General features: G+C 71.2%; 228 protein-coding genes, 4 tRNA genes, 5 pseudogenes and 1 riboswitch. Of the genes and pseudogenes, 76 read left to right on the top strand and 161 right to left on the bottom strand.

Translation table 11 applies throughout. From position 1 onward, the window contains the following. Positions 1–117: 117 nt before the first annotated feature. On the bottom strand, positions 118–711 hold the full coding sequence (locus ACFQO7_RS08885; RefSeq protein ID WP_376805965.1) for an MBL fold metallo-hydrolase: 594 nt from the start codon (positions 709–711) through the stop codon (positions 118–120). An 83-nt stretch (positions 712–794) separates the two neighbouring features. On the opposite strand from ACFQO7_RS08885, the gene ACFQO7_RS08890 reads away from it, so the two are divergent. Further along, positions 795–1,733, top strand: coding sequence for a GlxA family transcriptional regulator (locus ACFQO7_RS08890; protein ID WP_376805966.1), 939 nt, complete (start codon positions 795–797; stop codon positions 1,731–1,733). Here ACFQO7_RS08890 and ACFQO7_RS08895 read toward each other — a convergent pair. Continuing rightward, entirely contained in the window at positions 1,730–3,439 is a 1,710-nt protein-coding gene (locus ACFQO7_RS08895) for an ABC-F family ATP-binding cassette domain-containing protein (protein WP_376805967.1), read from the bottom strand. The two genes, ACFQO7_RS08890 and ACFQO7_RS08895, sit on opposite strands and share 4 nt — an antisense overlap. Positions 3,440–3,456: 17 nt before the next feature. Then, positions 3,457–4,137 carry a class I SAM-dependent methyltransferase gene (locus tag ACFQO7_RS08900; protein ID WP_376806098.1) on the bottom strand — a complete coding sequence of 227 codons (681 nt, stop codon included), beginning with the start codon at positions 4,135–4,137 and terminating at the stop codon, positions 3,457–3,459. Positions 4,138–4,483: 346 nt separating this feature from the next. Between ACFQO7_RS08900 and ACFQO7_RS08905 the strand changes: the two genes are divergently transcribed. Continuing rightward, complete coding sequence (locus tag ACFQO7_RS08905; protein ID WP_376805968.1) at positions 4,484–5,707, top strand: hypothetical protein; 1,224 nt, start codon at positions 4,484–4,486, stop codon at positions 5,705–5,707. A gap of 114 nt (positions 5,708–5,821) precedes the next feature. Here ACFQO7_RS08905 and truA read toward each other — a convergent pair whose 3' ends face one another. From truA to rplJ, 42 genes are all read right to left on the bottom strand, one after another. Further along, positions 5,822–6,682, bottom strand: coding sequence for a tRNA pseudouridine(38-40) synthase TruA (gene truA / locus ACFQO7_RS08910; RefSeq protein ID WP_376805969.1), 861 nt, complete (start codon positions 6,680–6,682; stop codon positions 5,822–5,824). A gap of 109 nt (positions 6,683–6,791) precedes the next feature. Beyond that, positions 6,792–7,277, bottom strand: coding sequence for a 50S ribosomal protein L17 (gene rplQ / locus ACFQO7_RS08915; RefSeq protein WP_360536164.1), 486 nt, complete (start codon positions 7,275–7,277; stop codon positions 6,792–6,794). Positions 7,278–7,320: 43 nt separating this feature from the next. After that, positions 7,321–8,343, bottom strand: coding sequence for a DNA-directed RNA polymerase subunit alpha (locus ACFQO7_RS08920; RefSeq protein WP_376805970.1), 1,023 nt, complete (start codon positions 8,341–8,343; stop codon positions 7,321–7,323). A gap of 90 nt (positions 8,344–8,433) precedes the next feature. After that, positions 8,434–9,060 carry a 30S ribosomal protein S4 gene (gene rpsD / locus ACFQO7_RS08925; RefSeq protein WP_360536162.1) on the bottom strand — a complete coding sequence of 209 codons (627 nt, stop codon included), beginning with the start codon at positions 9,058–9,060 and terminating at the stop codon, positions 8,434–8,436. Between the two features lie 14 nt (positions 9,061–9,074). Further along, the gene (gene rpsK / locus ACFQO7_RS08930; protein ID WP_120317122.1) at positions 9,075–9,482 is read right to left on the bottom strand and encodes a 30S ribosomal protein S11; all 408 of its coding nucleotides are present in this window, start codon (positions 9,480–9,482) and stop codon (positions 9,075–9,077) included. 44 nt (positions 9,483–9,526) lie between these two features. Then, a complete protein-coding gene (gene rpsM / locus ACFQO7_RS08935; RefSeq protein ID WP_144121762.1) occupies positions 9,527–9,907 on the bottom strand; it encodes a 30S ribosomal protein S13 in 381 nt (126 codons plus the stop codon). 185 nt (positions 9,908–10,092) lie between these two features. Then, positions 10,093–10,206 (bottom strand): 50S ribosomal protein L36, encoded by a 114-nt coding sequence (rpmJ, locus tag ACFQO7_RS08940; protein WP_020520458.1) that lies wholly within the window; start codon positions 10,204–10,206, stop codon positions 10,093–10,095. 86 nt (positions 10,207–10,292) lie between these two features. Then, positions 10,293–10,514: a translation initiation factor IF-1 gene (gene infA / locus ACFQO7_RS08945; RefSeq protein WP_007073013.1), complete on the bottom strand. Its 222-nt coding sequence runs from the start codon at positions 10,512–10,514 to the stop codon at positions 10,293–10,295. Between the two features lie 220 nt (positions 10,515–10,734). Continuing rightward, positions 10,735–11,559: a type I methionyl aminopeptidase gene (gene map / locus ACFQO7_RS08950; RefSeq protein ID WP_376806099.1), complete on the bottom strand. Its 825-nt coding sequence runs from the start codon at positions 11,557–11,559 to the stop codon at positions 10,735–10,737. A gap of 238 nt (positions 11,560–11,797) precedes the next feature. Continuing rightward, complete coding sequence (locus tag ACFQO7_RS08955) at positions 11,798–12,451, bottom strand: adenylate kinase (RefSeq protein WP_376805971.1); 654 nt, start codon at positions 12,449–12,451, stop codon at positions 11,798–11,800. A gap of 70 nt (positions 12,452–12,521) precedes the next feature. Further along, positions 12,522–13,850: a preprotein translocase subunit SecY gene (gene secY / locus ACFQO7_RS08960; protein WP_376805972.1), complete on the bottom strand. Its 1,329-nt coding sequence runs from the start codon at positions 13,848–13,850 to the stop codon at positions 12,522–12,524. Positions 13,851–14,159: 309 nt separating this feature from the next. Beyond that, positions 14,160–14,603: a 50S ribosomal protein L15 gene (gene rplO / locus ACFQO7_RS08965; protein ID WP_360536154.1), complete on the bottom strand. Its 444-nt coding sequence runs from the start codon at positions 14,601–14,603 to the stop codon at positions 14,160–14,162. Continuing rightward, on the bottom strand, positions 14,603–14,785 hold the full coding sequence (gene rpmD, locus ACFQO7_RS08970; RefSeq protein WP_120317127.1) for a 50S ribosomal protein L30: 183 nt from the start codon (positions 14,783–14,785) through the stop codon (positions 14,603–14,605). Before rpmD ends, rplO begins: the two co-directional genes overlap by 1 nt. Positions 14,786–14,787: 2 nt before the next feature. Continuing rightward, the gene (rpsE, locus tag ACFQO7_RS08975; RefSeq protein ID WP_360536152.1) at positions 14,788–15,414 is read right to left on the bottom strand and encodes a 30S ribosomal protein S5; all 627 of its coding nucleotides are present in this window, start codon (positions 15,412–15,414) and stop codon (positions 14,788–14,790) included. 17 nt (positions 15,415–15,431) lie between these two features. Continuing rightward, on the bottom strand, positions 15,432–15,821 hold the full coding sequence (gene rplR / locus ACFQO7_RS08980; protein ID WP_203692221.1) for a 50S ribosomal protein L18: 390 nt from the start codon (positions 15,819–15,821) through the stop codon (positions 15,432–15,434). Beyond that, positions 15,818–16,369: a 50S ribosomal protein L6 gene (gene rplF, locus ACFQO7_RS08985; protein ID WP_376805973.1), complete on the bottom strand. Its 552-nt coding sequence runs from the start codon at positions 16,367–16,369 to the stop codon at positions 15,818–15,820. Before rplF ends, rplR begins: the two co-directional genes overlap by 4 nt. A 12-nt stretch (positions 16,370–16,381) precedes the next feature. Further along, positions 16,382–16,789, bottom strand: a complete 408-nt coding sequence (gene rpsH / locus ACFQO7_RS08990) for a 30S ribosomal protein S8 (protein WP_120317131.1) — start codon at positions 16,787–16,789, stop codon at positions 16,382–16,384. 70 nt (positions 16,790–16,859) lie between these two features. After that, positions 16,860–17,045: a type Z 30S ribosomal protein S14 gene (locus tag ACFQO7_RS08995; RefSeq protein WP_120317132.1), complete on the bottom strand. Its 186-nt coding sequence runs from the start codon at positions 17,043–17,045 to the stop codon at positions 16,860–16,862. 4 nt (positions 17,046–17,049) lie between these two features. After that, positions 17,050–17,619, bottom strand: a complete 570-nt coding sequence (rplE, locus tag ACFQO7_RS09000) for a 50S ribosomal protein L5 (RefSeq protein ID WP_360536147.1) — start codon at positions 17,617–17,619, stop codon at positions 17,050–17,052. After that, positions 17,619–17,936: a 50S ribosomal protein L24 gene (gene rplX / locus ACFQO7_RS09005; RefSeq protein ID WP_120317134.1), complete on the bottom strand. Its 318-nt coding sequence runs from the start codon at positions 17,934–17,936 to the stop codon at positions 17,619–17,621. The genes rplE and rplX overlap by 1 nt, the downstream gene beginning before the upstream one ends. Further along, a complete protein-coding gene (gene rplN / locus ACFQO7_RS09010) occupies positions 17,933–18,301 on the bottom strand; it encodes a 50S ribosomal protein L14 (protein ID WP_117226249.1) in 369 nt (122 codons plus the stop codon). The genes rplX and rplN overlap by 4 nt, the downstream gene beginning before the upstream one ends. A gap of 156 nt (positions 18,302–18,457) precedes the next feature. Beyond that, positions 18,458–18,736, bottom strand: coding sequence for a 30S ribosomal protein S17 (gene rpsQ / locus ACFQO7_RS09015; protein WP_203692225.1), 279 nt, complete (start codon positions 18,734–18,736; stop codon positions 18,458–18,460). 5 nt (positions 18,737–18,741) lie between these two features. Beyond that, positions 18,742–18,972 (bottom strand): 50S ribosomal protein L29, encoded by a 231-nt coding sequence (gene rpmC / locus ACFQO7_RS09020; protein WP_120321522.1) that lies wholly within the window; start codon positions 18,970–18,972, stop codon positions 18,742–18,744. Then, a complete protein-coding gene (gene rplP / locus ACFQO7_RS09025) occupies positions 18,972–19,397 on the bottom strand; it encodes a 50S ribosomal protein L16 (RefSeq protein WP_203741717.1) in 426 nt (141 codons plus the stop codon). Before rplP ends, rpmC begins: the two co-directional genes overlap by 1 nt. Before the next feature lie 3 nt (positions 19,398–19,400). Further along, complete coding sequence (rpsC, locus tag ACFQO7_RS09030; protein WP_166384871.1) at positions 19,401–20,231, bottom strand: 30S ribosomal protein S3; 831 nt, start codon at positions 20,229–20,231, stop codon at positions 19,401–19,403. Continuing rightward, the gene (gene rplV / locus ACFQO7_RS09035) at positions 20,231–20,704 is read right to left on the bottom strand and encodes a 50S ribosomal protein L22 (RefSeq protein ID WP_203692227.1); all 474 of its coding nucleotides are present in this window, start codon (positions 20,702–20,704) and stop codon (positions 20,231–20,233) included. Before rplV ends, rpsC begins: the two co-directional genes overlap by 1 nt. A gap of 36 nt (positions 20,705–20,740) precedes the next feature. Continuing rightward, positions 20,741–21,022 carry a 30S ribosomal protein S19 gene (gene rpsS / locus ACFQO7_RS09040; RefSeq protein WP_120317139.1) on the bottom strand — a complete coding sequence of 94 codons (282 nt, stop codon included), beginning with the start codon at positions 21,020–21,022 and terminating at the stop codon, positions 20,741–20,743. Between the two features lie 16 nt (positions 21,023–21,038). After that, positions 21,039–21,878: a 50S ribosomal protein L2 gene (gene rplB, locus ACFQO7_RS09045; RefSeq protein ID WP_203692228.1), complete on the bottom strand. Its 840-nt coding sequence runs from the start codon at positions 21,876–21,878 to the stop codon at positions 21,039–21,041. A 13-nt stretch (positions 21,879–21,891) separates the two neighbouring features. Next, a complete protein-coding gene (gene rplW / locus ACFQO7_RS09050) occupies positions 21,892–22,194 on the bottom strand; it encodes a 50S ribosomal protein L23 (protein ID WP_361049308.1) in 303 nt (100 codons plus the stop codon). After that, entirely contained in the window at positions 22,191–22,835 is a 645-nt protein-coding gene (rplD, locus tag ACFQO7_RS09055; protein ID WP_360536143.1) for a 50S ribosomal protein L4, read from the bottom strand. Before rplD ends, rplW begins: the two co-directional genes overlap by 4 nt. Then, positions 22,832–23,494, bottom strand: a complete 663-nt coding sequence (gene rplC, locus ACFQO7_RS09060; protein WP_360536141.1) for a 50S ribosomal protein L3 — start codon at positions 23,492–23,494, stop codon at positions 22,832–22,834. The genes rplD and rplC overlap by 4 nt, the downstream gene beginning before the upstream one ends. A gap of 11 nt (positions 23,495–23,505) precedes the next feature. Further along, positions 23,506–23,814: a 30S ribosomal protein S10 gene (rpsJ, locus tag ACFQO7_RS09065; RefSeq protein WP_007073037.1), complete on the bottom strand. Its 309-nt coding sequence runs from the start codon at positions 23,812–23,814 to the stop codon at positions 23,506–23,508. A gap of 387 nt (positions 23,815–24,201) precedes the next feature. Then, entirely contained in the window at positions 24,202–25,395 is a 1,194-nt protein-coding gene (gene tuf, locus ACFQO7_RS09070; RefSeq protein ID WP_360536139.1) for an elongation factor Tu, read from the bottom strand. A gap of 159 nt (positions 25,396–25,554) precedes the next feature. Beyond that, the gene (gene fusA, locus ACFQO7_RS09075) at positions 25,555–27,651 is read right to left on the bottom strand and encodes an elongation factor G (RefSeq protein ID WP_360536137.1); all 2,097 of its coding nucleotides are present in this window, start codon (positions 27,649–27,651) and stop codon (positions 25,555–25,557) included. Positions 27,652–27,738: 87 nt separating this feature from the next. After that, entirely contained in the window at positions 27,739–28,209 is a 471-nt protein-coding gene (gene rpsG / locus ACFQO7_RS09080; protein WP_360536135.1) for a 30S ribosomal protein S7, read from the bottom strand. Further along, entirely contained in the window at positions 28,209–28,592 is a 384-nt protein-coding gene (gene rpsL, locus ACFQO7_RS09085; protein WP_120317147.1) for a 30S ribosomal protein S12, read from the bottom strand. Before rpsL ends, rpsG begins: the two co-directional genes overlap by 1 nt. 507 nt (positions 28,593–29,099) lie before the next feature. After that, on the bottom strand, positions 29,100–29,528 hold the full coding sequence (locus ACFQO7_RS09090; protein WP_376805974.1) for a hypothetical protein: 429 nt from the start codon (positions 29,526–29,528) through the stop codon (positions 29,100–29,102). Between the two features lie 451 nt (positions 29,529–29,979). Further along, positions 29,980–30,333 carry a hypothetical protein gene (locus ACFQO7_RS09095; RefSeq protein WP_376805975.1) on the bottom strand — a complete coding sequence of 118 codons (354 nt, stop codon included), beginning with the start codon at positions 30,331–30,333 and terminating at the stop codon, positions 29,980–29,982. A 43-nt stretch (positions 30,334–30,376) separates the two neighbouring features. Next, positions 30,377–34,267 carry a DNA-directed RNA polymerase subunit beta' gene (locus ACFQO7_RS09100; RefSeq protein ID WP_203692234.1) on the bottom strand — a complete coding sequence of 1,297 codons (3,891 nt, stop codon included), beginning with the start codon at positions 34,265–34,267 and terminating at the stop codon, positions 30,377–30,379. A 93-nt stretch (positions 34,268–34,360) separates the two neighbouring features. After that, complete coding sequence (rpoB, locus tag ACFQO7_RS09105; RefSeq protein WP_120317150.1) at positions 34,361–37,792, bottom strand: DNA-directed RNA polymerase subunit beta; 3,432 nt, start codon at positions 37,790–37,792, stop codon at positions 34,361–34,363. A 446-nt stretch (positions 37,793–38,238) separates the two neighbouring features. Beyond that, a complete protein-coding gene (gene rplL / locus ACFQO7_RS09110; protein WP_376805976.1) occupies positions 38,239–38,622 on the bottom strand; it encodes a 50S ribosomal protein L7/L12 in 384 nt (127 codons plus the stop codon). A 79-nt stretch (positions 38,623–38,701) separates the two neighbouring features. Further along, complete coding sequence (gene rplJ, locus ACFQO7_RS09115) at positions 38,702–39,238, bottom strand: 50S ribosomal protein L10 (RefSeq protein WP_360536127.1); 537 nt, start codon at positions 39,236–39,238, stop codon at positions 38,702–38,704. A 375-nt stretch (positions 39,239–39,613) separates the two neighbouring features. Between rplJ and ACFQO7_RS09120 the strand changes: the two genes are divergently transcribed. Both ACFQO7_RS09120 and ACFQO7_RS09125 read left to right on the top strand, forming a co-directional pair. Next, positions 39,614–40,348, top strand: coding sequence for a hypothetical protein (locus ACFQO7_RS09120; RefSeq protein ID WP_376805977.1), 735 nt, complete (start codon positions 39,614–39,616; stop codon positions 40,346–40,348). Then, positions 40,345–40,722, top strand: a complete 378-nt coding sequence (locus ACFQO7_RS09125; RefSeq protein ID WP_376805978.1) for a GntR family transcriptional regulator — start codon at positions 40,345–40,347, stop codon at positions 40,720–40,722. Before ACFQO7_RS09120 ends, ACFQO7_RS09125 begins: the two co-directional genes overlap by 4 nt. 114 nt (positions 40,723–40,836) lie before the next feature. On the opposite strand, the gene rplA is transcribed toward ACFQO7_RS09125, so the two are convergent. From rplA to ACFQO7_RS09185, 12 genes are all read right to left on the bottom strand, one after another. Beyond that, on the bottom strand, positions 40,837–41,550 hold the full coding sequence (rplA, locus tag ACFQO7_RS09130; protein WP_360536121.1) for a 50S ribosomal protein L1: 714 nt from the start codon (positions 41,548–41,550) through the stop codon (positions 40,837–40,839). An 89-nt stretch (positions 41,551–41,639) separates the two neighbouring features. Then, entirely contained in the window at positions 41,640–42,071 is a 432-nt protein-coding gene (gene rplK, locus ACFQO7_RS09135) for a 50S ribosomal protein L11 (protein ID WP_120317156.1), read from the bottom strand. A gap of 241 nt (positions 42,072–42,312) precedes the next feature. Then, a complete protein-coding gene (gene nusG, locus ACFQO7_RS09140) occupies positions 42,313–43,017 on the bottom strand; it encodes a transcription termination/antitermination protein NusG (RefSeq protein WP_203692260.1) in 705 nt (234 codons plus the stop codon). Between the two features lie 26 nt (positions 43,018–43,043). Continuing rightward, positions 43,044–43,436, bottom strand: coding sequence for a preprotein translocase subunit SecE (gene secE, locus ACFQO7_RS09145; protein ID WP_360536119.1), 393 nt, complete (start codon positions 43,434–43,436; stop codon positions 43,044–43,046). Between the two features lie 227 nt (positions 43,437–43,663). Then, a tRNA-Trp gene (locus ACFQO7_RS09150) sits at positions 43,664–43,736 on the bottom strand. A gap of 151 nt (positions 43,737–43,887) precedes the next feature. After that, a complete protein-coding gene (locus ACFQO7_RS09155; protein WP_360536117.1) occupies positions 43,888–44,295 on the bottom strand; it encodes a MaoC family dehydratase in 408 nt (135 codons plus the stop codon). 1 nt (position 44,296) lies between these two features. Next, entirely contained in the window at positions 44,297–44,746 is a 450-nt protein-coding gene (locus tag ACFQO7_RS09160; RefSeq protein WP_155374068.1) for a MaoC family dehydratase N-terminal domain-containing protein, read from the bottom strand. 74 nt (positions 44,747–44,820) lie between these two features. After that, positions 44,821–44,988 carry a 50S ribosomal protein L33 gene (gene rpmG, locus ACFQO7_RS09165; protein ID WP_018347744.1) on the bottom strand — a complete coding sequence of 56 codons (168 nt, stop codon included), beginning with the start codon at positions 44,986–44,988 and terminating at the stop codon, positions 44,821–44,823. A gap of 176 nt (positions 44,989–45,164) precedes the next feature. Then, positions 45,165–45,237: transfer RNA gene (locus tag ACFQO7_RS09170), tRNA-Met, on the bottom strand. Positions 45,238–45,277: 40 nt separating this feature from the next. Further along, positions 45,278–45,350: transfer RNA gene (locus ACFQO7_RS09175), tRNA-Thr, on the bottom strand. A 106-nt stretch (positions 45,351–45,456) separates the two neighbouring features. Then, positions 45,457–47,985, bottom strand: a complete 2,529-nt coding sequence (locus ACFQO7_RS09180) for a putative bifunctional diguanylate cyclase/phosphodiesterase (RefSeq protein WP_360536114.1) — start codon at positions 47,983–47,985, stop codon at positions 45,457–45,459. Between the two features lie 51 nt (positions 47,986–48,036). After that, a complete protein-coding gene (locus tag ACFQO7_RS09185; protein ID WP_376805979.1) occupies positions 48,037–48,252 on the bottom strand; it encodes a hypothetical protein in 216 nt (71 codons plus the stop codon). 273 nt (positions 48,253–48,525) lie between these two features. Between ACFQO7_RS09185 and ACFQO7_RS09190 the strand changes: the two genes are divergently transcribed. Next, positions 48,526–48,747 (top strand): hypothetical protein, encoded by a 222-nt coding sequence (locus ACFQO7_RS09190; RefSeq protein ID WP_203692245.1) that lies wholly within the window; start codon positions 48,526–48,528, stop codon positions 48,745–48,747. A gap of 41 nt (positions 48,748–48,788) precedes the next feature. Here the strand turns inward: ACFQO7_RS09190 and ACFQO7_RS09195 are convergent, their stop codons facing one another. Continuing rightward, positions 48,789–49,376, bottom strand: coding sequence for a TetR/AcrR family transcriptional regulator (locus ACFQO7_RS09195; RefSeq protein WP_376805980.1), 588 nt, complete (start codon positions 49,374–49,376; stop codon positions 48,789–48,791). Positions 49,377–49,452: 76 nt separating this feature from the next. Here ACFQO7_RS09195 and ACFQO7_RS09200 point away from each other — a divergent pair, with 76 nt between their 5' ends. From ACFQO7_RS09200 to ACFQO7_RS09210, 3 genes are all read left to right on the top strand, one after another. After that, positions 49,453–50,007, top strand: coding sequence for a GNAT family N-acetyltransferase (locus tag ACFQO7_RS09200; RefSeq protein ID WP_376805981.1), 555 nt, complete (start codon positions 49,453–49,455; stop codon positions 50,005–50,007). After that, positions 50,004–50,162: a hypothetical protein gene (locus tag ACFQO7_RS09205; protein WP_376805982.1), complete on the top strand. Its 159-nt coding sequence runs from the start codon at positions 50,004–50,006 to the stop codon at positions 50,160–50,162. The genes ACFQO7_RS09200 and ACFQO7_RS09205 overlap by 4 nt, the downstream gene beginning before the upstream one ends. A 114-nt stretch (positions 50,163–50,276) precedes the next feature. Next, a complete protein-coding gene (locus tag ACFQO7_RS09210) occupies positions 50,277–50,408 on the top strand; it encodes a hypothetical protein (RefSeq protein WP_376805983.1) in 132 nt (43 codons plus the stop codon). A 28-nt stretch (positions 50,409–50,436) separates the two neighbouring features. Here the strand turns inward: ACFQO7_RS09210 and ACFQO7_RS09215 are convergent, their stop codons facing one another. From ACFQO7_RS09215 to ACFQO7_RS09245, 7 genes are all read right to left on the bottom strand, one after another. After that, positions 50,437–51,789: an MFS transporter gene (locus tag ACFQO7_RS09215; RefSeq protein WP_376805984.1), complete on the bottom strand. Its 1,353-nt coding sequence runs from the start codon at positions 51,787–51,789 to the stop codon at positions 50,437–50,439. Between the two features lie 103 nt (positions 51,790–51,892). Next, positions 51,893–52,387, bottom strand: a complete 495-nt coding sequence (locus ACFQO7_RS09220; RefSeq protein ID WP_376805985.1) for a hypothetical protein — start codon at positions 52,385–52,387, stop codon at positions 51,893–51,895. A 238-nt stretch (positions 52,388–52,625) separates the two neighbouring features. Continuing rightward, positions 52,626–52,901 (bottom strand): hypothetical protein, encoded by a 276-nt coding sequence (locus ACFQO7_RS09225; protein WP_376805986.1) that lies wholly within the window; start codon positions 52,899–52,901, stop codon positions 52,626–52,628. A gap of 184 nt (positions 52,902–53,085) precedes the next feature. After that, positions 53,086–53,424 (bottom strand): hypothetical protein, encoded by a 339-nt coding sequence (locus tag ACFQO7_RS09230; RefSeq protein WP_376805987.1) that lies wholly within the window; start codon positions 53,422–53,424, stop codon positions 53,086–53,088. 804 nt (positions 53,425–54,228) lie between these two features. Further along, positions 54,229–55,176: an IS5 family transposase gene (locus ACFQO7_RS09235; protein ID WP_376805988.1), complete on the bottom strand. Its 948-nt coding sequence runs from the start codon at positions 55,174–55,176 to the stop codon at positions 54,229–54,231. A gap of 189 nt (positions 55,177–55,365) precedes the next feature. After that, positions 55,366–55,566 carry a hypothetical protein gene (locus ACFQO7_RS09240; protein WP_376805989.1) on the bottom strand — a complete coding sequence of 67 codons (201 nt, stop codon included), beginning with the start codon at positions 55,564–55,566 and terminating at the stop codon, positions 55,366–55,368. A 180-nt stretch (positions 55,567–55,746) separates the two neighbouring features. Then, positions 55,747–55,830 (bottom strand) — tRNA-Tyr (locus ACFQO7_RS09245). A 126-nt stretch (positions 55,831–55,956) separates the two neighbouring features. On the opposite strand from ACFQO7_RS09245, the gene ACFQO7_RS09250 reads away from it, so the two are divergent. Then, the gene (locus ACFQO7_RS09250; RefSeq protein WP_360536096.1) at positions 55,957–56,451 is read left to right on the top strand and encodes a YajQ family cyclic di-GMP-binding protein; all 495 of its coding nucleotides are present in this window, start codon (positions 55,957–55,959) and stop codon (positions 56,449–56,451) included. Positions 56,452–56,659: 208 nt separating this feature from the next. On the opposite strand, the gene htpX is transcribed toward ACFQO7_RS09250, so the two are convergent. From htpX to ACFQO7_RS09295, 9 genes are all read right to left on the bottom strand, one after another. Then, positions 56,660–57,535 carry a zinc metalloprotease HtpX gene (htpX, locus tag ACFQO7_RS09255; protein WP_376805990.1) on the bottom strand — a complete coding sequence of 292 codons (876 nt, stop codon included), beginning with the start codon at positions 57,533–57,535 and terminating at the stop codon, positions 56,660–56,662. Between the two features lie 289 nt (positions 57,536–57,824). Next, positions 57,825–59,330 carry an NADH-quinone oxidoreductase subunit N gene (locus tag ACFQO7_RS09260; protein ID WP_376806100.1) on the bottom strand — a complete coding sequence of 502 codons (1,506 nt, stop codon included), beginning with the start codon at positions 59,328–59,330 and terminating at the stop codon, positions 57,825–57,827. 11 nt (positions 59,331–59,341) lie between these two features. Then, on the bottom strand, positions 59,342–60,820 hold the full coding sequence (locus ACFQO7_RS09265) for a complex I subunit 4 family protein (protein WP_376805991.1): 1,479 nt from the start codon (positions 60,818–60,820) through the stop codon (positions 59,342–59,344). Positions 60,821–60,842: 22 nt separating this feature from the next. Beyond that, on the bottom strand, positions 60,843–62,612 hold the full coding sequence (locus ACFQO7_RS09270) for an NADH-quinone oxidoreductase subunit 5 family protein (RefSeq protein ID WP_376805992.1): 1,770 nt from the start codon (positions 62,610–62,612) through the stop codon (positions 60,843–60,845). Continuing rightward, positions 62,609–62,965, bottom strand: a complete 357-nt coding sequence (gene nuoK / locus ACFQO7_RS09275) for an NADH-quinone oxidoreductase subunit NuoK (protein WP_376806101.1) — start codon at positions 62,963–62,965, stop codon at positions 62,609–62,611. The genes ACFQO7_RS09270 and nuoK overlap by 4 nt, the downstream gene beginning before the upstream one ends. After that, a complete protein-coding gene (locus ACFQO7_RS09280) occupies positions 62,965–63,504 on the bottom strand; it encodes an NADH-quinone oxidoreductase subunit J family protein (protein ID WP_376805993.1) in 540 nt (179 codons plus the stop codon). The genes nuoK and ACFQO7_RS09280 overlap by 1 nt, the downstream gene beginning before the upstream one ends. Further along, entirely contained in the window at positions 63,501–64,010 is a 510-nt protein-coding gene (locus ACFQO7_RS09285; RefSeq protein WP_120317202.1) for a NuoI/complex I 23 kDa subunit family protein, read from the bottom strand. Before ACFQO7_RS09285 ends, ACFQO7_RS09280 begins: the two co-directional genes overlap by 4 nt. 115 nt (positions 64,011–64,125) lie before the next feature. Then, positions 64,126–65,082 carry a complex I subunit 1/NuoH family protein gene (locus ACFQO7_RS09290; RefSeq protein ID WP_376805994.1) on the bottom strand — a complete coding sequence of 319 codons (957 nt, stop codon included), beginning with the start codon at positions 65,080–65,082 and terminating at the stop codon, positions 64,126–64,128. Next, positions 65,079–65,639 (bottom strand): NADH-quinone oxidoreductase subunit C, encoded by a 561-nt coding sequence (locus ACFQO7_RS09295; RefSeq protein WP_376805995.1) that lies wholly within the window; start codon positions 65,637–65,639, stop codon positions 65,079–65,081. The genes ACFQO7_RS09290 and ACFQO7_RS09295 overlap by 4 nt, the downstream gene beginning before the upstream one ends. Positions 65,640–65,770: 131 nt before the next feature. On the opposite strand from ACFQO7_RS09295, the gene ACFQO7_RS09300 reads away from it, so the two are divergent. Both ACFQO7_RS09300 and ACFQO7_RS09305 read left to right on the top strand, forming a co-directional pair. Next, positions 65,771–66,271, top strand: a complete 501-nt coding sequence (locus ACFQO7_RS09300) for a SigE family RNA polymerase sigma factor (protein ID WP_376805996.1) — start codon at positions 65,771–65,773, stop codon at positions 66,269–66,271. Further along, complete coding sequence (locus tag ACFQO7_RS09305) at positions 66,264–67,076, top strand: hypothetical protein (RefSeq protein ID WP_376805997.1); 813 nt, start codon at positions 66,264–66,266, stop codon at positions 67,074–67,076. Before ACFQO7_RS09300 ends, ACFQO7_RS09305 begins: the two co-directional genes overlap by 8 nt. A gap of 10 nt (positions 67,077–67,086) precedes the next feature. On the opposite strand, the gene ACFQO7_RS09310 is transcribed toward ACFQO7_RS09305, so the two are convergent. From ACFQO7_RS09310 to ACFQO7_RS09325, 4 genes are read right to left on the bottom strand one after another with little or no spacing between them, the layout of a single operon-like run. Then, entirely contained in the window at positions 67,087–68,394 is a 1,308-nt protein-coding gene (locus ACFQO7_RS09310; RefSeq protein WP_376805998.1) for a DUF2252 domain-containing protein, read from the bottom strand. Between the two features lie 51 nt (positions 68,395–68,445). Then, positions 68,446–68,967: an NADH-quinone oxidoreductase subunit B gene (locus ACFQO7_RS09315; RefSeq protein WP_376805999.1), complete on the bottom strand. Its 522-nt coding sequence runs from the start codon at positions 68,965–68,967 to the stop codon at positions 68,446–68,448. Between the two features lie 48 nt (positions 68,968–69,015). After that, positions 69,016–70,035: a hypothetical protein gene (locus ACFQO7_RS09320; protein ID WP_361045031.1), complete on the bottom strand. Its 1,020-nt coding sequence runs from the start codon at positions 70,033–70,035 to the stop codon at positions 69,016–69,018. A gap of 43 nt (positions 70,036–70,078) precedes the next feature. Then, positions 70,079–71,467 (bottom strand): MFS transporter, encoded by a 1,389-nt coding sequence (locus tag ACFQO7_RS09325; RefSeq protein ID WP_376806000.1) that lies wholly within the window; start codon positions 71,465–71,467, stop codon positions 70,079–70,081. A 97-nt stretch (positions 71,468–71,564) separates the two neighbouring features. Between ACFQO7_RS09325 and ACFQO7_RS09330 the strand changes: the two genes are divergently transcribed. Further along, on the top strand, positions 71,565–72,908 hold the full coding sequence (locus ACFQO7_RS09330; RefSeq protein ID WP_376806001.1) for a gamma-glutamyltransferase: 1,344 nt from the start codon (positions 71,565–71,567) through the stop codon (positions 72,906–72,908). An 80-nt stretch (positions 72,909–72,988) separates the two neighbouring features. Here ACFQO7_RS09330 and ACFQO7_RS09335 read toward each other — a convergent pair whose 3' ends face one another. Continuing rightward, positions 72,989–73,282 (bottom strand): MGMT family protein, encoded by a 294-nt coding sequence (locus tag ACFQO7_RS09335; protein WP_361045040.1) that lies wholly within the window; start codon positions 73,280–73,282, stop codon positions 72,989–72,991. A 151-nt stretch (positions 73,283–73,433) separates the two neighbouring features. Here ACFQO7_RS09335 and proB point away from each other — a divergent pair, with 151 nt between their 5' ends. Together proB and ACFQO7_RS09345 are read left to right on the top strand one after the other, a co-directional pair. Continuing rightward, positions 73,434–74,549 (top strand): glutamate 5-kinase, encoded by a 1,116-nt coding sequence (proB, locus tag ACFQO7_RS09340; protein WP_376806002.1) that lies wholly within the window; start codon positions 73,434–73,436, stop codon positions 74,547–74,549. Positions 74,550–74,718: 169 nt separating this feature from the next. Beyond that, on the top strand, positions 74,719–75,963 hold the full coding sequence (locus ACFQO7_RS09345) for a glutamate-5-semialdehyde dehydrogenase (protein WP_376806003.1): 1,245 nt from the start codon (positions 74,719–74,721) through the stop codon (positions 75,961–75,963). 140 nt (positions 75,964–76,103) lie between these two features. Here ACFQO7_RS09345 and ACFQO7_RS09350 read toward each other — a convergent pair whose 3' ends face one another. From ACFQO7_RS09350 to ACFQO7_RS09370, 5 genes are all read right to left on the bottom strand, one after another. Continuing rightward, positions 76,104–76,958, bottom strand: a complete 855-nt coding sequence (locus tag ACFQO7_RS09350) for a prenyltransferase/squalene oxidase repeat-containing protein (protein WP_376806004.1) — start codon at positions 76,956–76,958, stop codon at positions 76,104–76,106. A 391-nt stretch (positions 76,959–77,349) separates the two neighbouring features. Next, positions 77,350–78,531 carry an adenylyltransferase/sulfurtransferase MoeZ gene (gene moeZ, locus ACFQO7_RS09355; protein ID WP_376806005.1) on the bottom strand — a complete coding sequence of 394 codons (1,182 nt, stop codon included), beginning with the start codon at positions 78,529–78,531 and terminating at the stop codon, positions 77,350–77,352. 175 nt (positions 78,532–78,706) lie between these two features. Beyond that, positions 78,707–79,585: a DUF3152 domain-containing protein gene (locus tag ACFQO7_RS09360; RefSeq protein ID WP_376806006.1), complete on the bottom strand. Its 879-nt coding sequence runs from the start codon at positions 79,583–79,585 to the stop codon at positions 78,707–78,709. After that, positions 79,585–80,490 (bottom strand): DUF3152 domain-containing protein, encoded by a 906-nt coding sequence (locus tag ACFQO7_RS09365; protein WP_376806007.1) that lies wholly within the window; start codon positions 80,488–80,490, stop codon positions 79,585–79,587. The genes ACFQO7_RS09360 and ACFQO7_RS09365 overlap by 1 nt, the downstream gene beginning before the upstream one ends. A 20-nt stretch (positions 80,491–80,510) precedes the next feature. After that, positions 80,511–83,156 carry a hypothetical protein gene (locus ACFQO7_RS09370; protein WP_376806008.1) on the bottom strand — a complete coding sequence of 882 codons (2,646 nt, stop codon included), beginning with the start codon at positions 83,154–83,156 and terminating at the stop codon, positions 80,511–80,513. Positions 83,157–83,431: 275 nt separating this feature from the next. On the opposite strand from ACFQO7_RS09370, the gene ACFQO7_RS09375 reads away from it, so the two are divergent. From ACFQO7_RS09375 to ACFQO7_RS09400, 6 genes are all read left to right on the top strand, one after another. Then, on the top strand, positions 83,432–84,085 hold the full coding sequence (locus ACFQO7_RS09375; protein WP_144121707.1) for a TetR/AcrR family transcriptional regulator: 654 nt from the start codon (positions 83,432–83,434) through the stop codon (positions 84,083–84,085). Positions 84,086–84,156: 71 nt separating this feature from the next. Continuing rightward, positions 84,157–84,384 (top strand): DUF3107 domain-containing protein, encoded by a 228-nt coding sequence (locus tag ACFQO7_RS09380; protein WP_120317219.1) that lies wholly within the window; start codon positions 84,157–84,159, stop codon positions 84,382–84,384. Between the two features lie 155 nt (positions 84,385–84,539). Next, positions 84,540–85,199, top strand: coding sequence for a ferritin-like fold-containing protein (locus ACFQO7_RS09385; protein ID WP_360536053.1), 660 nt, complete (start codon positions 84,540–84,542; stop codon positions 85,197–85,199). 297 nt (positions 85,200–85,496) lie between these two features. Continuing rightward, the gene (locus ACFQO7_RS09390; protein ID WP_376806009.1) at positions 85,497–87,227 is read left to right on the top strand and encodes a DEAD/DEAH box helicase; all 1,731 of its coding nucleotides are present in this window, start codon (positions 85,497–85,499) and stop codon (positions 87,225–87,227) included. Between the two features lie 120 nt (positions 87,228–87,347). Next, positions 87,348–88,286: a biliverdin-producing heme oxygenase gene (locus ACFQO7_RS09395; RefSeq protein WP_376806010.1), complete on the top strand. Its 939-nt coding sequence runs from the start codon at positions 87,348–87,350 to the stop codon at positions 88,284–88,286. Positions 88,287–88,311: 25 nt separating this feature from the next. Next, complete coding sequence (locus ACFQO7_RS09400) at positions 88,312–89,358, top strand: hypothetical protein (RefSeq protein WP_376806011.1); 1,047 nt, start codon at positions 88,312–88,314, stop codon at positions 89,356–89,358. Positions 89,359–89,378: 20 nt separating this feature from the next. On the opposite strand, the gene ACFQO7_RS09405 is transcribed toward ACFQO7_RS09400, so the two are convergent. Next, entirely contained in the window at positions 89,379–90,533 is a 1,155-nt protein-coding gene (locus ACFQO7_RS09405) for a class I SAM-dependent methyltransferase (protein ID WP_376806012.1), read from the bottom strand. A gap of 128 nt (positions 90,534–90,661) precedes the next feature. Here ACFQO7_RS09405 and ACFQO7_RS09410 point away from each other — a divergent pair, with 128 nt between their 5' ends. Next, complete coding sequence (locus ACFQO7_RS09410; protein WP_203691209.1) at positions 90,662–91,429, top strand: SDR family NAD(P)-dependent oxidoreductase; 768 nt, start codon at positions 90,662–90,664, stop codon at positions 91,427–91,429. 212 nt (positions 91,430–91,641) lie between these two features. Here ACFQO7_RS09410 and ACFQO7_RS09415 read toward each other — a convergent pair whose 3' ends face one another. Further along, positions 91,642–92,367 (bottom strand): HAD family hydrolase, encoded by a 726-nt coding sequence (locus ACFQO7_RS09415; RefSeq protein WP_376806013.1) that lies wholly within the window; start codon positions 92,365–92,367, stop codon positions 91,642–91,644. A 129-nt stretch (positions 92,368–92,496) separates the two neighbouring features. On the opposite strand from ACFQO7_RS09415, the gene ACFQO7_RS09420 reads away from it, so the two are divergent. From ACFQO7_RS09420 to ACFQO7_RS09440, 5 genes are all read left to right on the top strand, one after another. Continuing rightward, positions 92,497–93,429: a DMT family transporter gene (locus ACFQO7_RS09420; RefSeq protein WP_376806014.1), complete on the top strand. Its 933-nt coding sequence runs from the start codon at positions 92,497–92,499 to the stop codon at positions 93,427–93,429. A gap of 247 nt (positions 93,430–93,676) precedes the next feature. Continuing rightward, the gene (locus tag ACFQO7_RS09425) at positions 93,677–94,156 is read left to right on the top strand and encodes a hypothetical protein (RefSeq protein ID WP_376806015.1); all 480 of its coding nucleotides are present in this window, start codon (positions 93,677–93,679) and stop codon (positions 94,154–94,156) included. A 38-nt stretch (positions 94,157–94,194) separates the two neighbouring features. Beyond that, positions 94,195–95,445, top strand: coding sequence for a magnesium transporter MgtE N-terminal domain-containing protein (locus ACFQO7_RS09430; RefSeq protein ID WP_376806016.1), 1,251 nt, complete (start codon positions 94,195–94,197; stop codon positions 95,443–95,445). A 67-nt stretch (positions 95,446–95,512) separates the two neighbouring features. Beyond that, complete coding sequence (locus ACFQO7_RS09435) at positions 95,513–96,043, top strand: DUF1003 domain-containing protein (RefSeq protein ID WP_376806017.1); 531 nt, start codon at positions 95,513–95,515, stop codon at positions 96,041–96,043. A 128-nt stretch (positions 96,044–96,171) separates the two neighbouring features. After that, complete coding sequence (locus ACFQO7_RS09440; protein ID WP_376806018.1) at positions 96,172–97,314, top strand: Mrp/NBP35 family ATP-binding protein; 1,143 nt, start codon at positions 96,172–96,174, stop codon at positions 97,312–97,314. Positions 97,315–97,505: 191 nt separating this feature from the next. Here ACFQO7_RS09440 and ACFQO7_RS09445 read toward each other — a convergent pair whose 3' ends face one another. After that, positions 97,506–97,922 carry a twin-arginine translocase TatA/TatE family subunit gene (locus ACFQO7_RS09445; protein WP_376806019.1) on the bottom strand — a complete coding sequence of 139 codons (417 nt, stop codon included), beginning with the start codon at positions 97,920–97,922 and terminating at the stop codon, positions 97,506–97,508. 64 nt (positions 97,923–97,986) lie between these two features. After that, the gene (locus ACFQO7_RS09450) at positions 97,987–99,258 is read right to left on the bottom strand and encodes a S1C family serine protease (RefSeq protein ID WP_203691226.1); all 1,272 of its coding nucleotides are present in this window, start codon (positions 99,256–99,258) and stop codon (positions 97,987–97,989) included. Between the two features lie 81 nt (positions 99,259–99,339). On the opposite strand from ACFQO7_RS09450, the gene ACFQO7_RS09455 reads away from it, so the two are divergent. Further along, positions 99,340–99,954: an O-methyltransferase gene (locus tag ACFQO7_RS09455; protein WP_360531380.1), complete on the top strand. Its 615-nt coding sequence runs from the start codon at positions 99,340–99,342 to the stop codon at positions 99,952–99,954. A gap of 84 nt (positions 99,955–100,038) precedes the next feature. Here the strand turns inward: ACFQO7_RS09455 and ACFQO7_RS09460 are convergent, their stop codons facing one another. Further along, on the bottom strand, positions 100,039–101,493 hold the full coding sequence (locus ACFQO7_RS09460; RefSeq protein WP_376806020.1) for a leucyl aminopeptidase family protein: 1,455 nt from the start codon (positions 101,491–101,493) through the stop codon (positions 100,039–100,041). Positions 101,494–101,774: 281 nt separating this feature from the next. Next, complete coding sequence (locus tag ACFQO7_RS09465) at positions 101,775–101,942, bottom strand: DUF3117 domain-containing protein (protein ID WP_120317235.1); 168 nt, start codon at positions 101,940–101,942, stop codon at positions 101,775–101,777. Between the two features lie 288 nt (positions 101,943–102,230). Between ACFQO7_RS09465 and ACFQO7_RS09470 the strand changes: the two genes are divergently transcribed. Both ACFQO7_RS09470 and ACFQO7_RS09475 read left to right on the top strand, forming a co-directional pair. Beyond that, positions 102,231–103,022, top strand: a complete 792-nt coding sequence (locus ACFQO7_RS09470; protein WP_360531374.1) for a PaaX family transcriptional regulator — start codon at positions 102,231–102,233, stop codon at positions 103,020–103,022. Next, positions 103,022–103,807 (top strand): enoyl-CoA hydratase-related protein, encoded by a 786-nt coding sequence (locus tag ACFQO7_RS09475; RefSeq protein WP_376806021.1) that lies wholly within the window; start codon positions 103,022–103,024, stop codon positions 103,805–103,807. The genes ACFQO7_RS09470 and ACFQO7_RS09475 overlap by 1 nt, the downstream gene beginning before the upstream one ends. Here the strand turns inward: ACFQO7_RS09475 and ACFQO7_RS09480 are convergent. Beyond that, positions 103,804–103,992 (bottom strand): annotated as a pseudogene (locus tag ACFQO7_RS09480) (hypothetical protein); the annotation flags it as partial. The gene ACFQO7_RS09475 and the pseudogene ACFQO7_RS09480 overlap by 4 nt on opposite strands. Positions 103,993–104,016: 24 nt before the next feature. Beyond that, on the bottom strand, positions 104,017–104,598 hold the full coding sequence (locus tag ACFQO7_RS09485) for a DNA-3-methyladenine glycosylase I (RefSeq protein WP_376806022.1): 582 nt from the start codon (positions 104,596–104,598) through the stop codon (positions 104,017–104,019). Between the two features lie 42 nt (positions 104,599–104,640). On the opposite strand from ACFQO7_RS09485, the gene ACFQO7_RS09490 reads away from it, so the two are divergent. Beyond that, on the top strand, positions 104,641–105,516 hold the full coding sequence (locus ACFQO7_RS09490; protein ID WP_376806023.1) for a sterol desaturase family protein: 876 nt from the start codon (positions 104,641–104,643) through the stop codon (positions 105,514–105,516). Between the two features lie 7 nt (positions 105,517–105,523). On the opposite strand, the gene ACFQO7_RS09495 is transcribed toward ACFQO7_RS09490, so the two are convergent. The 4 genes from ACFQO7_RS09495 to ACFQO7_RS09510 all read right to left on the bottom strand — a co-directional run bounded on the left by ACFQO7_RS09495 (position 105,524) and on the right by ACFQO7_RS09510 (position 107,782). After that, complete coding sequence (locus ACFQO7_RS09495; RefSeq protein ID WP_376806024.1) at positions 105,524–106,141, bottom strand: Uma2 family endonuclease; 618 nt, start codon at positions 106,139–106,141, stop codon at positions 105,524–105,526. A 98-nt stretch (positions 106,142–106,239) separates the two neighbouring features. Next, positions 106,240–106,716, bottom strand: coding sequence for an SRPBCC family protein (locus tag ACFQO7_RS09500; protein ID WP_360531363.1), 477 nt, complete (start codon positions 106,714–106,716; stop codon positions 106,240–106,242). Further along, on the bottom strand, positions 106,713–107,270 hold the full coding sequence (locus ACFQO7_RS09505) for a DivIVA domain-containing protein (RefSeq protein ID WP_376806025.1): 558 nt from the start codon (positions 107,268–107,270) through the stop codon (positions 106,713–106,715). The genes ACFQO7_RS09500 and ACFQO7_RS09505 overlap by 4 nt, the downstream gene beginning before the upstream one ends. Positions 107,271–107,410: 140 nt before the next feature. After that, the gene (locus ACFQO7_RS09510; RefSeq protein WP_203691242.1) at positions 107,411–107,782 is read right to left on the bottom strand and encodes an NADH-quinone oxidoreductase subunit A; all 372 of its coding nucleotides are present in this window, start codon (positions 107,780–107,782) and stop codon (positions 107,411–107,413) included. Positions 107,783–107,863: 81 nt separating this feature from the next. On the opposite strand from ACFQO7_RS09510, the gene ACFQO7_RS09515 reads away from it, so the two are divergent. From ACFQO7_RS09515 to ACFQO7_RS09525, 3 genes are all read left to right on the top strand, one after another. Further along, positions 107,864–109,621: a SigE family RNA polymerase sigma factor gene (locus ACFQO7_RS09515; protein WP_376806026.1), complete on the top strand. Its 1,758-nt coding sequence runs from the start codon at positions 107,864–107,866 to the stop codon at positions 109,619–109,621. A gap of 257 nt (positions 109,622–109,878) precedes the next feature. Further along, positions 109,879–111,711, top strand: coding sequence for a 2-oxoacid:acceptor oxidoreductase subunit alpha (locus tag ACFQO7_RS09520; protein WP_203691330.1), 1,833 nt, complete (start codon positions 109,879–109,881; stop codon positions 111,709–111,711). Beyond that, the gene (locus ACFQO7_RS09525) at positions 111,704–112,735 is read left to right on the top strand and encodes a 2-oxoacid:ferredoxin oxidoreductase subunit beta (protein ID WP_376806027.1); all 1,032 of its coding nucleotides are present in this window, start codon (positions 111,704–111,706) and stop codon (positions 112,733–112,735) included. The genes ACFQO7_RS09520 and ACFQO7_RS09525 overlap by 8 nt, the downstream gene beginning before the upstream one ends. Positions 112,736–112,798: 63 nt before the next feature. Here the strand turns inward: ACFQO7_RS09525 and ACFQO7_RS09530 are convergent, their stop codons facing one another. Further along, positions 112,799–114,088 carry a hypothetical protein gene (locus ACFQO7_RS09530; protein ID WP_376806028.1) on the bottom strand — a complete coding sequence of 430 codons (1,290 nt, stop codon included), beginning with the start codon at positions 114,086–114,088 and terminating at the stop codon, positions 112,799–112,801. Positions 114,089–114,248: 160 nt separating this feature from the next. On the opposite strand from ACFQO7_RS09530, the gene ACFQO7_RS09535 reads away from it, so the two are divergent. Continuing rightward, on the top strand, positions 114,249–115,892 hold the full coding sequence (locus ACFQO7_RS09535; protein ID WP_376806029.1) for a glycoside hydrolase family 10-like protein: 1,644 nt from the start codon (positions 114,249–114,251) through the stop codon (positions 115,890–115,892). An 85-nt stretch (positions 115,893–115,977) separates the two neighbouring features. Here the strand turns inward: ACFQO7_RS09535 and ACFQO7_RS09540 are convergent, their stop codons facing one another. After that, positions 115,978–116,748, bottom strand: a complete 771-nt coding sequence (locus ACFQO7_RS09540) for a hypothetical protein (RefSeq protein ID WP_376806030.1) — start codon at positions 116,746–116,748, stop codon at positions 115,978–115,980. Next, the gene (locus ACFQO7_RS09545) at positions 116,745–117,245 is read right to left on the bottom strand and encodes a SigE family RNA polymerase sigma factor (protein ID WP_376806031.1); all 501 of its coding nucleotides are present in this window, start codon (positions 117,243–117,245) and stop codon (positions 116,745–116,747) included. Before ACFQO7_RS09545 ends, ACFQO7_RS09540 begins: the two co-directional genes overlap by 4 nt. A gap of 196 nt (positions 117,246–117,441) precedes the next feature. On the opposite strand from ACFQO7_RS09545, the gene ACFQO7_RS09550 reads away from it, so the two are divergent. Continuing rightward, positions 117,442–117,975, top strand: a complete 534-nt coding sequence (locus ACFQO7_RS09550; RefSeq protein ID WP_360531336.1) for a phospholipase — start codon at positions 117,442–117,444, stop codon at positions 117,973–117,975. 85 nt (positions 117,976–118,060) lie between these two features. Here the strand turns inward: ACFQO7_RS09550 and ACFQO7_RS09555 are convergent, their stop codons facing one another. After that, on the bottom strand, positions 118,061–120,754 hold the full coding sequence (locus ACFQO7_RS09555; RefSeq protein ID WP_376806032.1) for an ATP-binding protein: 2,694 nt from the start codon (positions 120,752–120,754) through the stop codon (positions 118,061–118,063). A 275-nt stretch (positions 120,755–121,029) separates the two neighbouring features. Between ACFQO7_RS09555 and ACFQO7_RS09560 the strand changes: the two genes are divergently transcribed. The 4 genes from ACFQO7_RS09560 (at position 121,030) to ACFQO7_RS09575 (ending at position 124,418) form a co-directional block, all read left to right on the top strand. After that, positions 121,030–122,136 (top strand): lytic transglycosylase domain-containing protein, encoded by a 1,107-nt coding sequence (locus ACFQO7_RS09560; RefSeq protein ID WP_376806033.1) that lies wholly within the window; start codon positions 121,030–121,032, stop codon positions 122,134–122,136. A gap of 101 nt (positions 122,137–122,237) precedes the next feature. After that, on the top strand, positions 122,238–123,314 hold the full coding sequence (locus ACFQO7_RS09565) for a GNAT family N-acetyltransferase (protein WP_376806034.1): 1,077 nt from the start codon (positions 122,238–122,240) through the stop codon (positions 123,312–123,314). Between the two features lie 4 nt (positions 123,315–123,318). Beyond that, on the top strand, positions 123,319–123,531 hold the full coding sequence (locus ACFQO7_RS09570) for an FmdB family zinc ribbon protein (protein WP_376806035.1): 213 nt from the start codon (positions 123,319–123,321) through the stop codon (positions 123,529–123,531). Positions 123,532–123,926: 395 nt separating this feature from the next. Then, positions 123,927–124,418 (top strand): helix-turn-helix domain-containing protein, encoded by a 492-nt coding sequence (locus ACFQO7_RS09575; protein WP_376806036.1) that lies wholly within the window; start codon positions 123,927–123,929, stop codon positions 124,416–124,418. Here the strand turns inward: ACFQO7_RS09575 and hemB are convergent. From hemB to ACFQO7_RS09615, 8 genes and pseudogenes are all read right to left on the bottom strand, one after another. Beyond that, a complete protein-coding gene (gene hemB / locus ACFQO7_RS09580) occupies positions 124,415–125,398 on the bottom strand; it encodes a porphobilinogen synthase (protein ID WP_376806037.1) in 984 nt (327 codons plus the stop codon). The two genes, ACFQO7_RS09575 and hemB, sit on opposite strands and share 4 nt — an antisense overlap. Positions 125,399–125,486: 88 nt before the next feature. Beyond that, positions 125,487–127,067, bottom strand: a complete 1,581-nt coding sequence (locus ACFQO7_RS09585; protein ID WP_203691274.1) for a bifunctional uroporphyrinogen-III C-methyltransferase/uroporphyrinogen-III synthase — start codon at positions 127,065–127,067, stop codon at positions 125,487–125,489. Then, on the bottom strand, positions 127,064–127,984 hold the full coding sequence (gene hemC, locus ACFQO7_RS09590; RefSeq protein WP_360531315.1) for a hydroxymethylbilane synthase: 921 nt from the start codon (positions 127,982–127,984) through the stop codon (positions 127,064–127,066). The genes ACFQO7_RS09585 and hemC overlap by 4 nt, the downstream gene beginning before the upstream one ends. Further along, the gene (locus ACFQO7_RS09595; RefSeq protein ID WP_376806038.1) at positions 127,984–129,318 is read right to left on the bottom strand and encodes a glutamyl-tRNA reductase; all 1,335 of its coding nucleotides are present in this window, start codon (positions 129,316–129,318) and stop codon (positions 127,984–127,986) included. Before ACFQO7_RS09595 ends, hemC begins: the two co-directional genes overlap by 1 nt. Positions 129,319–129,398: 80 nt before the next feature. Then, positions 129,399–130,226: pseudogene (locus ACFQO7_RS09600) on the bottom strand (redox-sensing transcriptional repressor Rex); the annotation flags it as partial. 395 nt (positions 130,227–130,621) lie between these two features. Further along, positions 130,622–131,278, bottom strand: a complete 657-nt coding sequence (locus tag ACFQO7_RS09605) for an HAD family hydrolase (RefSeq protein WP_376806039.1) — start codon at positions 131,276–131,278, stop codon at positions 130,622–130,624. 56 nt (positions 131,279–131,334) lie between these two features. Continuing rightward, a complete protein-coding gene (locus tag ACFQO7_RS09610; protein WP_360531306.1) occupies positions 131,335–131,559 on the bottom strand; it encodes a glutaredoxin family protein in 225 nt (74 codons plus the stop codon). A 31-nt stretch (positions 131,560–131,590) separates the two neighbouring features. Continuing rightward, complete coding sequence (locus ACFQO7_RS09615) at positions 131,591–133,099, bottom strand: AMP-binding protein (RefSeq protein WP_376806040.1); 1,509 nt, start codon at positions 133,097–133,099, stop codon at positions 131,591–131,593. A 543-nt stretch (positions 133,100–133,642) separates the two neighbouring features. Between ACFQO7_RS09615 and ACFQO7_RS09620 the strand changes: the two genes are divergently transcribed. From ACFQO7_RS09620 to ACFQO7_RS09635, 4 genes and pseudogenes are all read left to right on the top strand, one after another. After that, a complete protein-coding gene (locus ACFQO7_RS09620; protein ID WP_376806102.1) occupies positions 133,643–134,452 on the top strand; it encodes an ECF subfamily RNA polymerase sigma factor, BldN family in 810 nt (269 codons plus the stop codon). A 142-nt stretch (positions 134,453–134,594) separates the two neighbouring features. Then, positions 134,595–135,434 (top strand): annotated as a pseudogene (locus tag ACFQO7_RS09625) (DUF5667 domain-containing protein); the annotation flags it as partial. A 432-nt stretch (positions 135,435–135,866) separates the two neighbouring features. Further along, positions 135,867–136,676, top strand: coding sequence for an HAD family hydrolase (locus tag ACFQO7_RS09630; protein WP_376806103.1), 810 nt, complete (start codon positions 135,867–135,869; stop codon positions 136,674–136,676). Continuing rightward, entirely contained in the window at positions 136,673–137,752 is a 1,080-nt protein-coding gene (locus ACFQO7_RS09635) for a TolB-like translocation protein (RefSeq protein ID WP_376806041.1), read from the top strand. The genes ACFQO7_RS09630 and ACFQO7_RS09635 overlap by 4 nt, the downstream gene beginning before the upstream one ends. 2 nt (positions 137,753–137,754) lie before the next feature. On the opposite strand, the gene ACFQO7_RS09640 is transcribed toward ACFQO7_RS09635, so the two are convergent. The 7 genes from ACFQO7_RS09640 to ACFQO7_RS09670 form a co-directional block, all read right to left on the bottom strand. Further along, the gene (locus ACFQO7_RS09640; RefSeq protein ID WP_376806042.1) at positions 137,755–138,615 is read right to left on the bottom strand and encodes a lysophospholipid acyltransferase family protein; all 861 of its coding nucleotides are present in this window, start codon (positions 138,613–138,615) and stop codon (positions 137,755–137,757) included. Beyond that, entirely contained in the window at positions 138,612–139,700 is a 1,089-nt protein-coding gene (locus ACFQO7_RS09645) for an NAD-dependent epimerase/dehydratase family protein (RefSeq protein ID WP_360531291.1), read from the bottom strand. Before ACFQO7_RS09645 ends, ACFQO7_RS09640 begins: the two co-directional genes overlap by 4 nt. Before the next feature lie 170 nt (positions 139,701–139,870). Beyond that, positions 139,871–139,972: a 30S ribosomal protein bS22 gene (locus ACFQO7_RS09650; protein ID WP_007465623.1), complete on the bottom strand. Its 102-nt coding sequence runs from the start codon at positions 139,970–139,972 to the stop codon at positions 139,871–139,873. A gap of 156 nt (positions 139,973–140,128) precedes the next feature. After that, positions 140,129–140,338, bottom strand: coding sequence for a helix-turn-helix domain-containing protein (locus tag ACFQO7_RS09655; protein WP_120321539.1), 210 nt, complete (start codon positions 140,336–140,338; stop codon positions 140,129–140,131). Positions 140,339–140,494: 156 nt separating this feature from the next. Further along, complete coding sequence (locus tag ACFQO7_RS09660) at positions 140,495–142,324, bottom strand: hypothetical protein (protein WP_376806043.1); 1,830 nt, start codon at positions 142,322–142,324, stop codon at positions 140,495–140,497. A gap of 128 nt (positions 142,325–142,452) precedes the next feature. After that, a complete protein-coding gene (locus tag ACFQO7_RS09665) occupies positions 142,453–143,946 on the bottom strand; it encodes a hypothetical protein (protein WP_376806044.1) in 1,494 nt (497 codons plus the stop codon). A 49-nt stretch (positions 143,947–143,995) separates the two neighbouring features. Then, entirely contained in the window at positions 143,996–144,949 is a 954-nt protein-coding gene (locus ACFQO7_RS09670; protein WP_376806045.1) for a proline dehydrogenase family protein, read from the bottom strand. 120 nt (positions 144,950–145,069) lie between these two features. On the opposite strand from ACFQO7_RS09670, the gene ACFQO7_RS09675 reads away from it, so the two are divergent. The 3 genes from ACFQO7_RS09675 to ACFQO7_RS09685 are packed head-to-tail and all read left to right on the top strand — an operon-like array spanning position 145,070 to position 147,091. Continuing rightward, on the top strand, positions 145,070–145,309 hold the full coding sequence (locus ACFQO7_RS09675) for a hypothetical protein (RefSeq protein ID WP_230687110.1): 240 nt from the start codon (positions 145,070–145,072) through the stop codon (positions 145,307–145,309). 6 nt (positions 145,310–145,315) lie between these two features. Then, entirely contained in the window at positions 145,316–146,482 is a 1,167-nt protein-coding gene (locus tag ACFQO7_RS09680) for a glutathionylspermidine synthase family protein (protein WP_376806046.1), read from the top strand. Positions 146,483–146,500: 18 nt separating this feature from the next. After that, on the top strand, positions 146,501–147,091 hold the full coding sequence (locus ACFQO7_RS09685; RefSeq protein WP_360531275.1) for a CGNR zinc finger domain-containing protein: 591 nt from the start codon (positions 146,501–146,503) through the stop codon (positions 147,089–147,091). Positions 147,092–147,259: 168 nt separating this feature from the next. Here the strand turns inward: ACFQO7_RS09685 and ACFQO7_RS09690 are convergent, their stop codons facing one another. Further along, a complete protein-coding gene (locus ACFQO7_RS09690; RefSeq protein WP_360531272.1) occupies positions 147,260–148,063 on the bottom strand; it encodes a sugar phosphate isomerase/epimerase family protein in 804 nt (267 codons plus the stop codon). A 20-nt stretch (positions 148,064–148,083) separates the two neighbouring features. Then, positions 148,084–149,010, bottom strand: coding sequence for a Ppx/GppA phosphatase family protein (locus ACFQO7_RS09695; RefSeq protein ID WP_360531269.1), 927 nt, complete (start codon positions 149,008–149,010; stop codon positions 148,084–148,086). Between the two features lie 43 nt (positions 149,011–149,053). Between ACFQO7_RS09695 and ACFQO7_RS09700 the strand changes: the two genes are divergently transcribed. Genes ACFQO7_RS09700 through ACFQO7_RS09710 form a run of 3 tightly spaced genes read left to right on the top strand, consistent with a single transcriptional unit; the run spans position 149,054 to position 150,461 of the window. Continuing rightward, entirely contained in the window at positions 149,054–149,884 is an 831-nt protein-coding gene (locus ACFQO7_RS09700) for a DUF3109 family protein (RefSeq protein ID WP_376806047.1), read from the top strand. 17 nt (positions 149,885–149,901) lie between these two features. Next, entirely contained in the window at positions 149,902–150,081 is a 180-nt protein-coding gene (locus ACFQO7_RS09705; protein WP_376806048.1) for a hypothetical protein, read from the top strand. Beyond that, positions 150,078–150,461: a type II toxin-antitoxin system death-on-curing family toxin gene (locus ACFQO7_RS09710; RefSeq protein WP_376806049.1), complete on the top strand. Its 384-nt coding sequence runs from the start codon at positions 150,078–150,080 to the stop codon at positions 150,459–150,461. The genes ACFQO7_RS09705 and ACFQO7_RS09710 overlap by 4 nt, the downstream gene beginning before the upstream one ends. Before the next feature lie 92 nt (positions 150,462–150,553). Here ACFQO7_RS09710 and ACFQO7_RS09715 read toward each other — a convergent pair whose 3' ends face one another. The 4 genes and pseudogenes from ACFQO7_RS09715 to ACFQO7_RS09730 all read right to left on the bottom strand — a co-directional run. After that, positions 150,554–151,411 (bottom strand): hypothetical protein, encoded by an 858-nt coding sequence (locus ACFQO7_RS09715; RefSeq protein ID WP_376806050.1) that lies wholly within the window; start codon positions 151,409–151,411, stop codon positions 150,554–150,556. Then, on the bottom strand, positions 151,408–151,932 hold the full coding sequence (locus tag ACFQO7_RS09720; RefSeq protein ID WP_376806051.1) for a SigE family RNA polymerase sigma factor: 525 nt from the start codon (positions 151,930–151,932) through the stop codon (positions 151,408–151,410). Before ACFQO7_RS09720 ends, ACFQO7_RS09715 begins: the two co-directional genes overlap by 4 nt. 131 nt (positions 151,933–152,063) lie before the next feature. Next, complete coding sequence (locus ACFQO7_RS09725) at positions 152,064–152,747, bottom strand: response regulator transcription factor (RefSeq protein ID WP_120317276.1); 684 nt, start codon at positions 152,745–152,747, stop codon at positions 152,064–152,066. 139 nt (positions 152,748–152,886) lie between these two features. After that, positions 152,887–154,146 (bottom strand): annotated as a pseudogene (locus ACFQO7_RS09730) (sensor histidine kinase); the annotation flags it as partial. 229 nt (positions 154,147–154,375) lie between these two features. On the opposite strand from ACFQO7_RS09730, the gene phoU reads away from it, so the two are divergent. Next, positions 154,376–155,014: a phosphate signaling complex protein PhoU gene (phoU, locus tag ACFQO7_RS09735; RefSeq protein WP_360531251.1), complete on the top strand. Its 639-nt coding sequence runs from the start codon at positions 154,376–154,378 to the stop codon at positions 155,012–155,014. 69 nt (positions 155,015–155,083) lie between these two features. On the opposite strand, the gene ACFQO7_RS09740 is transcribed toward phoU, so the two are convergent. The 7 genes from ACFQO7_RS09740 to ACFQO7_RS09770 all read right to left on the bottom strand — a co-directional run bounded on the left by ACFQO7_RS09740 (position 155,084) and on the right by ACFQO7_RS09770 (position 163,692). Next, positions 155,084–156,013 (bottom strand): carbohydrate ABC transporter permease, encoded by a 930-nt coding sequence (locus tag ACFQO7_RS09740; protein ID WP_376806052.1) that lies wholly within the window; start codon positions 156,011–156,013, stop codon positions 155,084–155,086. 12 nt (positions 156,014–156,025) lie between these two features. Beyond that, positions 156,026–157,015: a carbohydrate ABC transporter permease gene (locus ACFQO7_RS09745; RefSeq protein WP_376806053.1), complete on the bottom strand. Its 990-nt coding sequence runs from the start codon at positions 157,013–157,015 to the stop codon at positions 156,026–156,028. A gap of 140 nt (positions 157,016–157,155) precedes the next feature. Beyond that, the gene (gene ngcE / locus ACFQO7_RS09750) at positions 157,156–158,580 is read right to left on the bottom strand and encodes an N-acetylglucosamine/diacetylchitobiose ABC transporter substrate-binding protein (RefSeq protein WP_360531239.1); all 1,425 of its coding nucleotides are present in this window, start codon (positions 158,578–158,580) and stop codon (positions 157,156–157,158) included. A 218-nt stretch (positions 158,581–158,798) separates the two neighbouring features. After that, the gene (locus ACFQO7_RS09755) at positions 158,799–159,701 is read right to left on the bottom strand and encodes a MurR/RpiR family transcriptional regulator (RefSeq protein ID WP_360531236.1); all 903 of its coding nucleotides are present in this window, start codon (positions 159,699–159,701) and stop codon (positions 158,799–158,801) included. Between the two features lie 220 nt (positions 159,702–159,921). Then, on the bottom strand, positions 159,922–161,169 hold the full coding sequence (locus ACFQO7_RS09760) for an MFS transporter (RefSeq protein WP_376806054.1): 1,248 nt from the start codon (positions 161,167–161,169) through the stop codon (positions 159,922–159,924). Between the two features lie 8 nt (positions 161,170–161,177). After that, on the bottom strand, positions 161,178–162,392 hold the full coding sequence (locus ACFQO7_RS09765) for an MDR family MFS transporter (protein WP_376806104.1): 1,215 nt from the start codon (positions 162,390–162,392) through the stop codon (positions 161,178–161,180). 19 nt (positions 162,393–162,411) lie between these two features. Continuing rightward, complete coding sequence (locus tag ACFQO7_RS09770) at positions 162,412–163,692, bottom strand: MFS transporter (protein WP_376806055.1); 1,281 nt, start codon at positions 163,690–163,692, stop codon at positions 162,412–162,414. Between the two features lie 146 nt (positions 163,693–163,838). Between ACFQO7_RS09770 and ACFQO7_RS09775 the strand changes: the two genes are divergently transcribed. Next, on the top strand, positions 163,839–164,585 hold the full coding sequence (locus ACFQO7_RS09775) for a phosphoglyceromutase (protein ID WP_360531228.1): 747 nt from the start codon (positions 163,839–163,841) through the stop codon (positions 164,583–164,585). A 379-nt stretch (positions 164,586–164,964) separates the two neighbouring features. On the opposite strand, the gene ACFQO7_RS09780 is transcribed toward ACFQO7_RS09775, so the two are convergent. Next, positions 164,965–166,773: a LuxR C-terminal-related transcriptional regulator gene (locus ACFQO7_RS09780; protein ID WP_376806056.1), complete on the bottom strand. Its 1,809-nt coding sequence runs from the start codon at positions 166,771–166,773 to the stop codon at positions 164,965–164,967. Positions 166,774–166,927: 154 nt separating this feature from the next. Here ACFQO7_RS09780 and ACFQO7_RS09785 point away from each other — a divergent pair, with 154 nt between their 5' ends. The 4 genes from ACFQO7_RS09785 (at position 166,928) to ACFQO7_RS09800 (ending at position 173,379) form a co-directional block, all read left to right on the top strand. Next, positions 166,928–168,205, top strand: a complete 1,278-nt coding sequence (locus ACFQO7_RS09785) for a hypothetical protein (RefSeq protein WP_376806057.1) — start codon at positions 166,928–166,930, stop codon at positions 168,203–168,205. A gap of 288 nt (positions 168,206–168,493) precedes the next feature. Beyond that, on the top strand, positions 168,494–170,140 hold the full coding sequence (locus tag ACFQO7_RS09790) for an FHA domain-containing protein (protein ID WP_376806058.1): 1,647 nt from the start codon (positions 168,494–168,496) through the stop codon (positions 170,138–170,140). Next, positions 170,137–171,723: a serine/threonine-protein kinase gene (locus ACFQO7_RS09795; protein ID WP_376806059.1), complete on the top strand. Its 1,587-nt coding sequence runs from the start codon at positions 170,137–170,139 to the stop codon at positions 171,721–171,723. Before ACFQO7_RS09790 ends, ACFQO7_RS09795 begins: the two co-directional genes overlap by 4 nt. 9 nt (positions 171,724–171,732) lie before the next feature. Next, positions 171,733–173,379 (top strand): serine/threonine-protein kinase, encoded by a 1,647-nt coding sequence (locus tag ACFQO7_RS09800; protein ID WP_376806060.1) that lies wholly within the window; start codon positions 171,733–171,735, stop codon positions 173,377–173,379. Positions 173,380–173,492: 113 nt separating this feature from the next. Here ACFQO7_RS09800 and ACFQO7_RS09805 read toward each other — a convergent pair whose 3' ends face one another. Together ACFQO7_RS09805 and ACFQO7_RS09810 are read right to left on the bottom strand one after the other, a co-directional pair. Then, the gene (locus ACFQO7_RS09805; protein ID WP_376806061.1) at positions 173,493–173,678 is read right to left on the bottom strand and encodes a hypothetical protein; all 186 of its coding nucleotides are present in this window, start codon (positions 173,676–173,678) and stop codon (positions 173,493–173,495) included. Further along, the gene (locus tag ACFQO7_RS09810; RefSeq protein WP_376806062.1) at positions 173,675–173,899 is read right to left on the bottom strand and encodes a hypothetical protein; all 225 of its coding nucleotides are present in this window, start codon (positions 173,897–173,899) and stop codon (positions 173,675–173,677) included. The genes ACFQO7_RS09805 and ACFQO7_RS09810 overlap by 4 nt, the downstream gene beginning before the upstream one ends. 207 nt (positions 173,900–174,106) lie before the next feature. Here ACFQO7_RS09810 and ACFQO7_RS09815 point away from each other — a divergent pair, with 207 nt between their 5' ends. From ACFQO7_RS09815 to ACFQO7_RS09825, 3 genes are read left to right on the top strand one after another with little or no spacing between them, the layout of a single operon-like run. Further along, the gene (locus ACFQO7_RS09815; protein ID WP_376806105.1) at positions 174,107–174,937 is read left to right on the top strand and encodes a helix-turn-helix domain-containing protein; all 831 of its coding nucleotides are present in this window, start codon (positions 174,107–174,109) and stop codon (positions 174,935–174,937) included. Positions 174,938–174,942: 5 nt separating this feature from the next. Next, the gene (locus tag ACFQO7_RS09820; RefSeq protein WP_376806063.1) at positions 174,943–175,137 is read left to right on the top strand and encodes a DUF397 domain-containing protein; all 195 of its coding nucleotides are present in this window, start codon (positions 174,943–174,945) and stop codon (positions 175,135–175,137) included. Positions 175,138–175,152: 15 nt separating this feature from the next. Next, positions 175,153–175,674 carry an O-acetyl-ADP-ribose deacetylase gene (locus ACFQO7_RS09825; RefSeq protein ID WP_376806064.1) on the top strand — a complete coding sequence of 174 codons (522 nt, stop codon included), beginning with the start codon at positions 175,153–175,155 and terminating at the stop codon, positions 175,672–175,674. Positions 175,675–175,828: 154 nt separating this feature from the next. Here ACFQO7_RS09825 and cobC read toward each other — a convergent pair whose 3' ends face one another. The 4 genes and pseudogenes from cobC to mshA all read right to left on the bottom strand — a co-directional run bounded on the left by cobC (position 175,829) and on the right by mshA (position 179,948). Further along, positions 175,829–176,857, bottom strand: coding sequence for an Rv2231c family pyridoxal phosphate-dependent protein CobC (cobC, locus tag ACFQO7_RS09830; RefSeq protein WP_376806065.1), 1,029 nt, complete (start codon positions 176,855–176,857; stop codon positions 175,829–175,831). 254 nt (positions 176,858–177,111) lie between these two features. Further along, a pseudogene (locus tag ACFQO7_RS09835) lies at positions 177,112–178,095 on the bottom strand (cobalamin biosynthesis protein); the annotation flags it as partial. Further along, complete coding sequence (locus ACFQO7_RS09840) at positions 178,092–178,643, bottom strand: type III secretion system chaperone family protein (protein ID WP_376806066.1); 552 nt, start codon at positions 178,641–178,643, stop codon at positions 178,092–178,094. The pseudogene ACFQO7_RS09835 and the gene ACFQO7_RS09840, both read right to left, overlap by 4 nt. 15 nt (positions 178,644–178,658) lie before the next feature. After that, positions 178,659–179,948, bottom strand: coding sequence for a D-inositol-3-phosphate glycosyltransferase (gene mshA, locus ACFQO7_RS09845; RefSeq protein WP_376806067.1), 1,290 nt, complete (start codon positions 179,946–179,948; stop codon positions 178,659–178,661). A 101-nt stretch (positions 179,949–180,049) separates the two neighbouring features. Here mshA and ACFQO7_RS09850 point away from each other — a divergent pair, with 101 nt between their 5' ends. After that, positions 180,050–180,796, top strand: a complete 747-nt coding sequence (locus ACFQO7_RS09850; RefSeq protein WP_360531190.1) for an SDR family NAD(P)-dependent oxidoreductase — start codon at positions 180,050–180,052, stop codon at positions 180,794–180,796. Positions 180,797–180,827: 31 nt separating this feature from the next. After that, complete coding sequence (locus ACFQO7_RS09855; RefSeq protein WP_376806068.1) at positions 180,828–181,664, top strand: class I SAM-dependent methyltransferase; 837 nt, start codon at positions 180,828–180,830, stop codon at positions 181,662–181,664. 429 nt (positions 181,665–182,093) lie between these two features. Here the strand turns inward: ACFQO7_RS09855 and ACFQO7_RS09860 are convergent, their stop codons facing one another. Beyond that, on the bottom strand, positions 182,094–183,149 hold the full coding sequence (locus ACFQO7_RS09860) for a UDP-N-acetylmuramate dehydrogenase (RefSeq protein WP_376806069.1): 1,056 nt from the start codon (positions 183,147–183,149) through the stop codon (positions 182,094–182,096). A gap of 67 nt (positions 183,150–183,216) precedes the next feature. Between ACFQO7_RS09860 and ACFQO7_RS09865 the strand changes: the two genes are divergently transcribed. Then, positions 183,217–183,975: a maleylpyruvate isomerase family mycothiol-dependent enzyme gene (locus ACFQO7_RS09865; RefSeq protein WP_376806070.1), complete on the top strand. Its 759-nt coding sequence runs from the start codon at positions 183,217–183,219 to the stop codon at positions 183,973–183,975. A gap of 12 nt (positions 183,976–183,987) precedes the next feature. Further along, positions 183,988–184,986 carry a LacI family DNA-binding transcriptional regulator gene (locus ACFQO7_RS09870; RefSeq protein WP_360531176.1) on the top strand — a complete coding sequence of 333 codons (999 nt, stop codon included), beginning with the start codon at positions 183,988–183,990 and terminating at the stop codon, positions 184,984–184,986. A gap of 108 nt (positions 184,987–185,094) precedes the next feature. Here ACFQO7_RS09870 and ACFQO7_RS09875 read toward each other — a convergent pair whose 3' ends face one another. The 10 genes from ACFQO7_RS09875 to ACFQO7_RS09920 form a co-directional block, all read right to left on the bottom strand. Then, entirely contained in the window at positions 185,095–187,101 is a 2,007-nt protein-coding gene (locus ACFQO7_RS09875; protein WP_376806071.1) for an endonuclease/exonuclease/phosphatase family protein, read from the bottom strand. 3 nt (positions 187,102–187,104) lie between these two features. Next, on the bottom strand, positions 187,105–187,869 hold the full coding sequence (locus tag ACFQO7_RS09880) for an EI24 domain-containing protein (protein WP_376806072.1): 765 nt from the start codon (positions 187,867–187,869) through the stop codon (positions 187,105–187,107). Positions 187,870–187,950: 81 nt separating this feature from the next. Further along, positions 187,951–188,841, bottom strand: coding sequence for an alpha/beta fold hydrolase (locus ACFQO7_RS09885; protein ID WP_360531416.1), 891 nt, complete (start codon positions 188,839–188,841; stop codon positions 187,951–187,953). A 7-nt stretch (positions 188,842–188,848) separates the two neighbouring features. Next, on the bottom strand, positions 188,849–189,133 hold the full coding sequence (locus ACFQO7_RS09890; protein ID WP_376806073.1) for a DUF2516 family protein: 285 nt from the start codon (positions 189,131–189,133) through the stop codon (positions 188,849–188,851). A gap of 111 nt (positions 189,134–189,244) precedes the next feature. Next, positions 189,245–189,766 carry a hypothetical protein gene (locus ACFQO7_RS09895; protein WP_376806074.1) on the bottom strand — a complete coding sequence of 174 codons (522 nt, stop codon included), beginning with the start codon at positions 189,764–189,766 and terminating at the stop codon, positions 189,245–189,247. Then, a complete protein-coding gene (locus ACFQO7_RS09900) occupies positions 189,763–190,233 on the bottom strand; it encodes a helix-turn-helix domain-containing protein (protein WP_376806106.1) in 471 nt (156 codons plus the stop codon). The genes ACFQO7_RS09895 and ACFQO7_RS09900 overlap by 4 nt, the downstream gene beginning before the upstream one ends. A 394-nt stretch (positions 190,234–190,627) precedes the next feature. Further along, positions 190,628–191,575 (bottom strand): asparaginase, encoded by a 948-nt coding sequence (locus ACFQO7_RS09905; RefSeq protein WP_376806075.1) that lies wholly within the window; start codon positions 191,573–191,575, stop codon positions 190,628–190,630. Positions 191,576–191,604: 29 nt separating this feature from the next. Next, complete coding sequence (locus ACFQO7_RS09910) at positions 191,605–192,441, bottom strand: beta-keto acid cleavage family enzyme (protein ID WP_376806076.1); 837 nt, start codon at positions 192,439–192,441, stop codon at positions 191,605–191,607. A 20-nt stretch (positions 192,442–192,461) separates the two neighbouring features. After that, positions 192,462–193,529 carry a CAF17-like 4Fe-4S cluster assembly/insertion protein YgfZ gene (gene ygfZ, locus ACFQO7_RS09915; protein ID WP_376806077.1) on the bottom strand — a complete coding sequence of 356 codons (1,068 nt, stop codon included), beginning with the start codon at positions 193,527–193,529 and terminating at the stop codon, positions 192,462–192,464. After that, on the bottom strand, positions 193,529–193,951 hold the full coding sequence (locus ACFQO7_RS09920; RefSeq protein ID WP_120321549.1) for a Fur family transcriptional regulator: 423 nt from the start codon (positions 193,949–193,951) through the stop codon (positions 193,529–193,531). The genes ygfZ and ACFQO7_RS09920 overlap by 1 nt, the downstream gene beginning before the upstream one ends. A 63-nt stretch (positions 193,952–194,014) precedes the next feature. On the opposite strand from ACFQO7_RS09920, the gene ACFQO7_RS09925 reads away from it, so the two are divergent. Genes ACFQO7_RS09925 through ACFQO7_RS09935 form a run of 3 tightly spaced genes read left to right on the top strand, consistent with a single transcriptional unit; the run spans position 194,015 to position 196,674 of the window. Continuing rightward, complete coding sequence (locus ACFQO7_RS09925; protein ID WP_376806078.1) at positions 194,015–194,896, top strand: aminotransferase class IV; 882 nt, start codon at positions 194,015–194,017, stop codon at positions 194,894–194,896. Between the two features lie 31 nt (positions 194,897–194,927). Beyond that, positions 194,928–196,103, top strand: a complete 1,176-nt coding sequence (locus ACFQO7_RS09930; RefSeq protein WP_376806079.1) for a thiolase family protein — start codon at positions 194,928–194,930, stop codon at positions 196,101–196,103. Then, positions 196,093–196,674 carry an NUDIX hydrolase gene (locus ACFQO7_RS09935; RefSeq protein WP_376806080.1) on the top strand — a complete coding sequence of 194 codons (582 nt, stop codon included), beginning with the start codon at positions 196,093–196,095 and terminating at the stop codon, positions 196,672–196,674. Before ACFQO7_RS09930 ends, ACFQO7_RS09935 begins: the two co-directional genes overlap by 11 nt. 116 nt (positions 196,675–196,790) lie before the next feature. Here the strand turns inward: ACFQO7_RS09935 and pstB are convergent, their stop codons facing one another. From pstB to ACFQO7_RS09970, 7 genes are all read right to left on the bottom strand, one after another. Further along, positions 196,791–197,582: a phosphate ABC transporter ATP-binding protein PstB gene (pstB, locus tag ACFQO7_RS09940; protein ID WP_376806107.1), complete on the bottom strand. Its 792-nt coding sequence runs from the start codon at positions 197,580–197,582 to the stop codon at positions 196,791–196,793. A 62-nt stretch (positions 197,583–197,644) separates the two neighbouring features. After that, positions 197,645–198,556 carry a phosphate ABC transporter permease PstA gene (gene pstA, locus ACFQO7_RS09945; RefSeq protein WP_376806081.1) on the bottom strand — a complete coding sequence of 304 codons (912 nt, stop codon included), beginning with the start codon at positions 198,554–198,556 and terminating at the stop codon, positions 197,645–197,647. Then, complete coding sequence (gene pstC, locus ACFQO7_RS09950) at positions 198,553–199,539, bottom strand: phosphate ABC transporter permease subunit PstC (protein ID WP_376806082.1); 987 nt, start codon at positions 199,537–199,539, stop codon at positions 198,553–198,555. The genes pstA and pstC overlap by 4 nt, the downstream gene beginning before the upstream one ends. An 89-nt stretch (positions 199,540–199,628) precedes the next feature. Then, a complete protein-coding gene (pstS, locus tag ACFQO7_RS09955; RefSeq protein WP_376806083.1) occupies positions 199,629–200,579 on the bottom strand; it encodes a phosphate ABC transporter substrate-binding protein PstS in 951 nt (316 codons plus the stop codon). A gap of 289 nt (positions 200,580–200,868) precedes the next feature. Beyond that, the gene (locus ACFQO7_RS09960) at positions 200,869–202,434 is read right to left on the bottom strand and encodes a hypothetical protein (protein ID WP_376806084.1); all 1,566 of its coding nucleotides are present in this window, start codon (positions 202,432–202,434) and stop codon (positions 200,869–200,871) included. Between the two features lie 83 nt (positions 202,435–202,517). Then, positions 202,518–203,459, bottom strand: a complete 942-nt coding sequence (gene mshD / locus ACFQO7_RS09965; RefSeq protein WP_376806085.1) for a mycothiol synthase — start codon at positions 203,457–203,459, stop codon at positions 202,518–202,520. Positions 203,460–203,580: 121 nt separating this feature from the next. Further along, positions 203,581–204,324 carry a winged helix-turn-helix transcriptional regulator gene (locus ACFQO7_RS09970; protein ID WP_376806086.1) on the bottom strand — a complete coding sequence of 248 codons (744 nt, stop codon included), beginning with the start codon at positions 204,322–204,324 and terminating at the stop codon, positions 203,581–203,583. Positions 204,325–204,720: 396 nt separating this feature from the next. On the opposite strand from ACFQO7_RS09970, the gene ACFQO7_RS09975 reads away from it, so the two are divergent. The 6 genes from ACFQO7_RS09975 (at position 204,721) to ACFQO7_RS10000 (ending at position 208,807) form a co-directional block, all read left to right on the top strand. Further along, entirely contained in the window at positions 204,721–205,704 is a 984-nt protein-coding gene (locus ACFQO7_RS09975; RefSeq protein WP_376806087.1) for a hypothetical protein, read from the top strand. After that, positions 205,701–206,408: an LmeA family phospholipid-binding protein gene (locus ACFQO7_RS09980; protein WP_376806088.1), complete on the top strand. Its 708-nt coding sequence runs from the start codon at positions 205,701–205,703 to the stop codon at positions 206,406–206,408. Before ACFQO7_RS09975 ends, ACFQO7_RS09980 begins: the two co-directional genes overlap by 4 nt. A 105-nt stretch (positions 206,409–206,513) precedes the next feature. Next, positions 206,514–206,591: an Ms5788A family Cys-rich leader peptide gene (locus ACFQO7_RS09985; RefSeq protein ID WP_330164811.1), complete on the top strand. Its 78-nt coding sequence runs from the start codon at positions 206,514–206,516 to the stop codon at positions 206,589–206,591. 247 nt (positions 206,592–206,838) lie between these two features. Further along, positions 206,839–207,687 (top strand): sulfurtransferase, encoded by an 849-nt coding sequence (locus tag ACFQO7_RS09990; RefSeq protein WP_376806089.1) that lies wholly within the window; start codon positions 206,839–206,841, stop codon positions 207,685–207,687. Positions 207,688–207,692: 5 nt separating this feature from the next. Then, positions 207,693–208,025: a DUF1416 domain-containing protein gene (locus ACFQO7_RS09995; RefSeq protein WP_203697347.1), complete on the top strand. Its 333-nt coding sequence runs from the start codon at positions 207,693–207,695 to the stop codon at positions 208,023–208,025. Positions 208,026–208,288: 263 nt separating this feature from the next. Then, on the top strand, positions 208,289–208,807 hold the full coding sequence (locus ACFQO7_RS10000; protein ID WP_360531114.1) for a hypothetical protein: 519 nt from the start codon (positions 208,289–208,291) through the stop codon (positions 208,805–208,807). Between the two features lie 90 nt (positions 208,808–208,897). Here ACFQO7_RS10000 and ACFQO7_RS10005 read toward each other — a convergent pair whose 3' ends face one another. Further along, on the bottom strand, positions 208,898–209,269 hold the full coding sequence (locus ACFQO7_RS10005; protein ID WP_239167851.1) for a DsrE family protein: 372 nt from the start codon (positions 209,267–209,269) through the stop codon (positions 208,898–208,900). Positions 209,270–209,309: 40 nt separating this feature from the next. Between ACFQO7_RS10005 and mtfM the strand changes: the two genes are divergently transcribed. The 3 genes from mtfM to ACFQO7_RS10020 all read left to right on the top strand — a co-directional run bounded on the left by mtfM (position 209,310) and on the right by ACFQO7_RS10020 (position 211,203). Beyond that, positions 209,310–209,414 carry a small membrane protein MtfM gene (gene mtfM / locus ACFQO7_RS10010; protein WP_269059029.1) on the top strand — a complete coding sequence of 35 codons (105 nt, stop codon included), beginning with the start codon at positions 209,310–209,312 and terminating at the stop codon, positions 209,412–209,414. A 70-nt stretch (positions 209,415–209,484) separates the two neighbouring features. Continuing rightward, a complete protein-coding gene (locus tag ACFQO7_RS10015) occupies positions 209,485–210,078 on the top strand; it encodes a heme-binding beta-barrel domain-containing protein (protein WP_360531111.1) in 594 nt (197 codons plus the stop codon). Positions 210,079–210,237: 159 nt separating this feature from the next. Beyond that, positions 210,238–211,203: a Gfo/Idh/MocA family protein gene (locus ACFQO7_RS10020; RefSeq protein WP_376806090.1), complete on the top strand. Its 966-nt coding sequence runs from the start codon at positions 210,238–210,240 to the stop codon at positions 211,201–211,203. A gap of 101 nt (positions 211,204–211,304) precedes the next feature. Here the strand turns inward: ACFQO7_RS10020 and ACFQO7_RS10025 are convergent, their stop codons facing one another. The 4 genes from ACFQO7_RS10025 to ACFQO7_RS10040 all read right to left on the bottom strand — a co-directional run bounded on the left by ACFQO7_RS10025 (position 211,305) and on the right by ACFQO7_RS10040 (position 214,925). Further along, positions 211,305–212,357 (bottom strand): inorganic phosphate transporter, encoded by a 1,053-nt coding sequence (locus tag ACFQO7_RS10025; RefSeq protein WP_376806091.1) that lies wholly within the window; start codon positions 212,355–212,357, stop codon positions 211,305–211,307. Positions 212,358–212,390: 33 nt separating this feature from the next. After that, positions 212,391–213,017 carry a DUF47 domain-containing protein gene (locus ACFQO7_RS10030; protein ID WP_376806092.1) on the bottom strand — a complete coding sequence of 209 codons (627 nt, stop codon included), beginning with the start codon at positions 213,015–213,017 and terminating at the stop codon, positions 212,391–212,393. Between the two features lie 117 nt (positions 213,018–213,134). Then, entirely contained in the window at positions 213,135–214,103 is a 969-nt protein-coding gene (locus tag ACFQO7_RS10035; protein ID WP_376806093.1) for a PPK2 family polyphosphate kinase, read from the bottom strand. A gap of 330 nt (positions 214,104–214,433) precedes the next feature. Continuing rightward, complete coding sequence (locus ACFQO7_RS10040; RefSeq protein ID WP_361045343.1) at positions 214,434–214,925, bottom strand: DUF402 domain-containing protein; 492 nt, start codon at positions 214,923–214,925, stop codon at positions 214,434–214,436. Positions 214,926–215,178: 253 nt separating this feature from the next. Here ACFQO7_RS10040 and ACFQO7_RS10045 point away from each other — a divergent pair, with 253 nt between their 5' ends. Further along, positions 215,179–217,089, top strand: a complete 1,911-nt coding sequence (locus ACFQO7_RS10045) for an ATP-dependent DNA helicase (RefSeq protein WP_376806108.1) — start codon at positions 215,179–215,181, stop codon at positions 217,087–217,089. Positions 217,090–217,167: 78 nt separating this feature from the next. On the opposite strand, the gene ACFQO7_RS10050 is transcribed toward ACFQO7_RS10045, so the two are convergent. Then, entirely contained in the window at positions 217,168–218,346 is a 1,179-nt protein-coding gene (locus ACFQO7_RS10050) for a DUF5685 family protein (protein WP_376806094.1), read from the bottom strand. Positions 218,347–218,542: 196 nt separating this feature from the next. Next, positions 218,543–218,878 (bottom strand): GroES family chaperonin, encoded by a 336-nt coding sequence (locus ACFQO7_RS10055; protein WP_360531399.1) that lies wholly within the window; start codon positions 218,876–218,878, stop codon positions 218,543–218,545. Positions 218,879–218,965: 87 nt separating this feature from the next. On the opposite strand from ACFQO7_RS10055, the gene ACFQO7_RS10060 reads away from it, so the two are divergent. Then, positions 218,966–220,225: an AI-2E family transporter gene (locus tag ACFQO7_RS10060; protein ID WP_376806095.1), complete on the top strand. Its 1,260-nt coding sequence runs from the start codon at positions 218,966–218,968 to the stop codon at positions 220,223–220,225. A 62-nt stretch (positions 220,226–220,287) separates the two neighbouring features. Here the strand turns inward: ACFQO7_RS10060 and ACFQO7_RS10065 are convergent, their stop codons facing one another. Further along, a complete protein-coding gene (locus ACFQO7_RS10065; protein ID WP_376806096.1) occupies positions 220,288–221,769 on the bottom strand; it encodes a PrsW family intramembrane metalloprotease in 1,482 nt (493 codons plus the stop codon). A gap of 81 nt (positions 221,770–221,850) precedes the next feature. Continuing rightward, positions 221,851–221,969: riboswitch (SAM riboswitch) on the top strand. Positions 221,970–221,991 lie beyond the last annotated feature (22 nt).

The following is a 221,991-nucleotide window of genomic DNA, read 5'->3' on the forward strand; positions in this document are numbered from 1 at the left end:
GTGTTGCGTCGGTGGGTGCAGAGCAAGGCTTTGGGTGCAGAGCAAATGTCGTCGGCCGCCATGTCCGACCTGGGCGGCCCCGGCGTCAAGCCAGACCTGCTTTGCCGAAGGGCAGCGTCAGCGAGGCGTGGTTTCACTCGGGATGAACGGCGCGCCGTGGCCGGGCACCACCAGGTCGGCGACGGCGAGCACCCGCTCCCGGCTGGCGCGCAACTGGGCGCGGTCCGGCGAGACTGGATCGTCGGCGGGGCCGTCGGCTCGCCACCACAGGTCGCCGGCGAGTGCCGCCACGCCGTCGGCCGTACCCGCGAGCAGGGTGATGTCCTCGTGGCTGTGGCCCGGCGTGCTGATCAGCCGGATCGAGTCCGAGAACGCGTGGCCCTCGGCGTCCCGGTCGGTCCACTCGTGGCCCCGGTAGATCGCTTTGTGGTCGTGCATCCGAGCGGTGGCGAACAGGCCCGCGTTCATGATGTTGTCCGGGTGGTGGTGGCTGAGCACGACATCGGTGACGTCCGCCGCCGACAGCCCGAGCGCGGCCAGCGCGTCGAGGATGACCGACGGGTGCGCGACCATGCCCGGGTCGAACACGATGCGCAGGTCGCCGTCGCGCACCAGGGAGACGGTCGCGGCCACGCCGGGCCCGGTCGAGCTGGTGTATCCGGTGGCCAGGATGTCGAGAACGGCGCTGCGGCCGCGGGGTGCGTCACTCATGACGATGATCCTGTCGGGCTGAGACGATCATGACGAGTGGCACGGATGCCACCGATCGCAGGAAACGTGCCATCATCCTCGGCATGGCTTTCCGATCGGTGGCGGCGTACGCGCCCCAGGGCGTGCTGGCGTTCTCGCTCGGGCTGGTCGGCGAGGTCTTCACCGGCCGGTTCGACTTCGCCGTCTGCACCGACCGGCCCGGCCCGCTGCGCACCGACCTCGGGCTCGACGTGCGGGTGGACGACGGGCTCGACCGGTTGGCCACCGCCGACCTTGTGCTGGCCCTGCCCGGCGGCCGGTTCCGGGAACCCCCGCCGGCGGCGGCCGCGGCGGCGCTCCGAGCGGCACATGACCGGGGCGCGATCGTCGCCGCGCACTGCGTGGGGGCGTACACGCTGGCCGCGGCCGGCCTGCTCGACGGGCGGCGGGCCACGACGCACTGGCGGTTCGCCGCCGACTTCGCCGCCAGGTTCCCGGCCGTGCGGCTCGCCGCCGACGTGCTCTACGTGGACGAGGGCTCCGTCGTCACGGGCGCGGGCGCGGCCGCCGGGGCGGACATGTGCCTGCACCTGATCCGCCGGGAACACAGTGCCGCAGCCGCGAACGAGATCGCCCGGGAGATGGTGATCCCGCCGCACCGCGAGGGCGGGCAGGCGCAGTACGTGGCCGCGCCCGTGCCCGACGGCGCGGACGACGAACGGCTCGGCACGGTGCTGGCCTGGGCGCGAGACAACCTGCACCGGCGGCTGACCGTCGACGAGCTGGCCGCCCGCGCGCTGGCCAGCCGACGCACCTTCCTGCGCCGGTTCGCCGACGCCACCGGATCCACGCCGCACGCCTGGCTGCTGGCGCAGCGGCTGAACAGCGCCGAAGAGCTGCTGGAGACCACCGACCTGGCGGTCGAGGAGGTGGCCCGCCGAGTCGGGTTCACCTCGGCGGCCATCCTGCGCGAGCACTTCACGCGCCGCCGCGGCGTGCCCCCGCGCACGTACCGCCGCGCCTTCCAGCTGTCCGCCCGCTAGCGCACGTCCCACACCGGTTCGGGGGTCTCGACGACCTCGCCATCGGCCTGGAACAGCAGGAAGCGGTCGAAGCCCCGGGTGAACCAGCGGTCGTGGGTGACCGCGACGACGGTGCCCTCGAAGCCGGCCAAGCCCTGCTCCAGGGCTTCGGCGCTGGCCAGGTCCAGGTTGTCGGTGGGCTCGTCGAGCAGCAGCAGGGTGACGCCGCTCAGTTCCAGCAGCAGCACCAGGAAGCGGGCCTGCTGGCCGCCGGACAACGTGCCGAAGCGCTGCTCCGCTTGCTTGGCCAGCTCGTAGCGGTCGAGCACCTTGTACGCAGCCTCGCGGGCCAGCGACGGCCGGTGCGTGTCGCCGCGCCACAGGATGTCGATCAGCTCCTTGCCGGCCAGGTCGGGCCGGTCGTGGGTCTGCGAGAAGTGGCCGGGCACGACCCGCGCGCCGAGCCTCGCGACACCGCTGTGCTTCACGTTCGCGTGCACCGCGCCGTCGGCCGAGCGCCCGGCCTCCTCGCCCCCGCCGTGCGCCTGCTGCGCGAGCAGACGAAGGAAGTGGGACTTGCCGGTGCCGTTCGCGCCGAGCACGGCGAGCCGGTCGCCGTACCAGAGTTCGAGGTCGAACGGGAAGGTGAGGTTCTCCAGTTCGAGCTGCTCGCAGATGACGGCGCGCTTGCCGGTGCGGGAGCCCTTGAGCCGCATCTGGATCTGCTGGTCCTTGGGCGGCAGCGGCGGCGGGCCCGCCTCCTCGAACTTGCGCAGCCGGGTCTGCGCGGCCTGGTACCGCGAGGCCAGGCCGTCGTTGTAGGCCGACTTCTGCTTGTACATCAGCATCAGCGCGCGCAGCTTCTCGTGCTCCTCGTCCCAGCGGCGGCGGCGCTCCTCCATGCTGTCGTGCCGGGCGCCCCGCGCCTCGTGCCACGACGCGAACGAGCCGACGTGCGTCCAGGCGCTGCCGCCCTCGACCGCGACGACCCGGTCGGCGGTCTGGTTGAGCAGCTCCCGGTCGTGCGAGACGTACAGCACGGACTTCTTCGACTCGCGCAGCCGCTGCTCCAGCCAGCGTTTGGCGGGCACGTCGAGGAAGTTGTCCGGCTCGTCGAGCAGCAGCACCTCGTCGGTGCCGCGCAGCAGCAGCTCCAGTGCGAATCGTTTCTGCTGACCGCCGGACAGGGTGCGCACCGGCCGGTCCCGGCACTCGTCCCAGGACAGGTTCAGAATGAGCGTGGCGACGGTGTCGAACAGCACCTCGGCCTCGTAGCCGCCGGCCTCGCCGTACGCGGACAGCGCCTCGGCGTAGTGCAGCTGCGCCTGCTGGGCGCTGCTGGTCAGCTTGCCGCGCGAGTCGGCCACCCGCATCGCCTGCTCGGCCTTGACCAGGCGCGCGCCCGCGGCCTGCAGGCGCGGCTCGACCAGGCCGAGGGCCATCTCGGCGAGCGTCATCTCGGCGCCGCCGGGCACCCCGGTCGCGGCAGAGGACCCGAGCATGCCGATGAACTGGCGCATCACCCCGAGGCCGCCGGAGCGCGCGACGGCGCCCGTGGGCACCGGCAGGTCGCCGGAGACCATGCGCAGCAGCGTCGTCTTGCCGGCCCCGTTCGGGCCGATGAGCGCCACCTTGGCTCCCTCGCCGACGCGGAACGACACGTCGGAGAAGAGTTCACGCCCGTCCGGCAGCGTGTACGCCACGCCGGCCACATCCACGTATCCCACGCCGGAATAGTGCCTGATCAGGCCGGTCGGGGGCGAGTCACTTTCAGCACCCGGAACCCCGAGCCGCTGGCGTGCCGCTCGGCCTGCCAGCCCTGGTCGCCCAGCCACTGCTGCAGCGAGTCCGCGCCCTTGTGCTTGGCGACGACCAGCCACGCCGTGCCGCCCGGGGCGAGCCGCGGCAGCCAGCGCAGCAGCAGCTGGTGCAGCTCCTCCTTGCCGATCCGGATCGGCGGATTGGACCAGATCTGGGTGAACTCGACGTCGGCCGGCACCCCGTCGGGGTCGGCGACGCGTACCCGGTCGGCGACCTTCAGCCGCCGGGCGTTCTCCTCGGTCAGCTCGCGGGCCCGCGCGTTGACGTCGACGGCCCACACCAGCGCCGACGGCGCGCGGGTGGCCAGGACCATGGTGATCGGGCCGTAGCCGCACCCGAGGTCCAGAAAGTTTCCGGTGACCTCCGCGCCGGGCAGCGGGCCCTTCTTCAGCAGCACGGTCGTGCCCGGGTCGAGCCGCGTCGCGGAGAACACCCCACCCGCTGCGACCAGGTCGTACTCATGACCCTCGATACTGAAAACGACCTCGTGCGGGCGCGCCGACGCGCCCGGCTCCGCAGTGAAGTAATGCTCGCCCACCCGCACATTCTCCCCCGAACGGACGGACTCACCGGCCGCAGGGTTATTGGCGACTGTGTCGTCCATTACGCTGTGCGACATGGCTCACGGCTACGGCACCGGTTCGGGGGACTGGCCGCCATCTTCCCGTCGTGACCCGCGCGACCGAGACACGCCCGGTCCCCGCTTACCCGGGGACACGGGCGCCGGTCGGCACGGGTCACCACGCGACAGCGCCCATGACTCTGAGTCACCAAGCCGGACAGGTGGGGCCGGCCGACGCCGCGCCGCCGAGCCGACGCAGAACCCCGACCGGTTCGACGGCTTCCAGGAGCGCAAACCCCCGCACGAACATCCCGGTGTCCCGCCCGGCCGGGCAGGCGGGCGGCCCGTGCCGCCGCCGCAGCCCGCCCGCGGGCAGGGTCCCGGGCTCGTGCCGGGATCACGCACCCCGGCCGCGCCGCACGGATACGAGCCGCCGCGCCGCGGCGAGCCGCGGACAGGCGAGCCGCCCCGGCGCAACGTGCCCGGGGAGCCGCCCGGTGCCCGCAACGGCGCGCTGGCGCGTCCACGAGGCGTCGAGGACCCTCCACCCACCATGCGGCGCGGATTCGCGCCAGGCGGCCCCACGGCCGCCCCGCCGCGGCGCAACGTCACCGAGCCGCGCCAACGTTCCGCGCCGCCCGCGACCCCGGTCTCCCCCGGCGTCGGCGCGCCCGGTGGCATGCCGCCGCGCACCGCGCCCAACCCGGCGATGCCGGTGCGGGTCGTGCCGCCGCCACCCACCCGGCCCACCGTCACGCCGCCGCCTCCACCACCGCCGCGGCGCACCGGGCCGCGTCCGGCCGGCGCGGGCGAGCCCGGCGTGGCCGCCGGCTGGCAGCGGCTCGCGGTGAACCCGAACATGTCCGGGCGCTGGAAGAAGGCGCTGAGCGTGCTCGGTGTGCTGGCCGTGCTGACGGTGTGCGGTGTCGGATCCTTCCTGATGGTGCTGGACGAGAAGCAGGGCACCGGCGCGCAGGCCAACACCTCGCCGCCGCCGACCGCCACGCCCGTCGACATCACCTCCCGCGAGATCGACCCGAAGCCGCTCACCGCGGGCGAGGTCTTCCCGGGCAAGCAGATCGTCATCGACCCGAACAAGCCGACCGAGGTGTACACGGTCATCAAGCCGCAGGTGCTCACCGACTGCCGGGCGGCCGCCAGCGGCGAGATCAGCAAGCTGATCACGAAGCTGGGCTGCTCCCAGGTGGTCCGCGGCACGATGCGCTCCCCTAACGGGGCCTACCTGGTCACCGGCGGCATCGTGAACCTGGACACGGTCGCCAACGCGGAGAAGGCGTACGAGGCGATCAAACCGATCGTCGACGAGGGCAAGGGACGCTTCCTCGGCTACGCCCCCGACCGCCAGGACAAGAAGAGCATCACCAAGCCGCTGGCCCTGGCCTCGACCCACGCCGGCTGGAACATCCGCGGTCACTACCTGGTCTACTGCGTGATCGCCCGATCCGACGGCGGCGAGATCCCGATCGGCGACCCGTTCGCCAAGCAGATCCTCTTCGACGTGATCGAGTTCTACCTGCGCGGCAAGGTCCTCGAGGAACGCGCCAGCGACCCCATCACCACCAGCGGCGCTCCCACCCCCGCCGCCAGCTGAAGACAAAGGAAGGGCACCTTCACAACGCTCCGCGTTGCAGAAGGTGCCCTTCTTAACGCCGCCACAGCCGTGAGCTGCGCGGTTGCGATGCTGGGGGTGTGGCGGCCGGGTCGGTCAGGACGGCTGGTCGGTGGGCTGCGCGGCCGCGGCCGCCCGTAGGCCCGCGGGCACGCCGCGCAGGTTGCGGGTCTGCTCGGCGCGGGCCGCGAACTCCGCCTCGTCCGGATAGCCCACCGCGATCAGGTTCAGCCCGTGCGGCGGGGCGACCAGCACGTCGCTGACGCGTTCGGTGCGGGTCAGCAGCGACGCGGGCCAGTCCGGCTCCCGGCGGCCGTCGCCGGCCGTCAGCATCGCGCCGACCAGGCTGCGCACCATCGCCTGGCAGAACGCGTCGGCCTGCACCGTCGCGGCCAGTACGCCGTCCGGCTCGCGCCGCCACGACATCGCGGTGATGTGCCGGATGGTCGTCGCGTGCTCCTTGCGCTTGCAGAACGCCGCGAAGTCGTGCTCCCCGCACAGCCCCGCCGCGGCCGCGTTGAGCCGGTCCAGGTCCAGCGGCCGCAGCCAGAACAGGGTGTCGTGGCGGCGCAGCGGGCTCGGACCGGACTCCGTGTCGACGACCCGGTATTCGTAGCGCCGCCACATGGCCGAGAACCGCGCATCGAACGTCGGCGGCACCGCACGGGCCGACCACACCCGCACGTCCCCGGGCAACAGCCCGGCCAGTCGGCGCACCAGCGAGGGCGCGAGCGCCTGCCAGCGCTCGTCGGGCAGGTCGACGTGGCACACCTGCCCGGTGGCGTGCACGCCGGCGTCGGTGCGGCCGGCCACGGTCAGGCCGGTCGGGTTGCCCGGCCCGAACACCTTCTCCAGCTCGGCCAGCAGCACCCCGGCGACCGTACGCCGACCCGGCTGCGCCGCCCAGCCAGAGAAGTCCGTGCCGTCGTAACCGACGTCCAGCCGTACCCGCGCCATCTCCTGCTCCTCCTACGCGCCTCGACACGCGGGCACCAACCCCGCGGAAACGGCGAAGCTCCCCTCCCGGCTGCGCACGCAGCGGGAGAGGAGCTCCGACCGATGGAACTCAGGCCTTGTCGGCGGCCTCGTCGGCGTCGCCGGCCTCGCCGGACAGAACGGCGACCTTGTCCTCCTGGGCGGCCTTCTTGGCCTGGGCCTTGGCAGCCTTCGCCGGCGCCGCGGGCGCCGCCACCTCGAGCTCCTCGACCAGCTCGATGATCGCCATCGGAGCGGCGTCACCCTTGCGCGGGCCGGTCTTCACGATCCGCGTGTAGCCACCGTTGCGGTTCGCGAAGCGCGGGGCGATCTGCTCGAACAGGGCCACGAAGACGTCCCGCTCGGGGATCGACTTGCGAACCTCGCGGCGAGCCGCCAGGTCGTCCCGCTTGGCCTTGGTGATGAGGCGCTCGGCCAGCGGGCGCAGCCGCTTGGCCTTGGTCTCGGTGGTGGTGATGCGGCCGTGCTTGAACAGCGACTGGGCCAGGTTGGCCAGGATCAGCTGCTCGTGCGCGGGGCTGCCCCCGAGGCGGGGACCCTTGGTGGGCGTGGGCATTGGTGCTCCTTGATGTCTATCCGAGCTGCCGAGGCAGGTTCGGTTACAGCTGCTCGGTCTCGCGGTAGTCGTCAGTGTCGTAGTCGGCGTCGCCGTAGGAGTCCACGACGTGGGCCGGGTCGAAGTTCGGAGCCGAGTCCTTCAGCCCCAGACCCATCCCGGCGAGCTTCATCTTCACCTCGTCGATGGACTTCTGCCCGAAATTCCTTATGTCGAGCAGGTCCGCCTCGGTGCGCCCGATGAGCTCACCGACGGAGTTGATGCCCTCGCGCTTGAGGCAGTTGTACGAGCGGACGGTCAGGTCCAGCTCCTCGATCGGCAGCGCCAGGTCGGCAGCGAGCTGCGCGTCCTGCGGCGACGGGCCGATGTCGATGCCCTCGGCGGTCTCGTCCAGCTCACGGCACAGCCCGAACAGCTCCACCAGGGTGGAACCGGCCGACGCCAGCGCGGTCCGCGGCGAGATGGACGCCTTCGACTCGACGTCGATGATCAGACGGTCGAAGTCGGTGCGCTGCTCGACACGGGTCGCCTCGACGCGGTACGTCACCTTGAGCACCGGCGAGTAGATCGAGTCGACCGGGATGCGGCCGATCTCGGCGCCGGCGTTCTTGTTCTGCGCCGCCGTGACGTAGCCCCGGCCCCGCTCGACGGTCAGCTCCATGTCGAGCCGGCCCTTGCCGTTCAGGGTCGCGAGCTTCAGGTCCGGGTTGTGCACGGAGACACCGGCCGGGGGCTGGATGTCGCCGGCGGTCACGTCGCCAGGGCCCTGCTTGCGCAGGTACATGCTGACCGGCTCGTCGTGCTCCGACGAGACACACAGGTCCTTGACGTTCATGACCAGCTCGACCACGTCCTCCTTGACACCGGGGATCGTGGTGAACTCGTGCAGCACACCGTCGATCTTGATGCTGGTGACGGCCGCGCCCGGGATCGAGCTGAGCAGCGTACGACGCAGCGAGTTGCCGAGGGTGTAGCCGAACCCGGGCTCGAGCGGCTCGATGGTGAACCGGGAGCGGGTCTCGTTGATCGCCTCTTCGGTGAGAGTCGGCCGCTGAGAGATAAGCACTGGTGAACTCCTATACGTTGGGCGCCCACTATTTGACGCCACGCGTAATGGCGGCCGGTGCGGCATGACGCCGCACCGGCCAGAGCACTACTACTTGGAGTAGAGCTCGACGATCAGCTGCTCCTGGACCTGGGTGTCGATCACCTGGCGGGCCGGAAGCGAGTGAACGAGAACCTTGAACTGGCTGGGGATGACCTCCAGCCAGGCCGGGACGCCACGCGAGCCGGCCTCGGCCTGCGCCACCACGAACGGCGTGAGCTCGCGGGACTTGGTCCGGACCTCGACGATGTCGTGCTCGGCGACGCGGTACGACGGGATGTCGACCTTCTTGCCGTTGACCAGGAAGTGACCGTGCTTCACGACCTGACGGGCGTGGTCACGGGACTTGGCCAGGCCGGCCCGGTAGACCACGTTGTCGAGACGCGACTCGAGGATCTGCAGCAGAACCTCACCCGTCTTGCCCGACTTGCGGTTGGCCTCTTCGTAGTAGCCGCGGAACTGCTTCTCCAGCACGCCGTAGATACGACGGGCCTTCTGCTTCTCACGAAGCTGCAGCAGGTACTCGGACTCCTTGGTGCGACCGCGGCCGTGCTGGCCGGGCGGGAAGGGGCGCGACTCGAACGGGCACTTCGGCCCATCGCACTTGCTGCCCTTGAGGAACAGCTTGACCTTCTCACGACGGCAACGGCGGCAGTCAGCGCCGGTGTAACGAGCCATCTTTCAATCTCCCCTTAGACCCGGCGCCGCTTGGGCGGACGGCATCCGTTGTGCGGCTGCGGCGTGACGTCGGAGATCTGCCCGACCTCGAGACCGGCAGCGGTCAGCGAACGGATGGCGGTCTCACGGCCAGAGCCCGGACCCTTGACGAACACGTCGACCTTGCGCATGCCGTGCTCCATCGCGCGACGCGCGGCGGCCTCGGCGGCCAGCTGGGCGGCGAACGGAGTCGACTTACGCGAGCCCTTGAAGCCGACCTGGCCGGCGGAGGCCCACGAGATCACAGCACCGGTCGGGTCCGTGATGGACACGATGGTGTTGTTGAACGTGCTCTTGATGTGCGCCTGCCCGTGGGAGACGTTCTTGCGTTCTTTACGCCGGACCTTCTTTACAGCGGCCCCAGCGCGTGCCTTGGGTGGCATATCTTTATGCGCTCCTTCTAGATGCGGTTGCTAGCGGGACAGGCTTACTTCTTGCCGGCCTTCTTCTTGCCGGCCACGGTGCGCTTCGGGCCCTTGCGGGTACGAGCGTTCGTGCGAGTGCGCTGTCCACGGACAGGCAGGCCCTTGCGGTGCCGGATGCCCTCGTAGCAACCGATCTCCACCTTGCGGCGGATGTCAGCGGCGACCTCGCGGCGCAGGTCGCCTTCAACCTTGAAGTTCGCTTCGATGTAGTCACGAAGCTGGACGACCTCTTCGTCGGTGAGGTCCTTTGCCCGCTTGTTCGGGTCGATGCCCGTGGCGGAGCAAAGCTGCGCCGAGCGGGTGCGGCCGATGCCGTAAACGTAGGTAAGCGCGATCTCCAGCCGCTTTTCGCGGGGGAGATCAACGCCGACGAGACGTGCCATGGTGGGCTGCTCCTCGTAGCTTGCGGAGGTCTGCGCCCGATCCATCCCCCACCTGCCCAGGTGGGGCCCCGGCCTCCGACCGGGGGTTGATCCGCAGAGCTGTCCGACAAGTCGGAGCGTTCCCGCGGCTGGAACGAGCTATTGCTGGTGATGCTGCAACGACAGGCGTTGCCAGGGAGCTGGAATCAGCCCTGGCGCTGCTTGTGGCGCGGGTCGTCACAAATGATCATGACCCGGCCGTGCCGACGGATGACGCGGCACTTGTTGCAGATCTTCTTGACACTCGGCTTGACCTTCACGGCTCGCCTTTGCTGCTATTCCCGGCCCGCACAGCGTCGAGCCAGGGAAAGACGGACACGGACTCACCCCGGTGGAGTCAGTTCGATTACTTGTAGCGGTAGACGATCCGCCCGCGAGTGAGGTCGTACGGCGAGAGCTCGACGACGACCCGGTCCTCGGGCAGGATGCGAATGTAGTGCTGACGCATCTTGCCGCTGATGTGGGCCAAGACCTTGTGACCATTGGCGAGCTCAACCCGGAACATGGCGTTCGGGAGTGGCTCGATAACCCGGCCCTCGATCTCGATGGCCCCGTCCTTCTTCGGCATATCCTCCGCTACCTGACATAGGGTGAATTGGGTCGGCCCACCTGGTCCATCGCGATCCGGGGATCCGGACCACGCCAGCCGCGGTTCCGCCCGACCCCCGAAGCGCGGGGAGCATGGCAGAGTGGACGCGGTGCGCCGATTGGCCAGTCTACGCCCACCTCGGCATCGATACCAAACCACCCCCCGACCCCCGCGGCCGGGAGTGTCGAAACCCACAGGGTCAGGCGGTGGCGGCGGAGGTGAGCAGGTCGCCGAGGCGGGCGCGGCCGCCGTCGGGGGCGGTGAGGACCCAGACGCCGTCCTCGAACAGGCCGATGGAGTGCTCGACGTGCGCGGCGTGGGAGCCGTCGGTGGTGACGACGGTCCAGCCGTCGTTCAGCTCGGCGGTGCGGGCCGAGCCCATCGTGATCATCGGCTCGATGGCCAGGGCCATGCCCGGGACCAGCATCGGGCCGCGGCCGGGGCGGCCGTGGTTGTGAATGTGCGGCTCCTGGTGCATGGCCGTGCCGATGCCGTGGCCGCCGTACCCCTTGACGATGCCGTACTTGCGGGGCGCCTTGCGCACCGCGGACTCCACGGCCCACGAGATGTCGGTCAGCCGCCCGGTGCCCGAACGCACCCCGCGCGCCGCGGCGGCGATGCCGGCCCACATCGAGTCCTCGGCTACCTCGGCCATGCGCAGCAGATCCGGACGGGTCTCCCCCACGCCGACGGTGATCGCGGCGTCCCCGTGCCAGCCGTTCAGGATGGCCCCGCAGTCGATGGAGATCAGGTCACCCTCGGCCAGCACGTGCTTCGGGTTCGGGATGGTGTGCACGATCTGCTCGTTCACCGACGAGCAGATGGTCCCCGGAAAGCCGTGGTAGCCCTTGAACGACGGGATGGCGCCGTGCGACCGGATCACGTCCTCGGCGACGGCGTCCAGCTCGGCGGTGCTGACCCCGGGCTTGACGGCTTCGCGGGCCGCGGCCAGCGCCGCCGCCACCACGAGCCCGGCAGCGCGCATCAGGTGCAGCTGCTCCGGCGTCTTGATCTCGATGTCCATGTGCTCGGCCGTCGCCTTCCCCCGCCGGAACGGTCGCACCGGGCGTTTCCTGCCCGGCGGGGACTGTCCGGCGCTTTCGTCGCCTCATGTCCGCGGGACGAGCCGCCCGCCGTCGCGCTGACGGCGGCAGCCCGCCGCCCCGCCGACACGCACCCGACCGGCATCGGTCATCGCGTGTACAGCAGGAGCGGTCATGATCCCTGCAGGCGCCGGCCCCACCGCCGAACGCCAGGCAATGCTACGCGCTGAACGAGCGCAGCTCGTTGATGGCCCGCTCGGTGACGTCCTCCACCGGCCCCGTGGCGTCGATCCCGACCAGGCGGCCCTGCGCGCCGTAGTGGTCGACCAGGGGGGCGGTGTCGCGGGCGTACACCTTCAGACGCTCCGCGATCGTCTCGGCCTTGTCGTCGTCACGCTGGTAGAGCTCGCCGCCGCAGCGGTCGCAGAGGCCCTCACGGCTCGACGCGTCGAACTCGATGTGCCAGATCTTGCCGCAGCCGTGGCAGGTGCGCCGGCCGGACAGCCGCCGGATGACCTCGTCGTTGTCGACGATGAGCTCCAGCACCAGGTCCAGGTTCGCGCCCGTGTCGGCCAGCATCTTGTCCAGCGCCACGGCCTGGGGCACAGTGCGCGGGAAGCCGTCGAGCAGGAAGCCGTCGGCGGCGTCCGGCTCGGCGAGCCGGCCGCGCACCATGTTGATGGTGACCTCGTCCGGCACCAGGCCGCCCGCGTCCATGTAGCGCTTGGCCTCCAGGCCGAGCGGGGTGCCCTGCGAGACGTTGGCCCGGAAGATGTCACCCGTCGAGATCTTGGGCACGGACAGGTGCGAGGCGATGAACTCCGCCTGCGTCCCCTTGCCCGCGCCGGGCGGACCCACCAGCACCAGCCTCATCGTGACACCCCTCCAAAACCGGCGAACCGGCGGCGCGAGAACGCGCCGCCGATCCGCTGCGCCCGCTTGCTCACCGAAGGAATCCCTCGTAGCTGCGCTGCATGAGCTGGCTCTCGATCTGCTTGACCGTCTCCAGACCGACGCCCACCATGATCAGCACCGCGGTGCCGCCGAAGGGGAAGTTCTGGTAGGCCTGGGAGTCGAGCCAGATGAAGAACAGGTTCGGCAGGATCGCGATGATGCCGAGGTAGAGCGCGCCCGGCAGGGTGATCCGGCTCAGGATGAAGTCGAGGTAGTCGGCGGTGGGCTTGCCCGGCCGGATACCCGGCACGAAGCCGCCGTACTTCTTCATGTTGTCCGCGATCTCGGTCGGGTTGAACGTGATCGAGACGTAGAAGTACGTGAAGAAGATGATCATCAGGAAGTAGAGCAGGATGTAGCTCCACTTGCTGGGGACCGTCAGGTAGTCGCGCAGCCAGATCTGGACCGTGCCCGGGTTGTTCTGGTCCATGAACTGCAGGGCCAGCGTGGGCAGGTAGAGCAGCGAGGACGCGAAGATGACCGGGATGACACCCGCCTGGTTGACCTTCAGCGGGATGTAGGTCGAGGTGCCGCCGTACATGCGCCGGCCGACCATGCGCTTGGCGTACTGCACCGGGATGCGGCGCTGCGCCTGCTCGATGTACACCACCAGCGCGATGACCACGACGACGAGCGCCAGCACGCCGACGAAACCCCACCAGCCCTTGGACTCCTTCAGCTGCCAGCCCTCACTGGGGAGGCGGGCGGCGATGGAGGTGAAGATCAGGACGGACATGCCGTTGCCCACGCCGCGGTCGGTGATGAGCTCGCCGAGCCACATCACGACGCCGGTGCCGGCGGTCATGGTGACGACCAGCGCGGTCAGCGTGACCCACTGCGGCATCTGGGTGTTCGGCACGATCGGGAACTGGTCGCACGCGCCCTGGAACAGCTGGCCGGAGCGCGCCAGGGCCACGAAGGCCGAGGACTGCAGGACGGCGAGGCCCAGGGTCAGGTAGCGGGTGTACTGGGTGATCTTCGCCTGGCCGGACTGGCCCTCCTTGCGGAGCTGCTCCAGGCGCGGGATGACCACGGTGAGCAGCTGCAGGATGATCGACGCCGTGATGTACGGCATGATGCCCAGCGCGAAGACCGACAGGGACAGCAGAGCGCCGCCGGAGAAGAGGTTAAGGAGCGTGAAGACGCCGTTCTCGGCACCCGACTCCATGGCGGTGATGCACTTCTGCACGTTCCCGTACGAGACACCGGGGCTGGGCAGCGTGGCACCGAGGCGATAGAGCGCGATGATCCCGAGCGTGAACAGAATCTTCTTGCGCAGGTCAGGCGTCTTGAACGCACTGACAAAAGCGGAGAGCAACTTCTTCCTCCTGCGCGCGGCACCGGGGGCCGGTGGCTGTCGTGTAAAGGGGCGTGACTGGGTGTGTGGTGCGAGCCGTGACCGTTACGGTCGGCCTTCACCGCGCCACGCGCAGTTTACGCGTAGCTGGGATCGGACTCTAACAGTCCCGACCCTCAATGGTCAGGTCTGCACGGCACATATCTGTGCCAGCCTAGGCCTTGGCAGCGCTCGTGCCCAGTGGCTACGACCTGCGTCTTGCCCAGAAAGGCCGGAAGCCGAGCGTGGCGCCCGACCTAGGTCGGTCGGGCGCCACGTCTGCGACTGTACTTACAGCTCCGTCACGGAGCCGCCGGCGGCAGCGATCTTCTCCTTGGCGGAGGCGCTGAAACCGTGCGCCGACACCTGGAGCTTCACGCCGCCCAGCTCGCCGGTGCCGAGCACCTTGACCGGGTGGCCCTTGCGGACGGCACCGGCCTCGGCCAGCTCCAGCGGGCCGACCTGGCCGCCGTTGGGGAACAGCTCGGCGAGCCGGTCCAGGTTCACGACCTGGAACACGACCTTGAACTTGTTCCGGAAGCCCTTCATCTTCGGAAGCCGCATGTGGATAGGCATCTGCCCACCCTCGAACGACGGCTTCACCTGGTAACGGGCCTTCGTACCCTTGGTACCGCGACCGGCGGTCTTGCCCTTGGAGCCCTCACCACGACCCACACGGGTCTTGGCGGTCTTGGCACCGGGCGCCGGGCGGAGGTGGTGGATCTTGATCGTCATTACTCAACCTCCTCGACCTTCACGAGGTGGCTGACCGCGAAGATCATGCCCCGAATCTCGGGACGGTCCTCTTTCACCACCACGTCGTTGATCCGCTTGAGCCCGAGCGAACGCAGCGACTCGCGCTGGTTGCGCTTGCGCCCGATGTCGGACCGCAACTGGGTGACCTTCAAACGTGCCATGGTTACGCACCCGCTCCCGCACGCGCGGCCAGCAGTGCGGCCGGCGCGACGTCCTCGACCGGCAGCCCGCGGCGAGCCGCGATGGCCTCCGGGGACTCCAGCATCTTCAGCGCGGCGACCGTGGCGTGCACGATGTTGATCGGGTTCGAGGAGCCGAGGCTCTTCGACAGCACGTCGTGGATGCCCACGCACTCCAGCACGGCACGCACCGGGCCGCCGGCGATGACACCCGTACCGGCGCTGGCCGGCTTGAGCAGCACCACACCGGCCGCCGCCTCACCCTGCACCGGGTGCGGGATGGTGGAGCCGATCCGGGGAACCCGGAAGAAGTGCTTCTTGGCCTCCTCGACACCCTTGGCGATCGCCGCGGGCACCTCCTTGGCCTTGCCGTAGCCGACGCCGACGTTGCCCTCGCCGTCGCCGACGATCACCAGCGCGGTGAAGCTGAAGCGCCGACCGCCCTTGACGACCTTGGCGACACGGTTGATCGTGACGACGCGCTCGAGGTGCGGGGTCTTCTCGACGGGCGCGTTGCCGCGACCGTCGCCGCGGCCACGGCGCTCGCGACCACCGCGGTCGCCGCCCTCAGTGTTACCGGAACCCGTGCCCCGGCGTTGTGGTCCTGGCATTATCCCAGCCACCTTTCCTAGAACTCGAGTCCAGCACCGCGTGCGGCGTCCGCCAGAGCCGCGATGCGGCCCGCGTAGCGGTTGCCACCGCGGTCGAAGACGACCTTGGTGATTCCGGCGGCCTTCGCCCGGTCGGCGAGCAGAGCGCCCACCTTGCCGGCGATGGCGCTCTTGTCGCCCTCGGCGCCCTTGATCGAGGCGTCCATGCTCGAGGCGGACACCACGGTGTGACCCTTGGTGTCGTCCACGATCTGAACCCAGATGTGGCGCAGCGTGCGGGTGACGACCAGGCGGGGGCGCTCGGCGGTGCCGCTGAGGTTCCGGCGGATGCGGAAGTGCCGACGCGCCTTGCCGACGGCCCGCTTGGCGGCGACGCCGTTGCGGCGCTTGAGCAGCGTGGCGGTCACTTCTTACCTGCCTTTCCAGCCTTACCGGCCTTACGGCGGATGACCTCGCCCTGGTACTTGACACCCTTGCCCTTGTAGGGCTCCGGCGGGCGGATCTTCCGGATGTTGGCGGCGACCTCGCCGACAAGCTGCTTGTCGATGCCGGTGATGTGGAACAGCGTCGGCCGCTCCACCGTGAAGGTGATGCCCTCCCGCGGCTGCACCACGACCGGGTGCGAGAACCCGAGAGCGAACTCCAGGTCGGCGCCCTTGGCCGTGACACGGTAACCGGTGCCGTTGATCTCCAGGCTCTTCTTGTAGCCCTCGGTGACGCCGACGATCATGTTGGCGACCAGGGTACGGGAGAGACCGTGCAGCTCCTTGGCACGACGCTCATCGTTCGGGCGGGTGACGAGCAGCTCGCCGCCCTCACCGCGCTCCGCGATGATCGGCTCGCTGAGCGTGTGCTCGAGCGTGCCCTTGGGGCCCTTGACCTTGACGGTCTGGCCATCGATGGTGATCTCGACGCCGGAAGGCACCGGGATCGGCTTACGTCCGATTCGCGACATTGCAGACCTTCCTCACCAGACGTAGGCGAGGACTTCCCCGCCCACCCCGCGCTTACGGGCCTGCCGGTCGGTGAGCAGCCCCTGAGACGTCGAAATAATCGCCACACCCAGACCGCCGAGAACACGCGGCAGCTCCGGGGACTTGGCGTAAACCCGCAGGCCGGGCTTGGAGACACGCCGGATGCCGGCCAGGCTCCGCTCCCGGTTCGGGCCGAACTTCAGTTCGACGATCAGGCTCTTGCCGACGGCACCCTCGGCGGGCTCCTCGACAGCCCAGGCGGCGATGTAGCCCTCGGCCTTGAGAACCTCGGCGACGTTCGCCTTGATCTTCGAGTAGGGCATCGCCACCCGGTCGTGGTACGCCTGGTTGGCGTTGCGCAGACGCGTGAGCATGTCTGCAATCGGGTCGGTCATCGTCATTGTTTATCAGCCTTTCTCGCCGCGGTTCCCGGTGTCACACCGGGCCTACGGCGAAGGGGAAGCCTTGGATTTACCAGGAAGCCTTGGACACGCCGGGGAGCTCACCCTTGTGAGCCATGTCCCGAACACAAACCCGGCAGAGCCCGAACTTGCGGTAGACGGCCTTCGGCCGGCCGCACTTCTGGCACCGGGTGTACGCGCGCACCGCGAACTTCGGCTTGGCCGCAGCCTTGATGATCAGCGCCTTCTTGGCCATGTGCTCAGTTCTCCTTGAACGGGAAGCCCAGGAGCTTGAGCAGCGCCCGGCCCTCATCGTCGGTCTTGGCAGTGGTCACGAGCGTGATGTCCATGCCCCGGACCGCGTCGATCTTGTCCTGGTCGATCTCGTGGAAGACCGACTGCTCAGTCAGACCGAAGGTGTAGTTGCCGTGACCGTCGAGCTTGCGCCCGTCCAGACCGCGGAAGTCGCGGATACGCGGCAGCGCGATCGACAGCAGCCGGTCCAGGAACTCCCACATCCGGTCGCCGCGCAGGGTCACCTTCGCGCCGATCGGCATGCCCTCACGCAGCTTGAACTGCGCGATGGACTTGGTGGCCTTGCGGATCAGCGGCTTCTGGCCGGTGATCGCGGTGAGGTCGCGGACCGCACCGTCGATCTTCTTCGAGTCACGGGCCGCCTCGCCGACGCCCATGTTGACCACGATCTTCACCAGGCCCGGCACCTGCATCGGGTTGGCGAAGCCGAACTGCTCGCGCAGCTGGCCCGCAACCTCGGCGCGGTAACGCTCCTTGAGACGAGGCATGGTCTTGGTCTCGGTCGCCGTCGTCATCACAGCTCCTTGCCGGTGCGACGGGAGACGCGAGTCTTCACGCCGTTCTCGTCGATCTTGTAGCCGACCCGGACGGGCTTGCCGTCCTCGACGACCATCACGTTGGAGACGTGGATGGGCGCCTCCTGGGTGATGATGCCGCCGGTCTTGGCGCCACGCTGGGTGGTACGGATCTTCTCGTGCTTGGTGATCCGGTTAACGCCCTCGACCAGGATCTTCTCGGTCCGGGGGTAGGCCGCGATGACCGTACCCTCCTTGCCCTTGTCCTTGCCGGCGATGACCTTGACCTTGTCGCCCTTCTTGACCTTCATGGTCACAACACCTCCGGGGCAAGGCTAATGATCTTCATGAAGCGCTTGTCCCGCAGCTCACGGCCAACCGGGCCGAAGATACGGGTGCCGCGCGGGTCCCCGCCGTCCTTGATGATGACGGCGGCGTTCTCGTCGAAGCGGATGTACGAGCCGTCGGGACGACGCCGCTCCTTGACGGTGCGAACGATGACCGCCTTGACGACGTCACCCTTCTTCACACCGGCACCGGGGATGGCGTCCTTGACGGTGGCCACGATGACGTCGCCGATGCTCGCGTAGCGCCGACCCGAACCACCGAGAACGCGGATGCACAGAATCTCCCGGGCACCCGTGTTGTCGGCGACTCGCAGTCGCGACTCCTGCTGGATCACGTCAACTCCTGTATGTCTGCCGGTTCTCCGCCCGCCCGGTCAGGGCGGGCGGAGCCTGGCGGAACTCGAACCACCCGGAACGCCCTGCTGGGCGAACCGGACGGCTATCTGAACTTCTCGGCCGCTAGGCGGCCGGCGAACCTGCCGGAGGCAGGGTCACTTGGCCTTCTCGAGGATCTCCACGACCCGCCACCGCTTGGTGGCGGACAGCGGGCGGGTCTCCATGAGCAGCACCCGGTCGCCGATGCCGCACGCGTTCTGCTCGTCGTGCGCCTTCAGCTTGCTGGTCCGGCGGAGAACCTTGCCGTACAGCGAGTGCTTGACCCGGTCCTCGACCGCCACGACGACGGTCTTGTCCATCTTGTCGCTGACGACCAGACCCTCGCGTACCTTACGCCGGTTCCGCTCGACTGCGTTCTCGTTGGTCTCGCTCATGTTCCCTACGCCACCTCAGTAGGCGCGGCCGAGAGCCCCAGCTCACGCTCGCGCATGATCGTGTAGATCCGGGCGATCTCGCGACGGACCACATCCAGCCGACGGTTGTTGTCGAGCTGGCCGGTCGCACCCTGGACGCGGAGGTTGAACAGCTCCGCCTTGGCCTCCCGCAGCTTCGCGACCAGTTCCTCGGAGGAACTCTCGCGCAGCTCGGCCGCCTTGGTACCGGCTGCCATCACGCCTCACCCACTTCGCGCTTCACGATTCGGCACTTCATCGGGAGCTTGTGGATCGCGCGGCGCATGGCCTCACGAGCAGTCTCCTCGTTCGGGAACGCCATCTCGAAGAGAATGCGACCCGGCTTGACGTTCGCCACCCACCACTCGGGTGAGCCCTTACCGGAACCCATGCGGGTCTCGGCGGGCTTCTTGGTCAGGGCCTGGTCCGGGAAGACCGTGATCCAGACCTTGCCACCACGACGGATGTGACGGGTCATGGCGATACGCGCCGACTCGATCTGCCGGTTGGTCACGTACGCCGGCTCGAGCGCCTGGATGCCGAACTCGCCGAACACCACCCGGTTGCCGCCCTTGCTCCGACCGGACCGGTCGGGGTGGTGCGGCTTGCGGAAGCCATTCGGAGGCTTACGCGGCATCAGCATTGTTCAGCCCTCCTGCTCAACCGGCGCGGCCGGAGCCACGTCGGCGCTGTCCTTGGTGAGCTCCGCGGCGGCCGCACGGCCGGCCTCGGTGCCTGCACCGGTCGTGCCGGTGGCACCCGAACGGCCACGGCGCGGTCGCTCGGACCGCTCGCCGCCACGGCCTTCACGGCGCTGGCGGCCCGGGGCCTCGGCCGGGGTCTCGCGACCCGGCACGGCGTCACCCTTGTAAATCCAGACCTTCACGCCGATGCGGCCGAAGGTGGTACGGGCCTCGAAGAAGCCGTACTCGATGTTGGCGCGCAGCGTGTGCAGCGGCACGCGACCCTCACGGTAGAACTCCGTGCGGCTCATCTCAGCGCCGCCGAGGCGGCCCGAGACCTGCACCCGGATGCCCTTGACCATGGGGTTCTTCATGGCCGACTGGATCGCCTTGCGCATCGCCCGGCGGAACGCCACGCGGCCCGAGAGCTGCTCGGCGATGCCCTGCGAGACCAGCTGAGCGTCCGACTCGGGGTTCTTGACCTCGAGGATGTTCAGCTGGACCTGCTTCTTGGTGAGCTTCTCGAGCTCGCCGCGCAGGCGCTCGGCCTCCGCACCCTTACGGCCGATGACGATGCCCGGCCGGGCGGTGTGGATGTCGATGCGGACCTTGTCACGGGTGCGCTCGATCTCGACCTTCGAGATACCGGCGCGCTCGAGGCCCTTGGCCATCATGCGGCGGATCGCGACGTCCTCGCCGATGTAGTCCTTGTAGAGCTTGTCGGCGTACCAGCGGGACTTCCAGTCGGTCGAGATGCCGAGCCGGAACCCAATCGGGTGGACTTTCTGACCCATTACTTGGTCTCCTCCTGCTCGGCGGCCTCAACCTCGGGCTTCGCGGCGGCCTTGGTGGCCTTGGCCGGCGTCGCCTTCGCGGCGGCGGTGGCCTTGCGGACCGGCGCCTTCGGCGCGACTGCCTCCACCTCGACGGTGATGTGGCAGGTGCGCTTGCGGATCCGGTACGCCCGGCCCTGCGCCCGCGGCCGGAACCGCTTCAGCGTCGGGCCCTCGTCCACGTAGGCGGCGCTGACCAGCAGCGCGTCCGGGTCGAGACGCTCGTTGTTCTCAGCGTTGGCGATGGCGCTGGCCAGCACCTTGTAGACCGGCTCGCTCGCCGCCTGCGGCGCGAACTGCAGCACCGTCAGTGCCTCCTTCGCGGGCAGACCGCGGACGAGGTTGACCACACGGCGCGCCTTGGTGGCGGACAGGCGCACGTGGCGGGCGACCGCACGGGCGCCCGGCGCGGCCTGCGCGTCATTCGTAGGCATCGTGTTTCCCCTAAATCCTTATTACGGTCCGCCGCGTCAGCGGCGACGGCTCTTCCGGTCGTCCTTCTCGTGACCCTTGAACGTCCGGGTCAGTGCGAACTCGCCGAGCTTGTGCCCGACCATCGCCTCCGACACGAACACCGGGACGTGCTTGCGCCCGTCGTGCACGGCGATCGTGTGACCCAGCATGTCCGGGATGATCGTCGAACGCCGCGACCAGGTCTTGATGACGTTCTTGGTGCCCTTCTCGTTCTGCACTTCCACCTTCTTGAGCAGGTGGTCGTCGATGAAGGGGCCCTTCTTCAGGCTGCGAGGCATCTGTCAGCTCTCCCTATTACCCGCGCTTGCGGGTGGCGTAGCGGCGGCGGACGATCAGCTTGTCGCTCGCCTGGCCCTTGCGGCGGGTGCGACCCTCGGGCTTGCCCTTCGGGTTCACCGGGTGGCGACCACCGGAGGTCTTACCCTCACCACCACCGTGCGGGTGGTCGACCGGGTTCATGGCGACACCACGGACGGTCGGGCGCTTGCCCTTCCACCGCATACGACCGGCCTTGCCCCAGTTGATGTTCGACTGCTCGGCGTTGCCGATCTCGCCGACCGTCGCGCGGCAGCGGACGTCCACCTTGCGGATCTCGCCCGAAGGCATACGCAGCGTGGCGTAGTCCTCCTCGCGGCCCAGCAGCTGGATGCCGACGCCGGCCGAGCGGGCCAGCTTGGCGCCGCCACCCGGACGCAGCTCCACGCAGTGCACGGTCGTACCGACCGGGATGTTGCGCAGCGGCAGGTTGTTGCCCGGCTTGATGTCGGCACCGGGGCCGGACTCGACCAGGTCGCCCTGCTTCAGGTCCTTCGGCGCGACGATGTAGCGCTTCTCGCCGTCGACGTAGTGCAGCAGCGCGATGCGCGCGGTGCGGTTGGGGTCGTACTCGATGTGCGCGACCTTGGCCGGCACACCGTCCTTGCCCACCCGGGTGAAGTCGATCAGACGGTACTGACGCTTGTGGCCGCCGCCCTGGTGCCGCGTGGTGATACGGCCGTGAACGTTACGGCCGCCCTTCTTCGGCAGCGGAACGACGAGCGACTTCTCCGGCGTCGACCGGGTGACCTCGGTGAAGTCGGCGACGCTGGAGCCACGGCGACCGGGCGTCGTCGGCTTGTACTTACGGATACCCATTGTCTTATACCCCTCAGCTCACCGGTCCGCCGAAGGCTTCGATGCGGTCGCCTTCGGCGAGCTTCACCATCGCGCGCTTCGTCGCCTTGCGCTGACCCCAGCCGGTGCGGGTGCGCTTGCGCTTGCCCTCACGGTTGAGCGTGTTCACGGTCAGCACCCGAACATTGAAGATCTGCTGAATAGCGATCTTGATTTCGGTCTTGTTCGCGTCCGGGTGCACCAGGAAGGTGTACCAGTTGCGGTTGAGCTCGCCGTAGCTCTTCTCCGAGACCACCGGAGCGACGATGACGTCGCGCGGGTCGGCAATCGTCGTCACTTGGAACCCTCCTCAGCGGGCACGCCCAGGAACTCCTCCAGCGCCTCGGTGGTGAAGACCACCGCGTCGCTGACGAGCACGTCGTACGTGTTGAGCTGCCCGGCCTCGATCAGGTGCACCTGCGGCAGGTTGCGCAGGCTCACCCAGTTGATCTCGTCGTTGGCGCCCAGCACGACCAGCACGCGGCGGGCGTCGCCCGCGACCTTCTGGACCGTCGCGAGGGCGGCCTTCGTCGACGGCGTCTCGCCGGCCACGAACGCGTCGACCACGAACAGCACGCCGTTGCGGGCCCGGTCCGACAGGGCGCCACGCAGGGCGGCGGCCTTCATCTTCTTCGGGGTCCGCTGGCTGTAGTCACGCGGCACCGGGCCGTGGACCACGCCACCGCCGGCGAACTGCGGCGCGCGGATCGAGCCCTGACGGGCGCGACCGGTGCCCTTCTGCTTGTACGGCTTCTTGCCGCCACCGGCGACCTCGCCGCGGCTCTTCGCCTTGTGCGTGCCCTGGCGCGCGGCGGCCAGCTGGGCCACCACGACCTGGTGCATCAGCGAGATGTTCGCCTGCACGTCGAAGATGTCGGCGGGCAGCTCGACCGAGCCGCTCTTGGCGCCCTCGGCGCTGATCACGTCAACCGTGGTCACTTCGCGGCACCACCCTTCTTCTTCGTCTTGGCGGCGGTGCGAACGAGCACCAGCGCACCCTTCGGGCCCGGGATGGCGCCCTTCACGAGCAGCAGGTTGTTCTCGGTGTCCACGGCGTGCACGGTGAGGCCGGGCGCGGTGTAGCGCACGCCACCCATGCGGCCCGCCATGCGGACGCCCTTGAACACGCGACCCGGCGTGGCGCAAGCGCCGATCGAACCGGGCGAGCGGTGCTTGCGCTCGACACCGTGGCTGGCCTTGAGGCCGTGGAAGCCGTGGCGCTTCATGACACCGGCGAAGCCCTTGCCCTTGGTCTTGCCGGTCACGTCGATGGCCTGTCCGGCCGCGAACGTGTCGACGGTGACCTCCTGGCCGAGCTCGTACGAGTCCGCGTCAGTGGTGCGCAGCTCGACGATGTGCCGGCGGGGGGCGACGTTCGCCTTGGCGAAGTGGCCCGCCTTGGGCTGGCTCACCTTGCGCGGGTTGATCGCGCCGAAAGCCAGCTGAACGGCCTGGTAGCCGTCCTTCTCGGTGGTACGAACCTGGGTGACGACGCACGGGCCGGCCTGCACCACGGTCACGGGGACGACTTTGTTGTTGTCCCAGACCTGAGTCATGCCGAGCTTGGCGCCCAGGATGCCCTTAACTTGCCTGTCCATCAGTCCGGTCCCTACAGCTTGATCTCGATGTCGACGCCAGCCGGCAGATCGAGTCGCATGAGCGAGTCGACCGTCTTCGGGGTCGGGTCGATGATGTCGATCAGACGCTTGTGCGTGCGCATCTCGAAGTGCTCGCGCGAGTCCTTGTACTTGTGCGGCGAACGGATCACGCAGAAACGGTTGATCTCCGTGGGCAGTGGCACCGGCCCTGCGACCTGAGCACCCGTACGGGTCACCGTCTCGACGATCTTCCGTGCCGAGGAATCGACGACCTCGTGGTCGTAGGCCTTGAGCCGGATGCGGATCTTCTGTCCCGCCATGGTGGCTTCTGTTTCCTTCTCTCAAGCCGCTACCTGCGGCGGCAGACGGTGGGGCCTGCCCCCTGTCCGACCCCCGCGGTCGGGCGTGTCGCGCGCTGAACCAGACTGATTCCCTATTAAAAGGTCATTTGCCTTGGCTCAACGGGCATCACGCCCGATCACAGGAGCTTCACGTCAGAGGCCCGAAGACCCCCACGTCACGCGACCCGCACACCCGGCGCAACTTGAAGCTGCTCTGGGCGCGACCGGTCGCAACGCAACCTGTTCATTATGCCGTATCGGGTACGGCATTGTGAAATCAGGGTGCCGGGGCTCACTCGAACAGGCCCGACCTGCGTACACGTAAAGGTGCGGGCGCCCCGCCCGAGAGCGGGGCGCCCGCGTAGATCACTTGGTGATCTTGGTGACTCGGCCGGCACCGACCGTGCGGCCACCCTCGCGGATCGCGAAGCGGAGGGTCTCCTCCATGGCGATCGGCTGGATGAGCTTCACGGACATCTCGACGTTGTCGCCGGGCATGACCATCTCGGTGCCCTCGGGCAGCGTGACGACACCGGTGACGTCGGTGGTGCGGAAGTAGAACTGCGGCCGGTAGTTCTGGAAGAACGGGGTGTGACGGCCACCCTCCTCCTTGGAGAGGATGTAGACCGACGCCTCGAACTCCGTGTGCGGGGTGGTCGTGCCGGGCTTGACCACGACCATGCCGCGCTCGACGTCCTCGCGCTTGATGCCACGCAGCAGCAGACCGACGTTCTCGCCCGCGCGGGCCTCGTCGAGCAGCTTGCGGAACATCTCGATGCCGGTGCAGGTGGTCTTCATCGACTTCTCGCGAATACCGACGATCTCGACCTCCTCGTTCGGCTTGAGGATGCCGCGCTCGGCGCGACCGGTGACGACGGTGCCACGACCGGTGATCGTGAAAACGTCCTCGATCGGCATGAGGAACGGCTTGTCGACCTCACGCTCGGGCTGCGGGATCGCGGAGTCGACCGCGTCCATCAGGCCCATGAGCGCGTCGGACCACTTCGGGTCGCCCTCGAGCGCCTTCAGCGCGGAAACCCGGACGACCGGCAGGTCGTCACCCGGGTACTCCTGCGCCGACAGCAGCTCGCGGATCTCCAGCTCGACCAGCTCGAGCAGCTCCTCATCGTCGACCATGTCGCTCTTGTTGAGCGCCACGACGATGTAGGGCACGCCGACCTGGCGGGCCAGCAGCACGTGCTCGCGGGTCTGCGGCATCGGGCCGTCGGTCGCGGCGACCACCAGGATCGCGCCGTCCATCTGGGCGGCACCGGTGATCATGTTCTTGATGTAGTCAGCGTGACCCGGGCAGTCAACGTGCGCGTAGTGCCGGTTCTCCGTCTGGTACTCGACGTGCGCGATGGAGATCGTGATACCACGAGCCTTCTCCTCCGGCGCCTTGTCGATCTCGTCGAACGGGGTGTACGGGTTGAGTGCCGGGAACTTGTCGTGCAGGACCTTAGTGATGGCCGCCGTCAGCGTCGTCTTACCGTGGTCGATGTGACCAATGGTGCCGATGTTGACGTGCGGCTTAGTCCGCTCGAACTTCGCCTTCGCCACTGGTGTCCTCCTGTGGACTGTTGGTTCGTTCGCCCGACGGCGCCGACTGGCGCTTAGGACCTTTGCCCGCCGGGGTCGCCGGCGCTTCCTTGCTGTGCTGAGACCGTGGAGAGCTCAGCCGTGGTGAGGCCGGCGCGAACGCCGGCCTCACCACCGCGGTCACTCTCCGGTGGCCTTAGCGATGATCTCCTTCGCCACGTTCTGCGGAACCTCGGCGTAGGAGTCGAATACCATGCTGTAGCTGGCCCGGCCCTGAGTCTTCGACCGCAGGTCGCCGACGTAGCCGAACATCTCGGACAGCGGCACCAGGGCGCGCACGACGCGGGCGCCGCTACGCTCCTCCATCGCCTGGATGATTCCACGGCGGGAGTTCAGGTCGCCGATGACGTCACCCATGTTGTCCTCGGGGGTGACGACCTCGACTGCCATCATCGGCTCGAGGATGGCGGGGTCGGCCTTGCGGGCCGCCTCCTTCAGCGCCATCGAACCGGCGATCTTGAACGCCATTTCCGACGAGTCGACCTCGTGGTACTTGCCGTCGATCAGCGTCAGCTTGACACCGACCAGCGGGTACCCGGCGAGCACGCCGTACTGCATCGCGTCCTGGGCACCGGCGTCGATCGAAGGGATGTACTCCTTCGGGATGCGGCCACCGGTGACGGCGTTGACGAACTCGTACTGCGCGGCAGCGTCCAGCGGCAGCGGCTCCAGGCCGATGATCACGCTCGCGTACTGACCCGAGCCACCGGTCTGCTTCTTGTGGGTGTACTCGAGCTTGTCCACCGTGCGGCGGATCGTCTCGCGGTACGCCACCTGCGGCTTGCCGACGTTGGCCTCGACGTTGAACTCGCGCTTCATGCGGTCGACGAGGATCTCCAGGTGGAGCTCGCCCATGCCGGAGATGACCGTCTGACCGGTCTCCTCGTCCAGCTTCACGCGGAAGGTCGGGTCCTCCTCGGCGAGCTTCTGGATCGCGACGCCCAGCTTCTCCTGGTCGGCCTTCGTCTTCGGCTCGATGGCCACCGAGATGACCGGGTCCGGGAAGGTCATCGACTCCAGGATCACCGGGTGCGCCGGGTCCGACAGCGTGTCACCGGTGGTGGTCTGCTTGAGGCCCTGCACCGCGATGATGTCGCCCGCGAACGCCTGGGGGCGCTCCTCACGCTTGTTGGCGTGCATCTGGTAGATCTTCCCGACCCGCTCCTTGCGGTCCTTGGTCGAGTTGATCACCGGCGAGCCCGAGTCGAGCGTGCCCGAGTAGACGCGCACGTAGGTCAGCTTGCCCAGGTGCTTGTCAGTCTGGATCTTGAAGGCCAGGCCGGAGAACGGCTCGCTCGAGTCGGCGTGCCGCTCGGCCGGGGTCTCCCCGTCCATCAGCGTGCCGTCGATGGCCGGGATGTCCAGCGGCGACGGCAGGAAGTCGACGACCGCGTCCAGCATCGGCTGCACGCCCTTGTTCTTGAACGCGGAGCCGCAGACGACCGGGTTCAGCTTGCCGGCGATGGTGGCGCGACGGATCGCGGCCTTGAGCTCGTCGACGGTGAACTCGCCACCCTCGAGGTAGCTCTCCATGATCGCGTCGTCCGCCTCGGACAGGGTCTCGAGCAGCTTGGTGCGCCACTCGTCGGCCTGCTCCTGCAGGTTGGCCGGGATCTCCTCGACCGCGTAGTCCTCACCCTTCTGGGTCTCGCCGCGCCAGGTCAGCGCGCGCATGCCCAGCAGGTCCACGACACCGATGTGGTCGCCCTCAAGACCGATCGGGATCTGCAGCACCAGCGGGGTGGCGTTGAGACGGGTGATCATCATGTCGACGCAGCGGAAGAAGTCCGCACCGGTGCGGTCCAGCTTGTTGACGAAGCACATACGCGGCACGTTGTACTTGTCGGCCTGGCGCCACACGTTCTCGGTCTGCGGCTCCACGCCGGCGACACCGTCGTACACGGCCACGGCACCGTCGAGCACGCGCAGCGAACGCTCCACCTCGACGGTGAAGTCGACGTGGCCGGGCGTGTCGATGATCTGGATCGTGTGGCCCTTCCACTCACACTTGGTGGCAGCGGAGGTGATGGTGATACCACGCTCCTGCTCCTGCTCCATCCAGTCCATGACGGCAGCGCCCTCGTGGACCTCACCGATCTTGTGCGTGATACCGGTGTAGAACAGGATCCGCTCGGTGGTGGTGGTCTTACCGGCGTCGATGTGCGCCATGATGCCGATGTTGCGAGTCTTGGCGAGGGCGGCGTCTACGGCGGCCACTTCACGATCCTTTCGGAGTGGGACTCAGTCCCGGAAAGTCAAGGTTGTGGAGCCGGAACCGACGGATCGGCCCGGCTCCACGTTGTTTCACCAGCGGTAGTGCGCGAAGGCCTTGTTGGATTCGGCCATCTTGTGCGTGTCCTCGCGACGCTTGACAGCGGCACCGAGGCCGTTGCTGGCGTCGAGCAGCTCGTTCATGAGGCGCTCGACCATCGTCTTCTCGCGACGGGCGCGGGAGTAGGTCACCAGCCAGCGCAGACCGAGCGTGGTCGCCCGGGTCGGACGGACCTCCACCGGAACCTGGTAGGTCGCGCCACCGACACGGCGGCTGCGGACCTCGAGGGTCGGCTTCACGTTGTCCATCGCGCGCTTGAGCGTCACGACCGGGTCGGTGCCGGTCTTCTCGCGGCAGCCCTCGAGCGCGCCGTACACGACACGCTCGGCCAGCTGGCGCTTGCCGGCCAGCAGGATCTTGTTGACCAGCTGGGTGACCAGCGGCGAGTTGTACACCGGGTCAGCGGCCAGCGGCCGACGCGGAGCGGGGCCCTTACGAGGCATTACTTCTTCCCTTCCTTGACCAGCTTCGCGCCGTAGCGGCTACGCGCCTGCTTGCGGTTGCGGACACCCTGGGTGTCGAGCGAACCGCGAATGATCTTGTACCGCACGCCGGGCAGGTCCTTCACACGACCGCCGCGGACGAGCACGATCGAGTGCTCCTGCAGGTTGTGGCCGACACCCGGGATGTACGCGGTGACCTCGATCTGGCTGCTCAGCTTGACGCGAGCGACCTTCCGCAGTGCCGAGTTCGGCTTCTTGGGCGTCGTGGTGTACACACGCGTGCACACACCGCGCCGCTGGGGGCTCCCCTTCAGCGCCGGCGTCTTGGTCTTGCTCGTCTTCGCCTGGCGGCCCTTGCGGACCAGCTGCTGGATTGTGGGCACCGGTGTTCTCCGCTCCCTTTGCTTCCTCTCCGCGACTTTCCGGTCGCGGAAACTTATGTGGCCGTGGCCGCGAATGCGGCCCGAACTGCTGCGATCGGCGCCGTCTCGGAGTGATCCAGGACGCGTCCCGACCCCCGCGGTCGGGCGTGTCGTCCGGCGCACGGGCCCGACGGCTCGATTTCTCGAGCTGTCGGAGTCTGTCGTTGTCGTGGTGCTGCGGGCTGCCCGACCATCGGTCGAACTCGTCCCGCGTCGGCGCACGCACGAGGGGCCCGGGCAAGCCCGGGCACGAGGGGAAAGAGTACCGAACCGATGGCCCACTGGTCAAAACGGGGTGACCCGACCCCCCGTCGATGCGAGGCAACCAGTCGTTCCGAGCAACCAGTCCGCCGTCAGTGCGAACTCCGACAGCCAGTCTACCTCTTCGATTCCCCGGCCCCGAACGGGATACCGCACCGTGAGGTAGCTCGCATGCCGGGACGGCGGCTCGGCCGGCTCTGGCCTTTATCAGCCCGCGCTGAGGGCGATCGCGGTGATCAGGCCGACCGCGGCCAGCGCCAGGCCGACCGCGCCACACACCAGGCCCGTGATGGCGACCCCGCGGCCGGTCAGGTTGCCCGCCGCCAGGCGGATCTGCCGTATCCCCAGCCAGCCGAGCAGCACCCCGGCCGCGCCGAGCAGGATGGCCAGCACCGCGAACGCCCCGGCGACCAGTCCTCCCCAGCCCTGCTGCGCGCCCGCCAACCCGAAGCACCACACCACCAGCGAGACGAGGACCGAACCCACGCCGGCCACCAGCGCGCTGGCCGCGACACCCGAGGCGGTCTTCGGCGCACCCAGCACCGCCAGGCCATACGGCGTGCCCGGCACGACCTCCACCCGCACCGGCGGCGGATAGTTCACCGGCCGCGGCCCGGCCACCGGCTGAACCGCCATGGGTGGCACCGGCGGAGGCGGCGGACCCGTTGGAGCCGTCACCGGCCACTGCGGCACCGGAGGCTGCGGCGCGGGCGGCTGCTGGCCCTGCGGCACGGAGGGCCACTGCGGCACCGGAGGCTGCTGGTAGGTCACGCCGCCGATCCTGCCACGTCCCGCCCACTCCCCGCCCGCGGTGCCCCAGCCCACCCATGATCTGTTTTTGTGGACGCTGACGGCCCCTATAACGGCACCCAGCGTCCACAAAAGCAGATCATGGAACCGACCGCCGCAGACGCGGGCAACGATCATGAGGTTGTGCTCGCGACACACCGTCGAACACGCCCCTAAGTTCATGATCATCGCGGCGAGGCGGCGGCCCGGGCACGCGGCGGCCGGGCGGGGTCGCCCGGCGTGGCGTGGCGTGGGGCGGGGCTGGGCGAAGCGAGGCCGGCCGGTATGGCGGGCTCGGTCAGTTGACCGTGGGTGGGAAGTCCTGGGTGCCGAAGTGGACGCCGCGGAGGAAGAGCCAGACGGTCAGGGTGAGCAGGGTCAGGGCGGCCAGGGCCAGGGCGAGCCAGGACAGGCGCTCCGCCCAGCGGACGCGGCCCGCGCCGGTGCGCCAGCCCTCCCCCGCACGCAGCTCCTCGCGGGCCTGGCGGGCCAGGGCCAGGGCCATCGTGGCGGGCACGATGCCGCCCACCGCGAGGCCCGTCACGGCGGCCAGCAGGCCCAGGCCGAACGCGGCGGTGGCCTTGGTGTCGGCGACCGGCTCGGGATCAGCCGGGTCGCGGGCGGGTGCGGATACGAAAGCGGCGTCCCCCATGCCGTGTAAACGACACGGGGGACGCCGCGATCACTTCAAACGCTTACCGGTACGACCCGAAGTCGAAGTCGTCCAGCGGCACCGCGACACCCGACGCCGGGCCGAAGCCGTAGTCGGTCTCGCCGTACGAGGTCATCGAGTAGACCTTGGCCTTCGCCTCCTCGGTCGGCTCCACCCGGACGTTGCGGTACTTGCTGATGCCGGTACCCGCCGGGATGAGCTTGCCGATGATGACGTTCTCCTTGAGACCGATGAGCGAGTCACTGCGCGCGTTGATGGCCGCGTCGGTGAGCACCCGGGTGGTCTCCTGGAAGGAGGCCGCCGAGAGCCACGACTCGGTCGCCAGCGACGCCTTGGTGATACCCATCAGCACCGGACGGCCGGCCGCGGGCTCGCCGCCCTCGGAGACCAGGCGGCGGTTCTCGCCCTCGAACTGCGCACGGTCGACCAGCACACCCGGCAGGAACTCGGTCGCGCCGGAGTCGATGATCGTCACCCGCTTGAGCATCTGGCGGATGATGATCTCGATGTGCTTGTCGTGGATCATTACGCCCTGCGAGCGGTAGACCTCCTGGACCTCGTTGGTCAGGTGGACCTGGACCGCGCGCGGACCCATGATGCGCAGCAGCTCGTGCGGGTCGATGGTGCCCTCGGTGAGCTTCTCGCCGACCTCCACGTGCGAGCCGTCGTGCACCCGCAGCTTCACCCGGTTCGAGATCTTGTCGTGGACGATCTCCTCGCTGCCGTCGTCCGGCACGATGATGATCTTCTTCGACCGGTCGCCCGCCTCGATCCGGATGCGTCCCGGAGTGTCCGCGATCGGCGCCTTGCCCTTGGGCACACGCGCCTCGAAGATCTCCTGGACACGGGGCAGACCCTGGGTGATGTCCTCACCCGAGGCCGCACCACCGGTGTGGAAGGTACGCATCGTCAGCTGCGTGCCCGGCTCACCGATCGACTGCGCCGCGATGATGCCGACGGCCTCGCCGACGTCCACCAGCTTGCCGGTCGGCAGCGAACGGCCGTAGCAGGCCGCGCAGACGCCGAGCTTGGACTCGCAGGTGAGCACGGACCGCACCCGCACGCCCTCGATGCCGGCCTTGACCAGCTTGTCGACGACGATCGAGTTGAGGTCGGTGCCGCGGGCGGCGACCAGGTTGCCGTTGGCGTCGGACATGTCCTCGGCCAGGGTGCGGGCGTGCGCGCCGGTCTCGGCGTGCTCGTGCACCGACAGCACACCGTCGTGGCGCGTGCCGATCTGCATCGGGATCGCCCGGTCGGTGCCGCAGTCGTCCTCACGGATGATCACGTCCTGCGAGACGTCCACCAGACGACGGGTCAGGTAACCCGAGTCGGCGGTACGCAGCGCCGTGTCAGCCAGACCCTTGCGGGCGCCGTGCGTGGAGATGAAGTACTCCAGCACGCTCAGGCCCTCGCGGTACGAGGACTTGATCGGCCGCGGGATGATCTCACCCTTCGGGTTGGCCACCAGGCCACGGATCGCCGCGATCTGGCGCAGCTGCAGCATGTTGCCTCGAGCGCCCGAGTGGATCATGCGCCACAGCGGGTTCTCCAGCGGCAGAGCGGTCTCCAGCTCCTTGGCCACCTCGTTGGTCGCCTTGGTCCAGAGCTCGATCAGCTCGCCGCGGCGCTCCTCGGCGGTCATCAGACCACGCTGGTACTGCTTGTCGAAGCGCTCGGCCTCCTTCTCGTACCGCTCAAGGATCTGGCCCTTGCGCGGCGGCGAGATGACGTCCTCCATGCCGATGGTGACGCCGGACCAGGTGGCCCAGTGGAAGCCGGCCTCCTTGAGCGCGTCCAGCGTCGCCGCCAGGGCGACCTTCGGGTAGCGCTCGGCCAGGTCGTTCACGATGCCCGAGAGCTGGCCCTTGCGGACCTCGTGGTTGACGAAGCGGTAGCCCACCGGCAGGGTCTCGTTGAACAGGACCCGGCCCAGCGTGGTGTCCAGGATGACGGGCGCGTTCGGCTCCCACTCCTCCGGCTGGACCCACGCCTCGGCGCCCGGGCCGTTGTCGACCGAGGTGATGCCGTTGAGGCGGATCCGGACCGGCGCCTGCAGGTGCAGCTCGCCGTTGTCGAAGGCCATCATCGCCTCGGCCTCGGAGCTGAACACCCGTCCCTCGCCCAGCATGCCGGTGCGCTTGTGGGTCAGGTGGTACAGCCCGATGATCATGTCCTGGGTGGGCATGGTCACCGGCTTGCCGTCGGCCGGCTTGAGGATGTTGTTGCTGGACAGCATCAGGATGCGCGCCTCGGCCTGCGCCTCGGCGGACAGCGGCACGTGCACGGCCATCTGGTCACCGTCGAAGTCCGCGTTGAAGGCGGTGCAGACGAGCGGGTGGATCTGGATGGCCTTGCCCTCGACCAGCTGCGGCTCGAACGCCTGGATGCCGAGGCGGTGCAGGGTGGGTGCACGGTTGAGCAGCACCGGGTGTTCGGTGATGACCTCTTCCAGCACGTCCCACACGACCGGGCGCTGACGCTCGACCATGCGCTTGGCCGACTTGATGTTCTGGGCGTGGTTCAGGTCGACCAGCCGCTTCATCACGAACGGCTTGAACAGCTCCAGCGCCATCTGCTTGGGCAGACCGCACTGGTGCAGCTTGAGCCGCGGGCCGACGACGATGACGGAACGGCCCGAGTAGTCCACGCGCTTGCCGAGCAGGTTCTGACGGAACCGGCCCTGCTTGCCCTTGAGCATGTCGGACAGCGACTTGAGCGGGCGGTTGCCCGGACCCGTCACCGGCCGGCCACGGCGGCCGTTGTCGAACAGCGCGTCGACGGCCTCCTGCAGCATCCGCTTCTCGTTGTTCACGATGATCTCGGGCGCGCCGAGGTCGATCAGACGCTTGAGGCGGTTGTTGCGGTTGATGACCCGGCGGTACAGGTCGTTCAGGTCGGACGTCGCGAAGCGGCCACCGTCGAGCTGCACCATCGGGCGCAGGTCCGGCGGGATGACCGGGACGCAGTCGAGCACCATGCCCAGCGGCGAGTTGCCGGTGGCCAGGAACGCGGCCACGACCTTGAGCCGCTTGAGCGCGCGCAGCTTGCGCTGGCCCTTGCCCGAGCGGATCGTCTCGCGCAGGAACTCGGCCTCGGCCTCGAGGTCCATGTTCTGCACCAGGGCCTTGATGGCCTCGGCGCCCATGCCGCCGGTGAAGTACTCGCCGAAGCGGTCGCGCAGCTCGCGGTAGAGCAGCTCGTCGGTGACCAGCTGCTTGGAGTCGAGCTTGCGGAACGTGTCCAGCACCTCGTCCAGACGGTCGATCTCGCGCTGCGCCTTGTCGCGGATCTGGCGCATCTCGCGCTCGCCGGCCTCCTTGACCTTGCGGCGCACGTCCGCCTTGGCGCCCTCAGCCTCCAGCTCGGCCAGGTCGGACTCGAGCTTGACGGCCCGCTTCTCGATCTCGGCGTCGCGGGCGTTCTCGGCCTGCCGCTTCTCGGCGAAGATCTCGTTCTCGATGGTGGTCATGTCGCGGTGACGCGCCTCGGCGTCCACGCTCGTGATCACGTACGAGGCGAAGTAAATGATCTTCTCAAGGTCCTTCGGCGCGAGGTCCAGCAGGTAACCCAGCCGGCTCGGCACGCCCTTGAAGTACCAGATGTGGGTGACCGCGGCGGCGAGCTCGATGTGGCCCATCCGCTCACGGCGCACCTTGGAACGGGTCACCTCGACGCCGCAGCGCTCACAGACGATGCCCTTGAAGCGGACCCGCTTGTACTTGCCGCAGTAGCACTCCCAGTCCCGCTGCGGACCGAAGATCTTCTCGCAGAAGAGTCCGTCCTTCTCGGGCTTCAGGGTGCGGTAGTTGATCGTCTCGGGCTTCTTGACCTCGCCGTGCGACCAGCGCCGGATGTCTTCCGCGCCCGCCAGGCCGATCCGAAGCTCATCGAAGAAGTTAACGTCGAGCACGTTGTATGTCCCTCTTTGCTCGTGTCTTCATCAGTGTCAGTTGATGGCGGAGGCGTCCTCCACACGCCGGAGCGCGCGGAGGACGCCTTTACATCAGACTTCCTCGACGCTGCTCGGCTCCCGCCGGGACAGATCGATACCGAGCTCCTCCGCCGCCCGGAACACCTCGTCGTCGGTCTCGCGCATCTCCAGGGCCACACCGTCGCTGGACAGCACCTCGACGTTCAGGCACAGCGACTGCAGTTCCTTGAGCAGCACCTTGAACGACTCGGGGATACCCGGCTCGGGGATGTTCTCGCCCTTGACGATGGCCTCGTAGACCTTCACGCGACCCAGCACGTCGTCGGACTTGATGGTCAGCAGCTCCTGCAGCGCGTAAGCCGCGCCGTAGGCCTGCATCGCCCAGCACTCCATCTCGCCGAACCGCTGGCCACCGAACTGCGCCTTACCACCCAGCGGCTGCTGCGTGATCATCGAGTACGGGCCGGTCGACCGAGCGTGGATCTTGTCGTCGACCAGGTGGTTCAGCTTCAGGATGTACATGTAGCCGACCGAGATCGGGTCCGGCAGCGGCTCGCCGGAGCGGCCGTCGAACAGCTTGGCCTTGCCCGACTCGCCGATCAGCTGGGTGCCGTCGCGGTTGGGCAGGGTGCTGCCGAGCAGACCGGCGATCTCGTCGTCGTGCGCGCCGTCGAAGACCGGGGTGGCAACGTTCGTGTTGGCCTCGGCCTCGTGCGCGCCGATCGAGCGCAGTGCCTTCTTCCACTCGGCGTCGTCGCCCGAGACCTTCCAGCCGGTCTTCGCGACCCAGCCCAGGTGGACCTCGAGAACCTGGCCGATGTTCATTCGACCGGGCACGCCCAGCGGGTTGAGCACGATGTCGACCGGGGTGCCGTCCTCGAGGAACGGCATGTCCTCGACCGGAAGGATCTTGGAGATGACACCCTTGTTGCCGTGGCGGCCGGCGAGCTTGTCACCGTCCTGGATCTTGCGCTTCTGGGCCACGTACACCCGGACCAGCTCGTTGACGCCCGGGGGCAGCTCGTCGCCGTCCTCGCGGGAGAACGTGCGCACACCGATGACCGTGCCGGTCTCGCCGTGCGGCACCTTCAGCGAGGTGTCGCGGACCTCGCGCGCCTTCTCACCGAAGATCGCGCGGAGCAGCCGCTCCTCCGGGGTCAGCTCGGTCTCGCCCTTGGGCGTGACCTTGCCGACCAGGATGTCGCCCGGCACGACCTCCGCGCCGATCCGGATGATGCCCCGCTCGTCCAGGTCCGCCAGCATCTCTTCGCTGACGTTCGGGATGTCGCGGGTGATCTCCTCCGGGCCCAGCTTGGTGTCGCGGGCGTCGACCTCGTGCTCCTCGATGTGGATCGAGGTGAGCACGTCCTCCTGCACCAGGCGCTGGGACAGGATGATCGCGTCCTCGTAGTTGTGGCCCTCCCACGGCATGAAGGCGACCAGCAGGTTGCGGCCGAGCGCCATCTCACCGTTGTCGGTGCAGGGGCCGTCGGCGATGACCTGACCGGCCTCGACGCGGGCGCCCTCCGGGACCACCGGCTTCTGGTTCACGCACGAGCCCGAGTTGGACCGGCGGAACTTGTGCAGCAGGTAGGTACGGCGGAAACCGTCGTCCTGGTGCACGGTGATGTAGTCCGCGCACAGGTCCTCGACCACGCCGCCGACCTCGGCCACGACCACGTCGCCGGCGTCGGTCGCGGCACGGTACTCCATACCCGTGCCGACCAGCGGGGCCTCGGCCTTGACCAGCGGCACCGCCTGACGCTGCATGTTCGCGCCCATGAGCGCGCGGTTGGCGTCGTCGTGCTCGAGGAACGGGATCATCGCGGTCGCGACGGACACCATCTGCCGCGGCGACACGTCCATGTAGTCGACCTGCGCCGGCGGCACGTAGTCGACCTCACCGCCCTTACGGCGGACCAGGACGCGGTCCTCGGCGAAGGAGCCGTCACCCATCAGCACGGCGTTCGCCTGCGCCTTGATGTAACGGTCTTCCTCGTCCGCGGTCAGGTAGTCGATCTGGTCGGTGACCCGGCCCTCGACAACCTTGCGGTACGGCGTCTCGACGAAACCGAACGGGTTGACCCGCGCGAACGTCGACAGCGCGCCGATCAGACCGATGTTCGGGCCTTCCGGCGTCTCGATCGGGCACATCCGGCCGTAGTGCGACGGGTGCACGTCACGGACCTCGAAGCCGGCGCGGTCACGCGACAGACCACCCGGGCCGAGCGCCGACAGGCGGCGACGGTGGGTCAGACCCGCGAGCGGGTTGGTCTGGTCCATGAACTGCGACAGCTGCGACGTGCCGAAGAACTCCTTGATCGCAGCCACCACGGGGCGGATGTTGATCAGGGTCTGCGGCGTGATCGCCTCGACGTCCTGCGTGGTCATGCGCTCACGCACGACGCGCTCCATGCGGGAGAGACCGACCCGAACCTGGTTCTGGATCAGCTCGCCGACGGTGCGCAGACGACGGTTGCCGAAGTGGTCGATGTCGTCGGCCTCGTAGCCCTCCTCGCCCGCGTGCAGGCGGGCCAGGTATTCCACGGTGGCGACGATGTCGTCCTCGGTCAGCGTTCCCGTCGTGATCGGGATCTCGAGCTCGAGCTTCTTGTTGAACTTGTAACGACCGACCTTGGCGACGTCGTACCGCTTCGGGTTGAAGAAGAGGTTGTCGAGCAGGGTCTGGGCGTTCTCGCGCGTCGGCGGCTCGCCAGGGCGCAGCTTGCGGTAGATGTCGAGAAGGGCCTCGTCCTGACCGGCGATGTGGTCCTTCTCGAGGGTGGTCATCAGCAACTCGGACCACGCGAAGCGCTCGCGGATCTGGTCGTTGGTCCAACCGATCGCCTTCAGCAGGACCGTGACGGCCTGCCGACGCTTGCGGTCGATACGCACACCGACCGTGTCGCGCTTGTCGATGTCGAACTCCAGCCAGGCACCCCGGCTCGGGATGACCTTGACGCTGGAGAGGTCGCGGTCGGAGGTCTTGTCCGGCTCCTTGGAGAAGTACACGCCAGGAGAGCGGACAAGCTGGCTGACGACGATGCGCTCGGTGCCGTTGATGATGAAAGTGCCCTTCGGCGTCATCATCGGGAAGTCACCCATGAACACGGTCTGGCTCTTGATCTCGCCAGTCGAGTTGTTGGTGAACTCCGCGGTCACGAACAGCGGCGCGCAGTAGGTGAGGTCCTTCTCCTTGCACTCCTCGATGGAGGCCTTGACCTCGTCGAAGCGCGGGTCGGAGAAGCTGAGCGACATGGTGCCGGAGAAGTCCTCGATCGGGCTGATCTCTTCGAGGATCTCCGCGAGTCCCGAGCGGGCGTCTGCGAGAGCCGACGAACGGGACTGCCAGGACTCATTGCCGACAAGCCAGTCAAAAGACTCGGTTTGGATAGCGAGCAGATTGGGTACTTCGAGGTGTTCGGTGATCCTGCCGAAGGAGATCCGGCGGGGAGCGAACGCGCTCGACGATCGACTGGTCTTCGCAGGGCGGGAGGCTGCCAAGATACGTCCTTCCGAGGACCGGTGGTGCAACGGCCGTTACGCGAGCAACCCGACAACCCCTGGTCCAGAGCCGACGTCAGAAAACGTCCGGCATTCCGGGCAGGGGGAAAGTCGAAGGGCAGCGCAAACTAGCACTGTAGCAGAACCACCGACCCGTGTCGAGTCTCCACGGCAGGCTTTCGCAGAACGTGCTCCAGACCACCTTCAGATCGGTGTCGCCACGCTCTGTACCCCGCCCGCTACGTACTCGGAAGGTCGTACTGAAGAAAGACTGCCTGTCGTCGCCGTTCACGTCAAGACCCGGCGACGGGTTCCAGTGTCCAACACTGCGTCAACTTCGCATCACTACGCGTTTGCCCAGCATGAACAAGGGGCGGGCACCCAATGGATGCCCGCCCCTCGATGCGGTCACGCTCTTGGCGTAAAGCCCTCTGCGTGACCTCAGATCACTTGAGGGTGACCTTGGCGCCCTCGGCCTCGAGCTTGGCCTTGGCCTTCTCCGCGGTCTCCTTGTTGGCCTTCTCGATGATGGCCTTCGGCGCGGCCTCGACCACGTCCTTGGCCTCCTTCAGGCCCAGGCCGGTCAGCTCACGCACGACCTTGATGACCTGGATCTTCTTGCCACCGTCGGACTCGAGGACGACGTCGAACTCGTCCTTCTCCTCCTCGACCGGGGCAGCGGTGGCCGGGCCGGCCGGACCGGCGGCCATCATCGGCGCGGCGGCCTTGACGTCGAACGTGGTCTCGAACTCCTTCACGAACTCGGAGAGCTCGATCAGGGTCATCTCCTTGAAGGCCTCGAGGAGCTCGGTGCTGCTCAGCTTCGCCATGTCAGGCGTCCTTTCGTAACGGGTCTACATGCCGCGGCAGGGCGCCGCGAGCTGGATGGTTCGGATGACGTCGACGCCGTCAGGCGTCGGCGCCCTCCTTCTCGCGCTTGTCCTGCAGGGCAGCAACCGTGCGAACGGCCTGCGCCAGCGGGGCCTGGAACAGCGCCGCGGCGTTGCCCATGCTTGCCTTCATCGCGCCGGCCAGCTTGGCCAGCAGCACCTCGCGGGACTCGAGGTCGGCGAGCTTGGCGACGTCAGCCGCCGAGATCGCCTTGCCCTCGAAGACGCCGCCCTTGATGACGAGCAGCGGGTTCGCCTTCGCGAACTCCTTCAGGCCCTTCGCCGCCTCGACGACATCGCCGGAGACGAAGGCGAGCGCGGTAGGACCGGTGAACAGAGCGTCGAGACCGGTCAGACCGGCGTCGGTCGCGGCGCGCTTGGCAAGCGTGTTCTTGGCAACGGTGTACTCGGCACCGCCCAGCGAACGACGCAGCTCGGTCAGCTGCTTCACGGTCAGGCCGCGGTACTCGGTGAGCACCGTGGCGTTCGACTCGCGGAAGCGCTCGGTGAGCTCCGCAACACTGCCGGCCTTGTCGGCACGGATCTTGTCCGCCATGTCCCCTCCTCTCTCGTACTCCAGGCTGGTCTCACGGGACCCGGCGTTCGACAGAAGCGGACAAACAAAACGCCCCGGCGCAGGGCGCACGGGGCTTCGCACGGCACAGGGCCGCCAGGCTCACCGTTCTTCCCTGCGCGGGCCGCCCGTGGGTCCGCTCGTTGCCGAGCGACGGGGCCTTCGATCGTCTCCGGATGACTCCGGATCCGATGACCAGCGGTCTTTGGGTGGAACTGTTGCCGGTAACGATACGTGACCTGGCACCGGCGGCCAAATCGGGGGTGGTGTGAGCTGTCTTGTATCAATTGATTGACACAAGACGCAGTGATGGCGTTCACTTTGTATCAGTTGTCTGATACAACGGGGAGGTCGAAGATGAACGGAGCCGCCTACGTACGGTCGGCCGGGGTGGTCCTGGGTGGGTCACTGGGCCTGACGGTGGCCAACAGCTCCCTGATCCCGCTCGCCGTGCCCTTGTTCGCGGTGTTCGTGCTGGCCGGGGTCGGGGTCAGCGAGCTGATGTCGCCCCGGCCGTCCCGGTCGCGGCAGCCGACGGCGCAACTCACGGCCCGCGACGTCGACGCGTACCTGCCGCCCGGATCCCGGGCCCGGCTGCGCCGGCTGGGGGTGGCGGTGCTGGTGACGGTGCCGGTGATCGCCGTGCGGATGGGGACGAGTGAGGTCACCTGGTCCGGGGATTACGACACCGGCGGTGCCGTGCTGCGGCTGACACCCACCGCCGTGATCCTCGCCGGCTGGTGGCTGCTGGCACGGCAGCTGCTGCGCCGCATCGCCGAGGCCGGGCATGCCGGGCTGGACCCGCAACACCTGGCCGCCGACGAGGCGTGGCGGCGGCGGGCGTCCCGGCTGGTCCTCGGCACCACCGGGGTGCTGCTCTCCGGCACCCTGGCCGGTGGGATGTTCTGCTTCAGCCAGTACCACTGGGTGATCTTCCTCGGCGGTTGGGGCTGGTGGATGTTCGTCCTGTCCGCCCTGGCACTGTCCGCGTTCCTGGTGTTCGCGCACTACCTGCACCTGCTGATCGCCCCGGGTCCAGCGGGTGTCGTGAGCGTCGGCACGCGGCGGGAGCCGGCCGAGGCCGTGGCGTGATCCCCACGATCACCGTCCGGCCCGGCCCCGTGCCGCCCTATGAACAGATCCGGGCTCAGGTCGAGGCGCTGATCAACGGCGGGCTGCTGGCAGCGGGCCACCGCCTGCCGCCGATCCGGCAGCTCGCCGCAGACCTGGGCCTGGCCACCGGCACGGTCGCTCGCGCCTACCAGGAGCTGGAGTCGGCCGGGCTGGTCACCACCCGGCGGGCGGCGGGCACGGTGGTCGCCGCGCGCATCCCTGAACCGCCGGCGGACCGACGGGGGCCGCTGGCGCAGGCCGCGCACGGGTACACCACCGCCGCCCTCACCCTCGGCGCGGACCTCGACGAGGCGCTCGACGCGATCCGCGCCGCCTGGCCAGGGCAGCGTTAAGAAGGGCACCTTGCTCTACGTATGCCGACAAGAAGGTGCCCTTCCTTCGGGAGGAAGCGGAAAGCGCCGCCCGCAGGTGCGGGCGGCGCTTTCGGAGTGGAGTGGCGAGGCGGATCAGGCCTCGGGGTTCTCCTGGATGTTGCGGGTCACGTTGGGGTCGACCGGGATGCCAGGGCCCATCGTGGTGGTCACGAAGACCTTCTTCAGGTACTTGCCCTTGGACGCCGACGGCTTGGACCGCAGCACCTCCTCGAGCACCGCGGCGTAGTTGTCGACCAGCTGCTCCGCAGAGAACGACGCCTTGCCGATGATCAGGTGCAGGTTCGAGTGCTTGTCCACGCGGAAGGTGATCTTTCCGCCCTTGATGTCCGACACCGCCTTGGCGATGTCCATCGTGACCGTGCCGGTCTTCGGGTTCGGCATCAGGCCGCGCGGGCCCAGGATTCGCGCGATCCGGCCGATCTTGGCCATCTGGTCCGGCGTCGCGATCGCGGCGTCGAAGTCCAGCCAGCCTTCCTGAATGCGGGCCACCAGCTCATCGGTCCCGACGGCGTCGGCGCCGGCGGCGGTCGCCTCGGCGGCCTTCTCGCCGGAGGCGAAGACGATCACGCGGGCGGTCTTACCGGTGCCGTGCGGCAGGTTGACCACGCCGCGGACCATCTGGTCCGCCTTGCGGGGGTCGACGCCGAGGCGCATCGCGACCTCGACCGTGGCGTCGAACTTGACCTTGGTGGTGTCCTTCGCCAGCTTGATCGCCTCGACCGGGGTGTACAGCTTGTCCCGGTCGACCTGCTCAGCGGACTTGTTGTAGCTCTTGCCGTGCTTCATTTCTCAAGATCTCCTGTGGTTGTGTCGAGCCCTCGCCGGGCCCTCCCACGAAACTTCGACCGTCAGGCGGCGGATGCCGCGTGCGGCATTCAGTCCTTGACGGTGATGCCCATCGACCGGGCGGTGCCGGCGATGATGCGCTCGGCCATGTCCAGGTCGTTGGCGTTCAGGTCGGACATCTTCTTCTCGGCGATCTCGCGCACCTGGGCACGCGTCACCGAACCGACCTTGGTGGTGTGCGGCACGCCGGAGCCCTTGGCGACACCGGCGGCCTTGATCAGGAGACGGGCGGCCGGCGGCGTCTTCAGCACGAACGTGAACGAGCGGTCCTCGTAAACGCTGATCTGTGCCGGGACGATGTCACCGCGCTGCGACTCGGTCTGGGCGTTGTACGCCTTGCAGAACTCCATGATGTTCACGCCGTGCTGGCCCAGCGCCGGACCGACCGGCGGAGCCGGGGTGGCCTGGCCGGCCTTCAGCTGCAGCGTGAACGTCTTGACGAGTTTCTTCTTCGGAGGCATGTCTACTTCCTGGGACTTGTCGACCCGCCCGTTCGGCGGATCAGGGTGGTTTACACCGGACCGGCCGGTGCGTTCGCGCGCACGGTCAGCGCGCGGCACAGGCCGGACGTTCTAGGTTAGCGCATACTCGCGGGCGCCTATCCGGCGAGGTGGGCCATCGCACCCGAGGTGACCTGCGGAGCGCCGAAAACGCCGCGCGGCGGGGCCCCGAAGGGCACCCGCCGCGCGGTCACATCCGCAACTAGATCTTGGCGACCTGGTTGAAGTTCAGCTCGACCGGCGTCTCCCGGCCGAAGATCGACACCAGCACCTTGAGCTTCTGCTGGTCGGCGTTGATCTCGGAGATCGTGGCCGGCAGCGAGGCGAAGGCGCCGTCGGTGACGGTGACCGAGTCGCCGACCTCGAAGTCCAGCACCCGGACCTCGGCCTTGGCCTTCTTCTGGCCGGCGCCGGGCTGCTCCACCGCGGGCAGCAGCCACTTCAGCACCTCGTCGAGGCTGAGCGGCGCCGGGCGGTCGGCCCGGTCCGTCGCGCCCACGAAGCCGGTCACACCCGGGGTGTTGCGCACACACGAGTACGACTCGGGCGTGAGGTCCATGCGGACCAGCAGGTAGCCCGGGAAGACCTTGCTCTGCACCTGGGTGCGCTTGCCGTTCTTGACCTCGACCTCTTCGCGGGTCGGGACCTCGACCTGGAAGATGAACTCCTCCATGTCGAGGCTCGTGATCCGGGTCTCGAGGTTGGTCTTGACCTTGTTCTCGTAACCGGCGTACGAATGCACGACATACCAGTCACCGGGCGCGAAGCGCAGCTTCTGGCGCAGCTCGGCGGCGGGGTCGAACTCGTCCTCAGCGGGTGCCGTCGCAAGTGCGGGCTCGTCGGTCACCGCGACCGCGGAGGTCACCTCGGTGTCTTCCGTCTGGGCCGTCTCGTCGTACTCAGGCACGTAGCCGCTCACTTCCGTAGTTTGTGTTACTTCGCGTCGCCGAAGACGAACAGCACGCCCTTGGCGTAGGCGAGGTCCAGCAGCGTCACGACAGCCATCATGAACGACACGAAGATCAGGACCACCGCGGTGTACGTCAGCAGCTCGTTCCGCGTCGGCCAGATGACCTTACGCAGCTCGGCGACGATCTCACGGACAAAACGTCCGATACGGCCGAAGAAGCCGACCTTCTCGGCCTTCTCCGCGCTCTTGACCGCGCGCGAGCCCTTGCCGTCGGTCACCTTGCGAGACTTGGTCGCGGTGCCACCGCCGGAGACGCCGGACTCGTCGTCCTGGGTGTCGTCGTCGACAGCGTCGTCGAACACGTCGTCAACGTGCTCGGCCGCGGCGTCCTCGCCACGTCGGTTGCTCTCGGCCACTTCGCCCTACTTCCATCTCGCGGGGTGGTGTCGGAACCGTGTAGGGAACACGATCCCGTGTGCCCGACGCAGTCGCACGAGGAGCACCTGTCACATCTGACCCGCCCCCACGCTGTGGGGCCGATACGGGCCATACGACCATGGTCCACCAGCCGAGGTCGTCGCGGAAGACAACCGGTGGGCCGATTCCCATGATCGCCCACCGCGGGCCGGTAGGCCAGAGCCAGCAGGGGCGACAGGACTCGAACCTGCAACCTGCGGTTTTGGAGACCGCTGCGCTGCCAATTGCGCCACACCCCTGTGCGGGAAAGAGCACCCTGCCGGAGGCCGAAAACCACCGGCGGAGTTCACTAACCCCACGGCCGACCAGTGTACGGGTAGACAGGCGAGTGGGCCAACTGGCACTCCCTATTTTCTCTCGGCACCGGCCGGCCGCCCAATCGAGCCGTCCTCAGATCTGCTTGACCACGACCCTGGCCTGCGCCAACACCTTCTCGCCCGCGCAGGTCGCGGTGAGGTCGAAGGTCACCAGATCGTCCTCGGACACGCTCTTGATCACCGCGGTGAACTCCACCTCGGTGCCTTCGTCGGTGTCGGGCACCGGCACCGGACGGGTGAACCTGACCCCGATATCGAGCACCGCGTCGGCGGAACCGACCCAGCCGGTGACCGCCCGGCCCGCCAGCGCCATGGTGTACATCCCGTGTGCGATCACCCCGGGCAGTCCCACGCCGACGGCGGTGCGCTCGCTCCAGTGGATCGGGTTGAAGTCGCCCGACGCGCCCGCGTAGCGGACCAGGTCGGCCCGAGTCACCCGGAACGTCTGCAGGGGCAGCTGCTGCCCCTTCTCGTACGCCATCTCACTCACCATGCCCTCGGACGACGAGCTTGCACACCACGGTCACCACGGGCTCGCCGGCCGGCGTGGCCAGCTCCGCGCGGGTGGTCAGGAAGTCGTGCCCGCCGCGGTGCGTGATGTCGTCGATGCTGCTGACGACGACCAGCTCGTCCCCGGCGACGATCGGGCGGCGGTACGAGAAACGCTGGTCGCCGTGGACCACGCGGGTGTAGTCCATGCCCAGTTCCGGGTCGGTGACGATCTGCTCCATGGCGGCGAAGCTCAGGATGATCGGGAAGGTGGGCGGGGCCACGACGTCGCGATAGCCGGCCTTCTGCGCGGCCTCCACGTCGTGGTACAGGGCGTCGTCCGCGCCGATGGCGGTGGCGAACTCCCTGATCTTCTCGCGGCCCACCTGGTAGGGCTCGGTCGGCGGATAGGTCCGACCGGTGAATGACTGGTCCAACGGCATACCCGTGAACCTATGCCAGCAGGGGGCGGCCCGATGGGCCGCCCCCTGCTGGGAACGTCTGCTCGACCGTCAGGTCAGCGGGTCTCGCGGTGCGCGGTGTGCTTGCCGCAGCGCGGGCAGAACTTCTTCAGCTCAATCCGATCCGGGTCGTTACGCCGGTTCTTCTTGGTGATGTAGTTCCGCTCCTTGCAGTCCACGCACGCCATGGTGATCTTTGGACGTACGTCAGTCGCCTTGGCCACGGGAGTGCCTTTCTAGAACAAGCTTCTTTGAGTTACCGGCATGCCACGATAGACGACGCCCATCCAGACATGCAAAAAGGCTCGCCATGGCGACCCTCACACCGCGACCAGGGAATATCTCACCGATCTGCGATCTCGCGTTGACTGGCGACACGCGCCAGCGATTCAACACAGCGTAGCGGTGGCCGGAATTGAACCGGCGACACAGCGATTATGAGCCGCTTGCTCTGCCATCTGAGCTACACCGCCGTGGCGGGCACTCCCGGTGGATGCACCGGGAGTCCGGTCGAGCCCCCTTACGGAATCGAACCGTAGACCTTCTCCTTACCATGGAGACGCTCTGCCGACTGAGCTAAGGGGGCGTGCTCGTTGCCAGGTGATTTCCCACCTCGCCGCGCGCCTTGGTAAGAGTACACAACAACCAGCCGCCGCGGAAATCGGGTTACCCCCGGCGCGGCGCGGTGTGGCTCAGCCCACCGCGCGCAGGCGGCGAACCTCGCCCAGCGGGGTCGGTTCGGCGTCGGTCTGGGCGCCCAGCCAGGCCTCCAGCCGCTCGTACGGCAGCGGCCGGCTGAACAGGAAGCCCTGGCCGATGTCGCAGCCGATCTCCTCGAGCAGCTCCAGCGTCAGCTCGCTCTCGACGCCCTCGGCGACCACGCTCAGCCCGAAGTGCCGCGAGATGTCCACCACGGCCCGCACGATGGCCAGGTCACCCGGGTCGGTGGCCATGCCCTGCACGAACGAGCGGTCGACCTTCACCTCGTGCACCGGCAGGCGGCGCAGGTAGGACAGGGACGAGTAGCCGGTGCCGAAGTCGTCCACGCTCAGGTGCACGCCGAGGTCGTAGAGCCGGCGCAGGGTCGGCAGCAGCCGGTCGACGCCGTCCACCACGCCGTCCTCGGTGATCTCCAGGGTCAGCCGGTCGGGTGACACGCCGTACTCCTGGAGCAGCTCGTCCACCCGGTCCGGGAACGCCGGGTCGACCAGCGTGCGCGGCGAGAGGTTCACCGCCACCGACAGCGGCCGGCCGGCGTCCACCCACTGGCGGGCCCGGCGCAGGCCCTCCCGCAGCACCACTTCGGTGAGCCGGGCCAACTGCCCGGTGTGCTCGGCCACCGCGACGAAGTCCTCCGGCTGCACCGCGCCGTGGGTCGGGTGCTCCCAGCGGGCCAGGCACTCGACGCCGACCAGGCGGCGGTCGCGCAGCGTGACCTTGGGCTGGAAGTAGACCTCCAGCTCGTCGTTGTCCAGGGCGCGGCGCAGGTCCCCGGCCAGCCCGAGCCGGCGCACCGAGCGCGACTCCAGCGCCAGGTCGAACAGCTGCACCCCGCCGGCCAGCGCCTTCGCCGAGTGGGTCGCCACGTCGGCGCGCTGCAGCAGCGTCGCCGGGTCGGAGCCGTGCTCCGGGTGCAGGCTGAGCCCGACCGCCGTGTCGACGTCCAGGGTCAGCGAGCCGAAGGTCATCGGGTCCTGCAGCTGGCCGCGCAGCTCCGCGGCCAGCTGCAGCGCCGCCTCGGCGTTGGGCAGGCGCAGCGTCACCACGAACTCGTCGCCGCCGACCCGGCCCACCAGCGCGGCGGGCGGCGACAGCGTGCGCAGCCGGGTGGCGACCTCGGCCAGCAGCTGGTCGCCCGCGGCGTGGCCGAGCGAGTCGTTGACGTCGCGCAGCCCGTCGACGTCGAACATCAGCACCGCCACGACCTCGCCGGGCGCCCGGACGCGCACGGCCTCCTCCAGCGCCTGGTTGATGCGCCGACGGTTGGGCAGCGCCGTGAGCGCGTCGTGGTAAGCGTCGAACCGCAGCCGGTCGACGAGGCGGTTGTTCTCCACCGCCACCGCGGCGTGCGCGGCGATCGCCTCCAGCAGGCGGACGTCGTTGGGGTCGAAGGACAGGTTGTCACCGAGCCGGCCCGCCACCTCGAGCGTGCCGATGACGGCCGAGCTGGCCCGCAGCGGCACGACGATGGCGTCCTTGGTGCCGTGCTCGCGCAGTTGCGTCCGCAGCTGGTCGTCGCCGAGCTTGGCACTCGCGGCGACCGTCTGCCCGGTCTCGACCGCCTGCTTTCGCAGGGACTCCGGCGTGCCCGCCACGTCGAGCAGACCCTTGTCGTCGGCCCGCGCGCTGAGCAGCACCTCGGGGTGGCGGCCCTGGGCGGGCAGCCACAGCGTGGCGTACTCGGCCTGCAGCAGCCGCCGAACCCGGCCCAGCAGGACGTCGGGCAGGGTGCCGTCGTGCGGGGTGTCGGAGATGGCGCCGGTGAGGTCGTAGATCTCGGTCAGCGTGCGGTGCTGGTTCGAGGAGCGCGCATAAGAGCGGTACATGAGGAAGAAGAACGCGACCAGCACGGCGAGCAGCAGGTAGGCCGCCGGGCCCTGCTGCAGGATCACCAGCACGGCCAGACCGATGGTGGTGTTGACGACGGCCACGACAGCGCCGGGCACCGCCGTGGAGGCCAGCTCCTGCGGCGCGAGACGGCCCTGCACCAGGCTGATGACACCCGCGACGCCGGCGACCTGCACGGCGTCCGTGGTCAGCACGGCGACGGCCAGCACGGCCCACGTTCCCGGGTCCCTCGGGTCGATCGGGCCGCCGCTCAGTACGACGAGGTTCGCGCAGGCGGTGCCCGCGGCCATGAGCGCGATGTTGAAGGCGGCCTTGACCGGCACCGTGCCGCGGCGCCACTGGACGAACGCGTAGACCAGCACTCGCACCACGAGCAGCGTGACTGGTGGCAGATAGGCCAGCGCGAGCACGAACGGGATGTCCGCCAGCGTGACGACGAAATGATGACGCCGGATCTCGAACTGGACCACGGCCATCTCGGCGCCGAGGAAGAGCCCGAGGAAGATCAGCGCCAGGTCCCAGTCGCCCACAGGCGGCGCGACGCTCCGGTTCACCACCAGCGCCGTCAGCCCCAGGGTGATCAGGACGAGCGGCCCGGTGATCAGCCACGCGAGCTCCGCGGAACGCTGGGCGCGTCGGATAGCTCTAGCCAATGCCGTTGTCCGCTCCGCTCAGACCGATCTGGGACCACGGGGCCTGCCCGGTCAGCCCCAGTCGGTGGACTCCGTACGGACGATGGGGCCGTCCAGGTCTCGCTCGCCGGTGTCCGGCTGGACTGGCTGGACGACTCCCCAGTCGGTGCTGAGCAGCTCCGCCGCCGGCTCGGCCGGCTTGTCCGACGTCCCCCGGTCCGCCAGAGCCGGGTTCGCGACGCCAAGAGCAGCCGCGCTGAGAGCGAGGAGAACAGCTCCACGGCTCATCAGACGGCCAAGCCTGCGTGTGCGCATCTTCGACTCCATAGGACAGCAGAAAAGATAAGGGACTGCCATGGATCGTGCCACAGTCGCTGGCACGGAGGAAGTCCGGATGACGTGCCACGCCGCCGACACGCGGATAAATAGCCGTTCGGTGGTGATTCGAATATCCGGCCGAACCAGCCCTCCCGACGGCAGGTGCGCGAAGCAACACTGTACGTCCCCGGGCGTGCCCCGAACAGTCTTTGACCGCGGTTCGAACATGTGTACGATACCGCCATGATGCGACTGGTAGAGCACCGCTGGAACGGCACCACCGCCAGCTACCGGCGCCAGGACGTGTTCCTGCGCGTCAACCCGGCCGGGCCGTGGGAGGTCGAGCACCGCCAGCACGGGCGCTCCGTGATGCGGGAGTACGCCACCGAGCGGGAAGCCCGGCGGGTCGCCGACGGCCTGTGCGCGCAGGGCGAATGGCGCAACCTGGAGCACCTGCACCGCTGACCGCGCCGGGGCCGCCACCGCGAGGCGCCCCTCCCCGCCGGTCAGCGGGCCAGCAGTGCCACGAAGTCGTCCACCAGCTTGATCTGCCGCCGCGGCGGAAACCGGGCCGGGTCGAAGAGCGCCTGCACCACCAGCCCGTGCGCGAACCCGGCCGCGCCGGCCACGACGTCGTCGGGATCGGCGTCGGCCGGCAACTGCCCCAAGCGGACGGCCGCCTCGACGTGCGGCCGCAGCATGCCCCGCCAGCGTTCGTATCGCCGCAGCTCAGCCGCAGCGAGTTCGTCGTCCCCGAGTGCGGCGTCCCAGAAGCTCACCCACACCCGGTTCATCGCGGCGATCTCCGGGTCCAACGGCATCACGTGCAGCAGTGCGGCACGCAGGCCAGGCAGCCCTTCACCCTCGGCCACCGGGCGCTCGCGTCGCTGCCCGTGCTCGTGCGCGACCTCCAGCGCATGGCGCATCAGCGCCTTCTTGCTGGGGAAATAATGTGTGAGCAGCCCCGTCGAAGCACCCAGCTGCGCGGCGACGGCGCGCAAGGTCAGCCCGCCGAAGCCCTTCGCCGCGAGCACCTCCCACACCGCCTGGGACACGTCCCGACGCCGAGCGTCATGGTCACCGCGTGCGGGCATCGCCACTCCTCTGGTCCATCGGCTACGCTACGCCAAAATACATAACAAACGTTTGGTACGCGAGACTGGAGCCCCCGTGCTGACCCATCGCCTCACCGACAACGCCGAGATGCGCGCCCTCGAACCCGCCTACGCCGAGCAGTTCGCGGCCTTCATCGAGCGGCACCGCGCCCATCTCGCGCCCTGGCTGCCCTGGTCCGTCGCCCTCACCGACGAGCCGCTGACCCGGGCCTGGCTGCAGCGATACGCCGACGAGGCCGCCCGCGACGGCGGCCGCATCTACGGGATCTGGCTCGACGGCGAACTGGTCGGCGGCACCCTCTTCCGCACGTTCGACGTCCGCTTCTCCACCGCCGAGATCGGCGTCTGGCTCGCCCCGCACGCCGAGGGACGCGGCCTGATCACCCGCGCCGCCACGCGCATGATCGCTTGGGCGGTCGACGAGCGCGGCATCAACCGCATCGAGTGGCGCACCGTGCCCGGCAACGCACGCAGCATCGCCTGCGCAAAGCGGTTGGGCATGACCCTCGACGGCGTGCTGCGCGAAGCCTTCCCGTACCAGGGCGTGAAGCACGACGCGCAGGTCTACTCGCTGCTCGCCGCCGAGTGGCGGGACAGCAGCCGCCGGTGACGACACCCTTCGACGAACACGAGCGCCGCCTGCGGCAGGTGCCACTGGTCGCCGAGGAGCTGAACTCACCCGGGACCGTGGCTGCCCATCCCGACGCGGACGGCCGACTCGCGATGCCCACCGCCGCAGTCATCGCCGCAGGCCAGGTCCCCTGATCGAGGCCGTCCCGACCCGGCTTCCACGGCCGGGTGGCACGCACGCATCGACGAACTCATACGTTCGTCCGATCCGGGGCTGCACGCTCGGCCCCTTACCCCTATCCTCGCGGGGTGTTCGAGAACTTCAGCGTCCCTGAAATCCTGTTCCTGTTCGCCGCCGCCGCCCTGCTCGTCGTCGGCCTGGCCTACCTCGGCGGCCGGACCTTCGCCCGGCGGCGGCCCTCCGGCCAGACCCCCGACTGACCGGCTGTTCCACCAAGCGGCAGCACGCCTAGCGGCTGCCGACCGGCTCCGGCGGCGACACGTCGGCCGGACCGGGTGACGGCGCACCGGCGCCTTCGTCGGCATCGCCACCGGAGGCGCGGGCGTCGGCCAGCGCGTCCGCGGGCACGTGCCGTTCCAGGAACCGCCGGGCCAGCCGGGTCGACGGGTGGATCGCGACGGTGGCGAGCAGGATGATGCCCGCGATCACCAGCCAACCGGCCGCACCCCAGCTCAACGCGAGGAAGGTGTACGCCGCCGGCGCCCACACCTTGCCGAGGGTGCCGCTCAGCTCGGCCGCGCCCTGATAGGCGCCGCGCTGGCGCGGGTCCATCAGCTCGGCCTCGAAGGACCAGCTCGCCGCCGACAGGTAGAGCTCGGCCCCCGTCACGGTGACGTGGCCCAGCCAGACCAGGGCGATCGTCACCCAGCCGACGGTGTCGTGCGTCGCGAGCGTGATCAGGCAGGAGAGCACGAAGAAGGTCGACGACAGCCGGATCGCCTTGAGGGCGGTCGGCAGATCCTTGACGCCGCGCGAGGTGACCATCGGCAGGAAGATGCACATCACGGTGTTGGTGCCGAACAGGAAGGCCAGTAGCACCCGCGGCGCGTCGGTCTGCTCTACGAGCCAGAGCGGAATGACGACGTTCAGCAGCACCTGGTTGGTCCAGAACACCCCGCTGAAGAAGTTGGTGAGCAGCCAGCCCGGGTTGCGCAGCGGACCCGGGCCGGGGATGCGCAGCTTGCGGTCCTCCGGGGTGCGCTCGTCGTGCGAAGCCTTGGGCAGCCGGGTGACGGCAGCGGCGTTGACCAGGAAGACCGCGGCGGTGAACCAGGGCAGCGCGTGCAGCACCGCGTTGGACTGGAACGCGAGCGCGATACCGCCCATCACCGAGCCGAGGGTGAAGCCGAGGTTGAGCGCGGAGTACATGTAGGCGCGTGACTTCACCCGCTCGTCCGGCGGCAGCACGTCGATCGTGTACGCCCCGTACGCCGCGGCACCGAGCGCGCCGATCACCTCCATGCCGACGGCCATGAGCACGTAGCCCTGAAAGTCGGTGATGAACGGCCAGACCGCGAACATCGCCGCCTGCCCGGCAGCGCTGACCGCCCACATCTTCTTCGGCCCGTACCGGTCGACCAGCTTGCCCATCGGCACCGCGGCGAGGAAGGCGGCGATGCCGGCGAGGGTCAGGCCGAGACCAACCTGGGCGGCGGACAGTCCGACGATCTTGGTGAAGAACACCGCCGATCCGGTCATGAACGTGCCCTCGCCGAGCGCGAACAGCAGCGACTGCACGGACAGGCGGCCCGCCAGGGGCGACGGGGGGCGGGCACGGCCGAGAAGGGCGGAGAGCGTCACGCGGGGATTGTCTGGGTACGGTACGACGCTTGTCGCCCCAATTAACCCGTCGCCGCCACATCCCAAAGCGGAATCGGCAGCGCCGGCCGATGCCGGCGTGCACCTATCGCAGCACTTGCTCAGTGCAGCGTGGTGGTGCCGACTCCGGCGATAACGCTTCACCGACGTAGTTCCGTCGATCCCGGGCCGCGCTCAAGATGGCCATCGGGTTACGCCCCTTGAACTCCGCGTCGGGGCGTACCTCCTGGGCGAGCACTCTGAACTCCTGCTTCGCCCCGTCCAGCTTCAGGCTGCGGCCCTGGTCCAGCCCGAAGACGTGCCCGACCTGGAAATTCCCGTGCTGGATGTACGACGCTCCGCGAGTGATGCCCGTCCACGGGTCACCACCCATGGCCTCCACGACATCGGCCGGTGCCGACTTGGCGTACCGGACATCGAACAGGTAGGCCTTGCCCTCCTCCGCATTCGGCGCGGTGCCGACGAGGCTGACGGAGTCCAGCGTCCCGCTCGGGAACCGCGCGAACTTGAGCGGCTCCACCGCCCACCCGTTACGGACAGACGCGGTTCTCCACCCAGGCATATCCACGATCACGATCATGTTCGGCTCACCGTTCGGTGACCGTCCGATGTGATGCGCGCCGCGCGGCACCGGGCACGGCGCGTGCGGTACTCACGCTACTGACCGTGATCTGCACAGATAGCCTTTTCCGCCGATCACCGCGCAGGCACCGCGAGCAGGATTCGAGCCTCTGCATGAGGTCCCACCCCGGGAGTGGACACCGGGTTCTGCTCATCGACATCGACCGGACGACCGGACAGCCCGACCGCAGCGCGGCCTAGCCTTCCGCAGACTCCCGCAGCGTCTGAACCGCCTTCACCGCGAAGCCCGGACTCCACCTGAAGGCGTGATCGTCACGCATCTCCAGCACACCCGCCTCGACAAGCACAAGCAACGCCGCATGGAGCCCGTCTCCCACCGGGTTGACCGTCCAGAACAGGTACTTCACTTCCCCAAAGGGGATGCCTTGGTCAAATACGCCCAGCTCAAGAGCAAGACTGTACGCAGCCCCATCGGCATCGACCCAGTCCGAGAGGCGATCTTTTAGGCTCACTGCCGGCTCCGGATGCACTCTGATCCATTTATGAGCAATTTATCGAACGCTCAGCGTGACCGCTGAAGAGTGGCCGCAGGCGCGACGGACCTTGGAAGCTCAGCGAAGCGACGCCGAGGTGTGAGGACCATGCAGAAACGGGACCCCTCGGGGTCCCGTCTGCGTTGGTCGACAGCTCGCTCCGTCAGGCCGTCTCCACACCGAGCTTCTGCGCGATAGCGGCCAGCAGCGCGCCCTGAGATGCCATCGTCGTCTCGACGCCGGCCAGCTTTCCTTCAACAGCGCCGAGCTTGTCCTCAACGGTGCCGAGCTTGACCGCGATGCGATCGACCTTGCCGTGCAGCTCGGTCACGTCCGTGCGCAGCTCCCGCACGTCACCAGACAGCTCACTGACCGCGCCGGACAGCAGGTCCAGACGGCCGTTCACCGCTTCAAGCTGGTCATTGACCGCAGCGATGTCACGATCAGCCCGGAAGGCGGCAGCCTCCAGGCGTTCCACGCGCTGAGTGGGAGCGGTCGTCATCCGTCCATTCTCCTAACCAAGGGTCCCCAGCGCCAGCCACAACAGGCAGGAGGGGGAACGCTGAGCGGTGCGAGACGACACCAGCCTACGAGCCCACACCGACACCACCCGGACGCAACACCGACCGTCGAGACCAGCAGCCGCAACGGTTCAGCCATGCGATCTCCCACCGCATCCCGATCACGCCGCTTCCCTGCCGGCACCCGAATGCCATCGGTGCGTGTCGAAAACTTTCCCTACGAGGTCAAGGCGGCGCTGCCGCGCCGCGCCGGGCTCGGGACGCTGGGCCTGGCGCTCATGCCTTCGGCCCGCGCCCAGCCCGGCAGCCAATCAGCAACCGCCTGCACTTCGATGGGAAACACGACCGCTACCAGGCGAAACGGGTAGCCGCAGGTCAGCGCTTGATCAGAGCGTTCGTCGATCGTGCCGGCTATCGCCGCGCCGCTGGTCGGCGAGGTGAAGCGTCAGAGTGCCGGAGGTGATCAGGCTTGGGAGCCCGCTCAGCGATAGGATTTGATCTTTTGTCGACAGGATGATCATAGGAGTGGAGATCATTTATAGATGATTTTTATGATCAATTTGTCGTACTCATGCCGGGCTACTCCTCGTAGCTCCCGCCGCTGACACTTGCGCGACCTACCGCCTTCAAGGCGAAGACCTTGGGGCTCCGCCCCAAACCCCGGCCCGACGCTCGGGGATCAGCCGGATCCCCTCGGCCAGTCGCCACAGGTAAGCACAGCCCGGGGCCACTCCGCACCTGCCGCTTCAAGATTTTTTCTAAGAGACTGTCGGGTAACCGAGTGATCACGTGTTGAGAAGCCGTTCGGCGTTGAGGCGTCGGGCGGCTTCTCGTTCGGTGGCGTTGCTCCAGCGGACTGTGTGACCTGCGAGGCGGCGGGTCATGAGCCTGATCATCGCTAGTTTGATCATCGCTTCGGCGTTGGCGGTCAGGCGTTCGTAGTCACGGGCCAGGCGCCGGTTGCGTATCAGCCAGCCGAAGGTCCGTTCCACGACCCAGCGCCGGGGCAGGACCTCGAAACCTTTGATGTCGTCGCGGCGGCGCACGATCTGCAGGACCAGGCCGAGGGCGGATCGGGCCCAGCCCACCATCGTGGCGTCGCGGCTGTTGGCGTACCCGGCATCGGCCCAGACCAGGGCCACACTGGTGAACGCGGCGGCCAGCCGGGCAAGGATCATCCGGCCGCCGGGGCGGTCGTTGACCGACGCGGAGGTCACCGCGACTACCAGTAGCAGCCCCATGGTGTCCACGACCAGATGCCGTTTGCGGCCGGTGGTCTTCTTGCCCGGGTCGTAGCCGATCTGCTGGCCGCCTTCGCTGCTTTTGACGGTCTGGGAGTCCATGATCCCCGCGGTGGGGTGCCGGTCACGGCCGGCGCGTTGGCGCAGCCGGCCGCGGAGCTCGTCGTGGATGCGGTCCCAGGTGCCGTCTTTGCGCCAGGCGGTGAACCAGCGGTGTGCGGCGTCGGCCGGGGCCAGGTCGTGGGGGATCATCCGCCAGGGGCAGCCGCCGCGCAGCACGAACAGGATCGAGTCGAGGATCAGCCGGTCGTCCCACCTGCGCGGACGGCCGCCGCGGCTGCGGTCCCGCACGGGCATCAAGGGTTCGAGGACAGCCCACATCGCGTCGGTGAGGCTGGACGGATAGGCTCTGCGGGCGTCCCCGCCAAGGTCAACGTTGCGCACAACTTCGTGATCATGGCGGGGACGTTCCGTTTGTCGAGCACCAAACATCGGCGTGTACCGAAGCAACCTCACGTCACCACTCGGTTACCCGACAGCCTCTAACCGCTACGCAGAAAAAATCTTGAAGCCTCGACAGGTACTCCGGACCCCGAACTGTGCTTAGGCAGAGCCCGCCGGTCCGAGGGGATCAGCTCCAGTGCTGGACGGAGGACGGGAGGACGAACGACTGATCAGCCGTCACAATGAGCTGCTGCCGCCTCCGGAACCGGCGGTGTTCGAGCCGAACGGACCGTGCGGTGGGCGCGGTTCACGGTCGCCGAAGTACACGTCGCGAGCGGGATCGAGGTGACTACGGTGCTTGTTACGCCTCGCCCCGATGATCACCATAACCACGATCAGCAGTCCGAGCACGCCGGCGGGGATCAGCAACCATTCCATGGGCAAACGGTAGGTGGTCTGCGCCAGTTCGGGCCTGATCAGAATCTCACCAGCACCGGAGGTGTTCCCGTCATGTTCCCGTGAACAGCCGTAGACGGCCGGACTCAGCCGGACTCAACCGCCCCCCAAACGAAACGCGGCTCCGACCGTTCTTGCTGGTCAGAACCGCGTTCCTGCTGCTGGTGGCGGGTAGAGGATTCGAACCTCTGTAGCTTTCGCGACGGATTTACAGTCCGCTCCCATTGGCCGCTCGGGCAACCCGCCTGGTAACAGCGCTGCCAGCACCGCACGCGATGTTGGCTCGCTAAGGATAGCGGTACGCCCGCAGCGATGTGCAAGCGGGTTGGACCATGGGCACGGCGCGCCGCCGGATCTGCTAAAACGGTACGCATGGCAGCTAACCCGTCGTTCGACATCGTCAGCAAGGTTGATCGGCAGGAGGTGGACAACGCTCTGCACCAGGCCGAGAAGGAGCTGGGCACGCGGTTCGACTTCCGTGACACGGGAGCATCCATCGCCTGGGCCGGCGAGGAGGGCGTGACCGTCCAGGCCAACACCGAGGACCGGGCGAGGGCCGCGCTCGACGTCTTCAAGGAGAAGCTGATCAAGCGCAACATCTCCCTGAAGTCGCTGGACGCCGGCGAGCCGAAGTCCTCCGGCAAGGTCTACAAGATCGACTGCAAGATCATTCAGGGTATCGACCAGGAGAAGGCGAAGGCCATCTCCAAGAAGATCCGCGACGAGGGCCCCAAGGGCGTCCAGGCGCAGATCCAGGGCGACCAGCTCCGGGTCACCGGCAAGAAGAAGGACGACCTGCAGGAGGTCATCGCCCTGCTCAAGGGAGCCGACTTCGAGGTCGCCCTCCAATTCACCAACTACCGGTAGCAGTCGCCGGGATCACGGCCCTCACCTGCATCAACGCAGACAGCGCCAGGATCCCGGCACAGCTCCGCGATTCTGTCGTACGGGTGTCGTACGTTGGTCCCGCCCTCGCGGGGGTCCGAGGCGCTGGTTACGCCCCGGAAGCGCGGGGGTCCAAACGTTGAGAACACGAAAAGGCCCCGCCGTGTGGCGGGGCCTTTTCGGTGCTGCGTCAGCGCATGTACTGGATGGGGCCGGAGCTGGCGGCCATGGCCTCCAGGCGCCGGACCCGCTCCTCCATCGGCGGGTGCGTGGAGAACAGCGACGCGATGCCGCCGCCCTTCAGCGGGTTGTCGATCATCAGGTGGGCGGAGCTGGCGAGCTGCCCGTCGGCGGGCAGCGGCATCTGCTGCACCCCCATGTGGATCTTCTTGAGGGCGCTGGCCAGGGCCAGCGGGTCGTTCGTCAGCTGCGCGCCCGAGGCGTCGGCCTGGAACTCGCGGCTGCGGCTGATGGCGAGCTGGATGATCGTGGCGGCCAGCGGGCCGAGGATCAGCATCATCATCAGGGCCAGCGGGTTGGGCCCGTCCTCGTCGTCGCCGCCGAGCGGGATGAACCAGGCGAGGTTGGCCAGCATGGTGATGATGCCGGCCAGCGCTCCGGCGACGCTGGAGATGAGGATGTCGCGGTTGTAGACGTGCGACAGCTCGTGGCCGATGACGGCGCGCAGTTCGCGGTAGTCGAGGATGCGGGTGATGCCCTCGGTGACCGCGACCGCCGCGTGCTGCGGGTTGCGGCCGGTGGCGAAGGCGTTGGGCTGCATGGTCGGGCTGACGTACAGGCGGGGCATGGGCTGTCCGGCCTGCTGGGCAAGTTCCCGCACCATCTGGTAGAGCTGGGGAAAATCGGCCTCGCTGACCGGTTGGGCGCGCATCGAGCGCAGTGCGAGCTTGTCGGAGAAGAAGTAGCTCACACCGTTCATGAGCAGCGACACGATGACGGCGATGAACAGGCCGGTGCTGCCCCCGAACCAGTAGCCGATGCCGAGGATGATCGCTGTCAGCAGTCCCAGCAGGGCTGCCGTCTTCAGGCCGTTGTGGCTGTGCATGCCTTCCCTCCACGAATGGCGCGGTGGGTGTGCCGCGCATCTGGTGCAACCAGTGCTCCTGGCATCCACGTTCCCGCTGCGGGCTGTGAACATGCTGAAAGTTCATGTTATCCGTTGTGAGTGGCTTGCCCGGTTCAAGGCAGATCAGCCGCCTCGCGGCAGGGTCACTCGGGACGGCGGTTCATATCGATTTTGATGTGGCCACATCAAAATCGATATGGCGGCGCACACGACGCATCGCTCACGCGGGCCGGGCGCGCTCGAGCGCCGGACCGCGGCCGCAGCGTGGTCACCGCCAGGCGGTGACCACGCTGTAGACCAGTTGCGGATCGATGGTCAGCAGCAGCCCCGCCGCGGTGGCCAGGCCGAGGGCCGCGACGGGGGCCCACGCCACGCGGGCGGCCGGGCCGGCATCGGACCCGTCGGCCGCGCCGTAGAGCGCCGCGACGGGTCGCCAGTACACGGCTAGGCCGATGACGGAGACCAGGGCGACCAGCAGGGCGAGCCGGTAGGAGTCGACGCGCAGCAGCGCCTGGATCACCGTGATCTTGGCGAAGAGGCCGGCCAGCATCGGTGGCAGGCCGGCCAGGCCAACCAGGGCGAAGGTCAGCGCGGCGGCCCGCCAGGGCGCGGTGCGGCCGAGGCCGCGCAGGTCGGCCAGGCTGCCGCCGTCCGCCGCGTCCGGGCGCAGCGCCACCACCGCGCTGAACGCGGCGAGCTCCAGGACCAGGAAGAAGACGGTGTACTCGAGCGCGGCGTCGAGCAGCCCGTCGGCCTGACCGGCCAGCGCCAGCCCGGTGAGCCCGCCCAGCGGCGCGAGGATGAACCCGGCCTGCGCGATCGAGGACCAGGCGAGCAGGCGTACGGTGCGCCGCTGGCGCAGGGCGACCAGGGTGCCGATCAGCATCGACAGGGCGGCCAGCACGGCCAGGGTGATGCCGGCGGTGATGAACATGCTGCGGTCGTCGCCGGCCGCGCCGGTGGCCAGCACGCCGTCGACGACGATCAGGATCGCCACCACGCCGCCCAGCTTCGAGGCGGTGGACAGGAACGCGGCGACGGGCACGGGCGCGCCCTCGTAGGTGGCCGGGGCCCAGGCGTGCAAGGGCGCCGCGGCGACCTTGAAGCCGAGGCCGACCAGGATCAGCGCAAGGCCGGTGAGCGCGACGGGACGCCACTGCCCGGTGGCGAACAGCGGCGCGGAGACCAGGCCGCGCAGCTGCACGGTGCCCGAGGCGAGGTAGAGCAGCGCCGCGCCGAGCAGGGTCACCGCGGTCGCGGCGACGCTGTTGGCGAAGAAGGTCACCGCGGCCGCCGCGGCCTCGCCCGCCCGCCGCCGGTGCAGCGCCACCAGGGCGTACAGCGGGATGGTGAGTGTCTCCAGCGCCACGATCAGGGTGATCAGGTCGCCCGCGGAGGCGAGGGCGACGCCGCCGGTCATCGCGCACGCGAACAGGAAGACCGTCTCGCCCGCGGGGGCGTCGCCGCGGCGCAGCGCCGGGACGTAGAGCAGCAGTGCGCCGACGGTCAGCGCCGCCACCAGCACCGCCACCAGGCGGGCCCGGGAGTCGAAGACGAGCGCGCAGTCCACCGGCATGATCGCGTCGCTGCCGGGGGCGGCGAGACCGGCGCAGAAGGTGCCGATCTGGCGCGGCTCGGTGAAGGCCGCGGTCACGGCGGTCGCCAGTGCGCCGAGCAGTCCGACGCCGAGCGGCCAGCGCCAGCGCGGCTGCGTGATCAGATCCACCACCAGCACCGCGAGGGCGGTCCCGGCGGCGACCAGCAGGGGCAGCATCAGTTGCAGGTTCACGGCGCCACCGCTCTCGTCAGTGCGGCCACCGCGTCGGCGGACATGCCCAGCACCAGCATCGGCATCACGCCGAGCAGCAGTGCCAGGGCCACCAGCGGCGACCAGGCGACCAGTTCCGGGACGCGGGCCTCGGGTGCGCCCGCCAGCGCCGCCGCCTGCGGGCCGTGGCTGACCCGGCGCAGCAGGCGCAGCAGGTACGCCGCGGTCAGCGCGCCGCCGATCGCGGCCAGCACCGCCAGCACGGTCCACAGCGTGCCGTCCCGCCGCACGGCGGCGACCACGGCGAACGCCTCGCCCCAGAACCCGGCGAGGCCGGGCAGGCCGAGGCTGCCGAGGGCGGCGAAGCCGAGCACGCCGGCCAGCCAGGGCTGGCGTTCGCGCAACCCGCCCAGGTCGGCGAGCAGGCCGGTGTGCGCCCGGTCCTTGATCGCGCCGGCCAGGAAGAACAGCAGGCCGGTGAGCAGGCCGTGGGCGATGTTGCCGATCAGCGCGGCCTGCAGGCCAATCTCGTTGAGGGTGGCGATGCCGAGCAGCACGAAACCCATGTGCCCGACGGAGGAGTACGCGATGAGGCGTTTGACCTCGGTCTGGGACAGGCAGACCAGTGACCCGATCAGGATCGCGGCGACCGCGAGCACGCCCAGCGCGGGCGCGAACGCCGCGGCGCCCTCCGGTGTCACGCCGACCCCGACCCGGATCAGGCCGTACGTGCCCATCTTCAGCAGCACCCCGGCCAGGATGACGCTGCCGACGGTCGGGGCCTCGGTGTGCGCGTCGGGCAGCCAGGTGTGCAGCGGCCACAGCGGGCTCTTCACGGCGAACGCGACCGCGAACAGCCCGAAGATCCACAGCTGGGCGTCGTGCGACAGCAGGCCCTGCTCGGTGGTGAGCCGGGCGATGTCGGCGGTGCCGGTCTGCGTCACCACGGCGACCACGCCGACCAGCAGCAGCACCGACCCGGCCAGCGTGTAGAGCGCGAACTTCAGTGCCGCCGCGCGCCGGGCCGGGCCGCCCCAGCCCGCGATGACCGCCGCCATCGGCAGCAGCACCACCTCGAACGCGAGGAAGAACAGCACCAGGTTGACGGCGAGGAAGGTGCCGAGGATGCCTACCTCGATCACCAGCAGCAGCGCGGCGAGCTGGTTGGCCCGCTCCGGCCGCTGCCACAGCAGGTAGCCGCAGCACAGCAGGGTGAGCAACGCGGTCAGCACGACCAGGGGGTACGAGATGCCGTCCACGCCCAGGTGCAGCCGCAGTTGCAGGTCGGGCACCCATGGCTTGTCGACCTCGTGCCACAGCCCGGATGGCCGGGCGGTCTCCCGGCCGAGCACCAGCGGCGCGGTCAGCAGCAGGGTGAGCGCGGCACCGACGGTCGCCACGATCGTGCCGCCGCGACCACGCACGAGCAGCGCGGCGACGGCGCCGACCAGCGGCACCGCCAACGACCCGATCAGCAGCAACGCGGAAGTGTTCATGCCGCCACCTCGAAGTCCTCGCTCATGCGAACACCACCGCCGTCACCGTCACCAGCACCGCGCCGATCAGCACCCCGGCCAGCGCCCGGGGCAGCGCCGCGCGATGCCAGGCCGCCAGCCCGGCTCCGGCCCCGGCGGTCGCCCGGCCGAGGCCGTTGACCGCACCGTCCACGCCGGACACGTCGACCGCGGTGACCGCCTTCGACAGGGCCCGCACCGGCCGGACCACGAGGGTGTCCTGCACCGTGTCCAGGCCGAGGCCGCTCGCCAGGAACGGTCCGGCCTGGCCGAGCACCGCCGCCGGGTCACCGGCGTCGGCGCGACGCCAGCCCCACCAGGCGGCGGCCACGCCGAGCACGGCCAGGACCAGTGGCAGCACCAGCTCGACGCCCAGGTGGGCCAGTTCGTAGTCGGCGACCAGCGCGCCGATGCCCAGGCCCGCCGCGGGCACGGCGAGCAGCAGCAGCGGGGCGCGCATGGCCCAGCCGGGCTCGTGCGCGTGCACCGCGCTGTCGCGGGCCGGGCCGAAGAAGGTCAGCAGCCACAGGCGGGTGGAGTACCAGGCGGTGAGCGCGACGCCGAGCAGCGCGGCCAGCCACAGCGCGGGCTGGGTGTGCAGCGCGCCGACGACGGCCTCCTTGCTGAAGAAGCCCACGAACGGCGGCAGGCCGACCAGCGCGCCGAGGCCGATGGTCATCGTCCAGAAGGTCAGTGGCATGTCCTTGCGCAGCCCGCCCATGCGCGACATCAGGTTGCTGCCCACCGCGTGGATCACCGAACCCGCGCACAGGAACAGCAGCGCCTTGAACGCGGCGTGGGCCAGCAGGTGGAACATCGCCGCGTCGACGGCCTTCGCGGACAGCGCGGCCATCATGTAGCCGAGCTGCGACACCGTCGACCAGGCCAGCACGCGTTTGATGTCGTCGGCGGCGGTCGCGGCCAGCGCGCCGAGCAGCAGCGTGATCCCGGCCATGGCCGCCATCACGGCCAGCGCCGTCGGGGAAGCCGCGAAAACAGGGAAAAGGCGGGCTACCACGTACACACCGGCGGCGACCATGGTGGCGGCGTGGATGAGCGCCGAGATCGGCGTCGGGCCGGCCATCGCGTCGGGCAACCAGGTGTGCAGTGGGAACTGCGCGCTCTTGCCGGCCACCCCGGCGAGCAGCAGCAGGGCCGCCGTGGTCACCGTCGCGCCGGACATCGCCGGGACGGCCGCCAGCACCTCCGTGATCCGGAAGCTGCCCGCGGTGACGCCCAGCAGCACGATGCCGAGCAGGAAGCCGACGTCGCCGACCCGGGTGACCAGGAACGCCTTCACCGCGGCGGCGGGCGCCTCGGGCAGCGTGCGGTCGTGCGCGATGAGCAGGTACGAGCAGGCGCCCATCACCTCCCAGCCGATCAGCAGGGAGATCAGGTCGCCGGAGAACACCACGGTCAGCATCGCGCCGGTGAAGATCGAGATCTGCGCGGCGTACGGGCCGTAGCGCCCGTCCCCGGCCAGGTAGCCCACCGAGTACACCTGCACGCACAGCGCGACCACGCCGACCGCCAGGGACATCAGCAGCGCGCGGGTGTCGACCAGCGCGGTCAGCGTCGCCCCGAGGTCACCGAAGCGCACCCAGGTCGCCGAGAACTCGCCCCGCGTGCCGTCGGCCAGCAGCAGCACCGTCAGCGCCAGGCTGACCGCCGCACCGGCGATGCCCAGGGCCGCGCCCAGCGGCCGGTTGCGCATCGGCAGCAGCAGCCCGACCAGCCCGCAGACCAGCGGAGCGAGCACCAGAGTCGCGATCATGCCTGCTCCCCGGCCTGCGCGAGCGCGGGCTCCTCGGACGGCGCGGCGGCGCGCGGCTCGTCGTCGAGCGCCACCTGGTCGGTGTTGATGTCCTGGCGCAGCCGGAACAGCCGCAGCACCAGCGCCAGGCCGACGCCCACCTCGGCCGCCGCGATGACGATGACGAACAGCGCGAACACCTGGCCGGTCACCTGCTCGCGCAGGGTGTCGCCGGTGACCAGGATCAGGTTCACCGCGTTGAGCATCAGCTCGACCGACATCAGCACCAGCACCGCGTTGCGCCGCCGCAGCACGCCGTACGCGCCGAGCCCGAACAGCAGCGCCGCGGTCACCAGCGGGATCACCGGACGGATCATCGGCTGCTCCCCTGCGCGACCGCGTCGGGCAGAGTGTCGGCCGGCGGGGCGGACGGGCGCGACAGCACGATCGCGCCGACCAGCGCGGCCAGCAGCAGGATCGACAGCACCTCGAACGGCAGCACCCAGTCGTCGAAGATCGACCCGCCGATGCGCTCGGCCGTGCCGACCGCGGGCGGGGTGACCCGGAACTGCCCGAACACGGCGATGAACAGCGCCGACAGGCCCAGCCCGGAGGCCGCGCCGACCAGCGCCGCAGGCAGGGCCGGGCGGTCCAGGTCGGTGCTGCGGCCGATCGGCGCGCGGGTCAGCATCACCGCGAACAGCAGCAGCACGACCACCGCGCCGACGTAGATGAGCACCTGCACCCAGGCCGCGAACTCCGCGCCGAGCAGCAGGAACTCCACGGCGACCGCGCCCAGCGCGACGACCAGCCACAGGCCGGCCCGTACCAGCTGCTTGGTGGTCACCACCGCGAGCCCACCCGCCACCGCGACCAGGCCGGCCACCGACAGCAGCACGTCCTGCAACGTCACGAGGCGCTCGCGCGCTTGGCCACGGCGGTCTCCTCCTTCGACGGCTCACCGAGCGGATCGTGCGGGGGCGGCGGCGGCACGGTGGCCATCCACTCGCCCAGCCGGTCCTTGTCGTGCATCAGGTCGCGGATGTCGTACTCGGCGTACTCGAACTCCGGCGACCAGTAGAGGGCGTCGAACGGGCACACCTCGATGCAGATGCCGCAGTACATGCACAGGGAGAAGTCGATGTCGAACCGGTCGAGGACGTTGCGCTGCCGGGGGCGGGCCGCGCCCGGCACCACGACCTCCTCCTTGTGCGAGTCGATGTAGATGCACCAGTCCGGGCACTCGCGCGAGCACAGCATGCACACCGTGCAGTTCTCCTCGCGCAGGGCGATCACGCCCCGGGAGCGCGGCGGCAGCTCGGGGGCCACGTCCGGATACTGCTGCGTCGTCGACGGGGTCACCAGGGTCTTCAGCGTGACCGCCAGACCCTTGCCGAGTCCCGCACCCGGAATGCTCATGCCTTCTCCTCGCTGCGCTCGTCGGCGGCACGAGTAACTGTGCTCATGATTCGCTCGCTGCGCTCGCTCATGTCTCTCATCCTGCCGTTTGAGGAGTCACCACGCGAGTAGCAGGTCAGCTCAGCGCCACGCGGACGCCGGCGGTCAGCACCAGCTGGGCCAGTGCCAGGGGCACCAGGACCAGCCAGCACAGGCGCTGCAGCTGGTCCTCGCGCAGCCGGGGCCAGGAGACCCGCAGCCAGATCACGACGAACGCCACCGCGCCGGTCTTGAGCAGCATCCACAACCAGCCGACCGACTCGGCCCACGGGCCGTGCCAGCCGCCGAGGAACAGCGCCGCGGTCAGCGCCGAGATGACCACGATGCCGACGTACTCGGCGAGCAGGAAGAACGCGAAGCGCAGGCCGGTGTACTCGGTCATGTAGCCGAAGACCAGTTCGGAGTCGGCGATCGGCATGTCGAACGGGGGGCGGCGGATCTCGGCCAGCCCCGACACGAAGAAGACGATCGTCGCGGGCAGCTGCCACAGCAGCCACCACGGCTCCCACGCGGCCACGATGCCGGGCAGGCTGAGCGTGCCCGCGGCCATCGCGACGCTCGCCGCCGACAGCACGAACGGCAGCTCGTACCCGAGCAGCTGGGCCGCCGCGCGCAGGCCGCCCAGCAGCGAGTACTTGTTGGCCGAGGCCCACGCCGCCATGAGCACCGCGATCACGCCCACGCCGACGACGGCCAGCACGAAGAACAGGCCCACGTCGAGCTGCTGCCCGACCAGGTCACCGGGCCCGAGCGGGATGACCAGCAGCACCAGCAGGTACGGCAGCAGCGCCACGGCGGGCGCGAGCCGGAACACGGGGCCGTCCGCGGCGCGCGGGGTCACGTCCTCCTTCTGCGCGAACTTCACACCGTCGGCGATCAGCTGCGCCCAGCCGTGGAACGCGCCCGCGTACATCGGGCCCAGCCGGGCCTGCATGTGCGCCATCACCTTGTGCTCGGTCTGGCCGACCAGCAGCGGCAGCGTCAAAAACGCCACCGCCACCAGCGCCACCCTCAAGATCAATTCCCAGGTCATGCCGTCGGACCCCACTCCCCCGGCGCGGGCACGCCCGGCGGGCGGATCGCCTGGCGCTTGGAGCCGGTCTCCGACTCGCCCGGCTCCTTGGCCCCGGGCCACGGCTTGGCGACCCGGCTGGCCAGCACGAAGCTCTTGCGCAGCGGGTGGCCCTCGAACTCGGGAGGCAGCAGCAGCGGCTCCAGCGGGCCGGGGAACCCGATGCCGAACATCTCGTACGTCTCCCGCTCGTGCCACGCCGCGCCGGGGTACACGTCCACGGCCGACGCGAGCGACGCCCCGTCCACCGGCACCCGGGTGCGCACCAGCACGCCGTGCCGGGCGCTCGTCGACCACAGGTGCGCGACCACGTCGTAGCCCGCGTCCAGCTCGTCCACGGCCGACAGCCAGTCGAAGAAGTCGCAGCCCAGCTCGTCGCGCGCGGCGGTCAACGCGGGCAGCCAGGATCCGGCGGGCACGTCGACGACCGCGCGGGCGTACGGTCCGCCGCCCGACACGCCCGCCTGTGCGCCCGCGACGGCCTCCGCCAGGCGCGCTCCGATCTCCTCCGGCGTCATGCCCGGCATCCTATGCCCGCGACCGCCCACCATGCCCCACCTCACCGGCGGCGACCGTCCGAACGGCCCTGCGGGGCCTTTGATCAGACCCGCTATGCTGCGGCGGATTTCTGACACCCCTGGAGCTGCCCGTGACCGAACACCGCGAGTTCGCGGAGTTCTACAGCGCGTCGTTCCAGAAGCTCGCCGCCGCGCTGTACGTGTACACCGGGGACCTTGCCGAAGCCCAGGACGTGGTGCAGGAAGCCATGATCCGTGCGCTGGCCCGATGGTCGACCGTGTCCACGTACGACGAGCCGGCCGCGTGGGTGCGCCGGGTCGCCTGGAACATCGCCACCAGCCGCTGGCGGCGCGTGCGCCGTGGTCTCGAACTCGCCTCCCGCGGGCACCGCGAAGAGCCCGCGCCGGGCCCCGAACCTGACCGGGTGGCCATCGTGGCCGCGCTGTCCGACCTGCCCACCCGCCAGCGACAGGCGGTGATCCTGCACTATCTGGAGGATCTGCCGATCGCGGAGATCGCTGCGATGATCGGCGTGGCCGAGGGCACCGTGAAGTCCTGGCTGCACCGGGCCCGGACCACCCTCGCCGACCGGCTGTCCGAGCTGGCCCCGGAGGAGGTCGACCGTGTCTGACGACCTACGCCGCCTGCTCGCCGACGCCGGCCGAGCCGCTCTGCCGCACGTGCGCCCCCCCGGTCACGAGGCCGCCCGCCGGACGCTGCGGCGACGCCGGGTCACGCGGGTGTCGGGGTTGGCCGTGGTGCTGGCGCTGGCGCTCGTCCTCGGCACGAACCTCATCCCGCGGTCCACCTCGCCGGTGCCGCCGCTGCTGCCGACCCCGTCCACGGGCCCGACCGTCGACCCGTCGGCCTCGCCGTCCTGGCCCGCGGCGACGCCGACGGCCCTGCCGTCGACGACCCCCGTGCCGTCACCGGGCCCGGGTGGCTCGCCGTCACCCGGAACGACGCCACGGCCGACCGGGCAGCCGGTGGTGAACCCGGACCCGGGCGCCAGCCCCTCCCCGTCCCCCTCACCGCCGCCGCCCGCCTGCGTGGACATCGTGATCCCGCAGATCACCAATGCGGCGACGCCCGCCCCTGCCTCGATCACGTTCAGCATCGCCCCGGCCGACCTGGACCGGCTCTGCGAGGGCTGGGCGATCCACGTGAGCTGGGCGTCCTACCGCACCTACGACGCGGAGGTGCAGATGTACACCGGCGGCGACGACTTCGTGCTCACCGCCGCGTCGCCGACCCGGACCCGCCGGCTCGGCGGCGAGTACGGCTGCCCCGGCGATCGCTACTTCTCCTTCGGCAGCCTCCCGACGCTGCCCGACACGTTCCCCCGTGGCGAGCACCTCGACCTGCCGTCGTGGGCGCCGGGCCGCACCACGGGCGTCTTCCTGCGCCACTACCTGGTGCCGCCGGCAGACTGCTGAGACCGCGGCGTCACACGCCCGGGATCGCGCCGTTGCGGAACAGATCGACGAAGAGCTGGTGGTCGCCGCGGGCCTGGGCGCCGTACGCGTGCGCGAACTCGACCAGGCCGCCGACGAATCCCGCCTCGTCCCGGTCGAGTTCGGCCACGATCGCCTCCTCGGTGGAGAAGTCGACCAGGTCGTGGCTCGACTCGTCGTCGGCGACCGAATGCATGCGGGCCACCGCGCGGCCCAGCTCGCGCACCACGCTGACCAGCTCGTCGGGCTCGTTGACGTCGGACCAGTCCAGGTCGGCGGCGTACGGCGAGACCTCGGCGACGAGCTGCCCGACCCCGTCCAGCTCGGTGTAGCCCAGCCAGGCGTCGGCGGCGGCCTGCAGGGCGCGCTGCGACTCGGCGGTGCGATGGCCCTGGTGCAGGAAGTAGCCGCGTACCCGGGCGTCGTCGATGTGCCGGGCCACGGCCGGGGTCTGCGCCTGCTTCATGTAGACGACCACGTCGTTCTCCAGCGCCTGGGTGTGCCCCTCCAGCAGCAGGCTGTACGACGGCAGCCCCGCCGAGCCGATGCCCACGCCCTTGCGCAGCACCACGTCCTTGATGGTGCGCTCGACGCCGGTGTGGCCGTTGTGCGCGTGGTGCGGGTTGAGCGTGCCGAGGTAGCCGCGGAAGGCCTCCTCCACCGCGGCCCGGGTCGGCGTGTCGATCCGGAACACGCCCTCGCGCTCGACGAAGCGCCGCTCGTACCGGTCGATGACGGTCATGCCCTGCAGCAGGTCCACCCGGGTGTTCAGGCGGGCCTGCTGGAGCACCCGGTGCAGCGGGCCGGTCGTCGTGGACAGGGTCAGCGAGCCGATGGCGTCGTCGCCGCCGAGCGCGATCGCGCGCAACTCGGCCAGGTAAGCCCCGGCGAAGTCCTTGATCAGGTAGCCGATGGTCTCGTCGGACAGCGCTTTGGCGTAACCGAGCAGGGCGATGCTGGCGCACAGCCGCCGCAGGTCCCACAGGAACGGGCCGACGTACGCCTCGTCGAAGTCGTTGACGTTGAAGACCAGCACGCCCTCGGCGTTCATGTAGGTGCCGAAGTTCTCCGCGTGCAGGTCGCCGTGGATCCACACCCGGCTGGTCTGCGGGGTCAGGAACGTGTCGTCGGCGTACTGCCCGGTCATGTCGGCGTAGAACAGCGACGCGCTGCCGCGGTAGAACGCGAACGCGCTGGACGCCATCTTGCGGAACTTGCGGCGGAACGCGGCCGGCTCCGCCGTCATCAGCGGCCCGAACTCGGTGACCAGCACATCCAGGATCTGCTCGGATCGCGTCATGGGTGGACGCTAACGCGCCGTCGCAACGTGCGGCGGCAGAAACAGGACAGGTCAGGCAGGTGGTGACACGATCGGGGCGGTCAGCGCGGCCGGGTCGGGGCGGTGCACGCCGCCGAACCCGGACTGCTCGGCGGCGATCTTCTCCTGCAGGCGCAGGATGCCGTGCAGCAGCGCCTCGGGGCGGGGCGGGCAGCCGGGCACGTACACGTCCACCGGGATGATCTGGTCCACGCCCTTGGTCACCGAGTACGAGTCCCAGTACGGCCCGCCGCAGTTGCTGCACGCGCCGAAGGAGATGACGTACTTCGGCTCGGGCATCTGGTCGTACAGCCGCTTGATGGCCGGGGCCATCTTGTCGGTGACCGTGCCCGACACGACCATCAGGTCGGCCTGGCGGGGGCCGTGCGCGAACGGGATCACGCCCAGCCGCATGAAGTCGTGCCGCCCCATGCTGCTGGCGATGAACTCGATCGCGCAGCAGGCCAGCCCGAAGTTGAACACCCACAGCGAGTAGCGCCGACCCCAGTTCAGCACGAACTTGATCGGATCTCCGAGCACCGCGGGCAGGGCCATACCGGCAAGCCTAAACCTTGCGGGCGGATCGGACCCAGCGCGTCCTCGTCACGCCACCGGCGGGACGTAGCCCAACCACGCCTCGACCTCCTCCTGGGTCAGGATGCGGTCGACGCGGACCTGCGCGGTGATCGGGAAACGGCGGCCCGGCCGCCAGTGGCGGCTGTAGCGGGCGTCGTCCAGCACCAGGATGCGCGAGCCGCTGACCACGGCGATGTCGGCCGGGCCGGCCTCGTTGCGCATGGTCGCGCCGGTCGCGTCGGTGAGGTGGAAGGCGTCGTCCACATGCTCCAGCACGGTGCCGTCCGGCCCGTGCTGGAACGCGCTGACCCAGCGGGCGTCGGGCCGCTTGCCCTGCACCAGGCCCGCGCCGATGAGCGCGTCGGCGAGCAGCGTCTGCAGCTGGAAGTTGTCGGCCACGCCGCTGACGAACACCATCGCCCCGCGCCGGGTCGGCCGGTGCAGCACCAGCAGGTGCTCGTCGATGATGCGCAGCGCGAGGATGAGCCGCATGAACGCGGGCGCGGCCGAGTGCAGCGGGTCGACCTGCGCGGTCCAGGGGGCACGGTCGCCGAGCTGGGCCCGCGCGTCGGCGTGGTGCAGGCAGGCCACCGCGGCCAGCGCCCAGTGCGGAGCGTCGCGCCACGCCGCGACCAGCGGCATCGCCCGGTCCGGGCCGAGCTGCGAGGCGAGCAGTCCGGTCGCCACGGTGATGTCCATCTGCGTGCGCTCCGGCAGCGGCCGGCCGCCGCCGTACGCCAGCCAGGCGTCGATGAACGCGTGCGTGCCGGTCAGCGCGCTGCCGAGGCGCTCCAGCACGATCCGGGTGAGCGGGCCGGGCGAGCCGCCCAGCTCGACCAGCGCGCCCGCGGCGGTGGCCGCGGTGGCCGCGACGAACGGGATCGGCGCCGCCCCGATGGCCGGGGCGAGGTGGGTCACCGCCGGGGTCAGCTCGTGCGCCGGGGCGAGCCGCGCGGCCTGCACCAGCGGTGCCACCGCGGCCAGCGCGGAGTTCACATCCTGGCCGAGGATGAGCTGGTGGAACCGCTGAACCTGCTGCACGAACATGTGGCGTGCACCCTCCCCTGAGGTCTGTCCGCGAGATGTGGAGCTAGCTGGCCGGAGCCGCCGCGGGCAGCGGTTCGCGGTTCTCGGTGACGGCCGGGTCGCCGCCGAGGTCGTACCCGCGCAGCAGCACCAGCGCGATGCCCACGATAAGACCCGGCACCACGGTGAACCCGAGCAGCACTCCCGTCTTCGCGAGATCGCTCTGCGCGACCGTCTCACCTGCGGTGGTGGAGATGTAACCGAAGAGCTGGAGCACGATGCCGAAGATGAACGGCCCCAGCGCCAGGCCCAGGGTCTCCCCCGCGGTCCACACCCCGGTGAACACCCCCGCCTGCCGCTTGCCGGTCCGCGCGGTGTCGTAAGCGATGCAGTCGGGCAGCATCGACAGGCCGAACAGCTGCTGGCCGGCGTAGCCGAAGCCCATCACCGCGATGATCGAGTAGATCGTCCAGTGCGGCAGCAGTGGGGCGGCCGCGAGCGCGAGCGTCGCCACGGTGAGCGTGATCGAGGCGACCACGTAGCCCTTGAGCTTGCCGAGGCGCTCGCCGACCCGCCGCCAGAGCGGCATCACGAACAGCGCCGGGCTGACCACGACCACGAACAGGGCGGTGGTGGTGCCCGCGTCGCCGAGCACGTGCTTGGCGAAGTACTCGACGCCGCCGAGCATGCAGGCCACCCCGGTCGACTGGGCCACGAAGCAGGCGACCAGCACCCGGAACGGCCGGTTCGCGGCGACCACCTTGAGCTGGGCGCGCAGTGACGGCTCGCTGGCGGTGATGGTGCCGGTCGGGGCGGAGCGGGTGCTCACGAAGACGATCAGGGTGCCGGCCACCATGATCGTCGCGACGAACAGCGCCATCCAGCGGTAGCCGGGCAGGCCGCCGCCCATCGCGTCGCGGATGATCGGGGCCATCGCGCCGGAGACCAGGATCGAGGTGGCCAGCAGCGCGACCCGCCAGGTCATCAGCCGGGTGCGCTCGGAGTAGGAGCCGGTCATCTCGGCGGGCATGGCGACGTAGGGCACCTGGAAGAACGCGAACGCGGTGGCCGTGAGCAGGAACATCACCGCGACGTACAGGCCCGCCTGGCCGCCGTCGCCGAACGGGGCCATGAACAGCAGCGCGAACAGCACGGCCATGCCGAGGCCGGCGAAGAGCAGGTAGGGGCGGCGGGCGCCCCAGCGGGTCTGGGTGCGGTCCGAGATCCGGCCGACCACGGGGTTGAGCATGACGTCCCAGGCCTTGGGGAGCAGCACGAGCAGTCCCGCCAGGCCGGCCGCGACACCCAGGGTGTCGGTCAGGTACGGCAGCAGCAGCAGGCCCGGGACGGTGCCGAAAGCACCGGTCACCAGGGAGCCGAGCGAATATCCGACTCGCACTCGAGTGGGAAGCGCTTCGTCCGGGGCCTCCATCACCTCCACACTGGATGTCATGAGCGCGGATGGTACGGGAGGCGAGTGAATGCTGGTACCTGCCGGTGTGGCAGCTGGCCATCCGGCCACCGCTGAGGTAGGCCTTCGGGTACTGCGGATGGGCGGAACGGCGGCCGACGCGGGAGTGGCCGCGACCCTGGCCGCCTGTGTCGCCGAGACCATCTTCACGGGGCTGGGCGGCGGCGGATTCGCCACGTATTACGAATCTTCGACTGGACGCGTTACCTGCCTTGATTTCTTCGTGGCGATGCCCGGTCTGGATGGGGATCGTAAGGCCGAGCCGATGACGCCGATCGCGGTGCGGTTCGGTGAGGTGCCGCTGCCGTACGAGATCGGCGGAGCCTCCGTCGCGGTGCCCGGCCTGCCCGCCGGATGTGGCGAGATTCACTCACGTTGGGGTGCGCTGCCCTGGGCCGACGTCGTCGCGCCCGCCGCCGAACTGGCCCGCACGGGCGTGGCCATGCCGTTCGCGCACGCGGTCACACTGCCCTCGCTGGTCGAGGCCATGCTGCCCGGCCAGGGCGGCCCGGCGTACGCCCCGGGCGGGCGGCTGCTGCAGGGCGGGGACCGGCTGTTCCACGCCGGGCTCGCCGACGCGCTGGAGATCATCGCGGCGGAGGGTCCGACCACCTGCTACACCGGCAAACTCGGCACGGCCGTCGTCGACTCGGTCCGCGCCGACGGCGGGGCGCTCGGGCCGCTCGACCTGTCCGCGTACCAGGTGCTCGAACGCGCGGTGACCACCGCCGAGCTGGCCGGGCACACCGCGCACGGGCGCGCCGACCTCAACCGGACCGTGTCGACCCTGCGCGGGCTGCCCCCGGACCTCGCCGACCTGCCCCGGCCCGAACGCGCCGTGGTGCTGGCCGGGGCGCTCGACGTACGCGGCCCTGACGACCGGCTCGGCGACACCACCAACGTGACCGCCGTCGACGCGGCCGGCAACGCCTGCGTCATCACCACCACGCTCGGCCTCGGCTCCGGGGTCTGGCTGCCCGGGCTGGGCGTGCACCTGAACTCGATGCTCGGCGAGGGCGAGCTGTACTCCGGCGAGCTGGCCCCCGGCGAGCGCCTCGCCTCGATGATGTGCCCGCTCGTGGTGCTCGACGCGGACGGCGGGCTGCGCCTGGCGATCGGCTCGGCAGGCGCGTCCCGCATCCGCTCCGCCCTCCTGCGCACCCTGATCGGCGTGCTCGTCGACGGCCTGGACACCCCGGACGCCGTACGCGCCCCCCGCCTGCACCCCGTCGACGACGTCGTCCACGTCGAACCCCACTTCCCCGTCCCCGAGGAGATGGCCCTGGCCGAGGCGGGCTACACCGTCAACCGCTGGCCGTCCCGCAGCCACTACTTCGGCGGCGTCTCCGCCATCGGCACCGCCGGCGCCTCCGGCGACCCCCGCCGCGGCGGCGCCGCCCGCCTCACGGCTTCATCGCGTTGATCATGAACTTATGGCACGGCTCGGCGGCGTGTCGTGGCCACAACCTCATGATCAAACCAGGCCGGGTTGCCCGACGGTGATCAGTTGATGGCGGACGTGGCGACGTGGTCGCCGCGGAAGGGCACGCCCTCGGCGATCAGGCGGCGGCGGGCCTCGTTCTCGTGGCCCGGAGGCAGGCGGCCGCCGGCGCCGACGACGCGGTGCCAGGGCACCCCACCCCCGTGCCGGGCCATGATCGTGCCGATGCGGCGGGCCGAGTTGCGGCCGGACTCGTCCGCGAGCGCGTCGGCGATCGCGCCGTAGGTCATCACGCGGCCGGGCGGGATCGACTCGACCATCTTCAACACCGCTTCGGTGTACTCCTCGGGAGTCATAGCCGAAGGCTAATTGATCAGGAAGTTGTGCACGCGACACGCCGTCGAGCCGTGCCACAAGTTCATGATCAACGCGGGAAGGGGCGGGTGGGCGCGCCAGTGGGTGGGATCGGTGCGGGGGGAGGGGGAGGTGGGGCGGCAGAATGGGTTGATGCGTGGAGTGGTCACCCGGGCTCGTCGGGTGGTGGTGAAGGTGGGGTCGTCGTCGTTGACGACGGCCGCCGGAGGGTTGGATCCGGAGCGGTTGGCGGCGCTGGTGGGGGCGTTGTGCGGCGGCGGGGATCGGGAGCCAGGCCGGGAGGTCGTGCTGGTGTCGTCGGGGGCGATCGCGGCGGGGCTGGCTCCGCTGGGGCTGGCGCGGCGACCGCGGGATCTGGCCACGCAGCAGGCCGCGGCGAGTGTGGGCCAGGGGCGGCTGATGCACGCGTACACCGAGGAGTTCGGGCGGCACGGGCGGACCGTCGGGCAGGTGCTGCTGACCGTGGACGACGTGACGCGGCGGGCGCACTACCGCAACGCACACCGTACGCTGCGCAAACTGCTCGACATGCGGGCCGTGCCGATCATCAACGAGAACGACACGGTGGCCACCGAGGAGATCAGGTTCGGCGACAACGATCGGCTGGCCGCGCTGGTGGCCGCCCTCGTCCAGGCCGACCTGCTGGTGCTCCTGTCGGACGTGGACGCCCTCTACACCGGCCACCCGTCGCAGCCGGGCTCCCGGAAGGTTGACGAGGTCACCGACTTCGCGCAGCTCGCCGAGGTGTCGGTGAGCGGCGCGGGCAGCGCCGGGGTGGGCACCGGCGGCATGGTCACCAAGGTCGAGGCGGCCCGGATCGCGACCGACGCGGGCATCCCGGTGGTGCTGACGGCCGCCCCACTGGCCGGCGCGGCCCTGTCCGGCGAGCCGGTGGGCACGCTCTTCCACGCCGGGGGCGTACGCGCGACCGCCCGCCTGCACTGGCTCGCCCACGCCACCACCGCCCGCGGCCGCCTGCACCTGGACGCGGGCGCGGTCACCGCCGTGGTCGACCGCCGCGCCTCCCTGCTCCCGGCCGGCATCACCCGCGTCGACGGCGCGTTCACCGCCGGCGACCCCGTCGACCTGATCGACATCGCCGGCCGTGCCGTGGCCCGCGGCCTGGTCAACTACGACGCGCTGGAACTGCCGGGCCTGCTCGGCCGCTCCACCGGCGAACTGGCCGCCACCCTCGGCCCCGCCTACGAACGCGAGGTAATCCACCGCGACGACCTCGTCCTGCTGTAAGGAAGGGCACCTTGTTATCGCTATGCGTAGAGGAAGGGCACCTTCCCATCGCGTCATGCGGGTTGAGCTGCGGCTTTGCGGGGAGCGTAGGGCAGGTGGGCGGCTCGCGCGTCCCGATCGGCGCGGGCGCGCCGACGAACTTCAGCACCCACGGAAGGCGGGAAACGACATGAGCGTCATCGAGCAGGCGACGCGCGCCCGGACGGCGGCACAGGTGCTGGCCACGGCGTCGCGCAAGGCCAAGGATGCCGGGCTGACGGCGATGGCCGTCGCGCTCGCCGCGCGTACCCCCGAGATCTTGGAAGCCAACGGTCTGGACGTGGCCGCGGCGCGCGAGCAGGGCACCCCCGAGTCGACCGTGGACCGGCTCGCGCTCAGCGAGTCGCGGCTGGCGGGCATGGCCGACGGCCTGCGCCAGATCGCGGGCCTGCCGGACCCGGTCGGCGAGGTGGTACGCGGTGGCACCCTGCCCAACGGCCTGCAGGTGCGCCAGCTGCGGGTGCCGTTCGGCGTCGTCGGCATCATCTACGAGGCCCGCCCGAACGTCACCGCCGACGCGGCCGGGCTGACCCTCAAGTCCGGCAACGCGGTGCTGCTGCGCGGCTCCGGCTCGGCGGCCCGCTCCAACGCGGCGATCGTCGCCGTGCTGCGCGACGCGCTGGTCCAGGCGGGGCTGCCCGCCGACGCGGTGCAGCTGGTCGACTCGGCCACCCGGGACACCGTCAAGGAGCTGATGCGCGCGCGCGGGCTGGTCGACGTGCTGATCCCGCGGGGCGGCGCGTCGCTGATCCGCACCGTGGTCGAGGAGTCCTCGGTGCCGGTGATCGAGACCGGCGTCGGCAACTGCCACCTCTACGTCGACGAGTCCGCCGACCTCGACATGGCGCTGACCATCCTGCTCAACGCGAAGGTGCAGCGGCCGTCGGTGTGCAACGCGGCCGAGTCGCTGCTGGTGCACGCGGCCGTCGCCGACACGTTCCTGCCGAAGGCCCTGGCCGCGCTGCGCGAGCAGGGCGTCACGGTGCACGGTTCGCCGGAGGTCGCGGCGTACTCTGCGGACGTCGTGGCCGCGACCGAGGAGGACTGGGGCACCGAGTACCTGGCCCTGGAGCTGTCGGCGCGGGTCGTGCCGACGCTGGACGAGGCGGTCGCGCACATCCGGCGGTACGGCTCCGGCCACTCCGAGGCGATCATCACCTCCTCGCTACCGGCCGCGAACCGCTTCACGGCACAGGTCGACGCGGCGGCGGTGCTGGTGAACGCCTCGACGCGCTTCGTCGACGGCGGCGAACTCGGCTTCGGCGCGGAGATCGGCATCTCGACCCAGAAGCTGCACGCCCGCGGCCCCATGGGCCTACCCGAACTGACCAGCACCAAATACGTCATCACCGGCGAAGGCCACACCCGCCCCTGACCCACCCGCGCCCGGCGCGCCGCGCCTCCCCTGGCGCAACTCTTAAAAACTTGCGGCCTCAGAGATGCTCTGAGGCCGCAAGTTTTTAAGAGTTGCCGCAGGTGGGTGGGCAAGGCGCGCGGTCTGGCCGCCGCGGGTGGTCAGAGGAGGGTGGACTGGCCGGGTGGGGTGACCTCGTACAGGGCGCGGATGACGTTGAGGGTGAGGTGCACGTCGAAGGTCGCGCCGTCCTCGGACTCCCAGCCCCCGTCGGTGCGCTGCGTCTCGGCCAGGCGGCGCTTGGCGGCGATCATCGTCCAGTCGTCGGCCGACACGCCGACCCGGCGCATCGCGGCTGCCATGGCGGCGGCGTCGGCGGGGGCCATCGCGGGCAGGCGCTCGCCGAGCACCGCCTGCATACGCGCGGCCTCGTAGAACATGTCCTGGCGGTACATCACGGCCGCGCCGAGCCACCCGGTGACCAGGTACGACGGCCAGGTGCCGTCCGAGTTGAGGCTGGCCTTGATGAACTCCGCGCCGCGCAGGGCCGCGTCGGCGTACGGGATCGGCGTCGGGTCGCCGTACGGCAGTGACGAGCGCACGTCGAGCCCCATCACGGTGAGCCAGAACGTGGCGTTCGCGGTCAGGTAGAGCGTCGCCTCCGGGTCGCCGGGCTGCGCCCACTCGGGCGCGTCCGCGGCCAGTTCCTTGGCCTCCTGCCAGCTGCCGTCGGCGGCCTGCCGACCGGCCAGCCAGTCGAAGGCGCGCTTGACGCCGGGCCGCGCGAGCGCGCCGAGGTCGTCGAGTTGGGCGAGCCGGAAGCAGGTGACGTCGACGGATGGGATCTTGCCGCCCTGGGTGGCGAACCAGCCACCGCCGTCGGCCTGTCCGGCTTCGGCCGCGGCGAGGATGTCCTCGGCGGGCGAAACGCCGGTACGCAGGTATGACAGGCGTGCCCGGTCGACCGGGTCACCCTTCTTCACCACGAATCCGATAGCCGCGTCGAGATCCACCACGGTCATCGAGGGTACGTGTCCGGTGACCCTCCGGCCTCATCAGGTTGGTCAAGGTCAACAGAACGGGCGGGTGAAATAAATTCGGAAACAGCCGTTTCCAGCCTCCGTGACGACCTACAAAAGCGCCGTACGGCGCTGTTTTCCGCCTTCGGCAGCACGCCGCGAGACGAACCTCACGCATGGACGGTGATCGAAGTCACAGCCGGATTCCCGACAGCCGCGCCGACCGAGCGGGCCCGCGCGGCGGCAGCCGAACGCGCCCAGCGGCCCGTTCCCGGAGACCCGGCCGCCCGTGCCCGGAAACAGTGCTCGACGTCCGGGAACGGCGGAGGCCGGCGACTTCATCAGTCGCCGGCCTCCGCGGTGCGGACCGGGTGGTCCGGGCTGGACCTCAGTAGCTGGGCAGGGAGGGGTCGACGGTCTTGACCCAGGCGAGCACGCCGCCCTGGACGTGGACCGCGTCCTTGAACCCGGCCGCCTTCAGCGCGGCGAGCGCCTCGGCGGACCGTACGCCCGACTTGCAGTGCAGCACGATCTGCTTGTCCTGCGGCAGCTTGGCCAGCGCCTCGCCGGACAGGATGTCGCCCTTGGGGATCAGCACGCTGCCCGGGATGCGCACGATCTCGTACTCGGCCGGCTCGCGCACGTCGACGAGGAGGAAGTCCTTGTCGGCGTCCTGCCACTCCTTGAGCTCGCGGGCGGTGATGGTCGCGTCGATCACGGCCTCCTGCGCCTCCACGGAGACCGCGCCGCAGAACGCCTCGTAGTCGCCGAGCAGCTCGGTGACGGTGGCGTTCTCGCCGCACAGGACGCAGGACGGGTCCTTGCGGACCTTGATCTTGCGGTACGTCATCTCCAGCGCGTCGTACACCATCAGCGACCCGACCAGCGGCTCGCCGATGCCGGTGAGCAGCTTGATCGCCTCGGTCACCTGGATCGAGCCGATGCTGGCGCACAGCACACCCAGCACGCCGCCCTCGGCGCACGACGGGACCATGCCGGGCGGCGGCGGCTCCGGGTAGAGGCAGCGGTAGCACGGGCCGTGCTCGGCCCAGAAGACGCTGGCCTGGCCGTCGAAGCGGTAGATCGAACCCCAGACGTACGGCTTGCCGAGCAGCACCGCGGCGTCGTTGACCAGGTAACGCGTGGCGAAGTTGTCGGTGCCGTCGACGATCAGGTCGTACTGCCCGAAGATCTCGAAGACGTTGTCGCGGTCGATCGCGGTGTCGTGGATGACCACGTTGACGTACGGATTGATCTCACGGACGCTGTTGGCGGCCGACTCGGCCTTGGGCCGGCCGATGTCCGACTGGCCGTGAATGATCTGGCGCTGCAGGTTCGACTCGTCGACGGTGTCGAACTCGACGATGCCCAGCGTGCCGACACCGGCCGCGGCCAGGTACATCAGCGCGGGCGAGCCGAGCCCTCCGGCGCCGACACACAGCACCTTGGCGTTCTTGAGCCGCTTCTGCCCCTCGACGCCCACGTCGGGGATGATCAGATGGCGGCTGTAGCGGCGGATCTCGTCCACCGAGAGCGACTCGGCAGGCTCCACAAGCGGCGGCAACGACATAGGCACATTCTCGCTCGCCGCGGTAGGGAATGCCATGATCTCCAACCCGCTGGGATGCGAGTTGCATCACGCGCTGATCAGCCTTCATTTGATCATGAAGTTATTCCCATAACACGCCGCCGAACCGTGCCATAAGTTCATGATCACCGCCCCCGGCCGGAGGCCGGAGGGCCTGTCAGGGGATGGCGGGGCCTCGGTAGAGGGCCGGGTCGGTGGGGGCGGCGGGGTGGGGCCAGGGGTTGGGGGTGCAGTCCTTGAGGCCGGTGGACTGCTGCTGCATGACGGGGGCCGGCTTGCCGGGGGCGGGGCAGGCGTCGTGGCCGTAGCCGAGCTGGTGGCCGAGTTCGTGGTTGAGGGCGAAGGCCTGGTAGTCGGGCAGCGGCGCGCCGTAGCCGGGCACCGCGTCGCGCCAGCGGTCGGCGTTGAGGATGAGCTGGCCGGGCAGGCGGCAGGAGGTGAAGCCCTCGGTGTGCAGGCCGCCCGCGGCGCACATCTTCTGCGTGGTGCCGGCCGTGGCCAGGTACACCGTGAACTCGTGCGAGGTCTTCTCGGCCACCCGCTGGAAGCGGTGCTTGCCGCCGCCGGTCCAGCCGCGGGGGTCGGCCAGGATCCGCTCGACCTCGCCCGCGAACGCCTTGACGTCGGTGCCGGTGTCCTTCTCCACGGCGACGCGGAACTTGCGGACCGTGCCCGCGCTGCCGAGGACCTTGCCCGCGCCGGTGGCGAAACCGAACTTGCCGCTGCCGGCCGGTGCCGCCGTGCTCTCCTCGCGGGGCTGCTCCGACGCGCCCGGTGCGGCCGAAGGGCTCGCCGGATCAGGCGAGCCGGCAACGGGCGCGGACGGCCCGTCGAGCAGCAGGCCGTCACCGCCGCGGGCCAGGTCGATGCCGACCAGCACCACGATGAGGCCCAGCACGCCGGCGACGACGAACAGGTTGCGCCGACGCCGGGCCTGGATCACGGCGCGGCGGCGAGCCCGGGATCCGGACGCCTCGTCCGGCGCGCGGCGCGGGGCGGCTTCCCGCTGCTCGAAGAGCTCCAGTTCGTCGTGCATCAGGCCACCGGGGGCCCGGTGTAGCGCTTGCCGCCGACGTACGGCCACGCGTTGGCGGTGCAGCCCTTCAGGCCGTACGTCTGCTGCTGCATGACCGGTGCGGGTTTGCCCTTGCCGGGGCAGCCCTCGTGGAAGCGGCCGAGTTCGTGGCCCACCTCGTGGTTGATCACGTACTGCCGGTAGTCGTGCAGGTCGATCTTGCCGTTGACGTAGTCGGGCACCGACAGCCGCCAGCGGTTGAGGTTGATGACGACGCGCCCCGGCAACCGGCACGAGGTGTACGAGACACCGTCCATCCGGGTGTCCATGCCGCCCGCCGCGCACAGCTTGCGGGTCGTCTCACCGGTCGCCAGATAGATCGTGAACTGGTACGACGACCCGGACGGCACCCGCTGCAGCCGGTACTGCCGGCCCGCGATCCAGCTGCGCGGGTCGCCCAGGGTCTCGTCGACCAGGCTGGTGAACACGTCGAGCTCGTCCGCGGCGACGTTCTTCTCCGCCGCGACCCGGAACCGCTTGATGCTGCCGGCGGTGCCCAGCACCTCGCTCTGGCTCTTGGCGTACGTCCAGGTCCCCGGGCCGGACGAGGGGAACTCGCCGCCCATCTGGTAGACCGGCTCCGGCTCGGCACTGGGCGAGGGCTGAGCCGACGGTGAGGCCACCGGCTCCGGGCTCTCGGTCGCCACCGGCGTCGACGCCACCGGCCGGGTCGGGACGGGGTCGGGCGCGCCGCGCAACAGGTCCACGCCGACCAGCAGAGCCGCGCCGAGCAGCAGGAACACCGCGGTCGCGCGGCGGCGGCGCTGGCGGGCGCGGGCCCTGGCGAGCCTGCCGGACTCCACTCGCGAGGACCGGACCGGAGGCTCCCAGTCGGTCCTCGGCGGCGGTGCCAGGGCGGTGCGCATCGACACAGCCTGCCACATCCCTACGGCAGGAGCGCCGCTAGCCGCCTGTTCACCGCGCTGAGCGTGGCTCGGACCACCGCCCGGCGGGGGTCCCCGGAGACCAGGGCCGAGCCCGCGAGCTGCTCCACCCAGCCGCCGCAGACCAGCAGCACCACCACGACCGCCACCTCACAGCTGCCCATCGGCACGATGGTCGCCTGCTCCACGAAGCACCGGCCGGACTCCCCGGTCGTGGTCCCCTCGCGCAGCAGATCATCGATCGCGACCGCGGTCGCCGCGGCGCACAGGCGCAGCACGTACGCGTCGACGGCCGGCCCGCTGGCCACCCCGACGGCCTGCCGGTCGCCGGTGTTGAGGCGCACCTCCACCGTCGCGTCCAGGCCGAACGTGCTGGTCTGCACGTGCTCGATGATCGCGCGGGGGCCCTGGTCGCGCTCGGTGGGCAGCGGCGGCGGCGAGGCCGCGGCGGGCAGCTCCGGCTCGCTGTTCACCGAGCGCAGCCCGGCGACCCGGTCGCGCAGCTCGCCGGGCGCCCGGCGCGGCACGCTCACCGGGTGGCGGCGGCGCGGTTCACGCGGCGACTGGTCGGACAGCGGATCCGGGTGCAGCCCGGTCAGCCCCGGCGGCGGGGCGGCCCCCGCGCCCGAGCGCGGCGCGGGCAGCGTGGCCGCCGGCGGAGCGGCGTCGGCGGCAGGCGCGGGCCTGGGCACCGGCGGGCCGGCCGGCGCGGCGTCGATGCCCATCTGCTCCTGCAGCATGCGGGCCACCATCCGGCTGATCGCCGCGGGGTCGGCCCCCTCGGTCAGGTCCAGCCGCAGGTGATGGGCACCGGTCGCGGTGGTGCGCAGGGCCGCGTCGCGTACCCCGGCGACACCGCGCACGGCGCGCAGCACCGCGTCGACGTCGAACCCGTCGGGCCGCTCGTCGGTCCCCGCGTCGTCACTGCGGCGCAGGTGGGAGGCGATGCGGTCGAGCTGGGGCGTGGCCGCCACGACCGGTTCCGCCTCGACGACGGGGTGGATGGCCGGCGGCACGTCGGGCACGGCGGGCACCCGCTGCGGCAGGTGCTCCGCGGCGGCCGGGCCGCTGCCGGGCTGGCCGTTCCCGGGCTGACCGGGCTCGGCGCGCCGGGCTTCGGGAACCCCTGGCTGCCGGTCCGAAGGATGCTGCGCCGCCGCACCCGCGGGCGGGACGGGCGGGCCCGCGGGCTGCGGGATGTGCGGCTGCGGTGAGGGCGGCAGGTAGGGCCGCGGCTGCGAGACGAACGAGGGCTGGCCGGGGAAACCGCCGGGCAGGTTGCCGCCGCCGGGGCGGCCAGGCTCCTGTCCGGGTATGCCCGCAGCCTGCGCCGCCTCCGGCACCCCGCCGCGCTCGACCCGGCTGCCACCGGCTGCGGCGCGACCGTCACCGTTGCCGCTGCCGTTGACCGCAGCGTCATCCCGGATCGCGGCACCGTCGCGGATCGCCGCAGGATCGCGGGGAGCCGCCTCATCGCGGAGCGCGGCGGCATCGCGAAGGGCCACGGGATCGCGGAGCGCCGCAGGATCGCGGAGCGCCGCAGGATCGCGAAGTGCGGCCGAATCACGCGGTCCGGCCGAGTCACGCAGGGCGGCGGCGTCACGGAGCACGGACGAGTCACGCTGTCCGGCTGTATCGCGCAGTCCGGCGGCGTCGCGCAGAGCCGCGGCGTCGCGGAGGGCGGCGGAGCCGTGGCCGGTCGCCGTCAGCGAGCCGACCTGGTCGTCGTGGGAGCCGCCGAGCTGCGCCGCACGGGCCGCCTGGCGGGCCATGCCGAGCTGCGCCGCGGCGTAGCCCTCGCGGGCCGCGTCGAGCCGTGCGGCGGCCGCGGCGGCCGGGTCCGGCAGCACCGGGAACTCCCCGGTGCGGCCCCGCTCGGCGGCGTCCGCGATTTCGGAGGGTCCCGGCTCCTGGACCGGGCGGCCGTTGGCGGCGGGACGCGGAGCCTGCGGTGCGGGCTCGGCGAAAGCCATGCCGAAGCGTGCGCCGAGGGACATCTGCTCCGCCTCTTCCTGGTCCTCGTCCTGCTCGTCGTGCTCGTCGTCGAGGGCGGCCGCGGCCGGCGCGGGGTGCTCCGGCGCGGGCGGCACGGCCCGGGTGTCGGTGCCGGCCATCGCGGCCAGCGGCGCGTCGGCGGGCGGGGCGGACGGCACCGGCCCGGACAGCTCGGCCGGCAGCGAGGGCCGCAGGCCGGGCGGCGGCACCGGATAACCGCCGGTGGGCATGGTCAGCGCGGGATTGGCCCCGGCGGGCAGCGGCGGCATGACCGGGATCGGGATCACCTCCGGCGGCGCGACCGCGGCCCCCGGGCCGGGCTGGTACGGCTTGAACACGGGGATGCGGCTCGTGTCGTCGAGGCCGAGCGCCGGTGAGCCGTTGACGGGGGTCGGCTCGTCGAACGCGGCGTGGCGGGCGAACTCGGCCGAGGTCTGCGCGAACTCGTCGGCGTACGGGTCCTCGCCGGGTGAGGAGGGTTCCGGCAGGGGCCGCTCGTACGGGCGGGTGTGGCCGTTGCGCGTGGACGGGGCGGTGTCCGGCGGGCGTACCAGCGTGGTGGTGACCGGGTCGGCACCCGTGAGCGCGTCTATCCCCCGGCGATCGGCTACCGTGGCGTGCCACGGCGTCAGCGGTTCGAATCCGGGTTCCAACGCCGCACCCGCACTCGACCATCCATCCGTACGGTCGGAATCCGCCCAGCTCGCGGGTTTATGCCCGTTAGCCGTCGGGTGTCCGACTCCGCCGGCTGACCCGTTGGCGGGTTCGTCAGCTCCCGCTGTGTTTCCGGTCTGCCCTGTTACGTCCACCGTGCGCTCCTCCGTCGCCCACGCTGAGGCTACCGTGAACGGCGAATGACGATAAGTTGCAACGACGGGCCAGTTTGCAAGATCCGTCAAAGGATCCGTCTGCAGGGTGAGGAGATTCGATGACCGCGGCCACCAGTGGCGCCAACCCGACCGGCTCGACAGCCACGGGCCGGCCGACCCGGCTGCCCCGGTCGGCACGACGCAAGCAGCTGCTCGCCGCTGCTCAGGACGTCTTCGTCGCCCAGGGCTACCACTCCGCAGCGATGGACGACATCGCCGAACGGGCGGGCGTCTCCAAGCCGGTGCTCTACCAGCACTTCCCCGGAAAGCTGGAGCTCTACCTGGCCCTGCTCGACACGCACTGCGACGCGTTCGCCGAGCGCATCCGCTCGGCGATGGCGGCCACGACGGACAACAAGGAAAGAGTCCGGGGCGCGATGCAGGCATACTTCGACTTCGTCTCGCACGAGAGCGAGGCCTACCGGCTGGTCTTCGAGTCCGACCTGCGCAACGACCCCGCGGTCGCGGAGCGGGTGGACCGCATGGAGCGCCTGTCCGTCGAGGCGATCACCGAGACGATCATGTCCGACACCGGCGTCAGCCGCGCCCGTGCCGAGGTCCTGGCCGCCGGCCTGTGCGGCGCGGCGCAGGTCTCGGCCCGCTGGTGGCTCGCCGGCGGCCGGGTCATCGCCCAGGACGAGGCCGAGCAGCTCATCACCACGCTGTCCTGGCGCGGCATCAGCAGCTTCCCGCTCAGCGGAACCGATCACTGACACGGTTGCGCGCTTGCGCGCCGTCCGGACGCGACAGCGGGGTAATCTCGCTGACGAGCCGAGGAGGTTGTGTGGAGGTCAAGATCGGTGTGCAGTTCGCCCCCCGCGAGTTGGTGGTGGACAGCACGCAGACGCCCGCTGAGGTCGAGCAGATGGTCGCCGACGCGCTCGCGTCGAAGGCCCAGCTGCTGACGCTGGTAGACGAGAAGGGCCGGCGGGTCATCGTCCCGCTGGACAAGCTGGCATATGTGGAGATCGCCGAGGCGTCGACGCGGAGTGTCGGCTTCTCGGCCCGCTGAGGCGGCGCAGCACATAACTGCAGGAGAACGGCACGGTGCACGTCGCACCGTGCCGTTCTCCGTCTTCGTCGCCGACGCCGCACGGCGCGCCGGGCGGCGCAGGACCGCGTCAGCGGCCAGGTGCCCGGCGGGCGTACGGCCGGTAGTCTGCGGGCGTGTCGACCGATGCCGGAGTGATCGATCTACTGGGCATGCTCGCCTACGGTGAGCTGCTGGCCTTCGACCGCATGGCGGCCGACTCCCGGCTCGCCCCGGACCTCGGCCGGCAGGCCCGGCTGGCCGAGATGGCCGCCTGGGAGATGGCCAACTACCGGCGGCTGGCCAACCGGCTCACCGCGCTGGGCGTGGACCCGGAGCAGGCGATGCTCCCGTTCGTCACGGCACTGCGCACGTATCACGACAACACCGAGCCGGGCGACTGGCTGGAGGCGCTGACGAAGGCGTACGTCGGCGAGGGCATCTCCGACGACTTCTTCCGCGAGGTGGCCGAGGTGCTGCCCGAGGGCGTGCTGGCCGGGCCGGACCGGGCCCTGGTGCTCGACGTGCTGCACGACGACGGCTACGCCGATTTCGCCGCCGGTGAGATCCGCGCCGCGATCGCGGCCGACCCGAAGGTGGCCAACCGGCTGTCGATGTGGGCGCGCCGGCTGACCGGCGAGGCGCTGTCGCAGGCGCAGTCGGTGGCCCAGGAGCGCACCCCGCTGACGGCGCTGGTGCTGGCGGGCGTGGGCGACGGCGAGTCCGTGGACGGGCTTTTCCGGCGGCTGACCACCGCGCACACGGCCAGGATGACGGCGGTCGGGCTCAATAACTGACCGTTTTGCGTGGGAAATCCCACTAAGAACCGGGAATTCGACACACACCAGGTGACCAGACGGCCACCGGGCCGTACGATGGCTGAGTTGACATGGGCCCGATGCCCATGTCGTCGCGTGTGCGGCGCCGCGATCCCCAACGATCGCGCCGCGCGATGGGATCCATTTCCTTCATCGCCGTGCCCCGCGCTGGAGACTACATATACGCCCTTCGATGAAAACGGGCGTACCGACATCCGCTGGGCAGCCCGCAGGGTCCGCCGTACGCGGATCACTGAGAGGGCACCCCAGAACCTGATGACCGAAAACATCGAAAGCACCACCGAAAGCACTCCCAAGATCACCCTCGCGCCCACCTTCGCCGAGCTTGGCGTGCGCCCGGAGACCGTGGCCGCACTCGCCGCGATGGGCATCGAGCGTGCCTTCGCCATCCAGGAGTACGCGCTGCCGATCGCGCTGCGCGGCGGCGACATGATCGGGCAGGCGCCCACCGGCACCGGCAAGACCTTCGGCTTCGGCATCCCGCTGATCGACCGCGCGATCGCCCCGAGCGAGGGCGAGACCGGCGGCCAGCCGCAGGCGCTCGTCGTCGTGCCGACCCGTGAGCTCGGCCTGCAGGTCGCCAAGGACCTCGCCGGGGCCGGCAAGTCCCGCGGCGTGCGGGTGCTGGCGCTGTACGGCGGCGTCGCGTACGAGCCGCAGGTCGAGGCGCTGAAGGCCGGCGTCGAGATCGTGGTCAGCACGCCCGGCCGCCTGCTCGACCTGTGCAAGCAGAAGCACCTCAAGCTCGACAAGGTCAAGGCGCTCGTGCTCGACGAGGCCGACCGCATGCTCGACCTGGGCTTCCTCGACGACGTCGAGAAGATCCTCAAGATGCTGCCCGAAGAGCGGCAGACCATGCTGTTCTCGGCGACCATGCCGGACCCGATCGTGACCCTGTCGCGCCGGTTCCTGCGCACGCCGGTCACCGTGCACGCCGGGCACACCACCGAGCCGGGCGTCAGCCCGCAGACCAAGCAGGTCGTGTACCGCACGCACCAGCTCAACAAGCTGGAGCTGCTCGCCCGCATCCTGCAGGCGCAGGGCCGCGGCCTCACCATGATCTTCACCCGGACCAAGCGCAACGCCGACCGGGTCAGCGAGGACCTCGACTTCCGCGGCTTCGCCGCGGCGGCGGTCCACGGCGACCTCGGTCAGGGCGCCCGCGAGCGGGCCCTGCGCGCGTTCCGGGCCGGCAAGGTCGACGTGCTCGTCGCCACCGACGTGGCCGCCCGCGGTCTGGACGTCTCCGGCGTCACGCACGTGATCAACTACGACTGCCCGGACGACGCGGAGACCTACGTGCACCGCATCGGCCGCACCGGCCGCGCCGGGGCCACCGGTGTCGCGGTGACCTTCGTCGACTGGGAGGACATGCCCCGCTGGCGGATCGTCGACAAGACGCTCGGCCTGGAGCTGACCGGCCCGGACGGCCCGCCGGAGACGTACCACACCTCGCCCTGGGTCTACACCGACCTGGACATCCCCAGCGACGTCAGCGGCCTGCTGCCCAGCGCCCAGCGCTCCCGGGCCGGCCTGTCCGCCGAGGTCGAGGAGGACCTGGGCGGCCGTCCTCGTGGCGGCCGAGGCAAGCGCGGACCGGCGGCCGAGCAGGCCCCGCCGCGTGAGCGCGCGCCGCGCCGCCGCCGTCGCCTGTCCGGTGACGACGACACCGCGCCCGTGGCCGAGGCCGACGCCACGGACACGCCCGCCGACACCGACGCCGCCGAGGGCGAGGCCACCCGCGGCCGCCGCCGTCGTCGCGGCCGGGGTGCGGGCACGGGGGCCGCGGTCGCCGCGTCGGTGACCCATGAGGGCGGCCTGGTACCGCTGTTCTCCGGCCCCGGGGACGGCCCCGACGGCCCGGCGGAGCCCGCCGCGGCAGGCGAGGGTGGCGCTTCCCGCTCGCGTTCGCGCCGTCGCCGTCGCCGCTCCGGCGGGTCCGGTGGACCGGCCGAGGGCGCGCTGGAGACCTCGGCCGAGAGCTGACATTTGCGATGAAGGGACGCCCCCACGCGGTAGAACCAGCGTGGGGGCGTCCCTTTTCGCAGGCCAGGATCAAACGAAAGTTTGAGGTTAGGGTGACCTTACTCGCGTACGGTGCTGCGCATGAGTGAGCCCTTCTCCGCCCGCCTGCGCGCCGCCACCTGGTCCGACCACAGCTCGGCCGAGCAGACGACGTTCCTGGACGACCTGACCCGGGGCCGGCTGACCGTCGCCGCCCACGCCGCGCTGACCGCGCAGCACTACCTCGTCTACCAGGTGCTGGAGGAGGCCGCCGCGCACTGGAGCGGGGACCCGATCGCGGGCGGCTTCCACGCCGACGCGCTCACCCGCCTGCCCGCGCTCGCCGACGACCTCGCCTTCCTGCTCGGCCCCGACTGGCGCGACGCGCTCACCCCGGTCGCGACGACCGCCGAGTACACCGCCCGCCTGCGCGAGGTCGCCTTCACCTGGCCCGGCGGCTTCGTGGCCCACCACTACAACCGCTACCTGGGCGACCTGTCCGGCGGCCAGTACGTGGCCCGCGCCCTGGCCCGTTCGTACGGGCTCGCCCTCGGCGGCGACGGCCTGCGCTTCTACGCCTTCGACGGCATCGCCGACCCCACCGCCTTCAAGGACGCCTACCGCGCCCGGCTCGACGCCGCGCCCTGGGACGCCGCCGAGCAGGACCGGATCATCAACGAGGTGAAGCTGGCCTACCTGCTCAACACCGAGTTGCTCGCCGACCTGGGCCGGATCCACCCGAACCCGTTCCCGCCGGAGGTCATCGCCCAGATCATGCGGCACATGAACGACGACCACCCCGCCGACTCCCTGCTGATCTGCCAGGCCACACTGCCGGAGCCGGCCCGCCCGAACGCCACGGCGGCGGTGATGTCGGGCATGGACAACCGCGGCATCGAGTTCCAGGCCGTGGTCGACGGGGTCGAGACGTCGATCCGGGTGCCCTTCGCGCAGCGGCTGACCGAGCGCGCCCAGGTGCGCGTCGAGGTGACCCGGCTCTACCGCGAGGCATGCGCCCTGCTCGGGGTGCCTGCCCGGTGAGCGCGGGCGTGGAACACTGGCCGGTGTGGAGACGGCACACGACGTTCTCATCGCGCTGACCAGGCGGTACGCCTTCGCGGAGGTGGCCGCGCTGGTCGCCCCGGACTCCGGCGTGCTGCCGCGGGCCGGCGGCGGCGCGCTGTCCACCGAGTCCGTCGCCCACGTGCAGCAGTTGTGCGCGTTCGGGCAGCGGCTGCTCGACCTCGACGCCGAGGACTTCGGCGAGCTGAACGCCGCCGCCGAGGCCAACACCGAGCACACCGTCGCCGACCAGGTGCACGGCGACCACGTGCCCGAGCACCTGCGGGAGCGGGCGCTGGCGTGCCGCATGCCGCAGGCGCCCCGGGAGGTGCACCGCGGGGCGCTGGGCAGCATGCGGCCCACGTTCCGGCTGCTGCTGGAGGTCATCGACGCGCGTTTCCGGCGCGGCGAGACCACGGCCGTGGTCGCCGCGGTGCACATCGCCAGCGAGTACGGTCCGCTGCTGGTCTGGGAGCGGGTGCTCGGCCACGCCGCCGACCCGCCGCGGCTGCCGGCGGCGGTCGGCGGCGACGGCAGCGCATGGGGCGACTTCGAGGACCGGGACTGCCCGCACACCAAGCCGGAGAAATCCGCCGCCCGGCGCAGCCTCACCGTGGCCCACGAGAACAACGCGGGCTGGCGCACCTACCTGGACCGCCAGCACTCGAACACCTCGCACGCGCTCTGCGTGTGCGCCACCACCTGCCACCGCCGGTGCACCGTCTACCAGCGGCTCGACGCGCGGCAGGCCGAGGTCGTCACGCACGGCTGCCGGCTGGCCGCGGCGCTCAACGAGTCGGCCGTGGTGAAACTGCGCCACAGCGCGCCGGTCGGCCACGGCTTCGGTGTGCCCTCGCAGCGCGAACTGCTCGACGCCTGGGCCCGCACCCGCGCCTCGCTGGCCAAACACGACCCGGCGATCGCGCGGGAGGACGGCTACCCGCTGCCCGGGTTCGCCGCCTACGTCGCCGTGCTGGCCGGCACGGCGATGCCCCCGGACACCCTGCTCGCCGACACCGCCATCGAACTCGCCAAGGCCCTCACCCCCTGACGGAGTGGCCGCAGGGCCGGTCAGGTGGTGGGGGTGGTGGTGGTCAGCAGGGTGGCCAGGTGAGGTTGGACGTGCCACTCGGTGAGCAGGGTGTCGAGTTCCGCGGCCTCGGCGGGAGACGGCTGCCGACCCGTGCGGTGGGCGCGGATCATGGCGTTGCGCGGGGTGTGCGCGGAGTCGATGAACTCGACCACCTCCACCGCGTACCCCTGCCGGCGCAGCAGTGCCGCGCGCACCGTGTCGGTGAGCACGTCGGCGAAGCGCTCGCGCAGGATGCCGTGCTCGGTGAGCAGCCCCGCCGCGCCCGCCGGCGGGTGCTTGCGCAGCTGCCGGGACAGGTCCTTGTGGCAGCAGGGCGCCGCCAGGATCCAGCGCGCGTCCCAGGACAGGGCGCGGGCCAGCGCGTCGTCGGTGGCCGTGTCGCAGGCGTGCAGCGCCAGCACCACGTCGGCCCGCGGCACCGGGGCGTCGGCGATGGTGCCCGCGACGAAGCTGACGTGATCGGTCCAGCCCAGCTCGCGGGCGATCGCGGTGTTGCGCTCGCGCTGGTCGTCGCGCACGTCCACGCCGATCAGGCGCACGTCCAGGCCGAGCCCGGACAGGTGGCGGTACGCGGCGAAGGTCAGGTACGCGTTGCCGCAGCCCAGGTCGACGACGTGCAGCGGGCTCGGCAGCTGCGCCGGGTCGGGCAGGGTGGCGTCCAGCGCCCGCAGGAACGCGTCGACCTGCCGGCGCTTGGCCGCGTCGCCGCCGATCACGGCGTACAGCGGATCGCCGGGGTCGATCAGGTGCTCGCGCGCCCGGTCGTGCCCGGTGTCGGCGGGCACGGCGGCCGGTGCGGCCGAGCGGTGCAGCACCGCGCCCTTCTTCGTGGTCTGCAGGCGCAGCGTGCCGTGCCCGGTCTCCACCGTCCAGCTGCCGAACGGCTCGGCCAGCAGTTCGTCCACCCGGCCCGCCAGCTCCGCGCCGGGGGCGAGGTTGACCGTGGTGGGGCGCTGCCCGTCCTCGGTGACCAGCTGCACCCGGTCGCCCGCTTTCAGGGTCACCGGGCGCAGCGTGGCACGCTGCACGGACGGCGTCCCGTCGCGGCGCTGCCCGCCCGCGGTGGCCCGGATCAGGTCCGGCGCCAGCAGGAGTTCGCGTACCTCGGCCAGGGCTTCAGGAAGTGCTGCCATACGTCAAGGATGCGCGATGGGCCGGGTGCGGCGGGAAGGCGGGTGGCTGAGCAGCCGGGAAGGGTTCCCGACAGAGTATGCGGTGCCTCCTACTGGCGTCAGCTCGGACAAACCGGCAGGATCAAGCCATGAACGAGCGGATGGATCTCTTCCGGCTGGACGGCCGGGTCGCACTCGTCACCGGTGCAGGCAGCCCGCACGGCATCGGCTTCGCCACCGCTCGCCAGCTGGCCGCACTCGGCGCGAAGGTCGCCGTCGTCTCCACCACCCGGCGCATCCACGAACGCGCCGGCGAACTGGGCGTGCTCGGCTTCGTCGCCGACCTCACCCTGGAGGCGGAGGTCGGCGCGCTCGCCGACGCGGTCACCGAGCAGCTGGGCGACGTGGACATCCTGGTCAACAACGCCGGTCTGACCAGCCGGGCCAGCCCGGAGGTCATCCGGCCGGTCGCGCAGCTCACGTTCGAGGAGTGGAAGGCCGAGATCGACCGCAACCTGACCACGGCGTTCCTGTCCAGCCGCGCGTTCCTCGGCGGCATGTCGGAGCGTGGCTGGGGCCGCATCGTCAACCTCGCCGCCACCGCCGGAACGGTGAACGCGCTGCCCGCCGAGGCCGGCTACGCCGCCGCGAAGGCCGGCGTGCTCGGCCTGACCCGGGCCCTGGCGATGGAGCTGGTCGCCGACGGGATCACCGTGAACGCGGTCGCGCCCGGCACCATCCACACCTCGGCGTCCACGCTGGCCGAGCTCAAACTCGGCTACGACACCCCGATGGGCCGCCCCGGCACGCCCGACGAGGTCGCCGCGACCATCGCCTTCCTCTGCTCCCCCGCCGCCGGCTACATCACGGGCCAGATGCTCGTCATCGACGGCGGCCAGTCCGTCCGCCAAGGCTGAGCCCAAAGGAAGGGCACCTTCTTAACGCTACGCGTTGCAGAAGGTGTCCTTCTTAACGCCGGCACGGCCCCCGCCTGCGGCGGGAGGCGTGCGGCAGCACGGTGGGCGGGGCGCGCCGTCGTCTCGACGTTAAGAAGGTGCCCTTCCTCTACGGAAAGCGGTAACAAGGTGCCCTTCCTTGCACTTGGTGCGCAGGGGTGGGCGGCGGGTGGTCAGGCCCAGGCGGGCTGGGGGGTCATCGCTAGCGCGGCCGCGTCGGCGAGGGTGACCGCCGACTCGCCGGTGAAGGCGTCGTCGGAGGAGAACTGCAGGTGATCGGCCAGGTCGGGCGCGGCCAGGCGGATCGCCCGGATGCCGAGCGCCTGCGCGCCGGTCAGCTCGCGCGAACCCCCGTCGCCGATGAAGACGCACTCCTCGGGCGCCACCTCGAGCCGGTCGCAGGCGGTGCGGTAGATCAGCGGGTCCGGCTTGCTGCAGCCGACCTGCACCGAGTAGACCTTCGCGTCGAGCAGCCGGTCCACCGGCAGCGAGCGCATGATCTCGGGCAGCTCCCAGGCGCAGTCGCTGACCACGGCCAGGCGTACGCCCGCCCGGCGCAGCCGCCACAGCGTGGGCACCGCCTCGGGCCGCAGGTGGGTGTCGGCGCGCACCGCCATCAGCCGGGCGGCCTGGGCCGCGCGCAGCCGGGCGGGGGTGACGCGTACGCCCAGCTCGGCGGCGACCCAGCGCATGGTCTCCAGGGCGTCGCCGTACGCGCCGCGGCAGCGGGGGTAGAACGAGGTGTTGAGCACCGCGAAGTACTCGGCAGGCTCGCAGCCGAGCAGCCGGGGGGCCAGTTCGTGGGCCGGTCCGCGGGTGCACGCCGAGGTCAGCGTGCCATAGAAATCGAAGAGGATCGCGCGCGGCGGTACGCCGGATAACGAAGGTTCTGAATCCATTCGAGCGACAGTAATCAGCTGATCTCGTGAAGTACATAGGATGATCGCGCACAGTGGGCGGATGAACGCATGGAGTAGATGAGAGTGTGCCGACAGGCCGCTCACCTGCGCCTGGCAGGATCGGGCCTCATGCGATCCCGGCTCGACCCGCTCACCATCGCCGCGATCACGATCGCGATCATCGCCGTGTCGTCGTCCGGACCGCTCATCGCGTACGCCGCAGCGCCCGCGCTGGCCATCGCCTTCTGGCGCAACGCCCTCGCCGTCGGTGTGCTCGCCCCGGTCACCCTCACCCGCCGCCGCGCCGAACTGCGCGGCCTGCGCACCGACCACGCCTGGCGGTGGAGCGTGCTGGCCGGGCTCGCACTCGCCGGGCACTTCGCCACCTGGGTGCCCAGCGTCAAGATGACCACGGTCGCCACCGCCACCGCCCTCGTCGCCACGCAGCCCGTGTGGGCCGGCCTGATCGCGCTCTGGCAGGGCCGGCGGCTCGGCCGGTGGACCTGGCTCGGCATCGGCAGCGCCGTGGTGGGCGCGGCGATCGCGACGGGCGCGGACTTCACCCGAGGTGGTACGGCTGTGGTCGGCGACCTGCTCGCGGTGGCCGGCGGGCTGCTCGCGGCGATCTACACGTCCTTCGGCGAGAAGGCGCGCAGCAGCACCTCCACGACGACGTACACGACGATCTGCTATTCGGTCTGCGCCGTGCTGCTACTGGGCGTGTGCCTGCTGTTCGGGGTCGAACTGACCGGCTTCGACGACCGGACCTGGCTGGCCATCATCGCGCTGACCGCCGGGGCGCAGCTGCTCGGGCACTCGATGTTCAACTACGCCCTGCACAAGATCTCCGCCACCACCATCAGCGTGCTGATCCTGCTGGAGGTGCCCGGGGCGGCGCTGCTCGGCTGGGTGTGGCTGGGCCAGGCCCCGCCCGCCGCCGCGTGGCCCGGCATCGCCCTGCTCATGGCCGGTGTCGCCGCCGTCATCCTCGGTGCCCGCCGCCCCGCCGCCCTGCCCACCCCCGACCCCGTCGACGTCGACCTCCCCGCCCGCAACGCCTGACGCCGCCCCGCCACTCACCTGGCCGCGGGTGCCGAGTTGCTGCAGTTTCGGGGAAAGTGCAGTTACTCGCACGCTCAAACGCGCAGTTTCCCCGAAACTGCAGCGCGGGCGGCGCGCCGCGACCCGGTGGGACCGGCGATGGCAAGCGTCCGATGCAGGCCGGGGCGGGTGGGGCGTCAAGAAGGTGCCCTTCCTCTACGGATAGCGATGGCAAGGTGCCCTTCCTTTGGGTGGGAGGATGGGCGGCATGACGCATCCGTTGGTGGAGGAGGCCGCGAAGAAGGCGGCGGTCGCGTGGGTGTCGGTGGGGGGCGGGCCGGCGTACGCCGTATGGTGCCTGCCGCAGGACGGGCGGCTGCACGTGGTGGTCGGGCCGGGCGAGCAGGAGCTGCCGGGCCTGGCGGAGGCGGCGGCCGCGACGGTGACGCTGCGCGGCGACCACGGCGGGGCGGTGGTGACCTATCCGGCGCAGGTGCAGCGGATCGAGCCAGGTGGCGAGTTGTGGGACGCGGTCGCGGTGACGCTGGCCGGCAAGCGGCTCAACTCGCCGGGGACCGCGGAGGCGCTCGCCGAGCGCTGGGGCCGGGAGTGCGCTCTGGTGGCGCTCACGCCGGCCGGCGACCCGGTGCCCGCGGGCGACGAGTCGGGGCGGGCCGAGCCCCGGCCGAGCGCGGCGACCAACGCGACCCGCAAGCCGTTCCGGCTGCACCGGGTCCGCCGTCGATAACACCCAACCGATGTGAGAAATACGCATACCATGCGAATATGGCCACGCTGACCAGGGTCTTCGTCGCCCGGCTCGCAGGTCTGCCCGTCTACGACCCGAACGGCGACCAGGTGGGCCGGGTGCGTGACGCCGTCGCGCGGCTGCGCCCGGACGGCCCGCCGTCGGTCGTCGGACTGGTCGCGGAGATGCCGCTGCGGCGGCAGATCTTCCTGCCGATCGCCCGGGTCACCTCGATCGACGCCGACAGTGTGGTGCTCGGCTCCGGCACCATCAACCTGCGCCGCTTCCAGAAGGGCCCGGTCGAGCTGATGGTGCTCGCCGACCTGCTCGACCGGCGCATCACCACGCCCAACGGCACCCCCGCCACCGTGGTGGACGTCGCCATGGAGTCCGACCGCGCCGGGCAGTGGAACCTCGGGCGCGTCGCCGTACGCGACGTCACCAGCCGGCTGAGCCGGCGCGGCCAGCTGCACCAGTTCGAGTGGCACGAGCTGACCGGCCTCGTCGACGCGGGGGCGCTGCAGGGCACCGGAGCGCTGCTGTCGGTGCTGGAGAAGATGCGCCCGGCCGACCTCGCGAACGCACTCCAGGACCTGCCCGACCAGCGCCGGCACGCGGTCGCCGCGGCACTGGACGACGAGCGGCTGGCCGACGTCCTGGAGGAGCTGCCCGAACACGCCCAGGTCGACATCCTGGCCCGGCTGGACCGCGAGCGCGCCGCCGATGTGCTGGAGGAGATGGACGCCGACGACGCCGCCGACCTGCTCGCCGAGCTGCCGCCGACCGAGCGGGCCCTGCTGCTGGACCTGATGGAGCCGGAGGAGTCCGCGCCGGTGCGGGCCCTGATGCAGTACCGGCCGAACACCGCGGGCGCGATGATGACCAGCGAGCCGGTGATCCTGACCCCGGACGCCACCGTCGCCGACGCGCTGGCCCGCATCCGGGAGAAGAGCCTGTCCCCGGCGCTGGCCGCGCAGGTGTTCGTGTGCCGAGCCCCGATCGACACGCCGACCGGGCGCTATCTGGGCGTGGTGCACTTCCAGCGGCTGCTGCGCGAACCGCCCGGCGACCTGCTCGGCGGAGTGCTGGAGCGCGACATCACGCCGCTGTCGCCGAGCCTGCCGCTGGCCGACGTCACCCGGCGGATGGCGACCTACAACCTGGTCGCGATCGCGGTGGTGGACTCGACCGACCGGCTGGTCGGCGCGGTGACCGTGGACGACGTGCTCGACCACCTGCTGCCGCGGGACTGGCGCGAGCAGGAACGCGCCGCGGACCGCACCACATGAGCGAGCTTCGCGAGCGAATCAGCAGGTTCAGCAGGCATGCCACCGACGAGCGCAGCGAGGAGGGGGCATGAGCGATCGTCTGGACCAGCCGCGGGAGCCGCGCACCATCCGCCTGCCTCGCTGGGACCCCGACGCGTTCGGCAACTTCGCGGAGAAGTTCGCCCGGTTCATGGGCACCGCGAAGTTCCTCGTCTACATGACGGTCTTCGTGATCGTCTGGATCCTGATCAACCTGGTGGGCGTGTTCGGGCTGCAGTGGGACCCGTACCCGTTCATCCTGCTCAACCTGTTCTTCAGCACCCAGGCGTCGTACGCCGCACCGCTGATCCTGCTCGCCCAGAACCGCCAGGCCGACCGCGACCGGCTGACCCTCGACGAGGACCGCCGCCGCGCCCAGGCGCAGAAGGCCGACACGGAGTACCTGGCCCGCGAGATCGCGTCGCTGCGCATGGCGCTGGGCGAGGTGGCGACCCGCGACTACATCCGCTCGGAGCTGCTCAAGCTGGCCGAGGAGCTGGACGACGCGGCGAACCGGCGGCACCAGCAGGAGAAGGCCGAGCGCAAGGAAAAGAAGAGCCGCGCGTCGCAAGGGGCATGACGCGCGGCTGGTTCGTCTGATGGTCCCACGATCGGGCGAACCGGGGCAACGGGTTGCGAGAATGTTGCGCGTACCACCCGGTCCCCGCGTTCCGCGGTCATGATCGATGCCGCGGGTAGCATGGGCCCATGTCCACCGCTGTGCACGCCGACGACCAGGCAGTCCTGGCCGCGCTCGGCTCCGTGAACGACCCGGAGATCAAGCGTCCCATCACCGAGCTCGGCATGGTCGAGTCGGTGAAGGTCGACGCGGGTGTGGCGTACGTCCGCATCCTGCTCACCGTCGCCGGCTGCCCCCTCAAGGACACCCTGCGCACCGACATCACGGCGGCCGCGAAGACCGTCGCCGGGGTGGCCTCGGTCGAGATCGACTTCGGCGTGATGAGCCCGGACCAGCGCCAGGACCTGCAGAAGCGGCTGCGCGGCAACGCCGCGGCCGAGCCGGTCATCCCGTTCGCGCAGCCCGGCAGCCGCACCCGCGTGTACGCGGTCGCCTCCGGCAAGGGCGGCGTCGGCAAGTCCAGCGTCACCGTCAACCTGGCCGCGGCACTGGCCGCCCGGGGCCTGTCCGTCGGCGTGGTCGACGCCGACATCTACGGCCACTCGGTGCCTCGCATGCTCGGCGTGCAGGGCCGCCCCACCCAGGTCGAAGACATGATCATGCCGCCGCAGGCGCACGGCGTGAAGGTCATCTCCATCGGTATGTTCACCAGCGGCAACGCCGCCGTCGTCTGGCGCGGGCCGATGCTGCACCGCGCCCTGCAGCAGTTCCTCGCCGACGTCTACTGGGGCGACCTGGACGTGCTGCTGCTCGACCTGCCCCCGGGCACCGGCGACATCGCCATCTCGCTGGCCCAGCTGCTGCCGACCGCCGAGATCCTGGTCGTCACCACCCCGCAGGCCGCGGCCGCCGAGGTCGCCGAGCGTGCGGGCGCGATCTCCATGCAGACCCACCAGCGCCTGGTCGGCGTCATCGAGAACATGTCCTGGCTCGAACTGCCCGACGGCAGCAAGATGGAGGTCTTCGGGGCCGGCGGCGGGCAGACCGTGGCCGACTCGCTGACCCGTCTCACGGGCGCGTCGGTGCCGCTGCTGGGCCAGATCCCGCTGGACACCGGCGTGCGCGAAGCCGGCGACGACGGCGTCCCCGCCGTGCTCGCGGGTCCGGACTCCCCCGCCGGCAAGGCCCTCAACGCCATCGCCGACCGCCTGGCCCTGCGCCGCGAGTCCCTCGTCGGCAAGTCCCTCGGCCTCTCCCCCGCCAAGCGCTGACCCCGGCCCCGCGCCCACCTCGGCGCGCCAGCGCCGGGCCTCCCGCCTGGCGCGCACGCCTAGCGCAACTCTTAAAGACTCGCGGCCTCAGAACGCTCCTGAGGCCGCGAGTCTTTAAGAGTTGTCGTAGGGGTGGGGACGCCCCGGCCCGCAGGGGCGGGGTGCTCCGGTGCCGGGTAGGGCGGGGTGGGTCAGGTGGCGTCGTCGAAGCGGGCCGCGATGGGGGTCGACGGGGTCGAGGATGCGCCGGTGGGGGTGGCGGAGGCCATGGCGTTGACGTTGGCCTTGGTCTCGGCGGCCAGCTTGCCGGCGTTGTTCAGCTCGCCCCGGAGCTCGTCGTACATGCCGGTCAGCGGCTTGCGGAGGGCGGCTTCGTCCTCCTCGCTGAGCAGGTGCTTGCGGACGAACGCCTTCGGGTTGAGGTCCTCGAGCTTGATGTCGGTGCCGAGTTCCTTGCTCAGGTCGCCGGTGGCGTTGGTCGCCATGGCGCGCAGCCCGCGCAGCATCCGCATGCCGTCACTGATGACCTTGGGCAACCGCTCGCCGAAGATCAACAGCGCGAGCAGCAGGAGCGCAATGAACTCCGGTGTGCCCAGGTTCTCGAACACCGCTACCTCCCGACTGTGGCCGCCGTCGCAAGGGTACGTGTGCGACGGCCGGACAGGCCACCCCTCAGTCGGCGTCAGCGACGAGTGTCACGGCAGCGTTATGGCTGGTAGACCCGCGTTTGTAGGTCACTTCGACCACCTCACCCGGTGCAGTTTTCCGCACAAGTGCGATGAGGTCCGTAGGCTCGCTGAGCGGCCGGCGGTCGAAGCTGGTCACCACGTCACCGGTGCGCAGGCCCGCTTCGGCGGCCGGTCCGGTGGCCGTCACCTCGCCCAGGCGCACCCCGCCGGCCGGGCCGCGGAACGACTCCTCGACCTCCGCGCCGATCACCGTACGGTGTGCCCGGCCCGCGGAGATGATCTCCTCGGCGACCCGGCGGGCGTGGTTGATCGGGATGGCGAAGGCCAGGCCGATGTTGCCGGCCGACTCCTCGCTGCCCGCCATCGACTTGATCACGGCGTTGATGCCGACGACCTGGCCCGCGGCGTCGACCAGCGGGCCGCCCGAGTTGCCGTGGTTGACCGCGGCGTCGGTCTGGATCGCGGCGTAGTACCTGGTCGTGCCGTTCTCAGCGTCCGTGGCGATGGGGCGGTCCAGGGCGCTGACGATGCCCGCGGTGACGGTGCCGCGCAGCGCCAGCGGCGAGCCGATCGCCACCACGGCGTCGCCCACCGCGACCGCGTCGGAGTCGCCCAGCATCGCCGGGTGCAGCTCGGGCCGCTTGACCTGGAGGACCGCGACGTCCGACTCGGGGTCGGAGCCGATCACCTTCGCCGGGGAGCTGGTGCCGTCGTCGAATATGACGCTCACCACGCCGGAGCTGCCGGACACCACGTGGTCGTTGGTGATGATGTGGCCGTCGGCGCTGGCCACGAAGCCCGAGCCGAGCGACACGCTGCCGTCCACCGGCACCCGCACGGTGACCACGCTGGGCAGCAGCAGGCTGGCCACGGCGGCCAGCGACTCGGGGGCTCGCTGCGGCGGCGAGGCGGTCGAACCGAGGATCGAGCGGGCGGTCTGGCGGTCGTCGCTGAACCGCACGCCCATCGCTCCGCCGAGCACCCCGGCCAGTACGCCCGCGAGGACGGCCGCTCCGGCGACTGTCCACAACGTACGACGTCGGGTATGGTCGGGCTCGGCCAACGGCTCCGGCTCGGGCGCGTGCGCGCGCTCGGCGGGTGGCACGAGCGCCACCGGCGAGTGCGGATCGCGCCACGGATCGTTGAGCGCATCGGACCACCAAAACGACGCCGGAGGTGCGACGGCCGGCGGCGTCTGCTGCGCTGCCGTCCAGTCGTCGTCATCCGGCCGGCGATAACCCCAGCCGTCGGTCACTGAACCAGCCCTCCGTCCCGTTCCCGGTTTCAGGATGGCACGGTTTCAACGTGAAAAATCACTGTTCACGGAAGGTGCCCCATGACGACGCTGCATCGCCAGCCCGGTAGCGCAGGCGACTTCATCGCGTCGTTCGTCCCCGAAGACGTGATCGCGCAGACGGCCCGCGGACTGGCCGTCGAGGTGGGCCTGCAGCCGGTCGCGCCGGCGGTCGGCGCGGCACTGCGCATGCTGGCCGGAGCCTGTGCCGCGAAAGCGGTCGTCGAGATCGGCACCGGCACCGGGGTCAGCGGCCTGTGGCTGCTGCGCGGGATGCGCGCCGACGGCGTGCTGACCACCATCGACCGCGAGTCCGAGCACCAGCGCATGGCGCGGCGGCTGTTCACCGAGGCCGGCTTCTCCGCCTCCCGGGCCCGGGTGATCACCGGCCGGGCGCTGGAGGTGCTCCCCCGGCTCGCCGACGGCGCCTACGACCTGATCTTCGTCGACGCCGACCCGACCGAGTACGCCGCGTTCATGGAGGCCGCCGCCCGGCTACTGCGGCCCGGCGGCGTCGTGGTCCTGCACGGCGTCCTGACCAGCGGCCGCGACGTCTTCACGGTCCGCGACCTGGCGTACGCCGTGCGCGACAGCGACCTTTGGCACCCCGCCCTGCTCCCCCTCGGCGAGGGCCTCCTCAGCGCCGTCAAAGCCTGACCCCCGTTCGCAACTCTTAAAGACTTGCGGCCTCCGAGTGACTCGGAGGCCGCAAGTCTTTAAGAGTTGTCGCAGGGGAGAGCGTCAGACGACGGTGGTGAGCCAGCGGACGAGGGTGCGTACGCCCCAGCCGGTCGCACCCTTGGTGAGTTCGGCGTCCGGGGACGCGGACCAGGCCGGCGAGGACATGTCGATGTGCACCCACCGGTCGCGCAGGCTGCCCGCGAACTCACGCAGGTAGAGCGCCGCGGTGATGGTCCCCGGGTTGCCCGCCGCGTTGTCCAGGTCGGCGATGTCGGACGACACGTCCCCGGCGTACTCCTCGGCCAGCGGCAGCCGCCACACCGGCTCCCCGGCCGCGGCACCGGCCGCGGTGAAGCCGCCGATTAACTCCTCGTTGGCGCTGAACAGGGCGGCGGTCTTCTTGCCGAGCGCGATCCGGGAGGCCCCGGTCAGCGTGGCGAGGTCGATCAGCAGGTCGGGGCCGAGGTTCTCCACCGCGTACGCCATGGCGTCGCCGAGCACGACCCGGCCCTCGGCGTCGGTGCTGCGCACCTCGGAGGTGAGGCCGCCGTAGTGGGTGACCACGTCGCCGGAGCGCCAGGCGCTGCCGGAGACCATGTTCTCGGCCAGCGGGGCGAGCGCGGTGACCCGCACCGGCAGGCCCAGGTCGGCGACGGCGAGCAGCGCGCCGACGACCGCGGCCGCGCCGCCCATGTCCTTGCGCATCAGCTGCATGGCGTCGTTGGGCTTGATGTCGATGCCGCCGGTGTCGTACGTGATGCCCTTGCCGACCAGCACCACGTGCGTCGTCGCGTCCGCGGGCGACCAGCTCAGCTCCAGCAGGCGGGGTTCGTTCACCGAGCCGCCGCCGACGGCGAGGATGCCGCCGAAGCCCTCGGCCTCCAACTGCTCGCGCTCGCGCACGGTGACGGTCACCCCGTCGCCGGCCCGCTCACGCACCTGGCGTACGAACCATTCCGGCGTCTTGGTCAGCGAGGGGGTGTTGGTGAGGTCCCGGGCGAACCGGGTGTGCCCGGCCACGATGCGGGTCGCCGCGAGCGCGGCCGCCCGCTCGGGGGTGGCCTCGACGGCGACGACGACCTCGGCCAGCTTCGGCGCGGCCTCGGGCTTCTCCTGCGCGACGCGGAACCGGTACGACGCCAGCCACAGGCCTTCGGCCAGGCCGCGCAGCGCGGCGTCGGTCAGGTCGGCGGGAGCGAGCACGGTGAGCCCGGACTCCTTGGCCGCGGCACGGGCCAGCGCGGCGCCGGCCGCTCGCCAGCCCGCCTCGTCACCGGAGCCGACCCCGGCCAGCAGCACCTTCGACGGCTCGCGCAGCGGCCGAGGCAGCGTCTGGAGCGCGCCGGCCGAGCCCTTGTGCTCGGTCGCGGCGAGGAATGCGGCCACCTCGGCGGCGACGTCGGAGGGCAGCATCGCGAGCGGTGTGCCCGCCGCGGAGTCGCCCTCGGCGGTGCCCACCGGGCACGCGACGGTTCCGGCGAGATCCGCCGCGCCGTCCAGTCGAATCGAGATCATCCCTGCCCCTTCACTGGCTGTGCCGCCGACGCCCCACCGGCCGCCGACCGCCTGACCCTATCGCGCCACCTCCGGCGCCGACCGCGACGGAGGTGCGGCCCGTGCCGCCCCGGTGTAGGCGCGCCGCCGCGCGACATACCGGGGTCCAGGGCACGGTCCCGCTGGTCAGGAGTGGGTGATGCAATGGGGGTGTGGTGGCCGCGCACCACGCGTGGGGCGTGGCACGTGATGCCGGGAGGGATGGGTTGGACGGCCGGGTTATCGCCCGGCCGGTCCCGATGTCAGCCGACGGCCAGTTTGAGGGCCTCGCCGAGAGCGGTGGCCTCGTCTGGTGTCATCTCCACCACAAGCCGCCCGCCGCCTTCCAGCGGCACGCGCATGACGATTCCCCGGCCCTCTTTGGTGACCTCCAGCGGACCGTCGCCCGTCCGCGGCTTCATCGCCGCCATGTGTGTCTCCCCTCAGACTTGCCAGACCTGCACCCGGGTGGAATGCAAGACTTGGCGGGTCTCCCCGCCTGCTCCGCCGACGAAACCTCGCGACGGCTGCCGATGCAGCCTGCCCGCGACGCGCCGTCTTCGTACGCCGTCCGGCACACCGCGTGTGGTTGGGTGGGGCCACACGAACGGGTGCCGACCAATGATTTTCCCTGATGGACTCCGCTAAGCCCAAACCGGGCCGGTCACGGTGTGACATCATCTCGCCAGCACAGTTCACATCTGTCACAATCACCCCTCATGCAGGCCCGTTCCGCACTCTTCGACCTCTACGGCGATCACCTGCGGCAACGTGGTGGCCGGGCCACCATCGCGGCCCTGATCCGGCTGCTCGCGCCGCTGGGAATCGCCGCACCGGCGGTACGTACCGCGGTGTCCCGCATGGTGCGACAAGGATGGCTCGCCCCGGTGCGACTGCCCGCCGGACCGGGCTACCAGCTCACCCCGCGAGCCGTCCGCCGACTCGACGAGGCCGCCGCCCGCATCTACCGGACCGGCCGCAGCTCCTGGGACGGGCATTTCGACCTATTGGTGATCTCCGCCCCGGAAGCACGCACCGAGCGCGACCGGCTCGCCGCCGAGCTGACCTTCCTCGGCTACGGGCGGCTGGAGACCGGCGTCTGGCTCGCCGCCCGGCCTGCGGGCGAGGTCGACCAGCTGCTGGCCGACGCCGGCGTGCGCTTCGAGCGCTTCTCCGCCGCGCACACCGGCGGGGATACCGGTGCCCGCGAACTGATCATGAGAGCGTGGAACGTGCCGGCCGTGGGCGCCTCGTACGCCGGGTTCGTGGCACAGCTCACGCCGGTGGTCGGCGCGATCACCCGGCTGGCCGACGACCGCACCGCGTACGCGGCCCGGTGCGCCCTGGTGCACGCCTGGCGCGCGTTCCTGTTCCGCGACCCGCAGCTGCCCGCCTCGCTGCTGCCGCCGGACTGGCCGGGCACCGCCGCGGCCGCCTTCTTCGACCGGCAGGCCGCCCGGCTGCGGCCCGCCGCCGACCGTTTCGTCGACCACTGCCTCAGGGAGAGCTGATGTCCGCACCGCTGCTCGTCGACCGCGCCGAGGGCGTCGTCACCGTCACCATGAACCGCCCCGACTCGCTCAACTCCCTCGACATCGCGCTCAAGGAGGCGCTGCGGGAGACGTTCCTGGAGCTGGCCGACGACCCGGCGTGCCGCGCGGTGGTGCTGGCCGGGGCGGGCCGGGGCTTCTGCGTGGGGCAGGACCTGCGCGAGCACATGGCCGCGATGGGCGGCAAGGCTCCCCTGGACACGGTCGAGAAGCACTACAACCCGCTGGCCCTGGCCCTGGCCGAGCTGCCCAAGCCGGTGATCGCGGCGGTACGCGGACCGGCCGCGGGCGCGGGCGCGGGCCTGGCGTTCCTGTCCGACCTGCGCATCGGCGGCCCGTCGACGTCGTTCCTGATGGCCTTCGCCCGGGTGGGCCTGGCCGCCGACACCGCCGTATCGTGGACCCTGCCCCGCATGGTCGGCGCGGCCAAGGCCGCCGAGCTGCTGCTGCTCGCCGAGCCGGTGAAGGCCGACGAGGCCCAGCGGCTCGGGCTGCTGACCAGGCTCACCGAGGACGACGAGCAGGTGCTGCCGGCGGCGCAGGAGCTGGCGGCCCGGCTGGCGGCCGGCCCGACCGTGGCGTACGGCCAGATCAAGCGCGAGCTGCTGCACGGCGCGACCGGCACCCTGGCCGACGCCCTGCTCGTCGAGCTGGCGGCGCAGCAGCGCTCGGGCGGCACCGCCGACCACCGCGAGTCCACCGACGCCTTCGTCAACAAGCGCAAGCCGGTGTTCGAGGGCCGCTAGTCCTCTTCGGGGTCGAGGGGGGCGACGCCGTCGGTGACGTACGCCGTCATCTGCAGCTCGTCCCCCGCCGGGGACACGTACGCGGGCAGTTCGTCCGGGCCCAGCTCGGTGACATACCGCCAGTACTCCCGGACCGCCTCCTCCGCCGACTCCGCCTCGATCGGCAACGCCACACTGACCAGCCACTTCCCGCTCACTCGTTCATCCCATCACAGCGCTCGGGCGGCAACGTGGCAGCCTGCCAGGTGATCGTCGACCATGCCGGTGGCCTGCATGAGCGCGTACGCGGTGGTGGGTCCGACGAAACGCAGCCCGCGTTTCTTGAGGTCCTTGGCCATCGCCGTGGACTCCGCGGACGTGGCGGGCACGTCGGCCCGTCCGGCGGGGCGGGGGCGGCTGCCGGGCTCCGGGGCGTACGACCAGAGCAGTGCGCTCAGCCCGCCCGGCAGCTCCAGCGCGACCCGCGCGTTGTGCAGCGTCGCCTCGATCTTGGACCGGTTGCGCACGATCCCGGCGTCGCCCAGCAACCGCTCGACGTCGGCCGGCCCGAACGCGGCGACGCTCTCCAGGTGGAACCCGGCGAAGGCCGCCCGGAACGCGGGCCGCTTGCGCAGGATCGTGATCCACGACAGGCCGGATTGGAACGCCTCCAGGCTCACCCGCTCGAACAACGCGTCGTCGCCGCGCAGCGGGGTGCCCCACTCCTGGTCGTGGTAGGCGCGGTACTCCGGCGCTCCGGCTGACCACGCGCAGCGCGCCAGCCCGTCCTCGCCGATGATGAGGTCGCTCACCCTCTTGCCCCCTTACTCGAACGCGAATAGCCTTCGGAACCCATGGAGCTCCCGGCCTTTCCACCGGTGGTGCTGTACTCGGTGCCACTGTTCATTCTGCTCATGGTCCTCGAACGCGTGTCCTACTGGTTGCATCCCGACGACGACGAGGTCGGCTACGGCGGCAAGGACACCGCGACGAGCCTGAGCATGGGCCTGGGCAGCCTCGGCTGGGACGTGCTCTGGGGCATCGGCACCGCCGCCGCCACCAGCGCGATCTACCTGCTCACGCCGCTGCGCATCGAGTTCCACTGGTGGGCGCTGCCGCTGTTCCTCATCGCGCAGGACCTCTGCTACTACTGGTCGCACCGCGGCCACCACATGATCCGCCTGCTGTGGGCGTCGCACGTGGTGCACCACTCGTCGCAGACGTTCAACCTGTCCACCGCCCTGCGCCAGTCGTGGACCGGCTTCACCGGGTTCCTGTTCTACCTGCCGCTGGCCGCGGTCGGGGTCAACCCCGCGATCACCGCTTTCTGCGGCGGCATCAACCTGGTCTACCAGTTCTGGATCCACACCGAGCGCATCGACAAGATGTGGCGGCCGTACGAGTTCGTCTTCAACACCCCATCGCACCACCGGGTGCACCACGCCTCGCAGGGCGGTTACCTCGACCGCAACTTCGGCGGCATCCTGATCATCTGGGACCGCCTGTTCGGCTCGTTCGCCGCGGAGACCGAGCGTCCGGTCTACGGCCTCACCAAGAACATCACGACCTACAACCCGCTGCGCGTCGCCTACCACGAGTACGCCGCCATCTTCCGCGACCTGCGCACCCGCCGCGTACGCGAATGGCTGCCGACCCTGCTCCGCGGCCCCGGCTGGTCCCCCGGCGCGGTGGCTGCGCAGCCCACCCCGCAGCCCGTTCGGGCCGAGTGACCTCGGATCAGGACACGTCTGCGGACGGCTTGCGATAACGGGCCATCCGCATGGCCATGGCTGGCAGATCGATCTCGACCGGCCATGGCTGTTCGGTGCGGAACAACCCGGTTGTGTAGTGCGTGATGTACCGGTACTCAGTGCCCTCAAGCGCCATCTCGGCCAAGGCGATGGTGGCCGCATCCTGGTCCTGGACGATCACCCAGTAAACCGGGACACCGGCACGGGCGTATGGCCGTCGCTTGATTTCAGTGTCGCGCAGCGCAGACGTCGGCGACACGACCTCCGCCACGAGTTGCACCCCGGCGACGGGGATAGGCGAGTCGTCGAGATAGGCGGCGGGATGGACCACGATGTCGGGCCAGGGCTCGTTTTGGTCATCGATGGTGACAGGCTGGCCGGTACCGACAACGAACTCAGTGCCGGGATTGGCATCCTCCAACACCTGCGCGATCCAGCGCCTGAGCAAGTTGTGGCTGCCGGTGGAAGAAGGTGCCACGATGATGCTCCCGTCGATCAACTCGCACTGCGGGCTACCTTCCGGGAGCGTTCGAAGATCGGCGACGGTGTAGCTGCGGACACCTGGCTGCAGCCGGGCGGGCTCAGCAGCGGCGGCACTCGTCACGTCTCCTCCGGAAGTCGTCATAACCACGGCCAAGGGCGACCGCGACGGCTCACGATAGAAGACTTCGCAGATAGAAAGTTTCCCCGCTCAGAATTCACTCACGGAAGGCGGCCGGACTCGACCATCTTGGCGAAGCGTTTGAGGGCCTGCTTGAGGCTGACCTTGGAGCCGGGCCACAGCAGGGGCCAGGCCAGCCGGCCCGCGACACCGCCGGGCAGGTGGAACCACTCGTGCCAGACGACCTGGGTGCGGTCGCCGGCCATCGGGGTGCACCGCATGACGCCCGGACCGCGAAGCACCTTGCCCTGGTGCACGACCCGCACCTCGTACGGCGGGTCCACTTTGACCACGCGCATCTCGTCGCGCAGCACGGCCGGGCCGGCCACGGTGATCGCCTCGATCACGGTGCCCTCGCCGCCGTCGCCCTCGACCACCCGCACCTTGGTCAGCGGGATCCAGTCGCTCTGCCGCTCCCACGCCATGAACGCGGCGAACACCCGCTCGGCGGGCGCGGCCACGATGATCGTCGCGGTGACCTCACCCGCGCCGGGCGCGGCGGGATCGCCCGCCGTCACCGCCGGACCGGCTCGCCGGCCGGTGCCTCGTCCACCACGGCGGTGGCCGGGTCGGTCTCCTGGTCGACCTCGTCGGCGGGCCCGTCGCCGGGCTGCTCGGCGGTCGCGTCGAGCTCGGCCGGGGCGGCGTCCTCGGCGGGGGTCTCGTCAGTGACGTCAATGGTGTTCTCGTCGACGGGGGTCGCGGTGACCATGCCCAGCGCGCTGGCACGGGCGCGGGCCAGCGTGTCGGCGTCCTCGACGCGGCCCTCGCGCAGCGCGGTGACCTCGGCTTCGAGCACCTGGATCAGCTCGCTCTTGTAGCCGATGTCGTACGCCAGCCGGCGCAGCGTCTGGTCGACCTGCGCCATCCGGTATCCGCGCCAGGCCGGGTCGAACGTCGCCCGGGACACGTCGCCCTCGACGAGCGGGCGGTCGGCGGGCAGCGGAGTGGCTCGCTCGTCCGGTTCGGCCGGCGCCAGACCTGGGTCACCCCCGGTGACCAGCGTCATCACCCCGAACACCACGGCGCCCACGGTGAGCGCGACGACGATCAGCAGCAGCACGTTGCCCATGCCCACGATCGTGGCACGAAGGGCGCTCCAGCGCGACCCTGCCACCCGAGCTGTCCGGCCCGTGGCACGGGATCCATCCGGCTCATTACCGACCGGTAGGGCGGCACCCGGGCGGGCGGATGCCGGGGTGCGCGACGCGGTCAGAGCCAGCGCAGCGCGTTCTTCCGCCAGGCGTAGAGCAGGCCCAATGCCAGCACGGCCACGAACACGGCCATCTCCACGACCACCGCGAGCCCCGCCTTGACATAGACGACAGCCCATGGGAACAGGAAGACCGCCTCGACGGCGAACAGCACGTACAGGTACGCGTAGACGTAATAACGAATCTGCATCTGCGCCCAGCCGCCCTCGACCGGGTCGAGGCCGCACTCGTACGTGTCGAGTTTGCCCTCGGCCGCGCTGGGCCGCGAAGGGCGCAGCAGCCGGTTCGCCGTGTACGCCCCACCGATGATCAGCACACCGACGAGCAGCAGCAACGCCACCGTCGCGTACGCGTCGAGGTAACCGTTCACGACCGCAGCCTAACGTCTGGCGGTAACAGTTGGGATTCATGCAACCGGGCGGCGGGGCATCGTGTGTGACCCTGCATGACGATGTCCGTCCCGCCCCCGGCGACGCCCGCGCCGCTGTCCGCCCGCACGCCGCGACCCGCTGCCCGGCGCGCCCTCGACGCCGCCGACTTCGACGCCTTCTACCAGGCGCACTACGCCGGCACCGTGGCCGTCGCGTTCGGGCTGACCGGCGACCGGGAGCAGGCACAGGACCTCGCCCAGGAGGCGTACTGCCGCGCCTGGCAGCGCTGGGCCGAGATCTCCCGCTACGACAACCCGCCCGCATGGGTGTACCGGGTGACCGTCAACCTGGCCCGATCCCGCTGGCGCAACCTCAGGGTGGCTGCCGCGCACCTGGTGCGCCAACGCCCCACCGACGTGCCGGCGGCGGATCCGGAGCACGTGGCACTGGTGACCGCGCTGCGCGCGCTGCCGATGGACCAGCGCCAGGCGATCGTGCTGCACCACCTCGTCGACCTGCCGGTGGCCGAGGTGGCCCGGGAGATGGGCGTGCCCGCCGGGACGGTCAAGTCCTGGCTGCACCGCGGGCGCACCGAACTGGCGGCCCTGCTGGGCGAGCACTCGGGCGCCGGCGGCGAGCCGGTGCCCCCGCAGGACGTGCGGCAGCGCGGCGACCGGCGGCGACGCCGCCGTCGCGGGGCGATCGCCGCCGCGACCGCGACCGCCTGCGCGCTGGTCGCGGTGTTCGCGCTGCAGGTGATCCGGTTCGGCGGGCACCAGCCGCCACCCCCGGCGCAGACCCCGAGCCCGAGCGTGAGCGTGTCCCTGCCCAGCGCGCCGCCGCCGAGCCCGGGACCGGTGCGCCCGGTCGACGCGGGAGACCCGATCCTGGACGTCGACTGGCGCACGGCCGTGGTGACCGTCCCGGCCTCGCCCGGGTGTCCCTCCGGGCGGCTGACCTTCCGCGAGGTCGACGGGCGCACCGGGGAGCCGGTCGTCACCAGCGGCGGCGGCTGGCCGCAGTTCTACCTGAGCCCAGAACCGGCCGCCTACGGCGATCTCACCGGGGACGGCGCGGCCGAGGCGGTGCTGCACGCCTACTGCCTGTCGGGCGAGGAGGACAGCGGCGACGGCTCCTCGCGCCTGCTGGTCGTGGAGCGGGCGACGGACGGGGCGCTGCGCGCGCTCGGCCTGCCGGGCGAGCGGGGCGCGTTGTTCACCAGCGTCTGGGTGGCCGACCAGGTGCTCTACACCGAGATGCACCCGTGGCACACCGGGCCACAGGACTACCTGATGGGCATGGCGTACGGGTTCCGCTGGACCGGCAAGGCGTTCGCCGGGCAGGACGTGTCGAGCGAATACCCGCCGGTCCTGCCGACGGTGGAGGGCCGCCGCCTGGACCTGACCGGCATCGCGGACCGGCTGGACTGCGCCGGGCTGCCCGCGCCGGGCGGGCCGGTGCGGCCGGTGTTCGACGCCGAGGGCGTCGCCGCGGCCGGCGACCGCGAGTGGAGCCTGGTGCCCGGCACGCCCTCCAACGGCCCCTACCTGCCGCAGCTGCTGGGGAACCGGCGGCCGTATCTGGTGCTGCTGGTGGCGTGCGCGCCCGACGACACGCCGAATGCCACGTCCGACGTGCAGCCGGGGCACAACCTCGTCGTCTTCGACACCGCCCCGGACGGCTGGCTGGCCGTGGCCAGGGTGCCGACGCCCGCCGGGCACACCGTCAGCCACTGGCGGGTGACCGCCGAAGGCCTGTACGTCTCGTCCGGCCCGGCGTCGGGTGGCGTCGGCGCGGACCGGACGTACGCCTGGAATGGCACATCCTTCGCCGAATAGCCCCTGCGATGCCACTCTGTGGGACGGACCAGTGATATGCGCGACCCGTCTCCCAAAGTGCTGTCGTCTTTATCACGTTCCGCATGGATTCACCGGGGGGGCCGTGTCAACGCTATTCCCTACCTCCGACGTAGGCTGACCTTAATCGAGACGTAACAGCACACCACCCCAGCAGGAGGTCGCGTCCAGTGGCCGAACATCGTGAGGGCGCCGGGCAGGCCGGGCAGCTCAGCGAGCACGGGCATCCCGCCAAGGAGATCCACCAGCTCGACCGGGTGGTGATCCGCTTCGCGGGTGACTCGGGCGACGGCATGCAGCTCACCGGCGACAGGTTCACGTCGGAGACCGCCCAGCTCGGCAACGACATCTCCACGTTGCCGAACTTCCCGGCGGAGATCCGCGCGCCCGCCGGCACACTGCCCGGCGTGTCGAGCTTCCAGGTCGCCTTCGCCGACTACGACATCCTCACGCCCGGCGACGCGCCGAACGTGCTGGTGGCGATGAACCCGGCGGCGCTCAAGGCGAACATCGCCGACCTGCCCAAGGGCGGCACGATCATCGTCAACACCGACGAGTTCACCAAGCGCAACCTGGCCAAGGTCGGCTACGACAGCAACCCGCTGGAGGACGACTCGCTGGCCGGCTGGGACGTGCACAAGGTCGGGCTGACCAGCATGACCGTCGGCGCGCTGGCCGAGCACCCGGTGAGCAAGAAGGACGCCGAGCGGGCCAAGAACATGTTCGCGCTGGGCCTGCTGAGCTGGCTCTACTCGCGGCCGCACGAGTCCACGATGCACTTCCTGGAGCGCAAGTTCGCCGCCCGCCCCGAGCTGGTCGCCGCGAACAAGGCCGCCTTCAACGCGGGCTGGAACTTCGGCGAGACCACCGAGGGCTTCGCCGTGCGCTACGAGGTGCCGCCGGCGCAGATGGCCCCGGGCAACTACCGCAACATCACCGGCAACACCGCGCTCGCCCTGGGCCTGGTCGCCGCCGGCGTGAAGGCGAAGCTGCCGGTGCTGCTGGGGGCTTACCCGATCACCCCGGCGTCGGACATCCTGCACGAGCTGAGCAAGCACAAGAAGCTCGGCGTGACCACGGTGCAGGCCGAGGACGAGATCGCCGCGATCGGCGTCGCGCTGGGCGCGGCGTACGGCGGCGCGCTGGGCATCACCACGACCAGCGGCCCGGGTGTGGCGCTCAAGGGCGAGACGATATCGCTCGCGGTGGCCCTGGAGCTGCCGCTGGTGATCGTGGACGTGCAGCGGGCCGGCCCGTCCACGGGTCTGCCGACCAAGACCGAGCAGGCCGACCTGAACATGGCGCTGTTCGGCCGGCACGGCGAGGCGCCCGTCGCGGTGGTGGCCGCGCAGTCCCCGGTGGACTGCTTCCACGCCGCGATCGAGGCCTGCCGGATCGCGCTGAAGTACCGCACCCCGGTCATCCTGCTGTCGGACGGCTACGTCGCCAACGGCTCCGAGCCGTGGCTGCTGCCGGAGATCAGCGAGCTGCCCGACCTGCGCGTCGAGTACGCGAGCGGCCCGAACGGCGAGGACGGCAAGTTCTACCCGTACCTGCGCGATCCGGAGACCATGGCGCGGCCGTGGGCCGTGCCGGGCACGCCGGGGCTGGAGCACCGCATCGGCGGCCTGGAGAAGGCCGACAAGACCGGTGACATCTCCTACGACCCGGCCAACCACGACTTCATGGTGCGCACCCGGGCCGCCCGCATCGAGGCGATCGACGTGCCGGACATCGAGGTCGAGGACCCGTCCGGCGAGGCGAAGGTGCTGGTGCTGGGCTGGGGCTCGACGTACGGCCCGATCGGGGCGGCGTCGCGGGCCCTGCGCCAGCGCGGGGTGAACGTGGCGCAGGCCCACCTGCGGCACCTCAGCCCGCTGCCGAAGAACCTGGGCGAGGTGCTGGCGTCGTACGACAAGGTGGTCATCCCCGAGATGAACCTGGGCCAGCTCGCCCACGTGATCCGGGCGCGCTTCCTGATCGACGTCGTCGGCTACAACCAGGTGCGCGGGCTTCCCTTCACCTCCACCCAGCTGGAGACCATGCTCGAGGAAGTGATCAAGAATGTCTAACGCGGTGCCGGTCCAGCTGTCGGCGAAGGACTTCAAGTCCGACCAGGAGGTGCGCTGGTGCCCGGGTTGCGGTGACTACGCGATCCTGGCCGCGATGCAGACCTTCCTGCCCGAGCTGGGCATCCCTCGCGAGCGCACGGTCTTCGTGTCGGGCATCGGCTGCTCCTCGCGCTTCCCGTACTACCTGAACACGTACGGCATGCACTCGATCCACGGGCGCGCCCCGGCGATCGCCACCGGCCTGTCGGTGTCGCGCCCGGACCTGACCGTGTGGGTGGTGACCGGTGACGGTGACGCGCTGTCCATCGGCGGCAACCACCTGATCCACGCGCTGCGCCGCAACGTCAACATCAAGATCCTGCTGTTCAACAACAAGATCTACGGCCTGACCAAGGGGCAGTACTCGCCCACCAGCGAGATCGGCAAGATCACCAAGTCGACGCCGACCGGCTCCTCGGACGCGCCGTTCAACCCGATCTCGCTGGCGCTGGGCGCGGAGGCCTCGTTCGTCGCCCGCACCATCGACTCCGACCGCAAGCACCTGCAGTCGGTGCTGCGCCAGGCGGCCGAGCACCAGGGTTCGGCGTTCGTGGAGATCTACCAGAACTGCAACATCTTCAACGACGGCGCGTTCGAGGTGCTCAAGGACCCCGAGACGCGCGACGCCTACCTGATCCGGCTGGAGCACGGGCAGCCGATCACGTTCGGCAAGGACGGCTCGCACGTGGTCACGCACCCGGCGGGCAGCTTCGGCCTGGCCGTGAGCGAGGCGGGCAAGGTCGACGCGGGCGAGGTGCTCACGCACGACGCCCACGCCGAGGACCCGGCGTACGCGTTCGCGCTGTCCCGGCTGGCCGGGCCGGACCTGCGGCACACCCCGGTGGGCGTGTTCCGCTCGGTGCGGCGCCCGTCCTACGACGAGCTGGTGCGCAACCAGCTCGACGCGGCGAAGGCGAAGGCCGGCGAGCCCGAGGCCGACCTGGCCGCCCTGCTCAACTCCGGCGACACCTGGACCATCCTGTAGTCGGCTGACACACGGAAACGCCGCCCGCGACCGATCGCGGGCGGCGTTTTCGTCTGCCGTGGTTCAGGACTCCGGCTCGGTCTTGGTCTCCAGCTGGCCGCGCTCGGCGGCGAACTTGGCCTTCACGTCGGCGACCTTCTTGTCGAAGTACATGATCGAGCCCAGGCTGCCCTTGTCGGCCCAGACGCAGATCGCGACCTGGCTGCTGTCCATGGTCAGCGCGGCGCACTTGGCGATGCCGCCCAGCGGACCCGGCTCGACCGCGACCCACTGCTCGGTGATCTTCGAGCCCTCGGTCATCGACTTGGTGAACTCGTCGAGCGCCACGTCCGGCTTCGGATTGATCATCGCCATGGCGAAGACCATCGCCATGTTCTTGGACTTCACGTCGCCGTAGAAGGCCGCCACGGAGGCGGTCGCCCCGGGCATCTCCTTGGAGATCTGGGTCTTCAGCTCGTCGGCCGCCTTCACCAGGTCGGGCTCGGCGCTCTTCTCCCGCCCGCCGAGCTGCGTCGGCTCCTTCACGGTGATGCTCGCGGCCTGCTCGACCGTGTCCGCGGCCTCGCTGATGAAGTCCTTGAGGAAGAAGTACCCGCCGCCGGCCCCGCCGCCGCACAGCACCAGCAGCACCACGAGCGTGATCCACAGGCCCTTGCGGGACTTCTTGTACGGCGGGTCGGGCTCGTAGCGGCGCTTGCTGCGCGGCTCGTGGCCGGCGAAGGGGTCGTCGTCGACGCTCGCGTCGCCCAGAAAGCCGCCCTGCTGGGCGTAGCCGTCCTGGTAGCCGCCCTGCCCCGCGGGCCTGCCGTAGGCCGCGGGCTGACCGTACGGCTGCTGCTGGGGATGACCGCCCTGCTGCGGGTAACCGCCCTGACCGGCCTGTGCACCGTATCCACCCTGCTGTGGATATCCACCCTGGCCGTAGCCACCCTGCTGTGGGTAACCATCACCATGCTGTGGGTAACTGCCATCCTGGCGGCCGTACCCACCCTGCTGTGGATAACCACCCTGGGCACCCGGCCGGTCCTGCTGCGAATAGCCCCCTGCCTGCGGATATCCGCCCTGGGAGGGGTATCCGCCAGGGCCCTGCTGAGCCTGCCCGCCGCCGTAACCGCCGGATCCGGCGTACCCGCCGTCCTGTGGATAACCTCCGGTCGGTGGATAACCCGACTGCTGTGGATAACCACTGTTCTGCTGGGGATAGCCGTATTGCTGGGGATATGTGCCATTGGTGCCGGAGGTCGGGGCCGACGGCGGCTGGCCGTACCCGTCGTCCCCGCCCGAACGCCGCCACGGGTCCGTCGGGTGACCCTCCGGCTCGTCGCGACGCGAACCGTAGTCGGAGTAGGACATGTCAACTCCCCACGTGTGGCCGGCGACACGCTGTCACCGTCCGCCAGATGGTAGCGGCAGATGAGAAGTCCTCGGGAACCGTACCCATCGAGCCACTTGCGTTCTTGGCCAGAGAATGAAAGTTTTCTTCGGACTGCACATTGCTACTGGAGGAATTCTCATGCGCATGAGACTGATCGCGGCCGCGGCCGCGACAGCGCTGCTCGGCGCGCTGCTGGTGCCCGGCGGCGCGCAGGCAGACCCGCTGTCCTCCGCGTCGGCGGCCACGCCGGACGCGACGGAGTGCACGCTCAACCCCGCCCTGCCCAAGCGGCAGCTGCGGGCGATGTGGATCGCCAGCGTAGTCAACATCGATTGGCCGAGCGCCCCCGGCAAGGCCGAGGAGGAGCTCAAGGCCGAGTACCGCGGCTGGCTCGACCTCGCCCAGCGGCTCAACCACAACGCCGTCGTGGTGCAGATCCGCCCCACCGCCGACGCGTTCTGGCCCTCGCCCTACGAGCCCTGGTCGGAGTGGCTGACCGGCAAGCGCGACAATGTCGGCCCGGGCTGGGACCCGCTGGCCTTCCTGGTCGCCGAGTCGCACGCCCGCAACCTGGAGTTCCACGCCTGGTTCAACCCCTACCGCATCTCCATGCCGACCAGCGCCAGCGGTCTGGGCGCGGGCACCGACGTCAACAACCTCGCCCCCGGCCACCCGGCGCGGGTGCACCCGGACTGGGCGCTGGCCTACCCGGTCAACGCGGCCGGCAGCCGGCTCTACTACAACCCGGGCATCCCGGAGGTACGCCAGTACGTGCAGGACGCGATGATGCACGCGGTCGAGAACTACGACATCGACGGCGTGCACTTCGACGACTACTTCTACCCGTACCCGGCGGCCGGCCAGGACTTCCCCGACCAGGCCACCTTCGAGCAGTACGGGGCCGGCTTCGCGAGCAAGGCGGACTGGCGGCGCAACAACATCGATCTGCTGGTGCACGAGATGAGCCAGCGCGTCAAGGCCGCCAAGCCGTGGGTGAAGTTCGGGGTCAGCCCGTTCGGCATCTGGCGCAACAAGGCCGCCGACCCGCTGGGCTCGGAGACCAACGGCACCCAGTCCTACGACGCCAACTTCGCCGACACCCGCAAGTGGGTCAAGGAGGGCTGGCTGGACTACATCGTGCCGCAGATCTACTGGAACATCGGGCTGGCCGTGGCCGACTACGCCAAGCTCGTGCCGTGGTGGTCCGACGTGGTCGCGGGCACGAACACGCAGCTCTACATCGGCCAGGCCGATTACAAGATCGCCACGGCCGGGCAGCCGGCCGCCTGGTTCGACCCGGCCGAGATGAGCAAGCACCTCACCTTCAACCGTGACTACAACGTCGCGGGCAACGTGCACTTCAGCGCGGTGCAGGTGCGGGCCAACCGGATCGGCGCCACCGACGTGTACGCCGCCGACCACTACAGCAAGCCGGCCCTGGTGCCGGCCATGTCGCACCTGCCCAGCAAGCCGCTGCTGTTCCCGGTCGTCACCAAGGCCGACCGGAGCGACGCCGGGATCGCGCTGAAGTGGCAGCCGCTGGCCGACGGGGCGGGCCCCTTCGGCACCGCCGCGTCGTACGCGGTCTACCGCGTCAACGGCCTGCGAATCCTGCCGAGCGCCTGCGACTTCGCCGACGCGACGAACCTGGTCGCGACGACCCGGGGCACGGAGTTCACGGACACCACCGCGGTGCCCGGCCAGCGCTACACGTACTTCGTCACCTCGCTGGACCGGCTCTACAACGAGAGCCTGCCCAGCCCGGCCCGCTTCGTCCCCTGATCCGGGGGTAGCGCACGCACACCTTCGCGTGCTCGTCAGTGAAGGGCACCCGCCGAGACCCGGCGGGTGCCCTTTCCCGTATGCGTCAGAGGTGCAACGCCGGGTCCACCGCCACGGCCTTCCACAGCTCGATCCAGGGCAGCGTGTGCTTCTCCGGGTGCCCGACGAAGAACAGCGTCCCGTCCGGCTTCACCGCCTGCACCACCACCTCGCTGGACATCACCGCCACGGCCGGCCCGCTGGGCACCCCCGCACCGCCACCGGGCAGTTTGCGCCCCAGCTCGGGCATCAGCTCCGGCTCGCCTGACGGGTCCTCGGCGGGAACCGCGCCGACGTGGATGCGCACCGACGTGGTGACCTCGCCGATGGTGAGCTGCCCCAGCCAGTCGAAGTTCTCCAGGCGCAGCCGGTGCAGCCTGGAATCGGCCGGGCAGGCCGTGTCGAACGTCGCGGCGTCGTAGGGGGCGAGCCTTGCGGGCGGCGTCGCACCCGGGTCGCACACGTACATCTGCCGGCGCAGCGTCTCCAACCCGGTCACCCCGGGTGCCTCCCGGGTGATCGCCGCCTTGAGCACCGCCAGCAGCCGCTGCGCCCGCTGGTCCGGCGTCTCCGCCGACGCGGGCGCGGAAGCTGCCGTGGAGGCCGCCACCGGCAACTGCGGCCCGTGCGCTGCCGTCCCGAGCAGGCTGACCGTCGACAGGATCGCCGCCGCGGACAGGAGCAGGCCCCCTGAGGCGGCCGCGATCCGGCGGCCCCGCTGGGCGTGCCTGCCCCGGTGGACCAGGTCGTCGATGTCGATGGCGGTACGCGGGGCGGTGCCCACGTACTCGTCCAGGGTGTCTCGGTAGTCGTTCATAGCCGTCCCTCTGCATTCGCCTCGATTGCCAGGCCACGCAGGGTCTCGAGCCCCCGAGCCGACTGGCTCTTCACGGTTCCCTCGGAGATGCCGAGCAGGCTCGCGGTCTGCTCGACCGACAGGTCGCAGTAGAAGCGCAGCACCACCACGGCCCGCTGCCGTGGACCGAGCGAGCGCAGCAGCCGGCCGATGCCGCTGCGGTCCCCCGGTTCGTCCGGTGCGGCCACGACCTCGGGCAGCACCGCCTCCGGCCGCTCGCGCCGCCACGGCCGCCGCCGCTCGTCCAGCCAGGCGTTGGTCAGCATGCCGCGCACGTAGGCGTCGACGTTGTCCGCCCGGCGGACCCGCGACCAGGACCGGTAGAGCTTCAGCAGCACCGTCGACACCAGATCGTCGGCGGCGTGCCAGTCGTGGCAGAGCAGGAACGCGATGCGCCGCAGGCTCTCCAGCCGGGCCGCCACGTACTCCCGGTACTCCGGTTCGTCCTCGCGGTTCACATCGTCCCTTCCCGTCGTCTCCAGGCAGGGGACGTAAGCGCCCGGCAGCGAGGTTGCATCCCCTTGCAGCGCCTGAAAAATCAACACTTCCGAAACATGGGCGCAACGACTACATTCAGCTCCACCGATGCTCACCCCCGCATCGGGCCACCGGCTCGTTGAACCCCTGACGAACCCTATTCGCCGAGGTGAAGCCATGTCCCGCCTGCGCATGCTGCTCGCCCCCGCAGCCGCGATGATCGCCGTTCTCGCGATCTCCTCGCCGGCCGCGGCGGTCACCCCTGCCGAGAAGCTCTCCGTGATGTCCAGCTGGAGCCAGACCAGCGTCAGCAGCTACAACGCGTGGAACAGCGCGCGGCAGAACCAGGGCGCGTGGGCGGCGTACGCCTTCGACTGGAGCACCGACTACTGCTCCAGCAGCCCGGACAACCCGCTCGGCTTCGACTTCAAGCTGTCCTGCCACCGGCACGACTTCAACTACCGCAACTACAAGGCGATGGGCCAGTTCTCGGCGAACAAGGCCCGCATCGACAGCGCGTTCTACGAGGACCTCAAGCGCAAGTGCGCGACGTACAACGTCGTCGTGCGGCCCGCCTGCACCAGCCTCGCCTGGACCTACTACCAGGCCGTGAAGCAGTTCGGCAGTGTCGGCGCGGTGAGCCAGACCGACATCGCCAAGGCCCAGAAGCTCAAGGACGACGCGCTGCGCCGCGCCGCCGAGAACGACTGACGACGCCCGCTCCCGCGGTTCCTGCGCAGGCTTCCCGATCCGTCTCCGGGAAGGCTGCGCAGGACTGCGTCCGGGGTCTGTTCCTTCAGGAGCCGCTGGGCAGTTCGGCGAAGCGGCTGGAGTCCACCGCGAGATCGGGGTGCTCCACGGCCAGCGCCAGCGACGCCGTCTCCCCCAGCGACATCGCCGCGCCGCGGGCGTACGCCTCGTCGAACACCGCGTCGCCGAGCGCGGCCCGAGCGGCCTCCTGCTGCGCGGCCCAGTACGAGGCGAAGATGCCCGGCCCGCAGTGCAGCCGCACCGTCGTCGACTCGGCCGCCCCGAACAGCGTCGCCGCCGTCATCGCGTCCCCGCCCTGCACGCATCGGGCCGCCATCGCCTTGACGGCCACGCAGGCCCGCCCGTGGAAGCCGTACGCCATGCGCGAGCGCAGCGCCACGGTCAGGTGCTCGTGCGCGGCGACCAGATCGCCCCGGCGCAGCGCCACCATGCCCAGCAGCAGGTCCAGGGTGCGCCGCCCGCGCTCGGCCGGGCGCAGCTGCTCCAGCTGGCGGGACGCGGCCAGCAGGGTCGCGGCCTCGTCCAGCGCGCCGCGCAACCACAGCAGCTCGGCCAGGTTGCACACCGCGAACAGCGCGTCCGGCGCGACGTCGTACCGGGTCGCCCAGGCGAGCACTTCACGGCACGCCTGCTCGGCGTCGTCGGGCTTGCCCGCGTCGCGCAGCGCGCCCGACCGCCCGGCCAGCACCCGCGCCAGCAGGCCCGGATCCCCGGCCCGGCGGCCGGCGGCCTCGGCCCGGCGGCTGAACCGCAGTTCCTCGACGAACTCGCCGTCGACGGCGGCGTGACCCGAGTGTGCGTGGTAGGCGCGGGCCAGCTCCGCGTCGGGCACTCGCTCGCCGGTCTCGGACAGGCGGGCGTACAGCCGGAACAGCCACAGCCGGCCTTCCCGGGCCAGCCCTCGCTCCCGCCACCACTGGTCGAGCCCGCAGGAGATCTGCAGCCCGGAGCGGGCGCTGCCGCCCGTGCCGCACCAGCGCAGCGCGGCGCGCAGTTCGGCGATGAGCGGGTCGATCGAGTACAGCGACAGGGTCACCGGCTGCTCGTCCGGCCCGCGCCCGACCGCCTGCAACGCGCGCAACGCCCAGGCGACGTGCCGGTCCCGGGCCGCGGCCTCCTCGCCGTGCGCGGCCAGCCGCCGGGCGGCATACCCCCGGATCGGGTCGAGCATGCGGTAGGTCGTGCCGTGCGCGCCCGGCTCGGCCTGCACCAGCGACTTGTCCACCAGCACGGTGAGCGGGCCGAGCGGGTCGCCGTCCATCAGCGACTCCACTCCGGCCAGGCCGACCGGCCCGGCGAAGACCGACAGCCAGCGCAGCAGCCGCGCCGCGTCGTCCGGCAGGGTGCGGTAGGACCAGGTCACCGTGGCCTGCATGGTGGCGTGCCGGGCGTGCGCGCCCGAGTGCGGCGGGCCGGCGTCCAGAGCCTGCAGCGGGTCGCTCTCCTCCGCGGTCAGCTCGGCGTGCAGCCGGGCCGCCAGCTCACCGCCGGACAGCACCCGCAGCCGGGCCGCGGCCAGTTCGATGGCCAGCGGCAGCCCGTCCAGGCGGGCCGCCACCCGGGCCAGGTCAGCCAGTTCGGCCGGCTCGACCGCGCGCCCGCCCCGGGCCGCCGCGGTGCGCTCGGCCAGCAGCGTGACGGCGTCGCTGACGCCACCACCCGCGGCGGGCGCCAGCGACAGCGGCGGGATGCGCCAGACCAGCTCACCCGCGATGCCCAGCGGCTCCCGGCTGGTGGCCAGCACGGTCACCTCGCGCGCGCCGGCCAGCAGCTGCGCCACCAGCGGCGCGACGACGCCCACGTGCGCTTCGCAGGTGTCCAGCAGCAGCATCAGGCGGCGGGTCGAGGCATGCTCCACCAGCGTCTCGACGACCGGGCGGCCCGGCTCCGGGCGCAGCCCCAGCACTGTGGCGACGGTGAAGGCAAGCAGGCCCGGATCGGTGACACCGGCGACGTCGACGCTCCAGATGCCGTCCGGATAGGACTCGATGAGGTCGTGCGCGACGGCCACGGCCAGCCGCGACTTGCCCGCCCCGCCCGCGCCGACCACGGTCACCAGCCGGTGCGCCGACAGCAGTTCGGCCAGTTCGACGCGCTCCGGATGCCGTCCCACGAAGGAGGTCAGCGGGCTGGGCAGGTTGTGCGGCGCGGTGCGCTCGGTGCGCGGGCGGGGGAAGTGCTGCTCCAGCTCGGGTGCGACGAGCTGGAACAGGCGCTCGCGGCCGTCGAAGCCGCGCAGCCGGTGCAGTCCCAGGTCCAGCAGCCAGGCCTCGTCGGGCAGGCGGGACGCGGCCTGCGCGGTCGACGCCGACAGCAGGATCTGCCCGCCGTGCGCCGCCGCGGCGACCCGGGCCGCACGGTGCACCTCGGGGCTGGCGTACTCACCGCCGTGCGGCTGCGCGATTCCGGTGTGGAGCCCCATCCGCACCTTGGGCTGCGCCTGCGGATCGGACCACGTGTGGGCTTCGAGCGCGCGCTGCGCGCAAGCGCACGCCTCCACCGCGGTCGAGGCGTCGGCGAAGGCGAAGAAGTAGGAGTCGCCCTCGGTGAACAGTTCCACACCACCGGCCGCCGCGAGCACGGCACGCAGCACCCGCCGGTGCTCGTGGAGCACCGGCCGGTAGCCGTCACCGAGCATCTGGGCCAGTCGGGTCGAGCCCTCGATGTCGGTGAACAAGAACGTCACCTGCCCACGAGGCAGATGTGTACGCTGCTGCACGCGCGGATAACCTCCGCCCCCCTGGAAGTCGCGGTTCATGCTGCCGTACCCCCACCTGCACAGGACATCGTGAGAACGGGTTGATCGAGCCGTCCGAGGGTGTCGCCGTCCGCGAACGGTGAAGCCGATCAGTGCCGTGTCGAGCTTGCAACCGTCGTAACGACGACACCGCAGGGCGGATGTGGGCCATGAGGTCACAACCGGATCACCCGAGCCGTCGCCGACGGACACGGCGTGCGCACGACAATGCGGCGCGCGCGAGGCATACTCGACCCGTGCGGGACGGGGAGGACACCACGGAAGCGGCGGCGCGGGCTCGGAAGCCGGCCGCCGAGGACGCTGTCGGCGCGACGGTGCCGCAGGACGCGGAAACCGTTGCCGCGACGGCGGCCGAGGCCGACGGCAATGCTGTGACCAGGCCGAACACTGTGACCACAGCGGACGCCGCGACCACGGCGGACGCTGCGGCCACGCCGGCGGCCGAGGCCGCGCCGGGGACCGAGACGGTGCCCGCGATCTCGGTCGGGGCCGCGATGGTGCGGCTGCGTTCGGCGGCGATGGACGCGGGCCGCGTGGTCTGGCGGCAGTCGCGCCGCCCGGTCGGCCGGCTCACCACCACGGGCGTCACCCTCGCGTTGCTGGTCGCCGCAGCCGGCGCGTCCGGCGCGCTGCTGATCCCTTCCCTGGTCGGAGCCAAGGCCGCGCCCGCGCCGTCGCCGTCGGTGTCGAGCGAGGCACCCGCGAGCGCGACGCCGAGCCCCAGCTTCGAACCGCTCCCCACGGCCACCGCCGCACCGAGCCCCGTGGCCCGGCCGGCCGCCGCGTTCCGCCGCTGGGCCGAGGCCACCTCCGCCAAGGTGAACGTCCCGGTGACGGCCCTGGAGGCGTATGCCTACGCCGAATGGGTGGTGACGTCGACCCGCCCGTCGTGCAAGCTGCGGTGGACCACCCTCGCCGCGATCGGCAAGATCGAGTCTGATCACGGCCGCACCAAGGGCGCGAAGCTCGGCGACGACGCGAAGGCGCTGCCGCCGATCGTCGGGCCCGCCCTGGACGGCACCAAGAACACCAAGAAGATCAACGACACCGACGCCGGCCGGCTCGACCTCGACAAGAAGTGGGACCACGCGGTCGGCCCCATGCAGTTCATCCCGACCACCTGGACGACCTACGGGGTGGACGCCGACAACGACCAGCTCGTCGACCCGCACGACCTCGACGACGCGGCCCTGTCCGCGGCCTACTACCTCTGCGCGCCGAACAAGGACCTGACCGTCGTGGCCAACTGGAAGTCGGTGGTCCTGTCGTACAACAACGTCGGGGTGTACCTGCAGAAGGTGTACGACACCGCACAGGCGTACGGTCGTAGCAGTCAGACCTGATCCGCCGGACGTCTCGCCCAGTTCAGCGAAACGGCCCATAACACTACCGTCCGCCACTGCCTGCGTCGTTGAACGCCACTCAGAGTAATGGTTTGCATACGATGACAGGTGGGACCCTTCCGTTTCGGGGGCGCAGTGTGCAAGCTGGACAAGTGAAGGTGCGCGAATGGGATCCCCGTACCGCCGCCGCCACTGAGATCACCTCTCTGGTCGCTCTCCTCAACGAGGTTTCCGCGGTCGACCTACCTGATGATCCCCTGTGGCAAGACGGCCGGATGCGCGACTACCTGGCGGTCACCATGCCCGGTGAACGCAAGATGATGTGGCTGGTCGAGGAGAACGAGGGCGACGCCGCGCGCGGTGTGGCCCCGCTGGGCGCCGGGAGCATCATCCTGCTGGGCGACATCGGCGTCGTCGAGATCCTGGTCCATCCCAAGGCGCGCCGGCAGGCCATCGGCCGCGCGCTGCTGACCGAGCAGGTGCGGGTCGCCCTGCGCAAGGGCTTCACCACGCTCGGCGTCGAGGTGGCCGGCGCCACGTCCGCCGTCGACTTCTACCAGGCGCACGGCTTCACCCTGGCGTTCACGGAGATCCGCAGCGTGCTGCGGCTCGACACGGTCGACTGGTTCGCCCTCGGCGACATGGCCGCGGGCGTCGGCGCCGGCTACCAGATCGAGTTCTACGCCGACGGGCCGCCCGAGCACCTGATCGCGCCGTACGCGGCCGCCAAGGCCGAGGTGCGTGACGACTACGACCTCGGCGACCTGGAGCTGCGCCCGAGCTCCTACGAGCCGGAGCGGCTGCTGGCCAGCCTGCACACCCTGGCCGCCCGCGGTCTGCAGCTCTACATCGTGGTCGCCGTCCAGGAGAAGACGGGCGAGGTCGCCGGCCTGACCGAGGTCGTGGTGCCCGCCCAGCGCCCCGGCCGCGCCGACCAGTACGACACCGTCGTCGTGCCGCGCCACCGCGGCTACGGCGTGGGCCGCGCCATCAAGGCCCGGATGCTGTTCGAGCTGCGCTCGGCCGAGCCGAACCTGACCGAGGTGCAGACCTGGAACGCGGCGGTCAACGAACCCCTCATCAAGGTCAACCAGGAGCTCGGCTTCGTCGCCGACCGCCAGTGGCTGGAGTACGAGGGCGACGTCGTGGAACTGGCCGCCAACCTCCGCATAAGCTGATCCGATGCCACGCTACGACTTCCGCTGCCGCGCCTGCGGCGACACGTTCGAGGTGAACCGGCCGATGGCGGCCGCGGGTGACCCCGCGCCCTGCCCGGCCGGCCACGACGACACCGTGAAGCTGCTGACCACCGTCGGCCTGTCCGGTCGCGGCGACGCCATCCCCGCCCCGTCCGGCGGTGGCGGCGGCTGCTGCGGTGGCGGCTGCTGCAGCTGACCCGTCCCGCGCCGTCGACCTCGTCGCCGCAGGGCATGATCGCCGTTTGCGCGTAGGCCGTGAGGTCGAGCTGCACGTCGTGCCCCGAAACCGGCGATTTCTGCTCTTTTCGCCGCTCCATCCTTCCAGGTCAGGCATACGCCCCGAACGCATTTGCTCTGCACCCATTTGCTTGCTCTGCACCCACATACGCAACGGGGTGATGGACTTCCGGCTGTTGCGCCGATGGGTGCAGAGCAAGGCTTTGGGTGCAGAGCAAATGCGTTCGGCGGGTACACCTGAGCTGGGCGGAAGAGAAGGCACCTAGCCGCCGGTTATCCACAGGGGCGGTGCTTGTCCACAGGTTCCGGGATCGGCGGTTGCAAGTCGAGGGCTCGGCGGTGAGGCTGGCGGCTATGCCGCGTCCTCGCAAGGAGAGCCTGTCCGGTACGCCGTTCCCGGTCGTGGGGCTGATCCGGGCCGCCCGCCGCCGCGCCGATCTGAGCCAGCGCGAACTGGCCAAGGGTGCAGGGTTGCACGCCTCGACGGTCGGGCGGATCGAGGCCGGCGAGCTGTGGCCGAGCCTCGTCGCCTTCGCCAAGATCATGGGGGCGACGGCGCACTACCTGACTGTGGTCGACGACGACGGGCACGTGCTGATGCCGATGAGCGACCGGCGGGACCAGGAGCTGCGCGACGGCGCGGAGCGCCGCTACCCGTCGCACCTGGACCTGGTCCTCGATCCGCGGCCGGGCGAGTGGTGGGCCGATCAGTACGGGCTGGCCCGGCCGCCGGAGACGTTCCTGCGCGACCGGGCGCGGCGCGACGCGCAGCGGCGGCGCAGCCAGTGGGAGGTCCGGGTGAAGAAGTACCGCAACGACCCGGAGCCGCCCGAGGTCCTCTACTAGAAGTCGGCGCGCAGGCGGCGGGCGGCGTCGGTGGCCCAGTAGGTCAGGATCAGCTGGGCGCCGGCGCGGCGGATGGAGTGCAGGGTCTCCATCATGACCCGGTCGCGGTCGATCCAGCCGTTGGCGGCGGCCGCCTCGACCATCGCGTACTCGCCGCTGACCTGGTAGGCGGCCACGGGTACGTCGACCATGTCGCGCACCGCAGCGACCACGTCGAGGTACGGCAGCGCGGGCTTGACCATGACGATGTCGGCGCCCTCGGCGACGTCCAGCGCGACCTCGCGCAGCGACTCCCGCAGGTTCGCCGGGTCCTGCTGGTAGGTGCGCCGGTCGCCCTCCAGCGACGACTCGACCGCGTCGCGGAACGGGCCGTAGAAGGCGGAGGCGTACTTGGCCGCGTACGCGAGGATCGTGGTGTCGCGGTAGCCGGCCTCGTCGAGGGCCCGGCGGACCACGGCGACCTGGCCGTCCATCATCCCGGAGGGGCCGACCACGTGCACGCCGGCGGCGGCCTGGGCCACCGCCATGCGGGCGTACGCCGCCAGGGTCGCGTCGTTGTCCACCGAGCCGTCGGGGCGCACCAGGCCGCAGTGGCCGTGCGAGGTGAACTCGTCCAGGCACAGGTCGCTCATGACCACGACGCTGTCGCCGACCTCGGCGACCACGTCGCGGATCGCGACGTTGAGGATGCCGTTCGGGTCGATGCCGCCGGAGCCGACGGCGTCCTTCTCGGCCGGGATGCCGAACAGCATGACCCCGCCGATGCCGGCCTGCGCCGCCTCGGCGACGGCCTTGCGCAGCGATTCGCGCGAGTGCTGGAGCACGCCGGGCAGCGACTTCACGGGGCGGGGCTCGGCGAGGCCCTCCTTCACGAACAGCGGCAGGATCAGCTCGGCCGGGTGCAGCCGGGTCTCGCTGACCATCCGCCGCATCGCCGCGGTGGTGCGCAGCCGTCGCGGCCGCACGTTCGGGAAGGACATCACGCACTCCCTGTCTTTCCTGTGATCGAGGTGTCCCCGACGCTGCTATAACGACGTCGAGGACACTTCGATCACGTGGTGCCGTGGCTCAGCGGAAGCGCAGGGCGGTGGGGCCCTGCACCTTCGAGCCGCGGCGCTGCTTGGCCGGCATCGCGGCGAGCCGCTCGCGCAGCTCGACGGCGTACATCGCGAGCGCCTCGACCAGGTCGGGGACGGACGCGTGCTCGGGCTGCACGTCGACGCGCAGACCGAACTCCAGTGCGGTCTCGGCCGTCTTCGGGCCGATCACCGAAACCACCGTACGCTGGTGCGGTTTGCCGGCGATACCGACGAGATTGCGGACTGTGGAGCTTGACGTGAAGAGGACCGCGTCGAAACCACCCGACTTGATGGCGTTGCGGATCTCCTCCGGCGGCGGCGCGGCGCGCACGGTCCGGTAGGCGGTGACGTCGTCGACCTCCCAGCCGCGCTCGGTGAGCCCGGCGGCGAGCGTCTCGGTCGCGATGTCGGCGCGGGGCAGCAGCACCCGGCCCACCGGGTCGAAGATCTCGTCGTACGGCGCGAACTCGGCGAGCAGGCCCTCGCTGGACTGGTCGCCCGCGGGCACCAGCTCGGGCTGGATGCCGAAGGAGCGGACCGCCTCGGCGGTCGCCTCGCCGATGCAGGCGATCTTGACTCCGCCGAAGTGCCGGGCGTCGAGGCCGTGCTCGCCGAACTTCTCCCACACCGCGCGCACCGCGTTGGCGCTGGTGAAGATGACCCACGCGTACCGGCCGTCGACCAGGCCCTTGATCGCCCGCTCCATCTGGGCCGGGGTCCGGGGCGGCTCGACCGCGATCGTCGGCACCTCGCACGGGATCGCCCCGTACGCCCGCAGCCGCGCGCTCATCACGCCCGCCTGCTCCTTGGTGCGCGGCACCAGCACGCGCCAGCCGTACAGCGGCCGCCGCTCCCACCAGCCGAGCTTGTCCAGGTGCTGGACGCCGCCGCCGACGGTCACCACGACCCGGCCGGAGAAGCCCAGCGCCGCGGCGACGAAACTGTCCACCGACGAGGTGGTCGTGTACTGCGTGTCGCCCGTGCCGTCACCGGTGATCGCCACCGGCGCGGTGCCGTCGACGCCCGCGGCCAGCAGGCCGTCGCGCACCGAGGCGAGGTCGCCGGCGTCGACGGCCAGCGCGACCGAGCCGTGCCGCACCGCGGCGGCCAGCCCGTCGAAGTCGAGCGTGGTGACGTCGTCGACGTCGGCGGCGGTGCGTACGCCGGTCAGCGGCACGCCCGCGTAGGTCGCCACACCGGCGGCCTGGGGCACGCCGGGCACGACGGCGAAGCGCACGTTGGTCCGGGCGACCGCCTGGACCTCCTTGACCACGGCGTCGTGGCCGAACGGGTCACCGGTCACCAGGTGCACCGCGTTGCGGCCCGAACGCGCCTCGGACAGCAGCACCTTGGCCACGTCCCCGGGCACGCCCTCGGCAGGGCTGTATTCGGTCAGGTCGCCGGTCTCGGCCTTGAGCGTGTCGAGCAGCGCGTCGGGCACGCTGCGGTCGTACACGATGTGGTCGGCTTCGAGCAGCGTGTCGTACGCGCGGCGGGTGAGCAGTCCCGGGTCGCCGGGTCCAGCCCCGACGAACGCGACGTGCCCGGCGGGCTTACGGGTGCGGGTCATTCTGCACTCCCAAGTACATTCTCGGCACCGTCTTCGAGCAGGTCGGCGGCCAGGGCCCGCCCGATCTGCTCGGCCTCGGCGAGCGTTCCGGTGCGCGACAGCCGGAGGGCGAACCGCCCGTCCACGCTGATCACCGCACCGCGCAGGTAGATCTCGTCGTCTTCGGTTGTCTCGGCCAGCGCGGCGACGGGTGCGCTGCACCCTGCCTCCAGCGCGGCCAGCAGCGCCCGCTCGGCGGTGACCGCCGCACGGGTCGCCCGGTGGTCGAGAGCCGCGAGGGCCTCGACCAGGTCGGCATCTGCGGACCGGCACTCGACGGCCAGCGCGCCCTGGGCGGGCGCGGGCAGCATCAGCATCGGGTCCAGGATCTCGGTGACCTCACCGGCGCGGCCCAGCCGGGCCAGGCCGGCGCGGGCCAGCACGACCGCGTCCAGCTCGCCGTCGGCGACCTTGCGCAGCCGGGTGTCCACGTTGCCGCGGATCGGCACGGTGGTGACGGGCAGGCCCAGCGCGTTGATCTGCGCGATGCGGCGCAGCGCGCCGGTGCCGATCACGGCGCCGGCGGGCAGCTCGGCCAGGGTCAGCCCGTCCCGGGCGATCAGGGCGTCGCGCGGGTCGGCCCGCTCGGGCACGGCCGCGATGGACAGGCCGTCGGCGGGCGCGGTGGGCAGGTCCTTGTACGAGTGCACCGCGAAGTCGATCTCCTTCGCGGTCAGCGCGTCACGCAGCGCGGACACGAACACGCCCACGCCGAGCTGCTGCACGGGCGCGGACGAGCGGTCGCCCGCCGTCGCGATCTCCACCAGCTCGACCGGCAGCCCGGTCGCCGCGGTCACCAGATCCGCGACGGTCTGCGACTGCGCCATCGCCAGGGCGCTGCCCCGCGTACCCAGCCGGAGCACTCCGGTACGGCTCATCAGGCACCCCCCTTCAAATCTGGCACGTCGGCCACCGTCGTGTGGTCCGGCGATCCGGGGATCACCGACAGGTCGAACAGGTCGCGCAGCAGGCTGGCGTACGCCTCCCCGCCGGGCTCGGCGGCCAGCTGGCGCACCCGCACGGTGGGCTGGTGCAGCAGCCGCTGCACGATCCGGTGCACGGTGTGCGCCACGTCGGCGCGCTGCTCGTCGGTCAGGTCGCTGCGGCGCTGGGCGAAACGGCGCAGCTCGGCGCTGACCACGTCCTCAGCCCTGGCCCGCAGCGCGGCGACCGTCGGCGCCACCTCGGCGCCGCGCAGCCAGCTCGCGTACGAGTCGACCTCGCCGGCGACGATCTGCTCCACGGCCGCGACCTCGCGGTCGGCGGACGAGCGGGGGCAGACCGGCGCGCCGGACGTGGCCGGGTCGAGCACGGTGCCCAGGCGTGCGACGTCGACGAGCCGCACCCCGGGAAGATCGGCGACGGCCGGCTCGACATCGCGCGGCATCGCCAGATCGATGATAGTCAGGATCTTGGCGGACCCGGCGCGCGCCGCACCGACGTTGCCCGTGGTGAGTACGTGGCCGGTCGAGGCGGTCGCGGTGATCACGACGTCGGCGTCGACCAGCAGCTCGGGCAGGCGCTGCATCGGGGCGGCGGTGGCGCCGTACGCGTCGGCGAGCCGCTGCGCGCGGTCCAGGCCGCGGTTGACCACGGTGACCGTGCCCGCGCCGCGGCGGGTCAGCTCGGCGACGGCCAGCGCGCCCATCGCCCCGGCCCCCACCACGAGCCAGCGGTGGCAGTCCGCGGAGTTCGCGACGGCGTGGTCCAGCGCGGCGCTGACCATGCTGCGCGGCGCGTGGTCGATGCCGGTCTCGGCGTGCGCCCGCTTGCCGACCCGCAGCGCCTGCTGCAGCAGCTCGTGCAGCACCTTGCCGGCCGCGTCGGCCTCGGTGGCGTGCTGGTATGCCTCGCGGAGCTGGCCGAGGATCTGCGCCTCGCCGGCCACCATCGAGTCGAGCCCGGCGGCGACCCGGAAGACGTGGCGCACCGCGTCCTGGCCATGGTGCACGTACAGGGTGCTCGCGAGCTGCTCGGCGGGCACGCCGGACAGCTCGGACAGCACCTCGCCGAGGTGGCTCAGACCGGCGTGGAACGCGGGCACGGCGGCGTAGACCTCGACCCGGTTGCAGGTGGAGACCACGACCGCCTCGGCCAGCTCACCGCCGGCCAGCAGCCGAGGCAGCGCCTGCGGGCCTTCGACCAGCGACAGCTTCTCCAGCAGTTCCACCGGCGCCGTCCGGTACGACGCGCCGACCACGACGAGGTTCACGCGGCCACCTCTCCTCGTGCGGCCGGGCTGCCGTTCACGACCCCGCCCGCCTCGGCAATGACGCGGGCCATCCGCCCCCGTCCGGCGGCGCGGGCCGCCGGGCGGGCCGGTTCGGCCCCGTTTACTGCCGCCGGGGCGGCAAGCGCTGCCGGGTCGGCGGCCAGCGCCACCGCCTTGGCCAGCTCGGCCCCGCGGGCCGACTTGCGGTGCTCGTGGAACGACAGGATCTGCAGCTCCACGGCGAGGTCCACCTTGCGGACGTCGACCTGCTCCGGGAGGTTGAGCACCACCGGCGCGAAGTTCAGGATGCTGGTGACCCCGGCCGCGACCAGCTGGTCGGCGACGGCCTGGGCGGCCCCGGCGGGGGTGGCCAGCACGGCGATGGAGATCGCCTCGGCCTCGACCACCTCGGGGATGTCGCTGATGTGCCGCACGGCGAGCCCGTTGATCAGCTCGCCGACCCGGGTGAGGTCCGCGTCGAACAGCGCGGCGATGCGAAAGCCGCGGCTGGCGAACCCGGCGTAGCCGGCCAGCGCGTGACCGAGGTTGCCGACGCCGACGAGCGCGACGGCCCGGCGCTTGTTCAGACCGAGGATGTACTCGATCTGACCGACCAGGGGCTCGATGTCGTAGCCGACGCCGCGGGTGCCGTACGAGCCGAGGTGGGAGAGGTCCTTGCGGAGCTTGGCCGAGTTGACCCCGGCGGCGGTGGCCAGGCCCTCGCTGGAGACGGTGTCGTGCCCGGTCTCGGCGAGGTGATGCAGAGCACGCAGGTACTCAGGCAGGCGGGCCACCGTGGCCTCGGGCAGATCCGGGAAATCCGGCTGGCTGCCCAGAGCTGCCGAGGGCGTGACCGCGCCGACACGGCCGGTGATACCGGCTTCGTGACCGGTGCGCTGCTGACTCATGAGACTCCGTGCCGAACAAGGCTTAGACCCCAGATCACATGGCCGTACGGCTCTGTGCTAGCGGGGAACGTCGAGGTAACAGACTAAGCGCTTGTGAACAGGTGCACAAATCGCGATCTTGAAAGCGCGCCCATCCGGGATCGCGAATCGGCCAGAATGCCCCCGCGGCATGTGTGCCCCCACTCTGGCCCGACGCCGCTCCGCCCGTCACGGAGAGTCGCCGAAAAGGCGGTTCGCGACGGACGTCCGGATGGGCGCTGCTCCGCGATTATGTCGCAACAGCGACAATCACTCCCAAAACACGCCCGCCTGATTCACCGCAAACACCCGCAAAAGAAGCCATCCACCCAAAGCGGCTACCAGTGACTTCGGGTGCCGTCATCCAGAGACGAACGTCACGCCGCGAGCGCGACCGCCTCCAGCAGGCTGTCCGCGACCGGCACTCCATAAGTGCGCAGTTTGGCCGGATCGGTGAAGCCGCCGGTGTAGAGCACGCAACGCGCGCCGACGGACGCCGCCGCGTCGGCGTCGTCGATCGAGTCGCCGATCAGCACCACGTCAGCGCCCTCCAGGCGCAGCTCGGCCAGGTGCCGCTTCAGGTGGCCGGCCTTGTGCGCCTGCTCCCCGCCCAACCGCTCGGGCAGCCCGTCCACCCGGATGAAGTGCGACGTCAGCTCGTACCGGGTGACCGTCGGAACCAGCTCGTCGTGGAACCACATGGACAGCAGCGACTGTGTCCCGGTCCAGCCGCGCAGCGCGTCCCGCGCTCCGGCGGACAGGGCCAGCTCGGCCAGGCCGGTGCGGTAGGCGTTGTGGAAGATCTGGTCCAGCTGGGCGAACTCCGCCTCGGTGACGGTGCGGCCCAGCACCGAGCCGTAGTACTCGCTGATCGGGCGGCGGAAGTCGCGGCGGTGCTCGTCGGCGGTGACCTTGACCGACCGGCCGGGCGCGGCCGCCTCGAACGCCACGTTCGTGGAGTTCACGACCAGGTGCAGGTCGTCGACGAGGGTGCCGTTCCAGTCCCAGACAAGGTGCTTCGCGCCGCGCTTCATCGCGCCAGATTACTCGTGTGAGCGCTGCTCAGGGCACCCCGCCCCGGCCGCGGAGATCAGGCCGCGAGGTCGCGGCGCAGCCGCTGCTCCTCCACCCGCCAGTAGCCGTGTTCCCGGCCGTCCAGCATGATCACCGGGATCCGGTCGCCGTACTCGGCCTCCAGCTCGCGGTCGCCCGAGATGTCGACCTCCTCGAACGGCTCGCCGATGCGCTCCAGCACCGCCACCGCGTCCTCACACAGGTGGCAGCCGGGCCGGGTGTACAGGGTCAGTCGGGTCACGGCGTCATTCTCGCGGACCGGGCTCCGCGTGTCACAGCAGGCCCTTGCGCACCTTGCCGATGACCGAGTAGGGCAGCGTGTCCGCGAACTCGATCTCGCTCGGGCACTTGAACCTGGCCAGGTTGCGGGCGCAGTGCGCGGCCAGCTCCGCCGCGGTCACCTCACCGCGCTGGGCGGGCACCACCACCGCGCGCACCTGCTGCCCGGTCATCGGGTGCGGCGCGCCCAGCACGGCCGCCTGGGCCACGCCCGGGTGCGCCAGCAGCACCTGCTCCACCTCGGCCGGGTACACGTTGAAGCCGCTGACCAGGATCAGCTCGCCGAGCCGGTCGACCAGGAACAGGTCCCCGTCGCCGTCGGCGTACGCCACGTCGCGGGTGGGCCACCAGCCGTCGGCGTCCGGGCCGCCCCGGCCGTCGGGCCAGTACCCGGCGAACAGGTTCTCCCCCCGGGCCACCACCTCGCCCGGATCGGTGCCCGGCGAGTCGGGCACGTCGAGGTCGAGGTCGTCCTCCTCGGCCGCGCCGAGCGGTTCCCCGCCCCGCCACACGTCCTCCCCGGCCCGGTTGACCAGGCGCAGCTCGACTCCGGGCAGCGGCCGGCCGATGGAACCCGGTTTGGCCGACGGGGCCGCGACGGTGGAGGCCAGCACCGGCGCCGTCTCGGTCAGCCCGTAGCCGATCTGCACGGTGTGGCCGGTGAGCGCGGTGAAGCGCGCCGCGGCGGCCGGTTCCAGCGCGGCCGCGCCGCACACCGCCAGCCGCACCGAGCGCAGCCGCTCGCCGATGTCCGGCACCAGGCTCCAGGCCAGGAACATCGGCGGCACCCCGACCAGCACGCTCACCCCGTGCTCGGCGATCAGCGCGGCGGAGGCGGCCGGGTCGAAGTCGGCGAGCAGCACGCCCGCAGCGCCGTGGAACAGCACCGAACCGAGGCCGGTGTTGAGCCCGTACGCGTGGAACAGCGGCAGCGCCAGCAGCACCGTGTCGTCCGGGCCGACCAGCGGCGGCTCGACGGCGGCCAGCTGCCGGTGGTTGGCCAGCAGTGCCGCGTGCGGCAGCATCGCGCCCTTGGGCACGCCCTCCGTGCCTGAGGTGTAGAGCAGCAGTGCCAGGTCGTCGCCGGGGCCCTCAGCGGGCAGGGCGGCCTCGGCCACCGGCAGCGCGGTCAGCGGGTGCGCCACCCCACCCGCCACCCCGGCCAGCAGCTCCTGCGGTGCGACCAGCACCTGCGCGCCGCTGTCCGCCAGCACGTGGCGCAGCTCGCGCGGGGTGAACCCCGGGTTGCAGGGCACCGCCACCAGGCCGGCGCGCAGCACGGCCAGCAGGGCCACGGGGAAGTCGAGGCCGTTGGGCAGGGCGATCGCGACACGCGCGGGGTGTCCGGCCGAGGCGGGAAGTGCCAGCGCCGCCAGGCCGCGCGCGGCGGCGTCGACCCGCGCGTCCCAATCCGCCCAGGTCAGGCTCTCCTCGCCCGCGCGCAGCGCGATGCGGTCCGGGGTCGCGGCGGCGTGCTGGCGCAGCAGTGTGGCGAGGTTCACGGAGGCTGAGTTTTCCACAGCGCGGCCCGCGCGCCCACCCCTCGTGTTCACCGTCCTGACGCGACGCTGTCACAGGCGCGACAACAGCATCACCCGGCCGGGTGAGCCGGCCCCGAAACTTTCGGTCAGTACCCGGACCAGCGCACAGCGTGTGCGACTACCCCTACGGGTGCCGGTGCAACATTTCGGTCCGGCGTGTAACTGACTCCACACCGCTGGGTGAGTTGGGGCCTTTATAGTCCTCAGGGTCGGCTCACCCTTTTTGCCATGAGTCGACACCCCTCAGCCAGAGGAGGCCTTTGTGCCGTTTATCGCACCGAACGAGTACCTCATGGGTGTTCAGCGGCTTATGGTGGAGATTGCCCGGTATGCCGGAGGACGCACGCGCCCTCCGCAGCACCGGGGCGGATCGGTCTGGGGGCACGCGGAGGTGGCGGGATGAGTTCTGTGTTGTTCGGCGATGATGTGGTCACCAGCGAGGTGGCGGCGGCCCGCCGGGCCCTGGTCGACGGCCTGACGCTGCTCCGTACTTCGCTCAACGACATGCTGGCCACAGCGGTACGTGGCGACGGCGGCACGCAGCGGATCCGTACCCGGCAGGGCAACGACGCCGCGGTCCGCCACCAGCCCCCGGGCACCAAACCCGTGGGCGGGCGGGTCAACGGGCGCAGCGCCCCCACCCAGGCCGGCGGCTCCGCCGTCGAGAGCGGCGAGACCCAGGTCCTGCCGTCCGTCGAGGAGGGCGGCTCCGGCGGCACCGGCTACCCGGACCGGCCCGATCCCAGCGACGCCGCACACGAGGTGTGGACGCTGGTGGAGCGGGCGCAGCAGGGCGACGCCGAGGCGTTCGGGCTCATCTACGACCGGTACGTCGACACGGTGTTCCGGTTCATCTACTTCCGGGTCGGCAACCGCCCGCTGGCCGAGGACCTGACCTCGGACACCTTCCTGCGGGCGCTCAAGCGCATCAGCAGCTTCACCTGGCAGGGCCGCGACCTGGGCGCGTGGCTGGTCACCATCGCCCGCAACCTGGTCGCCGACCACTTCAAGTCCGGCCGGTACCGGCTGGAGGTCACCACCGGCGACGTGCTGGACGCCGACCGCGAGGACCGCGGCCCCGAGGGCAGCCCCGAGACGGCCGTGGTCGACCACATCACCAACGTGGCGCTGCTGACGGCGGTCAAGCAGCTCAACCCCGAGCAGCAGGAGTGCATCGTGCTGCGGTTCCTCCAGGGCTTCTCGGTGGCGGAGACCGCGCAGGCGATGGGCAAGAACGAGGGCGCGATCAAGGCCCTGCAGTATCGCGCCGTGCGCGCGCTCGCCCGCCTGCTGCCCGAGGGGTTCCAACCGTGAACGTGACTCACCTCACTCCGGGTGCCCCGTCACCCTCGACGGCCGTAACTGATCGTGCCCTGGCCCCGTTTGACCGGGTGCGAGCGGCATTCTCAGCGTTCGCCGTAACCATCACCGCGATCAGCGAAGGGGGGTGCCCGCGGTGAACAACATTTCCCTGTTCGATCGTGGGCGTGCCGAGCGCTTCGCCCAGTTGCTCGACGAGGCCAACGGCGGCCGCCGTCACCACACCCGGTCCCGCCTCGACGGCCAGCTCACCGAGCTGGTCACCGTCGGACAGCAGCTGCGCACCGTAGCCCTGCCCGGCGCGCCCGAGGCCAACTTCAAACGGGATCTGCGCGCTCAGCTGATCGCCACCGCGGAACGCGAGGGCATCGGCGTGACCGCCCGGACCGACGTCGAGGACCAGCGCGCGGCGGCGCCCTGGACCGCTCGCACACCCGGCCGGGCGCGCGCCCGCGGGGCGATCGTCATCGGCATCGCCGCCGGCACGCTGGCACTGTCCGGCGTATCGGTGGCCAGCGGTGAGGCGATCCCCGGCGACGCCCTCTACGGCGTCAAGCGGCAGACCGAGAAGGCGCAGCTCGCGCTGGCCGGCTCGGACCTGTCCCGCGGCCGGCTCTACCTCGAGTTCGCCCGCACCCGCCTGTCGGAGGCGCACGCCGTGCGCACCGACGCCACCGGGTTCGGGGCCGCGCTCACCGACATGGACAGCGACACCACGCAGGGCATCCGGATGCTGATCACGTCCGCCATGGCGCGACGCGACACCTCCGCCCTGGACGCGGTCGACCGCTTCGTCGCCGACCAGCGCATGCTGGTCGGGCAGCTGCTCGACAGCGGCACCGACCGGGAGAAGGTCACCGGCTCGCTGTCCCTGCTGGACCGGATCGAGAAGCGCTCCGCCGCCGCCCGCACGGCGCTGGCCTGCGGCGCGGGTTCCAACGGCAGCGACAAGCTCGGTTCCGTGCCCGGCGCGTGCGCCAACGCGGTCACCCAGCCCACGCGGCCGGAGCAGCAGCAGCAACCGGCGGAGACCAAGGAGAACGCCAAGCCGGGCGGCAACGGCACCACCACCCCCGCTGCCCCGCAGGCGTCGGCCAGCCCGAACGTCTCGGCGTCACCCGCGGCTCCCGACGGCGAGACCGAGCAGGCGCAGGACGACGGCCTGCTCGACGAGCTGGGACGGATCCTCGGCGGCCTGCTGGGCTAGCCCGGCAGAGGCAACACGGGGGCGCGGTGCCGGTAACGGCGTCGCGCCCCTACTGTGTGCGGCGGCCTGCGGCGCATACGCTCTAGCGGTCGCGCGCACCGCGATCCGGCGCAGAAGGAGGGCCCGATGGCACGTCGTCGCAGTCCGGCGCAGCCGACCGCCACCACGGCCGGGCCGCTGCTGCCACCGGCCATCGTGCCGATGCCCCTGACCGAGCCGGCCGTTCCGGTCGCCGACCGCACCGGGGCCGCGTTCTTCGACGTCGACAACACGATGATGCAGGGCGCCTCGCTGTACTACTTCGCCCGTGGCCTGGCGTCCCGGCGTTACTTCACCACCATCGACCTGGCCAGGTTCGCCATCAGCCAGGCGAAGTTCCGGCTGCTGGCCGCCGAGCACTCCGGCGACATCGCGCAGGCCCGCGAGGCGGCGCTCGCCTTCATCGAGGGCTGGCAGGTCGACGACGTGCAACGGCTCAGCGAGGAGATCTTCGACGAGCTGATGGCCGACCGGATCTGGTCCGGCACCCGCGCGCTCGCCGACCAGCACCTGGCCGCCGGCCAGCGGGTCTGGCTGGTCACCGCGGCCCCCGTCGAGCTGGGCCGGGTCATCGCGGCGCGGCTCGGCCTCACCGGCGCGCTGGGCACGGTCGCGGAGATCCGCGACGGGGCGTACACCGGTCGCCTGGTCGGCGAGATGATGCACGGCCCCGCCAAGGCGCACGCCATCGAGGCGCTGGCCGCCGCCGAAGGGCTCGACCTGACCCGGTGCACCGCGTACAGCGACTCGATCAACGACGTGCCGATGCTGACCAGCGTCGGGCGCGCGGTCGCCGTCAACCCCGACAGCGCGCTGCGCCGGATGGCCCGTACCCAGGGTTGGGACATCCGCGACTTCCGATCCGGGCGCAAGGCCGCCAAGGTCGCCGTGCCCGTCGCACTCGGCGCGGGCGTGCTGGCCGGCGCGGTCGCGGGCGGCGTGGTGCTGAGCCGCCGCCGGAAGAAGACGTGACCCTGCCGGTGCCCCGTGCCGTCGCGCTGCTGCTCGCCCTGGGTGCGGCGGGCTTCATGCTCGCGCTGAGCCCGCGGCAGCCACCCCCGCCGCGTGCCGCCGAACCCGCGCTCGCCGAGGTGTACCCGGGCGCCACCGTGCAGGACACGCCCGGCACGCTGGCCGACGGGTCGGTGTACAGCCCGCTCTACTTCCTGAGCGCCACCGGCTCGGTCGGCACGGCGCTGGCGCCCGGCGGCGACGACGTGCGCCTGCTGCTGCGCGACGGAAACGTCGAACGCGAACTGCGCCGCATGCCCAAGGACAGTGCCGCCGAGTTCGCCGGCTTCACCAGCGACGGCACGATCGTGGCCTGGGTGGAGCTGAGCAGCGACGCCGACGGCGCGGGCCGCAGCGGCGTCTGGACGGCCCGGCTCGACGGTGGCGCGCCGCGCCTGGTCACCGAGGACACCGGCCTGGTGATGCTCTTCGACAAGCAGGGTGACCTGGTCCTGCACGACGGGCAGCTGAGCTGGATGGCCGACGTCGGCAAGCCAGGCGTCTCCGCGATCTACACGGTGCCGGTGGCCGGGGGCAGGCCGGTCGTGCGGGAGCTGACCGGCGGGTACGCCATCAGCGCCTGGCCGTGGCTGGTCAGCGAGCCGGTCGCCGACGCGGGCTCGATCGAGCTGACCAACCCGCAGACGTCCGAGCGTGTCCTGGTCGGCGTGCAGAGCGGCGAGCTGATGAGCTGCTCGGCGGCCTGGTGCCGGTCACTGATCATCGGCAGCACCGAGGCCTCCACCGTCATCGAGCTGCTGCGCCCGGACGGCTCCGAGCGCGTGCGCACGGTGACCGGCGCGGTCTCCTCGGCCATCGCCGACGTGGCCGTGCTCGACCGCTTCGAGGTGTACACCCGCTCGGCCCAAGGCCTCACCACCACCCGGGTGATGCTCTACGACCTGAAGACCCGCAGCCTGTCCCTGGTCACCGCCAACGCCGGCCGCATCGCCTCCCGCGGCGGTGTCCTCTGGTGGTCCACCGGCGACAACGAAACCCTCACCTGGCACGCCCTGGACCTGCGCAAGCTCCCCTGACCTCAGGGGGCGAAGGGGTCCGGGCGAAGTTCGAGGGTTTCGTGGAGCATGGTCTGGATGGTCTCGCGGACCTGGTCGGCGAGGTTGAAGACGACCGCGGGATCGTCGGCGGCGTCGGCGTACGGCGTGGTGTCGATGGGCTCGCCGAAGCGGATCAGCCACTTGCTCGGCAGCGGGATCAGGCCCAGCGGCCCCAGCCACGGGAACGTCGGGGTGACCGGGAAGTACGGCGCGCCGATCAGCCGGGCCAGCGGCTTGATGTTGCCGAGCAGCGGGTAGATCTCCTCCGCCCCGACGATGGCCACCGGCACGATCGGCTTACCGGTGCGCAGCGCCGCCGACACGAAGCCCCCACGCCCGAAGCGCTGCAGCTTGTACCGGTCGACGAAACGCTTGCCGACGCCCTTGAACCCCTCCGGGAACACGCCGACCAGCTCCTCGGCCAGCAGCAGCCGCTCCACGTCCGGGTTGCACGCCAGGGTGGCCCCCGACTTGCGGGCCAGCTCGGAGACGAACGGCATGCGGAACACGAAGTCGGCCCCGAGCAGCCGCAGGTGCCGGTGGGCCGGGTGCTCGTCGTGGCAGGCCACCGACAGCATCACCGCGTCCAGCGCGACGGTGCCCGAGTGGTTGCCGACGACCAGCGCGCCGCCCTCGCCGGGCAGGTTCTTGACGTCGATCACCTCGGTGCGGAACCAGCGGTGGTAGAGCTGGCGCAGCACCGGCTGGAAGACCTGCTCGGTCAGCTCGGGATCGAACCCGAACTCGTCGATCTGATACTGCCCGGACAGCCGGCGGCACACGAACGCCAGGCCGGCGGCGACGCGCTCGTCGAACTCGTCGTCGATCTCGGGGACGTTCACCGGCCGGCCCTCCGCTGCTTCTCCCGCACCGACCTGATCATGTCGAGCAGTCGCTGCTCGGTCGCGGCCACCCGGGCGGGGGTGATGACCGCGCCGGGCTCCTGCGCTCGCACGAAGTCGTCGAAGGCGTCGGCGGTCGAGCGGGGCGTGAAGCCATACTCCCGCACGAGTTTCGCGGTGTCGACCACGCGGCCGTGCACGAACAGGTCGACCTGGTCCAGGCTCAGCCCGGCCACCCCGCGGCCGAACGAGGCGGCGGCGTGCATGGCGGGCTCCAGCACCGGCAGCGCGACACGCCCGGACCGGCGCACCGCCTGGGACAGGGTCAGCGTGCCCGGACCGGCCACGTTGAAGGTGCCCTGGTGGTCTTCGAGCACCGAGCGGCGCAGGATCTCCAGCGCGTCGTCGACGTGGATGAACTGCAGGCGCGGGTCCCGCCCGAGCACCGTCGGCACGGCCGGGCGGGCCAGGAACTTCAGCAGCGCGGTGTCGGCCTGCGGGCCGATGAACGGGGCGAAGCGCAGCACGGTGGTGGTGACGTCGGGCCGCCGGCGGCGGAAGCCGCGCACGTACGACTCGATGTCGAGGATGTCGCGCCCGTAGCCGCCGCGCGGGGCGTCGCGGGGTTCGGTGTCCTCGGTGAACACGGCCGGGTCGCGGAACGAGACGCCGTAAGCCGCCGTCGACGAGCGCAGCACGAGCCGGCGCAGCGACGGCATCTGCTGGCAGGCGGCCAGCAGCTGGAGCGTGCCGATGACGTTCTGGTCCTTCATCGCGGCCCGCCCGCCGGCGTCCGGGTCGGGCGAGGAGACCACGGCGAGGTGCACGAGAGCCTCGGCACCGAGCTTGACCAGGGAGGATGCGCCGCCGGTCAGGTCGACCCGGCGCACCGCGACGTCGCTGAGCAGCGGCGCGAGCTCGGCGGGCGGATCCACCCGGTCCACGCCGACGACCTTGCGGACCCGGGGGTCCGCGGCGATCCGGGCGGCGATGGTCGCGCCGAGGAACCGGCTGACGCCGGTGACGATGACGACCCGGGGAGCGCGTGCGCGATCGGCGGCGGAGCCGTTGGCGACCGCGGTCATACGCGCCTCCCCGGGGCGGCGAAGAATGAAGAGGAGCACCGCGAACCCCGCGAGCCGTACGGCCCACTCAGGGGTTTCGCGGGACCACGCCCAGGCCTGAGCCCGTCGTTACGCATCCGCCAGTGGCACGCGGGCGGATCGGACGGTCAGCTCAGCGCCGGGCGCGAGCCTCACTTGCCGAGACGGCGACGCTGGACGCGGGTCTTGCGCAGCAGCTTGCGGTGCTTCTTCTTCGCCATACGCTTGCGGCGCTTCTTGACCACGGAGCCCATACGGCATCCCCTCGAAGTTGACGGTGGTGGAACCCGTTCAGGGTAGCCGAGCAGCCGCGAGCCCGCTGCCAGGGGTCACCGTCAGGGTGAGCCGGGATACGGAGACGCTGTCAGCTCACGCTGCGGGGCTCGCAAGCTCACTCCTCGCGCTTCGCTCTACTGCTCCGAGAAAGCGCCCCGCAGATACTCCTGAACCGCCTGCTCAGGGACCCGGAACGAGCGCCCCACCCGGACGGCGGACAACTCCCCGGAGTGAACCAGGCGGTAGACCGTCATCTTCGACACCCGCATCAGGGTCGCCACCTCGGCGACGGTGAGGAATCTGACCTCCGCCAGCCGTGCGTCCTGTCGTGTCGATCCGATCATGAGCAGGCCCACCTCCTCCGGTACAGGCCGCGCCGCGGGCGGCGCGTCGCGTCGCGGCAGGTGTCGCGAGCACGGATTCCTGTGTAATGAGTACAGTACCGGGACGGTTGTGACCGATGCGAGCCTTTCCCCAAGATCGGGCCGATCAGGGCATGATCAGCGCGCGCTGTCCCGGACGAAGGCGGCGCAGGCGCGCTCCAGGGCGGCCCACTCCACGCCCAGCGTCTCCCGCGCCGCCACGGGCACCGTCACGCCGTCGTGGACCACCCGGTGGAAGAACTCGACCACGCGGGCCTCGCCGAACCGGTCCGCCATGTGCCGCACGGCCAGCGCGCTCACGCCGTACCGGGCGGAGACGATCCAGCCCTTGGTGCCCTTGGGCGGGTCCCTGAACTCGATGTCGCCGTTCCAGCCGTCCGCGACGAACTGCCGGATGGCGGGCATCCGCAGGTAGTCGCGCACCCGGGCCCCGTCCATCAGGGCGTATTCGGCCAGGCCCTCGTGCAGCCACCACATGGTGTCGCTGTCCTTGAACGGGCCGGCCAGCGACGCCGCGTGGGTCAGCTCGTGGCGCAGCACTCCGCCCAGCACCTCCGGCGTGATGTTGTCGTCGTAGAGCATCAGCTCCCAGCGCTCCACGCTCACCCGCAGCGCCACCCCGGACACGGTGTCTCCGGGATTCCAGGTGAACCAGCGCCGCCACTCCTGCGGCCCCGCGTAGTAGACGACGTACCGCGACGGCGTGGCGCCGGCGCGGGCGAACCGATCGGCGACCTTGGCCGCCTTCTCCGCCTCGGCCAGCAGCTCGGGCAGCTTGCCCGCGAAGTCCGGCGTGGTCGCGACGACGGTGCGCTCCCCCGCGTCGGCGACCAGCTCCGCGACCTGCCACGGGTGCGGCGACGGCTGGGTGGCGACCGGCTGCCACTCGAACAGCCAGGCCCGCCCGTCCCGGATCCGCCACCGGGTCTGCGCCTTCGCGCCGGCCTTCGCGCAGGTCGGCGTCACGAAGCAGGGGGTGCCGCGCAGCTCGGTCGACCACTGCTCGCCGCCGTCGGCGGGCACCGGGGTCGGGTTGCTCGGCTCGTCGGTCCACCCCGCGACCCGCATCGCGCGCAGCGACCGGAACTGCGTACGCATACCGTCCAGCACCTGCGGCGCGGCCGGATCGACCACGGACAGGTAGGCCGCCTCGTCACCGGCCAGCAGCGCCCGGTGCTGCTCGGTCAGCGCCGTCCCGATCCGATCCTTGATCCACGCCTGGCGGGCGGCGAACGGGGCGTTCGGTCCCGGGCTCGGCGCGCCGGTCGGTTCCGGGCCGGAGAACCGGTCCTTCAGCCACGGGAACGCCAGCACCGCCAGCCCGCCCCCGACCAGGCACACCACTACCAGCACCACGACGACGAACGCCAGCACGCGCCCCCAGCGCCGCCGGGGCCGCGGCGGCGGCCACCCCGCGGGATGACCACCCGGCACTCCGGACGCGGGGTAGCCGGCGGGCATCGCCGAAGCCGGGTAGGCAGCGGGGACCGCCGAAGCCGGGTAGCCGCCAGGTGCGGCCGAGGCCGGGTAGCCAGGAACCGGGGTGGGCGCCTGAGCTGCCGGAGCCGGGTAGGCGGTCGGCGGCATCGGCGCGGGCGGCGGCACGAAGGTCGCGTCCGCCGCAGCCTGCCGGGCGTATCCGGCGTGCGGCAGCGTGGGCGGCTCTGCCGGGGACCCCGCGGACCTGGCCAGGGGCGCGGTCTGCGGCTCCACCGGGGACGGCGCATACCCGGCCAGCGGCGCGGTGGGCTGCTCGTCGTCGGGGGGCGCGGCGGAGTGGGCGGCCGCGATCACGGCGGCCGGGGTGGGGTCCTCGTCGTCGAGTGGCAGAAGGTCGGGCGCGGTCCGCGCCCAGGGGTCGACGGCCCCCGTGCCGGTCTCGTCGGGCGAGCGTCGATCGGCGGGCGGGGGCCAACCGGCGGAAGGGGTCTCGTCCTCGGGGGGCACGGACGTGGAGGCTACCAACGGGTTGCGGCAACGGGTAGGGCTCGCGGCAGTCGAATCCGGTATGAGCGGCATGGGCGATCCAAGCGGTGCGCCCCTTTCACCCTCTTTCGACGTCGCCGAGCCGCCGCTCAGCGGGCGGTGCGCCGCACGTAGTCGACCAGATCCCGCTCCACCGCCGCCCAGCTCAGGCCGAGCTGCTCCGGGGCCGCCAGCGCCGCCTCCTTCCGGAAGTGCAGCACGGACTTGAAAAAGGCCATCGCCTTGGCGAACCCGAACCGGGCGACCAGGCGGTGCACGGCCAGATAGGCGACGCCATAGCGGCCCGCCACCTCCGACTCCGGGGTCTTCTCGCCGGGCGCGGCCAGCTCGATGTCGCGGTTCCACTTCTTGACGAACCGGCGCACCTCAGCCATCGCCGGGTACGCCGCAGGTTTGGCCCCGTTCGCCCCGGCCTCCTCGGCCAGGCCTTCGACCAGCCACCAGGCGCCGTAGCCGCCGGAGGCCCCGGCCAGCGAGGAGGCGTGCGCCAGCTCGTGGCGCATCAGCTCGCCCAGCCCGGCCTGCGTCAGGTAGGCGCCGTTGAGCACCAGCTCGTAGCGCTCGCGCGTCACCGGGATGGCGACGCCCCCGGCCCAGTCCGGCGGGTGGCCGCCGTACCAGCGTTCCCACTCGCGGCTGTCCGCGTAGTACACCGGGTAGCGGCTGGGCGGGGTGCCGACGGCGTACCGGTCGGCGACCTTCGCGGCCTTCTCGGCCTCGCGGAGCAGCATGGGCAGCTCCCGTTCGAAGACGGGCGTGGTCGCGACCACGGTGCGCGCGCCGGCCAGCGCGACCAGCTCGTCGGTCTGCCAGGGCGCGCCGCCGTCCTTGTCGCCCGGCTCCCAGTACAGCAGCACCGCCCGGCCGTTCTCGATGCGCCAGCGCATGAACGACGGCGTCCGGGACTCGTTGCACACCGCGACGACGAAGCACGGCGTGCTGCTCAGCCGCACCTGCCACTCGTCGTTCGGGCTGGGACTCGGCTGGTAGCCGCGGTCGGTCCACGCCGCCACCTGCATCGCCCGCAGCGAGCGGAACTGGATCCGCAGCCGGTCGAGGGCATCGGTGGCGGTCGGCTCGACCACCGACAGGTAGGCCTTCTCGTCCCCGGCGAGCAGGGCCTCGCGCTGCACGGTCAGCGCCGCGTCGATGCGCTCCTTGACCCAGGCCTGGCGCACGCTCAGCTTGTCGTCCGGCCGCGGGCTGGGCGCGGTGCCGGGGGTCTGCGTGCCCGCCGCGGCGAGCTGGTCGAGCACCGGCGGGACCAGCACCACCGCCAGGCCGCCGGCGGCCGCGCAGGCCAGCGTCAGGCCCGTGGCGACCAGCGCGATCACCCGGCCCCAGCGGCGGCGCGGCCGGTGCAGCAGCGCCGGATCCGGCCAGAGCGTGGGGTACGGGTGGAGCGTGGGGTACGGGTGGGGCGCCCCGAAACCGGGCGGCGGGCCCGGCGCCGGCTGCGGACCCGGGACCGCGTACGACACCGGGTACGGATCCGGCTCGGCGCGCTGCGCCGGAACGGGGTGCGCGGTCGGGACGGGCGGCGAGGATCCGTCGGTGGAATGGGCGGCGTCCTCGGCGATCACGGACGAGGACGCTACCCACCTGAGCGGCCGAGGTGATTCGGCCGGACGGTCACTTCTTCGAGATCAGCGCCCGTCCGAAGAAGGCGAGGTTGGCGGGGCGCTCGGCGAGCCGGCGCATCAGGTAGCCGTACCACTCGGTGCCGTAGGGCACGTAGACGCGCAAGGTGTGCCCGGCGCGGGCCAGGCGGGTCTGCTCCTCGGGGCGGATGCCGTACAGCATCTGGAACTCGAACTCGTCCGGCGCGCGGTCGAACCAGCGGGCCCGGTCCTGCGCGATGGCGATCAGGCGGGGGTCGTGGGTGGCCAGCATCGGGTAGCCCTCGCCCGCCATGAGGATGTTCATGCACCGCACGTACGACTTGTCCACTTCCAGCGGCGCCTGGTAGGCGACGTGCTCGGGCTCCTTGTACGCCCCCTTGCACAGCCGCACCCGGGACCCCGCGGTGGCCAGCTCCCGGCAGTCGCCCTCGGTGCGGCGCAGGTACGCCTGCAGCACCGCGCCGGTGCCCGGGTGGTCGCGGCGCAGCCGGGACAGGATGTCCAAAGTCGAGTCGGTGGTGGTGTGGTCCTCCATGTCCAGGGTGACCGTGGTGCCCAGGCCCGCGGCGGCCTCGCAGATCTCGCGGGCGTTCTTCTCCGCGAGCTGCTCGTCGAAGGCCTGGCCCAGCGCGGACAGCTTCAGGCTGACCTCGGCGGTGGCCACGGTGACCCCGCCGCCGCCCTCCTTCGGCGCGGTCAGCCCGGCGTGGCCGAGCGCGGCGAGCAGCTCCAGGTACGCCTCCTTGGTGGCGTTGGCCTGCTCGGCGGTGAGGGTGTCCTCGCCCAGGTTGTCCAGGGTGATGCAGAGGCCGGCGTCGGCGAGCTGCCGGGTGGCGGCGAGCGCCTCGCCGGTTCCGGAGCCGGCGACGAAACGCTTGACGACGTCCCGGCTGACCGGGGCGGTCTCTACGAGCCGTTCCACCTTCTGGGATCGGGCGGCGGCGAGGATCACGGAGCGAAGCATGCTGGCAGCGTAACCCGCCTGCGCCGAAGGGCTCACGGGACTCCTGCCCGTTGTATACAAGAACACTGCTCGATATCTCGGTGAAGGGAGGGTTGTGTGCGTCGGCTACAAACTTCAGCTGTGAACTCGAACCCGCTCCGCTCCCCCGCCGTGATCATCGGTGGGGTCGTGCTGCTCGTCGCCGGCCTGGCCTGTGCCCTGGACGACGATGACGACGACTGCTGGGGTCAGCCCGACCCCCAGCAGACCGTGTTCGCCGCCGGCAGCTCCGGCATCCGGCTGGCCGAGCCCCCCGCCCCTACCGAGGCGCTGCCCGATTCGGGCGGCTTCGGCACCCACCTCGCCTCCTGCGGCGGCTGACCGCCCGTGCAGCGTCATCAGCTCGAACCGCGCCCGGACTGGCGGGAGAAGGTCCGGGCGCAGGGCATGCTCTACGCCGACACCAAGCTCGACGACGGCGCCACCACCCCGTACTGGGACGAGTCCGCCTGCTACTCGTTCACCCTGGACGAGGTGCTCCGGCTGGAGGAGGCGACCGAGGAGCTGCACCGGATGTCGCTGGCGGCCGCCAAGCACGTGGTCGAGCAGGACCGGTGGGCCGACTTCGGCATCCCCGCCTGGGCCGTGGACGAGGTGCGCCGGGTGTGGCGCGAGCAGCCGCCGACCCTGTACGGCCGGTTCGACCTCTGGTACGACGGCAGCGGTCCGCCGAAGATGCTGGAGTACAACGCCGACACGCCCACCTCGCTGCTGGAGGCGGCGATCATCCAGTGGTTCTGGCTCACCGACACCCGGCCGGACTCCGACCAGTGGAACAGCCTGCACGAGCGCCTGATCGCCGCGTGGCGCCGGCTCGGCCCCCAGTTCGCCGCGGGCCCGGTGCACTTCGCGTGGTCGAACCTGGAGGAGACGTTCGAGGACCTGATGACCGTCGGCTACCTGGCCGACACCGCGCATCAGGCCGGGCTGGACGTGCGGGTCACCCCGATGCTCGACATCGCCTGGGACGGGCGGCGCTTCCGCGACAGCGGCGGCGACCCGATCAGCACGATCTTCAAGCTGTACCCCTGGGAGTGGATGGTCGCCGAGCCGTACGGGCGGCTCGCGCTGGACCCGGGGACCCCGACCACCTGGATCGAGCCGGCCTGGAAGCTGCTGCTGTCGAACAAGGCGCTGCTGGCCGTGCTCTGGGAGCTGTACCCGGGCCACGAGCTGCTGCTGCCGGCATACCTGGACGGCCCGCGGGACATGACCGAGTACGTGGCCAAGCCGCTGCTCGGCCGCGAGGGGGCTAATGTGCGGATCGTCACTGCGGCAGGTGAGCAGGTCACGGACGGTATCTACGACACCGGTGGCCACTGCTTCCAGGAGTTCCGTGCGCTGCCTTCGTTCCAGGGCAACCACGTGGTGCTGGGTTCATGGATCATCGATGGCGAGTCGGCGGGGCTGGGACTACGGGAGAGCACCAGCCTGATCACCGACGGTCACGCTCGCTTCATACCCCACTATGTTGACACCCCACGCACGCCGTAGGTGCACTACCTTTGTCGGGTGAACTTCGATGCGTACGCCCGAACGGCTGTTGATCTTGTCAACGCGCCGCTGGACGACCTGAGCCAGCTCCGCGCTGTCCTGCCGGGGCCGGACTGGATGTGCGAGGACGCCACCGAACGCGACCTGCAGGTGTTCCGCAAGGCACAACGGCGGCTGCGCGAGGTGTTCGAACACGGCGCGCACGGCCGCGAACGCGAGGCCGTCGAAGAGCTCAACTCGCTGCTCGAAGCCCATCCGGTGCACCCCCGCATCTCCGGCCATGAGTCCGGGAACTGGCACATCCACGTCACCAGCCGCGGCTCCGCGGTCAGCGCCGAGTACCTGGCCGGCGCCGTCTGGGGCCTGTCCGTGTGGCTCTGCGAGTACGGCAGCGCCCGGTTCGGCGTCTGCGCCGACGACCGCTGCGGCAACGTCTACCTCGACACCTCGTCCAACAACTGCCGCCGCTTCTGCTCCGAGCGCTGCGCCACGCGCTCGCACGTCGCGGCCCACCGCGCCCGCAAGAAGGCCGCGGTCACCGAGCTGGCCCACAAGGCCCAGCTCAAGCCCACCGTCCCCCAGCAGCCCAGCCTGACATCGGTCGGCTGACGCCGCCTCCAACCTCAGGGCCGCTCCCTCCGGGAGCGGCCCTCTGCCATGCAAGGAAGGGCACCTTGCAAACCACATACGTAGAGGAAGGGCACCTTCCCAACCGCCGGAGACGGCAGCCGCAGGCTGCACGCCCCGGCGGGGCGGTGGGGGCGGTGGGTGGGTTGGTCAGGAGCGGGTGGGGGCTACGCCGGCGGCGAGGTGGGTGCGGGCGAACGCCAGCGCCTCGGCCAGGTCGGCCTCGCGGGCGGCGCGGCTGCCCGCCTTGCGGGTCGCCACCTCCATCGCCACCGAGCCGGTGAACCCGCGCCGCTCCAGCCCTTCCAGCAGCCGCGCGCACGGCTGGGTGCCGCGGCCGGGCACCAGGTGCTCGTCCCGGCCCTCGCCGGTGCCGTCGCCCAGGTGGATGTGGGCCAGCCCCGGCCCCATCGTGTCGGCCATCTCCAGGGCGTCGGACCGCGACGCCGCGCAGTGCGACAGATCCAGGGTGTACGAGTCGTACCCGGCCTCGGTCGGATCCCAGCCCGGGTGGTACGGCACGACCTGGCGGCGGCCCATGCGCACCGGGTACATGTTCTCCACCGCGATGCGCACCCCGGTGTGCCGGTGCGCCAGCTTGCCCACCGTGTCCGCGAAGCCCCGGGCGTAGTCGCGCTGCCAGGTGAACGGTGGGTGCACCACGACCGTCGGCGCGCTCAGCGTGTCGGCCAGGATCACCGCACGGCGCAGCCGCTCCTTCGGGTCGCTGCTCCAGACCCGCTGGGTGACCAGCAGGCAGGGCGCGTGGATCGACAGCACCGGCACGCCGTAGTGCCGGGACAGCCCACGCAGTGCGCCGGCGTCCTGGCTCACCGCGTCGGTCCACACCATGACCTCGACCCCGTCGTATCCCAGCGACGCCGCCAGCTCGAACGCTGCGGCGGTGGGCTCGGGAAAAACGGACGAGCTGGACAGGAGCACGGGAACGGACACGTTGTCCAGGGTAGCCCCGGTCACCCCGCGGAGAGCTGATCCAGGCGCGTCAGGATGACGCCCTCCCGCAATGCCCAGGGGCAGATGCGCAGCTCATCGATGCCCAGTCGGCGCATTGCGGCCTCCGCCACAACCGCTCCGGCGAGCAGCTGATGGGCGCGACTGGCGCTGACTCCGTCCAGTTCGGCCAGACCGGCCGACGGGATGCGCTGGATGAAGCCGCGCACCTGGTGCAGGCCCTGCAGGGTGAGCGCGCGAGGGGCCCAGAGCCCGTCGCCGCTGGGCGCGGCGCCGGCCAGCCGGGCCAGCGAGCGGAACGTCTTCGAGGTCGCCGCGGCGATCTCCCAGCCCTTCAGCCCGTCCAGCTCCCGGTGCATGAGCTGCTCGTCCACGTAGGACTGCAGGGCGGCCAGCTCCGCCGCGCCGGGCGGGTCGGCCCGCAGCCAGCGCCGGGTCAGCCGGCCCGCGCCCAGCGGCAGCGACACCGCCACCGTGGGCTCCTCGTCGATGCCCGCCGCGATCTCCAGCGAGCCGCCGCCGATGTCCAGCACCAGCAGCCGGCCCGCCGACCAGCCGAACCACCGGCGTACCGCCAGGAAGGTCATCCGGGCCTCGTCCTCGCCGGAGAGCACCCGCAGCTCGACACCGGTCTCCTCGTACACCCGGCGCAGCACCTGGGCGGAGTTGGTGGCGTCGCGAACCGCGGAGGTGGCGAACGCCATCAGCTCCTCCGCGCCCTGCTGCTCGGCCGCGGTCTTGGCCTGCTCACAGGCCTTCACCAGCGCGTCGGCCCCGGCGATGGTCAGCTCCCCCGCCTCGCCGAGCTGCTCGGCCAGGCGCAGCCGCTCCTTCTGGGAGTGCGCGGGCCACGGGTGCGCACCGCGGTGCGCATCGACCACCAGGAGATGAACTGTATTGGATCCGACATCGAGGACACCAAGCCGCATGCGCCTACGTTATCGGTGCCCGCCGCCGCCGTAGGCTGGGATCGTGGACCATGAGGGCGAGACTTCGCTGGACTTCCCGCGGGAGTGGATCGAGTTCGCCGACCCGGCGGATCCGGCCCACCTGATCCGTGCCGACCTGACCTGGCTGCTGTCGCGCTGGACGTGTGTGTTCGGCAGCGCCTGCCGGGGCATCATCGCCGGGCGGGAGGAGGAGGGCTGCTGCTCGCACGGCGCGTTCTTCACCGACGCCGACGACGTCAAACGGGTCAAGGCCGCGGTCAAGCGCCTGGACAAGGACACCTGGCAGCACCACGTACGCGGCTTCGAGAAGTGGACCGAGCTGGACGAGCTGCACGACGAGAAACCGGCCCGGCGCACCGCCGTCCAGCACGGCCCCGACGGCGAGGAGGGCCCCTGCGTCTTCCTCAACGACGCCGACTTCCCGGGCGGGGGCGGCTGCGCCCTGCACGCCCAGGCGCTGCGCGACGGGGTGCACCCGCTGACCTACAAGCCCGACGTGTGCTGGCAGCTGCCCGTCCGCCGGGATCAGCAGTGGGTCAAACGCCCCGACGACACCAAGATCCTGGTATCGGTCATCGGCGAGTTCGACCGGCGGGGCTGGGGCGCGGGCGGCCACGACCTGCACTGGTGGTGCACCTCCTCGCCGGACGCGCACGTCGGCACGGAACCGATGTACGTCAGCTACGCCCCCGAGCTGACCGCGCTGGTCGGCGAGCAGGCGTACGCCCGGCTGGCCGAGATGTGCGCCGAGCGCGACAAGCGCGGCCTGGTCGCCGAGCACCCCGCCACCGTCGAAGCCCGCCGGCGCACGCCGCTCAAACTCATTGCCCGCCCGGCTAACCTCGATTCATAAGCCTCAGAGGAGTGGACATGAGCGAGGAGCAGCTGCGCGGACGGCAGGTCCCCGTCCCGCCCGCGGTCGACCACGAGGAGCGCCTCGCCGCGCTCGACGACGTCGACGAGATCGAGCCCGGCCCGCAGGGCTTCGGCGCGGCCGTCGACGAGATCTTCGCTGCGCACACCGACCTGCTCGCCCGGCTCGCCCAGTGAGCGAGGTCTACGTCCCGACGTACGCCGACGTGCTGGCGATCGCGGACCGGCTCGGCGTCGCCGTGCGCGATCCCGGGCTGATCGAGTCGGCGGTGGCCCGCCCGCGCAGCAGCGTGTTCGGCGCGGACGCCTACCCGGACCTGTGGACGAAGGCGGCGGCCCTGCTCCAGTCGCTGACCCGCAACCACCCGTTCGTGGACGGCAACAAGCGCATCGGCTGGATCACGGCCACCGCCTTCCTCACCGTGAACGGTGCGGTGAGCCGCCGCCGCCTCGCCGCCCTCGACCAGGACGCCGCATACGACCTGGTCATCGCGGTCTGCACCGGCGAACTCCGTGACATCGAGGAGATCGCCCAAGCCCTCCGCGCCCTCTACTGACCCGCGGCGCTTCGCGGCCGCTCGTGCACTTTTCGGGGAAACCGCGACAATCGGCGACCGGATTCGCGCAGTTTCCCCGAAAGTGCGGAGGCCTACACGGGTCCGTCGACGGGGGGCAGGGTCCGCTGGGTGTAGCCGGTCGGGATGGTCACCGTGAGGGGGGCGAGTGAGTCCGTGTTGCGGGGCTGCCACTCGAAGTCCATCCGGTTGCGGGCGTCGCCGTCGGGCGTCTGCTTGACCGTCTCCCGGCGGACCGCCCGGTAGGTCTCGGCGTCCACCCACAGTTCGTCCGAGCCGTCCTCGAACTCCAGGCGCAGGTGCAGCACTGCCCGGCCGTCCAGGTCGACGGGGCCGACCAGGGTGTAGCCGTCGCCGCGGCGCAGGGCCGCGCGCAGCTCCTCGGGGGTGCCACCCGCCGGGCCGGACGGCCGCTCGCCGTTCAGCGCCCGGTCGAGACGCAGGAAGCTCCGGTCCTGGTGGAAGACCTGCGTCATGGTGAGCGTGTCGTCGCGTACCAGCTGCCAGAGGTCCATCGTCGCCGTGCCGCCGGGTGCCGACAGGTGAGTGATGCGCGAGTCGCCGGTCGTCTGGTCGAACCACCACTCGCCGTGCTCGGTGGTGCCGCGGTAGGTGGTGGTCGAGACGATGTGCTGCACGTCGTCACCGGCCAGCGCCGCCACGGCCCGCTCGGACACCATGCCGACGGTCAGCAGTTCCGGCGCGGGGCGTGGGCCCGGGTCCGCGGTCGGGGCGGCGGGGGTGCCGCCCAGCGCCGTCATCGCGACCGCCACCACGGCCGCCAGGCCGAACACGCCGGCGCCGACCGCCCGGCCCGCGGTTCGCCGCCGGTTGCGGCGGGCCGCCCGGTCCAGCAGGTCCGGGCTCGGCCGCAGGTCTGCGGTGTGCTCCCGCATCCCTGCCGCCAGTTCGTCTTCCAGTGAGCTGTTCATGAAGGTGCTCCGATCCGCAGTGGGGATTCGTCGAGAGCCCAGGCCGCCGCGATCTCGCGCAACCGGGCCAGGCCGCGCGAGGCGCTCGATTTGACCGTGCCGACCGAGCAGCCGAGCACCGCCGCGGCCTCGGCCTCGCTGAGCTGCTCCCAGTAGCGCAGCACCAGCACGGCCCGCTGCCGGGGCGGCAGCTGCGCCAGTGCCTGCACCAGCGCGTGGCGCAGCGCGAGTGAGTCCGTGCCGTCGGAGTGCGCGGGCGGCTCGACCGTGGCGACGACCTCGCGCCGCCGCAGCCGCCGCCGCCAGCTGTCCACGGCCAGGTGGTACATGGTGCGGCGCAGGTAACCCTCGGGGTCGCCGTCGATGCGGCGCCAGGCCCGCATCATCCGTTCCAGGGCCGCCTGGAGCAGGTCCTCTCCGGCGGTACGCCCGCCGCTGAGCAGGGTCGCCGTGGCCAGCAGGGCCGGGCCGCGCGAGGCGACCAGGTCCGCCAGTCCGGCGTACGCGTCTCGTGACCGCACAGGCTCTCCTTTCGTCGCCCACCAAGGACGACGCCCCCGACCCGAAGGTTGACAGCCTGCCGGTACGAAAAAGCCCCGCCCGTGCCGCGGGACCCGGCAGGGGCGGAGCATGGAGAGGCCGCGAATACGACTTACGGCTCGAACTTGTAGCCCAGGCCGCGGACGGTGACGAGGTAGCGGGGCGTGGACGGCTCGGGCTCGATCTTCGAGCGCAGCCGCTTCACGTGCACGTCGAGGGTCTTGGTGTCACCGACGTAGTCGGCACCCCAGACCCGGTCGATCAGCTGGCCGCGGGTCAGCACCCGGCCCGCGTTGCGCAGCAGCAGCTCCAGCAGCTCGAACTCCTTCAGCGGCAGCTGCACCGGCGCGCCGTCGACGGTCACCACGTGCCGTTCCACGTCCATCCGGACCGGGCCGGCGGCCAGCGTGCCGCCCGCCACCTCGACCACGTCGGTGGTCTGCCGGCGCAGCACCGCCCTGATGCGGGCGACGAGTTCGCGCGGGGAGTACGGCTTGGTCACGTAGTCGTCGGCCCCGATCTCCAGGCCGACCACCTTGTCGATCTCGCTGTCCCGTGCGGTGACCATGATGATCGGCACGTGCGAGCGCTGGCGCAGCTGGCGGCAGACCTCGGTGCCGGACATCTCCGGCAGCATCAGGTCGAGCAGCACGATGTCCGCGCCGGTGCGGTCGAACTCGGTGAGCGCGGCGGTGCCGGTGGCCGCGACGGACACCTCGAAGCCTTCCTTGCGCAGCATGTACGACAGCGCGTCCGAGAACGACTCCTCGTCCTCGACGACCAGTACGCGGGACATCACGCCCACCTTTCGCAGTTGCCAGTCAGCCGGTCTGTGCCGGTCGTGCGGGGTTCGCAGCAGCCGCGGGGGTCGCGTCCTGCGCTGCGAGGTTCACGGCGTCGGCCGCGTGGTTCAGGGGCGCGGGGGCGTCGGGCACCGGCGCCGCATCGATCTCAAAGGAGGCGGGTAGCGGAAGCATCGCCTCCGGTGGTCGGGCAGGTAACCGGAGGGTGAACGTCGAGCCTCCACCCAGGCGGCTGCGCACGTCGACGCGGCCCCCGTGGTTGGTGGCGATGTGCTTGACGATGGCCAGGCCGAGGCCGGTGCCGCCGGTCGCCCGCGAGCGGGCCTGGTCGGCCCGGTAGAAGCGCTCGAACACCCGGTCCAGGTCTCCCGGCCCGATGCCGATGCCCTGGTCCGACACGCTGATGTCGACCCGGTCCCCCTCGGCCAGCGCGCTGACCACGACCGCGGAGTGCTCGTGCGAGTACGCCACGGCGTTCTCGACCAGGTTGCCCAGGGCCGTGGCGAACTGGTTGTCGTTGCCGTACACGGTCAGCCCGCGGGTGCCGATGACGACCAGCTCGATGTGCTTGGCGGCCGCGTTGGTGCGGGCGCGGTCCAGCGCCTCGGCCACCACCGCGTCCACCGCGACCGGCTCGGGGTCGGGCAGCCGCTCGGCGCCCTGCAGCCGGGACAGCTCCAGCAGCTCCGACACCAGCCGGCCGAGCCGGGTGCTCTCGCGCTGTATGCGCTCGGCGAACCGCCGGCTCGCCACCACGTCCTCGGCCGCCTGGGCCGCCGCGGCCTCCGGGTCGGCCGGCTGCTCGTCCGGCGGCTCGGTGGCGTCCAGCAGCGCCTCGGCCAGCAGCTGCAACGCGCCGATCGGGGTCTTCAGCTCGTGGCTCACGTTCGCCACGAAGTCGCGGCGCACCCGCTCCACCCGGTGCGCGTCGGTGACGTCGGCCGCCTCCACGCAGACCAGCCCGCCGCCGACCGCCACCGCGCGCAGGTGCACGCCCAGCGGCTGCGACTCGCCCAGCTCGCGGCCGCGCGGCAGGTCCAGCTCCACCTCGCGCGGCACGCCCGTGTGGCGCACCTGGCCGGCGAGCGTACGCAGGATCGGGTGGGCGGCGATCGTGCCCGGCACGGCGCTGGCCCGCAGCATGCCCATGGCCCGCGCCGACCGGTTGGCGAGCACGACCTGGTCGGTGCCGTCGAGCAGCACCACGCCCACCCGCAGCGCGTCGAGGCTCTTGCGGCCCAGCCCGGCCAACGGGTCGCCGACCGGCGGCGCGCCCAGCCCGGACGGCCCCAGCGCGTTCACCGCGCGTGCCGCACGTCGGTGCGCCTGGTAGCGGGCCAGCAGGAGGCCCGCGGCGAGGCCGAGCACGATGCCGACGGCGATCGCCAGCATGAGCGTGCCGCCGTCGGGGGGCGCTGCCAGTACCTTCACGTTGCGATCGTAGGTCAGATCATTCCACCAACGGTCTCGTACAAATCATCTGTAACCTGGCCATATACGGCATTGGTTGCACAGTGTTCACCGTCGCGCCCGCTCCCGTTCACCGGCGTTCAACTTCCGGCCGTGCGCGCCGCCTACCGTGGTGCGGACCAGAGCCCCCCATCGTTACTGGAAGTGATCAATGCGCGAGGAGTTCCGTGCCGACCTGCTCGAGGTCGGCCGCCTGCTGGTCTCCATGGCCGAGGCGGTCCGCACCGCGATGAGCGCGGCGACCACCGCCCTGCTCAGCGCCGACAAGGAGGGCGCCGAGCGCGTCATCGCCCGCGACGAGGAGATCAACGCCCTGTTCCGCGCCGTCGAGGAGAAGGTGCTCCGGCTGCTCGCGCAGCAGGCCCCCGTCGCCTCCGACCTGCGCATGGTGATCACGTCGCTGCACATCGGCACCGACCTGGAGCGCATGGGCGACCTGGCCGAGCACGTGGCCAAGTCGGCGCTGCGCCGGCACCCGGCGGTCTGCGTGCCCGCCGAGCTCGCCGGGGTCTTCGGCCAGATGGCCAACATCGCCGACCGCATCGCTGGCAAGATCACGCTGGTGCTCGCGTCCCGCGACATCGAACGCGCCGCCGAACTGGAGCGCGACGACGACGCCATGGACGAGCTGGAGAAGGCGCTGTTCGAGAAGCTGCTCAACTCGGAGTGGACGCACGGCGTGGAAGCCGCCGTGGACGCCGCCCTGCTGGCCCGCTTCTACGAGCGCTACGCCGACCACGCCGTCAACGCCGGCCGCCACGTCATCTACCTGGTCACCGGCGAATCCTGACCGGTGTGCGCCGCAACGGCGAACGGGGCGGTGCGCGACCTGCGCACCGCCCCGTTTCCGCAGGCCGGGTTACTTGAGCGTCGCGCCCGTCAGGCCGGACTGGACCTGGCGGTGGAAGCCCAGGTACACGGCCAGGATGGGGAGCATCGCGATGGTCATGCCAGCGAACAGCCGCGCGAAGTCCGTCTCGTAACGGGCGTTCGTCGCCAGCTCCAGCAGACCCTGGGTGAGCATCTTCTTGTCGGAGTCCTTCATCAGCACGGTCGGCAGCAGGAACTGGTTCCACTGGCCGATCACGTTGAAGATGCCGATGCTGATCAGACCAGGCTTCGCCATCGGCATCATGACCTGGAAGAACAGCCGCACGTGCCCGGCCCCGTCCACCGACGCGGCCTCCGCGATGGTGGTCGGCAGCGTCCGGAAGAAGGCGTGCAGGAAGAACACCGTGAAGGGCATGGAGTACGCCACGTACACCAGGATCAGTCCCAGGTGCGTGTTCAGCCCGATGACCTCTTCCAGGCCCAGCGCCTTGGACATGTCCTGCACCAGCAGGAACAGCGGCAGGATGCCCAGGTAGATGGGCAGCGTCAGGCCGGCGACGAACATCCAGTACACGGCCCGGTTGCCGCGGAACGGGTAGCGCGCGAGCACGTATGCCGCCATCGCGCCGAGCAGCATGGTCAGTGTCACGCTGCCGAGCAGCACGATGATCGTGTTCAGGAAGAACTCGCCGATGTTGCCCTTGGTCCAGGCCCGGCCGAAGGCGCCGAAGAGCCACTGCTCGGGCAGGCCGAGCGGGTCGTGGATGATCTCGTCGTCGGTCTTGAACGACTGGATGACGGCCCAGATCAGCGGGATGGTGACCAGCAGGCCCCAGACCGCGAGGAAGATGTGGGCGAAGGCGTTGGCGGCGTATCCCTCACGCTGCTTGACCGGCGCGGCGGGCGGCGCGGGGGGCGCGGCCGCGGCGGGGGCGTCTGCGGTAACGGTGGTGGCCATCTCGTATACCTCTCAGAACTCGAGCTTGTCGCGGCTGCGGGTGAGCCGGAACTGCACACCGGCCAGCAGCATCGTCAGCAGGGCGATGGACATGCCCATCGCGCAGGCGAACGCGAAGCCGTCGTAGCGGCTGCTGCGGAAGGCGCTGGTGAGCATCCACGAGCTCATGACCTCGCTGGCGTTGTTCGGGCCGCCACCGCCGGCTCCCGGGGTGAGGCCGATGACCAGCGCGTAGAAGTCGAGTGCGGCGATGCCGAGGTAGATCCAGGCGACCGAGACGTGCTCGCGCAGCAGCGGCAGCGTCACCCGGAAGAAGGTCTGCACGCGGGTCGCGCCGTCGAGGGTGGCGGCCTCGTAGATGTCCTTCGGGATCGACTGCATGGCCGCCGAGAAGAGCACCAGGTAGAAACCGACGCCGCCCCAGATCGCGACGCCGATGAGGCAGATCAGCACCACGGGCGCGTCGAGCGTGAACGCGCCGAGGTGGATCGGGGGGATCACCGAGTCGGATTCGGCGAGGAACAGCAGCGGCTTCTCCTCGTCGACCAGGCCCAGCGACATCAGCACGGCGTTGATCATGCCGCCGTCGTTGCTCTGGAACACGCGGCGCCAGATCACCGCGACGATGGCGATCGACAGCACCTGCGGGAAGAAGAAGATGAACTTGTACAGCGACGAGCCGCGCACGCCGCGGATGCCTGCCTTGTCGCCCCGGCCGCCGACGTTCAGCATGAACGCGAAGAACAGCGCCAGCAGGATCGTGACGATGGGGAACACCGTGAGCACGACCGCGTTGTGGCCGATGGCCCGCAGGTAGACCTCGTCCTTGAGGAGTTCCAGGTAGTTGCCTAGGCCTACGAAGCCGTACTCGGGGCTGAACCCGTTGAAGTCGGTCAGCGAGAAGTACGCCGTACGCACGTAGGGGATGAGGACGTACACCACGTAGAGCAGGACCGGGGCGAAGAGGAATCCTGCAATGAAGGGCGCTCTGCCGTTCCGCATGATCAAGTTCCTTTGCTGACAGCTGCGAGGGGAACGGGCGGGATGCCGGGGCAGCCACAGACCAGGTGAGCCGCGTTCCGCGGGGGTGGGGCCGGCCGGGCCGGCCCCACCCGTGATCGGGAGACCCGATCACCGGACGATCAGGCGGTGCGCTTCTGCTTGACGATCTTCTCGTCCTTGGCCACCTCGTCGGCGACCTTCTGCACGGCGGCCATGAAGGCGTCCGGCGTGGACTTGCCCGCCAGCAGGTCGGTGGCGGCGTTGCCCACGGCCGTCACCAGCGGGGCGTACCAGCCCTCGTAGCGCCAGCTGATGACCTCGGGGGCGGCCGCGGCCACCTTCGAGGCGGAGGTCAGGGCGTTGGAGATGGTCAGGCCGTCGGCGGCGCCCTTGACGACCGGCAGGGACTTGGTGAGCTCGGCGAACTTGCGCGCCTGCTCCTTGCCCAGCATCATGCGCAGGAACTCCAGGCCGCCGGCCGGGTTCTTGCTCCGGCTCGGAACGATGAAGCCCTCGCCCGGCGCCGCGTGCACGGTGCCGTACTTGCTCTTGTCCGAAGCGGAGATGTTCCACGGCGGAGCCACGGCCAGCTTGACCCCGGCCGGGATGGTCTTGGCCATCTCGCCCTCGAGCCACGAGCCGCACCAGATGAACAGGGCCTTGCCGTCGAGCACGGCCTGCTGCGTGGTGGTGTGGTCGAGACCGGACGCGCCGGCCTGCACCCAGCCCTTGGCGGCCATCTCGGCGAGGCGCTCGGCGGTCAGCTTGACCGCGTCCTGCTTCCACGCGTTCGGCTCAAGGTTGTCGATCTTCATGAAGGCGTCGAGGCCACCGGCCATCCAGATGAACTCGTTCACCACGTTGAAGATGTACCAGGGGTGGACGCCCTGGAACGTGAAGGCCGCGATCTTGTCGGCCTTCGCCTTCTCCGCCAGCGCCGCGAACTCGTCCCAGTTCTTCGGCACGGTGTAGCCCTTGGTGGCGAACAGCGTCTCGTCGTACCACATGCCGTAGATCGAGTACGCGTAGTTCAGGGTGTACGGCTTGCCGTTGAACAGGCCCGACTCGACCGTGCCGGCGACCAGGGTGTCCTTGACCTTGACCTTCGGGTCGTCGTAGCTGGGCGCGTCGAGCAGCTCGGTGAGGTCGCGCAGCTGGTTGCCCTGGATGACCGGGCCGACCGGGATGGTCTCGGGGGACGAGTTGTTCAGCAGGTCCGGCGGGTTGCCGCCGTAGAAGCGCGGCTGGTAGTCGGTGAGGATCAGCTTGGAGAACTTCAGGTCGACCTTGCTGCCCGGCCACTTGGCCTCGTAGGCGGCCACGTCGAACTTGGCGTAGTCCTCGCCGAAGCCGCCGTTGAAGAACGCGACCTCCAGCGGCTGCTTGTCACCGACGCCGAACGGGTTGGCCTCGGTCTTCTCGCCGGTGGTGCCACCGTCGCCGTCCTCGCTGGCGCACGCGGCCAGGGCGCTGATGGCGGGGGCGGCGAGCAGACCGGCGGCAGCGGCCCGGCGCAACACGGTGCGGCGGTTCAGCTCCGACGGGCTGTCGGGGGTTACGGTCATGACAATCTCCTCGTACGAGATATCGCGGCGCGTCGGGCCCTTCCGGCGCGTCGCTGCACTTCGATCTGGGGTTGCGCTTCCCCGGGGAGACCGGGAAACGTCACGCCGCGGGGCGTGACCAGATACCGCAGCGGTGCGTCGTTCGACGTCGCCGCGTCTACCGGCACAGATGCGCCGGAGTTCATGTGACGGCCCGGGGCCGTGCGGGTGGACATCGCTCACACCACCTCCCGGAGGCGGTGGCCGGCGACCGCCTGGGCGGTGCGCTGGAACGCCGCGTGCGCACGCTCGTGGGTGCGCTGCGCGACGGCGATGTACAGCAGGTCGAGCACGACCAGCTGCGGGTGCCGGGCCGAGAGCGAGTCCGGCCGGAACGTGGTGGCCTGCGTCGCCGTGGTGAGCACGACGTCGGCGACGTCGGCCAGCGGCGAGCGGGGGAAGCTGGTGAGCGCGACCGTGATCGCGCCGCGGCTGCCGGCCTCGGCGACCATCTCGATGGTCTCCCGGGTCTGGCCGGAGTGCGAGATGCCCAGCGCGACGTCACCGGCGCTCAGCAGCGCGGCGCTGGCCAGGCCGTTGTGCACGTCGGGCCAGGACCAGGCGGCGATGCCGATGCGGTGCAACGAGAACTGCATCTCCGCGCCGACCAGGGCGGAGCCGGAGGCCCCGTAGATGTCGACGCGGTCGGCGGCGGCGATGGCGTCGGCGGCGCGCTCGACCTCGACCAGGTCGGTCATCGCGGCGGTGTCCTGCATGGCCCGCGTGTCGGCCGCCATGATCTGGCCGAGCACGCGTTCCAGCGGGTCGCCCGGCTCGATCTCGCGTCCGATGTCGACGACCCAGCCCGCGGAGCGGGCGGCGCGGCCGGTCTCCCCCGCGATGGCCAGCCGCAGATCGGCGTATCCCTCGAAGCCGACCGCCCGGCAGAACCGGGTGATGGTGGCGGGCGAGGTGTGCGAGCGCTCGGCGAGTTCGACGATGGTGGCGCGCGAGGCGCCGGAGGGATCGGTGAGCACCTGTTCGGCGACCCGCCGCAGAGCGCCCGTGAACTCGGGAAGCTTGGCGCGCAAACGGGCGAGCACGCTGTCCGTGCCGGCCGTCGGGTACGCGCCTCGTTCCACGTTCGTCAACCTCTTTTAGGAAGGAGTGTTAACTGTATGTGGAAAGAATTCTTACTTAATTTGGCGCTGTGTCAACAGTCACGTCGGTCGTTTTCAAACCGTTACTTTGCGACATCCTTCGATGGGATGAGCGCCCGATCGGCCATTCGGTGGAGTCGATGTCACCCGATTATCACGACACTGCGGCTCACGCCGACGGTGCGTCGCGATCCCATGCCGATCAGGCGAAAGCGGGCTCGACCGTCTCTTGTAGGGCGATCTCCGCCGCCCGGATCGACGCGGCCCGCGCCTCGCGCCGGCGGGACGTCCACAGGTGACCCGCCGCGCCCAGCAGACCCACCGCACCGCACACCAGCCAGTGCCACGGGCCGAGGTGCTGCAGGCTCCAGCCGCCCACCGACGGCGCGACGAACCCGGCCGCCGGGAACACCAGGAAGAAGACGCCCTGGTAGCGACCGCGCAACGCGGTCGGGGCCAGCTCCGCGATGATCGAGGCGTTCGGCGGCGCGGCCAGCATCTGGCCGACCGTCCACACCGAAGCCGCGGCCACGTACACCCAGAGCCGATCGGCCAGGAAGACCGTGCTGTATCCCAGCGCGAGCAGCGCGAACGCCGCCGCCAGCACGACCGCGTGCCGGCGTGCCCCGATCAGGCGCGGCACGAACAGCTGCCCCACCACGATCATCGCCCCGCCCAGCGAGACGACCAGTCCGTACGCGGACGGGCGCAGCCCGTCGCCCTCCATCGCCAGCTGCAGGATCGACTGCCCCTGCACGGTGAGCAGGGCCAGCAGGAAGGTCAGCCCGACGAAGGTCAGGAACACCCGGTCCCGCAGCACGACCCCGAGCCCGCCCCGCTGCCCGGAGCGGCCCGCGGTGGCGGCCCGCCCGCGCCGCAGGGTCTCCGGCACCAGCCGCCAGACCAGCAGTGCGGTCACCGCGGTCATGCCCGCGTCGATGAGGAACAGGGCGAGGAAGCTGAACTCGGCGATCACCCCGGCCAGCGCCGCGGCGATCGCACCGCCCATGTTGAACGCCCAGAACTGCAGGTTGAAGGCGCGCGAGCGGTCGGCTTCGGGCAGCACGTCGACGATGGCGGCGACCACGGCCGGGCCGGGCAGCGAGTGCGCCAGGCCGACGGCGGCGGCCAGCACCGCGATGAGCCAGATCGGCCGGGCCAGGCCGAGCCCGACCATCAGCGCCGCGGCCGTGGTCGTGCCCGCGAGGTACGTCGCCTTGCGCCCCCACCGGTCGGCCAGCACCCCGCCCAGCAGGGTGCCGCCCGCGCCCCCGGCTCCATACGCGCCGACCACGAGGCCGGCGACGGCGACGGACGCGCCGCGCGCGGTGGTCAGGTAGATCGGGAGCAGCAGCATGCCGAACGCGCCCACCCGGTTGACGAGCATCGCCGAGAAGAGCATCCAGAAGGTGCGCGGCAGCCCGCTCACCGACTCCCGTACGAACCGCATACCCGTCCTCACACCGCCTGGAGCGCCTCGGCCCGCCGCTCGCGGGCCGGGCCCGACCAGAGCTGACCGGCCGCCGCGACGATAGCGATCACACCGCAGCCCAGCCACAGCGCCTCGTCCCCGAGGTGCTGCTGCACGTAGCCGCCGAGCACCGGGGCCGCGAATCCGGCCACCGACCAGGACAGCGACATCACTCCCTGGTAACGACCACGCATCGCGGCCGGGGACAGCGCGGCGGTCAGCGTCGAGTTCGACGGCGAGTTCAGCATCTCGCCGACCGTCCAGATCAGCACGGTCAGCGCGTAGAAGGCGGCCGAGTCGGCGAACGCGGTCAGCCCGAAGCCCAGCCCGATGATCAGCGCCGCCACGGCGAGCACCCGCGAGCGGTCGTACGACCTGATCAGTTTGGGGATGAACAGCTGCCCGGCCACGATGAGCACGCCGTTGAGCGCGATGACCAGGCCGTACTGCTGCGCGGGGATGCCGTCGCCGGTCATCGCGATGGGCAGCGTGGACAGGTGCTGCATGAACACGAACGAGATCAGCAGGTTCACCGCGACGAACCCGAGGAACACCCGGTCGCGCAGCACCGTGCCGATGCCCGCCCGCTCGACCGGCGCATGGGGTGCGGCCGCGGGCCGCTCCCGCTTCGGCTCGCGCACCTGGAGCAGGATGAACAGGAACGGCGCGAGCGCGGTCGCGGCGTCCACCAGGAAGATCAGCTTCGGCTCGGCCGCGGCGGCCAGCCCGGCCAGCGTCGCCGCCACGGCGAAGCCCACGTTGACGGCCCAGTAGTTGAGCGTGAACGCGCGCAGCCGGTCCTTCTCGGGCACCACGTCCACCATCAGCGCCTGGAAGGCCGGCCGCGACGCCTCGCCGACGAGCCCGAACAGGAACGTCAGCGGCGCGATCATCCAGAAACCCTGGGCGAAGGCCAACGACACCAGCAGCACCACGCCGCCCAGGTGCGCCACGAGCAGGGTTATCCGCCGCCCGATCCGGTCGGCCGCGACGCCGCCCGCCATGGTGCCGATCGCGCCGCCCGCCGCCCACAACCCCAGCACCAGGCCGGATTGCGACGGCGAGAAGCCCTGCACGGTGGTCAGGTAGATCGTCAAGTAGACGATCACGAAGCCGCCGGCCCGGTTGATCAGCGACCCGGTCCACAGGTACCAGTACGTGGCGGGCAGCCCGCCCACGGTCTCGGCGAACCAGCGCCGCACCCCACCAGGGCGGTCGGACTCACGCGGCGACGGAGGCAAGGTCCGCTCCTTCCACGACCGGCTTCGGCTCGGCCAGGGCGCGGGCGCGGCGCTCGCGGACCGGGCCGCTGAGCAGCTGACCGACCGCGACGACGACGCCCAGCAGGGCCAGCACCAGCCACAGCGTGGCGGGCGGGGCGTACTGGAGCAGCGCGCCACCGGCCACCGGGGCGACGAAGTTGGCGGCGGTGAAACCCATCGAGGCGACGCCCTGGTAGCGGCCCCGCATCGCGGGCTGCGACAGGTCGGCGATCAGCGTGCCGTTGACCGGGGCGTTCAGCATCTCGCCCGCGGTCCACACGACGACGGTCAGCATCAGCATGGGCACCGTGCCGGCGATCGCGGTCGCGCCCATGCCGAAGCCGACGAGCAGCGCCGACAGCGCCAGCACCCGGCTGCGGTTGCGGCCCGCCAGGAGCTTCGGCACGAACAGCTGGAAGGCGACGATCATGATGCCGTTGACGGCGATGACCGTGCCGTAGTCGGCGGCGTCCATGCCCCGCTGGTGCATCGCGATGGGGATCAGCTTGCAGGACTCGATGATGATCCAGAGTCCGAGGTTGAGCAGCACGAAGGTCATGAAGACCCGGTCGCGCAGCACCGTCGCGATGCTGCCCTCGACCGGCACGCGTACGGCCGTGGCCCGCGCCCGGCCACCCGTGCCCGGCAGCACGGTCTCGACCGGCTGGGTCTCCGGCACCCGCCAGAACACGATCGCGGCCATGGTCAGCTGGGCCGCCGCGTTGAGCAGGAACACGGTCAGGTGCGGGGTGCGCGCCAGCACGCCGGCCAGCACCGCGGCACACGAGAAGCCCAGGTTGATGGCCCAGTAGTTGAGGTTCATGCCGCGCATGCGCAGGCTCGGGCCGAGCACGTCGACCATGGTCGCCGAGAAGGCGGGACGCCCCAGCCCGTTCCAGAAGCCGTACACCGCGGCCAGCGCGGCGACCGCGACCGGCTGGAACACGAAGCCGAGCACCACCGCGGTAGCCGCGAGCGCGACGTTGGACAGCAGCAGCGAGGAGCGGCGGCCCCAGCGGTCGGCCAGCACGCCGCCGGCCAGCGAGCCGAGCGCCATGCCGCCGCCGAACAGGCCGAGCACGAGACCGGCGAAGGTCGGCGAGAAGCCGTACTCGACCACCATGTGGATCTCGAGGTACAGCATCACGAACGCGCCGGTTCGGTTGATCAGGGTGCCGGTCCACAGATACCAGAAGATCTTCGGCAGTCCACCCGCCGTCTGCGCCAACCAGCCCCGCACGCCGCACCCCTGTAATGCTCGCAACCCCACTCGGTGCCTTACAACCTAGGCCGCCGGTACGACGGAAGTCACCTCGGATTTCACGTGGTGGTCGTCACGTGGGGCTGCTCACAGGCCCTTGACGGCGATCAGAGAGGATGTCGGTCATGGTTGGAACACTGGTGCTGCTGCGGCACGGCTACAGCGAATGGAACGCCAAGAACCTCTTCACCGGCTGGGTCGACGTGGACCTGAACGCCCAGGGCGAGGCCGAGGCGCGCCGCGGCGGCGAGCTGCTCAAGGAACACGCACTGCTGCCCGACGTGGTGCACACCAGCGTGCTCAAGCGCGCCATCCGGACCTCCGAGATCGCGCTCGGCGCGGCGGACCGGTCCTGGATCCCGGTGTCGCGCAGCTGGCGGCTCAACGAGCGCCACTACGGCGCGCTGCAGGGCAAGGACAAGAAGCAGACCCTCGACACGTACGGCGAGGAGCAGTTCATGCTCTGGCGCCGCTCGTACGACACCCCGCCGCCGCCGATCGCCGACGACGACGAGTTCTCGCAGGTGGCCGACCCGCGCTACGCGCAGCTCCCGGACGAGCTGAAGCCGCGTACGGAGTGCCTCAAGGACGTCGTCGGCCGGATGCTGCCGTACTGGTACGACGCGATCATCCCGGACCTGCGCACGGGCCGCACGGTGCTCGTGGTCGCCCACGGCAACTCGCTGCGCGCCCTGGTCAAGCACCTGGACGGCATCTCCGACGAGGCCATCGCCGCCCTGAACATCCCGACGGGCATCCCGCTGCGCTACGACCTCGACGAGAACCTGCGCCCGATCACCAAGGGCGGCACCTACCTCGACCCCGCCGCGGCCGCCGAAGCCGCCGCCGCCGTCGCCAACCAGGGCCGCTGACCCGTCGTCCCCCCACCTTGCGGCAACTCTTAAAGACTCGCGCTCTCAGGACACGACTGAAGGCGCAAGTCTTTAAGAGTTGCGCCAGGTGGGGGTCGGGGTCGGTGGTGGGGGCTGGATGTGCCGGTGGCCGGCGGCGACGCTCACCCCCGTTAGCGTCGCCGGCCGGCCGACCGGTCTCAGGTGGCGGCCGTCCCCCAACGGCGTGGTGCCACCCATCCCCCGGCGCATCCGCTCGGCGCCACAACCGATAATTGATCGGCTGGGCCATCCCCCGGGTTTCATCGAGCGATGCGCTTGAAAGAGACGCTACGCCGCTGGTCAAGTGGCCGTCCAGTCATTTGCGAATCTCATTCGTCACACTTGGTAACCGCCGCCTCTACGATGGGCTACCGCCTCCCCATTTCTTGATCAACTCGATCCGGGTCCGCACCCCGAGCTTGCGGTAGATGCTGGCCAGGTGGGTCTCCACGGTCCGCTCGCCGAGCACGAGGGCGCTCGCGATCTCCTTGGCGGGCGCGCCGCGCAGGGCCCAGGCCAGCACCTCGCGCTCGCGGGCGGTCAACCCGCCCGGCCCGGTGTCCGCACCGGACCAGTCCCGCAGCGCCCGGTCCGCCGCCTCGGCCGCGGCCGGGTCGACGAGCTGCCCGGCGGCCAGCGCCCGATCGGCCGCCGCCGGGTCCGGACGGCCGCGCAGAGCGGCCAGCTCTGCCGCGGCCCGCAGCGCGTACCAGCGCACCAACGCCGTGGGGCGGCCCTCGCCGAGCGCCGCCGTCTGCGCCAGCAGCGCTTCGGCGCGAGCCTTCTCACCCCGCCGGAGCGCGTCCGCCGCAGCCAGGTCGTATGCCCGCGCCTGCAGCTCGGCGTCACCCAGCGCGGCGGCCTCGCGTACCACCTGGTCCAGTCGGTCCCCCACGACCAGCAGCGCCTCCGCGACCGCGCGCGGATCTCCGCCCGCGCGCGCCAGGTCCAGCGCGCGCAGCGCCAGTTCCGCCTCGCCCAGTTCGTCGGCCAGGCGCGCCATGAGCCGCGCCGCCGCGGAGTGCTGGTCAGGCGACAGACCCGAGGCGGGCAGCGCCGCACAGGCGTCCCGCAGCGCCGCCAGCCGCACCGGGTCAGGCGCGAAGGACGGCACGCCCGTGCTCGCCGGCGAACCCACCCCACTCCCGGCAACCGCTCCGAAGCGCGATTTTGGGCCCCCCGCCACGGGTCCGGGGTTCAATCCCGGAGCCCGCGCCGCAGGTCCGGGCACCGTGCCCGGCCGGGGACGCGCCCCCGCTTCCGGTGCCCGCGCGGTGGCCCCGGCGAGCGCCCCCGCGCTCGGGCGTGGCCCCAGACCAAGTGCCGCCGCCGCGATCAGGCCGACGTCGCCCGCTCGCAACCCCAGCCGCAGCGCGCCGGTCAGCGACGCCCGCCCCGCCTCGCGGGCCGCCGGGCTGCCCGCGCCCCGCAGCCGGGCCGTGCCCGAGGCCGCGAGCAGCCGTCCGGCCTGCGCCGGAGTCCACCCGGCCCGGCCCGCAAACAGGGCGGCCTGCGCGTAGTACCCCCCGGCCAGGTCGTACGCGCCCTCCTCGTCGGCGGCGGCCGCAGCGGTGGCGGAGGCGGCCACGGCGGCGTCCAGCCGGGCCGCCCCACCCAGCGCCGCTGCCTCCGCCGTGTGGTGCGCCAGCTCCGGCAGGGTCGCCGCCCGGGTCCCGCCGAGTGCGCCGAGCCTGGTCAGCACCGCCGCGACGCGCTCGTGCAGTGCCGCGCGAGCCCGTGCGCCGAGCGTGTCGTAGCAGACCTCGCGGTCCAGCGCGCGCACGAAGCCGTACACCTGAGGACCCTGCTCGCGGACCAGCCCGGCTTCGGCGGCGTCGTCCAGGCCGCTCAGGACGTCGGTGTCGGGACAGGCGCCCTCCAGGATGGCCAGGTCGAACTCCCGTCCGATCACGGCGGCCGCGGTCACCGTCTCGCGGGCCTGGGGCGTCAGCGAGCGCAGCGCGGCACGCACCGGCTCGGCCAGCTCGTCGGGCCAGCGCAGCGGCAGCCGGTGCAGCCCGTCCCCGTCGGCGTCGACCTGGTCGGCGATCGCCGCCAGCACTGTCGGGTCCGCGTCGGTACGCCGCAGCAACTGCTCCACGAGGCGGGGCGCGACGGAGCGGCCGGTGCGCTCCCGCAGCAGCTCGGCGGCCTCTCGTCGGTCCACGACGCCTCCCCTCTCCGGGTCGGTACGCAGGCACCCCCGGTGCAGAAGTTACGTACTCGCCGCGATGTGCGCAGTCCCCTAGCGGACCTAGCGTGAAGTCACCTCGCAACGCCCCCGCCCCGAACGCCCCCCTCCCACCGAAAGGGAGCCCCCGATGTCCCAGTTCCGCGATCTCATCGCCAGGATGGCGGTGGACCCGGAGTTCGCCCGGCACGCACGGGCCAACCCGGACGCCGTCGCCGCGCAGTACGGCCTCACCGCCGACGAGACCGACCAGCTGCGCGGGCTCGCCGACGCCTCGGCCGGCGCCGGGCCCACCGCCCTCGGCGTACGCCTGTCCAAGTCCGGCATCGGCACCGGCGGCCTCGGCAGTCTGATCTCGCCCGCCGACCTGACACCGGCCATACCCGAGCTGCCCGACCTGCCGGAGCCCCCGGACGACCCGACGCCCCCGCCGCCTCCGCCTCCGCCGCTGACCCCGGTCGACCTGATCCCGATCGCCCCCGAGGACCTCACCCCGGAGCCCGAGGACGAGCCGCTGCCGCCGCCCCCGCTGCCGCTGCCCGACGCCATCCACTTGCCCCCGGACCTCGAACTCACGCCGCTGGAGCCGGACCCGGAGCCGCTGATTCCGCCGATCAAGCTGCCGCCGGACCTGGAGCTGCCGCCCCTGGTGCCGGACCCCGAGCCGGACCCGATCGTGCCGCCGATCATCGAGCTGCCGCCGGACTTCGAGCTGCCGCCGCTGACTCCCGACCCGGACCCCGAGCCGCTGGTGCCGCCGATCGTTCACCTTCCGCCGGACTTCGAGCTGCCCCCGCTGACCCCGGACCCCGACCCGGGCCCGTGGATCCCCCCGATCCACCTGCCGCCGGACTTCGACTTCCCGCCGCTGGACCCGGACCCCGAGCCGGAGCCGCCGGGCCCGTGGATCCCGCCCATCCACCTGCCCCCGGACCTCGACCTCTTCCCGGCCGACCCCGACCCGGAACCGGCCGAGCCCGCGGAACCGGCGGAACCTGCCGAGCCCGAGCCCGAGCCCGAGCCCGAGCCGGAGCCCGCCCCCGAGCCGGCCCCGGCTCCGGAACCGGCTCCCGCGCCCGACCCCGCTCCGGCCCCCGCGCCCGCCGCGGACCCGGTGCCCACGCCGGTCGAGGAGTCCGGCCCGGTCGTGGTGGTCGTGCAGTCCGGCGACCCGACCGCGACCCCGGGCGCCGCCGACCCGGCCCAGCCCGGCTCGGCCGCACCGGCCGTGCCGGCCGACCCGGCGGCCGCCGCGAGCGACAGCTCGGACGGCATCGGCACCGAGGAGCTGCTCATCGGCGGGGCCGGCCTGGCCGCGGGCGCGGTCGCGGGCGGCGTCGCGGGCGCGGTGGCGGGCAAGGTCTTCAAGTCCGACGAGGACGGTACGCAAGCCTCGGCGACCGCCTGACCGTCCGCACCAGACACCGGGCAGCAGGGGTGTGCGCCCCCGTCGCACCTCTGCTGCCCGGCAGCCGCTCCAGGCATAGACGAACCGCCTGAACGGATCACCGTCGTAAAGCAGTCAGCCGAGAGCGTGCGCCCGTTCGGACGCCTATGATTCGGCTCGCCGCACAGCCCCATACCCCGGAAAGACCCCTGGAAAGGCCGAACGATGTTGTGCCACGCCTGCCATGTGCACCTGCGGCGGGACTATCCCTACTGCCTGCACTGCGGCACTCTCCGCAAGGGCGCTGTGGTGGAGTCCTACGCGGCGCCGGAGCTGCGCTGGCACGACGCCGCAGGTGAGCGGGTGCACCCGCTGGTCAAGCCGCACACCACGATCGGCCGGGCCCCCGACAACGACATCGTGCTCGACGACGCCAGCGTCTCGCGCCACCACGCCCGGGTCGTCCGCAACGCCGAGGGCTTCCACCTGGAGGACCTCAACTCGTTCAACGGCACCACGATCGGCCGGCGCACCTTCCACGGCGACTGGGCCCCGCTGCCCGACGAGTCCGAACTGCACATCGGCGACATACCACTGCGATTCGCGCAGCCGCGCTCGGCGGCGATCGGCTCCAAGACGATGGTGCGCGGCGTCGAACACAGCATCCTGCTCCCCGCCGGGCAGCCGGAGAGCGCGCCGACGGCCACCGGCCCGCTGACGGCCCGGCCGCGGCGACGCAGCGGCTGGGCCCTCAAACAGGTGCCGGACATGCGCGGTGACCAGCAATGGGTGCTGCGCAACACCCGCACCGGGCAGTACCTGCAGCTCGACGAGCGCGACGTGTTCCTGTGGCACCAGCTCGACGGCGAGAACACCGTCCGCGACCTGCTCTTCGCGTACGCCCAGCGCTACGGCGAACTCGCGCTGCCCCGCATCGAGCGCACGCTGCGCACGTTCGCGGCGCTGGAACTGGTGCGCGGCGTGCACGGCCAGCGCGAGGCCGAGAAGCCGCCGCTGCTCAAGCGGTTCGGGCAGGCGGTGCTGAAGCTGCTGCTGCGCACGGAGGTGTCGGTCAAGGGCCTGGACGGGGTGTTCACGAAGATGTACCGGTCGTTCGGCTGGCGCTTCTTCACCCGTACCGGCGTGGCCGGGCTCTGGTTCTGCATCATCGGCGGCATCTACGCGATGACCGTGGCGAGCGGCAGCCAGAACCTGTTCGACATCAACGGCGCGGGCGTCTGGGGCGCGGTGGTCATCGCCGCCGGCTACCTGTTCGCGCTGATCGTGCACGAGTCGGCGCACGCGCTGGCCGTGAAGTCCTACGGCCGCACCGTCACCCGGGGCGGGTTCATGCTGATGATGGGCATGCCGTTCGCCTTCGTCGACACCTCGGACATGTGGTTCGGCAGCCGCTGGTCGCGCATCGTGGTGACGCTGTCCGGACCGCTGTCCACCGCGGCCATCGCCGGGATGCTCGCCGCGGTCGCCGCCTGGGTGCCCGCGCCGCAGGTCTCCGGCATCGCCTACCAGCTCGCCTTCGGCCTCTACCTGAACACGCTGTACAACCTCAACCCGCTGATGCCGCTGGACGGCTACCAGGCGCTCGCGGACGGGCTGCGCCTGCCGCGCCTGCGCGAGGAGGCCTCGGCGTACTTCACCAAGGGCATCTGGTCCGACATCAAGGCCGGCCGCAAGCCCGGCATCAAGCAGATAGGCATGGCGGCGTACGGCTTCACCGCCGTCGTCGGCACCGGCCTGTTCGTCCTGCTGGGCTTCCTGGCCTGGCGCGACAGGCTCGGCGGGCTCGTCGAGGAGTACCTGCCGCCCGGCATCGACGTGCTGGTCATCGCCCTGGGCATCGGCCTGATCATGTTCCCGATCTGGTACCGGCTGTTCCGCAAGCTGACCGGCTTCATCAAGTCCCGCAAGGCCGCGACCGCGGAGGTGACGGCATGACTCAGCCTGCTATGTGGACCGTGCCCGGATATGTGGAGATCCGGGAGCTGGGGCGCGGTGCGTCCGGGCTGGTGGTCCTCGCCGAGCACGAGGCGACCCAGGTCAAGGTCGCCATCAAGTACCTGGCCGAGCACCTGCGCGACGACGAGAACTTCATCCGCGCCTTCCGGGCCGAGGCCCGGGTCATGTCCGAAGTGGAGTCACCGCAGGTCGCGCGGCTGTACGAGTACATCGAAGCGCCCGGCGGCGCGGCGATCGTGATGGAGCTGGTCGACGGCGTCGCGCTGCGCGCGATCCTGCGCGAGCAGGGCCCCACCGAGCCCGAGGCCGCCCTGGTGGTGCTCAAGGGCTCGCTGCTCGGCCTGGCCGCCGCCCACGACCGCGGCGTCGTGCACCGCGACTACAAGCCCGAGAACGTGCTCGTCAACGGCGAGGGCCAGAGCAAGCTGGCCGACTTCGGCATCTCCGCGCGCAGCGGCCGCCAGGGCCCGCTCGCGGGCACGCCCTCGTACATGGCCCCCGAGCAGTGGGCCGGCGCCCCCGCCAGCCCGTCCACCGACATCTACGCGGCCACCGCCACGTTCTTCGAGTGCCTGGCCGGGCAGCCGCCGTTCCGCGCCCCCGGCGACATCCAGGGCCTGCGCCGCCAGCACGAGCAGGCGCCGGTCCCGGTGGAGCTGGTGCCCGAGGCGGTACGCGGGCTGGTGCGCCGCGGCCTGGCCAAGGACGCCAAGCAGCGCCCCAAGGACGCCGCGACGTTCCTGCGCGAGCTGGAGGCCGTCGCCGGAGCCGGGTACGGGCCCGAGTGGGAGGAGGAGGGCCGCAGCAAGCTGGCCCGCCGCGCGCTGCTGCTGGCGCTGCTGTTCCCGCTGGCCGCGGTGCAGGCCAACGCCACCGCGATCGGCACGACCATCCTCGGCATGTCCCGCAAGGCGTTCACCACGGCTGCCAGCGTCACCGCGCTGGTGCTGGTCCTGGGCGGCGCGGGAGCCGCGGCGCTGTGGCCGACGAGCCCGGCCGCGAACCCGTCCCCGCTGCCCAGCGCGACCGCAGACGCGTCCCCGTCGCCGAGCCTGGAACTGAGCCCATCGCCGAGCCCGTCCGCGTCGCCGAGCGAGTCGCCGTCGCCGAGCCCGTCCCCGTCGGACGAACCGGAGCCGAGCCCCAGCAAGAAGCCGTCGCCTTCGCCATCGCCTTCCGTGTCGCCGCCCGCACCTACCCAGGTGACCGCGATAGTGCTCAGCGAGTTCTGCTGGTATGGCAGGATTTGCCAGAGCTCACCACCCACCAGCGGCAACACACGTGCACAGGTCACGGTTCGCACCAACAACGGCGGTGCTTTCACCCTGATATTCACCTACGTCCAGCTTGATTGCTTTGGAAAGCAGGTCGGTGATCCGATCATCGTGACGCAATCGGTGCCGGCAGGTGCAACCATGCCGGTGATCGAAACCGAGTCACTGGCTGCGTTCCACAATGACCAGGTTCAGGTACCCCGCATCCAACTGACTGTCACGTCGAAGCCTGCCGGCCCAGCCAGCAAGCCCATGACCATCGTCTCCGACGGCATCTGCATCTTCTAGGAGAAGGACTTGAGCGACTCCATCGGAGGCAAATACACCCTGCTGGACGCGGGTCGAGCAGGCAGGCTCGGCACGTGGCACACGGTGTCCACAGCGGAGGGCAAGCAGCGCGGCGCGCTGCGCCTGGAGGACCGGGGCCTGACCGACCCGGCCGCCGCGCGGCGGCTCGCCGACGCCGTCGGCGCCCAGGCCCGCCTGCGCGTGCCCGGCCTGCTCAACGTCATCGACCAGGTGACCGAGGGCCGGCACAGCTGGCTGATCACCAACGCGGCCCCGTCGCCGACGGTGGCGCAGGCGCTGGCGGCCGGGGTGACCCTGCCGCCCGCCGTCGCCGCGCTGATCGCCACCGACACCGCACAGACGCTGCTCAAGCTGCACCAGGGTCAGCTGGCCCACGGCGAGCTGAACGCGCACGGCGTGGTCGTCAGCGCCGGTGGCGCGGCACTGCTCGCCGAGGCCGGATACGGGCACGCGGTGCTGGGCACGACGCCCGGCCCCGGGCACGACGCGGCCGGCTGGTCCCGGTTGCTGGCCCAGCTCGCCGACGCCTGCCACGACGCCGACACCCAGCAGTTGCTGCGCCAGGCCGGCCAGCAGGCCGAGGCCGTCGGCGGCAGCGCGGGCCTCACCGCGGCGCTGACCACGCTCAGCACCGCGGCACAGCGCATCCCCGGCTTCGGCGACCGCGCCGCGCTGAAGGCGCTCGCCGCGCAGATGCACCCGCTCTCCGCCGCTCCGGTCTCGGCGCCGCCGGTATCGGCTCCGCCCGTCTCGGCCCCGCCGGTCTCCGCGCCTCCGGTCTCGGCTCCCCCGGTCTCCGGCGCACCCACCGCGCCCGCGCCCGGGTCGCCGGCGGCTCCGGCGTTCCCGCCTCAGCAGCCGTGGACCGCGCCGCCCGGTCAGCGGCCCGCCGGTGCTCCCGGCGCCGAGGAGACCGTGCAGCTGGCCGGGGGTTCGCACTCCGGACCGCCGTCGGTGCCGCCGCAGACGCCACGGACCGCGCCGCCCACCGCCGTCATGCCCGTGGTGCCGCCGGACGGCGCGACCCGGCTCGGCAACCGCGCCGCCGAGGAGCAGCGCAAGTCCGGTGCGTACCAGGTCGGACGCGCCGCGCCGCCCGCCGCGCACCAGCCCCAGCCGGACGTGAACCTGCGCTTCGGGCAGGGTGTGCCGCCCGCGCCGCCCGCCTGGCAGATGGCCGCCGCGCAGGCCGCCCCGCCGCCCCGGCCGAAGAAGACGATCGGCAAGCGCATCGCCGCCTTCTTCAGCGCGCTGACCACGGTCGCGCTGCTGGTCATCGCGGGGTATGTCGGCTGGAACTGGTGGCAGGAACGCAACAACGCGGTCCAGGTCACCAAGGTCACCGTCACGCCCGTCGTCCCGCCGGTCACCGCCGAGTGCAACGTCAACGTCGACGTGGTCGGCCTCATCGAGACCGACGGCCAGGCCGGGCTCATCAAGTACGAGTGGCTGCGCAACGACGGCGAGACCTCGGGCATGCTGGAGCAGGCCGTCAAGAAGGGCGAGCGCAGTGTGCAGGTGCACCTGTTCTGGCGCTTCCAGGGCAAGGGCAGCCGGGAGGCCGAGGCCACCCTGCGCATCCTGGAGCCGAGCGTGGTCCAGGGCTCGTCGAAGTTCACGTACTCCTGCAAGTGACCTGAGCCGACCGCTCAGTCAAGATCGCTCGACTTGCCTGGCACCTGTGCGTATCTTGCGAACGCATATCCACAGGTGCCAGGCAAGTCCGATGACCTTGGGGAAGGTTGCGGTCAGCGGTCCAGGAGGTCGGCGAGGATGAGCTGCTCCACGGCGTACGCCCACTCGGGGCAGCGGCTGCGCCGACAGTGCACGCACATGTCGGTCGCCGGGTCGTCGCCGTGGACGACGACGGCCTCCCAGTACCGTCTCGCCAGCTCATCCGAAATCGGGGCGTGGCCCTGCGGCGGACTGCTCACACGGACACCGCCTCAGCCTCGACCCTGTGCCGGGCGAGCGGCGGCGGGGTGCGCATGACCTGCTCACGCATCCCACGGTGCGCGCACGCGCCGCAGATCGCGCCGACAGCGCCGCCGCAGCGTGCGCACCAGTTCGCCGCGTGTCCGCGCAGCACCCAACCGGCGACCATGGCCAGGAGAACGACCGCGCCGAGCCCGGCGACGGCCACGTAGACTGCCATCAACCACCTCCTTGTGGAGTTGTGGGGAGGCGGGGCGCCGGGGACCAACCAGTCAGCCCCGCCTCCGGCTTTTCAGCACACCTCTGATGCGCTGTCCGTTTCATATGGACGGTTGACTTAGTCTGCCGCATGCAATCTGCATGGGCAACGGCCGCTGCCGATTCCTTTACAGACACTGCGAAGTCCCTGCAGACTGTCACCGTGCCCATGAGCCCTACTGCAATCCGGAGACGCGTCGGCTACAGATTGCGCGAGTTACGCGGCAGGGACGGCATGACCACGATCGACGCCGCAGCGGTCATCGGCGGCTCTGACGCCAAGATCAGCCGTCTTGAACGTGGGTTGACACCACTTCGCCCCGGCGACGTCCGACTTCTGCTCGATCGATACGGCGGGATCGATCGCAGCGAGCGGGACCTGCTGGTGCAGCTCGCAGGTGAGTCCGGTAGGCGCGGCTGGTGGCAGGCATACGAACTTCCGGAATGGTTCAACCTGTATGTCGGTCTCGAAAGCGCCGCTTCATCGATCTCGAACTTCGAAACTCTGCTCATTCCAGGGCTGCTGCAGACGGCCGACTACACCCGCGCGCTGGTCCGCCAGGCTCAGCCCACGGCGACGGCAGAACGTGTTGACCGAGTCGTCGATGCACGGCTCAAGCGCCAGGCCCGCTTGACCAGCGACGATCCGATACAGCTGCGGGCCATCATCGGCGAGGCAGCACTGCACTGCGTGGTCGGAACCCCGGACGTGATGCGGGCGCAGTTCGCGCACCTGGCCCGCATGAGCAAGGCTCCGAACATCGAGCTTCGCCTGGTCCCCTTCAGTTCGCCGGTGTACGCCCCGTACGGTCGACCTGTCGTCATCCTGGACTTCCCCGAGCCCGCTGACCCAGGTCTGGTGCACTTCGATCACCTCGGCAAAGGCGTGTACGTTGAGGACGAAGCTCAAATAGCCACTCACCGGCAGTCTTTCGAGATGCTGGTGGGAGGTGCCTTGAGCGTCGAGGAGTCCGCCCGGCTTTTTGCTGATCGAGGATGATGGACATGTTCGAACACGCCGCCTGGAAGAAGAGCAGCCGCAGTGACGGTCAGGGCGCGAACTGCGTCGAGATCGCGGTCATGGCGGATACCGTCGGTGTTCGGGACAGCAAGGACCGGAGCGGCGCGGTGCTCGCCTACACCGCTGACGACTGGACCGCTTTTCTGGCCGGGGTCAAAGCCGGCGAGTTCGACCGCTGATCTTTGGAGCAAGTCATGCAGGTGAACCTCATCCAGGGGGACATCACCCGGCAGGAAGTCGACGTCATCGTCAACGCGGCCAACTCGTCGCTGCTCGGCGGCGGCGGGGTGGACGGGGCGATCCACCGCAACGGCGGTCCGGAGATCCTCGCCGAGTGCCGGGCGCTGCGCGCGTCCCACTACGGCCGAGGGCTCGCCACCGGCCAGGCCGTCGCCACCACGGCGGGCAAGCTGCCCGCGCGCTGGGTCGTGCACACCGTCGGACCCGTGTACAGCGCCACCGAGGACCGGTCCGAGCTGCTGCGCGACTGCTACCGCAACGCGCTGCGGGTGGCCGGCGAACTTGGCGCGCGCACCGTCGCCTTTCCGCTGATCTCCTCCGGCGTGTACCGCTGGCCGATCAACGACGCCGCCCGCCAAGCCCTGGACGTGCTGCGCTCGGCCGAGACCCCGGTCGAGGAGGCGACGCTCGTCCTGTTCGACGATGCCGCATACCGGACCGCGCTCTCGCTTCAGGACGAGGCCTTCCCCGCCTAAGATCCGTTTTTGTGGACGCTGGGCGCCCCTATAGGGGCGCCTATCGTCCACAAAAACAGATCTTGAGAAGGATGCGATCGCCGATTACCGGAAAACGCTGTGTAGACGCTGGCGTCCAGCCAGGCCCGACGGCCTGCACCCACTCGCCGACAGCTCAGGTCAAGGTTGCTCGCAGGGCGGTCACGAAGGCGTCGGTGGTGGGCTCGTCGCGGACGGCTACGCGCAGCCAGTCCGGGCCCAGCCCCGGGAAGGTGTCGCCGCGGCGCACGGCGTAGCCCGCGTCGCGCAGGCGGCTGCGTACGCCCAAGCCATCGTTGACCTTGAGGAGCACGAACGAGCTGGCCGGTGTGCCCGCGACGACCACCGCGGACAGTCGCCGCAGGGCGCTGAGCAGGTGTTCGCGGCGCGCGGCCAGCTCGTGGGCGATGTCTTCCTCGGCGGCGACAGCGTGGGCGTCGGCGCAGACGGCCGCCGCGGCGAGCGCCGGCGTCGACACCGGCCACAGCGGCTGTACGGCAGCCAGCCGGCGCACCAACTCCGGTGCCGCCAGCAGGTAGCCGACGCGCAACCCGGCCAGTGCCCAGGTCTTGGTGAGGCTGCGTACCACGACGAGGCCCGGCAGGTCGCGCCGGGCGGCCAGGGAGTGCGGCTCGCCGGGGATCGTGTCGGCGAACGCCTCGTCGACGACGAGCACGCGGCCCGGCCTGACCAGGCTCGCGACCGCGTCGGCGGGGTGGGCGACCGAGGTCGGGTTGGTGGGGTTGCCGAGCAGCACCAGGTCGGCGTCGGCCGGTACGGCGTCCGGATCGAGGGTGAACGGCTCGGGCAGCAGCACCCGGTCGACCAGGTGCCCGGCGGCCAGCAGCGCCGCCTCCGGCTCGGTGAACTGCGGGTGCACCACGACGGGTCGCCGTGCGTCGCGCAGCCCCTGCGCGAGCAGCGTGAACGCCTGCGCCGCACCGGCGGTGAGCAGCACCTCGTCCGGGTCCCGGCGGTGCCTGGCCGCGATCGCGGCACGGGCGGCGGTGCCGTCGGGGTACGCGTCGAGGCGGTGCAGCGACCGCTGGATCGGCTCGGCGAGCCAGTCCGGGAGCGGAGCCTGGCGTACGTTCACCGCCAGGTCGATCAGCCCCGGGCCGACCTCCACGTCCCCGTGGTGCCCAAGATCGAAGCCTCCCGTCACCGCTTCGCCCCGTTTCGCGCCGCCAGGCTGCGACGCGCCTCCGGATCTAGAAGAGTTGTGGTCGCCCTGGCGACCAGAAACCTTCTAGATCCGGCCGTCCCGGAGCCGAACCCGGCCGTCCCGAAGCCGGACGGCGTCGTCGACCCGCCCGCCGCCGCCGACCCCCGCCGCAACCAGGAGCCGAACCCACTGCTCAAGCCACGTCGACCGTTAAGAAGGTGCCCTTCCTCTACGGATAGCGATGGGAAGGTGCCCTTCCTTCGCCCGAAGCGCCCGGAGCACCCGAAGCGGCCAAGGCGGGCGGGGCGGCCGAAGCGGGTGAGGGCGGCGAGGGTGGCGGTGGCCAGGCCCACGGCGGCGGAGAGGGTCGCGGCGCGGCGGATGTCGTGGGCCAGGGGTCCGGGACCGTCGCCGAGGTGCGGGCGGGTCTCGGAGCGGCCGAAGTAGACGTTGGTCCCGCCGAGGCGTACGCCGAGCGCTCCGGCGAAGGCGGACTCGCACTGGCCGGAGTTGGGGCTCGGATGGGCGTCGCCGTCGCGTCGCCAGGTCCGGGCGGTGCGCGCGGGCGAGCCCGCCACCAGCGGCGCGGCAGCCACGGACAGCGCGGCGGTGAGGCGGGACGGGAGCAGGTTCGCGGCGTCGTCCAGGCGCGCCGAGGCAGTGCCGAAGCGGGCGTAGCGCGGCGACCGGTGCCCGACCATGGCGTCCAGCGTGTTCACCGCCCGGTAGCCGACCAGGCCGGGCAGCCCGGCCAGCGCGCCCCAGACCAGCGGCGCGACCTCCGCGTCGGAGGAGTTCTCGGCGATCGACTCGACCGTCGCCCGCGCGAGTTCCGGCTCGTCCAGCGTGGACGGGTCGCGGCCGCACAGGTGGGACAGGCGGGCGCGGGCCGCGGGCAGGTCGCCGCGTTCCAGCGCCCCGGCCATCAGCCCGCCCTCGCGGCGCAGGCTGCGACCGCCGAGCACGGCCCAGGTCCCGGCCGCCGTCAGCACGCCCCGCAGCACCGGCCGCTGCCGGGTGGCCCGGTGCGCCAGCACCGCCGCCGCCACCGGCAGACCCACGGCCAGCGTGGTGAACACCGCCCCGGCCCGCCGCGAGTCGGCGTACGTGTACCGCTCCACGACCTTCGCGAAGTTGCCGAATCCCGCGACCGGGTGCAGGCGGCGGGGGTCGCCGAATGCCGCGTCGAGCGCCACTCCCGCCAGCATGCCGAGCGCGTCCGCCTGGCGTGGTCTCATCGGCCGGGTTCCGGGAGCACGTCGGTGCCGGTGTCGAGGATCTCCGCGTCGCCGAACTCGTCCGGGGTGTCCATGAGGTGGCGGAAGGCGCGCAGGTTGTCGGTGGGTTCGCCGCGGCTGATCCGCCAGCGCCACTCGCGCTTGATCGCGGTGCTGAAGCCCAGCTCCAGCAGGGTGTCGAAGGACTCGTCGGCGGCGGCGAGCACCGCGCCGAGCAGCCGGTCCAGCTCCTGCGGGTTGACCGCGGCCAGCGGCAGCCGGCCGGTCAGGTACACGTCGCCGACGGCGTCGACGGTGAACGCGACCCCGTACAGCTTGGCGTTGCGGCGTAGCAGCCAGGCCCAGACGGCCTCGCGGTTCTCGTCGGGCTGGCGGACCACGAACGCCTCGATCCGCAGCGCGTGCTCGCCGACGATGAGGTTCACGTTCGTCTTGAGCTTGTGCGTGCCGGGCAGGGTCACCACGTACGAGTTCTCGCCGGTGCGGTCCAGGGGCAGCTCGGCGCAGGCCTGCTCGATGAGTTCGCAGGCCTCGGCGACCGTGGTCATGAGGCTCCTAGCGGGTCACCACCGGGCGCAGCCGGCGAGTTCGAGCTGCCGGCGGGACCGGTGCTCGGTCATCGCCTCACGATAGACGTCGAGCAGCCGGGCGGTCGTGTGGTCCCAGGAGAAGTCGTACGCGTGCTTGACCGCGCCCAGGGCCAGCTCGTCACGACGGCCGGGCTCGGCGAGCAGCCGGTCGAGCACGCGGGCCCAGTCGGCGGCGCCGTGCCCGTCGACGAGCACGCCGCTGACTTCGTCGCGTACCGCGGTGACGAGCCCGCCGACGGCGGCCGCGACGACGGGTGTGCCGCAGGCCTGCGCCTCCAGCGCGACCAGCCCGAACGACTCGTTGTGCGAGGGCACCGCGACCAGGTCGGCGGCCCGGTACACGTCGGCGAGCCGGTCCCCGGCCTGCGGCGGCAGGAAGCGGACCCGGTCGCGTACGCCCAGCGACTCGGCCAGTTCGATCAGCGCGGTCGGCCGGTCCAGTCCGGAGCCGCTGGGGCCGCCGACGATCAGCGCGATCGCGTCGGGGTCGCGCAGCTCGGCCAGTGCCCGGATGAGCACGTCGGGGGCCTTCAGGGGCTGGATGCGGCCGACGAAGGCGACGATCTTGGCGGTCGGCGGCAGGCCGAGTCGGGTGCGGGCGGCGAGCCGGTCGCCGGGCCGGAAGCGCTCCAGGTCGACGCCGGGCGCGACCACGGCGACGCGCTCCAGCGGCGCGTTGTAGAGGTCGATCAGCTCGCGGGCCTCGGTCGGGGTGTTCGCGACGAGCCGGTCCGACTGCTCGACGACCTGCTCCTCCCCCACGACGCGGCCCATCGGCTCGGCGCGGTCGCCCTCGGCCAGCTGCCGGTTCTTGACCTTGGCGAGGGTGTGCGCGGTGTGCACGAGCGGCACGCCCCAGCGGTCCTTGGCCAGCCAGCCGACCTGGCCGGACAGCCAGTAGTGGGAGGCCACCAGGTCGTAGTGGCCGGGCGGGCGGGCCGCCTCGATGCCGAGCACGCCGTGCGTGAACGCGCACAGCTGCGCGGGCAGGTCCTCCTTGGCCAGGCCCTCGTACGGGCCGGCGCTGATGTGCCGGACGGTCACCCCGGGCGCGAGTTCGGCACGCGGGGGCAGGTCGCCGCCGGTGGTCCGGGTGAGGACCTCAATCTCGATCCCGGCCTTGGCCAGGCGTTTGGACACCTCGACGATGTACACGTTCATCCCGCCCGCGTCGCCGGTGCCCGGTTGGTGCAGCGGTGACGTGTGCACGGAGAGCGTGGCGATCCGTCTGGGCAGCCCCTGGGGGAGGGAACGAGAGCTCACAGGTCGATCAACATCGGGACCGCCGGGTGTCTTCCCGATCTGGGCGTGACGATCGTCGCAGCCCGGATGATGGGACGTCACGCCGCCTAGGATTACTGCTCATGTCGTACCAGAAGATCGCTGTTGTCTCCGGGGCGTCCAGCGGCATCGGCGCCGCCACCGCCCGACGCCTGGCCGCCGCGGGCTACCACGTGCACGCCCTCGCCCGCCGCACCGAGCGCGTCGAAGCCCTCGCCAAGGAGATCAACGGCACCGCCGTGACCTGCGACGTCACCGACGACTACGCGGTCGCCCAGTACGCGGCGACGGTCGAGCGGGTGGACCTGCTGGTCAACAACGCGGGCGGCGCGGTCGGCGCGGACCCGGTCGCCACCGCGAGCGTCGCCGACTGGCAGGCGATGTACGACGTGAACGTGCTCGGCACGCTGCGCCTGACCAAGGCCCTGCTCCCGGCGCTGATCGCGTCCGGCGCGGGCACCGTCGTCACCATCAGCTCCACCGCCGGGCTCATCGTGTACGAGGGCGGCGGCGGCTACGCGGCGGCCAAGCACGCCCAGACCGCCCTGGTCGAGACCCTGCGCCTGGAGCTGTGCGGCGACCCGGTCCGCGTCGTCGAGATCGACCCCGGCATGGTCAAGACCGACGAGTTCGCCCTCAACCGCTTCGCCGGCGACGCCGCCCGCGCCGCCTCCGTCTACGCCGGCGTCGCCGAGCCGCTGACCGCCGACGACATCGCCGAGTGCGTCACCTGGTGCGCCGAACTCCCCCACCACGTCAACATCGACCGCATGGTCGTCCGCCCCCTGGCCCAAGCCGCGCAGCACAAGGTGCACCGGGTAGGCGTGTAGCCTGCGGCCGATCCGCGTTGATCATGAACTTATGGCACGGGTCGACGGCGTGTCGTTGCCACAACTTCATGATCGACGCAGGGGGGAGGGGGCGGTGAAGCCGCAGGGGGAGATCACCAGGGGGACCACCAATCCGAACCGGCTGCGGCGGGTGGATCGGTGGATCGGGTGGTGGTGTGGGCGCGCGCTGGCCGACGCGACCGATCCGCTGGTGGTGGATCTCGGATACGGGGCTACACCGATCACGGCGGTGGAGTTGCGGGCGCGGTTGGCGCGGGTGCGGGCGGATGTACGGGTGACGGGGCTGGAGATCGATCCGGCGCGGGTCGCGGCGGCGCAGGTCGCCGCGGACCCGCCGGGGCTGACCTTCGCGCGGGGCGGGTTCGAGCTGGCCGGGCTGCGGCCCGTCGTGGTCCGGGCCTTCAACGTGCTGCGGCAGTACGACGAGAGCGCCGTCCCCGCCGCCTGGACCACGATCACCGGCAACCTGGCCCCGGGCGGCTGGCTGATCGAGGGCACCTGCGACGAGCTGGGCCGTCTCGGCAGCTGGGCGACACTGCCCGCGGGCGCGTCCACCCCGGTCACGCTGACGCTGGCGGCGAAGCTGTCCACCCTGGAGTCCCCGGCGACCTTCGCCGAGCGCCTGCCCAAGGCGCTGATCCACCGCAACGTGCCGGGCGAGCCGGTGTACGACCTGCTGCGCACGCTCGATGAGGCCTGGCGGCACGCCGCCCCGCTGGCCGTCTTCGGCGCGCGCCAGCGCTGGTTGGACGCGGTGTCCCGGCTCAAGGCGGCAGGCTGGCCGGTCCTGGACCGCCCGGTCCGTTGGCGGCTCGGCGAGGTCACCGTCGCCTGGCCGACCCGCTGACCTGCGCTGTGCACCGGACCGGCGGTCCGGCGCCGTGGGAGCGATGATCCCTTCCGAGCGCGCCGGTCGTTACGTCCGTTATGAACCTTATTGGGGAGTTTCCGGCACTGCTAGCACACGGCCAGCAGCTCACCGTGCGCGCCAGCCCGCCGTTCCTGCTCGGCGTCGGGCTGCTGCTACTCGGCATCGTCATGCTGGTCGTGGCGTTCGTGCTGGCCCGACGGTCCGCGGAGTGAACCGCGGCGACCTGATCCGCCTGGTCGTCCTGTTCATCGTGTGCGGCGGCCTCGGCTGGCTGGCGGGCGGCCGACGCCGCCCGCACCACTGACCCGCATCGGGCGGCCGGTCTCGGCTCGCGCCGCAGGTCCAGAGCCCACGCTCGGCTCGGCCCACAGGTTCAGAGCCCACGCTCGGCTAGGGCCGCTGACCTCAGAGCTCGCAGCCGACCAGGACCGGCTCCGGACGCAGCGTGACCCCGAACCGCTCGTGCACCCCGTCCCGGATCTCCGCGGCGAGTTCCAGCAGCTCACCCGTGGTGCCGCCGCCCAGGTGCGTCAGCGCGAGGATGTGCTTGGAAGAGATCGCGACCGGCCCGCGCGTGTAGCCGCGGGTGAAGCCGGCCCGCTCGATCAGCCACGCCGCGCTCACCTTCATCACCCCGTCCGCGCCCGGCCAGGCCGGCGGTTCCGCGCCGTCGACCCGTCGGCGCAGTTCCGTGTACGCCGCGGCGCTCAGCACCGGGTTGGTGAAGAACGAGCCGACCGAGTCGGTGTCCGGGTCGCCCGGGTCGAGCACCATGCCCTTGCTCCGGCGCAGCTCCAGCACGGCCTCCCGGGCGGCGGCCGACGGCACCCGGTCATTCTCCCCGACCCCGAGCACGCGGGCCAGCTCCGCGTGCCCCACCGGGCCGGTCAGCCGATCCCGGCGCAACCGGAACGTGACGTCGAGGACGACCCAGCGGTCGCTGTACTTGAACATGCTGTTGCGGTACTCGAAGCGGCAGTCGGCCGGGGTGAACACGTCGATCTCGCCCTCGGTGCGGTCGTACACCGTCACCGACTCGATCGTCTGCGACACGTCCTGGCCGTACGCCCCGACGTTCTGGATCGGCGTGGAGCCGGTGGCGCCCGGGATGCCGGCCAGGCACTCCATGCCGGCGAGCCCCTCGGCGACGGTCTGGGCGACGCAGTCATCCCATGGATGACCTGCGGCGACGCGCACCGACACGGTGTCGCCGTGCTCGTCGACGACCTCGACCCCGGAGGACCGGATCAGCAGCACGGTGCCGGGAAAGCCGACGTCGCCGATGACGACGTTGCTGCCCCCACCGAGCACCAGCAGCGGCTCGTCGGCGCGGGCGGCCTCCTGCACGGCCGACACGATGTCGTCCGCGGACTCGGCCGTGACCAGCCGCCCGGCCGGGCCCCCGAGCCCTAGGGTGGTCAGGTCGGCGAGCGCGTGGCGGGCGGGACTATTGTCAGACACGTCACCACACTAGTGCCGCCACTGATCCCGAATGACCAGGTGGGGAAGACGCGATGAGGACGAGGCCATGAGAGCTCACGGCAGCAAGGAACTCTGGCTGGACTCGCTGCGCGCCGACGCGGCCGCGTTCCGTGCCGTGGCGGGCGAGGCCGAACTGACCGCGATCGTGCCCACGTGTCCGGACTGGACCGTCCTGAACCTCGTGCACCACCTGGGCGGGGTGTACCGCTGGGTGCGCAGCTTCGCCAGCCGCGGGATCACCAGCGCGCCCGACCCGGCCGCCCGCCGGCACGACTACCCGGGCGCGGACGAGACGCTGACCTGGTTCGACGAGGAGTGCAAGAGCCTGCTGGAGCTGCTCGACGCCCTCGACCCGCACATGCCGGCCTGGAACTGGGCGCCGCAGGCGAAGACGGCCGACTTCTGGCACCGCCGGATGGCCCACGAGACCGCCGTGCACCGCTGGGACATGCAGATGGCACAGGGCATGGCCGAGCCGCTGGACGACCGCCTGGCCGTCGACGGCATCACCGAGGTGCTGGACAGCTGGCTGCCCGCGGGCCGCCGCAAGGGCCCCACCGACCGGTACGGCGTCGTGCAGCTCACCGCCCCCGAGGAGGGCCAGGAGTGGTTCGTCCGGCTGCGCGGGGAGGGCATCGCCCTGCTCGACACGGACACCCTGCTCGACGCGGACGGCCCGGACACCCGCGTGCACGCGGCCGGCCCGGCCAGTGATCTCATGCTCGCCCTGTGGGGCCGGATCGGGTTCGACACGCTGGAGGTGAGCGGCGACGAGTCGCTGCTGGCCTGCCTGCGTACCGGCTGAGCGGCGGCGTCGATGCCCCGGCCGACCCTCGAACAGGTCGCGCAGCGGGCCGGGGTGTCCCGGGCCACCGTGTCGCGCGTCGTCAACGACTCCCCCACCGTCGCCGAGTCGATCCGCACCGCGGTGCGCCGCGCCATCGACGAGCTGGGGTACGTGCCCAACCAGGCCGCGCGCAGCCTGGTCACCCAGCGCACCGACTCGTACGCCCTGATCCTGCCGGAGAGCCCGTCCCGGGTGTTCTCCGACGACCAGTTCTTTCCCGGCATCATCCGCGGCGTCAGCCAGGAACTCGACTCCGCGGACAAGCAGCTCGTGCTGATGGTCGCGGGCTCGCAGGCCAGCCACGACCGCATCGAGCGGTACGCGCTGGCCAGGCACATCGACGGCGTGCTGATCGCCTCGATGCACGGCGCCGACCCGCTGCCCGGCACGCTGGCCCGGATGGGCATCCCGGTGCTGTGCGGCGGCCGCCCGCTCGGGCCGGTGCGTGTGCCGTACGTCGAGGTCGACAACGTCAACGGCGGCCGGATGGCGGTCCGGCACCTGCTGGAGACCGGCCGGACCCGGATCGCCACCATCGCCGGCCCGCAGGACATGGTCGCCGGCATCGACCGGCTCACCGGCTACCGCGAGGAGCTGCGCGGCTCCGACCGGCGCTCGATCGTGGCCGTCGGCGACTTCACCCGCGACTCGGGCGCGGTCGCCATGCGCCAGCTCCTGGAGGACGACCCCGACCTCGACGCCGTCTTCGTCGCCTCCGACCTGATGGCCCACGGCGCCCTCCAGGCCCTGCAGGCAGCCGGCCGCCGCGTCCCCGACGACGTGGCCGTGATCGGCTTCGACGACATCGCCCTGGCCCGCTACACCGAGCCGCCGCTGTCCACGGTCCGCCAGCCCATCGTCGGCCAGGGCCGCGAGATGGCCCGTCAGCTCCTACGCCTGGCCGCCGGCGAATCCATCGCCGACAGCGTCATCCTCCCCACCGAACTCGTCATCCGCGGCACCACCTGAGCACCGCGCGAAAGGAAGGGCACCTTCACATCGCTATGCGATGTAGAAGGTGCCCTTCCTTTCGTCAGATCCAGCTAAGCAGGGATGATGTGCGGTCGCAGGTGCGGGTCAGCGCAGGGTGAGGGTGGCCAGGACCGGGAAGTGGTCGCTGGCGCTGACCTGGTCCAGGACGGCGAAGTCGGTGAAGGCGATCTGTGGCGAGCCGAAGACCCAGTCCACCCGGTTCGTCGGCCGGTCGGTCGGGGAGGTCCAGGCCGCGCCGTGGCCCGTGACGTCCTGCGCCGACACCCAGCCCGCGCTCGTGAACGAGCGCTGCTCGGGCCAGCTGGGCCAGAAGTTGAAGTCGCCGGCGATCAGCGTCGGAGCCGCCGGGTCGACCTGCGCGAGCAGCCCGTCGATCTGCGCCAGCCGGGTCGGCGTGTTCGGCTTGCGGTGGGTCAGGTGCGCGGTGACCACGTCGAGGCTGCGGCCGCCTCGCAAGGTCACCGTCGCCTTCAGGTACGACCGCCACATCGGCCCCTGCCCGTACGGCAGCCGCCCGGTGCGCACCCCGCTGACCGGCAGCCGGGTCAGCAGCAGGTTGCCGAACTGACCGTCCGCGGCCGGTGACCACGTGAACGGCATGCCCAGCTCCCGGGACAGGTACTCGGCCACGTCCACGCCACCGCCGATCGCCCAGCCCCGGCTGACCTCCTGCAGCACCACCACGTCCGCAGCCGCCGCCCGGATCGCCTCGGCGAGCTGCCGCGGGTCAGCCTGCCCGGTGGCGTCATCCCGGCCGTACTTGACGTTCCAGCTCAGCACCCGCAGGCCGGTGGCGCTCGCATCGGCCGCCGGAGCGCTCGGCCGGGTGACGTGCATCAGCACCGGGACCGCCAGCAGCAGCGCGGCGACCCCGGTGACCAGGGCGGGCCGGGCCACGAGCCCGCGCAGGTCGAAGCGCCAGCCACCCGGGTGGTACGGCCGCCGGCCCATCCCGGCGAGCCCGACCGCGACCGCGAGCGCGATCGGCAGCCACCGGTTGTCGAACGGCAGCGGCATGTCGTAGTGCACCTGGAACAGCAGCACAGGCAGGACCCAGACCAGGCCGTACGCCCAGTCGCCCCGGTTGCCGGAGGCCGCGGTGGCCCGCGCGACCGCGATCGTGGCGGACAGTTGCGTCAGCGCGATGCCGAGCAGCACCCATGGTCCGGCACCCCACCAGGCCAGGGCGAGGCCGCCGGCCATCCCGGCGAGCGCCGCCGAGCCCGCGATCCAGTGGTCGGGCTCCGCGATGGCGTTCGTTCCGCCGTGCAGCGTCAGCCGGCGTACCAGCTCGATCGCGACCAGCAGCACCCCGATCAGGGCCGCGAGGCACAGCTGGAGCGCGACCCCCGACTGCGACGCGGCGAAGGCCGCGTTGCCGAGCGTCGTCGTCCACAGCGCGAGGTATCCGCCCAGCGCCCAGGTGCGCCCGTTGGCCGCGGCAGCGACCTCGGGCGTCCGCGGCAGGCACAGCAGCACCAGTGCGGCCAGGATCATGGTCGGCACCAGCAGCCCGGTGAGGTCGCCGCGGTGCCACAGCCCGTCCCAGGTCACCGAGAACGACCGCACCGCCAGGTCGAGCGCCCCACCGGCCAGCAGGCCGACGGTCACCGTCACCGGATCTCCGAGCCGGCGCACCGCCCCCGCGAGCGCGACCATCGCCAGCACGGCTCCGAGCGCGACCACGGCCAGCGTCGGCTCCAGGTACGGCTCGCCCCCGCCGACCCGGACCACCGCCAGCAACCCGACCGTGATCGACAGGAACGGCATCCTGCCGGCCCGGCCGGTCACCTTCAGCAGCAGTCCCGGCACGGCGAAGATCGCCACCGCGATCAGCGCCGCGTTGACGATGCCGACCGGACCGGCCACCTGGTCGAGCAGCGGCCCGCAGGCGCGCAGCGACTCGGCGGTGACGGCGAACAGCAGCGCGATGATCGCGACGGGCCGCCAGGTCGCGGACCCGCCTGCCGGGCCGCTCCGCGCGCCCGCCGGAAGCGGGCCGGGCGTGACGCCGCGTGGACTCGGGGTCCCGGAAACGTCCGCCGGTGCGGCACTGGACGCGGGGCTGTCGGGGAGGGTTCGGCTGGACATGGGCTACTGCTCGATCGACAGGCCGAGGGAGCGGCGGGCGAGCAGCGTGCCGCCCGCCACCGCGGCGGGCATGATCAGCACCGCGCCGAGTGGGATCAGGAAGCAGCAGAACACGGCGACGCCGAAGCCGAGCGCGCTGGCCCGGTGCTTGCGCAGCGCCACCCGGCGGTCGGGCAGCCGCAGCCCGCGCCGGTTGAAGGCGACCGCGACCATCTCCAGCGCCAGGAACCAGCCGCCGACGAACGCGCCCAGCACCGGGATAACCGTCTGGCCGACCACGGGGATGAAGCCACCGGCGAACAGCGGGATCGCGATCATCACGGACACCGCCAGCAGCCGCAGCGCGTCGAAGATGCTGCGCCGCAGCTCCTGGTGCCAGGGCAGGTCGACCGCGTCGGGCACGCCGCCGAAGTCCTCCTCGACCGCCGCGCCGATCGCCTCGTAGAACGGGTCGCCGATCAGCAGCGTGACCGCCGTGTACGACACCACGGCGACCAGCCCGCTCACCCCGACCAGGGCGATCCCGGCGAGCAGGCGCACCGAGTCGCGCAGGCCCTTGGCCCAGTCGTCGGCGAACCAGGTGACCTCGGCCGACAGTTCGTCGACGTAGAAGAACAGCAGCGTGAACAGCCCGGCGAACAGCAGCAGGCTGAGCACGGCGGGGATCAGCCCCAGCAGGATCAGCTTCGGGCTGCGCACGTAGCGCCCGACGCCCCGCAGGAGCAGCCGTACGCCGACGAAGAACTCTGAGACCGCTCGACCTGCCACGAACGGGGAGCCTAGTGGACGCCGTCGGGAAGTCGTAGGGGTCGGCCGCCCGGCCGGACCGCCGGTACGAGCCGCCGCCGGTCAGCCGTTCAGGAAGCCGGAGATCCGTTCCCGCAGGTCGGCACGCTCGTGCCAGAGCACCGAGGGCCGGTTGTAGATGTGCAGGGTCGCCGTCGGCAGGACGGCCGCCAGCTCCTCGGCCACGGACGCCGGGTGCAGGTCGTCGCCGATGCAGCCGATGACCAGCACCTGGGCGCTCACGTCCCGGAGCAGGTTGACGTCCGGCACGGGCACCTGGTCGGGCAGGGTGAGCAGGCCGCTGCTCAGACCGGTGTTCATCAGGGTGTTGAGCCGCTGGCGCACGTACGCCCAGCCCGACGCCCCGTTGCGGGCCGACGGCGGGATCTCCTCGACCACGGCGTTGGCCACGGTCGGCAGGTCACCGCTGTTGATCGCCTCCAGCAGGTTGACCAGTCGGCGGCGGGCCGCCTCGGGCCGCGGGCGGTCGAGCACGGCGGGCAGGAACAGCACCACCTTCTCGAACCGGTCGGGCGTCTCGGCCAGCAGCCGGCACAGCGCACCCGCGCCCAGGCTCACCCCGAGGGCCCGGGTCGCACCCGTCATGTCGGCGATGGCGCGCAGGTCACGGGCCAGGTCGCCGTAGTCCCAGGTGCCGCGCGGCGAGCTGGACTCGCCGTGGCCGCGGAACTGGAAGAAGACCCGCTTGCCGGCGACGGCGCTGCCCAGCGGGCGGGTCTCGGCGATGCCGTGGCCGAGACCGTGCGCGAAGACGGTGACCGGTTCGCCGACACCGGTGCTGAGCCGCTCCAGCTGCACGCCGTGCGGGGTGTCGACGATCTCGGTGGGCAGCGCGGGCGGTGCGGGGCGGCCGGTGTTGGGGGCGGAGTTGCGCGGCTTGCCGAGGCGTCGGGGGAATCCGTCCGGCGGGGGCGGCCAGCGCAGATCGTTGATCACCAAATCACCAGGGTCCCTCGGTGGCCTCGCGCAGGCCGCGGCGCAGATCCAGCAGGTAGTACGCGGCGACGCCGGCGCCGATGAACCCGAAGAATCCGACACCGAGGAAGAGGGTCAGCACGGCCAGCAGCAGGATCACGAGCAACCAGCCGGCCTTGGGCATGGTGCCGATCGCGGGGAACGCCTCGCTGCGCCGGATCACGCAGTCGGCGAAAGACCAGAGCAGGATGCCCAGGATGAAGATCCACAGGATGAATTCGATCCAGCCCTTGATAGCGAGCGCAACCATGGCTCACAGCTTAGAACCATCGAGCCCGGCATCCCAGCCGTGACGACGCCGGATACGTCTCGTCGCGGCGTACCGACCGGTCGATCGGCACGCCGCGACGAGAACACGGGGTCACTTCGTGGCGCGCGGCGGCTTCTTCGCGGCGGGCTTGGCGGCCGGCGGCACGTCCTCACCCGTCTTGGCCTCGGCCTTCGCCGTGGGCGCGGACGCGGTCTCGGACTTGGTCTCGGACTTGGCGTCGAAGCCCGGCGTCGCGGGCTGCTCCGTGAACGCCTGCTCGCCGCGGGCGACCAGGGTGTCGTAGAACTTCGTCGCCTTCTCCGCGGCGGTCTGCGTGCCCGCGACGATGCTGTCGCGGATCTGCGCCGCGTCGACCTTCGAGGTGAGCTCGGCGGCCTTGCTGGTGGCGAAGGCGCCGTACTCGTTGGCCTTGGCCTTCCACTGCGGCATGTCGGTCTTGGCGGCCTGGTCGGCGAACTCCGCCGCCTTGTCGCGCAGCTTGTCGGCCAGCTCGGGCAGCTTGCGCAGCTGCTCGTACGCCATGTCGCCCACGCCCGCGGCGGCGTAGAACGCGCTCGGGTAGGTGCGCTCGTCGGACTTGCCGGACTTGCTCGACGTCTGGGTCATGGTCACTGTTCCTCCTGTGCCTGCTGGCGCACGGCCTTCTTGACCGCCTTCTTGACCGTCGGCTTCTTCGCCGTGGCAACGGTCGGCTCCGCCGGGGCCGCCGCGGGGGCGGACTCCGGGGTCGCGGTTTCTTCGGCGCGCGCGTTCTCGCGTACGAACGTCTCGTAGATCTGCGTGAGTGATTGTTTCTGCGCGACCGTCAGCAGCGGGTCCGCCGCGATCGCGGTCGGCACGCCCTGGTGGTCGTCAGACCCGAGCAGCCCGGCCTTGAGGTACATGGCCGGGGTGGAGACCCGCAGCGCCGCAGCCAGCTGCGCCAGGACCTCGGCGGACGGCTTGCGCAGCCCGCGTTCGATCTGGCTGAGGTACGGATTGCTGATGTTGGCCTGCTCGGCCAGCTGCCGCAGGGAGATGCGGGCGTTCTCCCGCAGATCCTTGATGAAGGCGCCGATGTCGGGACTCTGCACGCCCACCAAGCTACCCACGACCGCTAGCAAGAGCAAGCATATTGCTAACTCCCCGCTAGCGACCTACGCCACGCCACAAACCGCCCCATTCCCGACCCACCCCAGCCCACACTCCCCACGCCCGCGCGCGTTGATCATGAACTTATGGCACGGGTCACCGGCGCGTCCCCGCCACAACTTCATGATCACCGACCTCCCCGCAGCGCACCGGCGGCAAAGACCGCCCGCTCGCGGCGACGATCGCCGTTCGAGGTCAAAACCTGGGGCTGAACCGCAGATCATGACCGGGAAACAGCGATCATCCCGAGGCCCGACCGACCAGCTGGTCGATCATGAAGTTAGGCCGGCGACACACCGTCGAGCCGTGCCATAAGTTCATGATCAACACGAAAAGCAGGGGTTACCAGAGGGGGTGGAGGGCGCCTACGCGGCGGCCGCCGCCGAGGAGGGCGGGTTCGGTGAGGGTGGGGACGTTGACGGCGACGCCGAGGCGGTGCAGGGCCGTGATCATGATGGGGCCGCGGGCTCGGGCGGCGCCGTCGTCGATCTTGATGGCTACCGCGCCCTTGCCGGGGACGGCGGCGGCCCAGACGCCTTCCGCGCCGACCTTGCTGACCAGGCCGGGTACGGCGCGCATGAGCTGGGCGTCTTCGCGGTTGGTGCCGCTGACCAGCTCCGGGTACGCCCGCATGGCGTCGGCGACCGAGCGCTCCAGCGACCCGGGCACCCCCTCGGCGAGCCGCCGGAACGCGGTGGCCAGCCCGGTCAGCGACAGTGCGAGCACCGGCGCGCCGCACCCGTCGACGCCCATCGCGGCCGCGGACTCGCCCGCGAACTCCTCGATGGTCTCGTTGAGGCGGTGCTGCAGCGGGTGGTCGGGCTGGAAGTAGTCCTCCACGGCCCAGCCGGCGGCGCGGCAGGTGAGCAGCATGCCGGAGTGCTTGCCGGAGCAGTTCATGTAGACGCGCTGCGGGGTGCCGCCGCTGGCGATCTTCGCGGCGTCGTCCAGGGGCAGGTCGGGCGGGCAGCGCAGGGCGGCCTCGGTGAGCCCGCCGCTGCGCAGCAGGGCGCGTACCCGGGAGACGTGGAAGTCCTCGCCGTAGTGGCTGGCGGTGACCAGAGCCAGGTCCGCCGGGTCGGCCAGGCGCAGCCCGGCGCGGAGCATGCCGATGGCCTGCATGGGCTTGTTGGACGAACGCGCGAAGATCGGTCCGGTGACGTCACCGGCGGACGCGACCGGGTTTCCGGCCGCGTCCAGGACGATCACCGACCCGCGGTGCCAGCCCTCGACGAACCCGCTGCGCTCCACCTCGACGAGCGGTACGCCGCCCTCGTAAACCTTGCCCATGGTAAGGAACGCTACCGGGGTTTCACATTTCAGCGCGGCGGGATCCCCAGGAGGTTGCGTGCCTCACCCGGGGTCAGCGGCGGGCGCTGCGCCAACCGGGCGAATGCGGACGCACGGGCGACGAGTTGGGCGTTGGACTCGACCGGCTGGCCCTTGGCGTAGGTGACCGTGTCCTCCATGCCGACCCGCAGGTGGCCGCCGGAGCCGAGCGAGGTGAGCAGCACCGGCAGGGTGAACCGGCCGATGCCGGTGGCCGAGAACGTGGTGCCCTCGGGCAGCTCGCGCAGGGCCTGCTGGCAGGCGACCAGGGCGGCGGCGGTGCCGGGCATGCCGCCGGGCACGCCCATCACGAAGTCGACGTGCACGTGGCCGCCGGCGGGCAGGCCGTACTTGTCGAGCAGGCGCTGCAGGGCCCACAGGTGGCCGAGGTCGAAGATCTCGTACTCCGGCACGACGCCGCGTTCCTGCATCCGGGTGTGCAGGTCGACGATGAACTCCCAGCGGTTCATGAACACGTCGTCGCCGAAGTTGACGGTGCCCATGGTGCAGCTGGCCATGTCCGGGCCGGCGTCGAGCACGGCCAGCCGGGCGGACTCCGGGTCGTGCACCGAGCCGCCGCTGGACAGCTGCACGATCAGGTCGGTGCTCGACCGCAGCGCGGCGACGGTCTCGCGCAGCCGTACCGGGTCCAGGCTCGGCTTGGCCTCGTCGTCGCGGATGTGCACGTGGATCACGCTCGCGCCGACGGCCTCGCACTCCTTCGCGGTCGCGACCAGCTCATCGAGCGTCACCGGCAGGGCGGGGACGTCAGCCTTGGCGGATTCCGCGCCGGTGGGCGCGACGGTGATCAGAGTGCCGTTCGTCATGCGCGCATCCTGTCATATTTCTAGTCAGGGTCGATAGAGGCCGTAGATTCTCCCGCGGTGAGGGGGGTGTCGCCGGAAATATTGCGCTTGAGGACCGCGAGCGCGATCGGTCCGAGTTCCGCATGCCGGGCCGCGGTGCCGATGAATCCGACGGTACGGCCACCAGCCGTGATCTCGGTGCCACGCGCCGGAAGCTCGTCGGTGGCGATGCCGTCCAGGTGCAGCAGGCGCAGCGCACGCGGCGGCTTGCCGAGGTGGTGCACCCGGGCCACCGTCTCCTGACCCCGGTAGCAGCCCTTCTCCAGGTGCACGGCGGCGGCGGTGAGGTCCACCTCCGACGGCAGCGTCCGGTGATCGGTGTCCACGCCGACCCGCGCCTGCTTCGCGGCCACCCGCACGGCTTCGTACGCCCACAGTCCTGCGGGTGGCAACTCCAGGGCGGCCAGCGTCGCGGCGGCGGTCTCGGCGGGCAGCAGCAGGTCCAGCACCGGCACGTCGCCGAGGGAGTGCCTGCGGACGAAGCCACCGCCGGGCAGCGCGGCCAGGGCGTACACCGTCGTCGGTCGGGGCAGGACCGCACCGGTGGCGAACTTGGGCCCCGGCACGTCCAGCACGTCCGGCTCCGCGGGCACGGCCACGCCGAGTTTCGCGGCGGCGGCCAGGGCCCCGGGGCCGACCAGGCTGTGTACGACCAGGTCTGCGGGTTTGATCTCGACCTGGGTGAAGAAGCGCATCCGGGTCAGGAAGGTCACCAGGTCGTCGACCGTGCCCGGCTCGACGTCGACCCAGAGCGTGCCGCCGACCTCGGACACCCACAGCTCGTGCTCGATGTGCCCGTGCGGGGACAGCACCAGCGTGCGGGTGCCCTGGCCGTCGGCCAGCTCGGTCAGGTGCTGCGAGGTGAGGTTGTGCAGGAAGCTCAGCCGCTCGGGGCCGGTCAGCGCCAGCACCCCGCGGTGCGAGCGGTCCACCAGCCCGGCGGCGGTGAGCAGGGTCCGCTGCTCACGGTTCGGGTCGCCGTGGTGCGCCGGGACGGCGGCGTCGGCGGAGTCGGGGTCGAAGTGACCCACCAGCACGGTCGTACCCATCACGCACAGCTCCCGCAGAGTCCGAACAAGGCCACGTGCCCGATGTCCATCCGGAAGCCGCGCTGCGTCAGCAGCCGCTCCGCGAGCGGGGCCAGCTCGCTCTGCTCCAGCTCGGTGACCGTGTCGCAGTTGCGGCAGACCAGGTGCACGTGCTGCACGACCGCCGCGTCGTGGTAGGTCGGCGCGCCGTGCGACAGGTGCACGTGGGTGACCAGCCCGAGCTCTTCCAGCAGCTCCAGGGTCCGGTACACGGTGGTGATGTTGACCCCGGAGGCCACCTCGCACACGGCCGCGTGCACCTGTTCCGGGGTCGCGTGGACGAGCTGGCGCACGGCGTCGAGCACCAGTTGCCGCTGGGGGGTGAGCCGCAGGCCGCGATCACGCAGGAGTTCGGCCAGCTCGGCGGAGCCTTGTTCGGGCATCGTCCGATCATAGTTCGCCCTGCCGCAGCGGCTCAGATCTCGGGGCCGCGTAGCATTCCGCCCGTGGTGCAGCCTGTTCTCGTGGTCCAGGGCCTCGGCGTGGTGCCGGCCGACACTCCCGTGCTCCGTGCCGACGACCTCGGCGTGCTGCGCGGCGACGGGGTCTTCGAGACCATGCACGTGCGGCCCGACGGCCGCGGCGGCGTGCAGCCCTGGCTGATCGGCGAGCACCTGGCCCGGATGGCCCGCTCGGCCGCCCGGATGGAGCTGGCCCTGCCCGCCGAGTCCGCGCTGCGCGAGCTGGCCGCGACGGCCTGCGCCCAGTGGCCGGCCGAGCTGGAGGGCGCGCTGCGCCTGGTCTGCACCCGCGGCGCGGAGGCGACCGCCGCCACCGGCGGCCCGGTGACCTGCTTCGCCACCGTGAACCCGATCGGCGCGGCGACCCTGGCCGCCCGCCGCGACGGCATCACCGTCACCACGATCTCGCTGGGCTACCCGGCCGACGCCCGCACCTCGGCCCCGTGGCTGCTCGGCGGCGTGAAGTCGCTGTCGTACGCGATCAACATGGCCTCGCAGCGCTGGGCTCTGGCACAGGGCGCCGACGACGCGCTGTGGGTGTCCGCGGACGGCTACGCCCTGGAGGGCCCGACCTCGACGCTGGTCTGGCTGAACGGGGACACGCTGCACACGGTGCCCGCGGAGACCACCGGCATCCTGCCCGGCACGACCGCGCGCCACCTGCTCGACGATGCCGGCGACCTCGGCTGGACCGCCGCCGAGCGCATGGTGACCCCGGCCGAGCTGAGCACCGCCGACGGCGTGTGGCTGCTGTCCAGCGTGCGCGGCGTCGCCGAGTTGCGGGCGATCGACGGCACCGCGTTGCCCCCGTCGGCGCACACCGAGAAGCTGCGCGCGTACCTGGGCTTCACGAACCTGGGTTACTGAACGATCCCTCAGGTGACGTAGCCTGCGGAGCATGACCTCGCAGGCGTTTCTCATCGACGCGGTCCGCACCCCGTTCGGCCGCCACAAGGGCGGGCTGTCCGGCGTACGCACCGACGACCTCGCGGCCGCGCCCCTGGTCGCGCTGCTCAAGCGGCACCCCGAGCTGGACCCGGCCATGATCGAGGACGTCATCCTCGGCGACGCCAACGGCGCGGGCGAGGACAACCGCAACGTGGCCCGGATGGCGGCGCTGCTGGCGGGCCTGCCCGTGACGGTGCCCGGGGTGACCGTCAACCGGCTCTGCGCGGCGGGCGCCGAGGCGATCGTGCAGGCCTCCCGGGCCGTCCGCGCGGGCGACAACGACCTGGTCGTCGCCGGTGGCGTGGAGAGCATGAGCCGCGCCCCGTTCGTGCTGGCCAAGCCCGACACCGCGTTCCCCGGCGAGGCGAAGCTGTGGAACACCCAGCTCGGCTGGCGCATGGTCAACCCGCTGATGCCCGACGACTGGACCGTGCCGCTGGGAGTGGCCGCCCAGCAGGTCGCGCAGGAGTTCGGCATCGGCCGCGAGGCGCAGGACGCCTGGGCGCTGCGCTCCCACCAGCGCGCCGCCGCGGCCTGGGCGCAGGGCCGCTTCGACGACCGGGTGGTCGAGGTCGCCGGGGTGACCCGCGACGAGTCGGTGCGCCCCGACACCAGCGCCGCCGCGCTGGCCAAGCTGCGGCCCGCGTTCACGCCGGACGGCACCGTCACCGCGGGCAACTCCTCACCCGTCAACGACGGCGCCGCGGCGACCCTGATCGGCTCCGCCGCGGCGGTCGAGCGCCTCGGCGTGCGGCCGCTCGGGCGCATCGTGGCGAGCACCGTCGCGGGCGTCTCCCCGGAGCGCTTCTCCACCGGCCCGGTCCCCGCGATCCGGGCCCTGCTGGCCAAGGCGAAGCTCGGCTTCGGCGACATCGCCGCCTGGGAGCTGAACGAGGCCTTCGCCGCGATGGTGCTCAGCTGTCTGCACGAGCTGCCGGAGATCGACCCCGAGCTGGTCAACGTCGACGGCGGCGCGATCGCGTACGGCCACCCACTCGGCGCGTCCGCGCCCCGGGTCGTCGTCGACCTGTGCCACACGCTGCGCCGCCAGGGCGGCGGCTACGGCATCGCGGCGGCCTGCATCGGCGTCGGCCAGGGACAGGCGGTGCTGGTCCATGTCGAGTAACCCGTTCGACCTGCTGCCGCCCGAGCAGCGGGCCCGCTTCGAGACACTGGCCCGCGAGTTCGCCGAGTCCGGGGCGGAGCCCGCGACGCCCCGCGAGGCGTCGACCGTGGTCCTGATCCGCCCCGACCGCACGATCTTCCTGATCCGGCGGATGCGGGCGATGGCGTTCGGCGGCATGTGGGCGTTCCCCGGCGGATCGCTGGAGGCCGGCGAGACCCCGGCCGACGCGGCGGTACGCGAGATCGAGGAGGAGACCGGGGTGACCCTGCTCCCGGCCGCGCTGACGCCGTGGCACCGCTGGCTGACCCCGGTCTTCGAGCCGCGCCGCTTCGACACGTGGTTCTTCCTGGCCGCCATGCCCGACGGCCAGGACGCCGCGCTGCCGGAGTTCGAGGCCGACCGGGCCCGCTGGCTGACGCCCGAGGAGGCCATCGCCGAACACGAGTCCGGCGACCTGCCCATGCTCCCCCCGACGCTGGTCACGCTGCGCGAACTGTCCGCGTACCCCACGGTCGCGGACATGCTCACCACCCACCGCGACGTGACCACCCCCTACATGCCCACCCTCTGACCCGCCCTCTGCCACAACTCTTAAAGACTTGCGGCCTCAGGGAGTCCCTGAGGCCGCAAGTCTTAAAGAGTTGCCGCTGGTCCGCGGCCGTCGGCCAGGCCAGGCCGCGGGGCCGATCAGCCGAAGCGGCCGGTGATGTAGTCCTCGGTGCGCTTGTCGGCGGGGTTGGTGAAGATGCGGCCGGTGTCGTTGAACTCGACCAGGCGGCCGTGGCGCACGCCGGCCTCGTCCAGCTCCGCGGTGAAGAACGCGGTGTGGTGGCTGACGCGGGCCGCCTGCTGCATGTTGTGGGTGACGATCACGATGGTGTACGTGCCCGCCAGGTCGTGCATCAGGTCCTCGATCTTGCCGGTGGCGATCGGGTCGAGCGCGGAGCACGGCTCGTCCATGAGGATCACCTCGGGCTTGACCGCGATCGCCCGCGCGATGCACAACCGCTGCTGCTGACCGCCGGACAGGGCCAGGCCGCTGGTCTTCAGCTTGTTCTTGACCTCGTCCCACAGGGCCGCGCCGCGCAGCGCCTGCTCGACACGGTCGTCCATGTTGTCCTTGATCCCATTGATCTTCAGGCCGTACGCCACGTTCTCGTAGATGGACTTCGGGAACGGGTTCGGCTTCTGGAAGACCATGCCGATGCGGCGGCGCACCTGGATCGGGTCGACGTCCGGGGCGTACAGGTCCTGGCCGTGGAACGTGATCTTGCCGGCCACCCGGGCACCCGCCACCAGGTCGTTCATCCGGTTGAGCGAGCGCAGCACGGTGCTCTTGCCACAGCCCGACGGGCCGATGAGCGCGGTGATCTGGTGCTCGCGGACGGCCATGGTGGTGCCGCGGACGGCCTCGTAGTTGCCGTAGAAGACGCTGACGTTCTCCAGCTGCATCACCGGCGGTGCGGACGCGACGGGCATGGCGGGCACGGCTCCCGGAAGAAGGGTGGACAGGGTGAAGTCGGTGCTCATGGCGGTCATCCTCAACGTTCCTTGATGGCGAAGCGGCTGGAGATCAGGCGGGACGCGACGGTGAACAGGAGCACGATCACCATCAGCGTGAGCGCCGCGCCCCACGCGCGTTCCTGGGCCGCTGGGAACGGCTCTCCGGCGTTCTTGAAGATCTGCGCGGCCAGGGTGGTGTTGGCCCCGTCCAGGCTCCAGTTGGCGGTGAAGATCGTGCCGGCGACCAGCACGACCGGCGCGGTCTCGCCCGCGGCTCGCGCGATGGCCAGCATCACGCCGCTGACGATGCCGGAGATCGCTGCGGGCAGCACCACGGAGATCGTCGTCTTCCACCGCCGGGCGCCGAGTGCGGCACTGGCCTGGCGCAGCTCGTCCGGCACCAGCCGGAGCATCTCCTCGGAGCTGCGGATGATCACCGGGAGCATCAGGCAGCCCAGGGCGAGCGCGGCCGCGAAGCCGGACTGCTCCTTGACCACCAGCACGTACGAGACGTAGATGAACAGACCCATGACGACCGAGGGCACGCCCGTCATGACGTCCGACATCGTCCGGATGAGCCGGGCCAGCGCGTTCTGCTTGCCGTACTCGTTGAGGTAGATCGCACCGAGCACGCCGAGCGGGATCGCCATGGCGGCCGCGGCGCCGGTGATGACCAGCGTGCCGGCCACCGCGGGGCCCATACCGCCGCCGGCCCGGCGGGCCGAGTTCGGGATGTCCTCGATCAGGAAGTCCCAGCTGATCAGCGCCAGGCCCCGGCTGGCCACGTGGAAGATGACCAGACCCAGCGGGATCAGCGCGATCATCAGCGCCAGGCCCATGAGCGACTTGCTGAAGCCGTCGGTCAGGCGGCGGCGCAGCGGCAGCGCGGAACGGCGCAGGTCCGCCGGCACCGGAGCAGCCGCCGCGGGACGGGTGGCGGTCGTGGTCATGCTGACGCTCCCCTCATCCGGATCTCCGCCCGGCGTACGACGAACCGGGCGATCAGGTTGACCACGACGGTGATGACGAACAGCACCACACCCATGCCGATCAGGGCCGCGGTGAACTCCCCGGTGGACTCGCCCCACTGGTCGACGATGATGGCCGGCAGCGCGTAGCCGCCCTCGAACAGGTTCGCGGCGATCTGCACCGAGCTGCCGATGACCAGGGCGACCGCGATGGTCTCGCCCATCGCGCGGCCGAGGCCCAGGATGACCGCGCCGACGACGCCGCCGAAGCTGTGCGGCAGCACCGCACCCTTGATCATCTCCCAGCGGGTGGCGCCGAGTGCCCAGGCCGCCTGCTTGTCGGAGTCGGGCACGGTCGCGAAGACCTCGCGCGCGATCGACGTGATGATCGGGACGATCATGATGGCGAGGATCAGGCCCGCGGTCATGAAGCTGCGGCCGCTGCTGCGCGGCTCGCCGAACAGCGCGCCGAGCACCGGCACCCCGCCCAGCACCTCGTGCAGCCAGTTGTAGACCGGCGTCATGGCCGGCGCGACGACCAGGATGCCCCACAGGCCGAACACCACCGAGGGCACCGCCGCCAGCAGGTCGATGAGGGTGACGATGGCGGTGCGGATCCGGCGCGGGGCCAGCTCGGTCAGGAAGAGCGCGATGCCGATCGAGACGGGGACCGCGACGATGACGGCGATGGCGGAGACCACCAGCGTGCCGTACAGGAAGGCGAGGGTGCCGTAGACCGGCTTGGCCGGACCGTCGCCGTCGGGGTCGTTGGGGATCCAGGTCGAGCTGGTGAAGAACTCGGACGAGAAGGCCGGGTAGGCCTCCTTCACCATGGTGATCAGGATCAACGCCAGGATCACCAGCACCGCGAAGCCCGCGGAGACGCACAAGGCCCAGAAGAGCCGGTCGGCGTGCCTGCCGCGGTCCTTCCGGGTCAGCTGAGCGGATTTGTCTAGGACTGTCATCTCTTCTCCGAGGGGTGGCCTGGCGAGGCCGGTGCGGCGGGTCCGGGCAGGACCCGCCGCACCGGGGTGGTGCTCAGGTCAGATCAGCTTCAGCTGACCTTGTCCAGCTGGGCGAGGGCCTTGGCCTGCAGGTCGGCCGGCAGCACCGCGTAGTTGACCTCGGCCGCGATGGCCGCGCCGTCGGTCAGCAGGTACTTGACGAAGCCCTTGACCAGCTCGGCCTTCTTCGGGTCGTCGTACTTCGGCTTGACCAGCAGGTAGGTCGGCGCCGTGATCGGGTAGGAGTTGGCGCCCGCCGCGTTCAGCGGGTTGAAGGTCAGGTCGTCCTTGAGCTCGGCGCCGGCGAGCGCCGCGGTGGCGCCGTCCAGCGTCGGGAGCACGAACTGGCCGTCCTTGTTCTTGATCGCGGCGAACGGCAGACCGGAGTCCTTGGCGTCGCTCAGGTCGACGTAGCCGATACCGCCGTCAGCGGCCTTGATCAGCTGCGCCACACCGGTGTTCTTGGCACCGGCCTGGGTGTCGGCCGGCCACGCGACGGTGTCGCCGCTGCCCAGCTTCCAGGCGGCGCCCGCGGCGGCCACCATGTACTTGGTGAAGTTGTTGGTGGTGCCCGAGCCGTCCGAGCGGTGCGCCACGGAGATCGCGGTGGCCGGCAGGGTCACGCCCGGGTTGTCGGCGGCGATCTCCGGCGCGTTCCAGGTCTTGATCTCACGCTGGAAGATCTTGGCCAGGGTGACCGGGCTGAGCTGCAGCTTGTCGACGCCCTTGAGGTTGTACGACACGGTGATCGGCGCGGCGACGGTCGGGATGTAGAGGTAGGAACCGGCGGGCACGCCGTCGGTGTCCTTGACCGTGCTGTCGGTGCCGGCGAAGTCGACCAGGCCGGAGCCGAACTCCTTCTTGCCGGTGCCGGAACCCACCGAGTTGTAGGTCACCTTGAAGTTCGGAGCGGCATCCTTCAGGGAGAGGATGACCTCCTGGTAGTAGGTGTTCGGGAAGCTGGCGCCCGAGGCCTTCAGCTCACCGGAGAGGGCGGCCACGCCGCTGGCGGCACTGGCGGAGGGGTCCGCGGTGGTGTCGCCCTTCGAGGAGCAACCGGCAAGAGCAAGCGCAGCGATCGCGACGCCCGCAAGCACGCGCCGAGAGAGCACGTTACGGTTCACTTCAGGGGTGCCTTCCTAGTCAGGGATAACGGCCGTCGCCGGCCTGACCCCGACATTGCACGGCCCAGGTAGACGGTTCTCCCGTCTCAGGTGAACGTAGGGTGAACAGGCAAAACAGGACCGGTGTCGGTCCCCTCAGCAGGATGTGGCCGGAAGGTGAACGGGGTCACACAGCCCCGTCCAGGTCGGCCAGCGACAGTGCGCCGCCCGAGGCCACCGTCGCCACCAGCGCGAGGCCGCCGTCGCGTACGTCCCACACCAGCACCCGCTGGGTCACCCCGGGCGTCGCGCCCGATCCGCCACCGCAGCTCAGCAGCACCCGCCGCCGGTCCAGCCAGCCCAGCAGCGTCAGGCCGCCGGTCACGTCGGCGTCCGCCACCAGCAGCCGTCGCACCCGGGCCGCGCCGGGATCCAGCACGGCCACCGCTTCGGCGGGCCGCCAGTCGGCGCGTACCGGCAGCCCCATCGGCTCGCACATCCGCGCGACCAGGTCTCCCCCGCCCGCGACCCCGAACCCGGGGCCGAGGAACTGACCCAGCCGCCCCGCGCCCGGCCCGGTCACCGCGATCGTGCCCTCGCTGTGGTAACGCCCGTCGAACTCCCAGCTGCGCACCCGCGGCGGGGCCGTGATCGGGTCCCCGGCCGAGAGCAGTTCCAGCACCGTCGACGGCGCGTCCGTCCCGGCCGCGCGGCGGGGCGCGATCGCGTCGCGCGCCCCTGTCGGCACCGGCAGCAGCGCACCGGTGCCGACGTCGAGCAGCTGGTCGGCCGCGACCAGCAGATGCCGCGGCCCGAGCCAGACGACGACGGGCGACTGCGGCGCGGCGTCGTACTTCCGCGCCCGGCCGGTGGCCGCCTCGACCACCCACAGCTCGTCGGCGGTGACCACCGCCATCCGGGTGCCGTCCGGGGCGAGCGCTCCCGCCGACAGCAGCGCGGCGGCCGCCGCCGGGAGCTTGTCCACCCGACGCCAGCCGCCGTCCTCGCCCAGCACCAGCAGCGGGCCCGTGGCACCCCCGCCGGTCGCGGCGTCGAGCACCGCGAGCGCCCGCAGCGTCGGCCGAGCGCTCAACGCGGGCAGCCGCGCCGGATCACCGGGCGCGAGTTCTCTCGGCAGCTTCGCGACCAGCGCCACGGGCAGCGTGAGCTGCCGCGCCACCGCCGGCACCTCGTCCACCCCGTCGAGCGGGGCCGGGCCGGTGGGCAGGGCGGGCAGCGGTGCCGGGCCCTCGTCGCGCCCGGTGGTCAGCGCCCTGATGCCGGCCGCGCCCAGCGCCACCGCGCCGACCGCGCCCGCGATCAGCAACCGGCGGCGCGTGGTGGCCCGGCCGCGCTGCCACAGCGCGGCTGCCTCGTCCTCGGCGGTCGTGGGCAGCGCGCGGCCGATACGGCGGGCGGGCGGGGTGCGGTCCAGGTCCAGCCGCACCCGGTGCTGCGGCATGGCATCGGCCGCCTCCCGCGCGAACAGCCGCCGCAGGAGCCGGTCCGCCGCCGCGCCGGGCGGGGCGTGGTGCTCCGCGTCGTTGGCGCGCAACCTCGGCCAGCGCATCGCGACCAGGCCGAGCAGTTCCCGGGCGAGCGCGGCGGCCTCCGCGTCGTCGCCGGTGAGCTGCCGGGCGGCGTGCTCCAGCGGCGGCAGGCGGCGGGCCACCCAGTCGGTGAAGTCGGCGGGCGCGGCCAGGGCCGGTGCAGGGTCGCCCTGCGACAGCACGTCGGGCGGCTCCTGCTCCATGACGCCGCCTCCCACCCGTCGCCGCCGGCCGAGGGCGCACCCTTAGATGATGATGGATCTCACAGGATTGCGGAAGGGGGTGTTCAGGCCCGCTGGAACAGCACGTCGGTGGACCAGCGGGCGAAGCCCAGCCGCTGGTAGAGCGCCGTCGCGGCGGTGTTCGACTCGTCGACGTACAGCATGACCTGGTCGAGTCCCTGGGCCCGCAGGTGGCGCAGCCCGGCCGCGGTCAGCGCGCGGCCCAGGCCGGAGCCGTGCGCCGACGGATCGACGCCGAGCACGTACACCTCGCCGATCGGGTCGTGGTGGTGCGCGTCCTCGGCATCGCGGCGCAGCTCGCCGTGCACCTTGGTCCAGTGGAACCCGGCCAGCACGCCGTCGCGCTCGGCGAGCAGGAAGCCCGCCGGGTCGAACCACGGCTCGGCCATCCGCACGTGCAGGTCGCGCAGGGTCCACCGGCCCTGTTCCGGGTGGTCGGCGAAGGCCCGCGCGTTGAGCGCCAGCCAGGCCTCGTCGTCCTCGCCCGGCCGGAACGGGCGCAGCAGCACGCCCGCGGGCAGGTCGGGCTGGGGCACCTCGGCGAACAGCGAGCGCCGCATCTGCCACAGCACCCGGGCCCGGCGGAAGCCCAGCGACAGCGCCAGCGCGCCGGCCGACGGGTGGTCGCCGTGCGCCCACAGCCGCAGCCGGCCCGCGGGGTCGGCCTCGGCCGCCGCCTCGATGGCCGCCTTGACCAGGGCCCGGCCCAGGCCGTGGCGGCGGCGCAGGGGGTGCACGACCAGCTCCGCCGAGGGCCCGTCCACCGCGTCGGTGGTGTCCACGTGGGCGTAGCCGGCGAGTTCGCCGTCGGCGGTGCGGGCTATGAGGTGCACCGCGGGGGCCTCACCGCCGTGCCGCAGGTGCAGCACGGTGTGTTCGGACAGCGGGTATGCGCCGTCGGTGTCCCCCGCCGCGCGTGCCAGCTCGACCACGGCGGCGACCTCGTCCGGCGTGAGCCGGTCGCGCCGCTCGGCATACCCGATCATGGCGTCAGCGTAGCCGGGAGCGGTTAAAACGCTTCATGCCCGCACGGTGAATCGGGTCGCGCCCGCCGGGCAGCAGATCGCGCCCGTGGCCGGAGCCACGGGCGCGACAGGTCCGAGGGGGTCAGATCGTGGGCAGGTCGGCGAGCAGCTGCTCGGCCGCGTCGGTGAGCGGGCGCTCGGCCAGCTGCTGGCGCGAGGACGGCACCACGAACTTGTAGCCGACCTGGCGGACCGTGCCGATCATGGCTTCGTACTCCGAGCCGAGCTTGGCGCGCAGGCGCCGCACGTGCACGTCCACGGTGCGGGTGCCGCCGAAGTAGTCGTAGCCCCACACCTCACGCAGCAGCTGGTCGCGGGTGAAGACCCGGCCCGGGTGCTGCGCCAGGAACTTCAGCAGCTCGAACTCCTTGTACGTGAGGTCCAGCGGGCGTCCCTTGAGCTTGGCCGCGTACGTGTCCGGGTCGATGGTCAGCTCGCCGCCGCGGATGAGGCCGCCGGCGGCGGCGGTCGCGGAGTTGAGCCGGCCGACCGCCACCCGCAGCCGCGCCTCCACCTCAGCGGGACCGGCCGTGGCCAGAATGATGTCGTCCACGCCCCAGTCGGCGTTCATCGCGACCAGGCCGGCCTCGGTGACCACCGCGATCAGCGGCACGCCGAGACCGGTCGCGTGCAGCATGCGGCAGGTGGCCCGCGCCTCGGACAGTTCGGTGCGCGCGTCGACCAGCACCGCGTCAGGGCTGGGGGCCGACACCAAAGTGCGCACGTCGCGGGGCGCGGTGCGCACGGTGTGTGGGAGCAGGTCGAGCGCGGGAAGCACAACGGATGGTTCGCCGGCGCGTGCGGTCACCAGGAGCAGAATTTCCACGGATCGCCTCCGTCCTCGCGGCTAGGGCCGCGCGAGCAGCACATGGGGGGCGTGGCTGGCCTCACGTCGGTCCCGGCGTCGCTGACGGGCGGGTAAAGCATGAGCATAGTCGAGAACAATAGAAATACCAGCACCTCATGGCTTTGTCACTCACCGGGCGTGATCGCGAGGCAATGTTTCGGTCAGTTTTCGCGCGTGTTTCGCGCGCCGCGCCCGAGTCGCGCAGGTTCCCACCCCGGTGAGGTGCGCTCTTGGGGGGTGAGGTGGCACGATCGTTGCGTGCTCGGTTCCCCTCCCGACGACAGCGTCCGTAATCGCAGGTCATCCGGCCCTCAGTTCGACGGGCCGCACCGGCCCGGCCCTGGCCCGGCCGGCCGTGGCCCTGCGCCCGTTCCCGTGCCCGCGAGCCGCGGCGCCGCCGAGCGGGGCGCCGAGCCCGGCGCGCGTTCGCGCCGGGACGAGGCGGTGAAGACGAAGGACCGGCGGCGCGCCCGCGGTGGCGACGCCGAACCCGACGACGGCCAGGACGGCCCCGAGGCCGAGATCGTCCCGGTCCGGCGGCTGCTGTCGGCGGCCGTGGCCGGCTTCGCGCTGCTGCTCGGCGTGGGCCTGGTGATGGGCGCGCAAACCGCGGGTGTGGGCACGGGCCGCATCCCGTACGCCGTCGTGATCTTCGGTGCGCAGCTGCTCTACGTCTTCGCCACCACCATGGCGATCCGCCCGCCCGGGGTGAAGGTGGTCGCCACGGTGGGCGTGCTCGCGGCGCTCGCCGCCGACGTCGCCGCGATCGTGAGCGACGTGGCCTCGGTGGCTCCGCTCGGCCTCATCGCGGCAGGCGGCCTGGTCGCCGGCGTCGTGGGCCAGATGGTGCGGCCCGAGGGGCGGATGCACGTCTCCGAGTCGCTCGGCTCGACGGTGGTCATCGTGCTCGGCGTGGTCTCGTTCGCCACGCTCATTGTTTTGACCCGCCTTCCCGCGGGCACACAGGCCATTGTGGTCTGTCTCATCGCCAGCGGCATCGCGTTGGGCGTCGCCCGCCTGACCGACGTGTTCGCGCCGTACCCGCGCCTGGCCGACCAGGTGCCGCGCGGCTCCGCGGGCATCGTCATCGGCGCGATGCTGGGCACCGGCGTGGCCGCCGTGATCGGCCGCTACCTGGTGCCGTTCACACCCAGCCAGGCCGCGATGATCGGCATGGCCGCCGCCGGGGCCGCCGTGCTGGCCGACCTCACCATCGGCTTCGCCGAGGCGGGGCGGGAGCAGTCCGGCGAGGCGCCGACCATGTGGCTGGCCCGGCACATGCAGGGCCCGCTGGCCGGCTTCGCGCTGGCCGCGCCGGTCGCGTACGTGATCAGCGTGTTCTTCCTGGTGCCCGCATGAAGAAGTTCCTCACGGTCACCGCGGTCCTGCTCGTCGTCGGTGGGGTGCTCGTCGCGATAGCCGACCGGGCCGGCGCGCACTTCGCGGAACGTGAGATCGCCGCGCGGGTGTCCGCGCGGATGCAGGACCAGGGCATCACCTCGACCCCGCCGGAGGTCGAGATCCAGGGCTTCCCGTTCCTGACCCAGGTCGCGGCCGGGCGGTACACCCAGATCGACATCACGATGCGCGACCTCAAGGGCGGCACGCTGCCCCTGCCGCTGCTCAACGTGGCAGCCCACGACGTCGAGGCGGAGCTGTCCCAGCTCATGGACGGCACCGCGCGGCCGGTGGCGGCCCGGGTCGACGGCGACGCGACCGTGTCGTACGCCAGCCTGGTCGAGGCCAGCGGCCTGAGCGGGATCACCCTGACCTCGGCCGGCCCGAACGACGTCCGGGTCAGCGGCAAGGTGCCGCTCATCGGCGAGGTCACCGGCACCGCCGAGGTCACCGTCGTGGACGGCAGCCACGTGCGGCTGCGCGTCACCTCGCTCAAAGGCGCCGCCGGCTCGATCAGCCAGACGATCCTCAACACCTACAAGGACCGGCTCGCGGTGACGCTGACCCTGCCGAAGCTGCCCTTCAACCTGGAACTGACCGACGTGCAGACCGAGTCGACCGGCCTCGTCGTGTCCTTCACCGCCAAGGACGTCGAGCTGGCCTGACGGCCGAGTGGATCACCTTCCGCGATCTCGGAGGGTGATCCACCGGTCCCGGATGGTGGACGACACATTCCCGAAATCACAGCGCTGCTGGTAGGGTCACCAACTATGAGTCCGCTGCTTACCAAGCGGCGCGCGGTCGACCTGTGCCGCGTGGCCACGTGCCTGTGTTGCCCCGTCCTCTGACGGCGGCACAGTTTGCGCACCTCGATCGCGCTTCCGTGATCGTTTAGCAGCTCTGTCAACTGACTCGCATCGCCCGCTCATCGCAGAGCCGGCCGCCCCCGCAAGTCAGCCAGCCGCCGTCGCCCTGTACCCGGTGAACCCCCTGTGGACCCGTACGCGGCGACGTTTTCTTTCTCCCGCTCGCGCTCCCGGTGGCGTCACCCGCACCAGACGTTCATCCACCAGCCACATCTCAAGGGAGAACTCCATGAGTCGCGAATCCGCCCTCGTCTCGGCCGACTGGGCCGAGAAGAACATCGCCGCACCCGGCGTCGTGTTCGTCGAGGTCGACGAGGACACCACCGCCTACGACGGTGGCCACATCGCCGGCGCGATCAAGCTGGACTGGCGCCAGGACCTGCAGGACCCGGTGCGCCGTGACTTCGTCAACAAGGAGCAGTTCGAGGCGCTGCTGTCCTCGCGCGGCATCGCCAACGACGACACCGTCGTGCTGTACGGCGGCAACAACAACTGGTTCGCGGCGTACGCGTACTGGTACTTCAAGCTCTACGGCCACGGCGACGTGAAGCTGCTCGACGGCGGCCGCAAGAAGTGGGAGCTGGACGCCCGCCCGCTGTCCAAGGACGAGGTAACGCGCCCCGCCACCCAGTACGTCGCCCAGGACCAGGACCTGAGCATCCGCGCCTTCCGCGACGACGTCGTCAAGGCGATCGGCGTGCAGAACCTCATCGACGTGCGCTCGCCCGACGAGTACGCGGGCCGCCTGCTCGCCCCCGCCCACCTGCCGCAGGAGCAGGCGCAGCGGGCCGGCCACATCCCCACGGCGCTCAGCGTGCCGTGGTCCAAGGCCGCGAACGAGGACGGCACCTTCAAGTCCGACGCCGAGCTGACCGAGCTGTACGCGGCCGCCGGCATCGACGACAGCTTGGACACCATCGCGTACTGCCGCATCGGCGAGCGCTCCTCGCACACCTGGTTCGTGCTGCAGGAGATCCTCGGCAAGGCGAACGTGAAGAACTACGACGGATCCTGGACCGAGTACGGCTCGCTGGTCGGCGTGCCGGTGGCACTGGGCGACGAGCCCGGGAAGGCGTGATCACCATGACCGCACAGACTGCTGCTTCCACTGTCGCGGCCGGTTGCGCCGCCCCCGACCAGGCCGCCCCGCTGCCGCTCAGCGTCGACCTGGAGAAGGAGACCGTCATCACCGGCGTCGTGCAGGCGTCCGGTGACCCGGTCGCCGGGGCGTACGTGCGCCTGCTCGACCGCAGCGGCGAGTTCACCGCCGAGGTCGTGACCTCGCCGGCGGGCCAGTTCCGCTTCTTCGCCGCGCCGGGCACCTGGCAGCTGCGGGCCCTGTCCCGCTTCGGCAACGGCGACGCCACCGTCGACGCCGCCCGCGGCGTCAACGAGGTCTCCCTCGCCGTCGCCTAGTTTTCGAAGGAAGGGCACCTTCTTAACGCTCCGCGTTATGGAAGGTGCCCTTCCGAACGCCTGCCGCCTGTCGGCGCAGGCGGAGGCGGGGGCGGGGGCGGAGGCGCGATGGGAGGGGTGTTGCGGGTGATGATCGCTGTTTCAGGACGTGAAGTGAGGCCTGGCCCGACATTCTGTCCGCAAACGCCGATCTCTGTCCGCGGGCGGTGCTCGGGCGGCCACCGCGACACGCCCACGGGCACACACGTGGCAGCATGAACGGCGTGACCATCGACGCGCCAGCACCCGAGGCCGCCCCGCCGCCCCAGCCGAAGCCGGCCGCCCGCCGCTACCTGTGGCCGACCCTCGTCATCGGCTGGGCGCTGCTGCTGCTGGGTCTCGCCGTCTGGTCCGCCCGCAACGACCCGCCGTCGCTGCGCGACCAGACCACCGCCGCCTCGGCAAAGGCCACCATCGACGAGGTCGTCGGCCAGGTCACCGCACGCGTCCCGGCCGGGGCGACGATCCAGGACAAGGGGTACGCCGAGAAGGCCTGCAGCCTGTCCGCCGCCCGCGACGGCGTCTCGGTGGTCCGCACACTGATCGTCTCCGGCCCGACCGGCGGCGAGTCCGCCATGATCGAGGCGCTGGCGTCCGCGCTGCCCGACGCCGTCACCCGGCCCGCGGACGGCCCCAAGGAGGGCTTCTTCTACGACGCGGGCAACTACGTGGCGGTCCGCGGCAAGGTGTCCGGCGAGGGCATCGTGACCGTCGACCTCAACTCCGGCTGCCGCGTCCCCTGACCGGCCCCCGCCCAGCCCGCCGGCACCGCAGGGTTTGGAAGGGCACCTTCTACAACGCGGAGCGTTGTGAAGGTGCCCTTCCTTCGTCCGCTAGTAGACGAGGGCTTGGGTGTCTTCGGAGAGGGCTTCTTCGACGAAGACGGCGGCGCCGGCTATGCGGATGCCCGGGAGGACGTCGGCAGGGGTGATCTCGCGGCGGGCGGCGCACTGGGTGCACAGGGTGACGGTGCCGGCGGCCAGGATCGCGTCGAGCAGATCGGGCAGCGGCGCGGAGTGCGGCAGGTCGAACTCGGCGGCGCGGCCGGGCAGCGCGAACCAGCTCGCCTCTCCGGTCAGCCACAACGACACCTGCGCACCGGCCGCCACAGCGGTCGCGGCCACGGTGAACGCCTGCGCGCACCGCTCCGGCGCGTCGGCTCCGGCGGTCGTCTTCACGATGAGTTTGCGTGCCACGTCCGACAGCTTATGCACGGCCGCCGGGCGCGCCTCATAGGATCTACCCGTGGTCACCGAGATCGGGTTCGTCAGCCTGCTGGTCGCCGGATTCGGCGCGCTCGCCGGCGGCCTGGCCTATGTGGCCGTCAAAATCTCGCGCGGCCGCTGGTGAGAGTGCCTGCCCGCACCAGGGCCGGGGTCGGCGAGTTCCGCAGTCGTGAACGACGAAGAGGGTTGAAACGGTGAGTACTGAAGAGAATCCGCTGCAGCCGCCGCCGTGGCTGAACGCGCCGCCGGTCGACCCGTACCCCTACGAGGAGACCCACGACCTGCGCACCGGGCCGGACCTGCACCCGGACCTGCTGGACCTGCTGCCCTTCGTCGGAGTGTGGCGGGGCCGCGGCCGGGGCGGCTACCCGTCGATCGAGGACTTCGACTACGCGCAGGAGATCCGGATCAGCCACGACGGCCGGCCGTTCCTGTTCTACGAGTCGAAGGCGTGGATCCTCGACGCGGAGTCCAAGCCGGTGCGGCCGGGCGGGCGCGAGGTCGGCTGGTGGCGTCCGGCGGGCAAGGACGGCGACGAGCTCGAAGCGATCATGACCAACCCAACCGGGATCATGGAGCTGTACCTCGGCAAGGTCGAGGCGAACCCGCCCCGGATCGAGATGGTGACCGACTTCGTGGCGCGTACGTCCACCGCCAAGGAGGTCACCGCCGGGCACCGGCTCTACGGCATCGTCGAAGGCGCGCTGCTGTACGCCCAGGACATGGCCGCGGTCGGTGAGGGCCTGACGCCGCACCTCAGCGCCCGCCTGATCCGCGTCGGCGGCTGAACTGCAACACGCGGAGCCCGCAACACAACACGCGGAGCCCGCACTACAACACGCGGAGCCCGCTCCGCGGCCTTGACCGGTCGTCCATCCTGCGCTGCGCTCCGGATGGACACCGGGCGGCCGCTCCGACGGGCTCCTTAACCGGTGTAGCTTCGGGTCGTGACTGATCAGATTCGTTGGGGCGTTCTCGCCACGGGCGGGATCGCCGCACGCTTCGCACGCGAGCTGGGCCAGGTGCCGGGCACGGAACTGGCGGCGGTGGGCTCGCGGACGGCGTCGTCCGCGCAGGCCTTCGCCGCCGAGCACGGCGCGGCGCGGTCCCACGGCTCGTGGGAGGCGCTGGCCGCCGACCCGGACGTGGACATCATCTACATCGCGACCCCGCACTCCCACCACCACGCGGCGGCCTCGCTGTGCCTGCGGGCCGGCAAGCCGCTGCTGGTGGAGAAGGCCTTCACCCTCGACCTGGCGTCGGCCCAGGACCTCGTCACCATCGCCCGGGAACGCGAGCTGTTCCTGATGGAGGCGTTCTGGACGCGTACCCTGCCGTCCACGCTGAAGATCCAGGAGCTGATCGCCGACGGCGCGATCGGTGAGCTGGTCGCGGTCCAGGCCGCGTTCGGCATCGGCCTGGACCCGGACCCTTCGCACCGCCTGCGCAACCCCGAACTGGGCGGCGGCGCACTGCTGGACCTGGGCGTGTACCCGATCGGCTTCGCGCAGCTCCTGCTCGGCGAGCCGAACCAGGTCCGCGCCTGGGCGCACCTGTTCCCGGAGGGCACCGACGAGCGCACCACCATCTCGCTGGGCTTCCCGTCGGGCGCGGTGGCGTCGTTGTACTGCGGCGTCAACGGCGACGTACGCAATGCCACGATCGTCGGCACCCAGGGCCGCATCGAACTCCCCTGGGGCTTCCACGCCGCCGAGCGCTTCGTCCTGCACCGCCACGGCGCCGACCCGCAGGAGTTCGAGACCGCCCCGTCGGGCCTGCACTTCGAGGCCGCCGAGGCGACCCGCTGCCTCCGCGAGGGCAAGCTGGAATCCGACCTGATCCCGCTGTCCTCGACCCTGTCCGTCATGAGCACCCTGGACGCCGTCCGCGCCCAGATCGGCGTCACCTACTGACACCAAAAGCGACGATCTTGCGCGTACCGCGGGTACGACACGCCTTTTCGGGCGTATCACCACCAGTTCGCGCAAGATCGTCGCGATCTTGGCTGGGGAACTCAGAAGATGGGGCGGACCAGGACGTAGGCGATGATGGCGGCCAGGGCCGCGCCGGGAAAGGTGAGGACCCAGGCCATCACGATGTTGCCGGCGACGCCCCAGCGGACGGCCGAGAACTTCTTGGTGGCGCCGACGCCCATGATCGCCGAGGTGATCGTGTGGGTGGTCGAGATGGGCAGGCCGTAGGCCGCGGCGGTGAAGAGCACGCCGCTGGCGACGCTCTCGGCCGCGAAACCGGCCATCGGGTCCAGGTGGATGACCCGGCGGCCCAGGGTGCGGATGATGCGCCAGCCGCCCGCGTACGTGCCGAGCGCCAGCACGGTGGCCGAGGTCCAGAACACCCACTCCGGGATGTGCTCGTTGGAGCTCTGGAAGCCGCCCGTGTAGAGCGCCAGCACGATGATGCCCATGGTCTTCGCGGCGTCCTGCATGCCGTGGCCGACGGACATGGCGACCGCCGACAGCGACTGCATGATGCGGAAGAACCGGTTGAGCGGGGTGGGGTGGAAGAACCGCCCCGCCTTCTTCTTCGCGGTCGCCTTGGCCAGCAGGTACACCGCCCAGAGCAGGGCCAGCATCAGGAGCGCGCCGAGGATGAAGCCGGTGGCCGGCGACGCGATCATCGGGATGACGACCTTCTCCACGATGCCGCCCCAGAGCACCTCGCCCTGCACGCCGAACGCGATCGCGCCCAGCATCGCACCGACCAGGCCGCCGATCAGGGCGTGCGAGGACGACGAGGGGATGCCGAAATACCAGGTCAGCAGGTTCCAGGCGATGGCCCCGACGACGCCGGCGAACACGATGCCCAGACCGGCCTCACCCTCGGGCGGGGTGATGATGCCGCTGCCGACGGTCTTGGCCACCTGGGCGCCGAAGTGCGCGCCGACGAAGTTGCCCAGCGCGGCGATGCCCAGCGCGATCCGCGGGGTCAGCGCCCGGGTGGAGACGCTGGTGGCGATGGCGTTCGCGGCATCGTGGAAGCCGTTGGTGTAGTCGAACACCATGGCCGCGATGATGACCGCGAGCACCGGGATGAGGAGTTCGTTCACGTCAGGCTCCCCAGCCGGCGATGAGGCCGCGCATCAGGACTCCTTGACGGCGATGGTCTCGACGGTGTTCGCCACGTGCTCGAAGGCGTCGCAGGCGGCCTCCAGCTCGTCGGCGACCTCCTTCATCTTCAGGACGGTCAGCGCGTCGTACTCACCGCTGAACAGCCGGACCAGCAGCATGCGGTAGGTGCGGTCGCCGTCGTTCTCCAGGCGGTTGCACTCGACCCAGTAGTCCTTGAGGCCCTTCATCTGCTTGAGCCGCGGCATGGCCAGCGCGGTGACCTTGGCCTGCTGGTCCAGGATGTCGATCAGCTCGATCATCTCGCGGGGCAGCGCCGGGAGCTTGGTCAGGCCGTACAGGTAGACCAGGTTGCCCACGGCCTCCAGGTGGTCCATGACGTCGTCGAGCCCGGAGCCGAGGCGGTAGATGTCCTCGCGGTCGAACGGCGTGATGAAGGTTGAGTTGATCTTGTTGTACAGCTCGTGCGTGATCTTGTCGCTGTCGTGCTCGACCTCGGCCAGCCGCTCGCTGACCGACTGCACGTCGGCGCCGGGCAGCGCCAGCTCGGAGAGCAGCTCCGTGCCGCGCACCAGGTTCTGGGCGGCACGGGAGAACATCTCGTAGAAGGCGCCCTCTTGGGGGCGGAGTGAAAACTTCACCGCAAGCACCTTTGGTTTGGTGGTGTCATCCGGACGGTCTGGTCGGGGGAATGCTAAGCACTGTTACCCGGCGTTCGTGACCCGGTCACCCAGCGCCTTCTTCCCTTCATGGCCCGTTCACCTGCCGTTCACCTTCGCCGTGCTGCCCGTTTCCTCACGTTCCAGCCGCTTCGTCTCGACTCGCGGGTCGAAGTCGGCCGGCGGATAGCTCAGATCCAGGCGTTTCAGGGCATCGAGGATGAGGTGCGCCACCGCCCAGTCGCGGTACCACTTCCGGTCCGCCGGGACCACATGCCAGGGGGCGTGATCAGTCCCACACCGCTGGATCACGTCCTGATAAGCCTGCTGGTACGCGGGCCAGTAGGCGCGGTTGTCGACGTCGTCCGGGTTGTACTTCCAGTACTTCGTGGGGTCCCGCAGGCGTTCCAGCAACCGGCGGCGCTGCTCCTCGTACGAGATGTGCAGCATCATTTTGACCAGGGAGAACCCGCTGTCGACAAGCTCACGTTCAAAGCTGTTGATCTTCTCGTACCGGGGTTTCCACACCCGGGGCGGCGCCAGCCGGCGTACCCGCACGACCAGCACGTCCTCGTAGTGCGACCGGTTGAAGATGCCGAGGTATCCCGGCAGCGGCAGCGCCCGGCGGATCCGCCACAGGAAGTCGTGCTGCCGCTCCTCCGCCGTCGGCGGCCCGAAGGCGGTGATCCGCAGACCCTCGGGGTTCATCGTGCCGGCCACCTTCTTCACGGTGCCGTCCTTGCCCCCGCAGTCCATCGCCTGCAGCACCAGCAGTACCCGCCGCTGATCAGCCGGATTGACCTTGGCGTTCGCGAACAGCATCTCCTGCTGCCGCGCCAACTCCTGCCCGAGCGTCACCAACTCGGCCCGCGCCCACCCCTTCGGATCCCGCCGCACACCCTTGCGATCCGGCAACCCCGGCGTCCCCGCCGGATCGATCGCCCCAAGGTCCACCCCCGACCCGACCCGCAGCAATCCGGACACATCCGCCACATCCCGATCATCGCCCAAAACCCACCCCCACACCGCCCATCCCCAACTTCCGCCCACCCCTACCCCGTTGATCATGAACTTATGGCACGGCTCGGCGGCGTGTCGTGTCCACAACTTCATGATCACCTGAGGGGGTGTGGTCGCGTGGCCCGGCGTTCGACAGCACATTCGGTGCCACCCTGCCGCCCTCGCGACCCTGCCGCCCTGTGGCCCGCCACCCCTGCGGCCCCGCAGGTCGGCTACCCGGCGACACCCGGCCGCCCAGCGGCACTCGGCGGCCCAGCGACACCCGGCGGCCCGGCGGCACCGTTGGCACGTGGCGTCACGGGTCAATTGATCATGAGGTTAGGCGTGGGACACGCCGTCGAGCCGTGCCATAAGTTCATGATCGACCCGGGAGAGGGGTCAGGGGGAGACGTGGGCTAGCCAGCGGTGGAAGTGGGTGGTGAAGGGTTCCTGGTTGGTGCGGACGGCGTCGAGGAGCCATTGGGCGGCGGCGCGGGCCTGCTGGACAACCTCTTCGGGGTAGCCGAACTTCGTCTGGTGGGCGGCGAACTCGTCCTCGTCGACCAGCTGAACCTCACCGGTCAGGCGGATCTTGCGTACGTCGAGGTCGAGGTCGGTGACGGTGACGGTGTCGTCGTTCCAGGTGGCGGGGGTGGTGATGTCGCAGTAGACCGAGGTGTTGCGGGGGGCGGCGTTGAACATGGCCGTCCACCAGCCGGTGTGCGGGACGAGCACGACGCCGGGGATCTCGTACACCTTGCCGGTGTCGCTGACCGTGCCGCTCGGGATGCCCAGCCAGGTGCCGTGCTCGTCGCGGCCGAGCAGGGTCGCCGGGAAGGCCCGGTGCGCGCTGCCGTCGAACTTGCGGATCTCGACCCGTACGACGCCCATCGACTACCTCGTTTCACGGCGGTGGCGTACACCCTCGCACCACCGCGCAACGATGCGGGGGTGACGCGGGTCGCGCCCACAATGCGCCATAGTCCCAAATCCGGCGGCGCGGTGGAAGACCGTCGGTGCCAGCCGGTACGGTCAACCGGTGCCGCCGAAGAAGAAGCGAACACGTGACCACAGCGCCCTCGACCTGCTAGAGGCCGCTGTAGGCGCGGTGCCCGGCGGCTCGGCACGGCCCGGCCAGCAGGCCATGACCGCAGCCATCAGCACAGCCATCGAGTCCGGTGACCACCTGCTGGTGCAGGCCGGCACCGGCACCGGAAAGTCGCTGGCCTACCTCGCCCCGGCGCTGACGGTGGACGGACCTGTCGTCATCTCGACGGCCACGCTCGCGCTCCAGTCGCAGCTGGTGGAGAAGGACCTGCCCCGCATCGGCAAGGCGATCTCCCCGCTGCTCGGCCGTGAGCCGACGTTCGCCCTGCTCAAGGGCCGTCACCACTACGTGTGCCTGGCGAAGCTGGAGCACTCCGACGAGCAGGACCCGCAGGACTCGCTGTTCGACGCGGGCAGCAGCGGCAGCGGGGTGAAGTGGCTCGGCGAGTCCGGCCGGCTGGGCAAGCAGATCGAGCGCATCCGCGACTGGGCGATGGAGAGCGACACCGGCGACCGCGACGAGCTCGACCCGGGCGTCGACGACACCGCGTGGCGTTTGGTGTCGACCCCGGCGCGCGAGTGCGTCGGCGCGGCCCGCTGCCCGTACGGGCCGGACTGCTTCGCGGAGCTGTCGCGCGCCCGCGCCCGCGAGGCCGACGTGGTGGTCACCAACCACTCGCTGCTCTCGGTCGACATGATGGCCGGGCGGCACATCGTGCCCGAGCACAAGCTGCTGATCATCGACGAGGCGCACGAGCTCGCCGACCGGGTCTCCAGCGCGGCCCAGGCCGAGCTGACCCCGGACGCGGTGGACCGCACCGCCCGCGCCGCCCGCCCGTTCGTGGAGGGCGAGGAGTACCAGTCCCTCGTCGAGGCGGCCGACGCGCTGACCGTCGGGCTGGCCGAGACCCAGGCCGGGCGCATCACCGGCAAGCTGCCGGCGGGCATCGTCGAGGCGTGCACGCTGCTCGACGGCGCGACCCGCCGCGGCCTGAGCCGGATCGGCGAGATCAAGGCCGAGGACCCCGATCCGGTGCGCAAACAGCAGGCCAAGGCGCTGCTCGACGAGGTGTCCAAGACCGCGCAGCGGCTGCTGGAGGACAACGAGCACGACGTCGTCTGGGTGGAGCACGAGCCGCGCCGGGCCCTGGTGGTCGCGCCGCTGTCGGTCGCCGGGCTGCTCGGCGAGAAGCTCTACGAGGACCGCACCGTCGTCGCCACCTCGGCCACACTGACCCTCGGCGGCAACTTCGACACCCTCGCCCGCTCGCTGGGCCTGCCCGTGGGCACGAAAGCTCCCGCCAAGCCGGGCGCGCAGCCCGAGCCCGCGTCCGGGCCCGGCTGGAAGTCTCTCGACGTCGGCTCCCCGTTCGACTACCCGAAGCAGGGCATCCTCTACGTCGCGGCGCACCTGCCCCGGCCTGCCGCGTCGGGCCTGCCGGACGCCGCCGGGGCGGAGCTGCTGGCGCTGGTCGAGGCGCTCGGCGGGCGTACCCTCGGGCTCTTCTCCTCCCGCAAGGCCGCGCAGCAGGCCGCGGAGCTGCTGCGCGCGAAGACGAACCTGACCGTGCTGCTGCAGGGCGACGAGGCGCTGCCGCTGCTGGTCCGCAAGTTCCGGGAGGACCGCAACAGCTGCCTGCTCGGTGTCATGTCGCTGTGGCAGGGCGTGGACGTGCCCGGGGACGCGTGCCAGCTGGTCGTCATCGACCGGCTGCCGTTCCCCCGCCCGGACGAGCCGTTGGCCTCGGCCCGCTCGGCGGCGGTCGACGCGGGCGGCGGCTCGGGCTTCGCCGCGGTGAGCGTGCCGATCGCGGCCATCCGGCTGGCCCAGGGCGTGGGTCGGCTGATCCGGTCCACCTCGGACAAGGGCGTGGTCGCCGTGCTCGACTCCCGCCTGGAGACCGCCCGCGGCTACGGCTCGTTCCTGCGCGCCAGCCTCCCGCCCTTCTGGTACACCACCAAGCAGGAGGTCGTCCTCAAGTCCCTGAAACGCCTCAGCGAGAGCTGACCCTGCGGCAGGGCGGCGGCGCGTCGCGACGGCTCCCGTGGGCAGGGCGGTGCGCCGGGCTCGGGCGGGCAGGGTGGATCAGCAGTCGCAGGAGCAGTCGCAGCAGTCGCAGTGTTTGCAGATCTTGCAGACGTCGCAGCAGCTGCCGCAGTCGCTGCCGCAGTCGCAGTTGGTGCACCAGCCGTCGCGGGGCAATCCGCTCCACGGACCCGGATAGGGGTCGCGGCAGCAGACCTGGCAGGTGCAGCACATCCAGCTCGCCACCGCGCAGCCGAAGATCGGCCCGCGGGTGACCGGCGGCAGCTCCACCTGCGGCCACCAGCACGAGCCGCTGCCCGAGGGCTTGGGCGCCTTCGGCCGGCGGCCCTTCTTGCCCGGCTGGACGACCGGCGGGTAGTAGTCCGGGTCGGAGCCGGCGAAGGTGCGCTCGATGGCGTGCTCGACCTCGTGCACCAGCAGCCGGTGCACCAGCTTGCGGTCGTCGAAGGCCACCTCGTCCAGGGCCAGCCGGATGCCCGCCGCGGCGTCCCGGGCCAGGACCCCGGCCTGCGCGAACGACGACCCGGTGGCGAGCAGCGGGTTCCACGCCCCGGTGGCCTGGTCGGCGGCGCGGTCCTCGACCGCGTCGAGCAGGTGCGCGATCCGGCCGAAGAAGCGGCCCGCCTCGGCCAGCGGCTCGGCGTTGCCGGGTCGGCCCGCCAGCACCGCCGTGTGCGCGAACGCGGCGGCGGTGGCGAGTTCGGTCGGCTCGGTGACGGCGAGCAGCGATCCGCCGAGGGTGATCGCCCGTTCCACCTCCCGCTGGCCGTGCACGGCGGTCAGCAGCACGCCGGTGTCCAGGCCCAGGTCCAGCCCGGACCGGTGGGCCCGGGTGGCCCAGCGCCGCGCGAGCAGGCGGGCTCCGGCGGCGACCGGGCGGCGGGCGTACGCGCCGTCGCCGTCGGTGGCGTGGTCGGACAGCTTGGCCGACGCCAGCACCAGGGAGACCGTCGCGGCCAGCCGCGCCCCCGCGCCTTGCGCCACCGGTGCGGTCCGCATGCCGCGCAGCGGGCACGGCCCGGCGGTACGCCGGTGCACGGTCGCCTGCTGCGCCTGGGTCAGCACGGAGATGATCAGGCCGTCGTAGTTGGTGACGATGCGGGCCGCCTGGCCGTGCTCGTCCCGCAGGGCCAGGCACAGCCCGCACAGGTGGCCGAGCCACTCGCTGTGCAGCCGCTCGGACAGGCTGTGCGCGCAGGGTCTGATGATGCCGAACACGCGCGGCAGCCTAGATCACGCTGTCATCCCGTGCCCGGGTCGTGTCGCCGAGCCGACCGATCCCGGCCGAGCCGTCACCGGCGGCCGCTCGCCGGCACGCCCGGTGCTTCAGCGGGACGCGGGCCGGGTTCACCGGGCGGGCGGTCACCACCGCGTGCCGAGACGGTGGTGCGGCCGGGTCAGCCGCGCGCAATGATCACAGGTAGAGGCCCGTGGCGTCCGGCTCGACGCGGGACGCGGCGACCGCGTGCACGTCGCGCTCGCGCAGCAGCACGTACGCCTCGCCGTGCAGCTCCACCTCGGAGCGCTCGTCCGGGTCGAACAGCACCCGGTCGCCGACCTGGATCGCGCGCACGTGCGGGCCGACGCCGACGGCGGTGGCCCAGGACAGCCGCGTCCCGACCGAGGCGGTCGCCGGGATCACCAGGCCCGCGGACGAGCGCCGCTCCCCCTCGGACGCCTCCTGCTTGACCAGCACCCGGTCGTGCAGCAGACGGATGGGCAGGCCGGTCTCGGCGGTGTCTGCGTTCAGTGTCACGCCGGTCAGGGTACTTCCCCGATGGTGCGGTGGCCGCAGGCGACTAACGTGGTGGCGTTGCCTGTCCACGGGAGGACACCAGTGGGTCGTTTGGACAACTTCAAGGCGAACGTGCGGCGGGCCTACGAGGCCAGCCGCGCCAGCGCCCGCGCCAAGCGTGAGCAGGAGGATCGCGAGCGCCGGGAGGCCGAGCAGCCGCTGCCCGAGGTGGCCGAGCCGGAGCTGGCCCACCACTCGACAAGCAGCCGCGACGACATGGACGTGCCGTACGCGCTGCGCATCGGCGGGGCCTGGGCCTGGCGCATCATCGTGCTCGGCTTCGTGCTCGTCTACCTGCTGCAGTTCCTCGGGAAGATCAGCATCGTCATCGTGCCGGTGCTGATCGCGATGCTGCTCGCCGCACTGCTGGCGCCCGCGGTGCGCTGGCTGAACCGGATCCACGTGCACCGCTCGCTGGCGACCGCGATCGTCGTGGTGACGGGTCTGGCCGGGGTCGCCGGCACGCTGACCTTGGTGATCAACCAGTTCGTCAACGGGCTGCCCGACCTGACCAAGAACGCCGCCGAGGGCGTGCAGCAGATTCAGGCCTGGCTCAAGAACGGCCCGCTGCATCTGACCGACGCGCAGATGGGCAGCGCGATCGACTCGGTCACCAAGACCATCACCACCAACAAGGAAGCGCTCACGACCGGCGCGATCACCACCGCGACGACCGTGTTCGAGGTGCTCAGCGGCCTGTTCCTGGTGATCTTCACGCTGTTCTTCTTCCTGCGTGACGGCCGCGTCATCTGGCGCTTCCTGCTCCGCCTGGTGCCGAACCAGGCCCGCGAGCCGCTCGACCGGGCCGGTCTGGCCGCCTGGGCCTCGCTGGGGGCGTACGTGCGGGCCACCGTGCTGGTCGCGTTCATCGACGCGGTCGGCATCGGTATCGCGCTGGCCGCCCTCCGGGTGCCGTTCGCGCTGCCGCTGGCCGCGCTGGTGTTCCTCGGCGCGTTCATCCCGATCGTCGGCGCGACCCTGTCCGGCGCGGTCGCGGTGCTGGTCGCCCTGGTCACCAACGGCCCACTGACGGCGCTGCTGGTGCTGGCCGCGGTCATCGCCATCCAGCAGATCGAGGGCCACCTGCTCCAGCCGCTGATCATGGGGCGGGCGGTGGCCATCCACCCGCTCGCCGTGATCCTCGGCATCGCCGCCGGCGTGGTGCTGGCCGGGATCGTGGGCGCACTGATCGCCGTACCGCTGATCGCGGTGCTCAACACGGCGATCAGGCAGCTGGCCGGACGCCCGCAACCGGAACCGGACTCGGTGATCGTCAAAGCGCCGCCGGCCCCCGCGGCCTGACTTACCCAACGGAAAAAGGGCTCCGCCGGTCGCACCGGCGGAGCCCTTTTGCGGCAACGGCGTCAGGACGCCTGCGGCGGGTACGGGTACCCCGGCTGCGCGGGATATGCCGGGTACGCGGGTGCGGGCGGGGGCAGCAGCACCGGCACCGGCACCACCGGCTCGGCAGGCATGGGCACCGTGCGGGTCACCCCGTCCGGGAACGCCATCCGGTACGCGGTCCCGTCGAAGAAGGACGGCGGCACCTGCGGATCGCGGCCCACGAACACCGCCCGCGTGGTGCTGAGCACCTGCAGCAGGTCACGCTCCTCGGTCGCGCTGCGCGCCCGGTCGGCGTCGTACTCGTCGAGGCCGCGGTTCATGCCGTCGCGCACCAGCGCCAGCCGGGTGGCGGCGAACTGGAACTCCTTCATCGCCCGGCGGCCCGGCTCCCCGGCGACCCGTTTCGCCCAGACCCGGGCGGCGTGCCGGCGGGCGAGCGTGCCCATCGCCGCCACCTCGGGCGGGGTGAGCCAGCCGGCCGTGGCGTACGCGGGCAGCACCTGCAACGCCAGCCGGCCCTCGCGGGCGCGCACCCACAGCGCGACGCCGATCATGGACAGGAACACCGGCACCATGACGGCGATGTAGCCGTACAGGAAGAAGTAGGGGCTGATCGAGGCGGACAGCGTGGCCATCAGGTTCCACGAGCCGTGCAGGATCATCGCCAGCAGCAGCCCGCCCACCGGGGCGCACCAGCGCACCCAGCTGCTGGCCGAGCGCGCGGCGATGCCGATGCCGATGCCGGTCATCGAGGTGAACAGCGGGTGGGCGAACCCGGAGATCAGGATGCGGCCCAGGAACATGCCGAAGACCAGCTGCGCCCCGGAGTACGGCCCCCACTGCTCGTTGCCCGCGTAGAAGCCGTGCCCGCCCAGGTAGAGGATGTTCTCCACCATCGCGAAGCCGACCCCGGACAGGCCGCAGTAGACGATGCCGTCGGTGATGCCGGACAGCTCGCGGCGGCGTCGCCACAGGATCCACAGCGGGAACGCCGCCTTGCCCAGCTCCTCGATGAACGGCGCGACGACCGTGGCGACCACCGCGTCGGGCAGCGTGACCACGTTCAGCCAGCCGGTGAAGAACGAGTTGACGCCCAGCGCCAGCAGCGTCGCCGGGAACGCGCCCCACAGGAAGCTGATCACCAGCAGGCGCGGCGGCTCCGGCTCGTACCGATCGAGCCAGAGGAACGCGGCGACGAGCACCGGCACCGGCAGCAGCGCCGCGGACAGGCCGACCGCGAACGCCAGTGGCCCGATCCGCCAGCCCAGGTAACCGAGCATGGCCAGGGCCGATCCGCCGACGACGACGATCGCGAGCAGCAGCGGCAGCCAGCGCCGGGGGCGCTTGAGCGGCAGCGACGGCTCCGGCAGCACGGGCGGCAGGCCGAGCCGGGCCGTGCCGACCGGCAAGGGCTGGGCCGGCGCGGGCGGCGGCGACGGCGCGCTGTAGGGGCCGGCGTCGGCCCTGCCGGGTTCGGTCCCAGGAGTCGGGAGGTCGGACATGGGCGCAGCCTACCTCCGCTATGCTCTGCGAAAGGTCACGAGTGTCAGCCGCTCTCACATTCACCTGCGCAAGCGGGCGAAGGTGTCGAAAGATAGAGCAAAGCCCCGGCTTGCTGACCGGCAACCCTCTGTAGTTCGCGGTGGGGTGCCCCGGGTGATGACCGGGCCCAGCCCGTTGTCGTGCTGGGCAAGCGCGGACCTTTGCCTCCGCTTGTGGCTCGT

The sequence above is a fragment of the Catellatospora aurea genome (assembly GCF_042663325.1).
Lineage (GTDB): Bacteria > Actinomycetota > Actinomycetes > Mycobacteriales > Micromonosporaceae > Catellatospora > Catellatospora aurea.

Excerpts from the sequence above, each read along its gene's own strand:
- ACFQO7_RS09865 (WP_376806070.1), top strand. The coding sequence starts at position 183,217 with ATGAGAGCTCACGGCAGCAAGGAACTCTGGCTGGACTCGCTGCGCGCC.
- ACFQO7_RS09290 (WP_376805994.1), bottom strand. The coding sequence starts at position 65,082 with ATGACCTGGGAATTGATCTTGAGGGTGGCGCTGGTGGCGGTGGCGTTT.
- ACFQO7_RS09515 (WP_376806026.1), top strand. The coding sequence starts at position 107,864 with ATGTCCGTCCCGCCCCCGGCGACGCCCGCGCCGCTGTCCGCCCGCACG.
- ACFQO7_RS09455 (WP_360531380.1), top strand. The coding sequence starts at position 99,340 with ATGACGACGCTGCATCGCCAGCCCGGTAGCGCAGGCGACTTCATCGCG.
- ACFQO7_RS09390 (WP_376806009.1), top strand. The coding sequence starts at position 85,497 with ATGACCGAAAACATCGAAAGCACCACCGAAAGCACTCCCAAGATCACC.
- ACFQO7_RS09415 (WP_376806013.1), bottom strand. The coding sequence starts at position 92,367 with ATGGATTCAGAACCTTCGTTATCCGGCGTACCGCCGCGCGCGATCCTC.
- ACFQO7_RS09155 (WP_360536117.1), bottom strand. The coding sequence starts at position 44,295 with ATGGCGTACGAGAAGGGGCAGCAGCTGCCCCTGCAGACGTTCCGGGTG.
- infA (WP_007073013.1), bottom strand. The coding sequence starts at position 10,514 with ATGCCGAAGAAGGACGGGGCCATCGAGATCGAGGGCCGGGTTATCGAG.
- map (WP_376806099.1), bottom strand. The coding sequence starts at position 11,559 with ATGGACATCGAGATCAAGACGCCGGAGCAGCTGCACCTGATGCGCGCT.
- rplB (WP_203692228.1), bottom strand. The coding sequence starts at position 21,878 with ATGGGTATCCGTAAGTACAAGCCGACGACGCCCGGTCGCCGTGGCTCC.
- ACFQO7_RS09240 (WP_376805989.1), bottom strand. The coding sequence starts at position 55,566 with ATGGAATGGTTGCTGATCCCCGCCGGCGTGCTCGGACTGCTGATCGTG.
- ACFQO7_RS09785 (WP_376806057.1), top strand. The coding sequence starts at position 166,928 with ATGTCCCAGTTCCGCGATCTCATCGCCAGGATGGCGGTGGACCCGGAG.
- ACFQO7_RS09850 (WP_360531190.1), top strand. The coding sequence starts at position 180,050 with ATGTCGTACCAGAAGATCGCTGTTGTCTCCGGGGCGTCCAGCGGCATC.
- rplO (WP_360536154.1), bottom strand. The coding sequence starts at position 14,603 with ATGACGATCAAGATCCACCACCTCCGCCCGGCGCCCGGTGCCAAGACC.
- ACFQO7_RS09120 (WP_376805977.1), top strand. The coding sequence starts at position 39,614 with ATGAACGGAGCCGCCTACGTACGGTCGGCCGGGGTGGTCCTGGGTGGG.
- rplL (WP_376805976.1), bottom strand. The coding sequence starts at position 38,622 with ATGGCGAAGCTGAGCAGCACCGAGCTCCTCGAGGCCTTCAAGGAGATG.
- ACFQO7_RS09325 (WP_376806000.1), bottom strand. The coding sequence starts at position 71,467 with ATGACATCCAGTGTGGAGGTGATGGAGGCCCCGGACGAAGCGCTTCCC.
- ACFQO7_RS09260 (WP_376806100.1), bottom strand. The coding sequence starts at position 59,330 with ATGCTGCCCCTGCTGGTCGCCGCCGGGACCGCCCTCGCGGTGCTGGTG.
- hemC (WP_360531315.1), bottom strand. The coding sequence starts at position 127,984 with ATGAGCCGTACCGGAGTGCTCCGGCTGGGTACGCGGGGCAGCGCCCTG.
- ACFQO7_RS09575 (WP_376806036.1), top strand. The coding sequence starts at position 123,927 with ATGCCGCGTCCTCGCAAGGAGAGCCTGTCCGGTACGCCGTTCCCGGTC.
- ACFQO7_RS10045 (WP_376806108.1), top strand. The coding sequence starts at position 215,179 with ATGACCGCAGCCATCAGCACAGCCATCGAGTCCGGTGACCACCTGCTG.
- ACFQO7_RS09630 (WP_376806103.1), top strand. The coding sequence starts at position 135,867 with ATGCCCCTGACCGAGCCGGCCGTTCCGGTCGCCGACCGCACCGGGGCC.
- mshD (WP_376806085.1), bottom strand. The coding sequence starts at position 203,459 with ATGATCGGGTATGCCGAGCGGCGCGACCGGCTCACGCCGGACGAGGTC.
- rplA (WP_360536121.1), bottom strand. The coding sequence starts at position 41,550 with ATGAAGCACGGCAAGAGCTACAACAAGTCCGCTGAGCAGGTCGACCGG.
- ACFQO7_RS09220 (WP_376805985.1), bottom strand. The coding sequence starts at position 52,387 with ATGATCGTGATCGTGGATATGCCTGGGTGGAGAACCGCGTCTGTCCGT.
- rplC (WP_360536141.1), bottom strand. The coding sequence starts at position 23,494 with ATGGACAGGCAAGTTAAGGGCATCCTGGGCGCCAAGCTCGGCATGACT.
- ACFQO7_RS09725 (WP_120317276.1), bottom strand. The coding sequence starts at position 152,747 with ATGTCCCGCGTACTGGTCGTCGAGGACGAGGAGTCGTTCTCGGACGCG.
- rpsJ (WP_007073037.1), bottom strand. The coding sequence starts at position 23,814 with ATGGCGGGACAGAAGATCCGCATCCGGCTCAAGGCCTACGACCACGAG.
- ACFQO7_RS09960 (WP_376806084.1), bottom strand. The coding sequence starts at position 202,434 with ATGGAGCAGGAGCCGCCCGACGTGCTGTCGCAGGGCGACCCTGCACCG.
- rpsM (WP_144121762.1), bottom strand. The coding sequence starts at position 9,907 with ATGGCACGTCTCGTCGGCGTTGATCTCCCCCGCGAAAAGCGGCTGGAG.
- ACFQO7_RS09230 (WP_376805987.1), bottom strand. The coding sequence starts at position 53,424 with ATGACGACCGCTCCCACTCAGCGCGTGGAACGCCTGGAGGCTGCCGCC.
- ACFQO7_RS09875 (WP_376806071.1), bottom strand. The coding sequence starts at position 187,101 with ATGTCCAGCCGAACCCTCCCCGACAGCCCCGCGTCCAGTGCCGCACCG.
- ACFQO7_RS09695 (WP_360531269.1), bottom strand. The coding sequence starts at position 149,010 with ATGCGGCTTGGTGTCCTCGATGTCGGATCCAATACAGTTCATCTCCTG.
- truA (WP_376805969.1), bottom strand. The coding sequence starts at position 6,682 with ATGGCGCGGGTACGGCTGGACGTCGGTTACGACGGCACGGACTTCTCT.
- moeZ (WP_376806005.1), bottom strand. The coding sequence starts at position 78,531 with ATGTCGTTGCCGCCGCTTGTGGAGCCTGCCGAGTCGCTCTCGGTGGAC.
- ACFQO7_RS09990 (WP_376806089.1), top strand. The coding sequence starts at position 206,839 with ATGAGTCGCGAATCCGCCCTCGTCTCGGCCGACTGGGCCGAGAAGAAC.
- ACFQO7_RS09440 (WP_376806018.1), top strand. The coding sequence starts at position 96,172 with ATGTCCACCGCTGTGCACGCCGACGACCAGGCAGTCCTGGCCGCGCTC.
- phoU (WP_360531251.1), top strand. The coding sequence starts at position 154,376 with ATGCGCGAGGAGTTCCGTGCCGACCTGCTCGAGGTCGGCCGCCTGCTG.
- hemB (WP_376806037.1), bottom strand. The coding sequence starts at position 125,398 with ATGTCCTTCCCGAACGTGCGGCCGCGACGGCTGCGCACCACCGCGGCG.
- ygfZ (WP_376806077.1), bottom strand. The coding sequence starts at position 193,529 with ATGGGTACGACCGTGCTGGTGGGTCACTTCGACCCCGACTCCGCCGAC.
- rplV (WP_203692227.1), bottom strand. The coding sequence starts at position 20,704 with ATGCCTACGAATGACGCGCAGGCCGCGCCGGGCGCCCGTGCGGTCGCC.
- ACFQO7_RS09535 (WP_376806029.1), top strand. The coding sequence starts at position 114,249 with ATGCGCATGAGACTGATCGCGGCCGCGGCCGCGACAGCGCTGCTCGGC.
- ACFQO7_RS09650 (WP_007465623.1), bottom strand. The coding sequence starts at position 139,972 with ATGGGCTCCGTGGTCAAGAAGCGCCGCAAGCGTATGGCGAAGAAGAAG.
- ACFQO7_RS09320 (WP_361045031.1), bottom strand. The coding sequence starts at position 70,035 with ATGTTCGTGCAGCAGGTTCAGCGGTTCCACCAGCTCATCCTCGGCCAG.
- ACFQO7_RS08995 (WP_120317132.1), bottom strand. The coding sequence starts at position 17,045 with ATGGCCAAGAAGGCGCTGATCATCAAGGCTGCGGCCAAGCCGAAGTTC.
- ACFQO7_RS10065 (WP_376806096.1), bottom strand. The coding sequence starts at position 221,769 with ATGTCCGACCTCCCGACTCCTGGGACCGAACCCGGCAGGGCCGACGCC.
- ACFQO7_RS09795 (WP_376806059.1), top strand. The coding sequence starts at position 170,137 with ATGACTCAGCCTGCTATGTGGACCGTGCCCGGATATGTGGAGATCCGG.
- ACFQO7_RS09265 (WP_376805991.1), bottom strand. The coding sequence starts at position 60,820 with ATGAACACTTCCGCGTTGCTGCTGATCGGGTCGTTGGCGGTGCCGCTG.
- ACFQO7_RS09465 (WP_120317235.1), bottom strand. The coding sequence starts at position 101,942 with ATGGCGGCGATGAAGCCGCGGACGGGCGACGGTCCGCTGGAGGTCACC.
- ACFQO7_RS09620 (WP_376806102.1), top strand. The coding sequence starts at position 133,643 with ATGCTGGCCACAGCGGTACGTGGCGACGGCGGCACGCAGCGGATCCGT.
- ngcE (WP_360531239.1), bottom strand. The coding sequence starts at position 158,580 with ATGACCGTAACCCCCGACAGCCCGTCGGAGCTGAACCGCCGCACCGTG.
- ACFQO7_RS09420 (WP_376806014.1), top strand. The coding sequence starts at position 92,497 with ATGCGATCCCGGCTCGACCCGCTCACCATCGCCGCGATCACGATCGCG.
- ACFQO7_RS09670 (WP_376806045.1), bottom strand. The coding sequence starts at position 144,949 with ATGCTTCGCTCCGTGATCCTCGCCGCCGCCCGATCCCAGAAGGTGGAA.
- ACFQO7_RS09820 (WP_376806063.1), top strand. The coding sequence starts at position 174,943 with ATGTTCGAACACGCCGCCTGGAAGAAGAGCAGCCGCAGTGACGGTCAG.
- rplF (WP_376805973.1), bottom strand. The coding sequence starts at position 16,369 with ATGTCGCGAATCGGACGTAAGCCGATCCCGGTGCCTTCCGGCGTCGAG.
- ACFQO7_RS09655 (WP_120321539.1), bottom strand. The coding sequence starts at position 140,338 with ATGATCGGATCGACACGACAGGACGCACGGCTGGCGGAGGTCAGATTC.
- ACFQO7_RS10040 (WP_361045343.1), bottom strand. The coding sequence starts at position 214,925 with ATGGGCGTCGTACGGGTCGAGATCCGCAAGTTCGACGGCAGCGCGCAC.
- ACFQO7_RS09475 (WP_376806021.1), top strand. The coding sequence starts at position 103,022 with ATGTCCGCACCGCTGCTCGTCGACCGCGCCGAGGGCGTCGTCACCGTC.
- rplE (WP_360536147.1), bottom strand. The coding sequence starts at position 17,619 with ATGACGACGGCGACCGAGACCAAGACCATGCCTCGTCTCAAGGAGCGT.
- ACFQO7_RS09645 (WP_360531291.1), bottom strand. The coding sequence starts at position 139,700 with ATGACCGCGGTCGCCAACGGCTCCGCCGCCGATCGCGCACGCGCTCCC.
- ACFQO7_RS09530 (WP_376806028.1), bottom strand. The coding sequence starts at position 114,088 with ATGTCCTACTCCGACTACGGTTCGCGTCGCGACGAGCCGGAGGGTCAC.
- proB (WP_376806002.1), top strand. The coding sequence starts at position 73,434 with ATGCGTGGAGTGGTCACCCGGGCTCGTCGGGTGGTGGTGAAGGTGGGG.
- ACFQO7_RS09435 (WP_376806017.1), top strand. The coding sequence starts at position 95,513 with ATGAGCGATCGTCTGGACCAGCCGCGGGAGCCGCGCACCATCCGCCTG.
- rpsG (WP_360536135.1), bottom strand. The coding sequence starts at position 28,209 with ATGCCTCGTAAGGGCCCCGCTCCGCGTCGGCCGCTGGCCGCTGACCCG.
- ACFQO7_RS09840 (WP_376806066.1), bottom strand. The coding sequence starts at position 178,643 with ATGACCACGGTCGCCGAGGCCTGCGAACTCATCGAGCAGGCCTGCGCC.
- ACFQO7_RS09920 (WP_120321549.1), bottom strand. The coding sequence starts at position 193,951 with ATGCCCGAACAAGGCTCCGCCGAGCTGGCCGAACTCCTGCGTGATCGC.
- rplP (WP_203741717.1), bottom strand. The coding sequence starts at position 19,397 with ATGCTGATGCCGCGTAAGCCTCCGAATGGCTTCCGCAAGCCGCACCAC.
- ACFQO7_RS09330 (WP_376806001.1), top strand. The coding sequence starts at position 71,565 with ATGGGCGGAACGGCGGCCGACGCGGGAGTGGCCGCGACCCTGGCCGCC.
- ACFQO7_RS09270 (WP_376805992.1), bottom strand. The coding sequence starts at position 62,612 with ATGATCGCGACTCTGGTGCTCGCTCCGCTGGTCTGCGGGCTGGTCGGG.
- ACFQO7_RS08890 (WP_376805966.1), top strand. The coding sequence starts at position 795 with ATGGCTTTCCGATCGGTGGCGGCGTACGCGCCCCAGGGCGTGCTGGCG.
- ACFQO7_RS08955 (WP_376805971.1), bottom strand. The coding sequence starts at position 12,451 with ATGAGGCTGGTGCTGGTGGGTCCGCCCGGCGCGGGCAAGGGGACGCAG.
- ACFQO7_RS09540 (WP_376806030.1), bottom strand. The coding sequence starts at position 116,748 with ATGAACGACTACCGAGACACCCTGGACGAGTACGTGGGCACCGCCCCG.
- pstA (WP_376806081.1), bottom strand. The coding sequence starts at position 198,556 with ATGACCACGACCGCCACCCGTCCCGCGGCGGCTGCTCCGGTGCCGGCG.
- ACFQO7_RS09395 (WP_376806010.1), top strand. The coding sequence starts at position 87,348 with ATGAGTGAGCCCTTCTCCGCCCGCCTGCGCGCCGCCACCTGGTCCGAC.
- rpmD (WP_120317127.1), bottom strand. The coding sequence starts at position 14,785 with ATGGCACGTTTGAAGGTCACCCAGTTGCGGTCCGACATCGGGCGCAAG.
- ACFQO7_RS09310 (WP_376805998.1), bottom strand. The coding sequence starts at position 68,394 with ATGACGCGATCCGAGCAGATCCTGGATGTGCTGGTCACCGAGTTCGGG.
- ACFQO7_RS09565 (WP_376806034.1), top strand. The coding sequence starts at position 122,238 with ATGACAGGTGGGACCCTTCCGTTTCGGGGGCGCAGTGTGCAAGCTGGA.
- ACFQO7_RS09585 (WP_203691274.1), bottom strand. The coding sequence starts at position 127,067 with ATGACCCGCACCCGTAAGCCCGCCGGGCACGTCGCGTTCGTCGGGGCT.
- ACFQO7_RS09550 (WP_360531336.1), top strand. The coding sequence starts at position 117,442 with ATGTCCCGCCTGCGCATGCTGCTCGCCCCCGCAGCCGCGATGATCGCC.
- rpsK (WP_120317122.1), bottom strand. The coding sequence starts at position 9,482 with ATGCCACCCAAGGCACGCGCTGGGGCCGCTGTAAAGAAGGTCCGGCGT.
- rpsQ (WP_203692225.1), bottom strand. The coding sequence starts at position 18,736 with ATGAGCGAGACCAACGAGAACGCAGTCGAGCGGAACCGGCGTAAGGTA.
- ACFQO7_RS09905 (WP_376806075.1), bottom strand. The coding sequence starts at position 191,575 with ATGGGCAAGGTTTACGAGGGCGGCGTACCGCTCGTCGAGGTGGAGCGC.
- ACFQO7_RS09295 (WP_376805995.1), bottom strand. The coding sequence starts at position 65,639 with ATGACGCCGGAGGAGATCGGAGCGCGCCTGGCGGAGGCCGTCGCGGGC.
- rplK (WP_120317156.1), bottom strand. The coding sequence starts at position 42,071 with ATGCCTCCGAAGAAGAAACTCGTCAAGACGTTCACGCTGCAGCTGAAG.
- ACFQO7_RS09190 (WP_203692245.1), top strand. The coding sequence starts at position 48,526 with ATGATGCGACTGGTAGAGCACCGCTGGAACGGCACCACCGCCAGCTAC.
- ACFQO7_RS09250 (WP_360536096.1), top strand. The coding sequence starts at position 55,957 with ATGGCAGCTAACCCGTCGTTCGACATCGTCAGCAAGGTTGATCGGCAG.
- rpsE (WP_360536152.1), bottom strand. The coding sequence starts at position 15,414 with ATGCCAGGACCACAACGCCGGGGCACGGGTTCCGGTAACACTGAGGGC.
- ACFQO7_RS09185 (WP_376805979.1), bottom strand. The coding sequence starts at position 48,252 with ATGAGCCGTGGAGCTGTTCTCCTCGCTCTCAGCGCGGCTGCTCTTGGC.
- ACFQO7_RS09935 (WP_376806080.1), top strand. The coding sequence starts at position 196,093 with ATGTCGAGTAACCCGTTCGACCTGCTGCCGCCCGAGCAGCGGGCCCGC.
- ACFQO7_RS09775 (WP_360531228.1), top strand. The coding sequence starts at position 163,839 with ATGGTTGGAACACTGGTGCTGCTGCGGCACGGCTACAGCGAATGGAAC.
- pstB (WP_376806107.1), bottom strand. The coding sequence starts at position 197,582 with ATGCCCGTCGCGTCCGCACCGCCGGTGATGCAGCTGGAGAACGTCAGC.
- rplJ (WP_360536127.1), bottom strand. The coding sequence starts at position 39,238 with ATGGCGGACAAGATCCGTGCCGACAAGGCCGGCAGTGTTGCGGAGCTC.
- pstC (WP_376806082.1), bottom strand. The coding sequence starts at position 199,539 with ATGACAGTCCTAGACAAATCCGCTCAGCTGACCCGGAAGGACCGCGGC.
- ACFQO7_RS09095 (WP_376805975.1), bottom strand. The coding sequence starts at position 30,333 with ATGGGGGACGCCGCTTTCGTATCCGCACCCGCCCGCGACCCGGCTGAT.
- htpX (WP_376805990.1), bottom strand. The coding sequence starts at position 57,535 with ATGCACAGCCACAACGGCCTGAAGACGGCAGCCCTGCTGGGACTGCTG.
- ACFQO7_RS08900 (WP_376806098.1), bottom strand. The coding sequence starts at position 4,137 with ATGGACGACACAGTCGCCAATAACCCTGCGGCCGGTGAGTCCGTCCGT.
- ACFQO7_RS09910 (WP_376806076.1), bottom strand. The coding sequence starts at position 192,441 with ATGACGAACGGCACTCTGATCACCGTCGCGCCCACCGGCGCGGAATCC.
- ACFQO7_RS09995 (WP_203697347.1), top strand. The coding sequence starts at position 207,693 with ATGACCGCACAGACTGCTGCTTCCACTGTCGCGGCCGGTTGCGCCGCC.
- ACFQO7_RS09870 (WP_360531176.1), top strand. The coding sequence starts at position 183,988 with ATGCCCCGGCCGACCCTCGAACAGGTCGCGCAGCGGGCCGGGGTGTCC.
- ACFQO7_RS09430 (WP_376806016.1), top strand. The coding sequence starts at position 94,195 with ATGGCCACGCTGACCAGGGTCTTCGTCGCCCGGCTCGCAGGTCTGCCC.
- ACFQO7_RS09930 (WP_376806079.1), top strand. The coding sequence starts at position 194,928 with ATGACCTCGCAGGCGTTTCTCATCGACGCGGTCCGCACCCCGTTCGGC.
- ACFQO7_RS09360 (WP_376806006.1), bottom strand. The coding sequence starts at position 79,585 with ATGCACGACGAACTGGAGCTCTTCGAGCAGCGGGAAGCCGCCCCGCGC.
- ACFQO7_RS09235 (WP_376805988.1), bottom strand. The coding sequence starts at position 55,176 with ATGTTTGGTGCTCGACAAACGGAACGTCCCCGCCATGATCACGAAGTT.
- ACFQO7_RS09570 (WP_376806035.1), top strand. The coding sequence starts at position 123,319 with ATGCCACGCTACGACTTCCGCTGCCGCGCCTGCGGCGACACGTTCGAG.
- ACFQO7_RS09195 (WP_376805980.1), bottom strand. The coding sequence starts at position 49,376 with ATGCCCGCACGCGGTGACCATGACGCTCGGCGTCGGGACGTGTCCCAG.
- ACFQO7_RS09470 (WP_360531374.1), top strand. The coding sequence starts at position 102,231 with ATGCAGGCCCGTTCCGCACTCTTCGACCTCTACGGCGATCACCTGCGG.
- ACFQO7_RS09740 (WP_376806052.1), bottom strand. The coding sequence starts at position 156,013 with ATGGCCACCACCGTTACCGCAGACGCCCCCGCCGCGGCCGCGCCCCCC.
- rpsC (WP_166384871.1), bottom strand. The coding sequence starts at position 20,231 with ATGGGTCAGAAAGTCCACCCGATTGGGTTCCGGCTCGGCATCTCGACC.
- ACFQO7_RS09410 (WP_203691209.1), top strand. The coding sequence starts at position 90,662 with ATGAACGAGCGGATGGATCTCTTCCGGCTGGACGGCCGGGTCGCACTC.
- ACFQO7_RS09985 (WP_330164811.1), top strand. The coding sequence starts at position 206,514 with ATGAGTCCGCTGCTTACCAAGCGGCGCGCGGTCGACCTGTGCCGCGTG.
- ACFQO7_RS09715 (WP_376806050.1), bottom strand. The coding sequence starts at position 151,411 with ATGAACAGCTCACTGGAAGACGAACTGGCGGCAGGGATGCGGGAGCAC.
- ACFQO7_RS09425 (WP_376806015.1), top strand. The coding sequence starts at position 93,677 with ATGACGCATCCGTTGGTGGAGGAGGCCGCGAAGAAGGCGGCGGTCGCG.
- ACFQO7_RS09345 (WP_376806003.1), top strand. The coding sequence starts at position 74,719 with ATGAGCGTCATCGAGCAGGCGACGCGCGCCCGGACGGCGGCACAGGTG.
- ACFQO7_RS10035 (WP_376806093.1), bottom strand. The coding sequence starts at position 214,103 with ATGATCAACGGGGTAGGGGTGGGCGGAAGTTGGGGATGGGCGGTGTGG.
- rpsD (WP_360536162.1), bottom strand. The coding sequence starts at position 9,060 with ATGGCTCGTTACACCGGCGCTGACTGCCGCCGTTGCCGTCGTGAGAAG.
- ACFQO7_RS09160 (WP_155374068.1), bottom strand. The coding sequence starts at position 44,746 with ATGCCGTTGGACCAGTCATTCACCGGTCGGACCTATCCGCCGACCGAG.
- rpsS (WP_120317139.1), bottom strand. The coding sequence starts at position 21,022 with ATGCCTCGCAGCCTGAAGAAGGGCCCCTTCATCGACGACCACCTGCTC.
- ACFQO7_RS09490 (WP_376806023.1), top strand. The coding sequence starts at position 104,641 with ATGGAGCTCCCGGCCTTTCCACCGGTGGTGCTGTACTCGGTGCCACTG.
- ACFQO7_RS09365 (WP_376806007.1), bottom strand. The coding sequence starts at position 80,490 with ATGCGCACCGCCCTGGCACCGCCGCCGAGGACCGACTGGGAGCCTCCG.
- rpsH (WP_120317131.1), bottom strand. The coding sequence starts at position 16,789 with ATGACGATGACCGACCCGATTGCAGACATGCTCACGCGTCTGCGCAAC.
- ACFQO7_RS09525 (WP_376806027.1), top strand. The coding sequence starts at position 111,704 with ATGTCTAACGCGGTGCCGGTCCAGCTGTCGGCGAAGGACTTCAAGTCC.
- rplQ (WP_360536164.1), bottom strand. The coding sequence starts at position 7,277 with ATGCCCACGCCCACCAAGGGTCCCCGCCTCGGGGGCAGCCCCGCGCAC.
- ACFQO7_RS09705 (WP_376806048.1), top strand. The coding sequence starts at position 149,902 with ATGAGCGAGGAGCAGCTGCGCGGACGGCAGGTCCCCGTCCCGCCCGCG.
- ACFQO7_RS09315 (WP_376805999.1), bottom strand. The coding sequence starts at position 68,967 with ATGGCCCTGCCCGCGGTGCTCGGAGATCCGATCAAGTTCGTGCTGAAC.
- ACFQO7_RS09825 (WP_376806064.1), top strand. The coding sequence starts at position 175,153 with ATGCAGGTGAACCTCATCCAGGGGGACATCACCCGGCAGGAAGTCGAC.
- ACFQO7_RS08885 (WP_376805965.1), bottom strand. The coding sequence starts at position 711 with ATGAGTGACGCACCCCGCGGCCGCAGCGCCGTTCTCGACATCCTGGCC.
- rpmC (WP_120321522.1), bottom strand. The coding sequence starts at position 18,972 with ATGGCAGCCGGTACCAAGGCGGCCGAGCTGCGCGAGAGTTCCTCCGAG.
- ACFQO7_RS09745 (WP_376806053.1), bottom strand. The coding sequence starts at position 157,015 with ATGCGGAACGGCAGAGCGCCCTTCATTGCAGGATTCCTCTTCGCCCCG.
- ACFQO7_RS09760 (WP_376806054.1), bottom strand. The coding sequence starts at position 161,169 with ATGCGGTTCGTACGGGAGTCGGTGAGCGGGCTGCCGCGCACCTTCTGG.
- ACFQO7_RS09460 (WP_376806020.1), bottom strand. The coding sequence starts at position 101,493 with ATGATCTCGATTCGACTGGACGGCGCGGCGGATCTCGCCGGAACCGTC.
- ACFQO7_RS09855 (WP_376806068.1), top strand. The coding sequence starts at position 180,828 with ATGGCACGGGTCGACGGCGTGTCGTTGCCACAACTTCATGATCGACGC.
- ACFQO7_RS09335 (WP_361045040.1), bottom strand. The coding sequence starts at position 73,282 with ATGACTCCCGAGGAGTACACCGAAGCGGTGTTGAAGATGGTCGAGTCG.
- ACFQO7_RS09505 (WP_376806025.1), bottom strand. The coding sequence starts at position 107,270 with ATGGGCAACGTGCTGCTGCTGATCGTCGTCGCGCTCACCGTGGGCGCC.
- ACFQO7_RS09375 (WP_144121707.1), top strand. The coding sequence starts at position 83,432 with ATGACCGCGGCCACCAGTGGCGCCAACCCGACCGGCTCGACAGCCACG.
- ACFQO7_RS09810 (WP_376806062.1), bottom strand. The coding sequence starts at position 173,899 with ATGGCAGTCTACGTGGCCGTCGCCGGGCTCGGCGCGGTCGTTCTCCTG.
- ACFQO7_RS09815 (WP_376806105.1), top strand. The coding sequence starts at position 174,107 with ATGAGCCCTACTGCAATCCGGAGACGCGTCGGCTACAGATTGCGCGAG.
- ACFQO7_RS09980 (WP_376806088.1), top strand. The coding sequence starts at position 205,701 with ATGAAGAAGTTCCTCACGGTCACCGCGGTCCTGCTCGTCGTCGGTGGG.
- ACFQO7_RS09605 (WP_376806039.1), bottom strand. The coding sequence starts at position 131,278 with ATGAAGCGCGGCGCGAAGCACCTTGTCTGGGACTGGAACGGCACCCTC.
- ACFQO7_RS09890 (WP_376806073.1), bottom strand. The coding sequence starts at position 189,133 with ATGGTTGCGCTCGCTATCAAGGGCTGGATCGAATTCATCCTGTGGATC.
- ACFQO7_RS09405 (WP_376806012.1), bottom strand. The coding sequence starts at position 90,533 with ATGGCAGCACTTCCTGAAGCCCTGGCCGAGGTACGCGAACTCCTGCTG.
- ACFQO7_RS09090 (WP_376805974.1), bottom strand. The coding sequence starts at position 29,528 with ATGGCGGTTCAGCCGGTGGCCGGGCCGCGGCCGGTGAACTATCCGCCG.
- ACFQO7_RS09285 (WP_120317202.1), bottom strand. The coding sequence starts at position 64,010 with ATGAGCATTCCGGGTGCGGGACTCGGCAAGGGTCTGGCGGTCACGCTG.